The organism is Rhodococcus sp. NPDC080181 (assembly GCF_040702225.1).
In the GTDB taxonomy this organism is placed as follows: domain Bacteria; phylum Actinomycetota; class Actinomycetes; order Mycobacteriales; family Mycobacteriaceae; genus Rhodococcoides; species Rhodococcoides fascians.
Map to the genome: position 1 here is coordinate 1 of NZ_JBFBKN010000004.1, position 227,464 is coordinate 227,464.

The window sequence follows — 227,464 nt, forward strand, 5'->3', positions numbered from 1 at the left end:
GATGCGACGTCCTGTTCGCCATGCTCAAGACCAAGACTCTGTACCAACCGCCCACGACACAAGCCGCTTGACAGAAACCATAGGGACACCCCCCCGGTAGACGTCGAACGGCATTTTGGCCTCTAGCTCCCTCGGAGGACGCAACCGACGTCACCCGCCGAATTGAAGGTCGCGGTCCGACACGAAAGAGCGCTCGACGTCGCAGACACCTGGAACCGGAGTACACGAATTGCATCGATTGCACGACAAAAAGAGGGTTTCGGGAGTGTCATCGGAAAATGTTGTGCGAGTAACCGACTCGTGGATCGGCGCGGCGTCGGGAATCGAACTCGCCGAAGCGATTCGGTCTGGGCGAACGACTTCCCGCCGGGTGGTCGCACTGCACATCGCTACCCTTCTCCGACGGGCCGGGGACGGTGCCATCGCGCGGGACCGGTTCGCTGCCGCCCTCGACGAAGCCGGCCACGTCGACGCAGGCCCTCCAACCACTGCGGCAGATCGCCCCTTGGCTGGGGTGCCGTGCACGATCAAAGAGTCCATTCCAGTGGCAGGGATGCCCCATACCGCCGGCCTCGCCAGTCGCGCAGGTGTGGTAGCCGAGTCCGATGCGCTTGTCGTGCAACGACTCAGGAACGCGGGAGCGATCATCGTCGGTGTCACGAACACCTCCGAGATGTGCCTGGGCATCGAAAGCACAAACAGTGTCTACGGACGGACTTCGAACCCGTACGATCGCCATCGCGTGTCGGGTGGTTCCTCCGGCGGCGAGGGGGCCGCGATCGGCGGCGGCGGCAGCCCTTTCGGTGTGGGCGGCGACACCGGTGGCTCGATCCGTATCCCCTCGTTCTTCTGCGGCGTCTTCGGCCACAAACCATCGCCCGGGCTGGTGCCCGCACACGAGCAGATCCCGTCGGTGTCCAGGACCGGCGAGTCGAGTCGTCTGGAAACCTTGGGTCCGATGACCCGCCGCGCCTCTGATCTGATGCCGCTGTTGAGAATTCTCGCCGATGACGACGGATCACGTTGCAAATCAACGGAATCGGTCGACTTGAACGGTTTGCGCGTCGTGATCCCGACCGGGTCGACGTATCTGCGGCCGATGGACCGCTCGCTGCGCGACGCCCGCGATGCCGCTGGCATGGCACTTGCCGAACTGGGCGCAGACGTGCAGTGGCAACCGATGCCCGCCATGCGACGGCTCATGTCGAGCTACCTGGCCGAGCTCCGACGCCACGCCCCGTCGCCGGTTACGACAATGTTCGATTCGTTCGACGTCTCCGGAGCTGCACACCGAACTCCAGCGTTGTTGCGCGCCAGTAGTCTTCAACTTCGATTGGCGATGGTGGGTGACCACCTTCTCGGTTCGGCACCAAAGATGGTCGGTCGTCGGCTCGACTCGATCGCATCGGACCTGGCCGACCAGGTAGCAGAAGTCGTGGGCGAGGGGGTGATGATGCATCCGCCGCTACCGCGCCCGGCACCGCTGCACAATGCAACATTGGGCCGACCATGGCTCTTCGGTGGTGCCGCTCTGTTCAACTTGCTCGGCATGACCGCCACCGAAGTACCACTCGGGCTGAACAAACGCGGCCTGCCGGTCGGCGTTCAGGTGGCTGCCGCAGCTGGCAATGACCACGTGACGATTGCTGTCGCTACGGCTCTCGAGAGTCATTTCGGTGGATGGGTATCACCGTGAACTCGCAGCCGCCCGCGAGTGTGATCGATAACCTGTGCGTCGAACCCGGGACACTCGAGACCTGGGAGTTAGGCCCGTCGCGCGGAAAATGGGCGAAGAAGCCAGAACTTCCTTCAGTCATTGATATCTCGAAAGAAGTGCACAGTGAGATCGAGGTTTGCGCGGCGGCGGTTCAGGAGGCCCGAGTTGAGGGCGGAGTCCGGAGCTAGGTTTACCTGAACAATCCGGAACGGTTACTCGAAATGTATTCAGCTGTGCGCGTGCAACGGCCGTCCCGACAGTGCCATCATCGCCTCACCGATCGCCTCGTTCTGAGTGGGGTGAGCGTGAACGAAGCTACCGACCTCCGATGGCAACGCTTCCCATGCCACCGCGAGTTGCGCCTCACCTATCAATTCGCCCACGCGGTCACCGACGAGGTGGACACCCACAACAGGGCCGTCCTCACGAGCGCGAATAACCTTGACTCCGCCCGCGGTGGCGAGGATGCGGCTCTTGCCGTTGCCGCCGAGGTCGTAGACCACAGAGGTGACGGTGCCGTATGTCTGCTCCGCGGCCTTCTCTGTGAGACCGACCGACGCGACCTCCGGATGCGAATAGGTCACGCGCGGAACGAGATCGCCGTCGATACGTGCCGGCGCGAGTCCGGCAATGTGTTCGGCGACGAACATGCCGTGCTGGAATCCGCGGTGAGCCAACTGATATCCCGCCACGATGTCGCCGACGGCATAAACGCCCGCCGCGGTGGTGAGCAGATTGTCGTCGACAGTGACGAAGCCACGTTCGGTGGCGATGCCCTGCTCGGCCAGCCCGAGGCCATCGGTGCGGGGGCCGCGTCCGACGGAGACGAGCACGAGATCCGCCGAGAGGGTGTCGCCGGAGGACAGCGCCACCGCGATGTCGTCGGACGACTCGGTGACTGTCTCGACCTTGGTGCCGGTACGAATGTCGATGCCGCGTTTGCGCAATGCCTTGGTCAGCTGCTTCGAGGACCATTCGTCCTCACCGGGAACGATGCGATCGAGGGCTTCGACGACGGTGACCTTGGCACCGAAAGAGGCCCAGATGCTGGCGAATTCGATTCCGATGACCCCGCCGCCCAGTACGACGACGGACTCCGGAACTCGGTCGAGCGCCAACGCGCCGTCGCTGGTGAGCACTCGCGGACCCAGTTCGATACCGGGGATGGTGCGCGAATACGACCCGGTGGCGAGAACCATTGAAGCCCCAGTGATGCGTCGCCCACCGACTTCGACGGTGCAAGGACCGACCACCTGACCACGACCGGACACGATCTCGATGTTTGGACGCTTCAGCAAGCCTTGCAGTCCGGAGTACAGGCCTGCGACCACACTGCGCTGATAGCCCAGTGCCGCAGGCATATCTACGCCCGCGAACGATGCCGTGACGCCGACATACGCCGAACCGCGGACCGCGTCGGCCACCTCGGCGGTATGCAGCAGTGCCTTGGTGGGGATGCATCCACGGTGTAGGCAAGTGCCGCCGAGCTTGTCCTCCTCGACCAATGCGACCGTCAGGCCGAGTTGCTCGGCGCGCAGGGCACAGGAGTACCCGCCGGATCCGCCGCCGAGGATGAGAACGTCGACGTCGCTCATCGGACGGACCCCAATGCCACGACGGGATTTTCGACGAAATCGGCCACGGTGCGCAAGAACCCGCCGGCCACTCCGCCGTCGCACACGCGGTGATCGAACGCCAACGACAACTGCGCAACCTTGCGGACGGCCAATTGGCCGTCGACCACCCAGGGTCGGTCGATGATGCGTCCGATACCCAGAATCGCTGCCTCGGGATGGTTGATGATCGCGGCCGAGCCGTCGACGCCGAACACTCCGTAGTTGTTGAGCGTGAACGTTCCGCCGCTCAACCGGGCTGCGGGCAGAGAGCCGGTCCGTGCGAGTTCGGTCAGCTCGGACAATCGCTCGGCGAGTTCCTTCAGATCGGCCTTGTCCGCCTGCGGCACAACGGGAACCATCAGTCCACGATCGGTCTGCGCAGCGATGCCGAGCCCGACGTTCTCGTAGCGCAGGATCTCACCGGCTGCGGTGTCGACGGTGCTGTTGAGCTCGGGGAACTTGGCCAACGCGATCATGGTGAGTTTGGCGAGCACCGCCAACAGCGTCACCTTGGTTCCATCGATGGAGGCGTCGAGGTCACGTCGGGCTTGCAGCAGAGCCGTCGCGTCGACGTCGACCCAGACGGTCGCCTCGGGAATTTCCGCACGACTGCGAGAGAGTTTGTCGGCGATGGTCTTACGAATCCCGGTGATCGGGATTCGAGTGACGCCCTCGGCGCTGGGAGTGCTCGAGGACAGTGCCCGTTCCACGTCCGCGCGGGTGATGACCCCATGACTGCCGGCGACATCGATCGACGCCAGATCCAACCCACCCTGCAGCGCCATGCTGCGAACGATGGGGGAGAGCACCTTCGGTGCATGGGAGTGGAAATTCGTAGCCTGGGTCGAGTTTCCACTCACATGCGAAGCTCTTTTTCGGCGGCCGGTGGGGCCGTGGCCGGTGCCGTAGCCGATCAGCACATTTCCCGAGCCGGCGCGCTCCTCTTCGCGGTATCGCTCGTGGGCCGCGGGCGTATCGGCGACGGCACCGCCGGTGATGCTGATCAAGGGAGCGCCGACGGCCAGTGATGTGCCCTCGGCCGCATGCAATTCACCGACGACACCCTCGAAGGGGCAGGGCACCTCGACGGAGGCTTTAGCCGTCTCTACCTCGACGACGACCTGATCGATGGTGACGGTGTCGCCGGGCTTGACCTTCCATTCCACGATCTCGGCCTCGGTCAGTCCCTCGCCGAGGTCGGGCAGCAGAAATACCTGGGCACTCATACCGTGACCGCCTTGCTGAGGTCAGGTGCATCGTTCCACTGCAACCGGTCCATCGCGTCGAGAACGCGATCAGCGGACGGCAGGTGGAAGTGCTCGAGTTTCGGTGCCGGGTAGGGAATGTCGAGACCGGTGACTCGCAGTACCGGGGCGTGCAGGTGATGGAAGCAGCGCTCGGATACCCGCGATGCGATCTCCGCGGCCACACCGGAGAAGCCCTGCGCCTCTTGAATCACGATGCACCGTCCGGTTTTCCGTACCGAGGCCGCGACCGTCACGTCGTCGAATGGATTGAGTGAACGCAGATCGATCACCTCGACGCTCCGACCGTCCTCGGCCGCGAATTCGGCGGCCTGCATGGCCACCGACACGGTGGGGCCGTAGGCGAGCAGCGTGACGTCGGTGCCCGCACGGCGAACGACCGCGGTGCCGATCGGCTCGGTCTTTTTCAGCTCGATGTCGTCCTTGGAGAAGTACAGCCGCTTGGGCTCCAGAAAGATCACCGGATCCGGATCGGCGATGGCGTCACGCATCAGTGAGTAGGCGTCGGCGACAGTGGACGGGGAGACGACCTTGAGGCCCGGGGTGTGCGCGTAGTAGGCCTCGGACGAGTCGCAGTGATGCTCGACGCCGCCGATACCGCCTGCGAACGGGATGCGGATGACCATCGGGGCGGTGAGCGAGCCGCGAGTTCTGTTGCGCAGCTTGGCCACGTGGGACACGATCTGCTCGAACGCCGGGTAGGCGAAGGCGTCGAACTGCATCTCGACGACGGGCTTGTAGCCAGACATCGCCATTCCGATTGCGAATCCGACGATGCCGGACTCCGCGAGCGGGGTGTCGAAGCACCGGTCGTCGCCGAAGTCCCGGGTCAGTCCGTCGGTGACGCGGAAGACGCCGCCGAGTGTGCCGACGTCCTCACCGAAGACGACGACCTTCTCGTCCTCGGTCAACGCGTCGCGCAGGGCGGCGTTGAGGGCTCCGGCCATGGTCATCGTCGTCATGACAGTTCTCCTGCTGCGATTTCGGCGGTGACCTGATCGCGCTGTTCGTTCAGGCCGGGGGTGGGGGAGGAGTAGACGAACCGGAACAGATCCTCGGGGTCGACGTCTTGCTCGACGTTCATGCCTGCGCGAAGTGCCGCGGCGTCGGCGTCGGCCGATACCGTCATCTGCTCGCGCAGCTCGTCGGTGAGCAGACCCTGAGCTTCGAGGTAGGAGTCGAGGCGCGTCAGCGGATCTCGGGCCAACCATCCCTCGACCTCGTCGGCCTTGCGGTAGCGCGTGGCGTCGTCGGCGTTGGTGTGGGCGTCCATGCGGTAGGTGTGTGCCTCGACGACCACGGGTCCTTTGCCTGCGCGGACGTACTTCACGGCCTCGTCCATCACGGCCATCATCGCAATCGGGTCGTTGCCGTCGACCTGCTCGCTGCCGATGCCGTAACCGACTCCCTTGTGCGACAACGAGGGAGCCGCAGTCTGGCGAGCCAGGGGCACGCTGATGGCGAAGCCGTTGTTCTGCACCAGGAAGATCACCGGTGCGCGGAACACCGCGGCAAAGTTGAGGGCCTCGTGGAAGTCGCCTTCACTGGTCGCGCCGTCACCGCAGAACGCGAGGGCGATGGTGTCTCGTCCCTGCTTGGCCTCGGCGTAGGCGAAACCGGTCGCGTGCAGCAATTGTGTTGCCAGAGGCGTGCATTGGGGAGCGACCTTGTAGGCGGTGGGATCGTATCCGCAGTGCCAGTAGCCGGCGAGCATACCGAGCAACTCCACCTGGTCGACGCCTCGCGCCGCGAGAGCCATCGAGTCTCGGTACGTCGGGAACATCCAGTCCTGCTCACCCAGGCACAGGGCTGCGGCGATCTGGCAGGCCTCCTGGCCGCGGGAGGACGGGTAGACCGCAAGCCGACCCTGTTTGGTCAATGCTGTTGCCTGCTGGTCGAATCGGCGACCGTGCACAATCGAGCGGTACATCTCGAGCAGGCGCTCGTTCGACGGGTGTGCGTAGCGGGCGGCACTGTCCACGCCCGTCCCATCGGGTGCGAGGTACTGCACGGGACGGTCGGCAGGCATGAACTGTTGGTAGGACGTTGCCGGAACCTTCTCGACGGTCGTCATGGGGCATTCTCCTGAGATCGGCTTGTACGGTGATTCTGGCCGAATCGGTGAGGAAGAAGTCCTATGGCCGTAGGATTGCAGACATATTGCCGACATTTCAGGTACGAACTGACTATCTGTCGGATCGGCGTAGCGAACCACCAGGTAGGAGCGGACGAATGGACGACGTCTCGAGACGTGTGGAATTGGACGACACGGATCGTCGCATCCTCGCCGAGCTGACTGCCGACGGGCGGGTCTCGATGCGGGTGCTGGCCGATCGTTTGAATCTCTCTCGGGCACATACCTATACACGGGTGGACAGGCTCAAGGATGCGGGTGTCATCGAACGGTTCACCGTGCAGGTGGATCACGGGGCGTCCGGGCTAGGGACCTCGGCGTTCATCGCGTTGTCGATCCGTCAGGATTCGTGGCGCAGTGTGTCCGAGGGGTTGCGGTCGATGGAATTCGTCGACCACTTCAGTTTGCTCGGAGGGGATTTCGACGTGCTGGTACTCATCAGGACTCCCGACAACGAGAGCCTGCGGCAAGTCGTGCTGGAGGGCCTGCAATCGCTCGACGGCGTCCGGGCGACGCGCACGTGGTTGATCTTCGACGAGGACCGAGGTGGTCTGGGACGAACTGCGCCGCCCACCGAACGCTGACAGTGGGCGGCGTCGTTCGGGGTACGGGTCAGAAGTTGCCGCGAGCGTCCTGCTCACGTTCGATGGCCTCGAACAGTGCCTTGAAGTTGCCGATGCCGAAGCCGAGCGAGCCGTGGCGTTCGATCATCTCGAAGAACACCGTCGGGCGATCGACCAGCGGCTTGGTGAAGATCTGCAGTAGGTACCCGTCCTCGTCTCGGTCGACGAGAATTCCGCGCTTCTGCAACTCTTCGATCGGCACTCGGACCTTACCGATACGGGCTCGCAGTGCGGGATCCTCGTAGTACGAATCAGGAGTGGCGAGAAATTCGACGCCCGCCGCGCGGAGCGCATCGACCGAAGACAGGATGTCGTTGGTCGCCAGCGCCAGATGCTGTGCGCCCGGGCCGCGGTAGAAATCCAGGTACTCGTCGATCTGTGAACGCTTCTTGGCGATGGCCGGCTCGTTCAGCGGGAATTTCACCCGATGGTTGCCGTTGGAGACGACCTTGCTCATCAACGCCGAGTAGTCGGTGGCGATATCGGTGCCAACGAATTCCGCCATGTTCGTGAAACCCATGACGCGATGGTAGAAATCGACCCACTCGTCCATCTTGCCCAGCTCGACGTTGCCGACCACGTGATCGAGTGCCTGGAAGATGCGCTTGGGAGCGCCTTCCGGTCGCTGCAACGTCGACGTGCGTGGCAGATAACCGGGCAGATAGGTGCCGGTGTAGCGCGAGCGGTCGACCAACGTGTGTCGGGTGTCGCCGTAGGTCGCGATGGCCGCGGTGCGGACCGTGCCGTGCTCGTCGGACGTGTCGGTCGGCTCTTGCACTACTCGCGCGCCCTGGGATCGCGCATGCGCGATGCATCGGTCCACGTCCGGCACGGCCAGAGCGATATCGACGACGCCGTCGCCGTGGCGGGTGTGGTGGGCAACCAGGTCGCTATCGGGGTCGACGGCACCCTTGATGACGAATCGCACTGCGCCGGAGGTTAGTACGTACGCGTGATGGTCGCGTTGACCGGTGGTCGGTCCCGAGTAGGCGACGAGCTCCATGCCGAACGCGGACTGGAAGAAGTGGGTGGTCTGCGTCGCGTTACCGACGACCCACACGATCGCGTCCCAGCCACTGACGGGAAAGGGATCTCGCTCGTCGTCGTACTCGACCAAGCCGATGAGCTGACGCAACTGATCGGCGTCGAGATCGGCCAGTCTCTCGTCGTCGTTGAGGATGATGTCGAGGCTCATGAGGTCTCCCGCTTGGTCCGAGTGAGGCGCACTGTTCTGCCCAGCCCAGCATCGCGGCTCAGGGGAGTCAATCGACCCATGAACTGCTATCCGTGCTGTACAGATAGGGCAGGTTCACGCCGTATTTGCTATACGATCTGTACAGCAAACGGAGGTGCGCTGTGGAATCGACGTTGGACGAACTGGACCGAGCGATGCTCGCTGCGCTGCATGACAATTCGCGAATCGGCGTGCTCGATCTGTCGCGCATCCTCGGGGTGGCGCGTGCGACGGTGACAGCAAGATTGCAGCGGCTCGAGGATACCGGCGTCATCACCGGCTATCGGCCGAAAATCGGTTTGGCAGCAGCTGGTTACGGCGTACAGGCGTTCGTCACGCTGGAGATCGCGCAAGGCGCACTCGGCGACGTCGTCGCGGTTCTGGAGCAGATCCCCGGCGTACTGGAGGCGTTCGCGACAACCGGAGCCGGAGATGTGCTCTGCCGGGTCGCCGCGGCGTCGCACGACGATCTGCAACGAACGCTGATCGTGCTCAACCAATCTCGGACGATCGCGCGGTCCACCAGTGTGGTCGTACTCTCTGAGCTCGTCGAGTTCCGGGCAATGCCGCTGCTCAACAGCGCGGATCCCGATCGAACCCCCAGAGCCCCCGCATACCGACTACCGCGCGAGTGATCGACCTCAGGCCGGAACGATGCGGCCACGGACGTCCCCGAAGCCGATGCGCGAACCGCTAGGCCCTGGAGCGCTGGCTGCAATGACCACCTCGTCGCCGTCTTCGAGGAAGGTTCGAGTCTCCGAGCCCAGGGTCACCGGTTCTTCTCCACCCCAGGTGAGTTCGATGAATGCCCCGCGCTGATTCTTCTGTGGTCCCGAGATGGTGCCCGAGGCGAACAGGTCACCGGTTCGCGATGTTGCACCATTGCTGGTCTCGTGGGCGAGCATCTGAGCGGGCGACCAGTACATCGAATTGTACGGCGGACGCGAGACGACGTGGCCGTTCCATGAGACGGTCAGATCGATGTCGAGAGCCCAGGAACGCGATTCGCGCAGATGCTCGTGCGGCTCGGGATCCTGAACCGGCGTCGACGTTCGCGCGTGCTCCAGAGCGAGCAGCGGTACCACCCAGGGCGAGATGGACGTTGCGAAACTCTTGCCGAGGTTCGGCCCCAGCGGCACGTACTCCCATGCCTGGATGTCGCGAGCAGACCAGTCGTTGACGATGACGACACCGAACACGTGCTCGGAGAACTGATCCGGCGATATCGGACCATCCGCCGGAACGCCGACGACGAAGCCCATCTCTGCCTCGATGTCCAGTCGACGAGACGGGCCGAACGTGGGTGACGCCTCGTCGGGTGCCTTGCGTTGACCGTTCGGACGCTTGACATCTGTACCGGAGACGACGACCGTCCCCGACCGTCCGTGATACGCCACGGGCAGGTGCTTCCAATTCGGTAGCAGCGGTTCGGCATCGGGACGAAAGAGTCGGCCGAGATTGGACGCGTGGTGCTCGGACGCGTAGAAGTCCACGTAGTCCGCAACTTCGAACGGCAGGTGCATCGTGACGTCGGAAACCGAGACGATCGCTTCCGCGGGGGTCGTGCCACTGACGATCATGGCGGTGACGGACTCGCGGACCTCGACCCACCGACTGCGGCCGCGCGCCATGAAAGCATTGAGGCTGGGGGAGGCGAAAACCGAATGGTTCAGAGCGGCAGAAAGATCGATCACATTGTCGCCGTACCGGACTCCGACTCGAGCGTCCGAACCAGGAGTACTGAAAATGCCGTAAGGCAGGTTGTCGATTCCGAACTCGGAGTCGGCGGGGATGTCGATGTGCGTCATGAACGGCGCGCTCCTTGGTTCACTGAGGTGGGACGAGTCCGAGGCGGACCAGGTCGTCCAGGGGTTCGCGGATGCTGCAGGTGCCGAAAGATGCGAAGGCGCGTTGACCCTCGATCCCGGCGACGAGACCGGCGAGGACGTCGGCGTCCCGGATCGCCAGGATCTTCTCGAGCTCACCGACGCGTGCGCCGCTGTGTGCGGCCTGCGCGGCGAGGATCACGTTGAGGAAACCGTGTTGCTCGAAACCGTTGTGGGGATCGGTGTTACGGGCGGCATGGTGCAGACCCGCGGTGGCTTTGAAGTGGACCTCGCGTTGTGCCGCCTCGTAGATGGACGCGGCAAGCTCCCGCTCGTCCGGGTACTCGTCGGCCGTGACGCCGCCGGTCCTGAATTTGGCTCGATACCCGAACTCGTCGACTGCGTCGAAGATGTCGTCTCGTCGGGAGTCTCGGGGGATTTCGACGTAGATGTCGATGTCCTGAGTGATGTTGCGCAAAGCGTCGATGTTCGTGCCCTCGGGTACGGCCACTTCGACGGCAACGACCGTGACCCCGGCGGTGCGGTCGGCGACCCGCAGGCCCGCTTCTACGCTGCCCGGGCCTGCAGGTGCGGTCAACGCGACCTCCATCCGAGCGCCCAGGACGAGCTCGTTCACCCGGTCCATCGGAACGACCAACGGTCCGACGAGGTCTGCGAAAGAACTCGCCCGGTACTCGAGATGTTGTGCTGCAGCAACATCGAGTGGTGTATTGCCGGGAGGAAAGACAGCGGCGTCGTCGCACAGGCGATGGAAGAACTTCGGGATCATCGGTTCGGCCCCCGGCCTGCCCACGTCCACGCGTACCCGGTGTCCTCGCACGCGAGCGCTCCTTCGCCGAGTTCGAGGGGGCGGAAAGTATCGACCATGACGGCCAGTTCGTCGAAGAACTCGGCACCGATACTGCGTTCGTAGGCACCGGGTTGCGGACCGTGAGCATGCCCGCCCGGATGCACCGAGATCGAACCCTGGCCGATTCCGGAACCCTTGCGGGCCTCGTAGTCGCCGCCGACGTAGAACATGATCTCGTCGGAGTCGACGTTGGAGTGGTAGTACGGCACCGGAATTGCGAGCGGGTGGTAGTCGACCTTGCGCGGAACGAAATTACAGATCACGAAGTTGGCCCCCTCGAATGCCTGATGCGCAGGCGGCGGTTGATGCACACGGCCGGTGATCGGTTCGTAGTCGGAGATGTTGAACGTGTACGGATACAGGCAGCCGTCCCACCCCACTACGTCGAACGGGTGTTGCGGGTAGACGTAGCGGGTTCCGACGATGCCCGTCGAACCACGGTGCTTGACAAGTACTTCGATGTCTTCGCCGTCGGCGAGTAGAGGCTCGGTGGGGCCGTGCAGATCGCGTTCGCAGTAGGGAGCGTTCTCGAGCAACTGGCCGTACTTCGACAGGAACCGCTTCGGTGGCGCGATGTGACTGTTGGCCTCGATGGCGTAGGCGCGCAGGGTGCCGTCGGGAATCCAGCGGTGCGTCGTCGCGCGCGGAATGAGCACGTAGTCACCCTGCCGTGCCTGCAGCGCCCCGAATACTGTTTCCACCGTGGCAGAACCAGATTCGATGTAGACCATCTCGTCACCGATCGAATTGCGATACAGCGGAGAGGCTTTCGAGGCGACCACATACAATAGTCGAACATCGGCGTTGCCCAGAACGAGGCGTCGTCCAGTGACCACGTCGGTGTCGGCCACGACGGACTCGGGAAACAGCTCGTGCAACTTCAGGTGCCGCGGCACGAGCGGATGGTTGGGCGTCGTCGATTGATCGGGGAGGTCCCACACCGTGGCATCGACGATGGCCGACGGTATGTAGCGGTGGTACAGCAGAGACGAATCCGAGGAGAAGCCCTCTTCGCCCATCAGCTCCTCGTAATAGAGGTTGCCGTCGGGAGTTCGGTGCTGGGTGTGCCGCTTCGGCGGAACCGATCCGAGCTGCCGGTAGTAGGCCACGTGCTCTCTCCTGAGTTCTGTCACCGCTTGTAGTAAAGACATTAACTACTTTGACGTGATCTACGCAACCTTCAGTTGCGCCCCCGGACGTCGAACTGGCTGCGGTTGGTGATCAGTTTGGTCAACAGCATCACCAGGATTCGCTGTTCGGGTTCGGTGAGCGCGCTGGCCCATGCGTTCTCCCGTTCGTTCTGTTCGGCGAACGCCGCGACCATCTCGTCGTGCCCCTGCGTGGTCAGGGCGAGGCGCACCGAACGGCCGTCCTTCTCGTCGGGCGTGCTGGCGAGCAGGCCGCCGGAGATGAGTGTCTTGGACAGGTTCGACACTGCGGCGCGGCTCATGCCGGTCAGTTCGGCTGCTCGTCGCGGCTCGATCGGGCCTGCCAGCCACGTGACGAACATCAGCCGAAACGACGACCACGACCAGCCCCGCGGGCGATGAACCGTCGACTCGAGGTCGTACGTGACGATGTTCGACGCTCGGTTCAGTGTCAGCAGAACCTCGGTGGCCAGCTGATGCTCGAACCCGTACTCCCGGGCCAGTGTGTTGTTGGCAGTGTCGATGAACGACCAGAAATCGGGCTCGGGTGCGTCGGTCACGGATTCACTGTAGCCACGAACTCATCTGATCAACACCTTTACTACTCACGCAGCGAGATTCGTGTCCCACCGAGGAGGGGCCATGATGGACCCATGAGCTCGAAGAACCTGTTCGGTGGCCCCCGCACCCTGCTGATCGTGGCAGCAGTGGTCATCGTGATCGCACTCGTCGCTGCTGCCGCGACCCTGATCGTCCGCGCCGTGCTCGGACCGCCTGAGGGGGAGAACAAGTTCGAGATCCAGGGTTACTCTCTCGTACAGGTCGATCCCCAGGTCAGCGACCTCGCGCTCGCCACACGCTAGCCGACTCTGCACCGACCTGCGGGTCGTGCGTCTGCTGAAAATTTCGCCCGCCGCGCGCGAATGTGCGTAGCGTCGCGGCGGGTACCTCGTGTTCGGGAACAGGCTCGCCGATCCACTCGCAGTCACGGACGAAGATCAGGTTCGACGCCACCGCGTCGGCGCTGTGATCCTCCCGCAGTGGGCCGGAAATTCGGCCGAGGAAGTACTCGCCGTGCTCGGTTCGCGTCCAGACGAAAGATTGGTCCGCGACCTGCTCGAAACGCTCGACCCGTCGTAGCGAGCGTTCGTCGTTCGCCGACATGCCGCAGAGTCCGTAGGTGAGGGCACGCTCGACGCCATTCGGCATCGGGGCGCGATAGACATCCGGCATACAGCCGAGCCTAGGACCCGAGGGGTCTACATACCGCTTGGTCCGTTGCAGGATGTTCTCGAACAGCGGACGAATTCGACGAAATGGGGAGCATCGTGTTTTCGAGAAATAGAGTCTTTCGCCTCGTGGCGGCACCATTACTGGCGGGAGCCCTGACGCTGGGGTCGGCGGGCATCGCGTCGGCCGCAACCACCACGGAGCTCAGGCCGGTACAGGCATTCGTCTTCTTGCAACACGGCGTCAGTTTCGGGTCGGGGCCGGTCGAGGCAACGGCGACGGTGATCGAGGCAGGGGAGGTCACGGTGACGACAGTGAGCAAGATTTCTGGTGCGGGTGACATGGGCTCGTCAGCGGTCGGCCTGCTGCCGGTTCCGGTGACCGTGGTGTGGACGAACATCGACAACGGCCGATCCGGTTCGGCGGGTGGGATATCGACCGAGCCGATCACTCTCGCTACCGGTGCGGGCCGTGTCGATCTCACGATCACGACGGACACGCCCAACCTTCCCGGTGGTGGCCCCGTCGTCGTGGAGTAGCCGTGTCCTCGGCGTGGAGCACTGACGTGAGCGTCCACAATTCGCTCTCACAAACGGGAAAAGGTATTTCAGCACTAATAGTGGGCGCTGAGGTCACCCACAGTGTGGTTCGGTCCAGACCGGCTGGTCCGATGTTGTCGTGATTGGACTCAAGTGGTAGGTTGAAGATTCAACTTAGGTACTTCGAAGGACCCGCCATGACTTCTGTGATGAACCCGCCCGTCGCGGGTGCCGCATTCGATGCGTTTCTCGCCGATGCAGCACCCGCGAGCCGGTCGCAGCAGATGTGGACCCCACACGATGGGCCGATGCCCGCGCTGTACATCAGTCACGGTGCGCCCCCGGTGTTCGACGACGCGCTCTGGATGAACGAGCTCTTCACCTGGTCGCAGTCGATGCCCAAGCCGAAGGCGATCCTGATCGTCAGCGCACACTGGGAAGAGGCGCCGTTGAGCCTGTCTGCGACGGCTGCGGCGACGCCACTCGTCTACGACTTCGGTGGATTTGCGCAGCGTTACTACTCGATGGAATACCGGACTCCCGACGCTCAGGCGCTGGCCGCACGGGTGGCCGCGGCCATTCCGGCGTCGGAGAACCTGCATCAGCACACCGCGCGCGGACTCGATCACGGTGCCTGGGTGCCGCTGAAGGTCATGTATCCCTACGCCGATGTCCCGGTTCTGCAATTGAGCCTGCCGACGCACGCGCCCGATCGGCTGATGGCGATAGGCGCTGCGCTGAAGGAACTTCGGGCCGAGGGTGTGTTGGTCATCGGTTCCGGGTTCATGACCCACGGACTGCCGTTCCTGTCCCGGGAGAATTTCGCAACCAATACCGTGCCGACGTGGTCCGAGGACTTCGACCTCTGGGCAGCCGACGCCTTGTCTCGCGGTGACGTCGGGACTCTCGCCGACTTCCGCAGTGCCGCACCGGGAATGCCGTACGCGCACCCCACCGTCGAACATTTCACGCCGTTGTTCGTCACCCTCGGTGCCGCCGAGAATCCGGAAGCTCCGGTGACGACGGCCATCACCGGCTTCCAGTTCGGTTTGGCGAAGCGGTCTTTCGCGGTCGCGTGACGAACGGGAACTACCCCGTGCACTTGGGCTCGATTCAGTTCTGAATCTTTTTCGGCTCGGGGATTGTTATCCACGCCACTTCGCTCTACAGTTCTGAGCACCATCTCGGACATCGGTGTCCAAGATTGTCGGATGCGCTGTACGAAATGTCGCCGGGCGCGCGTCCTGTGGACCCCGTTGTCCGGCGCGAAGGAGTACAGCCGTGTCTTCTGCCCGATCTTGGACGCTGCGGGTAGCGATCGGTGTGGCGACCGTAGCCGCCGCCGTTGCCGCTACGACCAGCCCCGCTTCCGCTGCACCCGATTCCAGCGGTCCGGCCGGTGTGGAGGTTCAGCCGCCTTTGCCGCCGCTCACGTGGCCGAAGATTCCCGAGTTCGACACCGACTTCTACCTTCCTCCCGCCGACGTGGTGGCAGCGGCCGCGCCGGGCCAGGTCATCGCCGCACGGCCCGTCGAGCTGGCTACTCTCAACGTCATTCCCACGCAGGTCGACGCGTGGCAGTTGTCGTTCCGGTCCAACAACGGGCGCGACGAGCCGATCGCCGCCGTGACCACGGTCATCAAGCCGCGGGGAGTGCCTGCGGCACCGCGTCCGTTGATCTCCATCCAGGTGGCCGAGGATTCTCTCGCGGCCTACTGCGCTCCGTCGTACGCGATGCGAGCGGGTGCCATCCCCTGGCCGGTGACCGGCGCGGTGACGTCGGGCGCTCAATTCCTCGAAGTGCAGGCAGCGTTGGCGCAAGGATGGGCGGTGTCGGTACCCGATCATCAGGGCCCGAACAATTCGTTCGCCGCCGGGCCGGTCGCCGGTCGGATCACACTCGACGGCATCCGAGCTGCCGAGAACTTCGCGCCGATGCAGTTGGCCGGGGAGGCCACCAAGGTGGGGATGAGCGGCTACTCCGGTGGCGCGATCGCCACCGGGCACGCAGCAGAACTGGCCGAAAACTACGCCCCTGAGCTCGATATCGTCGGAGTCACCGAGGGCGGCACCCCGGCCGAACTCGGGGCATTGGTCGACAACGCGAACAACACCCTGGGATCGGGCATCGTCGCCGCCGGCATCATCGGTGCCAGCCGCGAGAGTCCCGAGCTGGCCGCCTTCATCGACGAACACGTCGACCCGTTCGGTAGAACGTTGTTCGCGGCCAAGGACAACCTCTGTGTCGGCTACTCGTCGGCGCTGCTGCCGTTCGTCAACCTGAAAGGCTTGCTGCACACCGACGGCGACCCGATCCAGCAACCGGTGGTGAAGAAGGCCCTGTCTGCGATGCAGCTCGGCCGCACCACTCCGAACATGCCGCTCTACGTCTACCATTCCAACCCGGACTGGCTGGTGCCGATCGGGCCGGTCAACGCGATGGTCGAGTCGTACTGCAGCCGTCCGGGTGCCGACGTCACCTACACCCGCGATCATTTCAGTGAGCACATCAGCCTGGAGCTGATCGCTTTTCCGAGTGCGGTGTTGTGGATGCGCGACCGATTTGCCGGTGTTCCGGTGGAACCGGGTTGCCGGACGAACGATGTCGGCTCGATGGCGCTCGACACGCGTGCGCACCCGACGTTCGTCGCGGCCGTCGGCGAGATAATCGCCGGATTGTTCGGGAAGCCGATCGGGTCGTGATGGAACCCATCAGCGGGGCTGCGAACGGTGCGTCGCCTGTAGACTCCCTCGGTGACTGTCGCCGATGATCAGGGCCGCATCTACGCCGGACGATCCTCCGCTGTTCGGAAAGCCGATCGTCGAGCTCGGTTCTTGCACGCGGCTATCGAGGTCGTCGGGGGACGCGGATACGCCGCCACCTCGGTGGCGGACATCTGCGCCGCGGCCGGCCTCGCACGCAGTCAGTTCTACAGTGAGTTCGCCAACCGTGAGGCGCTGCTCGTGGACGTCTACGACCTGATCCAAGACGACGCGCTGGCCGCCGTCGTCGCCGCACTCGACGAGCAGGTCGACCGTGATCGTCGCTCTCTGGTCGTCGCAGCGATGACGGCCCTGGTCGGATCGATCGGAGGTGACCCACGTCGGGCGCGCATCTCCTATCTGGAGATGCTGGGTGTCAGCGATGCCGTCGAACAGCATCGGACGCGCCGACGTGCGCAGTGGGTGGAGTTCTTCGAGAACACCCTGCGCTCGGAAGTCGGTTCCGATTTCGTTCCCCCGGGTGGATACCGCTTGGCCGCAACGGCATTCCTCGGTGCGCTCACCGAGATCGTCTCCGACTGGTCCCGCACTGCTCCGCCTCGTCCACCCATCGAGCAGATCGTGGACACGATGGTTGCCGTCCTGGCAGCGTTCGTTCCGGACCTGAACTGAACTGCAGCCGGCCGCGCAATACAGTGGACCGATGACAGACGCCACCGGTCCGCTCGCAGGCCTCGTGGTCGCGGACTTCTCTCGTGTACTCGCCGGACCGTACGCGACGATGATGCTCGGCGACATGGGCGCGGACGTGATCAAGATCGAGCGGCCCGGCAGCGGCGACGACACCCGATTGTGGGGTCCGCCGTACGATTCTGCCGGTACGGCAACGTATTTCAACTCGGTCAATCGGAACAAGACGTCTCGGTTCATCGACCTGCAGTCCGAGAGCGGTGTGGCCGAGGCCCGTGAGATCGTCGCGGGCGCAGACATCGTGATCGAGAACTTCCGCGCCGGAACGATGGACCGGCTCGGTCTCGGCTATCAGGCTGTCGCGCAGACGAACCCTGGCCTGATCTACTGCTCGATCACCGGCTTCGGTACCGGCGGCGGTGCTGCTCTTCCTGGATACGATCTGGTGGTCCAAGCCGTCGGCGGGCTGATGAGCGTCACCGGACCCGACGCATCCACACCGACGAAAGTGGGCGTGGCGATGGTCGATATCGTCACCGGTCTGCATGCGCTGAGCGGAATCCTTGCCGCACTGCATCATCGATCGAACACCGGTGCGGGTCAGCAGGTACACACCTCGCTGATGGCGTCGGTACTGTCCGCACTCAGCAATCAGTCGGCGGCATATCTCGGGGCGGGCACCGTGCCGGTTCCGATGGGCAACAAGCATCCGTCGTTGGTGCCGTACGAGGTGTTCGAGACCGCCGATCGACCGCTCGCGTTGGCCGTGGGCAACGATCGGCAGTTCCAGGCGTTGGTCGACGTGCTGGGTACCCCGGATCTGGTTGCGGATCAACGCTTCTCGTCCAATTCTGCTCGCGTCGAACATCGAGATCAGTTGGTCGACCTGCTCAACACGGCGTTGCAGACGCGTACTGCGGACGAATGGTATCGAGAACTGATGGCGCGGCACGTTCCCGCCGGGCCGGTCAATTCCATCGAGGAGGCATTCGCGTTCGCGCAGTCGTTGGGTCTCGAACCACGCATCGAGGTTCCCGGGGCAGTGGCCGAGGGCGTCCGAAATCCGGTGGATTTCTCGACGACCCCGGTGAACTACCGGCTGCCGCCCCCGCCGGCCGGCTGAGCCCGTGCGTGGGGGTCCTGCAACTTGTGCTCCACTCCAGGGCTCGAGTCGGCGAATCCCCGGTATGCAATCTCTTCAGTGGAGCAATAGTTGCAGCGGCAGTAACTCGCTGCGCTAGTTCAGCGCCCACTTCACCGACACGGACACGCTGACGGTTTGCTGTCCCGGTTCGATGGGCACTGCCGTGTCGAACGAAGCGGAGTCGCGAAAGCTCGTCGGCTGCTCCTGACCGGTGATCGACTCGGTGATCGACAGAACGTCACCGAGTTCGCCGCCTGCGAGCGACGCATACTGCTCGGCGCGATCGCGGGCGTCGGCGAACGCCCTGGATCGGGCATCGGTGATCAGCTCGGAATCGTCGTCGATCTTGAACGAGACCCCGGAGATTCGGGTCGCGTTGCCACCGGCGGAGGTGGCGTCGCCCAGGACTGCAGACGCCTTCGACAGGTCGCGCACCGTGACCTGCAACGTGTTGGTGGCCTGATATCCGGAGATGGCCGAGGTGCCGCCCGGCAGTGCTCCGGAGTACTGCGGATCGATCGACACCTGCTGCGTCTGAATATCCTCGCGTGCGACGCCGACAGCAATCACTGCGTCGGTCACCTCGGTAACCGCAGCATTGGCCTGTTCGATGGCGGCAGTGACGTCCTCGGCTGTGGCTTGAACGCCGATCTGAGTCGTCAACGTGTCCGGTGCACCTTGCACTTCGCCCACTCCGTTGACGTTCACTCCGGGAGGTCCGTCCGGGGACGTGGCCGCTGGACTGCTGCAGCCTGCGGTCAGGGCCACGGCCAACACCAGGGCCGATGCGCACGATCCGATCGTCCATCGATTTCGGTTCACCGCCGTAGTGTCCACCATTGCAGGTGAATTGGGAAGGCTCAGGGCTTGCGGTACTCGGCGTCGAACGTCACGGTCACCTCGTCTGCCACCTTCATGGCTCCGAACATCTGCGAATACGGCGTGATCTTGTAATCCGTTTGACGCACGGTAGTTTCGGAACCGATCTGCCATCTGTCGCCGGAGTCGGTGACGTCCACGTCCACGGTGATCTCCTTCGAGACACCGTGTATCTCGGCGGTACCCGCCAAGCGAAATCCGGAGGCAACGGCAGTGATCTCCTCCGAACGAAATCGAATTGTCGGGTACCGGTTGGCGTCGAAGGTCTTGAGTGCGTTGGCTTTTGCGACGATCTTCTCCGGCCCGATCAGCGGTGTCAGTCCGCCCTCGCCGTGGATCACCTCGAGTGAGCCGACCTCGGCGGTCAGTGACACCGCGGTGGGCGCGTCCCCGGACCACTCGACCGTCGCGGTCCAGGAGGTCACCGCAATCGTGAGTCGATGCCCCATCTTGGATGCCCTCCCGGTGACATCCGTCCTAACAGCCAACTGCCCGCCGTCCGATGCGTCGAAAGCCCAGGTCTCGGTGGTCATCTTCGCGACTGTAGACGCGCGGCGGCCCGGCAGCTCACCGAAGCCGACAATGGAGGCTTAGTGTGAAGGAATGTTCTCCAATTCTCCTCGAACATTCGTCGCCGACGCCCTCCGCGGCTTCGTGGCCGCCACCGACGACGTCACCTGGCACGCCGATCCCGGATTCCTCACCCGTCGCTACCGCATCTCCGACGGTCAAGTCGCGCTGCTGTCCGGTGGCGGATCGGGCCACGAGCCGATGCATGCCGGATTCATCGGTCGCGGCATGCTCACCGGCGCGTGCCCCGGCCTGGTGTTCACGTCACCGAACGCCCTCCAAGTACACGAGGCATCCAAGGCCGTGGACTCCGGCGGCGGAGTGGTGCACATCGTGAAGAACTACACCGGCGACGTGATGAACTTCAAGATCGCCCGAGAGTTGTTGCAGGAAGACGGTATTGCAGCCGATGTCGTTCTCGTCGACGACGACGTGGCCAGCGAGAGCGAGGACGGCCCGGGTCGCCGTGGCACTGCCGCGACCATCGTCGTCGAAAAGGTGTGCGGCGCAGCGGCAGAACGCGGCGACAGCCTGCAGGCGGTGGTCGCGCTGGGGCGTCGAACAGCGGAGAACGCACGCAGTATGGCGGTCGCATTGAACCCGCCGACGCTACCGGGTGCCGACGGGCCGTCGTTCGAACTGCCCAAGGAGGAAATCGAACTCGGCATCGGTATCCACGGCGAGCGCGGCACCGACCGGGTGTCCCGGCTGCCTGCTCAGGAGGTCGTCGAGAAGCTGACCGAGCCCATCGTGAGCTCGCTCGGATTGAACTCGGGCGAATCGGTGATCGCCATCGTCAACGGGCTCGGCGCAACGCACCCGCTCGAACTGCATCTGCTGTTCGGGGAACTCTCGGAGTACCTCGCGGGTAAGGGCATCGAGATAACCCGCTCACTCGTCGGAAGTTTTGTCACCGCGCTCAACATGGGCGGAGCGTCCATCACTCTGGTGCGCGCCGACGACGAGATGCTCGAACTCTGGGACGCCCCCACCGATGCGCCCGGTTGGCCCAACGCGCAGAGCCAAGGTGCGAAACCGGTGGGCGAGCGCGGCGCATTCGGGCCGACGTTCTCGCCGTCCGACACCGGAGAGAAGTCGGCATTCGTCTCGGAGTGGATCGGGTCGTGGGCCCAGCGGGTACTCGACGAGGAGCCCGCTCTGACCGAATTGGATCGCAAGGCGGGCGACGGCGACTTCGGTACCAACATGGTGGCCGCACTCGAACAACTCGACCTCTACGCGATCAAGGAAACCTATTCGGCAGCAACGGTATTCGAAGCCGTGAGCGAGGCCTACCTCGGCCATGCGGGCGGTACGTCCGGCGCACTGTTCGGCATTTGGTTCCGGCAGTTCTACCGACGATGCTCGACACCGAGCCATCTGCCGCGGCTGTCGCAGCGGCCGCGCGGGCCGGACTGGACAGCATCACCGAACTCGGTGGCGCCCGCGTGGGCGACAAGACGATGATCGACGCCATTGCCCCGGCTGTCGACGCGCTCGAGAAAGACGGCGGCACCCTGCAGGATGCCGCCGACGCCGCGAAGTCCGGAGCCGAATCGACCAAGGACATCACCGCCAACCGGGGCCGCGCCAGCTATGTCGGTGAGGCCGCGCGAGGCGTCGTCGACCCCGGCGCGTTGGTCATGGCCTGGTTCTTCGAAGCGGCAGCGTCTAGCTGATCGAACCGAGGAACACCGCCGCGATCGCTTCGAGGCCGGCCTGATCGTCGGCGTCGAAGCGATCGGGTATCGGGCTGTCCAGATCGAACACACCGATCAGTTTCTCGCCCTGGTACAGCGGAACGACGACCTCGGAGCGAGTGTTGGCATCGCACGCGATGTGGCCGGGGAAGGCATGAACGTCGGCCACTCGTTGTGTCTCGCGGGTGGTCGCGGCAGCGCCGCAGACCCCTTTGCTCAGCGCGATGCGAACGCAGGCAGGCTGGCCCTGGAACGGGCCGACCACCAGTTCGGTGCCGTCGAACAGGTAGAAGCCGACCCAATTGACCTCGGGCAGAGCGTGATAGACCAACGCGGAGAGATTGGCGGCGTTGGCGATGAGGTTCGATTCCTCGAACACCAGGCCGCGTGCCTGCTCGGCGAGCTGCTGGTACTGCTCTGCCTTGGAACCGTTCAGTTCGGTCGCGGTGAAAGACATGCGCCGAGTCTAAGCGCACACCCCAGCACCACCAGATACGCCGACATCCCGCCCACCTGCACCCGCTGGGCGATGCCGAGGCCGTGATCGCCGGGAAGGTTGTCGGCGATCAACAGCCACGCCGTGGCCAGGGCCGTGATGGCCAGCACCGCGACACCGAGCGTCCGAAGCAGGGGATAGGCCCGATAGCGGAATGCGGCGAGCGTGAACGCGATCATGACCGTGAAGATCGCGAACACCGCGATGGTGCTCGTCAGAGCATGAAGATGATGAAGCTGTGGGAACAACCCGCTGGGCTCGATCGGGCAGCTCGGATCGTCGGCGGCCACACACTCGAGTGGCAGTTTCGCGTCGGCGATGGTGGCGATACCGAAGATGCCCGACGCCACCCAGCCGGTGACGACGAGCCGTCGGCGAGGGCTGACGAGGAAACCGAGCACGGCGGCGAGAATCATCAGCGAACCCGTGACCACGTCTGCGGTGGAGAAGAATTCGCGGTACGGCTGATCGCGGGCATCGAGTTCGCTGAGGAACGACCGGGCCGGGTCGAGCCCGGTGTCGAGGAAGAATTCGGCCACCCACGCGGAGTACAGCAACCCGGCGAGGATCAGAAACACCACCGCGATTACTCGGCGGATATCCACACCTTCGGTTTTCGAGCGCACCGACCAAGGCTAACCAGTGAGCTCGTCGGCAGCTGCCACCGCCAGCGCGACGGCGGAGTCGCAGTCGTCCGCCATGACGGACAGCTCGGGAACCGTGCGGGCGTAACGCGCGGCCGAGTCCTCGTTACCGGGCAGGCCGAGAACGGGGTTGCCCAACACGATGTCGGCCGAACACACCGAATCCGAGTCGCGAGTCTCCACGGTGTAACCGCCCTGCCGGATCTTCTCGCGATCTGTCGAACGCAAGTCGCTGTCGTCGTAGGTGAGCGCGACGTCGAGCAGTACCAGGTTGTCCTCGAACGTCGCCGACGACGCCTCGAAGTGGCAGCCGTACGGATCCGCGGCAGGGTTCCACCGGTCGACCGTCCAGGTCTCGGGCAGATGCTCCAGCACGCTGCACGGATCCTTCGCGGCCAACGGCAGGTTGTACCTGGAATCGGCACGTAGTGGTGGATCGCTCACGAGGCCGAGTGCGGTCTCGGTGACGGATTTCGCTGCACTGCAGGCGTCTCCGTCAGCAAGATAGACGTCGATCGTGGCGAAACTACGACCCGATTGGGTGAGAACATCGTCCATGGGCCCGGAGGTGGTGCCGTCGAACTCGTCGCGAAGCGGGAAGCTGACGCGACACGTCCCTCGGGAGGCGTCATCGAGGTACACCTGCTCGCCGCCGATCGTGACTTGCTCGAAGTTCGGGTCGGCCGGCGTCGGCTGGTATCCGTTCAGCTTGATCGACACGGAGTCCGTGACGTCCGATCGCCCAGGGTTGACTTCTGCCGAGCAGCTACTCAGTTCGCCGTCCGGCCTGAGCTGCACCACGGTGCCGAGAGCTGTGAGGTCGTCCTCGGTGAGGAAGCCGCAGGGATCGAGGCTGCGGACGAAGGCCGCCGAGTCGGCCAGATAGCGGTCTGCCTCCGACATCTCGAATCCGTACCGGTTCTGTTCCGCCGGCGACGCACTGCCGGCGGGGAACGCGCTGCCGAGCAACACCACCGCGCATCCACTGGTCGATAACGACATCGCCGCTGCCATCGCCGCAAGCACCCAACTTTTACGCACTGTCCTCATCCCTCGACTCGAATCGACCGATCATCAGGTTGGACGCGCGGGGAGTGCTGTGGGTTTCAGTCGGTCACTATCGGATCTGCAGCAAGATCATCGACGACGCGTTGGGCGGCGACGACCGGGTCCTCGTGTTCCCAGATCCGCACGACGCGCCAGCCTTCCTCGATCAGGCGGGTGTCGGTGTCGCGGTCGCGGGCCACGTTGGCAGCCAGCTTGTCGGCCCACCACTGGGCGTTGTTGCGGGGTTTCGTCGCGTGGACGGGGCAACTGTGCCAGAAGCAACCGTCGACGTAGACCGCCACTTTGCGACGGGGAAACACCAGATCTGCTCGACGCCGCATGCCCTTCAGCGGAGCGCGGTCGACGAAATAGCGCAGTCCTCGTCGGTGCAACTCACGACGCAGCGCCACTTCCGGTTTGGTGTCGCGGCGGCGCTGCTTACTGAGCCGTGCACTGGTTTTCGCGTCGGTGACGGGACGTGTCGCGCTCAAACCGACACCCGTTGCGTGTACCCACCCATGCGCTCGAGGTGGGCGTCGAGGTCGTCGAGAAAGCCGTCGGCGAAGCGGAGGTTGCCGGCTCGCGCGCGCTTGAGGAACCCGGCCGTGGCTCGCGCCGACAGCAGGGTGGAGTCGTCCAGGAAGTCGATCAGGTCCTCGGGCGGTTCGTGCACCGGCATGGTCGAGACGGTCACCTTGAAGCTCGCGCGGTCTCGGCCCCACGCGGCCGTCGGCCAGGCCTGACCGGGCAGCAACGCGGTGTCGCCTGCGACGTCGTAGGGCTTCGGGTCGTCGAGTGCGGCGGCGACCCACGACGCCATCCGCACACTGACGGCATTGCCGACGAGCTTCCAACGATGCCCGGTACGCACTCCGGCGCGCTCGACCGCAGGCAGCGTCCAGTCCGGATCGAACCCCTGCAGCCGCTCGGCCCCGATGATGCCGGGCGTGACGATCTCCCCGGACGGCAACCGCACGGCCGGCGGACTGGCGATGCCGAGGGAGGAACCGCCCTTGAGGGTGGGGACGGCGTTGACGGCCCAGCCCAGTCCGCGGGTGCCCTCGGTCCAGTAGAAGCCGCAGGGCGCAGTACTCGGATCGCCGTCGGGCAACGGCCCGGCATCCTGCGAGAACAGCACCTCACGCGGATCGTCGGTGCGCGAGGCCAGCATCACCACGCGCTGTCGACGCTGCGGCAACCCGAACGCACGGGCGTCGACGACGCGGTAGGCCCACATGTAGCCGAGGTCCTCTAGCGCGTCGGTGATGTGTCGCATCGCTGCGCCACGTCCGAGTTGCAGCATGAACGGCACGTTCTCCATCAACAGCCACCGCGGGCCGCGGCGACGTGAGACCAGCCGGAACACCTCGTCGACCAGCCCGGAGCGAGCCCCGGTGATGCCTGCGGTCCGTCCGGCCTGGGAGAGGTCCTGGCAGGGGAAGCCGGCAGCAACGAGCTCGGTGCCGGTGGGCAGGCTGCGCAGCGTGGTGACGTCGGTGTGCAGCGGAACGTTCGGCATGCGCGCCGACAGCACCGCGCCGGCACCCGGATCGATCTCGCACAACAGCTGCGTCGTCCACCCTGCCTCGGCCAACCCCAGCTCGAGCCCGCCGATACCGGCGAACAACCCGACCATCGACCGTGTGCTCACGTGTGCCCTTCTCTCGCCCGACGGGTTCACGTTACTCGAGACTCGGTGTGCTGAGCGTCGGTCGAACTTGACCTCGACCGTGCTCGAGGTTCCACACTGGAATGCAGGCCGCCGAAAATCGGTTGGAAACTGAGCCTGAGCAATGAAATCATTCGGGCACCGCAATAAGGAGAACAACACGTGTCCACGGGTGTGCTCGACCCCGAAGCCCCAACCGTCGTTGAGTCGAACCCGAATGCTTCGCGGACACCCACGTCGCTGCAGCGTTTCGCGCCGTTCCTGGCCCCGTACAAGTGGTTCTACATCGGCTCCATCGTGGTCTCGCTCATCGCGACCCTCACCGGCCTCGTCATTCCGCTGGTGATGCAACGCGTCATCGACGGGCCCATCGCCGACCGCAACTTTTCCGCGGTGTGGTGGCCCGCGGCGCTGATCCTGCTGCTCGGCACCATCGACGCGGCCGGCATCTGGGTGCGTCGATACCTGGTGTCACGCCCGTCGAGCCAGTTCGAGATCAGCGCTCGGGCAACGGTATTCGACAAGCTGCAACGGCTGTCGGTCGCGGCGCACGAGAGCTGGGAATCGGGTCAGCTGCTCTCCCGTGCCATCGCCGATCTCGGGTCGCTGCGCCGGTTCATGGCGTTCATCGGCCCGTTCATCATCATCAACGCCGTCACGCTCGTCGTGGGTATCGGTGTATTGCTCGTTCAGGCATGGCAATTGGGTCTGATCATGCTGGTGACATCGGTTCCGCTGGTGATCGCCTGCACCAGGTTCGAGACGCTGTACCGCGTCGTCGCGCGTGATGCTCAGGACCAAGCAGGTGATGTGACGACAACGGTCGAGGAGTCCATTCAGGGCATCCGTGTTCTGAAGGCGTTCGGGCGAAGTGCGCACCTGGGCAAGCAGTTTCTGCGTCAGGCCTACACTCTTCGCGGCACCGAGCTGAAGAAGGTGCGCTATCTCGCGATCATCTGGGCGGTGATCGTCGGACTGCAGCCGATCACCATCGGCGCGATTCTGGCCGTGGGAACCTACTCGATCGTGCAGGGCACGATGACGGTCGGCACGCTCGTCGCTGCCATCGCCATCGTCACGTTCCTGCTGTGGCCGATCGAATCCTTCGGATACCTGCTGGCGGAGTTGAACAATGCGCGGACTGCGGCGGATCGTTACTGGGAGATCATCGACACCCCGGAGACCGTGACGGATCCGGACAACCCCGTCGAATTGCCCGACACGATCCGTGGCCGAGTGCAGTTCGACCGCGTCGGATTCACCTTTCCGGACGCGTCCTCGCCGCTGCTCACCGATGTCAGTTTCGTCGTCGAGCCGGGGGAGACCGTTGCGCTCGTCGGCAACACCGGCAGCGGAAAGACGGCACTGACGAACCTCGTTCCTCGTTTGTTCGACGCTACCGAGGGCACCATTTCGATCGACGGTATCGACGTGGCGTCGATGCGGCTGGCCGATCTGCGCTCGATCGTGTCGGTAGCGTTCGAGGACCCGGTGCTGTTCTCGGCCAGTGCGCGGGAGAACATCGCGCTCGGCTCTCCTGGCGCGTCCGATGCCGAGATCACCGAGGCGTTGGGGATTGCTCACGCAACGGAATTCGTCGACCGGCTGCCGTGGGGCCTGGCCACGCGCATCGGTGAGCAGGGCATGAGTTTGTCGGGCGGGCAGCGGCAGCGACTCGCACTGGCCCGTGCAGTGCTGGGCAAGCCCCGGGTGCTGGTGCTCGACGACCCGCTCTCGGCACTCGACGTGGACACCGAAGCGAAGGTGCAGAAGGAATTGCGGCGCGTGCTGGCCCATTCGACGACGTTGCTGGTGGCACACCGGCCGTCGACGGCGGCGTTGGCCGACCGGGTGCTGTATCTGGAGAACGGAAGAATTGTGGAGCAGGGAACGCACGAGGGACTGCTGGCGTCGTCGCCGCGGTACCGCGACGTCATGGGGTCGATCCATGGCTGAGCAGACCGCAACCGCGGACTGGCGGGGAGTGGGCGGCGAGGACTCGGAGGTGGACGCCACCGGAAACCTGGTGTTGGCCGGACGTTCTCGGCGGTTGCTCGCCTCGCTGGTGCGCCCGTACAAGAAGCAGGCCCTGCTGTCTTTCGTCATCATTCTGATCGACAACATCACCTATGTGGCCGGCCCGCTGTTCGTCGCCTACGCCCTCGACAACGGCGTCGGTGCTGCCGGACAAGGTGATTGGGGTCCGCTGCTGTGGGCCGTGGGCGGATACACCGGCTTCGGCCTGCTCGGAATGTTCACCACCTACGCGTTTCTCACCGTCTCGGGCCGACTCAGTCAGAACATTCTTTACGACCTGCGTGGACGCGTGTTCGACCACGCGCAGAAACTCAGTCTGTCGTTCCACGAGAAATACACGTCGGGACGGTTGATCTCGCGGTTGACCAGTGACGTGGAGTCGTTGCAGACACTGCTCGAAAGTGCGCTCAACGACGCGTTGACGGCCATCCTGTCGATGGTCTCGATCGCCGTCATCCTCGTGTATCTCGATGTTCCGATGGCGATGATCGTGCTCGCCGGCTTCGTACCGCTGGTGCTCGTCACCCGGTGGTCACAACGACGCCAACGCCAGGGATACCGTCGAACACGGGTGGCGATCGCACGTGTGGTGGTTCATTTCGTGGAGTCGATGGGCGGAATCCGTGCCGTACAGGTCTTTCGGCGTGAAGGTCGCAACGACGCGATCCTCGAGACCGAGGACTCGGAGTACCGAGATGCCACCACCGCGGCCCTGCGCGGCATGGCGAGCTACACCGGAATCGTTCGGTGGATCGGCAACGTCACTCTGGCGATCATCCTGGTGTTCGGTAGCTGGCGAGTGATCAACGGGCACATGGACGTCGGCGTGCTCGCCGCGTACGTGCTGTACCTTCGCCGGTTCTACGGCCCACTCGACGAGCTGGCGATGGTGTTCAACGCCTACCAGTCGGCCGCCGCTGCACTGGAGAAGATCTCCGGCGTACTCGAGGAAGAGCCGTCGGTGGTTGCCCCGAAGAACCCGGTGTCGATCGGAACGGTGAAGGGAGACATCACGTTCGACGACGTGCACTTTTCCTACGGCACCGAGCGCGTCGTGCTGCCCGAGTTCTCGCTGCACGTGCCGGCGGGTCAGGTGGTTGCCATGGTCGGTGCGACCGGAGCCGGAAAGTCGACGTTGGCAAAGCTGTTGGCGCGCTTCTACGATCCGACCGCCGGATCCGTGCGACTCGACGGCATCGACATGCGCGACATCTCCGACGAGGACCTGCGCCGCAACGTCGTCATGGTGACACAGGAATCGTTCCTGTTCTCCGGCTCGGTGGCCGACAACATCCGCCTCGGACGTCCCGACGCGACGGACGCCGAGGTCCGCGCTGCCGCCGAGGCCGTCGGACTGACCGAGTTCATCGCCTCGCTCCCCGAAGGGATCGATACCGACGTGCGTAAGCGCGGAGGCCGATTGTCCTCGGGCCAAAGGCAATTGGTGGCGTTCGCGAGGGTGTTCCTCGCTGCGCCGTCGGTAATCGTGCTCGACGAGGCAACGTCGAGTCTCGACATCCCGAGCGAGCGGTTGGTGCAGCGCGCACTCGAAACGATTCTGCAGGGCCGGACGGCGTTGATCATCGCGCACCGCTTGTCGACGGTGGCCATCGCGGACCGCGTCCTCGTCATGGCGGACGGCAACATCGTCGAGGACGGAACCCCGGCGGACCTCATTGCGGGAGAGGGCCGCTTCGCACACCTGCACGAGGCGTGGGAGGACTCGCTCGTCTAGGTCCAGGGGGTGATCGGCGGTTTGACCCACATGATCTTCTCGTCGGCGTGCTGGGGCGTCGCCCCGTCGTGACCGGGGTGCTCGGCCGCCCACGCGGATTTGCGGTCGAGCAACTCGGCCACGATGGTCCACGTTTCCATCGTGCTCGGTGGATGCAGGTCGGCTGCGCGGGCCAGTTTTCGACGGGTGGCGTCGGTGAGATCGAGCAGTTCCGCGCCGCTGATGCCGCGCTCCCAGACGTAGCGCGCCAGAGCAGTCGCCTTGTCCTGTCGGCTCTTCGCGGCCTGCTCGGAATGCGCGAAATCGAACTGGCCGCCGCCTGGGTTCCCTGTCGTCACGGCCATCACCTTAGTAATCGTGAGCGAAATCGACAGGGCCCGGCCGCTGTAAGGCGTCGCACACGGTGTCGGGCCAGAAGTCGACGTCGACGGGGTCGGCCGAGGCCGAGCGCAGCATGAACGGCTGGGTCGGTGCAAAGAAAAGTCGCGTCCGCTTGTTCTACAGGGGGCCCTGTCGCATACCGTAGGACCCGTGATCACTCAAGCATCGGGTGCAGAGCACGTCTCCGTTCCCGCAACCGCCACCACCGACGCGAAATCCTGGCCCTCGATCCTGACGTGGCGAGCGCACGACGTTCCCCGCATGGAGTCCGTGCGCGTCCAGCTTTCCGGCAACCGCATCAAAGCTGCCGGACGCATCATCGGTGCCGCCTGCAGTGATCATCCCGCCTTCAGTGCGTCGTACGACCTGGTGACCGACGAATACGGCGTCACCAAGAGGCTCTCGGTACGCACCTCGCTCGCGTCGGGTGACCGGCAGGCCTCGGTCAGCCGCGACGATGAGGGCTACTGGATGGTGGAGAACTCCGCCAACCACCAGCGCTCGACCTACAGCGGTGCCCTCGACGTCGACATGGTGCTCAGCCCGTTCTTCAACACCCTGCCGATCCGACGATTCGGTCTGCACACCCAGGTCCAGGACCTCGAGGTGCCGACGGTGTACGTCAACCTTCTCGACCTGAGCATCCAGGAAGCGACCCTGACCTACAGCAGCGGCGCGCACGGCATCCACGTCATCTCGCCGGTCTCGACATCGTCGGTGACGGTCGACGCCGACGGTTTTGTCATCGACTACCCGGGACTCGCCGAGCGGATCTGACGCACGACGCCACCGCGTCGCCCCGCGTCCTGCAGGTTCTCTCGCCACCCCGGCTCGCCCGGGGTTACGTCGGTGATGTCGAATCGCTGATGCTGCTCGTACTGCAGTCGCGCTGCGTGTCCGGCGTCGACCAGCGTTTCGGTCGAGTTCTCGTTCAATTTTTCGCGCGCTGTGGTGAGCGCATGCAGCGCCTCGTCGAGCGCGGTTCGTAGCGCGGTCGCGTTGCCCTCGGTCATCGCACGGACGAGAGTCGGCGCCGAGGACGCCACCCGGGTGCCGTCGCGAAACGACCCCGCGGCGAGCCCGAGCGCCAACGGCCCACCCGCGGCCCCCACGATCGCCAACGCCTCGGCCAGCAGATGCGGTAGGTGCGAGATGCGGGCGACGGCGCTGTCGTGCTCGACGCTGCCGGCCGGAACGACCACCGAACCGCAGGCCAGGGCCAGCTGGGCCACCCGCACCCACACGTCGGCGTCGACACCGGAATCCGTGGACACCACCCAGACCGCGTCGGCGAACAGTGCCGGGTCCGTCGCCGACCAGCCCGAGTGGTTGGTACCCGCCATCGGATGGCCGCCGACATAGCGGGCCTGTAGTCCGCGAGCAGCGACGGCCGCGGCAACCTCGGCCTTGACGCTCACCACGTCGGTGATCGGGGCGGTGGGTGCGTGCTCGGCGATGGCCTGCAGAGCGGAGTCGACGGCAGGCATCGGAACGGCGATGACGATCAGCGCATCCTCATCTGCAGCCCTGGTCAGGGCGGTTGCCAGATCGGTGCCGACGTCATAGCCATCGTCCGCAGCCCCGGCGATCGCGTCGGCCGATCGGTTCCAGCCCCACACCCGGCGACCGGCGTCGTGCGCCGCCCGCAGAATCGACCCACCGATCAGTCCCAGACCGAGAACGCACACCGAAGAAGAAGTCACCCGATCAGATTGGCACAGGTGGGTGACTTCCAAGGGAGGTGGACTTCGAATACCGGCACCTACCGGACTACCGTTGCGCACATGGCCGCACAGCGCGCGAACAACAACCGTGCCTCCGCATCGGAGTACGACGACCTCGAAGGATTCGGCGTTGCAGTTGTCCGAGAGGACGGCAAGTGGACCGTGACGCCACTGTCCGACGACGCACTGACCAGCCTGTCGGCAGCAGAGACCGAATTGCGTGAACTACGCAGCTCGGGAGCGGTGTTCGGACTGCTCGACGTGGACGAGGAATTCTTCGTCATCCTGCGTCCCGCACCCAACGGCACCCGCCTACTGCTGTCCGACGCGGTCGCCGCCGTCGACTACGAAATCGCCGCCGACGTCCTCGACGCACTCAACATCGAGATCCCCGACGTCGACCCCGACGAACTCGACGACATCGAACCCTACGAGGAAGGCGACCTCGCTCTCCTCGCCGACCTGGGCCTGCCCGAGGCAGTCCTGGGCATCATCGTCGCCGAGACCGACGACTACCCGGACGAACAACTGCAATCCATCGCCGAGCGCCTGGGCTTCGAGGACGAATTCGCCGCAGCGGTGAACAAGCTGCGGCGGTAACCGATGCCGCTGCCCGACGCGGACATGATCCGCGCAGCGCTGTCGGCCGCAGCCGAGGCATCGGACGCCGACGTCCCCGTCGGAGCCGTCGTGTACGACGCGTCGGGACGTGAGATCGCGCGAGCCTGCAATGCGCGGGAGGCGTCGGGCGACCCCACTGCGCACGCCGAAGTGCTCGCATTGCGTCGAGCAGCCGCCGTCCACGGAGACGGCTGGCGGCTCGAAAACTGCACTCTTGCAGTCACTTTGGAACCCTGCACGATGTGCGCCGGTGCCCTCGTTGCGGCCCGCGTCGGCACCGTGGTGTTCGGAGCCTGGGAACCGAAAACCGGGGCCGTTGGCTCGCTGTGGGACGTCGTCCGAGACCGTCGACTCACCCACCGCCCACAGGTGCGCGGGGGAGTGTTGGAAGCCGAATGCGCCGAAGTGCTGACCCAGTTCTTCGCCCGCCAGAGATAACGATCTCGTCACGGGGTGGCCGGAATGTCCAACATTGGGGAGGGTGGAGGGCAGGGCGCAACGCTGCGCTCCGAACTTGCGAAGGAGACACTCATGGGACTCGACGACAAGATCTCGAACAAGACCGAAGACCTCGGCGGCAAGGCAAAAGAAGCCGCAGGTTCGGCAACCGGAGACAGGGACCTCGAAGCAGAGGGCAAGGGCGATCAGACCTCCGCCGCATTCAAAGACGGTGCCGAGAAGGTCAAGGACGCGGCCTCGAACATCAAGGACAAGCTCACCGGCAAGTAATTTTGCGCTCTGAGCAGGCGATTTAGCCTCAGGCGCTCATTCCGGTACAGTCTTCTGCGGTGGCGTGTCCGAGCGGCCTAAGGAGCACGCCTCGAAAGCGTGTGAGGGTTCACCCCCTCCGAGGGTTCAAATCCCTCCGCCACCGCCAAGACTCCCCACCCGATCCGTCGGGTGGGGAGTTTTTTGTGCGCGGGGTGGGGTGGCTGGGTGTTGCTCGGCAAACGCGCGCGCATTCGTCAGATGCGTTCAGATTCGTCACCGATTCTGGGTCTACTTCGCGCGCACCTGGCAAACGCGCGCGCGTTTGCGGGATCAACAGGGCCCGGGCATCGAACCCCCAGGGCCGGGCGGGATCACCGGGCGGGTGTTACGCGGCAAACGCGCGCGCATTCGTCAGATGCGTTCAGATTCGCCACCGATTCGGGGTCTACTTCGCGCGCACCTGGCAAACGCGCGCGCGTTTGCGGCGGTAGAGGGGCGGCGACCGACTCAGACGCTCAGCATTGCCCCGCGCCCGCGGCGTCGAGTCCCCGCAGAATTTCGCCTTGATCGGCCTCGGGCACCGTGGACCAACTCGGCGCGGTGGTCATTTCGCTGCGCAGACCCTCGACGGATTTTGCGCGATCGGAGATTCCGGTTTGCTCCAGTGCATCGATGGACGGGAGAAACTGGGTGCAGGTCTGACGGTAGAGATCGTCGCCGGTGACGCCTCCGGTTCCTCCGGTCACTGCGGGGTCGGCTGGATCAGCGGCGGGCGGTGCCTCGGGAGCCGGACTGTCAGCGGGTGCATCGACCGTCGGGGTGGCAGCTGCGGTGGTCGCCTGCGTCGTCGTGGCCGACATGGCCGGAGCTGACGTGGCCTGAACGGACGTGGTCGACGCGTTCTCGGTCGACGCGTCGTCGCCGCATCCGGCTACAGAGGTGGCCACGATCAGCCCGAGCAATCCGGTCGCGATCTTTCGTTTCATCGCCACTGTGTACCACCTGCGGCTCAGAGCAGTGTCTGCGCGCGCCCGGTGATGGTGCTCAATGCGGTGGACCAGGCGATGTGCTTGGGGTCCAAAAACGCTCCGTGTCCGGCTCCGGGCAACACGACCAGCTCGGGGTCCGTGCTCCCTGCGCGGGTCGCGGCGTCGACGTACACGCGGCTCTGGTTCACCGACACGGTCTGGTCCGCATCACCGTGCAGCGCGGTCAACGGGACGTCGAGCGGGAGGTATTCGATGGGGGAGGCGATCTTGTATCGACCGGGAACGTCGTTGGGCATGCCGCCGAGGAATGCGGGCACGAACTTGTCGTTGCCGATGTTCGCCGCTCGTTTCATGTCGAACACCCCGGCCATGATGGTGGCACTGCGCGGCCGGATTCTGGGGTCTGCTCCCGGTGCGTCGATCGGCATCAGATGACGCGCAGCGACCCACGCGGCCAGCTGTCCGCCGGCCGAATGTCCGGCGACGTGCACTCGATCGAGGTCGAGTCGCCCGTCGGCGGCGTTCTGTACGACGGTTGCCAGTGCCTCGGTGGCGTCGTCGACGTCGGTGAGGGTGTTGGCCCAATTGTTCGGTCCGCGCCGATACTCGACGTTCCACACGGCGATGCCCTGGTCTGCGATGGCTTTGGACATCTGCTGGAAGTACGACAGATCGAGGTTCTCCTGCCATCCACCGCCGTGAATCATCACCACCACCGGCAGTGACGTCGCAGTGTTGGCAGGCAGATACAGGTCTCCGATGTTGTCGGGTTGGTACCCGTACTTCAGCCGGATCGGATCTCCGGTCGGTCCCGAAACGGGTTGCAGTGCAGCCGAATACGTCTCTGCTGTGCTCGGTGAGGATGTGGTGTCCGTGGAACTGCAGCCGACCAGCGTGACAGCGAGCAGGCCGGACAGGAAGTGGCGACGATTCACGTACCCTGAGCCGTCCAATCGAGCAGCTCGGGCAGCGACCAGGTGTTGATGACGCGATCGGCGGGAACGCCTTGGGCTTCGGCGCGGACACAGCCGTAGCCCTGCCAGTCGAGCTGGCCCGGTGCGTGTGCGTCGGTATCGATGGAGAAGAGGCAGTCGCGTTCGAGGGCGATGTCGATCAGGCGCTCGGGCGGGTCCTGGCGTTCGGGCCTGGCGTTGATCTCCACCGCGGTGCCGAACTGTCGGCATCCCTCGAACACCACCGGGGCGTCGAACGTCGACTCGGGCCGCTTTCCCCGGCCGCCCTCGACCAGTCGGCCGGTGCAATGACCGAGTACGTCGACGTGCGGATTCGCGATGGCGGTGACCATGCGCTTCGTCATCGCCACAGAATCGGCCCGCAGGTTCGAGTGCACGCTGGCCACCACCACGTCGAGTTCGGCGAGCAATCCCTCGTCCTGATCCAGCGAACCGTCGTCGAGGATGTCCACTTCGATTCCGGTGAGGATGCGGAACGGCGCGAGTTGCTCGTTGAGCTCGGCGATGATGTCGAGTTGTTTTCGCAGACGCTCGGCGCTGAGTCCGTTGGCGACCTTGAGCCGCGGTGAATGATCGGTCAACGCGCAGTACTCGTGCCCGAGGTTCTTGGCGGTGCGCATCATCTCGTCGATGGGGCTGCCGCCGTCGGACCAATTGGAATGGGTGTGCAGGTCGCCTTTGAGTGCGGCCCGTAGTGCGTTGTTGCCGATGGGTTCTGCGGCGTCGCGTTGCTCGGCCAGGTAGTCAGGAACGTCCTGGGTCAGCGCCTGCCGGATGATCAGCGAGGTCTTCGCACCGATTCCGGCCAACGACGACCAGCTGTCCGCCTTCTCGTGCTCGGATCGTTTTGCAGGAGAGAGTGATTCGACGACATCCGCGGCTCGGCGGTAGGCCTTGACGCGATGGGTGTCCGAGCGCGAACGCTCGAGCCAGAAGCCGATCTCACGAAGTGCCTCCACCGGATCCATGGGTTCCATTGTGCCTGGCACCACCGACACCTGCGCACGGGGTAATCGGACAAAATTCTCAGGGAGTTGCCAGGTCGCTCACTCCCCATGGGCTTGAAGCTGCAACTATCATCGTCGGTCATGACCAAGAAATGGTGGACAGTTGGCGTCGTTGTCGTAGTGCTCGTGGCCCTCGGGCTGTATTTCGGCCCCAAGATCTACGCGTCCTTCCAGGAGGACGACGCTCCGGCAGCGACCGTCGACACCTCCGGTGCGCAGGCCGCCACCACCGACGATCTGAACGGCACCTGGACGGTGACGGCAGGCGATGCGTCGAACAAGACCGCGGCCGGCTACACCGTCGACGAGGTGCTCAACGGATCGGATGTGACCGTCGTCGGGTCGACGCCCGAGGTCAGCGGCTCGGTGACCGTGGCGGATAATTCGTTGACCGCCGGTGAGGTTGTGGTGCAGACCAATTCGATCACCACCGACAGTGACCGTCGAGACGGTCAGTTCCGCGGCAACATCTTCGACACCGCGACATATCCGACGGCGACGTTCACCATCGACCAGCCCGTCGACCTCTCGTCGTTGCCCAAGGACGGCACCACCCAAACCGTCACGGCGGAAGGCACATTGACGCTCAAGGATCAGACGCGTCCGGTGTCGGTCGAGATGGAGGTGCTGCAGTCCGGTGACACGCTCATCGCGTCGGGTGCAATTCCGACGACGTGGTCGGACTACGGCATCGAGCCGCCGTCGCTCGGTTTCGTGACCGTCGAGGGTTCGGGAACCGTCGATTTCCTGATCAATCTGAGTCGGCAGTAGCCCGTTCTCGTGGGGCCGCCGGTGTCCATCCCGGCGGTCCGACGACGTATCCGACGCGTTCCTTCCATGACCTCGATGCCGCGACATCCCGTGCGATGTTGCGGTATTCGTGTGTTTGAAGCGTCCAGATGTTGAACGTGCCGACGGGCTTGGTCAGTCCGTAGTTCGGTCGCTGGACTTCGTCGGCGTAGCTGCCGAACAGGCGGTCCCAGACGATCAGGATGCCGCCGTAGTTCTTGTCGAGGTATTGCGGATCGCGACCGTGATGGACGCGGTGGTGCGAGGGCGTGTTGAAGACGAACTCGAACGGCCGCGGCAATTTGTCGATCCGTTCGGTGTGTACCCAGAACTGGTAGACGAGATTGATCGAAAAGCCCACGAACACCATCCACGGCGGCATCCCCAGCAGCGGCAGGGGCAGCCACATGATGATCTCGCCGCTGTTGTTCCACTTCTGCCGCAGCGCCGCGGCGAAGTTGAAGTACTCGCTCGAGTGGTGAGCCTGATGGGTCGCCCAGATCAGTCGGGTTCGGTGTGCGATGCGGTGGTAGCCGTAGAACAGCAGATCGACGCCCAGGATGAGGATGACCCACGTGTACCAGGCGTCGGCGGGTAGATGCCACGGCGCGATGTAGACGTAGATGGCGGTGTAGCCGATCAGGGCCAGCGCTTTCCACGCAGTCGTGGTTGCGATCGAAACCAAACCCATGCTCAGGCTCGCCCGTGCGTCCCGGGCCGAATACGCGCCGGGGGTTCCGTCTTCGAGTTTCTTCGCCGCGATCCACTCGATCGTCAGCAGTAGCGCGAACGCGGGGACGGCCAGGGCAACCGGATCCCGCAGCGGTTCGGGTAGCGCGTTCCACGCCGATGCGAGTTGGTCCCTCATGTGTACGGCCCTCCCGTGCGTGACACTGCTGTGCGAAGTGTAACGCTGTTTGCTGTCCCTTGTTTGCGCATTCGGCGGGCCGCAGCGTGGCGGTCAGGTGTCGGGCGACTGTCTGCGGGTGAACGGGCGCGGCTCGTACTGTGGAGTGTGGGCACCGAGCTGCCGAGAGAGCGGAGTGGGGACTTGTTGGAGAAGATCACGTCCACGATCGGGCAGGTGGGCGAGTCCGTGTTGGGTGTCGTCGGAATTCGGGTCGGCACCGAGGAGCCGCCGCACACGAGCCGGCGACTGACCGATGCGGTGGAGATCCGTCGTTACGAACCACGCATCGCAGCCCAGACCACCGTCGACGCAGATGAGGAAGAGGCACGCCAGGAGGGCTTCCGTCGCCTGGCCCGGTACATCTTCGGCGGAAACGGAGGCAAGCAGAAGGTCGCGATGACCGCTCCCGTCAGTCAGTCGTCGGCAGGCCCGCAGAAGATTGCGATGACGGCCCCCGTGTCGAGCACGCCCGGCGGCGGGGGCTGGGTAGTCCGGTTCTTCATGCCGTCCAAGTGGACGATGGACACGCTGCCCGAGCCCGACGACGACCGCGTGACGTTGACGTCGGTTCCGGCGGAGACAGTGGCCGTGCTGCGGTTCAGCGGTGGGCGGGGCCGGGACAACATCGAACCGCAGATAGCGGCGTTGACCGAAGCGCTGCGCGCACACGGCATCGAGATGCAAGACGAGCCGATGACCTGGTTCTACGACCCGCCCTGGACCTCGGGGCCACTCCGTCGCAACGAGGTGGTCGTGGTGGTGCCGGACGGTTCCTGACAGATCTGCTCGACGTGCTGGAGGTGCGTGAGCTGGCGGCGATCGCGTTCTACGAAAAGTCGGGTTGGATCAGGACCGGTACCGCGCCCGCGGACTGGGTGTTGCCCGACGGGCGCAGAGCCGTCGAACATCGGTACGTACCCGGTCGCTAATTTCCTATCGAAATGATAGGAATTGAATCGTGCACATCACGGCGAAAGCGGACTACGCGGTGCGGACTCTCGTCGAGCTCGCCGCGGTCGGCGGCCGAGCACCCGCCAAGGCCGAGGCGCTTGCCGCCGCTCAAGGGATACCGCACAAATTTCTCGAGTCGGTGCTCTCCGACCTGCGTCGCGCCGAGTTGGTGCGAAGTAGAAGGGGACCCGACGGCGGATACTGGCTCGCGCGGGAGGCGTCGAACATTTCCGTCGCGGACGTGATGCGTGCCGTCGAGGGGCCGCTCGCATCGGTGCGCGGGCAACGGCCCGAGGATGCGCAGTACGCCGGTCCCGCCGAGCCGTTGACGCGGGTGTGGCTGGCCGTCCGGGTCAATCTGCGTGCGGTTCTCGAATCCGTATCGCTGGCGGACATCGTCGACGACGACCTCCCGGATTTTGTCGGAGAGCTGATCAGCGAGCCGACCGCATGGTCCCGTCGATGACCTGAGTCACAGTCGGCCGCCGATGTGGCGCGGTCGTCAATATTGCACAGCTCTGCAAACTTGCCGAGCTGTGCAACTTCCGTATGTTGGACAGGGTGACCACCCCGACCGGCCTTCGCGATCAGAAGAAGGCAGCCACCCGCGACGCCCTCGGCATTGCCGCAGTCCGTCTGGGAAAGGAACACGGACTCGATGCCGTGACGGCCGACGCCATCGCACACGAAGCCGGAGTGTCGACCCGAACGTTCCACAACTACTTCTCCAACAAGGAAGAAGCGGTACTCCACAACATCGAGGCCTCGGCTCTGGAATGGTTCGAGCTGCTTCGCGCCAGACCCGAATCCGAACCCATCTGGGATTCGTTGCAGCACATCGCCGTCAACCTCGTCGCCGACCCGGGCCGCGACCTCGACGACACATTCGCCGCAGCACGACTCATCGAGGCCAACCCGGCGCTGATGGCACGCAAGCTCGAAATGCACCACTCGCTCACCCGCAAACTCGGCGAGGCAATCGCTGAGCGCACCGGAACCGATATCGATTTCGACCTCTACCCCAACCTGCTGCAAATGGCAGTCGGCGGTGCCGTGACCGCCGCACTGAACCTGTGGATCAACGACCCCGGCGGAGAGAACACTCCGAAAGCGCTTGTGGAGAACGCATTTCAGCAACTCCGCGCCGGAATCCCCGAGCCGAAATCTCGCCAGCACGTATCCGATAACAACCGAGGAGCCTGACAGTGGCCACCTATCTGTACCGAATCGGCAGATTCGCCTACCGCCGCAAGGGGGTCGTCCTCGGCCTCTGGCTCGTCATTCTGATCCTGGCCGGAGTGGGCGCAGCCACGCTGTCCGCGCCTACCGTCAACTCGTTCAGCATCCCCGGAACGCCTGCTCAGGCCGCATTGGATCTGCAGAAGGAACGATTCGGCGGAGCCGAGGATCCCCTTCAGGCCGTCAACGCCGAGTACGTCTTCCAAGCACCCGACGGTCAGTCGCTCGATACCCCGCAGTACACCTCGGCCATCGACGCCACGATCGCCGAGATCGAGAAGGTCGATGCGGCCAAGCCGGCGGAAGGCGCTCCGCCGCTTGCCGATCCGGTCGAGGCGAACAAGGCCATCGTGCAGCAGTACACCGACGCAGCCGCCGAGGCAGGAACGCCGGCCGACAAGGTGGCAGCCGACGCGGCAGCCACGTCGCCGTTGAGCCCCAACGGCAACGTCGGCACCGTCACGGTTCCGATCAACGTCGAGCTGGCCGACGTCACCGACGCGATTCGCAGCGATCTCGATGCCGCGGCGCAACCCGCGCGTGACGCAGGACTGACCGTCATCCTCGGTGGCACCGTCGCCCAGGAGAACCCGTCACCCGGTGGAAGTTCGGAGATCGTCGGTCTTGCCGTCGCCGCCATCGTGCTTCTCATCATGTTCGGCTCGGCCGCCGCTGCCAGCCTGCCGCTGATCACCGCGATCGTCGGTATCGGAATTTCGAGTCTGGCCATCACGACGGCCTCCGGGTTCGCGAGCCTGTCCTCGTTCACTCCAATTCTCGCGATCATGATCGGGCTTGCCGTCGCGATCGACTACTCGCTGTTCATCCTCGCGCGCTACCGGCACGAGCTCACGCTCACCGACAACCGCGAGGAAGCAGTCGGTCGAGCGGTCGGTACCGCCGGATCGGCCGTCGTGTTCGCCGGCGCGACCGTGCTCATCGCCCTCGTCGCCCTGCGCGTCGTCGGCATCCCGTTCCTGTCGCAGATGGGTCTGGCAGCAGGCTTCGCGGTGTTCATCGCGGTACTCATCGCCCTGACGTTCCTGCCCGCCATGCTGGGCGTCTACAAGGGCAAGGCCTTCGCGGGCAAGCTCAAGTTCGTCAACACCACCGACCCGGAGGACCCGAACGCAACCCCCACTAACGGTCTTCGGTGGGCACGGTTCCTGGTCAAGAAGCCGATCCTCGGCCTCGTCGGAGGCATCGTGCTGCTCGGTGTCATCGCGGGCCCGACCACCGGGCTGTCGCTGGCTCTCCCGTCGATCGCCACCTCGGACCCGTCCACGCCTGCCCGTCAGGCCTACGACATCACCGAAGAGGCATTCGGGCCGGGACGTAACGGACCGCTGCTCGTCATCGCCGACGCGTCCGACGTCGCCGAGGCAGACCGCACCGCGTCCTTCGGCAAGGTCATCGAGACGATCACCGCACAATCGGACGTCACGAACGCACAGATCGTCGCCGTCAACCCGGCGGGTGACACCGCGCAGATACTCGTCACCCCGTCGAGCACACCCAACAGTGACCAGACGAAGGCGCTCGTGACCAACCTGCGCGATGCCGAGAGTGGATTGCAGGAGAGCTCGGGCGTCTCCTACGGAGTGACGGGCGAAACCGCGATCGGGATCGACATCTCGGAGCGGCTGCAGAGCGCGCTGATTCCGTACCTGGCCGTGGTCGTCGGACTGGCGTTCGTGCTGCTGATGCTGGTGTTCCGCTCGATTCTGGTGCCGCTGACGGCAACGGTCGGGTTCCTGCTCAGCGTGCTCGCCACCTTCGGCGCGACGGTGTTCATCTTCCAAGAGGGCGGGCTCGGCATCATCTCCAACCCGCAGCCGATCGTCAGCTTCATGCCGATCTTCCTCATCGGTGTGGTGTTCGGCCTCGCGATGGACTACCAGGTGTTCCTCGTCTCGCGCATGCGTGAGGAGTTCGTGCACGGCGCGGCCGCCAAGGACGCCGTCGTCAACGGCTTCAAGTACGGCGCACGCGTGGTCACGTCGGCAGCGGTCATCATGATCTCGGTGTTCGCCGCGTTCATCGCCGAGCCGGACTCGTTCATCAAGTCCATCGGCTTCGCATTGGCCGCCGCCGTCTTCTTCGACGCGTTCGTCGTCCGTATGGTGCTGATTCCGTCGGTGATGGCGCTACTGGGCGACAAAGCCTGGTGGTTGCCGAAGTGGCTGGACAAGATCCTGCCCAACGTCGACATCGAAGGGGCCAAGCTGAAGACGGCCCCGGAGAAGCGCGCGTAATACTCGCGTCGCAGCTGAGAGGCCGAAGATTGCTCGTAATACTCGAAACGGAGAGACTGTTATCCATGTGTACGAGTAATCTTCGGTCATCATGCTGATCCCCCTTCTGCGTAGGTTTCTCGCCCCGTACAAGCTGCCGATTCTCTGCTTGGTGCTGCTGCAGCTGATCGCCACCCTCGCCGCGTTGTTCCTGCCGAGCCTCAACGCGGACATCATCGACAACGGTGTGACCGTCGGCGACACCGGCTACATCCTGTCCGCCGGCGGCGTCATGCTGTTGATCTCGGCAGTACAGATCATCAGCTCTGCCGCAGCGGTGTTCCTCGGTGCACGCACGGCCATGAGTGTCGGACGCGACCTTCGCGGAGCAATCCTCGAACGCGTCGGCACGTTCTCCGCCCGCGAGGTCGGAAAATTCGGTGCTCCGTCACTGATCACCCGCAACACCAACGACGTGCAGCAGGTGCAGTTGGTGATCATCATGGGATTCACCATCGTGGTGATGGCTCCCATCATGTGCATCGGCGGCATCGTGATGTCACTACGTGAGGACATCGGCCTGTCGTGGATCCTGCTCATCGCCGTGCCCGGCCTCGCACTCGCGATGGGCCTGATCATCGTCCGCATGGTGCCGGCCTTCCGCTCCATGCAGAAGCGCATCGACGCGGTCAATCGCGTACTACGCGAACAGATCACCGGCATACGCGTCGTGCGGGCGTTCGTTCGCGAACAATTCGAGGTCGACCGTTTCGGAGCAGCGAACACCTCGTTGACCGAGACGGCACTCAAGGTCGGCCGGCTGATGGCCCTGATGTTTCCGACCGTCATGCTCATCAGCAACGTCACCAGTGTCGCCGTCATCTGGTTCGGCGGTCACGCCATCGACAACGGCACGATGCAGATCGGTTCGCTCACTGCGCTTCTGAGCTACATCATGCTCATCCTGATGTCGGTGATGATGGCGTCGTTCATCGCGATGATGGTGCCGCGCGCATCGGTGTGCGCCGATCGCATCAGCGAGGTTCTGGCCACCGAATCCTCGGTGGTGCTGCCCGAGAATCCCCGGACGTTCGTGTCCTCACCGGGCACGGTCGAGCTCGTCGGGGCCGAATTCTCCTATCCCGGAGCCGAATACCCGGTGCTGTGCGGGGTGAATCTGACTGCCGAAGCAGGCAAGGTCACCGCCATCATCGGCGGCACCGGATCGGGTAAATCGACTCTCGTCAATCTGATTCCACGGCTGATGGACGTCACCGGCGGCCAGGTGCGGGTCGGCGGTGTCGACATTCGCGAACTCGATCTGGACCTGCTGCGATCCGAGATCGGATTCGTGCCGCAGAAGCCGTACCTGTTCTCCGGCACCATCGCCAGCAATCTGCGGTACGGCAAGGCCGACGCCACCGACGCGGAACTGTGGGAGGCGCTCGAGATCGCCCAGGGAGCCGACTTCGTGCGCGCGATGCGCGACGGCCTGGAGACTGCCGTCGCGCAGGGCGGCACCACCGTGTCGGGAGGACAGCGTCAACGACTGGCCATTGCCCGGGCGCTGGTACGCAAACCCAAGATCTACCTGTTCGACGATTCCTTCTCCGCTCTCGACCTCACCACCGACGCGAAACTGCGTGCGGCGCTGCGGCCGGTGACGCGAGATGCATGCATGATCGTTGTGGCTCAACGGGTGTCGACCATCGTCGACGCCGACCAGATACTCGTGCTCGACGACGGAAAGCCGGTGGGCGTGGGTAACCACGAGCAACTGATGGCCACCTGCCCCACCTACGCCGAGATCGTCGACTCGCAGCGGCAAGTTGCAGGTGCACTGTGACCGACACCGACACCACCAAGGATTCCGCAGCCAAGCCCTCTTTGGAGAAGAAGAAGGGCAGTCGCGTCGCGAAGGCACTGCCGGCCACGAAAGCCAAGAACTTCAAGGGCTCGTTCAAACGCGTCATCGGTCTGCTCGCGCCGGAACGATTTCTGCTGAGCCTCATGCTCGTGCTGGGAATCGTCAGCGTCGTCCTCAGCGTCGCTGCGCCGACCGTCCTCGGGCATGCCACCAACCTCATCTTCAACGGAGTTGTCGGCGGAGATCTCGAACCGGGGCAGACGAAAGAACAAGCGGTCGAAGGCCTTCGGGCCGCCGGTAACGACACCGTCGCCGATCTCGTCTCGGGCATGGACGTGACGCCCGGTGCGGGAATCGATTTCGGTGCCGTCGGAACGGTGTTGCTCTGGGTGCTCGCACTGTACGTAGTGTCTGCACTGCTGGCGTGGGCGCAGGGCTACATCCTCAACATCGCGCTGCAGCGTCGAATTCTGTTGCTGCGCGGCAGCGTCGAGGCCAAGGTGCATCGCCTGCCGCTGCAGTACTTCGACAACAATGCCCGAGGCGAGACGCTCAGCCGCGTCACCAACGACATCGACAACGTCTCGACCAGCCTGCAGCAGACACTGAGCCAGCTCATCACCGGCATCCTGACCGTGCTCGGCATCCTCGGCGTGATGATCTGGATCTCGCCGTTGCTCGCTCTGGTTGCGCTGCTGACGATCCCGGCCTCGTTCCTGGTGACCGCGCTGATCGCCAAGAGGTCGCAGCCGCACTTCGTGGCGCAGTGGAAGCACACCGGCAAGCTCAACGCGCAGATCGAAGAGACCTACACCGGCCACGAGATCGTCAAGGCGTTCGGCCGCCAGGCGGAGGTGGAACGCGAGTTCGGTGACCGCAACGAGAAGCTCTTCCAAGCAGGCTTCCGGGCGCAGTTCATCTCGGGCCTGATCATGCCGATCATCATGTTCCTCGGAAACATCAACTACGTCGTCGTCGCCGTCGTGGGCGGCCTTCGCGTGGCGTCGGGAACACTGAGCCTGGGCGAAGTGCAGGCGTTCATTCAGTATTCGCGGCAGTTCACTCAGCCGCTGTCGCAGGTCGGCGCGATGATCAACCTGATTCAGTCCGGAGTCGCGTCCGCCGAACGCATCTTCGAGGTGCTCGACGCCGACGAGGAAGACCCGGACGTCGTGCCTGCGTCCAGCCCGACGGAGCGCCGCGGACGCGTCGTGTTCGACGACGTCTCGTTCAGCTACTCGCCGGAGCAGCCGCTCATTCAGAACCTGTCGCTCACCGCAGATCCGGGACATCTGGTGGCGATCGTCGGACCCACCGGTGCCGGCAAGACCACGCTGGTCAACCTGATCATGCGGTTCTACGAGATCGATTCCGGCCGAATCACACTCGATGGCGTCGACACACGCAAGATGACTCGCGACGAGTTGCGTTCACGAACCGGCATGGTGTTGCAGGACACGTGGTTGTTCGGCGGCACCATCCGAGACAACATCGCCTACGGTGACCCGACCGCCAGTGAGGAAGAGATTCTCGAGGCGGCTCGGGTGAGCTACGTGGACAAGTTCGTGCATTCGCTGCCCGACGGATACGACACGATCATCGACGAGGAGGGCAACAACGTCAGCGCCGGTGAGAAGCAGCTCATCACCATCGCCCGTGCCTTCCTGGCCAAGCCGCTGATCCTGATCCTCGACGAGGCCACCAGCTCGGTGGACACTCGCACCGAACTGCTGGTGCAGAAGGCGACGGCAGCGCTGCGCAACGACCGCACCAGTTTCGTTATCGCGCATCGTCTCTCGACCATCCGTGACGCCGACACCATCGTCGTGATGGAAAACGGCAGCATCGTCGAGCAGGGCAATCACGAGGAATTGCTCGAGGCCAAGGGTGCGTATTACCGGCTCTACAGCAGTTAGGCGGCTGGCGCCGCACGTGAGTGGAAAATCGTAGTGGGCTACGAATTTCCACTCACAAGCGGCGAAGCCGCATACTGACGCGGTGAGTTCTTCCAATTTCGGCTTCGATATCGGCACCCGGCTCGACGGTGAGCTCGGACGCACCGGCACCATCCACACCCCGCACGGCGATATCGCCACCCCCGCGTTCATTGCGGTGGGGACGAAGGCGACCGTCAAAGCGGTGCTGCCGGAGGCGATGAAGGAACTCGGCGCACAGGCGGTACTCGCCAACGCGTATCACCTGTACCTGCAGCCGGGCTCGGACATCGTCGACGAGGCAGGCGGCCTGGGCAAATTCATGAACTGGGACGGGCCCACGTTCACCGACAGCGGCGGCTTCCAGGTGATGTCCCTCGGTGTCGGGTTCAAGAAGGTCATCTCGATGGATGCCTCACGGGTGGAGTCCGACGACGTCATCGCCGAGGGCAAGGAACGATTGGCCCACGTCGACGACGACGGAGTCACATTCAAGTCCCATCTCGACGGCTCGAAGCATCGATTCACTCCCGAGGTGTCGATGCAGATTCAGCATCGGCTCGGAGCCGACATCATGTTCGCGTTCGACGAGCTGACCACGCTGATGAATACCCGCGGGTATCAGGAGAAGTCGGTCGACCGCACCCAGGCATGGGCGAAGCGATGCGTCCTCGAACACGAACGCCTCACCGTCGAGCGTGCCGACAAGCCGTACCAGGCGCTGTTCGGAGTGGTCCAGGGAGCGCAGTACGAGGACCTGCGACGCAAGGCCGCGCACGACCTCGAGACGATCACCGGTGAGACCGGCCGCGGCTTCGACGGCTACGGAATCGGCGGCGCACTCGAGAAGCAGAACCTGGGCACCATCACTCGGTGGGTGAACGAGGAACTGCCCGAACACAAGCCGCGCCACATGCTCGGGATCAGCGAGCCGGACGACTTCTTCGTCGCAATCGAGAACGGTGCCGACACCTTCGACTGCGTCAATCCCTCACGGGTGGCGCGCAATGCGGCGATCTATGTGCCCACGGGCCGCTTCAACATCAACACCGCGAAGCATCGGCGCGATTTCACCCCGATCGACGAGAACTGCGACTGCTACACCTGCGCGCACTACACCAAGGCCTACATCCATCACCTGTTCAAGGCGAAGGAGATGCTTGCCTCGACGCTGTGCACGATTCACAACGAGCGATTCACGGTCAAGCTGGTCGACGACATCCGCGCTTCGATCGAGCAGCAGCGATTCACCGAGTTCAAGACGGAGTATCTGGGCCGGTTCTATGCGTCGAAGACTGCCTGAGCTGATCTTCCAGCTCCGAAATGCGCTGCAGTAGTTCGGTTTCCCGTTCGGCAGCTTTGCGCTGGTATACCTCGGACAGGTCCGCGAGGTACGCCGCGTCGTAGCGCGGGATGATGCTGCGCGTGCAGTTCCAGTCGAATGCCTCGACGTGGATGACGACGCTGCGTTCGCAGGTGGCCGCGACGGTCAGGTCACCGATCTTTTTGAGTCGCTCCAGTAGTTCGGGATCGTCCGCGGCCTCGATCGTACGTGCCCGTCCGTAGAGCTTGAGTCGTTGCCGCAGAGGGTAATTCACGAGGAAGATCGCGACGCGATCGTCGTGATCGAGATTGGCCGCCGTCACGTACTGATGGTTGCCGGCGAAATCGGCGAAACCCAGAGTGTGGTTGTCGAGAACCTGGAGAAATCCCTTCGGTCCACTGCGGTACTGGATGTAGGGCCACCCGGACTCGGCGACGGTGGCGATCTGGAACTGATCCAGGGCGCGGATCATCGCCTTCTCGCGATCGTCGAGTGGCATCGGGCCGTCGTCGGGTCGCTCGGTCTGTGAGCCGTAGGCGGTGTAACTGCCGTCGACCTGCTGCCGCGCAATCGCGGCAGGGCCGAACATCAGGTGGTGATAGTGGTTGTTCGGCGGCACGCACCGACCATACGACACCCCAGGCCAGCACGGCTGTCGAGATCTCGCCAGTGTTCGACTCTGGCAGCGGCGTACATTGTTACTACAGATCATGTAGTAGCTGGAACCGCCGTGGGGGGACCACAATGTTCGACGCCTTGCCTCTGACTTCGGCGCAGGCCGATATCTGGATGGCTCAGCAATTCATGCCGGACGCGCCCTTCGCCATCGCGTACTACGTCGATCTCGTCGGTGCTGTGGACCTGGATACCCTGGTTAACAGCGGAAGCGCGGCGCATCGAGAGTACTCGTCGTCGACGATGCGCATCGTCGAGATCGACGGCCTCCCGACGCAGCGGTTCGAGGCGGCGGAGACCGACGCAGTGCAGATCCTCGACTTCCGTGAGCACGACTCTCCGGCAGACGCGGCCCGACAGTGGATGAACGACGATTGTCGAACACCGCTGTCGACGGACGGTCAGCTCGTACGGTTGCGTGTCCTCCGCGTCGGGGACGATCGCGTGTTCTGGTACACCAGAGCCCACCACATCGCGCTCGACGGCTATGCCTCGATGAAGGTTCTCGAGCGGGCGGCGGCTCTATATGCCGCAGTACAGGACGGAGTGGAGCCACCGCTGATCGAGCCGACGACTCCCGCGGCACTTCTCGCCGAGGACGAGCGCTATCACGCATCCACTCGCGCACGGCGGGATCGGGAGTACTGGGAATCCACCGAGATGGGGTACACCGCGCCCCTAAGCCCGGCCGCCACGCCTGCATTCGTGCCCATCGTCGTGGGCGAAGATCGAACCATTTCTCGGGCCGACTGCGGTCAACCCACGTCGACGGTGGTCATCGCAGCATTCGCCGCCTATCTCGCGCGCATGAACGACACCGACGACGTCGATCTGTCCTTGCCCGTATCTGCACGGCCCACAGCACTTCTGCGCCGAGCCGGATGGTCGTTGTCGAATGTGGTTCCGTTGCGGCTGCCGGGCATCGGGTCGGCGACAGTGAACAGCGTGGTCAAATCGACCGAGGTCGCCATCGCAGCCGTGCTGCGACATCAACGCAGCAGGCCCCCGGCGTCGGAGAGTGGACGTGCACTGCGCGCCGGCCGTTTCGGGCCGACGATCAACGTGATGATGTTCGCGAACACGGTGTCCCTCGGCGATGTCGACGGCGAGATCAACATTCTGGCCACGGGTCCGGTGCCGGACCTTGCGGTCAACATCTATCCCGGTCGAGGCGGAGCTCGTCCGCGCATCGACTTCGAGGCCAACCCTGCCGCGTACACCCCGAGCGACCTCGCTCGCCACCACGAACGGTTCCTGCACTTCCTCGACCGTTTCGCCGCATCCGGCTACGGCGACACGGCAGTGGCCGACCTCGACCTGTTCCTCCCCGACGAGCGTGATGTGGCGTCCGCTTCGGTCGGCGCGGCCGTGACCGAGCACGGTTCTCTGAACGAGACGTTGACCGAGGCAATCATGAACTGCAGCAATCGAATTGCGATTCACGATGCGCATGTGTCGGTCACCTACGCAGAGTTGGCCACGAGAGTTGCTGCCCTCGCATCTGTTCTGACTGCCCGAGGAATCGGCATCGAGGACCGGGTGGCCGTGCGCATCGGCCGGTCGGTGGAGGGAGTCGTCGCGTTCTGGGCAATCGCGCGAGTGGGCGCGGTGTACGTTCCTGTCGACCCGAATCACCCCCGCGAGCGGGCGCAGTTCGTCGTGCACGACAGCGCAGCAGTGTTGGGTCTGTGCACGGCCGGCAACGAATCGGGCGCGATCGAGTGGCTGAACATCGAGAACGTTGTCGCAAAGGGAAGCTCGAACGATAGGACGGCGTCGACCGCACCGCACCAGGCGGCCTACGTCATCTACACCTCGGGATCCACCGGTACACCCAAGGGTGTCGTCGTCACCCACGATGGAATCTCCGCTCTGGTGCAACAGATCCGACGCAGCTACGACCTCGACGCCAGGTCGCGGGTCTGTCATCTCGCCTCACCCGGATTCGACACCGCCCTAGTCGAAATGCTGGCCGCAGCGAGTGCAGGCGCGGCAGTGGTGATCGCACCGACAAGTAGTTACGGTGGCTCGGAACTGTCCGATGTGATTGCCCAACAGGCTATTACCCATCTCTTGATCACGCCCTCGGTTCTGGCGACGATGGAGCCCGCAGCGCTGGTGGGTGTCGGGACGATCATCATCGGCGGTGAGGCAGCCCCGCAGGATACGGTCGACCGCTGGTCGACGGGTCGGCGACTGCTCAACGCCTACGGCCCCACCGAGACGACCTGCAGTGTGACGATGACGGCGCCGCTGCGTCCGGGCAGCACCGACGGAATCGGACGAGCCATGGTGGGTGCGGTGATTCACCTCCTCGATCGCACCCTACGGCCGGTTCCATCGGGTGCGGTCGGTGAGATCTACATCGAGACGTCCGGTATCGCGCGGGGATATCTCGGTCGCACCGTGGACACATCGGCGCGGTTCGTCGCGAACCCGTTCAGTAGCAATGGGATTCGGATGTTTCGTAGCGGAGACCGGGCGCGCCGGCGCGAAGATGGCACGCTGGAGTTCCTCGGCCGCATCGACGATCAGATCAAGATTCGGGGAAATCGCGTCGAACTGGGTGAGGTCGACGCAGCGCTACGGGCGCATCCGGAGGTCGTATCGGCATCGTCTGCGTTGCGTCGCAGCGACACTGGTGATCTGCGTATCGACGGGTACGTCGTGGCCGCGCGCGCCGGGCACGTGCTCGACACCGAGGCCATTCGTCGGGATCTCGCACAGAGACTGCCTACCCACATGGTGCCGTCGACCCTGTCGGTTCTCGACGAGATTCCGTTGACCATCAATCGGAAGGTCGATCGCGGTGCACTTCCCGCGCCGGACCTCACCACGTCGACGACCGGTGCTCGAAGCGAACCGTCCGGTGCCACCGAGGAAATCGTGGCGGCCGCGTTCGCGCGCGTGCTCGGCAGGGACGGTGTCGATTGCACCGCGTCGTTCTTCGACCTCGGAGGCGACTCGCTGGCGGCGACCAGAGTCGTTGCGTCGGTGCGGGCCGAGACATCGGCGGACATCGGTGTGCGAGACCTCGCCGGTGCGCCGTCCGTCCAGGCGTTGGCTGCATGTATCGATGAGCGTCGTCTGGTTGAGCGGCAGGACAATTCGCGGCCCGAATGCGGAATTTCGGAGGGGGTAGTCGCAATTCCGCTCGCGCCGCAGCAACGCCACATCGATCGAAGCGCACGGCTTCCGCTGTACAACCTGCCGTTCACGGTCACGATTTCCGGGGAGTTCCACGCAGTAGCAGCCGCGCAGGCCTTGACCGACCTGATCGATCGACACAGCACGCTGCGTACGCGCTACCCGGATGTCGACGGGGTCCCGGTGCAAGTGGTCGAACCGGATTCTGCCGGCGTCGCACCGAATCTCGTTGTCCACCACTTCGACGATGCCGCGGTGACGCAGATCCTCGAGCAAGCCTTCGACGTGCGCACCGAGGTTCCGATCCGAGCGCGCCTGTTCGCAGTAGCGCCCGATCGCCACGTGCTTGCGTGCGCCATTCACCACATCGCCGCGGACGGGTGGTCACTGGGGCTGTTGGCGTCGGATTTCGTCGTCGCGTATCACGCCAGGATGACCGGCACCACGCCGTCGTGGCCCGAATTACCCTTGTACTACGCCGATTACAGCGTCTGGGCCTGCACACGAGACGTATCGGCCGATCTGGACTTCTGGCGCGCAGAGCTGGCGGACATACCCAGGTCGAGGGACTTGCCACTGGACCGGCCGCGAGCACAGGACTGGGATTTCTCCGGCGCACGCACAACGCTACGGTTCGATGCACACGCCACGCAGAGAATGTCCGGTCTCGCACAACGCTGCGTGACAGGACGATTCACCGTGCTGCGCGCAGCGCTGTTGATTCTGCTCGCCGAGATGACAGCGTCCACTGATCTGGTCATCGGAACCCCGGTTGCCGGTTGCGACGACCCGAACCTCGAGCAGGTCGTCGGAACGTTCACCACCACCGTTGCCATCCGGACCGAGATCGCAGCGGCGACAACCGTCGAAGACGTCGTGAAGGCGGCCCGGGCCAGCGAACTGCGGGCCTTCGACCATGCGACGGTGCCGTTCGAAGATGTCGTGACTGCCGTCGCTGCGGAGTCGTCGGAAGCGCGGCATCCCATCTTTCAGGTTGCGCTGTCGTTGGATGTCTTCACCTCCGCGACCCTCGACATGGGGGACGTGCACGTCGAGATCACGCCGCAGCCGATCGACATCGCCAAGTGCGATCTCCACTTTCACGTCACCGAACGGCGGGACGACGAAGGGAAGGCTATCGAGACTACGGTCGATATCGTCTATTCCACAGCATTGTTCGACCAGAACACCGTGATGGAGCTCGGTCGGCGATTCGAGCAGATCCTGACGGCAGGCGTCGCAGAACCGGACTCGGCGTGGCGAAACCCGACCACCTATGTACTACACGATGTGTAGTATCTACGGTGCGTGAGGTGCACGCGACTTCGAATCCAGCGGGAGAACGCATGTCCACCTTCAACGGCCTTCCGGCCCATATTCTGCTCGTTCACTTCATCGTGGTGCTGGCACCGTTGACCGCGCTGCTCGCCATTGCGGCCAGTATCTGGACCGGTGTGCGCAGCAGGCTGGTGTGGCTCATCGCAGCCCTGGCGGTGTTCACGCTGGCGCTGACTCCGCTGACCACCGAGGCAGGCGAGTGGCTCGAGAAGCGCGTACCCGAGACCGCGGCGGTGGAGCAGCACACCGAGATCGGTGACTGGATGATCTACTTCTCCGTCGGCTTGGTGATCGTCGCTGCGCTGCTCGTGTTCCTGCATCTGCGTGAGCGTCGCGGTAACGCGCCCGTGCGGTGGCAGTCGATTGTCGTCGTGGTCTTGGCAGTAGTGATCGGAGCGACCACAATCGTCCAGGTGTACAGAATCGGAGAGTCCGGCGCTCGCGCCGCGTGGGACGACGTATCGGCAACGGCCGTCGATGAGTGAGCCCGAGCCGAGCCTGCACGAGCACGAACCGCACGGTGATCTGTCCGGTCGGCTGAACTGGCTGCGGGCCGGGGTGTTGGGTGCCAACGATGGCATCGTCTCCACCGCCGGCCTGGTCGTCGGCGTCGCGGCCGCCACCACGGACAGAGGGTCGCTGCTCACCGCTGGTGTCGCGGGGCTCGTCGCCGGAGCGGTGTCCATGGCGCTGGGGGAGTACGTCTCGGTGAGCACGCAACGTGACGCCGAGCGTTCTCTGCTGATCAAGGAACGCCGAGAACTCGACGAGCAACCCGAGCAGGAATTGGCCGAGCTCGCGGCACTGTACGAGGCCAAGGGCCTGTCGGCCGACACGGCACAGACCGTCGCTCGCGAACTCACCGAGCACGATCCGTTTGCCGCCCACGTGGACATCGAGTTGGGCATCGACCCGGATGCGCTGACCAATCCGTGGCAGGCGGCCGGCTCGTCTGCGGTGTCGTTCGTCAGCGGTGCCCTGCTGCCGTTGCTGTCCATTCTGTTGCTGCCGCCGTCGCTGCGCGTTCCGGTGACGTTCGTCGTGGTGCTGCTGGCTTTGGCCTTGACCGGAAGCATCAGCGCGCGTCTCGGCGGTGCGCCGGGTCGGCCGGCGATGACTCGCATCGTGATCGGTGGTGCGATCGCGATGGCCGTCACCTATGCGATCGGCCAACTGGCGGGCGTTGCCGGTATCTGACCGAGATCAGCGGAAGATCGAAGTGGCAGCTTCCCCGGTTTCGGGTGCCACCACATCTTGGACGACGTCGAACAATGCCACCGAGATGACGGCGAAGGCGAGGACGAGGACCACGCCGGCGGCCAGGATTCCACGGTCGGGGCGATGCTGCGGTGGTTCACCGAGGGCTTGGACCCGCCGCACGACGTCGCCACCGGTACTGGCGAGGGTGCGAGTTCCACGGTCGAGCTGATTCCGGAGCAAAGAGGTTCTGGCGATGGCAGACAACGTCTCTCGCCGTCCCAGCCTTGCCGCACTCTCGTCTGCCTGACGCTCCGCCGCGTGCCGTACCTTCGCGGTCAACGGTTCGAGAACCGGATCGACGCGGGCCGCGATTTCGCACATCTGGATCCACACGCTGTGACGGTGCCGCAGATGGGCGCGCTCGTGCTCGATCACTGCTCGTAATTCGTTGTCCGACAACGCTTCCGCGAGGCCGGTAGTGATCACGACGGCACCTCCGCCGGAGGGGACGGCAAAAGCGTCAGGAACGTCGGAGTCGACCACGACGATGCCGCCCGTCGCCCGCGCCTCGTCACCGAATTCGGATGCGATGGACGTACTGGCGACGACGCGTCGAATATGGCGGGCCACTTCGACCGACCGCCAGATCATCCACGCGCAGATCACGATTCCCAGTGTCACCCACACGGCCCGACTCGTCGCCAGGAAGACCGCGGCGAGCGCAGTCAGGGACGCGAGCGCCGAGAACGCCGTGACCACAGACAGAATGGGCAGCAGCACCACGGCGGTCGAGGGGTTGAGACGACGGTCGATGCGGTCGGCTCCGAATCCAAGGAGCAGCGACAGCGCCCACGGCAATACGGCGACGATCAGGAGCAGAGTCATCGATGGTGCTCGGCTGCGTCCGATTTGGCGAGCAACTCTCGCAGCGTCGCCTCGTCCTCAGGGTCGAGTGCGGCCACGAAGCTGGCCAGTACGTCGGCGCGCTCGGCTCGTGTGCCGAGCTCGGTGCGCATTCGCATCGCGGCCCGAAGCGCCGGGATCTCGTCGACCGGGGCGTTGAGGGTGTAGACGTACGACCGTCCTCGACGCTCGCGATCGACCAGCCCCTTGCCGTGCAAGCGCACCAATGCGGTCATGACGGTGGTGTGCGCGAGATCCGAGCCCAGATGCTCGCGGGCCTGGGCCACCGAGAGTTCCGTGTGCTCGCCGAGCAAATCGAGGATCGACTCCTCCAACTGTCCGGACGCTCTTCGCACTGCGATCCCTCACTCGATTCGGTTACCTCGAGGATAGGCCAGTTCGAGGTCCCGCCACTATCCCGCGGCCTCGAGAATGTCGGTCAACGCGTCGATCAGAGCCACGATTCGGGCCGACGGCGGCCTACCGCGCATCGTGTGAATTTCGGCCCGGCGCTGAGCGAACACCGGATGCACGAGGGGGATGTACGTCAGGCCCGATTTGCGGTCACCACCCAGGTCGCTGACGAGTGCGACGCCGTCGCTCGAGCGAGCGAACTCCAGTATCGGCGCCAGCCGCTCGCATTGCAGACCGACGTGGGGTGAGAGTCCCTCCAGACGGATTCCGGCGTCGAACAATTCGCGTTGACTCGAGCCGGTGGTCGACAGCGCGAGGGGATAGGCGCAGATGTCAGCCAGATCGACGCTGGCTCGGTCGCTGAGCGGGTGACCGAGCGCGACGACGGCGCAGATGGGCACGGTGACGGAATGTTCGACCGTCACGTCGGTGCGTCGACCGAGCGAGAAGGTGACCGCGACGTCCGCGCGGGCGTCGACCACCCGTCGGCTGGCCTCGTCCGGTCCCACCACGTCCAAAGTGAAGGTGACCGACGGGTGAGTCCGATGGACCGACGCCATGGCCCGTGGGACGACGGACTGCGAGAAACCTTCGGTGCAGGCGACGGTGACGCTGCCGTGTTCGGTGGCGTCGACGCTGCGTATTTCGGCGATGAGAGTCGACGATTCCACTTCGTGTCTGCGCGCGTGGGCGAGGAGGCGATGGCCCGCTTCGGTGAGTGTCATTCCCCGGGCATGTCGCGCGAAGAGCGGCACGCCGATGTCACGTTCGAGCTTGGCGATCTGTCTGCTGACCGCCGACGCGGCCAGATGTTGTGTTGCGGCCGCCTCGGTGACCGACCCCGTTCTCGCTACTTCGCAGAAGTACGTCAGCGCGGAGGGCATCAGATGCAACGAAATCACCCCTTCTTTCACAGCACTGTCACGGCGGTGACACGTGATTGTCATCGAACCTCTGCCCGGCCTCAGCGTTGCCGTGAAAGCAACGCAGGGAGCGTAAATCGGCAATGGTGTAGACGGTATCGGGCTCGCTACTGTCAGGCGAACACCAGGCCGACGGCGAGGGAGATTCGATGAACCGCGAGCATGTGATCGCACAGGCCAAGGACTTCTACGATTCGGGTGCGTTCCATCGTGAACTCTCCGAGCTCGTGTCGGTCCCCTCGGAAAGTCAGTCGACGGCTGGTCGAGTTGCGTTGTCGGCATATCTCCAGGATCTGCTCGTGTCGAGGCTCGAGGCGCTCGGGTGTGCGGTCGAGACCTATTCCAACCCGGTCGAGGAGGGTGGTCCCTTCCTGATCGCCACCCGTCACGAGGCCCCCGAACTGCCGACCGTGCTCTGTTACGGCCACGCCGACGTGGTTCTGGGCATGGCCGAGGACTGGTCGGACGGATTGTCGCCGTGGACTCTCGTCGAGCGAGACGGCCGGCTCTACGGGCGCGGAACGGCCGACAACAAGGGTCAGCATCTGGTGAACCTCGCGGCACTGCGGACGGTTCTCGACGCCCGCGGATCGTTGGGATTCAACCTGACGCTGTTGTTCGAGACCGGTGAGGAGATCGGCTCACCCGGACTCGAACAATTCGTGTCGGATCACCGAGGCGAACTCGCTGCCGACGTGCTGATCGCCTCGGACGGACCACGCCTCGACGCCCAGACGCCCACACTGTTTCTCGGTGCCCGTGGGGGCGTGGACTTCGACCTCGTCGTCGACCTACGTGAGCGCGGCTACCACTCGGGCAACTGGGGTGGACTGCTCCGCAACCCCGCGACCACCCTGGCCGGTGCCATCGGGACGCTCGTCGACGGTCACGGCCGTATCCAGCTCGACGGCTTGGTGCCCGAGCGCATTCCCGAGTCCGTCGTCGATGCGCTCAGAGCTATCGAGGTCGGACGCACCCCGGGCGATCCGGTGGTCGACTCCGGCTGGTCGGCCACCGAATTGTCGCCTGCAGAGCGGGTTTTCGGGTGGAACACTCTCGAAGTGATCGCCATGAGCGCCGGCAACATCGTCGAACCGGTCAATGCGATTCCGGGCCAGGCGCGAGCGCGGTTGCAGCTGCGGTACGTCGTCGGGACCGACCTCGACGATCTCGGCGCGCGGTTACGACGACACCTCGACGCGCACGGGTACTCGATGGTCGCCGTCGAACTCGGCATCTCGTTTCCTGCGAGCCGAACGGACCCGAACGACCCCTGGGTTCGCACGGTCGCCCAGTCGGTCGAGCGCACCGTCGGGTCCCCGGTCACCGTGCTGCCCAACATCGGTGGGTCACTGCCCAATCACGTATTCACCGACACTCTCGGAATTCCGACGGTCTGGATGCCGCACTCCTACCCGGGATGCCGTCAACATGCACCCGACGAACACATGCTCGCATCCGTTGCGCGCGAGGGACTCGCCATGGCCACGGGCCTGTTCTTCGACCTCGGTGCGGGTACAGACGACGACCGCGACGCACCGCTCGAATCCGCCAGCGCCTCGCGCTCCTGAACACCACCGGAGAATCCGACATGTCCACTGCACACGTTCATCGAACTCCCGATCGTGACGGCGCGGGTGAAGCCGTTGTGTCCGTGAAGAATCCGGTCCGGGCCATCGCGGCCGCGACCATCGGGAACGCTCTCGAATGGTTCGACATCGCCATCTACGCGTTGTTTGCCATCTACATCGGGCAGAACTTCTTTCCCTCGGCTGACCCCGGCGTGCAACTGGTGCAGACGTTCGCGGTCTTCGGGGTCTCGTATCTGATTCGCCCCCTCGGCGGACTGATCCTCGGCTCCTACGCAGACCGGAAAGGGCGAAAGAAGGCTCTGGTGATGAGCATTCGCCTGATGGTGCTCGGCACCGCGTTGATCGCCTTCATGCCCAATTACGACGACATCGGCATCCTCGCTCCGATCGGTATCATCGTCGCGCGCCTGATTCAGGGCTTCGCGGCCGGTGGCGAATTTGGCGCGGCCACATCCTTTCTCGTCGAACAGAACGGCAAGCGCCGCGGATTCTTCGGCAGCTTCCAGTTCGCCAGCCAGGGACTGGCTACGCTGATGGCGGCCTCGTTCACCGCCGGATTGACCGCGGTGTTGTCCGAGGCCAGCATGGTCGACTGGGGTTGGCGAGTGCCGTTCGTCTTCGGGCTCATGGTGGGCCCGGTGGGATGGTTCATCCGACGTCACGTCGACGAATCACCGGCCGTCGTCGCCGCGTCGGACACCCCGAAATCGCCTGTGCGCGATCTGTTTCGGAATCAGTGGGGCGGGATTCTCATCGCCGGCGGTGTGCTGGTGGTGTCCACCGCGCTGAACTTCATTCTGCAGTACCTGCCGACCTTCGGTATCAAGCAACTGGGACTGAACAATTCGCTGTCGTTCGTAGCATTGATGATCACCGGCGTCATCCTGACGGTGGTGACACCGTTCGTCGGCCAGCTGTCCGACAAGGTGGGACGCATCAAGATCATGTTGCCGTCGGCGATCGCGATCGGCGTCAGCGTCGTCCCGCTCTTCATGTGGCTCATTGCGGTGCCGTCGTTCCTCACCCTCGCGCTCGTCATGACCGTGCTCGGATTGCTGAAGGCGCTGTACTTCGGTGCGCTGCCGTCGGTGATGTCCGACGCGTTCCCGGTCCATTCGAGGGCCACCGGCCTGTCGTTCGGATACAACGTCACCACGGCGATCTTCGGTGGATTCACTCCGACCATCGCGGCCGCTCTGGTGGCCGCGACCGGTCAGGCGGTGTCCCCGGGCTACTACATCCTGGCGGTGTCCCTGGTCAGCATCGCTGCGCTGATCGGTGCCGTACGGATTCGCGGCATTCGCTAGCTTACAGATGCCTAGCGGTCGGCACATTGATGTAATACGCTGATCTCACCAGCCCACCACCTCGAGGACGATCCATGAGCGTCGAAGCGAACACCCGGAATATCGAGAAGAGCGTCGTCACCGATTTCAGTGACCGCATGAGCTACGGGTCCTACCTCGACCTCGATACGCTGCTCAGCGCTCAGAAACCGGTGAGCACCCCCGAGCATCACGACGAACTGCTGTTCATCATCCAGCACCAGACCACCGAGCTGTGGCTCAAGCTGGTGCTGCACGAGACCCTTGCCGCGCGAGCCGCATTCGATGCCGACGACATCGGTACCGCACTCAAGTGCGTGGCCCGGGTGAAGCACATCCAGAAGACGCTCACCGAGCAGTGGTCGGTGCTGGCGACACTCACCCCGACGGAGTACTCCCAGTTCCGCGACTTCCTCGGCAACTCCTCGGGGTTCCAGTCGTATCAGTACCGGGCCGTGGAGTTCGTGCTGGGCAACAAGAATCCGGGAATGCTGACGGTCTTCGAGTCCGATCCTGCTGCGCATGAGATGCTTTCGACTCTGTTGCGCGAGCCCAGCCTGTACGACGCCTTCTGGCGGTCGTTGGCACGGCAGGGATACGACGTACCGGCATCGGCCCTCGACCGTGATGTCGCGACGGCATACACGTTCAACGAGGACCTGATGCCGCTGATCAAGTTCGTCTACGAGAACCACACCGAACATTGGGCGGTGTACGAGGCATTCGAGGAGCTCGTCGACTTGGAGGAGAACTTCCAGCTCTGGCGATTCCGCCACATGCGCACGGTGCTGCGCACCATCGGAATGAAGAGCGGGACGGGAGGGTCGAGTGGCGTCGGGTTCTTGCAGAAAGCACTCGAACTCACGTTCTTTCCCGAATTACTCGCTGTGAGAACGGAAATCGGCCGATGATGGAACGTGCAGTCGAACTCGACAACAAGGACCCGCTCCGCAGCTATCGTGACAAGTTCCTCGGCAGTGACGACCCGTCGATCAGCGCGTATCTCGACGGCAACTCGCTGGGCCGGCCGACCAAGGCGAGCGTCGAACGCATCAATGCCTTCATGACCGACGCCTGGGGCGGACGCCTCATTCGCGGCTGGGACGAGCAGTGGTTCGACCTCCCCGTCACCATCGGCGACGCCCTGGCCGACGCCACCCTCGGGGCCGCGCCCGGGCAGACCACCATCGGCGATTCGACGACGGTACTGCTGTACAAGCTGGCGCGGGCGGCGATCGCCATGCGGCCCGGCCGCACCGAGATCATCATCGACCGCGACAACTTCCCGACCGACCGATACCTGCTCGAAGGTATTGCGGCCGAGTTGAATATGACCCTGCGATGGATCGAGACGGACCGCCGCGGAGGCATCGAACCGGAACAACTCGCCGAGGTGGTGGGGGAGAACACCGCCCTGGTGGTGATCACCCACGTCGCCTACCGGTCAGGCTTCCTTGTCGACGTGGCCGAGGCGACGCGTATCACGCACGAAGCCGGCGCACTGATGCTGTTGGACGTGTGCCATTCCGTCGGTTCGGTGCCGCTCGAATTCGAATCGTGGGGAGTCGATTTGGCCGTCGGGTGCACCTACAAGTACCTCAACGGAGGTCCGGGATCGCCGGCCTTCGCGTACGTGCGCAGTGATCTTCTGGCCGACTTCGTGCAGCCGATCTGGGGGTGGATGGGCCGGGCCGATCCGTTCGAGATGGCGCAGGGTTACGTTCCGGCACAGGGCATTCGACGCGTCATCAGTGGTACGCCGTCGGTGTTCGGGATGATCGCGATGCAGGACACCATCGAGATGATCGCCGAGGTGGGCATGGACGCGATCCGTGCGAAGTCCGTTGCGCTCACCGAATACGCCCTCGAACTCGTGCGTGAGATGCTGGTACCGCTCGGGGTGGAGATCGCCTCACCCGAGGATTCGAATCGGCGCGGTGGTCACGTCACCATCGACCACCCAGATTTCAAGGCCATCACTGCTCGGCTGTGGGAGCAGGGTGTCATCCCAGATTACCGCGCACCACAGGGTATTCGGCTGGGGTTGAGCCCACTGAGTACCTCGTACCGCGAGGTGTACCTGGGTATCGTGGCGATTCGTGACGAACTCCGCGCCTAGCACCGCCGGGGCCATCCTCGACGACTTCGAGTCTCGTCCAGGTAGCGCCACCTCTTTGGTGCGCACGGTGCTCGGAGCCTACGTTCGGCCTCTCGGCGGGTGGTTTGCCATCGCCGATTTCGTCGTCTGGATGGACACGCTGGGAGTGCCACCGGAAAGCACGCGCATTGCGGTGACGAGGTTGAAGAAGAAGGGCGTCGTCGAATCAGCTAATCGAGAGGGCCGCACCGGCTATCGGATCACCGAGCAGGCCGATGCGATGTTCGCTCGGGGAGACGGTCGGATCTTCGGCTTCCGGCGGATGGCCGACGGCGATCCATTCCGGTTGATCTCGTTCACCATTCCCGAGACGCAACGCGCGGCGCGCCACCAGCTGAGGCGACGACTCACCGGAATAGGCTGTGGCACAGTCTCACCAGGATTGTGGATCGCGCCCGAATATCTGGCGGCGGAGGCCATTGCCATCGTCGACGCGTTGGAGTTGTCGCAGTACGTCACGACGTTCGTCGCGTCCGAGGTCGCGCCTCCCGGCACGCTGCGCGAAAGTGCCGAGCAGTGGTGGGAGCTGGCCGGCATCGCTGATCGGCATCGGGCATTTCTCGACGCTTTCGACGGCGGGTCGCCGGCGCGGAACCCGCGCGATGCGTTTGTCACATTCGTGCCTTTGCTCGACGAATGGCGCGTCATTCCCTACGTCGACCCGGGTCTTCCGCCGTGTATGACACCGGAGGACTGGCCGGGCACCCGGGCCGTCGCCACGTTCGAGACGGCCCGGGAGCGCTACTTCGATCTGAGTACGGAATGGGTCGCGTTCTAGCGATCCTGGTACGACGGCTCGCGCTTTTTGATGTACGAGATGACGCGGTACGTGATGGGCATGACGATGACCTCTGCCAGTGTCTTCCACAGGAATCCGACGATGACGTAGTTGATGAAGTCGGTCCACGTGGTGATGCCGATGACTCCGGCGGCGATGGAGCAGAAGATCAGCGTGTCGAAGAATTCGCCGACGATGGTCGAGCCGATCAGTCGCGCCCACAGGTGCTTTTCCTTGGTGCGTTCCTTGATCTTGACCAGCACGACGGAGTTGAGGAGCTGCCCCACGGTGTAGCCGGCGAGACCGGCGAGGACCAGTCGGGGGACGACGCCGACGACGCTTTCGAGCGCGGCCTGGTTCTCGTAGAACGAGGCGGCGGGGAGTTCGATGGCGATCCAGAAGCACACGGACGTGAGCAGCAGGGAGCCGAAGCCAAGGTAGATCGCCCGGCGCGTGGCTCTGAAGCCGTAGACCTCGCTGAGCACGTCGCCGAGGATGTAGGCGAGGGGGAAGAGGAAAAATGCGCCGTCGGTATTGATCGGCAGGATTTGGAACGGTCCGAGCATGACGTCGGACGAGGCGAAGAAGGCGACACCTTTGCTGGCGGCCACATTCGAGATCAGCAGCGTCGCGACGAACAACGCGACGATGGTGGGGTAGTAGCCCCGGCTGATGTGAGCGAACGTGGCCTGCCCAGACTCGGTGCCGCCGTCAGGGGCGGTGTGTTGGGTAGTAGTCACCTGACAATCCAAGCACCGAGACGACGATGGGCGCGAATCCCGGGGTGGGATGCGCGCCCATCGAGGCGGACTACAGGTCAGGCGACATGGCCACGCACCGTGACGCGGTAGGCGTAGGTTCCGGCGATGATCGTGATCGGAATGCTCGCCAGCAGGCCGATGCCGAGGAGGAGGCCGCCGACGATATTGATGCCGACCAGGGCGAGCGCGAGGACGAAGAGGGTCCCGCCGTTCGACGCGATTGCCTGCGCGCTGGCCTTGATGGCGGGAATCGGCTCGTCGCCGCGGTCGATGACGAACTGGAAGGTCCACCACGTGAAGAACGTGATGACGATGCCGGGGATGATCAGCAGAACGAAGCCGATGCTGGTTGCAATGCCGACGAGGATGCCGGCGATGATGACGGCGGCAACATTGCCGAACTGGAAGAAGGACCCGAACGCGGGCTTGACCCCGTCCACCTCATGCAGAGCGCCGCGAACGAGTGCCGCCTGGATGAGGAGTGAGACGACACCGATGATGACGCTGAAGATCAAGCTGAAGACGATGTTGTTGGAGCTCAACACGTAGTTCAGTACGACCTGGATGACCGCGGCGATCAGGACGATGCCGACCCAGACGAGTGCGTTCTGCTTGAACTTCTCGAAGCCGTAGCCGATGGCCGTTCCCACGGACAGCTGCGTCGGCATCGGTGAGTTACCGAACGACGGAGGCGGCGGGTAGTTGCCCTGTGGGGGCGGTGGGTAGCCGCCGGGCGGTGGGTAGCCGCCGGGTGGCGGATAGCCGCCTTGCTGGGGGTAATCGCCGGGAGGAGGCGGGTAGTTCCCGGGCGGCGGATAGTTGCCTTGCGCGGGTGGTGGGTAGTTGCCGGGTGGTGGGTAGCCGCCGCCCTGCGGCGGGGGATAACCACCGGGGTTCTGTGGATCCTTGTCGGGGTCGTAGCCGCCTGAGGTCATGGTGTCCTTCTCCCTCGGGATAAGTTTGTCGCGGTCACTGTACGTCCGATTCGTGCGCAGTTGGGTTCCGTCGCGTTGCGACGTGATCTCGATTTTGTCAGGGCGTTCAGAGATTCGAGGGGTCGAACACCCACGGTTCGCGCGGCACCAGCCTCGGCTTCCACCGCTCGAGCAGTTCCTCGGCGTTCTTCACGTCCGGCATGCCGAGGGAAGCTGTGATGAGCGTCCACGCATCGGGTCGTTCGCGCAGTGTGACGGCACCGTCGCGCTTGGCCAGGCGCTTACCCTCGACGTTCAGTGCGAGGGGGACGTGGACGTACGTCGCGGGGGTCAGGCCCAAGAGTTGAGCGAGGTAGCCCTGCCGCGGCGCGGACGTGAGCAGGTCGTCGCCGCGCACGATCTGGTCGACGCCTTGCGCGCCATCGTCGACGACAACCGCCAGGTTGTAGGCGGGGACGCCGTCGGATCGGCGAAGGACGAAGTCGTCCACCTGGCCCCGGAACAGGCCGTGCAGCTGGTCGACGATAGTGAATTCGGTTGTCTGCGAACGTATTCGGATGGCAGGTGGTCGGTCTTTGGCTGCTCTCTGGTCTGCGGTGAGATTTCTGCAGGTCCCCGGGTATGCGCCGTCTGGTGCATGCGGAGCCGACGCGGCCTGCAGGATTTCCCGACGCGTGCAGAAACATTCGTACGTCAGTCCGGCGGCGGTGAGCGTGCGAATCGTGGCGTCGTAGATTTCCCGACGCTCGGATTGCCGCATGACAGGCCCGTCCCAGTCGAGTCCGATGGCGGCGAGGTCGTCGAGTTGACGTTGCTCGGAGCCGGCTTTCACGCGATCGAGGTCTTCGACGCGCATGACGAAACGCCGTTCAGTGGAGCGGGCGAAGAGCCAGGCCAGTAAGCCCGTGCGCAGATTGCCGAGATGCAAGTCGCCGGAGGGACTGGGAGCAAAGCGTCCGGCGGGCATGGGAGCAGCTTAGTTTCAGGTTGCTTTGGAATTGGGATGATGGGCGGTGCCAGGCTGGCTGTGGCTTCATTTGTGAGAAGCTCTGATCTGGGCTCGTCCACGACCGACCCGATGTAGACGTTGTAAATTCATTCTCCGTAGCAGCTCCTGGAAATCGCCGGCCCAGCGCAGTTTCGCTCCGTAAGAATCGGGCGATGTAGCTTCCCGGGCACTCGCTCCGAGCAAGGCTCGTCACTCAGAACCCCCCTCAACGGCAAGGACGGATCGACCATCGCTCGGTATAGCGGCCATGACAGCCTCGACTCCGTCGAACTCATGATCAAACTGAAGCAATTTTGGTCATTTCTGCGCAAAACTGAAGTGCCGTGCTAGTCTCGACCCACGATCAAGGAGGTCGGCTTGGACGCTGGACGCCGCTGGGCTCTCGAAACGCTCGGCACACACGGACCGCTCATCAGGGACCGGATACCGGCTCTCATCATGGCGGAGCACCATGGATCGCTGGGGGCGCAAGACGCATCCGGGCATCGCTCGACAGGGCACTACGGTTTGTTCTGGCGCGGAATCTTGGAGAAGTTCGAGGAACTCGGCCAGCTGCCCGGAGCGACGTTAGTGAGGCCCGACAAGGCTCCGTACAAGATCCCTGTCGTAAATGGAGTCGCCATATTCCCCTGGCGTTACTCCCCGTCGGTCAAGCGAGAGATGGCATCGGTTCGGTTCGGTACCTCGGATTCACGAACTGCAATCGCTGACATTCGTCCGCCAATGCTGCAGGGAGAACTGGATCTCGACGTCCCGGATCCACAACTGACCGACGAAGAACGCATACTCGTCGACGGTTTCAACAGATATATCAAGGATCCTGTAGTAGATACCGGCCGCCTGGTGTTAGTGGCGATCTGCAGCTCTGTCCGCGGACTTAACGCCGCGCAATGGGGCGAAGCCGTCCTGACTCCAGACGGCTTCATCTCGTGGGTCTCACAACCCGAAGATCTGCTTGCCCTTCCTGAGATGCGACCCGTCTCGACATCGCCGGTCGGAACCTTCACCACCGGTCCGATCCCGAACAAGTTCCCAGCCCCTGACTCCGACGAAGCATCAGGATCCAATGAGTGACGACCGTCCTCAGCTTCACCTTTTCGGCTCCGATAACAGAGCTTCGGGTGTCATCGCGCACGGCTTCGAACCTGCCCGACTCACTCAGGCCCGAGTGCTCGCCGAACTCACCAAATCTGAACTGGCCGAGCAAGTATCAGTATCTCCAGCAGCAATAGGCCAGTTCGAGTCTGGAATAACAAGGCCACGCGCCGACATCGTCGACACGTTGAGCCGCGTGCTCGAAGTACCACCGGAGTACTTCGCCACCGGACGACCCGTGGGAAGACTCGATGCTGCCGATGCTCACTTTCGAAGTCTGCGCTCCACGCGAGCCAAAGATCGCTCAAAAGCGGCCGCTCATGCAGAGCAGGTGTGGGAATTGAGCCACGCTTTGGAAAAACGGGTCAGATTCCCCGACCTTGCCCTTCCTCCGATCCATCCTGATGCAACGCCTTGGGAAGCTGCGAGGATATTGAGGGACTTCTGGTCGCTGCCCAGGGGTCCAGTGTCCCATCTCGCGGCATTGATGGAATCCAACGGGATCATCGTGTGCTTGATTTCCATGACCGACGACGCGTTCGGGCGTGTGAAGGCCTACTCCACCGACGCCCTCGGTCGGCCGATCGTCATCGTCACCCCAGAACGCTTCAAATCGGTCCACGAATACCGTTTCACCTGCGCACACGAGCTGGGCCACCTGCTGCTCCATCCGAACGCGCTACCAGGTGACCGCCAGCAGGAACGCGAAGCCGATCAGTTCGCAGCTGAATTCCTTACTCCGCGTGTCGAAATCGAGCCGCTGCTGCCGAAGACCGTACGGATCCCAGCTTTGGATGCATTGAGCAAGACCTGGGGGGTATCGATCGAATCACTGATATACCGCATGGGTGAACTGCATTTAGTGTCTGAAGCATCAATACGGCGCGCCCACCAACGGTTGGCAAGCATGGCCGGTCTACGGGTGGAAGAGGCGTTGGTGTCGTTCCCCGGCGAAGTCCCGAGCCTTCTCAGGGATGCTCTCGCGCTTGCCGAATCCACCGACTACACCCGCGGTCAGCTGGCAGCCGAGTTGTGCTGGTCCGAAAAACATTTAAGTGCGATGCTCGGCGACGTCGACACCCGACCGAAATTGACAGTGGTGCGCAGGCCCATCGCGTAATTATCGATACCAGGTGATAGCAGGAAGGTTAACCGGCTATCGGAATCGCCGCTTGCCGCGCGTTCAACCTTGTTGCGACCACTCTGCGTGGGACTATCAGCTCGGGGCCGTCGGTCCCGAGTCATTGACAGCCCGTTCCATTCGCACTCACCGCTTTCACAACTTGAACGGTCAGCTGATTCGAGAGCATGCAAGGAGTCTTCGTGAGGGTCGCGCGTATTCGGATCGAACGCTTCCGGGGCTACCGCCACGCCGAAATCGAAGTGCCTAGGAACATGGTGCTTGCGGGGGAGCCACAGGCGGGCCGTACCGACATAGTCGAAGCGCTCCGCCACGTCCTGGACGCCCGCAGCACGCGCGCGCGTGTGAACCCCATTGATGTTTTTCGTCCCGCTGATAGTGAAGAAGCGGCCTTGACCGAAGTGGAGGTGACTCTGCTCGACCTAGGCAAAGACCTCGAAATTCTCCTCAGCGAGAGCCTCGAGACGTTCGACGAGGAGACCGGCGAGATAGCCACGTCAAGCAACGCGGGAGACGCGGTTCTCGGTGTCCGCCTCTGCTATCGAGCGCGCTATGACCTCGATACGGATACCGGTGAGCACTGGGTTGACTACCCTGCACGGAGTAATCCCGCTGCTGATGTATTCAAGAGAGCGAGCCGGCTCGAACGCGAAGCTCTGCCTGTTCAATTTGTCGACAGTGCACCGGCTCTCCAGCTGCGGGCTGAGGGCGTCCTCAGAGAGCTTCTAGCCGATGCTGACTCTGATGGACTGGATGCTGCCCTCACCAACTTAGATTCTGCTATTCACACTGCAACCGAATCCTTCTCAGAGACGGAAGTAGTCACGGGGGTCCTGAACAAGGTTATTGATTCTGGGCCACAGCTCCTCTTCAACATTGCTGATTCCGCCGACATCACTTTCCTAGCGGATGACGGCTCGATGGCGTCGCTGCTCAGGGCGCTCCAGCCAGCGATTTTGATGGGGTCGGCCGGGCACCTTCCAGTCCGCTCCCAAGGCTCGACTGTCGAAAATGTGCTCTCAGCAGCTGAAGCGGTCGCTGCTGCGCGGGACACTCAATCGGGTGTCGTCATCATTGGCGATGACTTCGGTGATCGTCTTGACTCATCGTCCTCCGAATACATGGCCCGGCTCATACATGTAACAGCAGGGCAAGCCATCCTCACGACACGCCGTCCCGAGGTTGCGCGAGCATTCGATCCCGGCGAGCTGGTTCGGCTTACGATCAGTCACGGAGAGAGACGGCAGCACCGGCTCCCAATAATCACCGACAAGAGTAGCCGCGTAAACCGCAGGCTGGTCCTCGAACAGCTTCTTGCGGCTCTGAGCGCAAGAACTGTCGTCCTCGTAGAGGGACCGCTCGATGTCGAGGGGTACGGCGCGATCGCGTCGCGGCTTTTCGTTAAGACGAAAAAACCGCAGCACAGCCTACCCGCGAACGGTATTCGACTCGTCGCCCCGCCAGGTTCAGACGGCGGTGTCACCCGGCTCCCCGCAATCGCCGAGATTGCTCTAGAACTCGGCTTCCACGTCCGCGCAATCGTCGACAACGATAAGCCCGGACGAGAAGATCCAGCAGTCGGGGCACTCGCAGGCATGGTCGAACAACTCGTCGTTCTCCCCACACGCACCGCAGTGGAGGCTGCTCTCATTCGCGGCATATCTGGAGATCACCTCCGAGAGACGGTCGAGACTCTGGAAGACTTCGGAATGCCGCCTCTTCCAACCGATCTGGATGATGACGACATCGCGGACCACCTCATCTCGACAAAAGTAGTCAAGAAGCAGGGACTTGGCGCGGCTTGGGCGCATGCGCTAACGCACCAGCCACCAATCGCGCGATCTGTGATCCAAGCAATCTGCGGCAACATACTCGGCCGCATCGAAATCCCTGATGTGGCATGAGCTTCTCCCCTCAAAATCCTGAGCAAAAGCAAGTGGTCGAAACGCACGCCAAACTTACTGTCGTGCTCGGTGGCGCGGGGGTCGGGAAGACGACAAGCGCGCTAGCCGCGGCGCACGCCCATCTCGAACGGGTAGCAGAAAGCAAACCACGCGACCGGGTCTTATTCCTGTCGTTCTCTCGTTCCTCGGTGGCACGCATCGCTTCCCGCGCAGACGAGATACTGGGCCGACGCGGCTCCCAGGTGGACATCATGACGTTTCACTCGCTCGCATTTTCCGCTGTCCGGAGATTTGGGAGTCTCGTCGGACACGGGGATGCCATCCTAGTCAGCCCTGCTCGCGAGAAGCTCGGCCTTGCCGAGAACGAGATCGGATACAGCAAGCTCATTCCGTTATTGCTTCAAATTGGCCAGGCAGCACCTGCAGTTGCAGAGCACCTGCGCACACGATGGGGCCTAATAGTCGTGGACGAATTCCAGGACACTGGCAACTCACAGCAAGAGCTTCTCCAGCTGATTTCTCGGGACAGCAGGGTGCTACTGCTAGGCGATCCAAATCAGTGTATCTACACGTTTCTGGTCACGGACGGCGTGAGAGTGGAGCGTATCCACGAGGCGTGCTTAGCAGCAGGACCTGGGAACACCGTCGTCCTCCCGGAATCTTCGTTTCGAGACCCCTCTGGGGTCATCCCGGCCGTGGCCAATGCCATCAGGGCGCGTTTGTTCGAGTCGGAAGCGATCTCGACTGCAATTCAGAAAGGGAGATTGGTCATCCGCAGCGGAATATCCGGTGCCGACGAGACAAGTAGTGTCACCCAAACTATCAGCGAGCTGACTTCCGAGGGTATGGGCGTTGCCGTATTCACACACCATAATGACAAGCTCGCGGCGCTGTCCGATTCACTTGAAGCCGCCGGCATCGAACATGAAGTGGCCGGCCTTAGCGACGCTCTTTCCGCCGCTCTCGACGCCCAGACCGCCATGGCAAGGTTTTACATCGGTGACTGCGGCTGGGGCAACGTCCTCGAAGCTTTAGCAGTGTTCCTTACGAGCGCACAACGAGGCCCACAGGTTCCGGCCCTCGCACGTCAGGTAATGAATGGTTCGGGCCCTGTTTCCCTTCAGGAGCGCCTCGCCATTCTTCGAACGCGGCTCTCCGGTGCGATGTCGGTTCAAGAAGTAACCGAGATCGCGGGTACGGCACATCATGCGCTTGGGCTGCCGCAGAAGTCTGGTGCTTGGCAGCAAGCCGGCGCATTGCTCTCGTTGATGCGAATGAGGGCTGCTCGCGCGGTCCGGGGACGAATCGATGATCGACAGCTCGTGGCGGGGATGTGTGCTGAAGCTCGTGAAGCAACCTATGCAGCGCTCACGGATGCCGTCATCAGCCCCCGCGAGGTTCAGTTGATGAATCTCTACCAGACCAAGGGGCGTGAAGCTGATGCGACTGTCGTGGTCCTGCGGGAAGGAGATTTCATGGGATTCGAGTCGGAGCCGTTCCCGAATACCAGCCGCCTCCTGTATGTCGTATTCTCAAGGGCTAGGCAGAGGATCGTGGTGTTGCTCGTCGGCGACAAGCTTCACGCGTCAGTTGCTCCACTTACCACTCTCTCCGAGCTTTGAGTGCTTTGGTGAATCAATAAGAACTCAGCAGTTCGCGTTCATTGTCGGTGCACGTCTTGGATCGACATGAATAGGCCACGAGCGGGCTGGTCCTTAAGGATCTCGACGTGGCGAAGTAATCTTCCTACTCGCTTCCCGCCCGGAGTGGGCCGTGAGCTCTAGGCTCAGACCATGCCTATCTCACCGCTTCAGGCCGCGACCGACGTGATGGACCGGGCGGATGCCCTGCTAGCGCATGCGGCTGGTGCGGCAAATCCTCTGGTGGTAGATGACACCCGCCGATCAGCGCTTGCGCTGGGTGTCGCGGCCCTTGACACGTATCTTCATTGGGCGCTAGCGGACGTTCCTTTGGGGCAGATGCCTTCGGCTCTCAAGGGGCTTGACGTACCTTTCGGAGATCTGGTCGACCTCAGCGAGGCAATGGTGCAGAACCGCGCCAGAATTAGACCGAAGGTGCGGGCGCGTGGCGTCCTTGAGCGCGCAATTTTAACTCGCACCTTCCAGAGCAGTCGCGAAGTCGAGCAGGCAATGCTGATGATCGGAATCCGGAACGCGTTTCAGAAGATCTCGATCAGAATTGCGCCGGCACATAAACCTTCAGACATCAAAGACCGGCTCAACCGGATTGTGTATCGCCGCAACCGGATCGTGCATGAGGGCGATCTCCAGCGACAGTCACGGCCGCAGCAAATCAAGCGGGAAACGACGGAAGCTGCCGCGATCCAGGCTGACCTAGATTGGCTGCGTATTCTGATCGTGGCCATCGACAAGGTTCTCGTGTAGGAACGCGCATCGCGCTGGTGCGGCATAACTTCAGGCAACTTCCTGAGTATCGTCCCTGCGCGCATCTACAGTGACCTAGTAGTACGAGGACCGAAAGTAGCAAGCCGCGCTCGCAGAACGAGACGAAAGTGTCTGCAGCGCATGTCAGGCAGCCATTGCTGACTAGGGCGAAGCGAGGTCAGCACCCACGATGCGGATCATAGACATGGTGCTCGAGGCGAGACCCGGAAGACCTAAAACATTGCATCGTCCAGTAGCCGGCAATTTACCTGACAACGCGGTAAATGGAGATTTCGTGGCTGAATGACAGGCCCGAGCGTTGAATCCCGGGAGCGAGAGATGCCGGCTGCCACATCTTCGACCTCAACCCGTGACGACAAATCTCGCCCCACTCGGAATCTCCAATCCCACCGAATCTCCCACCTCCACTACCGATCCCGCCGCCAACTCCACCTTCACGGTCACCGAACCTACGGTCACGTCAGCCATGCTGCGAAATCCGGTCGGCCTCAAACCCGAAGCAACTCCACGAATCCCGCTGTCGTTCAACCTGATCAGTTCCTGTCGTAACAACAACACAGCAGGTCCGGAAGGCAGATTTACACCCTCGACCTCCAACTCCCCGAGCTCGGAGCGATGCATCCCAACCCCATCCCACTGACCCTTGATTTCGTTCATCCCGCCCATCAGTCGCGAGACCGCCAAGGTGCTCGGACGGGAGTAGGCCGTCGCGATATCGGAGTGATGCTCGAGGCGACCGTCGATGAGCACCGCCACCGAATCGGCCAGCACCGCCGCTTCCTGCTGATCGTGGGTGACGAGCAACAGGGTCTGATCCAACGACGAACGCAATTCGCGAACCAGGTCGTGCATCTCGCCGCGCAACACCGGGTCCAGCGCACTGAAGGGCTCGTCCAACAACAACACTCGCGGCGAACCGGCGAGTGAGCGCGCCAACGCAACCCGCTGGGCCTGCCCACCCGATACCTCGGACACCGCACGATCACCGATGTCACCCAGATGCACCAGATCGAGGTACTCGCGGGCACGTTCGCGCGACTGCTTACGACTGTCCCCGGCCGCACGGTAGGCGAAGCCGATGTTGTCGAGTACCGACATGTGCGGGAACAACATCGGCCGCTGGAACACCATCCCCACCCCGCGGTTCTCGGCCGCAACACCGTTCACCTCGTGGCCGTCGATCTGCACCGTGCCGGCGGTGGGTGAATCCAGTCCCGCGATGAGCCGCAGTGCAGTGCTCTTGCCCGAACCCGACGGCCCGAGAATCGCCGTACACGAACCCGGCGGCACGGTGAGATCCAACGAATCCAGAGCCGCAACCGACTGACCGGCATGGACTTTCGTGAGTCCGTGAACGGACAGTTCGACGCTCATCGTGCACTCCTACGACGCAATCGGGCCAGCATGAGCACCAGCAACAACGGCGGCGCGACGGCGGCAACTGACAGCGCAGCCACCACCGAATCGTTGCCGGTCCCCGCAGCGAAGGAGGCGACGAGAATGGGCACGGTGACCAGTCTGCCTCCACCGATCAGCAGAGTGATCACGTAGTCGCTCCACGCCACGAGGAACGCGAGTAACGCCGCCCCCGCCGATGCCGGAGCCAACAGGGGAATGCGAATCCGTCGCAGCACCATGGCACTCGACGCACCGAGCGTCCGAGCTTCTTCCTCGTAGCCGATGTCGTACGCGCCGAACGCCACTCGCATCAGGTACGTCGTGTACGGAATCGCCGCGACCGTCAGCAACGCGATCACCGCCACCGTGCTCGGAATGCGCGAGCGCAGCACCAGAACATCGAGTCCCAACGCCACGGCAAACGGGGGCAGGGCCAACGGAGCGAAGAGAACCCCGGCCACGAAAGCGGGGAAACGCACGGAACCGTTCACGAGTGCGCGAGCGGCCAACGCGCCCAATGGCGTTGCGATGACTGCGACGGCGAGAGCGAGCAGGGTAGACCGCACAAAAGCATCGACGCCCCCGGCATCGAGGGCGCTACGGACGCCGTCGAATCCCCATTCTTGCGGAACCGAGCCGGGAAAAGACCAGCGATTGCTGATGGCCCACAAGACAACCGGGATCAGCGGCAACAGGAACCACAGGACCAGTACGGACCTGCCGACAGCGGGAAGAACCCTGTTCACTTCCACCCTGTTCATTTCCACGCCGCCGATCTGCGCAGATAGTGCAGCGCCACCGCGGCTACGGCCACCGTCAGAGCGGTGGCGATCGTCGCGGCAGCAGCTGCCTGCGGACGCGTCTGAAGATCGATCGACGTGAACAGACGAATCGCCATCACCGACAACGGCTCCGGATACGGGCGACCCAGAATGTGGGCTACCTCGTACGAGCCGACCGTGTAGGCGAACGCGATGGCCGCCGATGCGATCAGCGCGGGCCGAGCCAACGGCAGCGTGACCAAACGGAGCCGAGCCCACCGTCCGGCACCCAAGGTCGCGGCCGTCTCGTCGAATGCAGCTACTCGGGTGGCGAGAGTCCCGGCCACGACAACGGCCACGAAAGCCGATTCTTTCCAGGCATATTCGGCGACGACGGCGATCCACCACTTCCCACCGACCAACTCCGGCCAGCCGCCGTCGGTCATGCCGAGAATACGAGGCAGCATCCCTGAATCTGCCAACAGCAATGCCATCGCCGCGGCACCGATCAGGTGGGGAACCGTGACGGTCAACCCGGCAGCGACCAGCGGGGTGCGTCCACCTGACAAGGCCGTCAGTGCCGCGGCAAGCCCGATCACCGTGGCCAATGCCGTCGAGACGACGGCAATCGACAGCGTCAGCACCACCGAGCGCCATAGGTCACCGCCCAGAGCGGAGTACGCGTCGACCGATAGTTCGGGGGTTCCGACCAAAGGCATCAGACCCAGGCTCTGCAGCACCACGGTTCCGAGACCGCCGCCGACGACGACAACGACCAAGACGACGGCGGGGAGTACCGCCGCTGTGCCGCGAAAGCTCCTCGTGGACGCGCTCACTGACCGGCGAGCACGCTTCGACGCCAACCCTCGTCGACCGGCGAGACCCAGTCGGCTGACAGTTCTGGATGCGCGTTGGCCGACAGCTCTTCGTAGGACGGCAGAACCGTCGAACTCGGCAACGCCTCGAACCTGGCGCGGGCGTCATCGGGCAATCGGTCGATATCGAGCACGGTGAACTGGCCCCACACTTCCGGCGTCGCCTTTGCGAGTTGTTGCTCGGGCGACAACGCGAGATTGGCAACCACCTGCGCCGCGGCCGACTTCCCCGACGTCGACGGAATGGCAAGGAAACTCGCATTCCCGACGGTTCCCTCGTCGAGAGTCAGGACGCGGGTCTCCGGCGGGAAGGTGCCGTCGGCGACAAGTTTCGGGAGGGTCGCGGGGCCGTACGTCATCGTCATGTCCACCTGGCCACCGGCGTAGAGGGCGTCGAGCTCGGAGGAGGACTGCGGATACGTCGTTCCCTCGCGCCACAGCGACGGGGCGAGCTCGTTCAATCGGTCGAACAATGCCGGGGCGAGGCGATCGTAGGAGGCCTGATCGAACTGAGCGGGAACCTCGTCGACGCCTCCGGATATATTGGTCAACGCTTCACGCACGAACACCGAGCCGGTGAAGTCCGGGGGAGCGGGGTAGGTGAAGCGGCCCGGGTTCGCGCGAGCCCAGTCGAGCACGCCGTCGAATGTCGTCGGCGGATCGGGGATGGCAGCCGCGTTGTAAACCAACGTGAATTGAGCCTTGTGCCAGGGTGATTCGCAGTTCTCGACCGAAGTGCCGAAGTCGTCGCGCAGCAGCGGATCCTCGGGATCGGTGAATTCCATGTTCGGTAGATTCTGCGTCCAACCGCACAGCCACGCCCCGGCCTGCTTACCGGTGCCGAAGTTCGCGCCGTTGACCCACACCAGATCCACTTCGCCGTCGGTGACCCCGGCCTGCCGCTCGGACAGGATGCGGTTGACGGCATCGGTCGTCGATTCCACCGGCACCCGGCGCAGCGTGACGCCTTCCTCGGCCGCCGCGGGCGTCAGCACGTCGTCGACATAAGCATTGCCCTGCTCGTCGCCGCCGTACATCCACAGCGATACCGTCTGTCCTTGCGCCTGCTCCTGGATCTCGCTCCAGGACAAGTTCTCGGCGCGCGGAGCCTCCGATGATGGTGCCGCGCATGCGGTGATCAGCAGCCCTGCGCTCGCGGCAATCGTCACTGCGCGCCGTACTGAACGAATCACCGTGGGCCCTCCAGATCAACCGAAGCAGCCGTCGTCGACGCTGCCCTCACCACCGTAATCGGTCGAATGCGACAACCGCTGAACACGCGGGCAGACCGGCCGTGTGCACAATGGATCGTGAACCGTCGGACGAGAGGCACACACCGTGACGCAGGACCGCCCGACGCGTAGTCGCCGCGGCACGACCCTGAAATTGCTCGCGGCTGCCGTGATCGTCATCGCTGTGGTGATCGTGCTGAGCACCGTCGATCTTCCCGATCCGTCGTTCATCCGCGATCGCGTGGCGTCGGCCGGGCCCTGGGGCATCGCGTTGTTCGTCGTGCTCTATGCCGTCCTGTCGGCTACCCCGTTCCCCGCCAGCACGTTGACCATCGCGTCGGGACTGCTGTTCGGGTTGGCGGTGGGCGCGACCGTCGTGGTGTTCGCTGCCACCGCGGGGGCATATCTCGGGTACTGGGGAGCGCGGGCGCTCGGCCGTGGACAGGTGGCCCGCACCGAATGGGACAGGCTCCGCCGGCTCGACGCCATGCTCGGACGACGAGGATTGCTGTCGGTACTGCTCGTGCGCCTGGTGCCGCTGCCGTTCTCCCTGGTCAACTACGCGGCCGGAGTCAGTGCCGTAGGGCAACGTGACTACGTGGTGGGCACCATGATCGGGATCGTGCCCGCGACCGTCGCCTACACCGCGCTCGGTGCCTACGGGACGTCGCCGCTGTCATGGCCGTTTGCCATCGCATTGCTTGCCGTGCTGGCGATCGCGGCCGGCTCGGCTCTGTTGGCCCGACGTCTCGGATTGACCGGAGCCACCGAATGATAGACAGCTTTCTGCGCCGCCACCTCGAACGCCCGCTGGATCGCTGTGCCTGCGCGCTCGACCGTTCCTCGATCACCCCGGATCGGATCACCGCTGCCGGACTCGTACTGGGCCTCGGTAGTGCACTGGCCGCGGGCCTGCAATTCTGGCTGCTCGCGTTGGCATTGTGGATCGTCTCCCGAATCGCCGACGGGCTGGACGGGCCTCTCGCGCGTAGGCGTTCCACTACGGGCGGTGCCGGCGGATTCTTCGACATCACCGCCGATTTCGTGGTCTACGGAACGACCGTGGTGGGCGTTGCGGTCGGTGCCTCGGCCGCGTACGACGCCCCCTGGTGGCCGTTCCTGCTGGTGCTGTTGGCGTACTACATCAACGGCACCGCATTTCTTGCGTTCTCCTCGATTGCCGAACGCACCGGTCGTACCATCGACGACGGCCGCTCGCTGTCGTTCCTCGGGGGATTGGCCGAGGGTGCTGAAACCATTGCGGTGCACAGTCTCTGGTTGCTGCTGCCGGGTATCTCCTGGCAGATCGCCGTGGTGTGGGCGGCGGTGGTCGCGGTGAGCTCCACCCAGCGGATCATTGCCGGGTATCGCGCGCTTTCCTGATCCACGCGCCGCGCACCTTCGCCAGTGCGGCCGTTGCTCGAGAAATCACCGGAGAAGCTAACTGCGCCTTTACGTCCGCTATCGCCGCGTTCCACGGTCCGTCGTTGTAGGTCGGATACGGGTGCGTGGCTCCGGCGAGATCGCGAGTACGCAAACCCTGCTCGATGGCGATGATCAGCTCCCCGATCGTCTCGCCCGCCCGCGGTCCCACAACGCAGGCCCCGACGATGCGACGCTTGGCGTCGAGCATCAGCGTCGTCGACCCGTTCGTTGCTCTTTCGGTGACGGCGCGATCGACGTGGTGGTGGTCGAGGATCTGCAGCCGCAAACCACGCTCCCTTGCAGTTCGCACATCGATTCCGGCCGAGGCGATCTCGGGATCGGTGAACGTCACCCGTGGAGTTCCGGTCGTACTCACCTTTCGGTTCAGGCCGAGTGCAGCATTGCTCGCGGCCAGACTGCCGTGCACACCGGCAGTGTGCGTGAACTGCGGATGGCCGGTGAGATCTCCCGCCGCCCAGATGCGGGGATTGGTGGTCCGCAGATGCTCGTCGACCTGAACGAATCCGTTGTCGTCCACTTCCACACCGGCCGTGTCCAAGCCGAGGGACGCGGTGCGCGGAGTCCGCCCGGTGGCGATCAGGACCCGGTCGAAAGCGATGTCTACGCCCGAGTCGGTAACTGCGGAACCGTCGCCGATGCGCACGACTGCGGTAGAGGTCAGCACGCGTACGCCCTCGTCCGCCAGTGCTTGCGTCAGTATCGACGAGGCCTCAGGGTGCTCGCGGGGAAGGATAGTCGCTGACCGTCCGACAAGGGTAACGTCGGATCCGAGACGCGAGAATGCTTGCGCCATTTCGCAACCCACCGATCCGGCACCGACGATCAGCAGTCGCTGCGGTAAGTCCGTCAGTTCCCACAGGGTGTCGCTGGTCAGGTAGTCCACGTGCTCGATGCCGTCGATCGCCGGCACTGTGGGATGCGCGCCGGTGGTCACGATCGCCTGACCGAAATGCAGCATCCGCGTGCCGACATTCACCGTGTTCGGACCGGTGAACACGGCGTCACCGCTGATGACGTCGACCCCGGCCGCAGTGAGTGCCTCCGGTGAATCGATCGGCGCGATCTCGGCGATCGACCCGTGCACGTGCTGCATCACGCGTGCAAAATCCACGCGCGGTGGCTCGGTGTTGATGCCGAACCGGGACGCGGATCGAACCGTCTCAGCCACCGAGGCCGCCGCGAGCAGGGCCTTCGACGGCACGCATCCGGTCCAGAGGCAGTCGCCGCCGGTGCGGTCCCGTTCGATCAACACGACGCGAACGCCGAAGCCGGCCGCGGTCTTCGCCGCCACGATGCCGGCGGTACCGCCGCCCACCACGACCACGTCGGCGCGGCTCTCGGGCACACTCGAAGACGAACGACGAATTCCCATACCTCCCACTATGCCCGCGCTTTGGAGAGACCCGAGATGAGACGACCGACCAAGTACACCTTCTCGGCGCGCCTGTATGACGTGATCTCCGCCGAATGGCCGGTGTATCGAGCCGGGCGGGACGCGGCGTTCGAGCTGATGAATCTGCCTGTGGGGAGCCATGTTCTGGACCTCGGCTGCGGGACGGGGCTGAACTTCGCCGGGTTGCAGCGGATGATCGGCCCGACCGGCTCGATCACCGGAATCGACGCCAGCCCACAGATGCTCGAACAGGCGCGACTTCGAGCTGCCCGCGCGGGGTGGATGAATGTCACATTGATCCCCGCCGACGCCACCGCCCTGACGTCCGCCGATCTGGGGGAGCAGGTCCCGTTCGATGCGGCGTTGAGCACCTACGCGCTGTCGTTGATGACGCCATGGCAGGCGGCGCTCGAATCGATGATCGCGAACACTGGCGAGGGCGGAGTGGTGGCCGTCGTCGACATGCAGCGGCCCGTCGGACGAGCTGCTGCTTGGGCCCCGCTGGCCAAGCTTGCGTGTCGACTCGGAGGGTCGGATATCGACGCGCATCCGTGGACGGCGATGACGCCACTGCTGCAGGATCTTTCGGCCCGCGCTGTCCGCGGAGGCCATATCCAGATTCGCGTCGGGACTGTCGGTGCCCGCCCCGGGGAGCGGAAATCCTGAGCGGTGCTCGCCTGCGTTGCCTTCAGTTTATCGCTGAGTTGGGGGCTTGCGGCAAGACCCAGTCGGTGGTGCACACTCTTCCGGCTACCGACACGGAGGAATTTCTATGGCAGACATGGCCGACACACTGGAGCGATTTCGCGTGCACGAGTCCGGTGCCTCCCAGGAGCGCAGCCTGCGGAGCGACCAAAGTTATTTTCATGGCACGAAGGCCGATCTGAAGGCCGGCGATTACTTGTCTCCCGGCTATCGCTCGAATTACCGTCCCGAGCACATCTCGAACTACATCTACATGACCAAGGTGCTGGACGGTGCCGTGCTCGCGGCCGAGATGGCCGTCGGCGAGGGGCGTCCTCGGGTCTACATCGTGCAGCCGACCGGCAGCGTCGAGGACGATCCGAACGTCACCGACAAGAAGTTCCCCGGCAATCCGACTCATTCCTACCGCAGCGCGGAACCGGTACGCATCGTCGAGGAGACGTCCGAGTGGGTCGGGCATTCGCCCGAATACCTGAGCCGGTTTCGTGAAGGTTTGGAGAAGTTGCGACAGACGGGAACTGCGATTCTCTACGACTAGCCGGTGAGTTTTCGCTCGTACCGAGGTCCACACCAGCATGACGACACACACAGTTTCCGTGCCCGGTGCGACCCTGACGTACGACGTGGTCGGCGAACTCGAGCCCGGGGTTACTCCCTTGGTGCTCATCGGCTCACCGATGGATGCGAGCGGGTTCGGGACGTTGGCATCGCATTTCCGTGGCCGCGTGGTCGTCACGTACGACCCGAGAAATGTGGGACGCAGTCGACGAGACGACACGACGGCCGCGGTCACCTTCGGCCAACATGCCGACGACCTGCATGCAGTGCTCACCGCCGTCGGCCATGGGCCTGTGGATGTGTTCGCCTCGAGCGGGGGTGCGGTCAATGCGCTGGTACTCGTCAGCAGATACCCGTCCGATGTGCGGACGTTGGTGGCCCACGAACCACCCGCCGGAGGCACCTTGCCGGACCGCGAGAACATCGCGACCGTGTGCGCAAACATGGTGGCCGCATACGACGCTCACGGCCGCGGTCCGGCCATGGCCCAGTTCATGGCGTTGCTCATGCACGCAGGCCCCATCGACAACACGTTCTTCGATCGCCCGGCACCGGACCCGGCGCAGTTCGGCCTCTCGGCCGAGGACGACGGAACCCGCGACGACGCCCTGATGTCCAACATGCGAGGCGGCGGAGTCGATTTCGCGCCCGACGTCGACGCGGTGCGTGCTGCTCCCACCACGGTCGTGATCGGAGTCGGCGAAGAATCCGGCGGTCCCGAGGACGGTCACATCGCCGCTCGCGCAGCATATTCCACTGCATCGACCCTCGGATCGGAGCCGATCGTCTTTCCCGGTGGCCACTCGGGCTTCCTCGGCGGTGAATTCGGTCAGATGGGAAAGCCGACCGAATTTGCCGAAACACTTCGGAAAGTATTGAGCTGAAGAAGCTTTCGTCTTACAGAACCAGGAGCAATCATGGGCCTCATCACGTTGGAGCTGTTCGCCACCCTCGACCTCGTCGCGCAATCACCCGGAAGCCCAGAGGAAGACCCCGAGAACTTTCCCTTCGGCGGCTGGCAGGCTCCTCTGCTCGACCAGGTTTCGGGGGCGCAGGTCGCCGCCGCTTACGAGGGCACGGATGCGCTCCTGCTCGGGCGGCGCACCTACGACATCTTCGCCGCGTACTGGCCGCACCAACACGATTCGTTCGCAACGTTGTTCAACACGATCCCGAAATACGTGGCCTCCCGCGGCACACCCGATCTGCTGTGGAACGGTTCGACCCAGCTCGGACCGGACCTGGCCGGAGCCGTGCGTGAGATCCGAGATCGACACGACAATATCAAGGTGGTCGGAAGTCTCGATCTGGTGCAGACCCTGTTGCGCGAGAAGCTCTTCGATCGACTCGATCTGTGGGTGCATCCCATCCTTCTCGGAGTGGGAAAGAAGGTGTTCGCCGACGGCACCGTGCCCAGCAATCTGACGCTGCTCGAGCCACCGGCCGTCGACGGCAAGGGCACCGTCTACCTGCGGTACGGCCTCGACACCGGGACCCCGGACGTCGGCAACATGGACGACGTACTGACCGACTAGATCGGAGGGCAATTCACTTCTTCTGCCGTCGGCTCCCGCCGTGCCAATCCTGTTGCACGCCAACCTCGTCCTCCGTCACCCCCAGTGCCTTCAACTGGGGGAGTTCACGCATGCTGCGCTTCATCTCGGCAAATCCAGGGAATCGTGCGAGTCCGATCACGTTGTCCCACAGCGGTACTGCTTCTTCGTCGCTGGGTAGTCGGCTGATCACCGGACCGAAGAACGCCACACCGTCCGGCGGCTCGAAGGCGATGATGGGAGTTCCGACGTCCTTGCCGGTCAGCGACAGCGCATGATCGGTTTCGGCCCGGATCTCGTCGTCGATCGTCGAATCATCGAGTGCTGCAGTGTGATGGGTGGGCAGCCCGACTTCCTCGAGGATCGGCCCGAGGAATGCCGCGGTGCCGCGATGTCCGTGGCTCGCTGCGTCGTCGGGCACGATCTCGGTATCGAAGATGTGCGTTCCGAGGGCCTGATACAGCGGCCCGACAGCGTCCGACCCATGCTCACGACGAACAGAGGCAGCGGCCCGCAGTAATCGCAGACCCGCGGTGTGGCCGGCCTCGTACTCGGGTGGGAAATGGGCGTCGTAGTCGATGTGGGAGTTGAGCAGGCGAAGCGAGATGAACCGCCAGTCGACGGTGTAGTCGCGTTGGGCCTGAACCTTGCGAACCCATTTGCTGGTCATCCACGCGAACGGGCATACCGGATCGAAATAGAAATCGATATCGGACATCAGGGGACTCTCCTTGTGGGGCGTAGGTTCCGTGCGTTCATTTCTCACCCAGTAGAGCCGAGTGTTGTTCGGTGACCACCGCACGAATCGCGTCGATCACTGCGGACACTTCGGGTCGTCTGAGGGTTTCGGTGCGGGTGACGAGCCAGTAGGTCAGGGTCACGGCGATGGCGTCGGGCAGGATTCGTTGTAGGTCGGGGTGTCGGTCGGCCATGAAACACGGCAACAATCCGATGCCTGCCGAGGCTCGTGTGGCCTCGACATGGACGAAGACGTTGGTCGACGTCACCGATTCGCGCATCGTCGGAGTGAAGTTGGGGGCCAGATCCAGATCGTCGACGTGCAGCATCGAGTCGATGAAGTAGATGAACGGATGGGCGGCGAGGTCGGCCGGCACCTGCGGTGTGCCGTGCTCGTCCACGTAGGTCTGCGACGCGTACAGACCCAGCACGTAGTCGCCGAGTCCGATGGCCTCCGCCCGATGCACCTGCGGTTGTCCGACGACGATCTCGATGTCCAGTCCGGACCGTTGCCTCGACGCACGTCTGGTGGTCGCGACGATCTCCACCGACACCAGCGGATGAGTGCGTTGCACGCGAGCAGCCGCAGGAGCTGCGATGTACGCACTGAAACCGTCCGTGGCCGAGATGCGTACGACGCCCTTCAGCGCCCCCGCGTCGCTCGAGACCAGCGTCTGCAGCGCATTCTCGACGGCCTCGGCAGCGGCCAGTGCGCCGTGCCCCAGTTGAGTCAGTTCCCAACCTCCGCCGGCGCGGGTGAGCACCCGTCCGCCGAGGGTGTCCTCGAGTGCGGCGATGCGTCGGGAGATGGTCGTGTGGTTGATGCCGAGGTCGTCGGCAGCGGAGCTGTAGCGTCCGGTTCGACTGACGGCGAGCAGGACCAGCAGGTCGTCGGCACTGGGAACCTTCCCGTCACCGCGTGTCATGTGTGCAGTTTTGCAGATCGAACCTGCGTCCATGCCTCTTGCGTAGAAAAAGATCTGCACCAATACTCAGACCAACCCCGCTACATGTGTGGTCTGTCACAAACGCGAGCACACAGTACCGAGCAACACAGGAGAAGCTATGAGCGTCGACCAACCGCTGGCAGAAAGGTCCGAGCCGGACCCCGATGCCACCCCCACGGGCCTGAAGAAGGTCGTCGGAGCATCGATGGCCGGCACCATCGTCGAATGGTACGAGTTCTTTCTCTACGGAACCGCCGCCACACTGGTGTTCAGCAAGATCTTCTTCGCGGCCGGAACCAGTGAGCTCGACGCCATCCTCGCGGCCTTCGTCACCTACGCCGTCGGCTTCGTCGCACGACCCCTGGGTGGCATCGTCTTCGGACACTACGGCGACAAGTACGGCCGAAAGAAGCTGCTGCAGTTCAGCCTCGTCCTCGTCGGCGGAGCCACGTTCCTCATGGGCTGCCTACCGACATTCGAGGCCATCGGCTACTGGGCACCGGCACTGCTGGTCACCCTGCGATTCATTCAGGGCTTCGCCGTCGGCGGCGAATGGGGCGGCGCGGTTCTTCTTGTCGCAGAACACAGCCCGAACAAGAGTCGCGGATTCTGGGCGAGCTGGCCGCAGGCAGGCGTGCCCGCCGGTAACCTCCTCGCGACCGTCGCACTGCTCGTCCTGACGACAACCCTGTCCGACGAAGCGTTCCTCAGCTGGGGCTGGCGCGTCGCGTTCTGGCTCTCTGCCGTCATCGTTTTCGTCGGCTACTACATCCGTACCAAGGTTTCCGACGCCCCAATCTTCATCGAGGCACACAAGCAGGCCGAGGTCATCAAGGCCGCGTCGTACGGCGTCTTCGAGGTCGTCAAGCGTTACCCGCGCGGCGTATTCACCGCAATGGGCCTGCGCTTCGGTGAGAACGTCATGTACTACCTCGTCGTCACCTTCTCCATCACCTACCTCAAGGTGGAGGTCGGCACCGACACCAGCACGATCCTGTGGTGGATGCTCATCGCCCACGCGATCCACTTCTGCACGATTCCGTTGGTGGGCAGGCTCGCCGACCGCATCGGCCGCCGTCCGGTGTACTTCGCCGGTGCCCTCACCGCGGCAACGTGGGGCTTCTTCGCCTTCCCGATGATGAACAGCGGCCACAACGTCGTCATCCTGCTGGCCATCATCATCGGCCTGATGTTCCACGCCTTCATGTACGCCACGCAGCCCGCCATCATGGCCGAGATGTTCCCGACGCGGATGCGGTATTCCGGTGTGTCCCTGGGCTATCAGGTCACCTCGATCGTCGCCGGCTCGCTGGCCCCGATCATTGCGGTGAAGCTGCTCGACATCTACGGCTCGTCCGTGCCCATCGCGGTGTACCTGGCCGTGGCCTGCGCGATCACCGTGGTTGCCGTCGTCGTAGCCAGGGAGACAAAGGGATTGGCGCTCGAAAGCATCGACATCGCCGACGCCAAGAACCTGGCCACCGAAGCCGAGCTGGCGAAGGCCGGTCTGCTCGATCCGAGTGTAAAGCGGTGACCGACCTGACCGGACGCTCCGCCCTCGTCACCGGAGGAGCGTCCGGCATCGGGGCCGCGTGCGCGCGTGAGCTCGCCGGCCGCGGTGCCCGCGTCACCATCGCCGACGTGAACGACGTCGCAGCAAAGGAATTGGCGGCCGAGCTCGAGGGCGAGGTGTGGTCGGTCGATCTGCTCGACACCACCGCGCTGGACGACCTTCGGTTGGACGTCGACATCCTGGTGAACAACGCGGGTATCCAAACCGTCGCACCGATCGTCGACTTCGACCCGGGCGCGTTCCGTCGAATTCAGACGCTGATGGTCGAGGCACCGTTCCTGCTGATTCGTGCGGCGCTGCCTGGGATGTACGCACGCAGGTTCGGCCGAGTCATCAATCTGTCGTCGGTGCACGGACTGCGCGCGTCGGAGTTCAAGGTCGCCTACGTCACCGCCAAACACGCACTCGAAGGACTGTCGAAAGTGACAGCCCTCGAAGGTGCCGCGCACGGCGTGACGAGCAACTGCGTCAACCCCGGATACGTCCGCACACCGCTGGTGGAAAAACAGATCGCCGATCAAGCCAAGGCGCACGACATCCCCGAGGACGAAGTACTCGAAAAGGTGCTGCTGACCGAGGCCGCCATCAAGAGACTCGTCGAACCCGCCGAAGTCGCCTCACTGGTGGGATGGCTGACGTCCAAGAACGCAGGCATGGTCACCGGGGCGTCGTACACCATGGACGGTGGTTGGTCGGCTCGTTAGGTTCGGTGCCGCCCGTCTGCTGCCCCGCCCCTTTGGGATCAATGTGGGTTTCAGTCGCTCAGATTGCAACAAAGTCGCATTCATCCGGATCGGGTCGCCGCACCCCACCGGATGAATGCGGCTTTGTTGCACTCAGACGGACTCGAACGCCCATTGATCCGGAGACGGGTGGGCTGATCGGGAGACGGGTGGGCGCGAGCCGGAGCACCCCTCCCCGAACAGCAAGAAGCCCCCGTGACGTGTCACGGGGGCTTCTCTGGCGGAGGATAGGGGATTTGAACCCCTGAGGGCGTTAACCCAACCCGCGTTCCAGGCGAGCGCCATAGGCCACTAGGCGAATCCTCCGTGGGGGAGCTTACCCGGTTACCCCCACCATCTCCCAAATCGGGAGGCGCGAAGGGTGGTGATGCGTTGCTCGACGGGAGGCGGCTACACTTCCTAACGGATCCCGCGCGGCGCGCATCCTGTGAACTCCCCCAGGGCCGGAAGGCAGCAAGGGTCAATGGGCTCTGCCGGGTGCGCGGGGTCCCCTTTATTTCAGTGACATAGACACTGTCCGGGGAACCCAGTCACCGAGAGGCCGCTCCGCATGCCAGCGCAAACCCAGTTGGGTCTGATGAACCATGAGGAGCTCGCCTCCGAGCACGAGCGGCAGAGCGCGAAGTACACGCAGCTCAAAGCCGAGAATCTGAAGCTGGATCTCACCCGCGGCAAGCCGTCGCCCGAGCAGCTCGATCTCGCTGCCGAGCTGCTGACGCTCCCCGGCGCGGACTACAAGGACGGCAACGGCACCGATTGCCGCAACTACGGTGGCCTTGCGGGTCTGCCGGAATTGCGTGCCATCTTCGGTGAACTGCTCGGCATCCCGGTGAAGAACCTGGTGGCCGGTAACAACGCCAGCCTTGAGATCATGCAGGACCTGATGGTCTGGGCTCTGCTGCACGGGCTGTCGGATTCGCCGCGCCCGTGGTCGGCGGAGCCGAACGTTCGCTTCCTGTGCCCGGCCCCCGGCTACGACCGTCACTTCGCGATCACCGAGAGCTTCGGCATCGAGATGATTACGGTGCCGATGGGTCCCGACGGACCCGATGTGCACGAGATCGCCAACTTGGTGGCGTCGGATCCGCAGATCAAGGGCATGTGGGTGGTGCCGAACTACGCAAACCCCACCGGAGCCGTCTACTCGGAGGAAGTCGTTCGCGCACTGGCCACGATGCCGGCTGCTGCGCCTGATTTCCGTCTGTTCTGGGACAACGCCTACGCGGTGCATCCGCTGACCGAGGAGTTCGCGCCGTCCTACGACGTCATCGGGATGGCGGCGGAGGCCGGTTTCCCCAATCGCGCGTTCGTGTTCGCCTCGACGTCGAAGGTCACGTTCGCCGGTGCGGGCGTCAGCTTCTTCGGCAGTTCCGAGGAGAACCTCGCCTGGTATCAGAAGCACCTCGGTAAGAAGAGCATCGGCCCGGACAAGCTCAACCAGCTGCGGCACCTGCGTTTCTTCGGTGACGCGGAGGGGGTGCGGGCTCACATGGCCAAGCATCGCGAGCTTCTCAAGCCCAAGTTCGCGCTGGTGCAGCAGATCCTCGAGGACCGGCTCGGTGCGTCGAAGATCGCGTCGTGGACCGAGCCCAAGGGTGGTTACTTCATCAGCCTCGACGTGCTCGAGGGCACGGCAGCTCGGTCGATCGCGCTGGCCAAGGACGCCGGAATTGCTCTGACGGCCGCCGGCTCGGCCTTCCCGTACGGAAAAGATCCGGAAGACAAGAACATTCGCCTCGCCCCGAGCTTCCCGTCGCTCGGTGAGCTGGAGAAGTCGATGGACGGCGTCGCAACCTGCGTTCTGCTGGCCGCGACGGAGAAACTGCTCGAAGGCTGAACGCATGTGAGTGGAAACTCGTAGCAGGCTACGCGTTTCCACTCACATGCGGCGAAGCCGCTCTCACTCAATGCCCGACGACAACCGCACCTTCGGGAGCGGTGGGCAACGGTCCCTTCTTCAGGAGCGTGGCAGACAGCACCGCGCCGAGTAGGAAGATGCCCGACGCCCACCAGAAGGTGGTCGTGTAGCTGGCAATTTCGGCGTTGGCCTGCAGCAGAGCCGCATCGGTTGCCGTCGCCATGTTGGAGCTGACGTAGCTGGTAGCGGCGTTGGCTGCCACGGTGCTCAGGAGTGCGGTGCCGATCGAGCCGCCCACCTGCTGCATGGTGTTCACCGTTGCCGACGCGACGCCGGAGTCGTCCGGGGCGACGCCCGAGATTGCGCCCTGCATGGCCGGTGCCATGGTGGCACCGAGTCCGAGACCCATGATGATCAGGCCGGGCAGGATGTGCGTGACGTAGCTGCTGTCCAGATCGATCTGGGTGAGCAGTCCCATACCGATCGACGCGACGACCAGGCCGGTCGTCATGAGGATGCGCGGTCCGAACCGGGGGAGGATCAGTGCCGTCGACAGTGTCGCGGTGAGGATCAGCGACGCGATCATCGGCATGAACGCGAACCCGGTGGTGATCGGGGTGTACTTCAGCGTGCTCTGCAGGTAGTAGGTCAAGAACAGGAACACCGCGAACATGCCTGCGCCGGTGACGAACACCGCGAGGAATGATCCGGCCCGGGTGCGATCCAGAACGATGCGCAGCGGCAGCAGAGGGTGTTCGACGCGATTCTGGATGGTTACGAAGACGGCGAGAAGAACGACACCTGCCGCAAGGAAGCCGAGGGTGACGGGGTTGCTCCAGCCGTCGGACTCGGCGTGGGCGAAGCCGTAGACGATCGAGAACAGCGCAGCGGAGACGGCGATCGTTCCGGGGATGTCGAGCTTGGGTCGGACGTCGACCTTGTGCTTGGCCAAGAACAGGAAGGCTCCGACGAAGGCGAGCGCAGCGAAGATCAGGTTGACGTACAGGCTCCAGCGCCAGTTGGCCCACTCGGTGAGCATGCCGCCGAGCAGTAGACCCAGTGCGCCTCCGCCGCCGGCGATGGCACCGAAGATGCCGAAGGCCTTGGCGCGTTCTTTGGTGTCGGTGAAGGTGGTGGCCAGCAGTGACAGGGCCGCGGGTGCCAGCAGCGCACCGAAGACGCCCTGACCGGCGCGGGCAGCGACGAGCATGCCGAAGTTGACGGCCGCGCCGCCCACTGCCGACATCAACGCGAAGCCGACGAGGCCGATGAGGAAGGTGTTACGTCGACCGAAGAGGTCGCTCAAGCGTCCACCGAGGAGCAACAGGCTGCCGAACGCGAGTGCGTAGGCGGTGACGACCCAGGAGCGGTCGGCGTTGTCGAAGCCCAGATCGAGCTGGGCGGCGGGGAGTGCGATGTTCACGATGGTCGCGTCGAGCACGACCATGAGCTGGGCCAGTCCGAGAGTGGCGAGAATCAACCAGCGATTCCGGTGCGCACGCTCGTCCGCCGGCGTCGTGGTCGACGTTGCGCCGTCCACGTTCTCCGATGAAAGGGTGGTCATGGTGTCCTCGGTTCGACTATGCGGAGGTGTATCCTCCGGTTGTAGGGCAAAGGTAGCAGCTAAGTGGAGGAATGTCCTCCGCTTATCGGGTGAAACGGACATCGAATGAGTGTGAGAGCGGACACAGCGGCATCGAAGCCCCTACGGGCGGATGCCGAACGCAACCGACGCCGCATCGTGGACGCGGCTCGCGAGTTGTTCGCTTCCCGCGGTATCGACATCACGCTCGACGACGTCGCCGCACACGCCAAGGTGGGCGTCGGCACCGTCTATCGCCGCTTCTCGTGCAAGGAAGAGCTCATCGACGGCGTCTTCGAGCAGCGCCTCGAGGGAATGCTCGCCAGTGCCGAACGCGCCCTCGAAGCGGAAGATCCCTGGAGTGGGTTGGTGGGCTTTCTCTCGGACGTATGCGAGGAAATGGCCTCCGACCGCGGGCTCGGTGATGTGGTCCTCGGGTCGGACGAGGGGTGCCGCGGCATCGCGGAGATGCGCCGACGGATCGATCCGTTCTTCGCGAAAATCGTCGATCGCGCCCTCGAATCCGGTCAGCTGCGTCCCGATGTGGCCGTCACCGACTTCTATCCGGTGCTGGGGATGATCGGCTCGACCGTCGAATTCTCCAGTCATGTCGATCCCGCGAACTGGCGTCGGTACTTCACGGTGCTGCTCGACGGCCTGCGCGGTGATTCGGTACCCCGATCGGAGCTCCCCGGACGTCCCTTCACCGACGACGAAGTGGATACGGCGAAGGCGGCCATGCACGGTCGCCGCCGCTGACTGGTGATTCGTCCAACTTCGGTCTGTACGTTGTGTGCGCCGTCACGTAAGGTGCGTCACGGTAAGTGCTACGCGGGGTAGCGCACACCTGGCAGCAGGTGTTCAGACGTTGGGGGTTCGATTTGCGTTCGACGCGTGTCTTCGGTTCGGCCGTGGCAGTGATGGCAGTGTTCATGGGGGTGACTGCGCCGGCCGTGTCGGCAGCACCGTCGACGGGTTCGACCGTCGAATCCGACTTCTACATTCCGCCGAGCCCGCTGCCCGCCGGCGCGCCGGGCGACGTGATTCGTTCCGAGCCTTCGCATCTCGCGCTGTCGGTGCCGGGCATCGGCGGCACCCTGCCGGGTGAGGCAACCCGAATCATGTACCGCAGCACCGATTCCAACGACGACGCCAACGCCGTCACGGGTACCTACATCGACCCGGCCGCGCCGTGGACCGGTCCGGGGCCGCGCCCGCTCGTGGTGTTGGCACCGGGAACGCAGGGGCAGGGCGATCAGTGCGCGCCGTCGAAGATGCTCAACAACGTCATCACCTACACCCCGCCGCTCGGATTCATGGTCGAGTACGAGGTACTGGCCGCGTATTCGCTTCTCTCCCAAGGCTATGGCGTCGTGATCACCGATTACGAGGGTCTCGGCACGCCGGGCGCGCACACCTATGTGAACCGCGCGTCCGAGGCCCATGCCGTGCTCGACGCGGCCCGCGCAGCTCGGCAGTTGCAGGGCACCAAGATCTCCGGCGACGGCCCGGTCGCGGCCTACGGCTACTCGCAGGGTGGCGGAGCTGCCGCAGCGGCGGCCGAGATCGCCGATGAATACGCCCCGGAACTCGACCTGGTCGGCACCTACGCAGGAGCACCTCCCGCGGATCTGAAGGCGACCCTCGAACAGGTCGACGGCACCATCCTCACGGGCGTGATCGGCTACACCCTCAACGGCCTGCTCAATTCCGACCCCGGTCTGCAGCCGATCGTCGACGAGAACATCAACGACGCAGGAAAGGCCATGCTGAACCTGGTCGCGAATCAGTGTGTCGGAGAGACGATTCTGAACGTCGGGCTGCACCGCACCAACGAGTACACCAAGACCGGCGAGCCGTTGTCGGTCGTGCTGGACAGGTTGCCCGTCGCGCAGGAAATCCTGGCCAAGAACAAGATCGGTGAGCGTACGCCGAATGCCCCGGTACTGATCCAGTCCGGTACCTCCGACGACATCGTGCCCCACGGTCAGGCCGTCGAACTGGCCGGCGACTGGTGCGGCAAGGGTGCAACAGTGCAGCTCAGTTCCGCGCAGGTCCCGGCTATCGTGCCGGGTTCCGGTGCCGGGCATCTGATCCCGGACATCCTCGGTCTCGGCGAAGCTCAGAGCTGGATCAAGGATCGCTTCTACGGAGTGCCCGCCCCGTCGAATTGCTGATCGGCAACCGATGATCGAACGGCCCGCGCTCACCGAGCGCGGGCCGTTCGGCGTTCCCTCCCATGTCGACCATCGATTCGTGTCAGCAGGAATGACCGACGTCACACCGTCGAGTTCTCCAACGAGCCCACAGCGGTGTGAGGGTGTAGAAGGATGCGCAGCAGGGTACTGCCCTGCAATGCCCTGAGGTTGGGCTGTCGAGCGGTTGGGGTGAGTGAACATGCGGGACAGTTACACGGAGGCGCTCGACACGTTGGCGTCGGAGCTGTCCGAAATGTCGAGAATCGCGGAACGAGCGATGGCTGACGCCACGCGCGCGCTGCTCACCGCCGACATCGTGCTCGCCGAGCAGACGATCGAGTACCGCGAAGAGATCGACACTCTCGCCGTCGAATGGGAACACGAGGCCTTCGCTTTCCTCGCTCGACAGTCGCCGGTTGCTCACGATCTGCGCCGTGTCGTATCCGGGATCAACATCGTGGCCGACCTCCAGCGCATGGGTGGACTCGCGGTGCACATCGCCGAGCTGGCCCGCCGCCGTCACCCCGCGCATGTGCTGCCGCCCGAGGTCGAGGGCGTGTTCACCGAGATGGGTCGGGTAGCCATCGCTCAAGCGGAGGCGACCCAACGGGTGCTCGAGACGCGGGACGCCGAACTCGCCGCGAGTCTGCGAACGCAGGACGAGGAGATGGACGCTCTTCACCGCAGCCTGTTCATGTTGACCTCCGCGCCCGACTGGCCGCACGGTGTACCGGCCGCCGTCGACATCACGTTGCTCGGCCGCTTCTACGAGCGTTATTCCGACCACACCGTCGAGGTCGCGAAACGGGTCATCTTCCTGGTGACCGGAGCGCGCCCCACCGACGAGTCTTAGTCTGCGAGAACCGCTCGGAGATGGCAGGATCGGCACGATGAAACGTGACGTCTCCGCGTACCTCGATGTCGATGTGACCGAGGCCAGCACCCTCGAGTTCCAGATCGCGATCGCGCCGCACCCAGGAACCGAAGTGTGGGAGGCACTCTCGTTCACACTCGACGGCCAGCCCGTCGAAGCGCAGGAGATCAGCGGCGCACACGGCACTCGCATCCACAAGCTGCACGCCGACGTCGGCAAGCTCGAAGCGTCGTACTCGGCGACGATCTACGGCAACACCGACCCGGCACCGGTGTCCGATTACGACCTGTCGCTGTATCTGCGGCCGAGCCGCTACGCCGAGGCAGACAAGTTCTTCGGTTTCGCGGCAACGGAATTCGGCTCGTACCCGCCGTCGGAGAAGCTGCTCGCCGAGGTGTCGTCCTGGGTCGGAGCCCGGCTGAGCTACGTTCCCGGAAGCAGCGACCCCATCGACGGCGCCGTCGACACCCTCCTCGCCGGTGCCGGGGTGTGCCGCGACTACACCCACCTCGTCGTCGCACTGCTCCGCGCAGTGAACGTGCCCGCTCGACTCGTGGCCGTGTACGCGCCGGGCTGCGATCCGATGGACTTCCACGCTGTCGCCGAAGCCTTCGTCGAAGGACAATGGCGAGTGGTCGACGCCACCTGCCTCGCGCCGCGATCGACCCTGGTGCGCATCGCAACCGGACGCGACGCAGCCGACACCGCATTCCTCGACAATCACGGCGGATCGATCATCCTCAACAGCGCCGTCGTCGGAGCCGTCGTGGATGGGCCGCTGCCCTTCGACGACATCACCCAATTGGTGTCGATCACCTGACCCTGTCGCGGCGAGGCGCGTTAGGCTGCGGCCCGTGCGAATGTCGTTGCGGCGTGGTGGTGTGTGGCCCGATGTGATCGTCGTCGGCGCTGTGGTTGTCGTCGGTGTCGTGTTCGCAGGGCTTACTCACCAGCCGATGGGGCAGTCGGAAATGGGTTATGGCAGTGAGCCTGTCGAATACCCCGTGGACATCCCAGGGTGCGCATCGGTAGAGCCGCCCGAGGAAGATCAGTTCTACGAAGTGATCGTGGGCCGTGACTACGACGACCCCTCCTACCCGTGGTTGACGTCGAAAAAGGCGAACTCGATGTCGATCGCAGTGCGCAAAGCCCTTCCCTCTCAGGTCGACGTCGTTGCTGGTTCGACGTTCTGGTCCGGCGGTGATCCGCTGATTTTTCAGCCGGTTGCCAGCGCGGACGGAGCGTATGACCCCGGCACCTCCGCGGACGGCATAGTGTCTCGCGACGGTGTCGAAGGTTCGCTGATGGTCAATGTGACCCGCGTCGACGACGGTCCCAAGCCATGCCAGGCCGGGTGGCTGGACGCTCGCGAGATTCTCTCCGACGGAACCGTCGTCGACACCAGGGACACCTGGGATGAATTCGACGGGGATCGCACCCATTCGAATATCGTGCGCGTGTACGCACCCGATAATTCCGTCGTCGTTGCGTCATCATCGGACCGGAACGCTAATTACGTGTCCACCGGTTCCGTGCCACTGTCGATCGAGGAGTTGCGCACGATAGCGCTGCGGCCGGAGTTGCTCTGGTCTGCACCGGTTCCGGAGGGAACTCTCCCACTTCCAATTTCGTGCGACACCAATTCCAAGGGTGCAGGGCAGTTCTCGCCGGAGGCCGTCGATCGCCTCAATGCCTCCCTGGACGAGTTCTGGCGAGCGGCCGAGATGCCAGTGGAACTCGACAGACCGCTGGGCTCGATGCGAACTGCCCCTTCTGGATCGGCCGGCGCGTGCGGAGCCGTGCTGGCCGACGACGGCACCCTGATGATCAGGGTGATCGACGCGGACTACGTGCCCGCCGAGAATCCATGGGGTGCGGTGACATTGCCGGACGGTTCGGAATTTCGCGACGACAACCCCGGCGCGAGTGCAATGACTCTCGACGGTGATCCGATCGAGGACGTCACGTTGGTCAAACCGTCGGGCACCCGAGTGGACGTGCAGATCGCGGCATCGGAAACCGACGTGGACCGGCCGCTTCTGCAGGCTATCGCGTTGGTGGTAGCCGGTTCGGTCGACTGAGAATCGTGATCTTCATTGCCGGATTCATGATCGTGGTGGTGGTATCGATTGCGGCTGTTCGTTCACGTGACGGCTTGTGCATGGCCGCCGTCACGCTGGTGTGGCTCCCCCTCGGCATTGCTTTCCTGACCATTTGTGCGTTCAGCTATCGGTGGGCAAACCAATCAGGTTGTCGCGAAGCCTTTCCCGAGTATTTCGGGTACCGGCCGCCGGATTACGAGGTGGAGCCGTTTCCCGTCGAGGACCGGCAGACGTGGTGGCCTCTCGGTCGAGAATGCGTCGGCCGCGACTCCGATACCGGCACCGTGATCGTCGAGCACACTGGCTGGGTAACAACGATGATCGTGTACCCAGCCTTGACCTGTGCGGTGGTCGCACTGGCTGTCGTCGTAGTAAGACTGTCTGCTCTCGGGCGACGCGCCGGCCGTGCGCGGTCGTGAGCTCCTGACGTGTCCGCCGGCCTGCACGGCGAACTGTATTGGTTTGATCGGGCGGGTTCTCGAGAGAATCCGCGGGCTTGTCACTGCCGCCTCGCGCGCCACTGAACCGGCTTGTGGGAGCAATCGTCATCCGCTGTAGATGGCGCGTGGCAGGATCGAGGCCATGTCTCGCACTCTGAACCTCGTCGGCGATCCGGAGGCCGATGCATTGCTCGCCGAGGATCCGTTCGCGCTCTTGATCGGCATGCTTCTCGATCAGCAGGTGCCGATGGAATCCGCCTTCGCCGGGCCGAAGAAGCTCGTCGACCGTCTCGGTGATCTGAAGGTGGATACCGTCGCCGACGCCGATCCGGACGACTTCGCCGCATTGTGCGCGCAGACCCCGGCCGTGCATCGTTTTCCCGGCTCGATGGCCAAGCGCATCCAGGGACTCGCCGCATTTCTGGTCGAGAACTACGACGGTAAGCCGCAGGAGATCTGGACCCGCGACGACCCCGACGGCGCCGAGGTTCTGAAGCGTCTCAAAGCACTTCCCGGCTACGGCGATCAGAAGGCGCGCATCTTCCTCGCGCTGCTCGGCAAACAGATGGGCGTGACGCCCGACGGGTGGCGAAAGGCCGCCGGAGCGTACGGCGACGAGGGTGCACGTCGATCCATCGCCGATGTCGTCGACGAGAAGTCCCTGCTCGAGGTACGCGAATTCAAGAAGGCAGCGAAAGCGGCAGCCAAGAACAAATAAGTCTGTCGGTGCCCGTCGGTACGTTGTGGCAGAACTTGCGCCGGGGGGGACGAGATGACCGAGAAGATCGGGACGTACGAGGGGTGGCTGGCCTCGCTCGACGAGGACGCACTGACGGATCTGTTGCGACGTCGACCGGACGTGGCAACCGACCCGCCACCCCGCTCGTTCGGGTTGCTCGCGCAACTCCTCGGCTCGCCCTGGCGGGTGGCGGCCTTACCGCGGAAACTCGACAGAGGTGCGCTCGACCTGCTCGAGTTGTTCGCGCTCATGGAAGATCTCAGCCGCGCCGAGATCGGCCACTGGACGGGCGAGGGAATCTCGAACGAGACGGCGCATATCGATACGGCCCTGAACACGCTGATGGCCTACGGCCTGATCTGGCCGCACACGGCAGGGGGCTCGGACGCGGTCGAGTACCGCCCCGTCGATCTGTCCGGCGTGTTCTCGCACCCATTTGGGCTTGCTCGCAGGCAGCGAAAGTTGTTCTTGCACTGCGCCGTCGAGCAGGACCGACTTGCTTTGCTGACCCGCCTCGGAGTCGACTCCTCGCTCGATCGAGCCGAACGCGCCGACGCCGTCGCGGCCGCGATGACCCCCGAACGTATCCGAGCTTTGTACGACGACGGCCCGCCCGAGATGCGAGAGATGTTGTCTCGCTTCGTCGATGGACAACCGGCGTCATTGATCTTCGATGTGCCGCCGACCGCAGGTACGGCCGCCTTCGAGCGCGGGCTGCTGTATCGATTGGACGGGCATCGCGTCGAGGTGCCGTTGGAAGTGAGCATCGCGCTGCGAGGAGACGGGTGGCGATTGCCCATCGAGCTCAGGCTTCCAGAATTTGGCACTCATGCTCTCTCGCAGGATGACTCGCAGCGCGCCCGCTCCATCGCCTTGCTGCAGTTCTGTGAGCACACGCAGGCGTTGTTGACGGCAATCGACACCGATGGCCTGGCAATGATGAAGACCGGTGGCCTCAGCGCCAAAGAGCTCCGTGCGCTGACTGCTCGTCTGGGATTCGCCGACGAGCATCACACCGCGCTGATGCTGATGCTGGCGCGCGAAGCCGGTTTGCTCGCCGACCGGGGAAAGACCGGTATCGCATTGACCTCGACCTACGAAACATGGTCGACGAGCTCGCGATCCGAGCAGGCGGCAGCATTGCTGGCCGCGTGGTGGTGCTCGCCCTTCACTCCGACCCATCGGGTGCCACGATCCTCCCAGAAGACCGCGCCGGTGCTCAAGAAGATGCTCGACGATCCCGCAGCCGCAGACGTGCGTTCGACTGCCTTGACGGCTCTTCTGCGCCTCGGTGGATCCGACAGCCCGACGCCGGTGTTGTCCGATCCCGACGAATTCGCCCGCTACCTCGAGTGGCATATCCCGGTCGTCTCGACGAGCGCCGGGCCCGGCCACGTGCGCGCACTCTGGGCCGAGGCCACCCGCCTCGGAGTTCTGGTCGACGGCGCACCGACCGATCTGTGCGCCACCCTGACGGACTTCCGAGTGGGCCGAGACGGCGATCCGCGTCAGATCGCCTCCGCGCTGGCAACGCAGCTACAGGATCTGGCCGACTGGGTGCCGTTCTCGGTGCGCCTGCTGCCCGATTCGACCGCAGTGGTCACCGGGCCGCCGAGCACCGAGGTGGCGTCGATACTCGGTGCGGCCGCGCAACCCGAGTCGCGGGAAGTGGCGTCGGTCTGGCGGTTCACGCCGGCGACGATCCGCAGCTTCTTCGACACCGGTGGTACCGGTGAGGAGTTGATCGACGCCCTCGCCGAGATGGCCGACACCGACGTTCCCCAAGCCCTGGCCTATACGATCCGAGACTGTTGGCGCACCTACGGCGCACTGGCCGTGCGCAAGATCCCGTGCGCCATCGTCTCCGAGGACGTCGTACTGCTGACGAACATCGAGACGGACGAGGCATTGGCGGTGCTGCAGTTCCAGCGGCTCGCGCCGACAGTCCTGATCAGTTCTGCCACACCCATCGACACTCTCGCGGTGCTGCGCAGGCACGGATACTCCCCGGTGCGGCACTCCGACACCGGTCGGCTCGAGCTGGACAGCGCGACCAGGGTCCGCGCCAACACCACCCGCATCTCGCACCCCGCACCCGCAGCACCACGTCGACGCGAATCACGCGAGCTCGCACGGCTGCTGCAAGCAGGCGACCCCGGCACCGTCGACGACGCACGGGTGCGTTCCGCGCTCAGCCGGCACAGCAGACTGCTGCCACGGGAGCTCGATGCGCTGACCGACGCCGCAGCGCGCGGCGCACCCGTGTCGATCGACTACCAGAACTCGAAAGGCGCAATCGTGCGGCACGCGATCTCGGACGCGCTGCAGGACGGCAACTGGCTACTCGCGCTGTCGACGTCCACCGGCAGCCGGGAAAGCTTCGCGATCATGAACATCAGAGCGGTGTCCGCCGGTCCGCACTGATGCACGATGCAACTCTGTCGTCGGTCGCCGGTACCCTTTCGGGCGTGGCCCTCTACCGGAAGTACCGTCCCGCGACGTTCGCCGAAGTCGTCGGTCAGGAGCACGTCACCGAACCGATCAGCGTGGCGCTCGATTCCAACAGAATCAACCACGCCTATCTCTTCTCAGGCCCTCGTGGCTGCGGAAAGACGTCCTCGGCGCGCATCCTCGCCCGATCGCTGAACTGCGCCGAAGGACCGACCTCCACCCCCTGCGGTGTGTGCAACTCCTGCGTCGCACTGGCACCGGGCGGGCCCGGCAACTTCGACGTCGTCGAGATGGACGCAGCCAGCCACGGTGGCGTCGACGATGCCCGCGATCTTCGAGACAAAGCCGTGTACGCCCCGGCCGAGTCGCGCTACGTCATCTTCATCATCGACGAGGCACACATGGTCACCCCGGCCGGCTTCAACGCGCTGCTCAAGGTCGTCGAGGAACCGCCGGAGCATCTGGTCTTCATCTTCGCGACCACCGAGCCGGAGAAGGTGCTCCCCACCATCCGCTCGCGAACCCACCACTACCCGTTCCGACTGCTCGCGCCGTCGACGATGCGCGTTCTGCTCGAGAAGATCTGTGGTCAGGAACAGGTACCGGTCGAGGACGCGGTCTATCCACTCGTCATCCGGGCGGGTGGCGGTTCTCCGCGTGACTCGCTGTCGGTCATGGACCAGTTGCTGGCCGGAGCCGGACCGGAAGGCGTTACCTACCCGCGAGCTCTGTCGCTGCTCGGCGTCACCGACGTCGCGCTGATCGACGAGGCCGTCGACGCCCTGGCCGCGGGAGACGGCGGCGCACTGTTCGGCACCGTCGACAAGGTGATGGACGCCGGCCACGACCCACGTCGCTTCGCCATCGACCTCCTCGATCGCATGCGAGACCTGATCCTCATGAAGGCCGTACCCGACGCCGGTGAACGTGGCCTGGTCGACGTGCCGGGCGACGTCCTCGAACGACTCCGCGACGAGGCGGACCTGCTCGGCTCGGCGACCCTGACTCGCTACGCCGAGATCGTCCACTCGGGCCTCGGCGAAATGCGAGGGGCCACCGCGCCGCGTCTGCTGCTCGAAGTGATGTGCGCACGGATGCTCCTGCCGTCGGCCTCCGATGCGGAATCGGCTGTGTTGCAGAGGCTCGAACGCGTCGAACGTCGCCTGGACGTCACCCTTCCTGCCGGCGAACAGGCCGCAGTGGCACAGGCAGCCGCAGACCCGACACGACCACAGCTGCCCGCGACCGAAGAGCCTGCACCCTCCGGCCCGCCCCCGGTGAACAAATTCCAGCGACCGTCCCAGCGACAGCCGGCTGCCGAGGCCGCCCCCGCTCCGGCGCCAACCCCCGCTCCGACACCAGCGCCTGCGCCTGTCGCGGCACCCGAACCCATGGCGGTCCCGGAACCGTCTCCGGTGCCAGAGCCTGCAGCCCCCGAGCCCGCTCCCACACCCGAGCCTGCAGCCCCCGAACCGGCTCCCGCACCCGAACCGGCTCCCACACCCGAATCGGCTCCGACCCCCGAACCGGCTCCAACACCCGAACCGGTCCCGACACCCGAGCCCGAACCGGCTCCGACACCCGAGCCGGTCCCGACACCCGAGCCAGCTCCAACCCCCGAACCGGAACCCGCGCCCGCACCGGTCACGACTTCCGCTGCAGCGCAACAGCATTCGGAACCATCGCTCTCTCACGAGGATTTTCCGCCGGAGCCCGAGGACGAGTACGGCCCGGAACCCGAGCCGGTGTACGAATCCGAACCCGAGCCTGTCGCGGCACCCGCGGCTGCCTCCAACGAGCCCGATGCGGCGGCCGTCCGCGCAGTGTGGTCCGAGGTGCGAACCAAGGTACGAGAGCGAAGCAGGACCGTCGAGGTGATGTTGTCCGGTGCGTCGGTACGCACCGTCGAGAACGGCACCATCACTCTCGGCCACGATTCGGCACCGCTCGCGAAGCGTCTCGAAGAACCCCGCAACGCCGACGTCATTCGGGACGCGTTGCGTGACGTGTTCGGCGTCGAATGGTCGGTGGTCTGTCTGGTGGGTGCAGCGGCACCACCGGAACCGTCATCAGCAAAAAAAGATGAACCGGCAGCGAAACCCGCGTCGCTGCCGAAGTTCTCGAGGCCGAGCCAGGCAGGGGCTCCCCGTCCGACGTCGGACGGTTTCGGTTCAGCGGGCGATGGATCGGACGCAGATATTCCGATGCCCGAGGCCCCGGACTATCCCGATGATCCCGAGCCGGTAGGTCCGCCGCCTCCGGAGACGCCGGAGGACGAGGAAGAACTGCTCAAGGCCGCGGCCGAACCCGCGGACCCGTCGGTTCGTCGGGACCCGGAAACGGTCGCCATGGAACTGCTGGTGAGCGAACTCGGAGCGGTACCGCTCAAGGAGATCTGAGGCTCAGGCGAGCGTGAGATCGTCGGTGTCGACGAACACCAATCGGCCGCTGTCGAGGGCGACGGCCCATCGCTTGGCGACGGCCCAGTCCCGCGAGGTGCTGTCGGTCGCTTGGACTCCGAAGTCGTCGACGATCGCGCCGGTCTCGTAGGCGTCGGATCCAGAACTGTCGGCTCCGGACTTGTCGTCGCTGCGAGTGCGTACTTTGACGCGAGCGCCCACGGTCGGTTCGTTGTCGGTTTCCATGGTCGGTCTTCTTTCGCCTTCGGGTCGATCTGACGCATCGTAATTTCCCATGACGGGGTCGTTCAAACCTGAACCGCATCGTGGGTCATGCGAAACGCTCGTTTCGGTCCTTATGTCGGATCGGTATGCCAACTTACTGTGGCATGAGCTGAGGTCTGTCATGGCCTCGCACCGACGCGATCGGCCGGCACGGCGATCGCGACAAGATCGAGTATGTGGAAGGAACTGCGCGCTGTGACTACAGAGGCATTCATTTACGAGGCCATCAGGACTCCCCGAGGTAAAGGAAAGAACGGCTCCCTGCATTCGGTGAAGCCGATTTCCTTGGTGACCGGGCTGATCGACGAGCTTCGTCGACGTTTCCCCGACATGGACGAGAACCGAATCTCCGACCTCATCCTGGGTGTGGTCTCGCCCGTCGGAGATCAGGGTGCCGACATCGCCCGCACGGCCGTGCTCGCAGCCAAGATGCCCGACACCGTCGGCGGCTTCCAGCTCAACCGCTTCTGCGCGTCGGGCCTCGAGGCCGTCAACCTGGCCGCGCAGAAGGTGCGCTCGGGCTGGGACGAACTGGTTGTCGCGGGCGGCGTCGAGTCGATGTCTCGCGTGCCGATGGGCAGTGACGGCGGCGCATGGGCCATGGACCCGGCCACCAACTACGACACCTACTTCGCCCCGCAGGGCATCGGTGCCGACCTGATCGCCACCATCGAAGGATTCACCCGCGAGGACGTCGACGCGTATGCCGTCCAGTCCCAGGAGCGCGCCGCAGCGGCGTGGTCCGGTGGTTACTTCGCCAAGTCCGTCGTTCCGGTCACCGACCAGAACGGTCTGCTGATCCTCGATCAGGACGAGCACATGCGTCCGGGCAGCACCGTCGAGTCGCTCGGCAAGCTGAACCCGGCATTCACCGGTATCGCGGCCATGGGCGGATTCGACGACGTGGCGCTGCAGAAGTACCACTGGATCGAGAAGATCGATCACGTCCACACCGGCGGAAACAGCTCCGGCATCGTCGACGGCGCAGCCCTCGTCCTCGTCGGCAGCGAGCAGGCGGGCAAGGACCTGAACATGGTCCCGCGCGCCCGCATCGTCGCGACGGCCACCAGTGGTGCCGATACGACGATCATGCTGACCGGACCGACCCCGGCGTCGAAGAAGGTTCTCGCCACCGCCGGCCTGACCGTCGACGACATCGATCTGTTCGAGCTCAACGAGGCGTTCGCTTCCGTGGTGCTGCGTTTCCAGAAGGATCTGAAGATCCCGAACGAGAAGCTCAACGTCAACGGCGGTGCCATCGCCATGGGCCACCCGCTCGGTGCCACCGGAGCCATGATCACCGGCACCGTGCTCGACGAGCTCGAGCGCCGCGGCGGCCGGTACGCCTTGATCACCCTGTGCATCGGCGGCGGCATGGGCGTTGCCACCATCATCGAGCGAGTCTGAGGTAGAACGATGTCTGACAACATGATTCAGTGGGACCAGGACGCCGACGGCATCGTCGTTCTGACGATGGACGACCCCAACCAGGGCGCCAACACGATGAACCAGCTGTACAAGGACTCGATGGGCGCGACGGTCGACCGCCTCGAGGCCGAGAAGGACAGCATCACCGGAGTCGTGCTGACCTCCGCCAAGAAGACGTTTTTCGCCGGCGGCGATCTGCACACCCTCATCGAAGCCAAGCCCGAGGACGCCCAGCGGGTGTTCGACGAGGTCCAGGAAGTCAAGGGACAGCTGCGTCGGCTCGAGAAGCTCGGTAAGCCGGTCGTGTCCGCCATCAACGGCGCGGCACTCGGCGGCGGACTCGAGATCGCGCTCGCCACGCATCACCGCATCGCGGCCGATGTTCCCGGCGTGCAGATCGGTCTGCCCGAGGTCTCGCTCGGTCTCCTGCCCGGCGGCGGCGGCGTTGCCCGCATCACCCGGCTGCTCGGCATTCAGACCGGCTTCATGACGGTCCTCGCTCAGGGCACTCGGTTCCGTCCGGCCAAGGCTCTCGAAATCGGTCTGGTTCACGAATTGGTCGGCAGCATCGACGAATTGGTGCCCACCGCCAAGGCATGGATCAAGGCCAACCCCGAGGGTGGCGTCGCACCGTGGGATGTCAAGGGTTACAAGATCCCCGGCGGCACGCCGTCGAACCCGAAGCTCGCGCAGATCCTGCCTGCTTTCCCGTCCAACCTGCGCAAGCAGATCAAGGGCGCACCGATGCCGGCTCCGCGCGCGATTCTCGCTGCGGCAGTGGAGGGTGCGCAGGTCGACTTCGACAATGCGTGCACCATCGAGTCGCGGTACTTCACTGAGTTGGTCACCGGTCTGGTGTCCAAGAACATGATTCAGGCGTTCTTCTTCGACCTGCAGGCGATCAACGCCGGCAAGTCTCGTCCCGACGGCATCGAGAAGACCACCTTCACCAAGGTCGCGGTTCTCGGCGCAGGCATGATGGGCGCGGGCATCGCGTACGTGTGTGCCAAGGCCGGAATCGACGTGGTGCTCAAGGACGTTGCGATCGAGTCGGCGCAGAAGGGCAAGGCGTACTCCGAGGCCATCGAGGCCAAGGCGCTCTCGCGTGGCAAGACCACCCAGGAGAAGTCGGACGCTCTGCTCGCACGCATCCACCCGACCGCCGATGCCAAGGACGTCGAAGGTGCCGACCTCGTCATCGAGGCCGTCTTCGAGTCGGAAGAGTTGAAGCAGAAGGTGTTCCAGGAGATCGAGGACCTCGTCGATCCGACGGCGCTGCTCGGTTCCAACACCTCGACGCTGCCCATCACGAGCCTCGCTCAGGGCATCAAGCGTCAGGAAGACTTCATCGGCATCCACTTCTTCTCACCCGTCGACAAGATGCCGCTGGTGGAGATCATTCGCGGTGAGAAGACGTCGGATGCGGCCTTGGCCAAGGCATTCGACCTCGTGCAGCTCATCAAGAAGACCCCGATCGTCGTCAACGACAGTCGTGGATTCTTCACCTCTCGCGTGATCGGTACGTTCATCAACGAGGCCATCGCGATGCTGGGCGAGGGCGTCGAGCCGTCGACCATCGAGCAGGCCGGTCTGCAGGCCGGTTACCCGGCTGCGCCACTGCAGCTTTCGGACGAGCTCACGCTCAACCTGATGCAGAAAATCCGCAAGGAAACCTACGACGCCATCAAGGCTGCCGGTGGAACCCCTCCCGAGGATCCGGCCGGCGAGGTCATCGACAAGATGGTCGACGAGTTCGAGCGTCCGTCGAAGGCCAAGGGCGCTGGCTTCTACGAGTACGAAGACGGTAAGCGCGCCGGCCTGTGGCCTGGACTGCGTGATGCGTTCAAGTCGGGTTCGGCGGACATCCCGTTCGAGGACCTCAAGGAACGCATGCTGTTCATCGAGGCCATCGAGACGCAGAAGTGCTTCGACGAGGGTGTCCTGAACACCACCGCCGACGCCAACATCGGTTCGATCTTCGGCATCGGCTTCCCGGCGTGGACGGGTGGCGTGCACCAGTACGTCGTCGGCTACCCGGGTGGTCAGGCCGGATTCGTCGCTCGCGCGGACGAATTGGCCAAGAAGTACGGCGAGCGCTTCCAGGTTCCTGCCTCGCTGCGCTGACCCCATGTGAGTGGAAACGCGTAGCAGGCTACGAGTTTCCACTCACGTGCGCGTAGCGCACTCAACCGCGATGCGCGATCAACCTCTCGGCGCCGTCTGTGAATTGTTGCTTCATCAATTCGCAGGCGGCGTCGACGTCGTTTCGAATCAGGGCCGCGATCAGCTCCTCGTGATTGCGCACGGCTGCTCGGCCCCAGTCGCGGTCGGTGGCGTAGAGACGGGTCGGGGTGTAGCGGGTGGCGTTGTTGAGAAACCACGCCAACTTGGACGACTCGGCCAGACGGTTCAGCACACGATGGAACTCGAACTCGATGTTCTCGACATCCTCGGCCCGGCCGTTCTCGACGGCGACCGACAGGGCAGCGGTGAGCTCGGCGAGCCTGTCGAGTTCAATCTCGGTGATCTTCGGTGCCGCCCGGCGTACCAGTTCGACCGCGATCTGCCCCTGCAGCCAGAAGATGTCGACTATGTCGCTCGGCGTCAGCGCAGACACCACATAGCCGCGGTGGGGGACGAGCTCGACGATGCCCTCACCACGCAAGGTCAGTAGCGCCTCACGCACCGGGGTGACGCTGACGCCCAGCTGGGCTGCGGTCTCGTCGAGCCGGATGAAGTCTCCCGGACTCACCTCTCCGGACATCACCAGGTGCCGGACGTGGCTGGCGACTTCCTCGGACAACTGCGGCCGTCGCCTCAGAGCCGTCCGCTTGTCTGCCATGTCGAAAAGCCAATCACACCGCGGGCTTGGTCCGGAGCACAACCTTCGCGACGGGTTCGACGACGCGGGCAGCAATCGGCCCCAGGATGGCCATCAGCAGCACGTACGCGGTCGCCAGGGCTGCCAGTTCGCCTTCGACAGCCCCCGCGGCGACGGCCAGTCCGGCGATGACGATGGAGAACTCTCCGCGCGCCACCAACGCCGCACCGGCGCGTAGTCGTCCCGGCCTGCCGATTCCCTGCCGACCTGCCGCCCACCAGCCCGTCGCGATCTTGGTCGCGGCGGTGGTGACGGCGAGGACGACGGCCCAGCCCAACACTGGCGGGATGGTCGACGGGTCGGTGCCCAGGCCGAACACGACGAAGAACATCGCGGCGAACAGGTCGCGTAGGGGTTCGAGGACGCGGGTCGCGTTGTCGGCCGTCGAGCCGGAGATCGCGATTCCCAACAGGAACGCGCCGACGGCCGCCGAGACCTGCAGTTCCGACGCGATGCCGGCCACCAGCAGGGCGGATCCCAGCACCTTGAGGAGCACGATTTCTCGGTCGGGACTGTCGACGATCGCCGAGACGAATCTGCCGTATTTCAGCGCGACGACCAACACGAAGGTGATGACGAACAGTGAGATGCCGAGGGCTTCGAGTCCGCCGAGAAAGCTGACTCCGCTCAGGACGGCGGTGAGGATCGGGAGGTAGAGGGCCATCGCGAGGTCCTCGAACACCAGGATCGACAGTACGACGGGGGTTTCACGGTTTCCCAGTCGGCCCAGGTCGGTGAGAACTTTGGCGATGATTCCCGACGACGAGATATACGTGACGCCGCCCATCACGAGCGCGCCGACTCCGCCCCAGCCGAGCAGCAGCGCGACGACGGCACCGGGCGCGAAGTTGAGGACGATGTCGACCAGACCGGCCATCCTCGATCGACGCAGGCCGGTGACGAGCTCGGTTGCGGTGTATTCGAGGCCGAGCAGCAGCAACAGCAGGATGACGCCGATTTCGCTGGCGATCTCGCTGAACTCGTCGATGCCGCCGAGGTTGACGAATCCGCCGTTGCCGAAGGCCAGTCCGCCGAGTAAGTAGAACGGGATGGGGGAGACGCCGATCCGGCCGGCGAGACGAGCGAGAAGTCCGAGAACGAAGAACACGGCACCCAGCTCGGTGAGGGCGAGCGCGCTCTCGGCCACGGGTCAGCCCCGACTGATCTCAGGCATTGCCGAGCAACTTGGCTGCTGCGTCCAGTCCGTCCGCGGTGCCGACGGCGACCAGCAGGTCACCTGCGGCGAGCGTGAAGTCGGGGGTGGGTGACGGTTGTACCTGGCCGGCGCGCATGACAGCGACGACGGATACTCCGGTCTTGGTGCGCATGGCGGTGTCGCCGAGTGTGCGGCTGACGAACCGTGAATTCGCGCGAATGGGGAGTTGACGAGTGTTGATTCCGGGGAGGTCGCGATGCTCTTCCCCGAGCTGAGCAATGAGTTGCGGCGACCCGAGCAGATTGCCCAGGGCCGCCGCTTCCTCATTGCTCAGGGTGATGGACGCCTGCGTCGCATCGGGGTCGTCCTTGCGCGAAACGATCAACTCGTTCGCGCCGTCCTTGCGGGTGATGACGCCGATGCGGTGCCCGGAAGCGAGGGCAAAATCTTTCCGCACCCCGATTCCGGGCAGCAGGGTCACTTCGACGTTCATGGTCGAAATGCTAGCCCTGCAGGCAACGCGTTATCGCAGGATCAGGCGTGGAGCCTGCAGGAACGACCCGTGAAAATGTGAATCAGGATGCGACGGCAGCGAGCAGCGCTTCGCGCTGGTTTGCGCCGAGGCCGCCGATGCGGCGCGTATCTGCGATGGACAGCTGCTCGAGCAGCTGTGCGGCGCGCACGGATCCAACGCCCGGCAGGGCCTTGATCAGCGCGGACACCTTGGTCTTCTTGACGATCTCGTCGTTCTCCGCCTTGGCGAGGACGTCAGCGACGCTCAGTTCGCCGGACTTGACGGATGCGAGCAGCTTCGACCGCGCAGTGCGTGCCTCGGCCGCCTTGGCCAGCGCCGCGGTGCGCTGTTCCGGTGTCAATACTGGTAAAGCCATGGCCTGTTCTCCTCGATTGTGGTGACCCGTCGCTCGTTGACAGGTCTCGACCCTCTTGCATCGTGCCTGGTGGCTCTTCCAATCTAACCGAACAACACGAGTGTCATTCACGGTCGAACCACCGAACCTCCCTCGCCAGGCTACGTCCTATCCGATTCGGGGTGTGCCCCGACCAGCACTTCGGCCTTCCGGAGCCGGTGTGTGCTGGGTGTTCGACGCCTCGAGCCGGCCCGGTCGGGAGCGGTCGCGTGCGTTTTTCGATGGGCGAGGCGAGCGTCGTGCCGTGGGCGCTACGGCCAGTGACGCCGTATCCGAACGGTCGGTCGGATTGTTATTCTGGCGGCATGATGCGCACCCGAGGACTGCTGGCCGGACTGGCCGCGTCGATGCTCCTGCTCGTCGGCGCGGGTACCGCGGCCGCTGCTCCGATCAACGTTCCGTGGTCACCCGACGACGCGCTCGATTCGGAGGTCGGCTTCGAGTCCGGTGGCATCACCTTCTACGGCAGCCTTCGCATGCCGGTCGGCGACACCCGCGGCGTGGCATTGGTGCTGCCGGGCAGCGGGCCGACCGACCGCAACGGGAACTCGGGTGATCTGCAGCTGAATACGACCGCATACGTCGCCGACGAGCTGTCGCGACGCGGTATTGCGAGCCTGCGTTTCGACAAGCTCGGGAGCGGCCGCACCGGCCTGGCCGGGGTGGATCCGAACAATCCGCCCGGCTTCGATGCGCAGGTCGACAATGCTGCGGACGCACTGGCTTTCCTGCAGCAGCGCACCGGTGTCGGGGCGGATCGCACGACGGTGATCGGGCACAGCGAGGGCGCACTGACGGCGCTGCGCCTGGCTGATGCCGACAGCGCGGCGTTCACCCATGTCGGCCTGCTCGAGCCGTTGTCCATCCGCTACCTGGATCTGTTGACCGCGCAGGTCGATCGCAACATCGGCGAGGCCGTGGCGGTCGGCCAGTTCACCGAGGAGCAGGCCGCGTCGTCGCGGGATCGCTTCGCCCAGGCCGTCGCCGATATTCGCGCGGGACAACCGCTGTCCGCGGAGCCCGACCCGATCGTCGACGGTCTGGGACTGCGGCAGAGCGCCACCTTCCTGCGGGAAGCGGATGCCACGGACCCGGCGGATCTGGCTGCCGCGCTACCGGACTCGTACTCCTCGTTCCTGACCTGCTCGGACAAGGACCTGAACGTGTCCTGCGGCCAGGTCGAGAACGTGCGAGTGGCCCTGGGCCACACCGACCTGCACTTCGCGCGCTTCGCCAACAGCTCGCACATGCTGGGCGAGCTCGGCCCGCTGCCCGCCGATCCGAACACCGCCTTGGCACCGCTGCCGCTCTCGGGGGAGTTTCGCGATGCGTTCGGCCGGTGGGTGGACGGACTCTGAGCCGTCGAGTGCGCAGTTACGTCGTCGCTACCGGACAACCGCGAATCGGTGATGCGGCCTGGGTGCCCAGATCGCGCGGGCTGTACCCGACGGGATAGCCGGGGTAGGTCTTGTTGCCTGCGTCGGCTGTCGTGCGTGAGTGTTTTCTCGTGGGCAGGAATCGCTCCACGCGGGCCTTGGTCCGCAGCGCCCGCACCGCGGCCCGTTCCAGCGTGGGTGAGCCCGCGGGAAAGCCGAATGCGTTCGCCATCCGATCGTCGAGCAACGCGAACACGCCCTGCCGGACGGCCGGGGTGAGCGCGGCGGGAAACCACGAGCAGTAGAGATCGAGTGTGTAGGTGCCGATGCGACGGTTGTCCTCGCCGAAGCGGAACGTGCGTTCTTCGTAATCGAGCTTGAACTGTGCGAACTCGGTGTACGACTCCGGAATGTCCTTGATGCCCATGCGTTTACCCACTTCGCTGTAGAAGTGGAAGGTCGCGAGCCGCTCGTGGGGATGCAGGCGACGCCACCCGTAGGTGTCGATCCATTCGATGGGCTCGTAGATGAACGTCGTGAGCACGTACAGCATGTCGTCGTTGCAGATGTCGTACTGCGCGTGCATTCGATTGACCGTCCGCAACGATTCGCGACCTCGTTCGGAGTCGTATCCGTGTTCGACCATTTCCGACATCAGCAGCGAGGTGTCGTCGTACCGCTTCTGCGGTCGCTTCTCGAACTCGCCGGTCCGGGCCAGCAGAGCGGAGATCGTCGGCACGCAATAGGTTCGGAACAAGGCGAATTCGAGGGCCCGCTGATAATCCCAGGGGAACTCGTACCCCGCGGTGATCCGGTGAATGGTGTGACAGTCGCGGACCGGGTCGAGTTCCTCGACGCGGCGCAACCACCCGTATCGACCCCGACCCGGCGCGATGTCCATGGTCAGCCTCGTCCGTGGCGGAGTTTGAGCGCCAGCACCGAGAGCTTCATGTTCCGGGCTTTGCGCTTCATCGTCAACAGATCGATCGGTGCCGCGAAGCCCTGCACGGTCAGTGATTTGACGGTGCTGAATTCGCGAAGGCCGTCGTCGCCGTGAATGCGGCCGAAGCCCGAGTCGCCCGTTCCGCCGAACGGCAACGCCGGCACGCCGGCGAAGCCCAGCACCGAATTGACCGTCACAACACCACAATCGAGCTTCTCGGCGGCGCGTCGCCCGACCGCGGTGTCCTTGGTGAACACCGATGCACCCAGACCGTAGGAGGACGCGTTGGCGCGGGCGATGGCCTCGTCCAGGTCGCGGACCTTGTTGACGACGACGGTGGGCCCGAACGTCTCCTCGGTGATCGCGGTCGAATCCTCGGGAACGTCGGTGAGGACGACGGGGTCGATGTACGGCCCGTGCAGTGAGTCGAGACCTCCCACCACTGCGGTGCCGCCCTTGGCCAACGCATCCTCGATCTGGGCGCGGACGATGTCGCTCTGCTTGCCCAGCGTCATCGGGCCGTAGGACGAGGTCTTCGATCCACCGGGCTTCAATTCCTTGACCGCCCTGGTGAATTCGGCGACGAACCGGTCGTAAACCGGGGCGGCGACGTAGATACGTTCGACTCCGGCGCAGGTCTGCCCGGCATTGCCCATCGCGCCGAACGTCGCGAACTCCACGGCCGCAGAGATATCGGCGTCGGCGTCGATGAGCATCGCGTCCTTACCGCCGCACTCGGCGATCAACGGCGTCAACGATTTCGCGCACGTGGCCATGACTTTCTTGGCCGTCGCGGTCGAGCCGGTGAATGCAATCTTGTCGACGCCGGCTTCGACCAGGGCAGTGCCGGTGGAACCGTCGCCGGTGATCGTCTGGAACACCGGGTGGGGAGCGGCGAGCGACTGCCACTTCTCGGCCAACCAGACCCCGACACCCGGGGTGAGTTCGCTGGGCTTGAAGACGACGGTGTTGCCTGCGGCGAGGGCGTACGCGATCGACCCCATCGGCGTGTACAGCGGGTAGTTCCACGGCCCGATGACGCCGACGACGCCGAACGGGCGGTAGCTGACGTAGGCCTTCTGGTTGATGGCGAGCAGACCCGATCCGACCCGGCGCTGTTTCAGGGTCTTGCCGGCGTGACGCGCCGCCCAATCGATGTGTTCGACGCCCAACATGACTTCCAGCAGGGAGTCCTCGTCCGGCTTGCCGGTTTCGGCGGCGATGACGGCGGCGAGGCTCGCGGCGTCGCGGGCGATCGAGGTCTTGAATTCGAGGAGCCACCGCTTGCGGCCCTCGAATCCCTGCGCGTCCCACCACCGGGCGGCCGAGCGGGCGCGGGCCACGGCGATCTCGACCTCGGCGGCGTCGGCGATCGGGTACGTGGCGAGTGCGAGACCCGTTCTGGGATCGAGGCTTTCGAAGGTGCTCTCGTTCGTTCGTTCGATCTGGTCCGTCACGGGCTCTATCCTCCAGCAGATCGCATCACATATATTTGATGTGATTCAATGTTGTCCAGGACACACTATGCGTCCGTCACCGTTGCAACAACCCCCGCCGCCCCGCTGTGCAGGAGATGTGGAATGAGCCTCGATCTCACGCGCACGGCATCATCGAAACAGCCGATTCCGCGACGTCCGCAGTTGTCCGAGGATGTCGCCGTGAACATTCGTCGCAGGATCGTCGCCGGTGCGCTGAAGCCGGGGACGTTCGTCCGCATCGACGAGACCGCAGCAGAGTTGGGAGTCAGTGCCACCCCGGTACGCGAGGCGCTGGTGTCGCTGCGCGGCGAAGGGCTGCTCGAATCGGTCCCGCATCGGGGCTACCGCGTCGTCGAACTGACACAGCAGGACATCGACGACATCTTCTGGTTGCAGGGCACGATCGCCGCGGCCCTGGCCGAGCGCGCATCCCGGCGGGTGACGGCGGAGCATCTCCAGCAGTTGACCACCCTCAACGACGACCTACGCGACGCCGTGACACGCGCCGACGCCGATGCCGTCGAACGGTGCGAGTTCGAGTTTCACCGCGCCATCAACAAGATCGCAGGCGGCACCACATTGGCGTGGTTTCTGCTCGGTGCCGTCAAGTACACCCCGACGCATCTCCATGCGTCCGACACCGACTGGGGACGGCGGGCGGTACGCGGCCACGAGGAATTGATCGAGGCGATGCGTCGAGCCGATCACCGGGCCGCCGGTGAACTGATGCGACATCAGTTCACCGACGCAGCGACCCTGGTTCGATCGTTCAGCTGAGTTCGATCAGCTGAGGTGATGCGGCTGGGGGTGCGACTTGTGCCCCTCGTCCGAGCCCTCGTTGTCCTGATGACCATTGGATGTGCCCTGCGCTCCTGTTCCCGCCGGAACCATCGAGATGATCACCGACTTCGAGGTAGGGCAGTTGCTCTGCAGCGCAGTCGAATCCAACGGGATCAGCGGATTGGTCTCGGGGTAGTACGCAGCAGCCGACCCACGCGGGGTGTCGTACTCGACGATGCGGAACGACGGCGCGCACCGTTCCACGTCGTCGTCGTCCCACTTGGTGACGAGATCGACCATGTCGCCGTCGCGGAAGCCGAGCGTCGAGATGTCTTCTCGGTGCACGAAGATGACGCGTCGGCCGTTCTCGATGCCGCGGTACCGATCGCTGAGGCCGTAGATCGTCGTGTTGAACTGATCGTGGCTGCGCAACGTCTGCAGAATCAGATGGCCGGGCGGAACCTGCAGCACGTCGATCGGCGAGACGGCGAATTCGCCCTTCCCGCTCTTGGTTTCGAACGTCCTGCTGTCGCGAGGGGGATGCGGTAGGACGAAGCCGCCGGGGCGTCGAACATTGACCTCGTACCCTTCGCAACCGGCGACGACGCGCGAGATGTGCGTGCGAATGTTGCGGTAGTCGTCGCGGAAACCCTTCCAGTCGAGACCGTATCGGTCGCCGAGTGTCGCCTCGGCGATTCCGCTGACGATCGCGACCTCCGAGCGCAGGTACGGGCTCGCGGGCTTCAGCGGTCCTCGTGACGAGTGCACCGAGCAGGTGGAGTCCTCCACCGAAATCCATTGCTCACCACTGGCTTGCACGTCCTTCTCGGTGCGTCCGAGGGTCGGCAGAATGAGAGCGGTCTCGCCGCAGACGAGATGCGAACGGTTGATCTTCGTGGAGATCTGCACGGTCATGCGCATCTTGCGCAGCGCCTCGAACGTGACGTCGCTGTCGGGCGTCGCCTGTACGAAGTTGCCGCCGAGGCCGAGGAAGAAATGGGCCTTGCCGTCGCGCATGGCGCGGATCGAGTCGACGGTGTCCAAGCCGTGCTCACGGGGCGGCTCGAAGTCGAACTCTGCCGCCATGGCGTCGAGGAAGGCCACCGGAGGGCGCTCCCAGATGCCCATCGTTCGGTCGCCCTGCACGTTCGAATGGCCACGAACCGGAAGCAAACCGGCACCGGCCTTACCGATGTTTCCTTGCGCGAACGCGAGATTGGTGACTTCCTTGATGGTGGCGACGGCATTGCGATGCTGCGTCAGACCCATCGCCCAGCAGAAGACGGTGGCCTTGGAGTCGCGCAGCATTTCGGCGGCCTCGGTGATCTGCTGCATCGACAGACCGGTGACCTCGGTGACGAGATCGAAATCGACCTCGGCAACGTGTGCCTTCCACTCGTCGAATCCGACGGTGTATTCGCCGAGGAATTCGTGATCGAGGGCGTCCCACTTCACCAACAGCGCCCCGAGGGCCTGGAACAGAGCGAGGTCGCCGTTGAGCTTGATCGGCAGGTGCAGATCCGACAGATCGGTACCGGGACCGACCATGCCGCGCGGGGTCTGGGGGTTCTTGAAGTTCAGCAGTCCCGCTTCGCGAAGGGGATTGATGGACAGAATCTTTGCGCCGTTCTGCTTCGCCAGCTCGAGGGCGGAGAGCATACGCGGGTGATTCGTGCCGGGATTCTGGCCGGCCAGGATGATCAGTTCGGCGTTGTGAACGTCGTCGAGCGTGACGCTGGCCTTGCCGATGCCGATGGATTCCTGCAGCGCGATGGACGTCGACTCGTGACACATGTTGGAGCAGTCGGGCATGTTGTTGGTGCCGAACGACCGAGCGAACAACTGGTAGATGAACGCGGACTCGTTGGACGCACGACCCGAGGTGTAGAAGATGGCCTCGTCCGGGCTGGCCAGGCTCTTCAACTCGTCGCCGATCAGACGGAACGCATCGTCCCATTCGATGGGCTCGTAGTGGCTGCCGCCGGGGAGCTTGATCATCGGATGCGTGATGCGGCCTTGCTGACCCAACCAGTGTTCGGTGTGCGCATCGAGCTCGGCAATGCTGTGCTGCGCGAAGAACTCCGGAGTGGCCCGCGTGGTCGTCGCCTCCTCGGCGACGGCCTTGGCACCGTTCTCGCAGAACTCGGCGGCGTGCCGATGACCCGGATCGGGATCGGGCCACGCGCAGCTCATGCAGTCGAAGCCCTCGGCTTGGTTCAGCTTGAGGAGCGTCTGCGCGGTGCGCTTGGGACCCATGTGTCCCAGCGCGCGCTTCATCGACACCGCAACGGCGGTGGCACCTGCCGCATGGGTTTTCGGCTTCTCGATGTCGAGCTCGGCCTCGTCGACGTCGCTGTCGGTGCGTCTCATGCGGGTCCCTTCGTTGCGTTACCCCCGCCCTCGACCATAGCCGTAGGCTCAGCCGGCGAGGAGTGCGGTCACCAAATCCACGTACTGCTGTTTCGCCGAATCCTGGCTCGTGCCTTCGAGCTTCGCCCAGGCATCGAACTTTGCGCGGTTCACCATGTCCAGCCGTCCGGGACGCTTACCCGTCACGTCTCCGATCGAACCTTGCTTGAAGAGCGAGTACAGGCGCAGCAGATCGTCGTTGCTCGGCTTGGACGTGAGCTTTTTGACGTCAACCTGCGCATCGGCGAACGACTGGTCGAGATCGGACATGAACGAGCTCCTTCGGCTGTAGGTGCCGTCATCCTTGCACGGCGGCCTGCTCGAGGATGCGAATACAGTGCGCGACGAGAGCGTCGCGAGTGGCGTCGAGGGTGCCGTCCAGAAAACCGATGAACAGCGCCGTCAACGCGCCGACGGTTCCGACGGCGACGAGCTGCCGGTCGGCGGACTCGGGTAGCCGGGCACGAACCAGTTCGACGAACCCGGGCAGCAGGTCGAGTCCGCGTCGGCTCAGCGCAGGTTCGGCCAACGGAGCGATCAGCAGCACTCGTCCCATCCGAGGCTCGTCGACGACGATTTCGACGAACGCCCGGACGGGCGCGGCCACGGCGTCCTTCGGTGATGCTCCGGCGACGGCGTTCTCCAGGGCCTCCTGCGCTCGGGCCCCTACCCAGGCGTAGACCGCGCGAACGAACGTGTCGCGATCGGTGAAGCTCTCGTAGAAGTAGCGCTCGGTGAGTCCGGCTGCGCGGCAGACGGCGCGGACGTTGACCGCGGGTCCCTCCTGCGCGCCGAGGAGTTCGATCCCGGCGTCGAGCAGCGCGTCGTATCGCTTGGATCTGCGCTCTTCCATCTGTTGACTACGCATGTTGTCGAGGCTACTTTGACAACATGCGTAGTCAGTTCGATCGGCCCGTCCCACTCGGTCCCGACTCGCTCACCTGGAAGTACTTCGGTGACTGGCGCGGGATGCTGCAGGGCGTGTGGGCGGGGTCGATGCAGAACATGCACCCGGGCCTCGGAGCGGGCGTCGAGCAGCATTCGACGTTCTTCGACGAGCGATGGCAGCGGCTCTACCGCTCCCTGTATCCGATCGGGGGAGTGGTGTTCGACGGCGACCGCGCCGAGGAGACAGCTCACCAGGTGCGCGGCTACCACAACGACATCAAGGGAATCGACTCGAAAGGGCGCACGTACCACGCCCTCGATCCCGACACTTTCTACTGGGCACACGCGACGTTCTTCATGGGCACAGTGCTCACCGCCGACCGATTCATGGGCGGACTGACCGAAGCGCAGAAACTGCAACTGTTCGACGAGCATGTGCAGTGGTACCGGCTCTACGGCATGAGCATGCGATCGGTGCCCGAGACCTGGGTCGAATTCCAGAAGTACTGGGAGCGCATGTGCACACACGTGCTGGAAGACAACATGGCCGCACGTGGAGTACTGGATCTGTCCGCGCTCGGACCACCTCCGTACGCCTCCTGGCTGCCGGAACGTGTGTGGGCCGTGCTGCGCAGACCGGTGGCATCGTTGTTCGTCTGGATCACCGTCGGGCTCTACGACCCGCCCGTCCGGGAGCTACTGGGGTACACCTGGTCGGAGCGGGACGCGCGACGGTTCGCGGTGTTCGGCAGGGCGGTGAACCTGGCGTTCGGGCTGGTGCCGCGTCGTCGCCGACTCCATCCGCGCGCCCGAGCCGGATGGGATCGCGTCGCGGGCCGGAGGCCGGCAACGGCTCCTCCGGTGCACACGCCCACCCGCAATCTGCCGCCGGTACAGCGTCGCTCGCACCCGTCGCACTACAGCCCGAAAGTGTAGGTTTCCGGTCTCCGGGTACGACGCGGGTATGTACAACGTCAGAACTGGCAACGGGTCGCCGCTGGTCCTCGTCCACGGGCTCGGGTCCTCGCACCGCAACTGGGATCCGATCGTCCCGGCCCTCGCGGAGCACCGCGAGGTCATCGCCCTCGATCTCCCCGGGTTCGGACAGACACCGCCGTTGGCCGACGTCTCCATCGCGTCGTTGACCGACGCCCTGCGCGCGTACCTCGACAACGAGGGATTGTCCGACGCCGACCTCGTCGGCAGCTCCATGGGCGCACGGATGGTCGTCGAACTGGCCCGTCGGGGTCACCGTGGGTCGATGGTGGCCCTCGATCCGGGCGGCTTCTGGAACGACCGCCAGGTCAAGGTATTCGGGGCGACCATCACGGCATCGCTGGCGTTGATGAAGCGGGCGCAACCGCTGGTGCCCTTCCTGGCCGGGAACCCGATCACCAGAACCGCAGCGCTGGCGCAATTCTCGGCCGCGCCGTGGAAATTGCCGAGCGGACTGGTCGAACGGGAGCTGAAAGGCTTCTCCGCCAAGACTTCACCCTCGCTCGATGCCGCTCGCAAGGCGCTGATCCACGGGCCGAAGCAGCAGGGTGCCCCGAAAGGTTCCCTGCAGGGGTCGCTGCTCATCGGCTGGGGCCGTCAGGACAAGGTGACGACGCCCAGCCAGGCAGAGGTGGCGATGCAGCGTTTCCCCGACGCCACCCTGCATTGGTTCGACAAATGCGGACACTTCCCGCACTGGGACCAGCCGACCGAAACCGCCCGAGTCATCCTGCGGGCGACCGGTCGCTAGCTCCCATGTGAGTGGAACTTCGTAGCCTGCTACGAAGTTCCACTCACAAGGCTCAGCCGTTCCACCACGGACGCAGAGGTACGTCGGCCTGACCTTTCGGTCCCAGCTTGACCGCCAGAACCTGGTGCAGCTGAACGACATTGCGCTCGAATCCCAGACGGGACCCGGCCATGTACAGGCCCCAGACACGGGCGGTTCCCTCGCCGGCCTCGGCGACGCACGCATCCCAGTTGTCCACTAGGTTCTGGCACCACCCGGCGAGGGTCAGCGCGTAGTGCTCGCGCAGGTTCTCCTCGTGCCGGACCTCGAGTCCGACGTCCTGGATCTCGGTGATGATGCGACCCGATCCGGTGAGCTCCCCGTCGGGAAAGACGTACCGGTCGATGAAGCTGCCTGCCTTGGCGTGCGCGCGGTTGTCGGGCCGGGTGATCGAGTGGTTCAGCAGTCGACCACCGTCACGCAGCTTGGACTGGATGAACGTGAAGTACGCCGGGTAGTTGCCGACACCGATGTGCTCGGTCAGCCCGATCGACGAGATCGCGTCGAAATTCGTCTCGGGCACGTCGCGGTAATCGGAGAAGCGAACCTCGGCGAGGTCCGCAAGACCCTCGTCTTCGATGGCCTTCTGCGCCCACGAGGCCTGCTCCTGCGAGAGAGTCACACCGATGACCTGAACTCCGCGTCGCGCTGCGTAGCGCACCATCGAACCCCAGCCGCATCCGATGTCGAGCAGGCGATCACCGGGCTGCAGACCCAGTTTGTCGAACACCAACCGATACTTGTTCTCCTGCGCGGCCTCCAGAGACTGCTCGACGTTCTCGAATGCCGCACAGGTGTACGTCATCGAGGGACCGAGGACCATCTCGTAGAACCTGTTGGACACGTCGTAGTGGTGGTGGATCGCTTCGGCATCGCGTGTCTTGGAATGCCGCAGACCTTCGGCGATGCGACGCCACCGCGGAATCGCCTCCTGGGGCGGAGGAGCGATGGGACGCAGCACGTCCCAGCCGAGCGACCGAGCGATCGAGGTCAAGGTCATGGCCGACGGGCGGCGGAAATGGAGCTCGTCGCCCATCAGCGCGAGCAGTTCGTAGGGATCACCGGGATGAACACCGGTGGCCTCCAGGTCGCCGGAGACATAGGCGCGGGCCATGCCGAGATCGCCGGGAGCTGTTGCGAGATAGGTAGTTCCGCGTGGGCTCTTGAGGTTGAGGCCGATCTTGGCATCCTCGGGGCCGGCCACGCTGCCGTCGTACGCGGTGAAACGCAGGGGAATGTTGCCGTCGGAGATCAGCTCGAGGATCTCGGAGATCTTGAGTTTCTGTGGCCCGTTCACCGTGCGATTGCCGGAGTCCTTGAACGTCGTCATTTGCGCTGCACCGCCTTCGAGTACAAATCCAGCAATCGGGATTCGGGATCGTATTTCTTCTTCAGTTCTCTGTACTTCTCGCCGCCGTAGAGAACGGCGAATTCATCCTCGGTGTAGTAAGCATCCGAGTACAGCGATTTATGCCCCTCGAACTCGGTGACCTTCTTCTCGATGGCGCGGTTCGCGGCACCTTCTGCTCGACCGGGCACGATAGGTACCGAGGACCAGAAGCCGATGTTGACGTAGGTGCGCTTGGGCTCGAGCGGGTACAGCGGCCACGGCCGGGATGGATCGGCTCCGGGAGCGGCAGGTTCGCGAAGGCGCAAGGGGCACAACCACAACGGTTCGATCGGAATCTCGTCGAGAAACCAGCGTACGAAGCCGGCGGTGTGTTCGATCGGAACCTCGACGTCCTGCACGACGCGTTCGCGCGGCGGATTTCCCTTGCGCTTCTCGAGTCGATCGGCGATGTCGTACTTGCGATCGAGGCCGATCAACTTCCAATAGAAGCTGCTGCGCCGGTACTTGCGCGGCCAGAAGCGTCGGATCCGCGGGTTCTGGGTTCCGAACGCACGCGAGCACCAGAACCAGTCGGTGTCCCAGCGCCACAGGTAATCGTGGATGGTGAGCCGATCGGTCTTCGGAGTGTCCGACGAATGCTGGATCGAACGGTAGAAGATGTCGGCACCGGTGTAGTCGCTGACGGGTCCGGGCTCGTCGGTCTGAACCCCGAGAGTGAGATAGCTTTCGTCGGCGCTGAAGACGACGCCGTCCAGGTACTGAACTTCGATGCCGTCGTACTCACGCCGAGCGACGATGGTGTCCATCGTCGTTTGAAGCGTGTCCAGATCGTGGAATCGCAAGTGGCGCAGGGCAACGAACGGAAGTACCGGCTCGAGTTCGATCTTCAGCCGCGTCGAGTAGCCGAGAGTGCCGTACGAGTTGGGAAAGCCCCAGTACAGGTCCGCGTGCTCGCCCTCGGGGGTTGCCGTGAGGATTTCGCCGCTACCGGTGAGGACGTCGATCTCGAGTACCGACTCGTGCGGAAGCCCGCTGCGGAACGACGTCGACTCGATGCCGAGTCCGGTGACCGCGCCGCCGAGGGTGATCGTTTTGAGCTGCGGAACGACGAGAGGGGCGAGGCCGTAGGGCAGCGTCGCGTCGACCAGATCCTCGTACGTGCACATCCCCGCCACGTCGGCGGTGCGAGCCGCGGCATCGACGGTGACGACCTTGCTCAATCCCGAGACGTCGAGTCCCGGCGTCTTCGAGGTCGTCCTGGCCCGAAACAGGTTGGACGTCTTCTTAGCCAGACGCACCGTCGCGTCGGTCGGTATTGCGCGATAGCTGCGAAGCAACTTCTCGACACCCGACCGATGCGCTGCGTAACCGCTCTCCCTCGGTTCTGGCCGTCGTCCGAGAAGAGCATTCACTGAAGCCACGAGTAGACGCTATATCTCGTACTGCTCGGTATCCACCGAAGCTGCCGACGGTCCGGTGAAACTTCACGCAACTGTTGTCGAATCGGACGGCTCAAACTGAACTATTCGGACAAATGGTTGCATCATGCATGTGTTTTTCGATGACAGCTCATCGTATGTGAACCACCTCACACCCCGTCGGCGGCGGTGCCGACATCCAGTGCGACGCGAGGCAGGATGGAGAACGCAACCCCAATCGACTCGAAGGAGAACGTTCTCGTGGCTCAGGTCAGCGCATCCAGTTCCGCCACCATCGCCACTACACCCGATCAGGTGCTCGCCGCGCTCGCCGACTACGAAACCGTGCGGCCCCGCATCCTTCCCGAGCAGTATCGCGACTACCGGGTGGTGCAGGGCGGACAAGGCGACGGCACCGTGGCCGAATGGACCCTGCAGGCCACCCAGAAGCGAGTGCGCAACGTGAGCGCCTCCGTCACGGTCTCCGGCTCGACCATCACCGAACGCGACGCCAACTCCTCCATGGTCACCACCTGGACCGTCGCCCCCGAAGGCAACGGCACCGTCGTCACCACGACGACCGAGTGGACGGGTGCGGGAGGAATCGGCGGATTCTTCGAGAAGACGTTCGCGCCCCTCGGATTGAAGAAGATCCAGGCCGCGACCCTCGACAACCTGCGCCGCGAGTTGATCTAGACCCGCTCGAAATCCGGCTCTTCGATCAACGCCAACGTGCCGACCACCACGGTGCGCATCGACCACAGAAACATCCCGTCGGGTCCACGGTCGATCGTGTCGTAGGCCCCCGGAAGGGTGTCGAGGTCGGTGCGCGCCGCGATCGCGTCGTCGTACTCACGATCGCGTCGAGCCTCGTTGTAGACGATCTCCGCCAATGCAATGGCGTGTTCGACGACGGTGATGACCGCCCACGTCGCCTGCTTGGGGGTGAGGTCGTAGCGCATTCGGTATCGCGTCTGCACGGCGTCGGCCATCCGAAGGGCGTCGATGGAACTGGGAGTCAGTCCGATCAAATACGCGGCGATGCCCGGGTTGCGGTGAACCAGCGCGCGAATGGCGGAGGCAAGTTCCAGCAACGCGTCGTGCATCGGCTCGTCGTCTCCGGGGAGCGGCGGCGACCAGCGTCGCAGGATCTCCTCGGCGACCAGGGCCTTGAGCGCGGCCGGACCGTCGATGTTGTTGTAGATCGCGACTATCGACACGCCCAGCGCGTCGGCGACCGACCTCACCGTCACCTTGGGCAGCGTCAGGGCGATGCCCGCCTCGGCCATGGTTTCGGGAGTCACTCGACGCTTGCGAGGGGTCGAGCTCGCCGGCGCGTTCATGGCCTCAGGCTACGTGGGCTCAGAACTGACGGAACGTCAGCCGAGTGTCGAACCTGATCGTGCGGTCGAACGTCGTCCGACACCGTGCGACTACGCTGGAGGTTGCTTCGACCCACGCGAGAGGACGGCACAGTGCAACCCGGTGAACAGCCCGACATGGCCTCGATTCTGCAGCAGGCTCAGCAGATGCAGCAGCAACTGATGGCAGCACAGGCGGAGATCGCCGAAACCGAGGTCACCGGTCAGGCCGGCGGCGGACTCGTCGTGGCGACCGTCAAGGGAACGGGCGAAGTGGTCGGACTGACCATCGACCCCAAGATCGTGGATCCCGACGACGTCGAGACACTGCAGGACCTGGTGATCGGTGCCATCGCCGACGCGTCGAAGGCAGCGCAGAACGTAGCGAGCGAGAAGCTCGGCCCCCTCGCAGGCGGTCTCGGCGGCGGCTCCCTCGGACTACCCGGCTTCTAGGCGAGACGAGTGTACGAAGGTCCCGTACAGGATCTGATCGACGAGCTGGGAAAGTTCCCCGGAGTCGGTCCGAAGAGCGCTCAGCGCATAGCGTTTCACCTCCTGGCCGTCGAGCCACCCGAGGTCGATCGCCTCATGCGCGCGTTGCAGCGCATCCGCGACGGCGTGCAGTTCTGCATCGTCTGCGGGACCGTATCGGACAAGGAACTGTGCCGAATCTGCGCCGACTCCCGACGTGACAGGTCCATGATCTGCGTCGTCGAAGAGCCCAAAGACGTTCAGGCCGTGGAACGTACGCGCGAATTCAAAGGCCGGTACCACGTACTCGGCGGAGCGCTCGACCCACTCAACGGAGTGGGCCCCGACCAGCTGCGCATCCGAGAGTTGTTGACCCGCGTCGGAACTCAGGACGACGGCGTCGACGTCACCGAGGTCATCATCGCCACCGACCCCAACACCGAGGGCGAAGCAACGGCTACGTACCTCGTCCGGATGATGCGCGATTTCCCCGGTCTCGCCATCACCCGTCTCGCCTCCGGCCTACCGATGGGCGGAGACCTCGAATTCGCCGACGAACTGACACTCGGCCGAGCTCTCACCGGCCGGCGCCGTATGTGAGAGCGGCTTCGCCGCACGTGCATGGAAGTTCGTAGCAGGGGTCGAGTTTCCACTCACGACCTCGCCTATCCACAGCCTGTGGATAGATCCTGACGCGGTCACCGTAAACCGGCCATCCTGAGGTACATGAGGACGAGACCGGCGGGTGCCTGGCAGCGACTACTGGACGATCAGCACGGAATCATCACCACGAAGCAAATGCACGAGAACGGGGTCAACAAGGACTCGATCGACCACTGCGTGGAAACCGGGCAGTGGCTCAGGGTGTTTCGCGGAGTCCTATCGGTGACCAACGGACCGCTGACTCGTGAGATGCAGCTGTCGGCGGCATTGTTGTTCGCGGGCCGGGGAGCGTTGCTCAGCCACACCACCGCCGCTGAGGAGTGGGGGTGGCGGCGAGTCAGTTCTGGGCCGGTTCATCTCACCGTTCCCTACGGGTGCTCGGCAATCAGCAGGCCGCCGACAATGCGACACGCCAAGCAGAACTTCACGTCAGAGAGCAATGAACAAATTCATCCCGGCGTGATCGTGCACCGTTCCCGAGCCATGAGCCACATCGGCGTCGAGACGAATCCGGCGCGAACGAGCGCCGCCGATACGGTGCTGGATCTGGCAGTCGCGGAACCGTCGTCGAGGCAGGCCGTGATCACGTTGGTTTCAGCGATGTCGTCGGGCGGCGTGAACGTCGCGGCAATGACACGCAAGGTCGAAGTCCGACGGCCGATGCGCTACCTGAAGGCAATTCTGCACACATTGGCTCTCATGCGCGACGGGGTCCATTCTGCGCTCGAGCATCGCTACGTGCTCGATGTCGAACAGGCGCACGGACTTCCGGCCGGGAAGCGACAGGCACCGGTCTTCGTCGACGGGCGGCAACTCTTCGAGGACATTCGTTACGAAATATGCGACCTGATCGTCAGGCTGGACGGCCAGGCCTTCCACTCTGCCAAGCAGCGTCGTTTTCGCGATCGACGACGCGACAATGCCGCTGAGCTACGGAACCTGCCGCGGTTGATGTACGGCTGGCACGAAGTGGCCGAGGACCCGTGCGGTGTGTACCGCGAAGTCCGCGAGGTGCTGGTCAGAGAGGGATGGAACGACGCTTCGTACCCTTGTGAACGGTGCTCGTCGTGAGTGGGAAATCGTAGTGGGCTACGAAGTTTCACTCACGTGCGGCGGAGCCGCTCCCTGCGGAGTCGCGCAACCTCGGGGAGGTCGAGGGGAGCGAGAGTGGTGCCCAAAGCCCGTTCGAGTAGGTAGTCCGCCAACTCCGGGTTTCGGGCGAGTACCGGCCCGTGCATGTAGGTGCCCAACACCGAACCCTGCACGACGCCTTCACGCCCGTCGCCGACACCGTTGCCCACCCCGTGGGTGACCTTGGCGAGCGGTGCGGCATCAGGCCCGAGTGTCGTTCCGCCGCGGTGGTTCTCGAATCCGCTGAGCTTCTGGGTGAGACCGCCGAGCGTGGGTTCGGTGACGACTTCACCGATGGATCGGGTGGCCTGGGGCGCGGTGGTCACGTCGAAGAGGGAGATGCCGTCGACGCGTTCGCCTGCGGAGGTCTCGTACCAGTGCCCGAGCACCTGGATCGCGGCGCAGATAGCGAGTACCGGCACACCGCGACCAGCTGCGTTCTGCAGGCCCGGGTATCGGGTGAGGTGACGCGTCGCGAGGCGCTGAGCCGAATCCTCTGCTCCACCAAGGGTGTACACGTCCAGCGAATCCGGGACCGGATCGTTGAGGGTGATGTGCACGACCTCGGCGTCGATGTCTCGCATCCGCAGTCGCTGGCGGAGAACGAGGGCGTTGCCGTTGTCGCCGTAGGTGCCCATGACGTCGGGCAGAACGAGGCCGATGCGAACGGTGGACTCAGACATCCTTGGTCTCCCGTGCCAGTGCGCGACCGAGATCGCGGAACGCGGTGTAGTTCGCCAGCACTTCGACGCGTCCCGGCGGGCAGGATGCGATGGCCTGCAACGGATCTGCGATGGTCGTGTGCTGCGAACCGGCATACAGCAGGCGGACGCCCAGGTCGGTCGCGCGTTCACCGGCCGCGACGACGGCGACGTCCTCGAAGTGCTCGAAACGCACGTCCCACAGCCACGACAGGTCTTCACCGTCGGGTACTTGTCCGTTGACGGCGATGACGAGACCGTCGCACGTGGGATCGATCATCGACAGTGCTTCCTGCCATCCGGCCGGATTCTTGGCCAGAAGCATTCGGACGGAATGCGATCCGTACTGGATGGTGGAATAGCGTCCGGCCACCTCGTCGACTCCCGATGCGGCTGCGACGGCGTCGGCAGGTGTTGCGCCGAGAGTGACGGCTGCGGCCACGGCCTGAGCTGCGTTGCCGCGGTTGGCCTTTCCGGGCAGCGCCAATGTCATCGGTATAACGAGCCCATCGGGGCCGTAGAGATTCTCGTCGTCGAACCACCAATCCGGCGTCGGACGCTCGAAATCGCTGCCGGTGCTGTACCAGTGCTCGCCGTCCCAGACTATGGGTTCGCCGGTACGCGGGCAGCTGACGGAGTCGCCGGCCCAGCCGCCGCCCGCGGCGACCCACACGACGTTCGGAGCATCGAATGCCGCCGAGGTGACGAGGACGTCGTCGCAGTTCGCAATGACGACGGTGTCGGGATGACGGGCCAACCCGGCGCGCAGGGCTCGCTCGATCATGTTGATCTCGCCGACGCGGTCGAGCTGGTCGCGACTGAGATTCAGCAGCACGATCGCCGCGGGATCGACCGCGTCGGATACGTGGGGGACGTGGAGCTCGTCGACCTCCAGGGCGGCCAGCTCGGCGTCGAAATGAGCGTGCAGTGCCGCGACGATGCCGGCATCCATGTTGGCTCCGTCGGCCTGGGTGGCGACGTCGCCGAGAGTGGCCAGTGCTGCCGCCGTCATCCGCGTCGTAGTCGATTTGCCGTTGGTGCCGGTGACGATGACGGTGCGTCGCCCTCGGCCCAGGCCGCCCAGAATGGTCGGATCGATCTTGAGCGCGACCAGACCACCGATCATCGAGCCCTTGCCTCGGCCCGCCTTGCGGGACGCCCACGTCGCCAGCTCCGCCGCGCGTAATGCCACGCGGCCACGGGCGCCGATACGTCTGCGCTCACCCAGTTCAGCCATCCGCCGAGTCTGGCACAGAAGAGCGTGCAGTTTCACGTCGACGCTTGCTACCCCTCGCTCATTCCGCAGGCTCCACTCCCGCTACCCCTGGGTCATTCCGCAGGCTCCACTCCCGCTACCCCTGGGTCATTCCGCAGGCTCCACTCCCGCTACCCCTGGGTCATTCCGCAGGCTCCACTCCCGCCCTCATACCGGTACTTTCTCCAGAACTGGGGTCGGCTTCCTGGCAGCCATTCCGCCCAGGCAGCCGCCGATGACGATCGCTCCGCCGAGCAGGGCCAACAGCGACGGGGTTTCGTCGAGAAACGCCCAGGCACCCGCGATACCGACGACGGGAACCAGCAGCGAGAACGGTGCGACGAGACCGGCCGGGTTGCGGCTCATCAGGATGCTCCACAGGCCGCTACCCACGATCGTGGCGGGAATCACGATGTACGCCAACGCGACCAGACCGGGCCAGCCCTGCGAACCGAACGAGTCGGCCAGCGCGTGCCAGCCCGTGCTCGGGCCCTCGACGACCGCCGACAGCGCCAACATCGGCACCGGCGGTACGACGGTCATCCAGAGCATCAGTGTCATCGGGGAGTCGGACTTGGCGAGTCGGTTCCCGAGATTGCCGAAGGCCCAGCCCAGACCGGCGAGCAGGGTGAGGACGACAGGAATCAGGGTGGCGTTCTGGGCGCGATCCCACCCGATGAGAACCATGCCGAGGACGGCCACACCGATGCCGATTGCCTGCCTGCGGCTCACGTGTTCGCGTAACAGCAGCGCGCCGAGAACGACGGTGAACGGAGCCGACGACTGCAGCACGAGCGACGCCAATCCCGTCGGCATGCCTGCCGCCATCGCCGCGAACAGGAAGGCGAACTGCAGGAAACCGAAGCCGAAGCCGTAGAGCAACAACCATTTCAGGGGCACCTTCGGTCGCGGAACGAACATCACGACCGGAACTGCGATGACCAGAAAGCGCAGTGCCGCGAAGAAGAAGGGCGGAAAGTGGTCGAGCCCGACGCGGATGGCGAGGAAGTTCAGTCCCCACAGAACGGCGACAGTCAGTCCGAGGAGGCGGTCGCGAGTGGTCATGCCCATTATCGTGACGGGTGCAAACAATCAGCACAATCGAATATATCCGCACCAACAGTTAAGATTTTCTGTATGAATGTGGAGCGGCTCCGGATCCTCGCTGAGCTTGCCGACCGCGGAACCGTTGCATCGGTCGCCGAGGCGATGTCGATGACTCCGTCGGCGGTGTCTCAACAGCTCAAGTTGCTGGCGCGCGAGGCCGGCGTGACATTGCTCGAACCGGACGGGCGTCGGCTGCGCCTCACCGACGCCGGGCGGGCACTGGTACTCAGAACCGACGAGGTCCTCGCTGCCCTCGCCCGCGCCACAGCAGAAATGGATCGGTATCGAGCGTCTCCGCGGGGACGCGTCCGAGTTGCGCTGTTCCCGTCGGGCGCGGCACTGCTGCTGCCCGGGGTCCTGACGCGGTTGGCGGACTCGGACGTCGACATCGATGCGCGCGACGAGGACCTGCCCGCATCCTCGGTGCCCGAGCTACTCGCCGATTACGACGTGGTGCTCACCCACCGAGACGACCGAGCTCCGTCGACGGCGGGTCCACGGATCGAGGTGACGACCCTGATGCGCGAGCCCATCGATCTGGTGTTGCCTCTCGATCACGCACTGGCGCAGCAAGGCTCGATCGATCTGCGAGACTTGATCGACGAGCGGTGGATCAGCGTTCGCGGCGGTTTTCCGGTCGACGACGTGTTGCTCTCCGTGGCCTCGGTGACCGGAGTTCAGCCGCGAGTTGTCCAACGCATCAACGACTTTCGAGTGACCGAAACACTCGTCGCGGCCGGGCACGGAGTGGCGTTGATGCCGCGCTACGCCGTTGTGCATCCGGGCCTGGTACGTCGAGAGCTCGCCGGCGTTCGAGCCGGGCGAATCTACGAACTCGCGACGAGGACGGATGCGCGGCGACTACCCGCGATCGCCGCTGTGCTCGATGCGTTCGGAGCGGAAGCGACGTTCAGGACAGCGCTTTGGCCTTCAGCGTCGTGAACTCGTCCTGATCGATGGTTCCGTTGTCCAGCAACGCCTTTGCGTGTGCGATCTCTTCGGACGCAGATCGACCGGCGACGTGCTTGATGTACTCCTCCTGCTGGTCCTGTGCGTGCTGCAGGGCGGCAACCTGACGCTTGGCGATGTTGCTGCCGTTCACGATGAGGTAGACCAGCGCGGTGAGGAACGGCGCAACGATGAGGAAGAGCACCCACAGGGCTTTGACGAACCCGGATGTCTTGTGGTCCCGAAAAAGATCTCCGATGATCGAGAACATCACCATGAGGTAGGCCACGAAGGCGAACCCGACGATGAGAAGCCAAAGAAAATCCCAGAAAGAATCCATGGCGAACTTCCATTCTCCAAGGTGCCCCGACGGCTGATTCAGTGTGGCATTTGCGGCACCCCGTGCACACGGGTCTTTGGTCCCTTTCGTCGACCGGAAATCCCAGTGAGCCCCACGTCGACCGCGCCCGCTTTCGTTTCGTGAGGGCTCGACAACGCAACACGCCGCCCACCCCGAAAGGTGAGCGGCGTGTCGTCGAGCAGCGAAAACTATTTCAGCGCGCGGTTCACGGCAGAAACCACAGCACGCAGTGACGCGGTGGTGATCGACGTCGCGATACCGACGCCCCAGACCGTGGTGGCGACCCCCGTAGGCGAGGTGACCGAGGCTTCGACGTAGGCCGCGGCCTGGGCGTCGTCGCCTGCGGACAGTGCGTGCTCGGAGTAGTCGAGGACGCTGACGTCGTAACCGATTGTCGACAGCGCGTCGACGAACGAGGCGAGTGGTCCGTTGCCGGAGCCGGAGATTTCCTGCTCGACGCCGTCGACCTTGACCGTGGCGGTGATGGTGTCGGTTCCGCCGTCGACCTCGGCGGCCTGTACCGACTGCTTGATGCGCTCGAGCGGACGGATCGGCGTCAGGTACTCCTCGGCGAAGACGTCCCACATCTCCTTGGGCGAGACCTCGCCGCCCTCACCGTCGGTGATGCGTTGGACGGCCTGGGAGAACTCGATCTGCAGGCGACGCGGCAGGTTCAGTCCGTGATCGGACTTCATGATGTACGCGACGCCGCCCTTGCCGGACTGCGAGTTGACGCGGATGACGGCCTCGTAGGTGCGTCCGACGTCCTTGGGGTCGATGGGCAGGTACGGCACCTGCCAGGTGATGTCACCGATGTCCGAACCCTGTTCGTCTGCCGTGACTTTCATGGCATCGAGGCCCTTGTTGATGGCGTCCTGATGGCTGCCGGAGAACGCGGTGTACACCAGATCTCCGCCGTAGGGGTGGCGTTCGGCGACGGGCAACTGGTTGCAGTACTCGACCGTGCGGCGAATCTCGTCGATGTTGGAGAAGTCGATCTGCGGATCGACGCCGCGGGTGAACAGATTGAGGCCGAGCGTGACGAGGCAGACGTTGCCGGTGCGCTCACCGTTGCCGAACAGGCATCCCTCGATGCGATCGGCACCGGCCTGGTAGCCCAGTTCGGCTGCGGCAACACCGGTTCCGCGGTCGTTGTGCGGGTGCAGAGACAGCACGATGCTGTCGCGGCGATCGAGGTTGCGGCTCATCCACTCGATCGAGTCGGCGTAGACGTTCGGCGTCGCCATCTCGACGGTGGCCGGCAGGTTCAGGATCAGAGGCTTCTCGGGCGTCGGATCGATGACGGCGGTGACTGCGTCGCACACCTCTTTTGCGTAGCTGAGTTCGGTGCCGGTGTAGGACTCGGGGGAGTACTCGTAGCGCCAGTCGGTATCGGGGAACTTGGCTGCTTCTTCGAGTACCTTGCGAGCACCGTCGGTCGCGATCTTCTTGATCACATCACGATCGGCCCGGAACACCACTTTGCGCTGCAGGATCGACGTCGAGTTGTAGAAGTGCACGATGACGCTGCGAGCGCCCTCGCACGCGACGAACGTGCGCTCGATCAGCTCCGGACGACACTGCGTCAGAACCTGGATGGTGACGTCGTCGGGAATCGCGCCGTCCTCGATGATCTCGCGGACGAAGTCGAAGTCGGTCTGGCTGGCGGACGGGAAGCCGACCTCGATCTGCTTGTAGCCCATGCGGACCAGCAGGTCGAACATGCGGCGCTTGCGCGCGGGACTCATCGGATCGATCAGCGCCTGGTTGCCGTCGCGCAGATCGACTGCACACCACTGTGGCGTCCGGTCGATGATCTTGTCCGGCCACGTGCGGTCGGGGAGGGTGACGGGCTCCACTTCCTCGGCGAACGGCCGATAACGGAACGTGGGCATCGAGGAGTTCTTCTGAGTGTTCCACGCTGGCTGGTCGCTGGGAGCGGGCCGCGAGGGCGGGGTGATGGTGCGAGATCCCGAGGTGAATGCGTCGGCTGGTGACATGGTCTTCGTCTCTCCGTACAGATCAGAGCAATGGTGTTCGACCGGCGCAACGAACCCCGCGACGGGAAGCCAGTCTGGTCTCAGACCCCGTCGCGGCTGTTAAGAAGGAGAGCTCGCAGCATGGGGTGAGTGTACTACCGCAGACCGACCGCCTACCCCAGGGTTCGGGAGTCGAATTTTCCGGTCACGGTGTCGTGCCTGCGTTGCCACTGATCGATGTCGTTCAGTCGTCCGACATCGTCCGCGGTCCAACACCGTGCGAGCAGTTCGTATCCGAGGTGGTCGACCTCTGCATGCCTCTCCCACATTCGATGCGCCCAGCGGCGATCGTTGTGCGCCGCTTCGGCTCCCGCGAGCGCGGCACCGACCAGTTCGAACTGGACATCTCGTCGTAGCTCCATAGTGGCTGCCGCCGAAACGTTTTCGCTTCGGAGGGCCGTCAACAATCGGTCGGTCAACTCCAGAACCCGCCGATCGGACCACAGCAGCGCGCGCCGAAAGGCGCCCGGTAACAACAACCACAGCGCCGCGAAGGCAAGGGCGACACCCACCGCGGTCTCCACCACCCGATCGACGACGATGCCGCCGAGTGGAGCGCCCGGATGCGAGATGGTCCCCATCAGTAACGCGAGTGGGGTGATGAACGTGACGGCGAGACCGTAATTGCGCGCCACACTGATCTCGATCGCGAACTGCAACACCATCAACACCACGATCACCGCGAGACCGGTCAGCGGCGAAAGATAGATCGCCGAGAACAGCACCACTCCGGCCAGCGTTCCGCCGAGCCGCTGCATGCCGCGATACGTCCCGTGCACACGATCCGGCCCCTGCTGGAGAACCAGGACGGCACCGAGGATCGCCCAATCCGGCCTGCTCAAACCCATCGCCACACTGATCCCGCCGGCACCTGCCGCCGCGCAGAACACCCGGATCGCCGTCGACGCCGCGTGCGAATCTCGATGCAACGACCGCTTCAACCGATACCCGATGCCCGGACGAGCCAGCGGCAGCTGATCTCGTGGCGATTCCACCGCGCTTTCCGGATCCGGAAGGGTGCCGGCGCGCGCCCTCGTGGCGGCCGCAAACGCGAGATGGGCATCGAACAGGGTCTGTACCAGCGCGGGGCGCGAGGTCGCGCGCGTCGACCCGGCCTCGTACACCGCGGCCCACGCCGCGTGCAGACGTGAGGCGGCGGTATGTCGATCGACGACGGACGCCGTCGGCGATGTCGTGTACTTCTCGATCGCCGCCACGGCCGCACCGACGGCCGCCCGTTCGGGACCCCTCGGGTCACGCACCACCCCGGACATCGCGACCACCAGCGCCGACGCCACCCCGATCGCCGCGCACACGGCACCGCGGGTCGCGCTGATATCGGCGGCAGGGAGGTACGACGCCACCGCGCACACCAGCACGAAGAAGAAGGCTCCGGGCGGGCCGAGTCGCAGCGCTGCCACGACGTAGACCGCGACGAGAGCGAGAACCGACAACACGGTCACCGGGATCATCTGCGCCCACCCGGTCTCGCCGAAGTCGAGGGCGAGCCGACCGGCCGTCGCGCCCAGCCACACCGAGGCCACCAGGGCGGCCCCTGCGGTCAGCACCACCCACCACCGCGATCGGTAGGGACGGCCCTCGCCGTAGATCACCGCAAAACTGCCGGAGACCACCAGTAGTGCCTCGGTGTGGAATCCGAGCAGCCACGCCAGGATCGCCGGAACACCGAACGCCAGCGCCGAACGCAGTCCACCGGGCCAGCGCCGGCCGACGGCGGGGAGCCCGAAGAGCACCTTCAGGCCTCGAGCCGGCGGTGGTGGGAGATGTTCGGGAACAGTCACTCGAACATGTTAAGGCAGGCGAGAGGCCCTAAAGTCCCAGCTCGGAGCTACCCGGCCCACTGCTCGGGGCATTCGCTCGGTAAGGTGACCCGCGGACAATCGAACGATTGTCGGCTATCCAGCGGAGGTAAAACGCGTGGCTCTCATCGTCCAGAAGTACGGTGGATCGTCGGTGGGGACCGCCGAACGTATCCGACGCGTCGCTGAACGAATCGTCGAGACCAAGAAGGCGGGCAACGACGTTGTCGTCGTCGTATCGGCGATGGGCGACACCACCGACGAACTGCTCGACCTGGCACAGCAGGTGTGCCCGGCCCCGCCCGCTCGCGAGATGGACATGCTGCTCACCTCGGGTGAACGCATCTCCAACGCACTGGTCGCGATGGCCATCCACTCGCTCGGTGCCGAGGCACGGTCGTTCACCGGTTCCCAGGCAGGCGTCGTCACCACCAGCGTGCACGGCAACGCCAAGATCATCGACGTCACCCCCGGCCGCGTCCGCAGCGCACTCGACGAGGGTTCGATCGTGCTCGTCGCCGGCTTCCAGGGCGTCAGCCAGGACAGCAAGGACGTCACGACGCTCGGTCGTGGTGGGTCCGACACCACCGCCGTCGCGCTCGCCGCGGCCCTGAACGCCGACGTCTGCGAGATCTACACCGACGTCGACGGCATCTTCACCGCAGACCCGCGCATCGTCCCCAACGCACGCCACCTCGAGACCGTCTCGTTCGAGGAGATGCTCGAAATGGCAGCCTGCGGCGCGAAGGTGCTCATGCTGCGCTGCGTCGAATATGCCCGTCGCTACAACGTTCCCGTTCACGTGCGCTCGTCGTACACCACCAAACCCGGAACGATCGTCTCCGGATCTATGGAGGACATTCCAGTGGAAGAAGCAATTCTCACCGGCGTCGCACACGATCGCAGCGAGGCGAAGGTCACCGTCGTCGGTCTGCCCGACACACCGGGCTACGCCGCCAAGGTCTTTCGCGCCGTGGCCGACTCCGAGATCAACATCGACATGGTGTTGCAGAACGTCTCCAAGATCGACACCGGCAAGACCGACATCACCTTCACCTGCCCCAAGGCCGACGGCCCGACGGCAGTGGAGAAGCTCACCAAGCTGCAGGCCGATATCGGCTTCGCGCAGGTGCTCTACGACGACCACATCGGCAAGGTCTCGCTCGTCGGTGCCGGTATGAAGAGCCACCCCGGCGTCACCGCGACGTTCTGTGAGGCCCTCGCCGACGCCGGCATCAACATCGATCTCATCAGCACCTCCGAAATCCGTATCTCGGTGCTGTGCAGCGACACTCAGCTCGACGACGCCGTGCGCGCACTGCACGCCGCCTTCGATCTCGGCGGCGACGAAGAAGCCGTCGTGCACGCAGGAACAGGACGATAGCCATGACCACAGTTGCAGTCGTAGGAGCCACCGGCCAGGTCGGTGCCGTCATGCGAACCCTGTTGGAGGAGCGCAACTTCCCCGCCGACACCGTTCGATTCTTCGCCTCCGCACGCTCGGCGGGCAAGAAGCTGCCGTTCCGCGGCGAGGAGATCATCGTCGAGGACGCGTCCACCGCGGACCTCACCGGTATCGACATCGCTCTGTTCTCGGCCGGTGCCACGCTTTCGCGTGAGCAGGCACCGCGATTCGCCGCCGCAGGTGCCACCGTCATCGACAACTCGTCGGCGTTCCGCAAGGACTCCGATGTGCCGCTGGTGGTCAGCGAGGTCAACCCCGAGGCGGCGAAGAACCCGCCCCGCGGCATCATCGCCAACCCCAACTGCACCACCATGGCCGCCATGCCGGTGCTCAAGGTGCTGCACGACGAAGCCGGCTTGCAGCGGTTGATCGTTTCGAGTTACCAGGCGGTGTCCGGTAGCGGCCTCGCCGGCGTCGACGAGCTCGCCACTCAGGCACGCGCCGTCATCGACGACGTCGAAAAACTGGTGCACGACGGTTCGTCGGTCGATTTCCCGGCCCCGAACAAGTACGTCGCGCCCATCGCTTTCAACGTCCTGCCGCTGGCCGGCGCGTTGGTCGACGACGGATCCGGCGAGACGGACGAGGACCAGAAGCTACGCAACGAATCGCGCAAGATCCTCGGACTGCCCGACCTGCTGGTCAGTGGCACCTGCGTGCGCGTTCCGGTCTTCACCGGGCACTCGCTGTCGATCAACGCCGAGTTCGCTTCACCGCTGTCAGTGGAACGCGCTCGTGAACTGCTGGCCTCCGCACCGGGTGTCTCGCTGGTCGACGTACCGACGCCGCTGGAAGCCGCAGGCAAGGACGACTCCCTCGTCGGCCGCATCCGCCAGGATCCGGGCGTCCCCGAGGGCCGCGGACTCGCGCTGTTCGTCTCGGGCGACAACCTGCGTAAGGGTGCCGCGCTCAACACTATTCAGATCGCCGAGCTCCTGGTCTGAGGTCGTGCGCGTTGTGTGTCCCCAGGGGTACGCACAACGCGCACGACGGTCAGTTCAGGCGGTGACCTTCGGCGGAGGCGTCGAAGATGTGCGCATGGGCTTCGTCGATGCGGACGTGAACGCGATCGCCCTTCTCGGGCGGGCTGCGCCAATCGGCCCGAGCGACAATGGTTTCGGTCCGGCCGTTGATGTCCGCGCGGCCGAACACGAAGGCCTCGGAACCGAGCTCTTCGACGACGTCGATCTCGAGAGCTATTCCGCTGCTCGCGATCTCGATGTGCTCGGGACGAATGCCGAACATCACCTCGGTGGCGGAACCGAGCGTCTGACGTGGGACCGGGACTACCTGATCGGCCAGGCGGACGCCGCCGTCGGTGACCGGAGCGCGGAACAGATTCATCGACGGTGAGCCCATGAACCCGGCGACGAATGCGTTGACCGGGGTTCGGTAGAGCTCACGCGGGGTGGCGCACTGTTGCAGCACACCACCTTTCAGGACGGCGACGCGATCACCCATCGTCATGGCCTCGACCTGATCGTGCGTGACGTAGACCGTCGTCGTGCCGAGTCGACGCTGCAACTGAGCGATCTGCGTCCGCGTCTGAACCCTCAGTTTGGCGTCGAGATTGGACAGCGGCTCGTCCATCAAGAACACCTGGGGCTGCCGAACGATGGCGCGCCCCATGGCAACTCGCTGCCGCTGGCCGCCGGAGAGCGCCTTGGGCTTGCGGTCGAGGTACAGCTCGAGGTCGAGTAGCTTGGCGGCCTCCTCGACGCGAGTGCGAATGTCCTCCTTGTTCGCCTTCGCCAGCTTGAGCGCGAACCCCATATTCTCGGCGACGGTCATGTGGGGGTACAGCGCGTAGTTCTGGAACACCATCGCGATATCGCGATCCTTGGGTTCGGAATTGGTGACGTCCTTGCCGCCGATGAGGATGCGTCCCGAGTTGACCTCCTCGAGCCCGGCGAGCATCCGGAGCGACGTCGACTTGCCGCACCCGGAGGGGCCGACCAGAACGAGGAACTCACCGTCCTCGATGTGCAGGTCGAGCTCGTTCACCGCGGGGGTGTCGGAGCCGGGAAAAAGCCTGGTCGTGCGCTCGAAAGAAATTGTTGCCATGACGAAATAGATCCCTCCACCGGCAGGAACGTGCCGGACGATCCGAGTGTGGGGTGACGGCGGGAGCCGACCAGCACATAGTATGGGCCCCATCACAACCAGGAGGAAGGTGGCCGGGTGAGCGGCTCCGTGTCCAGACGCACCGCCCTACGTGGGCTGGCGGCGGCCGCAGTGGCAGCCGGAGCAGCGGCGATACCCGTGGCGTCGACGACTCGTCGAGCGCTGGCCGACGACTTCTTCCGCGGGCAGAGTCCATTGCTGTTCCATTCGCCGCCGCTGACGCCGTTCCGCGACGAGCTACCGCGCTTGCCGCTGATCAGCGGAACCGAGGTGAGCCTGGACGCGCACAGCGCCACCCACGCATTCCACGCCGATCTCAGGCCCGCGCCTACGTTCGGCTACGGACAGTGCGACTACCTCGGGCCCACCATCGAATCGCAGCAGGGCCAGCCGTGGACGCTGAAGTACTCCAACACCACCGCGGGGAATCCGCTCGCCGCCGACATCGACACCTCGCTGCACGGCATGAGCGAGATGGATCGCACGATGACGCCGACGGCACTGCACCTGCACGGTGCCATCACCGAGCCGGCGAGCGACGGGCACTCCGAGATGCTGGTGCGCCCGGGTGAGTCGATGACGCACAACTTCTCGGGTCTGAACGACGCCGCCGGACTCTGGTACCACGACCACGCCATGTCGATGACGCGCATCAACGTCTACGCGGGCCTGCTCGGGATGAACCTCGTCCGTGATCGGTGGGACACCGGCACATCCGACAACGCCCTGGGTCTACCCTCGGGCGAATTCGAGTTGCCGCTGGTACTCCAGGAAAAGATCATGAACCCCGACGGCAGCATGAGTATCCGCTCCAATATCACCGTGCCGCAGGGTAAATGGGAAGGCGGCGGCACCGGAGACGTCGGTGTCGTCAACGGCAAGATCTGGCCGACGATGGAAGTCGCACGGGGTATGTACCGGCTGCGGCTCGTCAACGCCGGGTCGTACAGCGTGTGGAACCTGTTCTTCACCAACAAGTTACGATTCTGGGTCATCGGAAACGACGGCGGACTGCTCGATGCGCCGGTGGAAACCACCAGTATTCGACTCGCACCCGCCGAACGCGCCGACATTCTCGTCGACTTCGCCGCAGTCGAGTCGGGTGCTCTCGTCGAGCTCCTCAACGACGAGCCGCCGCCGGCGCAAGCCGCATCGCTCGGAGCCGTCCCGATGCCGATGTTCTGTCAGTTCCGCGTCGCGTCCGCGGCGGGGTTCCGGGGCGGCATGCCGTCGTTGCTGCGCGGGGGAAAGGGGCAGCCGGATCTGTTGCCCGCGTTGCCGACCCCCACCTTCACCCGCACCGTCACCGTGAACCAGCCCTCCGGCGGGTTGAACCTCGACATGACGCTGATGAACCTGAACAACCTGCGGTACTCCGACCCGGACATCGAGATGCCCAAGCAGGGCACCGTGGAGATGTGGAACATCGTCAACACGACGGTCGAGCCACACCCGATTCACCTGCACCTAGCACACTTTCGCACGCTTGGCCGTATTCCGATCGACCTCGCCGCGTACCAACGCGACTTCCCGCGGCCGACGTTCGGCACCAAATGGGCTCCGCCGGTGGAGAAGTTCCTCACCGGACCCTCGGTGCCGCCGGCCACCTGGGAAGCCGGGTGGAAGGACACCGTCAACACGTACCCGGGCACCGTCACCCAGATCCTCGTCCGATTCCCGACGGCCGACGAACTCGGCTTCGATCCCGACGCCACCTTCGCGGGACCGGCCGCCCACCACGGCGGTCACGATATGAGCGGTCACGACATGAGTGGTCACGACATGCCGGCTCCGGGGCCGACCGAACTGCAGGGGTACATGTGGCACTGCCACATGCTCGACCACGAGGACCACGAAATGATGCTGCGGTACCGCACCGTCGCTCCGTGACGCACATACCCGGACCCCTGCGGGGTCGGGAGCGGGGTTGCGCTCATGGTCCGGCCGGTCCACACTGACCGAGCCTGTACGGCAATCCCCGTAGGCGGCCGACATTCCTGCCTGTCGGCTGACTGCGTCAACGGAACGGACACCGTCCATGACCAGCAGCGGAACCAGATCCGGCCCGTGGGCTCTCACCACCGCCCCCGGCACCTCGGCATACACCATGTACCGCGATCCCGACCACGAGCCACCTGCCCTCGTGTGCCAGGTGGGGTCGACGACCTTGCGATACCGCATCGAGGCAATCGAAGACCTGTACGGTTGGCTCACCGAACGCGCCGACTGGGTATTACTCGGTGCTGCGGACGAAAAGAAGCCGGCTGCGCCGGACACGGTCGAAGCGTGGGGGCGTTCGCCCGACAATCCGGTCGGCGGTTGGTACGGACTCAGGAACGGATACCGCGGCCGCTTCGGAATGTACTTGCCGCCGTTGCTCGAAGAGCTCGGCCTGGCCGAGCTGACCCACAATGCGCGCAACAACAGCGTGCGTACGTTGTAAGGGGCTCGTCGAAAAAGTCTGTCGGTGGGTGGGTATAGCTTTCGTGGTGTGAAGACATGGGGGGATGTGTTCGAGCTCGGGGACCAGGAATTGGTCTCCGAGCTCGCCGACGTGACCTCTCTCGAAAATGCCCTCGCCGCAACCAGATTGACGTTGCTCGCCGACATCGACCGCCGCGGCTTGGCGATGAAACTCGGGCACTCGTCCGTCACCCGCTGGTACGCGAGGTCGGTGCGCATCACGGACGGGTCAGCAGCCCGCCAGAACGCACTGGGGTACTGGCTGTTCGATCACCCCACCGTGCTCGACGCCCTCGCCGACGGCCGGGTCCACACCGCTCACGCCGCCGCCATCGCCGAGGGATACGACGTCGTTCTGGTGGCCGACCCGACGTTGAATCAGGGCCGGCGCAACGGAATAGTCGCCGAATTGCTCGACACCGCGATGCGCAACACCGCCGGCCAAGTGACCTCCCGCGCGCAGGCTTTGGCGCATGCTGCCGCCGACGACGCCCGAGCACGACACGCGAAAGCCGAGAAACAACGACGAGAGCAGGAACAGCAGGAACAGGAACGCCACGATCAGGAGCGGCGAAAAGACGATACAGCGACCACTAGCGGCACGCCTCCCGATCCGGAACCACCTGCGCCCGAGCCTGTTCCACCGACGCCTGCACCGCGACCGGTGTCGGAGAACCTAGACCTGAACCGATTCGACCTGCAAGCTCTGGCCAACGGCCGCTTCCAGGTCGGCGGCAACATCGACCGACTCCTCGCCGAGAAGCTTCTCACCGCTCTGTCGCCGTTGACGGCACCGCGACCCGGTCCCGGCGGTGAACGCGATCCACGCAGCCCGTCGAAGCGCCGGGCCGATGCACTCGATCAGATCCTCGACCGACACCTCCGCGGCGGCACCCACGGGTCGGCGGGCGGGTCGCGGGCGTCGGTGCACCTGATCGTTCCCCTGCGGGACTTGCTCGCCCACGACGGTGACAAGCAATCCGATAGCGGTGCAACGGATTCGGGCGACACCGATTCGGTCGCGAAGAGCGCCTCGAACGGCGGCGACAGCAACGGCTCGCGTCCGGATGGAGTGGCTCGAGGGGATATCGCTGCTCGCGGCGGCCGAGCAGCTGGATGTAATGGTGCCGGGAACAAGCTTTTCCCCGAGCCGGGCGACACTGGTCCTCGCAACAAAACAGCGACGGGTGGTGATGGTGGCGGTGGTAGTAGCGCCGGGCATAGGTCTGCCTCCAGCCCAGGGAGTATGGCTGCTCGCGGCGCAGCAGCGTCCGGTGGTGATGGTGGCGATGTCGACCGTGCCGGGCGGAAGTCTGTTCCCGAGAGGGGAGGCGCTGCTGCTCGCAACAAAGCAGCAGCCGGTGGTGCTGGTGCCGGGCAGAAATCTGTGCCCAAGCCGGGCGACGCCGACTGGCCGTTCCACCTCGACTGGACCGGCCCCATCAGCCGATCCCTCGCCGAGCTCGTCACCTGCGACGCCGACCTGACCCCCGTCATCGTCGACCACCACGGCGTACCCCTCGCGCTCGGACGAACCACCAGACTCGCCAGCGACGACCAACGCATCGCCCTGACCATCCGCGACACCTGCTGCGTCATGTGCGGCCGCCCAGCCCAGTGGTGCCAAGCCCACCACATCGAATTCTGGGAACACGGCGGCCACACCGACCTGAACAACCTCGCGCTCGTCTGCGGAGAATGCCACCGCCTCGTCCACCACGGCGACTGGCAACTGATCATGGGCGACGACGGACACCCGTACGCCATCCCACCCGAATCCGTCGACCCCAGACAGCACCCCCTCCCGAGCTACCACCGACGAAAACAGCGAGCCGCCTGACTCCAGGTCGGTTGTGATCCTGCCGATCTATCGGACGGGAGGTGCAACCGTGCGGTAATGCGCCGCGATGTCGCCGGGGGTGGTGAACCAGACGCCGTCGCTGTTGTCGGTCAGGTGCTGCAGCGCTGCGCGGAACCGTCGCAGCCGGTAGGGCTGACCCGTCAGGAAGGTGTGCACGGAGACGGCGAGCACCACCGGTTGCCTCGCCGAGTTCTCCTTCAGTTCGTCGAAGCTGCCGATGATGTTGTGCTCGAACGCTTCTGCGGTCTGATGGTGATGGACGAACATCGGCAGATCGTTGATCTCGTGGGGATACGGGACGCTGAGCAGCGGGCCGCCGCGGGTTTGTAGCCACACCGGTTGGTCGTCGACGGGCCAGTCCAAGGTGTACTGGTAACCGCGCTCCGCGAGGAGGTCCTCGGTGACGCGGCTCGGATTCGCGCCGGGGCTCATCCATCCTCGGGGCGGTGTTCCCTCGTGTCGTTCGATCGTGGCGGTGACATCCTCGATGGAGCGGCGTTCGGTGTCTTCGTCTTGATCGTTCGGTTGCACCGCGTTCGTTCGGCCGTGCGCGACGACCTCGGCGTCGAGGGCTCGGAACGCCGCGGTCAGCTGCGGGGCGTGCTCGTACACCTCGGTGTTGACCAGCAATGTCGGCCGAATCCCGGACTGCTGCAGTGTCTCTGCGATCCGGAAGCCACCGACGCGATTGCCGTATTCACGCCAGCCCCAGTTGTACGTGTTGGGCTGGTCCATCGCGGGTGTGTAACCCAACCCGGGCTGCCCGTCGTCGTACGGAAAGTGCTCGCAGTTGACCGCGACGTACACCGCGAGCCGCGCCCCGCCCGGCCACTCGAACTGAGGCCGATCGACGATGGGGGAGTACTCGAAGCGGCCGTGCGAGGGGAGAGCCATGGCCGGGGTATTGCCCGCGGCGAGTCGGCACAAACTGTCGGTCAGTCGGTCTGAGTCGCGGCGTCCACCAGGTGGGCGATCTGCGGGTCCCGTGGCTCGAACACCTCGAACACTCCGATGGCTGCCAGCTGCGGTGCCAGCTCTTTCAGCGTCGCGATCAGTTCGTCGTGGGCCGCGGTTCCAGGTTCCACGTCGCGGAGCGCTTGCGCATTCGCGATGAACGCCGCCACCGTGCCTTTCCGTATCGGGTGACCGTCGAACGTGGCTCTCTCGGCTCCGTCGGGAAGTACGTCCTCGGGACGTACCGAATGGCTCGTCATGTTGATCCTTTCCGTCGAACAACGCGCTTTCTGCGCGCGAAGGCCAGTGTGCCCACGACGGCGCGACAGGGTGGTGCGACGGTCGGCGGTCGGGCTGAGCAAACGCCTGTCGGCGGTCTCGAAGGCGGATGAGCGGGGTTGTGACAAAACTTAAAGTCAGGCTGGACTGTTTGTTGTTTTGACGCTACTGTGCGAAGTGTGACTACCGACACAGAGCTCAGCGACGGCGCACCGACTCCGCGCCGCACGCAGGCGGAACGCACCGCGGGGACTCGCGCGAAGTTGCTCGATGCAGCCATCGAGTGCCTCGTCGAGTTGGGTTTCGCGAAGACCAGCACGCAGGAGATCGCGCGGCGTGCCGGTGTGTCCCGCGGAGCGCAGCTGCACCACTTCCCGACCAAGGAGACGTTGGTGACCGCTGCCGTCGAGCATCTCGTGGACCGCCGCCTCTCCGAGATTCTGGAAGCCGAGCCCGACCCGGAACGCGGACCGGAGATCCTCGTCGACGCGTTCTCGGGCCCGCTGTTCTATGCCGCACTCGAGCTGTGGGTCGCGGCCCGTACCGATCCGGCTCTGCACGAGGCAATGGTTCCGCTCGAACGACGCGTCGCCGAGGCGATTCAGAGCGGCGCTCAGATCGTCATGGGTAGCCGCATGTCCACGGAGTCCATCGAGCTCAGCGTCGAGCTGGCACGCGGGCTCGCTGTCTCTGCTCTGTTCCGTACCCCCGAAGCCGACGCGCAGCTGCGCGGACGGCTCCTCCCTGTCTGGTCCGAAAAGGTGATGGACTCGTGAATTCTTCACTGCCCCAACAACTGGACGTGCTCGTCGTCGGGGCCGGTTTCGCCGGCCTCGCCGCGGTGGCGAAGATCATCGCCGCCGATCCGAGTGCCGACGTGACCGTCATCGAGCGAGCGTCGGAGGTGGGCGGCACGTGGCGGGACAACACCTACCCCGGGTGTGCGTGCGATGTCCCGACGTCGCTGTACTCGTTCTCGTTCGCGCCGAGCCCCAAGTGGAGCCACACCTTCGCGCGCCAACCGGAGCTGTTCGACTACCTCCGCTCCGTAGTCGACCGCCTGAACCTGCGGGACCGCATCGTCACCGATTGTGAACTCCTGTCGGCCGATTGGAGCGACACGGACCAGCGGTGGACCGTGCAGACCTCCCAGGGTGCGACGAGCGCCAGAGTTCTCGTAGCGGCGACCGGCGCACTGTCGACGCCCAAGATCCCGGACGTCCCGGGCATCGACACATTCCAGGGAACTGTGTTCCACTCCGCGACGTGGAACCACGAGCACGATCTGACCGGAGAGCGCGTCGCCGTGATCGGCACCGGTGCGTCGGCGGTGCAGTTCGTGCCAGAGATAGTGGACAAAGCTCAGCGGCTCACCGTCTTTCAGCGCACACCGGCGTGGGTCATCCCGCGTCTGGACCGCACCATCGGCCGGGTCGAGCGGGCTCTGTACGAGAAGGTTCCCGCGGCCCACCGCGCGGTTCGCGGCATCATCTACGGGTACCGCGAGGCGTACGTGACCGTGCTGGCCGACAACCCGTGGATGCTGCCCGCGGTGAAGGTGTTCGCCAAAGCGAACCTGAAGCGTCAGGTCAAGAACCCGACGAAGCGGGCGGCTCTGACCCCCGACTACGCACCCGGCTGCAAACGTCTTCTGCTGTCCAACGATTGGCTGCGAACTCTGGATCGACCCGACGTCGACCTGGTGACATCGGGCCTGACGTCGGTGACCGAGAACGGCGTCGTCGACGCATCGGGTCGCAACCACGAGGTGGACACCATCATCTTCGCGACGGGGTTCACCCCCACCGAACCGCCGGTGTCACATCTGTTGCACGGCAGCGACGGCCGGACTCTCGCGCAGCACTGGGGCGGTAGCCCGCAGGCGCACCTGGGTACCACCGTCGCCGGCTTCCCGAACCTCTTCCTGATGTACGGCCCCAACACCAACCTCGGGCACAGTTCGATCGTTTACATGCTCGAATCGCAGGCCAATTACGTCGTCTCGGCGCTCAGTGAGATGCGGGACCATCGGGCAACTGCCGTCGAGGTGTCCGAATCCGCTCAGCAGCAGCACAACTCGTGGGTCGACTCGTCTCTCGACGGGACCGTCTGGAATGCCGGCGGTTGCTCGAGTTGGTACCTCGACGCCAACGGACGTAACTCGACGATGTGGCCCACGTACACATTCCGGTTCCGCAACAAGACGCGAACGTTCGACACCTCGAATTATCGACTCGTCTCCGACACCCGTGAATCAGACAAGAAGGCGGTTTCCGCATGAGCGACTACGACGTACTGATCATCGGCTCCGGTTTCGGCGGCAGCGTGGCCGCGCTGCGGGCCGTGGAGAAGGGCTACCGGGTGGCGGTGCTGGAATCCGGCCGACGGTTCGCCGATCACGAATTGCCCAAGACCAGTTGGCGTTTGCGCAAGTACCTGTGGGCTCCGGCGCTCGGCTGCTACGGCGTCCAACGTATCCACCTGTTGCCCGACGTGCTGGTGATGGCGGGTGCAGGCGTCGGCGGAGGCTCGCTCAATTACGCCAACACGCTGTATCAGCCACCGACGAAGTTCTTCGAGGATCCGCAGTGGGGTGCCATCACGGACTGGAAGCGTGAGCTGAATCCGTATTACGACCAGGCTCGTCGGATGCTCGGTGTCGAGACCAACCCGACGATCACCGCCTCGGACAAGGTCATGAAGGAGGTCGCCGAGGACATGGGCGTGGGCGACACGTTCACCTCGACTCCGGTCGGCGTCTACTTCGGTGACCGTGGCAAGACTGCACCCGACCCGTTCTTCGGTGGTGCCGGCCCCGAGCGGACCGGGTGCACCGAGTGTGGTTCGTGCATGACGGGTTGCCGCGTCGGCGCGAAGAACACCCTCGTCAAAAATTATCTCTACCTGGCCGAACGTGCAGGTGCGCACATACTTCCGCTGACGACCGTCGTGGACGTCCGCCCGAACGGCAGCGGCTACGACGTCGTGACGCGCAGGACCGGGGGCAAGCTGCGGCGCAAGGAGAAGACGATCACCGCCGATCAGGTGGTCTTCTCGGCGGGCACCTACGGAACACAGAAGCTCATGCTCGCCGCCAAGGAGAAGGGTTCGTTGCCGCGGCTGTCGAACAAGATCGGTTCGTTGGTACGTACCAACTCCGAGGCCGTGCTGGCTGCAACGGCGCGCGGACGCGAGGTGGACTACCACGAGGGAGTGGCGATCACGTCGTCGTTCCACCCGGACGATCACACGCACATCGAACCGGTGCGATACGGCAAGGGCAGCAACGCGATCGGCCTGTTGCAGACCGTTCTCAGCGACGGCGGCGGCAAGGTGCCGCGGATTCTCAAGACGCTGGGAGTGGCGCTGCGTCACCCCGGCGCGGCGGCCCGCAGCCTGTCGGTCCATCGGTGGTCCGAACGCACCGTCATCGCTCTGGTGATGCAGACCGACGACAACTCGCTCGAACTCGGATCGAAGAAGGGCCCGTTCGGCCGTCGGCTCACCAGCAGGTCCGGGGCGGGAGATCCGCCGCCGCAGTGGATTCCGCAGGGACACACGGCTATCAGGTTGCTCGCCGACAAGATCGGCGGCGATCCGGGCGGTTCGATCGCCGAGATCGTCAACATTCCGATGACCGCGCACTTCCTCGGTGGCTGCGCCATCGGTGACTCACCGAAGACCGGTGTGATCGACGGGTACCAGCGTGTCTACGGCTACGAGGGCTTGCACGTGCTCGACGGTTCTGCTGTCAGCGCCAACCTCGGCGTCAATCCGTCTTTGACCATCACCGCGCAGGCCGAGCGGGCAATGGCGTTGTGGCCCAACAAGGGTGAGCCGGACCGTAGGCCTGCCGTCGGCTCGGGTTATGTCGAGGTGGCACCGGTTCAACCGTCCAACCCGGTGGTGCCGGTGACCGCGCCGGGCGCGCTGCGCCTGCCGCTGACCGTCGTGGGGAGGGACTCCTGATGTGGAGCGTCGCCGAGTCGGAGACCGAGCGCACCGATTGGCCGGTCAGCCCCGCTGCGCCGTGGCCGGCGAACGTCCGAGCCACGATCTGGTGGCATCGCGCCCGGTCGTCGGATTTCGCGCCTGCCGGCGCGAAGACGTTGCCGATCACGATGTGCATGGTCGTCGACTACATGACGTCACCCGTCGGTCCCTACCGCGAGATACTGGCGAGCCCGGTGTTGCGCCGGGACGTCGGAAAGATCCCGCGGATGTCGGTGCCGTTCATCGCCGTCGATTCCGCGACGTCGGTGCACGGCGGCAGGACCAACTGGCATCTGCCCAAGGTGCTGGCCGAGTTCGACGGCGACGTGCTGAACAAGGCCGGGGTCAGCGGTGGGGACTGGTCGGTGCGGACCGGCTCCCGCGGCTTCGGGCCCATATTTCCGATGCGCGGATCGATCGGGTTCGCGCAGCCGGTGCCCGGCGGATCGGCTCTGGGCGTCGCGAGCTTGAAGGGGAAAGCCAGGTTGGCCCGGGTGGAGGTGGATGCGTCGGGGCCGACGCTCGATCGCTGGATGCCGTCGGGCACGTATTTCGGGTTGCAGATCGTGTCGGGTTCGATGCGGACGGGTGAGGCGCGGCTGGTGCCCTGACGGCAACCCTTTTCTTGACTTAGTACAGATTGATGGCATGCTGGTGGTCGAGCTCGAGGGTTTATGCCGCGTGAGTACGGGCATTCCCCGTGAGAATCCGGCCGCGCCCTCGGCCGCACAGATTTCGTCCGGGACAGCCCTCTCGGACTCGATACAGCCATCAGGAGGCTTCGTATGACCAAGCCGACCACCAGCAAGCCCACCACCAGCAATTCGGGAATCCCCGTAGCCAGCGACGATCAGTCGCTCACCGCCGGCGCACAGGGCCCGATCCTGTTGCACGATCACTACCTGATCGAGAAGATGGCGCAGTTCAACCGCGAGCGGGTCCCGGAGCGCGTCGTGCATGCCAAGGGCGCGGGCGCGTTCGGCGAGCTCGAGATCACCGGTGACATCAGCAAGTACACAAAGGCGAAGGCGTTGCAGCCCGGCGCGAAGACCGAGATGCTGGCACGGTTCTCCACCGTCGCCGGCGAGCAGGGTAGCCCCGACACCTGGCGTGATCCGCGCGGCTTCTCGCTGAAGTTCTACACCGAGGAAGGCAACTGGGACCTCGTCGGCAACAACACGCCGATCTTCTTCGTCAAGGATCCGATCAAGTTCCAGGACTTCATTCGCAGCCAGAAGCGCATGCCCGACTCCGGTCTGCGTGACAACAACATGCAATGGGACTTCTGGACCCTCTCGCCCGAGTCGGCGCACCAGGTCACGTGGCTCATGGGTGACCGCGGCATCCCGAAGTCGTTCCGCCACATGGACGGTTTCGGTTCGCACACCTACCAGCTCATCGCCGAGGACGGCACGAAGACCTGGGTGAAGTTCCACTTCAAGACCGATCAGGGCATCGACTTCCTGACGCAGGACAAGGCCGACGAGGTTGCGGGTACGTCACCCGACCACCACCGTCAGGATCTGTTCGGGTCCATCAAGAACGGCGACTTCCCCAGTTGGACCCTCAAGGTCCAGCTCATGCCGTACGACGAGGCGGAGAACTACAAGTACAACCCGTTCGACCTCACGAAGGTCTGGTCGCAGAAGGATTACCCGCTCATCGAGGTCGGCAAGATGACCTTGAACCGCAACCCGGAGAACTTCTTCGCGCAGATCGAGCAGAGCTCGTTCGAGCCGTCCAACACCGTGCCCGGCATCGGCTTCAGCCCCGACAAGATGCTGCTCGGCCGTGTGTTCTCCTACGCGGACGCGCATCGGTACCGCATCGGAGCGAACTACGCGCAGCTGCCGGTCAACGCCCCGAAGTCCGAGGTCAACTCGTACTCCAAGGACGGCAACATGCGGTACTCGTTCAACTCTCCGGAGACGCCCGTCTACGCGCCGAACTCCTTCGGCGGTCCGTCGGCGGACACGAACAAGTACGGCGACGACGGAGCGTGGGACTTCGAGCCTCGCTTCGTCCGCACCGGCTACATCGAGCACCCCGAGGACGGCGACTTCGTGCAAGCGGGAGCCCTGGTCCGTGAGGTCATGGACGACGCGCAGCGCGAGCGTCTGGTCGGAAACATCGTCGGACACGTCCTCAACGGCGTCAGCGAGCCGGTTCTGAGCCGGGTGTTCGAGTATTGGACCAACGTCGACCCCGAGCTCGGCAAGAAGGTCGAGGAAGGTGTTCGGTCGCAGCAGAACGAGACGGCTCCCACCACCGGTGCCGGCGCGATCGACGATCCTGCCGACGAGGCCGCCAAGGTCTGATCCGGACGTTCCTGGGATCGGCGTCACAACGACGCCGATCCCGGAACAACCGGCGCGGCGCCGCCGTTGTGCAATACAGACGGAAGCACAATGATGGCGTGCGATGCACACCGTCGCACAACGGCAGGGAGGCCACATCATGACGAACCCCATCACCAGCACCCTCGACGCAGGTCAGCAGAAGATCGCGGGCGACGCTCTGCAGGGCACCGTCGTCGACCTGATCGATCTCTCGCTCATCGCGAAGCAGGCGCACTGGAACGTGATCGGCAAGAACTTCCGGTCCGTGCACCTCGAGCTCGACGAATTGGTCACTGCTGCACGTGAATTCACCGATCAGGCGGCCGAGCGCGCCACCGCGATCGGTGTCAGCCCGGACGGCCGGGCAGCCACCGTCTCCTCGACGGCAGGAACCAAAGGCTTCGGTGCCGGGTGGACCCAGGACAGCGAAGTGGTGCCGGCCATCGTCGACAACATCGCTGCCGTCGTCGACCGGCTGCGTGGACGCGTCGCCGATACCGCGGAAGCCGACCCGGTGACGCAGGACCTGCTCATTGCCATCACTGCTCGGCTCGAGCAGCTGCACTGGATGTGGCAGGCCCAGGCCAGCTGAAACCTGAATTCGATGCGGGCCCCTCACCGGTGGTGAGGGGCCCGATTTGTTTGCGTGTACAGCCCATGGGTATTCGTACGCCCATGTCTGAAAGTGCTCCGAAGGTCGACGCGGTGTTGTTCGATATCGACGGCACGCTCGTCGATTCCAATTACGTCCATGTCGACGCGTGGTCCCGCGCGTTCCGCGATGCCGGGCACGAGGTGTCGTCGTGGCGCATTCATCGCAGTATCGGGATGGACGGGTCGAAGTTGCTGGAGGCGTTGGTCGGTTCGTCCGACAGCGCGCTCGCGCAGGAAGCGAAAACCCTGCACAGGGAGTACTACGCGGCCGCGTCGAAGACCTTGGAAATTCTGCCGGGTGCACGGGAGCTGTTGGCAGAGCTGAACACTCGCGAGGTCACCGTGGTGCTCGCGACGTCCGCTCCGGAGTCCGAGCTGTCGACGTTGCGTGATCTGCTCGAGGTCGAGGATTCGGTAGCGGTGGTGACATCCGGCGAGGACGCCGAGGTGGCAAAGCCGGAGCCCGACATCATCGGTGTTGCGCTCGAGCGCGCCGGCGTCGACGCCGAACACGCGATCATGGTGGGAGACAGCGTGTGGGACATCGAATCCGCGGGCCGGGCAGGGGTGCGGGCCATCGGCGTGCTGAGCGGCGGTATCTCACGCGCAGAGCTGCTCGACGCGGGTGCGGTGGCAGTGTTCGACGACCCGGCCGATCTGCTGGAACACCTCGCCGAGAGCCCGATCCTTGCCGACAAGGCAAGTGCTTGAGCAACTTCCGAAAGCCTTGTCCGAGGGTCGACGGGTACGTCCCCATCGAAAGTTACGGCGCGATCGGTGACGGCCGGACCGTCGCGATGATCGCCGACGACGGCCGCATCGATTGGTTCCCGGTACCCAACCTCGATTCGCCACCGCCGTTCGCCTCGCTGCTCGACGCCCCGCACGGTGGGTACATCGAACTGACGCCCAGAGACGAGTTCACCGTCGAGCGCGAATTCGTGCCCGGCACAAACGTTCTGACCACCACGTTTCGCACCGACAGCGGTACGGTCCGAATCACCGACTCGCTCAACACAGGTGTGGCCGGGCGATTGCCGTGGGTGGAGTTGGCGCGCCGCATCGACGGACTGGACGGAACAGTGGACATGACGTGGTCCGTCGCACCGGGCACGATGCTCGGTATCGCGTCGCCGTGGGCGTACGACACCGAGCACGGAACCGTCCTGCGCGTCGACGGATTGACGCTGGCAGTCCGGACTTTGGGGATCGAAGACGTGCAGCTCGCGGATCGCGACATCAGCGGCGTCTTCACCACGCGCTCGGGTTCGCGTCACGTCATCGGTGTGGTCGGAACCGAGAACGAGCCACTGCCGCTGCCGGATCCTCGACACCTCGACGAGGGCATCGACCGGACCATCGACAATTGGCGCGTCTGGTCGGACGAGTTCTCGTACGAGGGCCCGTGGGCGAAGCACGTCGCTCGTAGCGCGTTGGCATTGAAGCTGTTGCTGCACAGTCCATCCGGTGCTATCGCGGCGGCAGCGACCACGTCACTGCCCGAGAATCGCACCGGTGGCAAGAACTGGGACTACCGGTACGCCTGGGTTCGGGACGCCGCGTACACCATTCGGGCGCTGCAACGGTTCGGTCTGCGTGAGGAAATCCATGCGGCGGTCGCGTGGCTGCTGAAGGTCATTCGAGTCAACGATCCGTTGGTGAACGTGTTCTACACCCTCGGCGGCGAATTGCCGGGCGGCACAGAGCAGCCCGACGTGCCTGGCTGGCGCGGCATCGGACCGGTGGTCAACGGCAACGCCGCGGCGGACCAGCTCCAGCTCATGATCTTCGGAGACCTGTTCTCGATCATTCGGCAGTACGTGGACGCGGGCAACATCCTCGACGCACAGACCGGTCGGCTGTTGGCGACCATCGCGGACGAGGCCTGCGACTCGTGGCAGCGCAAGGATGCCGGTATCTGGGAGCTCGAGGTGGAGCAGCACTACACGAGCTCCAAGCTCGGGTGCTGGCAGGCACTGGACTGCGCGGTGCACCTGGCCGAAGCCGGGGAGATCCCGGGCATACCGGATCGGTGGAAGGCCGAGAAGGAGTGCATACGGCGGTACATCGAAACCGAGTGCTGGTCCGAGGAGCGGCAGACCTACCTCGCGTACCCGGGTGCCGACGGGCTCGACGCGTCGGTGCTGCTGGCAGCCGAAATGAACTTCGATCGCGGAGAACGCATTTCGTCCACGATCGATGCGCTCGGCGAGGAGCTCGGTGCCGGGCCGTTGATGTACCGCTACAGCGGAGTGGCCGAGGAAGAGGTCACGTTCGTGGCCTGCGCGTTCTGGCGAGTATCGGCGCTGTCGTGCGTCGGCCGAGACGACGAGGCCACGGCCCTGATGGACCAGTTGGTGGAAATGTCCAACGACGTCGGGCTGTACAGCGAGATGATCGATGCTTCGGATGGGTCGTTTCTGGGTAACTTCCCGCAGGGCTTGAGCCACCTGGCCCTGGTGAATGCGGCGTTGACAATCGCGCGTTCGCACGACGCCACAGCCTGACAACCGACCTCTAGCGCAAAGTGGGATCGAATGGATTTGGGAATCGACGGTAGAGCCGCACTGGTGACCGGAGCCGACTCCGGCATCGGGTGGCACACTGCGAAGTTGCTGCTGGCCGAGGGCGTCCGTGTGGTCGTCAGCGACAAGGACCAGAGTTCGCTGGACGAAGCCGCCGCGAAACTCGGTGCAGCGGAAGGACAGCTGTTCGCGTTCGCCGCGGACGTGACCGACACCGAGGCCGTCGAGAACCTGGCAGTGCGCACGCAGCAGGCCGTCGGCGACATCGACATTCTGGTGCAGTCCTCCGGCGTCACCGGCGCGCAGGGGCTGTTCCACGAGATCGACGAAGAAGGGTGGCGCTCCACCCTTGACATCGACCTCATGGGCCCGGTCCGCCTACTGCGCGCGTTTCTCCCCGCCCTCCGGCGCGGTGGATGGGGGCGCATCGTGCTGTTGACGTCCGAGGACGCCGTGCAGCCGTACGACGACGAATTGCCCTACTGCTCGGCCAAAGCCGGAGTTCTGGCCCTGGCCAAGGGGCTTTCGCGCAGCTACGCGTCGGAGGGCCTGCTGGTCAACGCGGTCTCCCCGGCATTCATTCATACCCCGATGACCGACGCGATGATGGACAAGCGAGCCGAGGAGAAGGGCACCGACAGAGACGGTGCCATCGAGACCTTCCTCGACGAGGAGCGCCCGTACATGGAACTGGGACGCCGCGGCGAACCCGAGGAAGTGGCCTCGGTGATCACGTTCCTGTGCTCGGATCGCGCGTCCTTCGTCAACGGATCCAACTACCGAGTCGACGCCGGTTCCGTCGCAACAATTTAGGAGAACAGCATGACCAATTTCGGATACACGTTGATGACCGAGCAGAGCGGTCCCAAAGAGCTGGTGAAGTACGCCGTCGGAGCCGAGAAGGTCGGCTTCGACTTCGAGGTCAGCAGTGACCACTACTCGCCGTGGCTCTCGTCCATGGGCCACTCTCCTTACGCGTGGACCACTTTGGGTGCGGTCGCGCAGGCCACCGAGCGCGTCGAGCTGATGACGTACGTGACGTGCCCGATCATCCGGTACCACCCGGCCGTCGTCGCCCAGAAGGCGGCGACGTTACAGATTCTGGCCGACGGACGTTTCACTCTGGGCCTGGGCAGCGGTGAGAACCTCAACGAGCACGTCGTGGGTGAAGGCTGGCCCTCCATCGACAAGCGTCAGGACATGTTCGTCGAGGCACTCGAGATCATCCGCGCACTGCACGCCGGTGGCCTGGTCACCTACGAGGGCAAGCACTTTCGCGTCGACTCCGCTCGGATCTGGGACCTGCCCGAGGGCGGCGTCCCGATCGGCATCGCCGCCGGCGGCGAGAAGGCCGTGGCGAGGTTCGCCGAGTACGGCGATCACCTCATCGCCACCGAGCCGGATGCGGATCTCGTCAAGGCGTGGTCGGACAACCACGAGGGCCCGGCGCGCTCCATCGGCCAGATCCCCATTTCGTGGGATCCGGACAAGGACGCTGCCATCGATCGCGCGCACGACCGATTCCGCTGGTTCGCCGGCGGCTGGGCCGTCAACGCGGATCTGCCGACGACGGCCGGCTTCGCCGGTGCGACGAAGTTCGTCCGGAAAGAGGATGTGGCCGACACGATCCCGTGCGGACCGGACCTGGACGCCATCGTCGAGGCCGTGAAGCCGTACTGGGAGGCCGGGTACACCGACATCGCCCTCGTGCAGGTGGGCGACGAGACCCAGGAGCGCTTCCTCGCCGAGGCGGCCGGCCCACTGTTGGAGAAGCTGCGCGCTGCGTCCAGCTGAGCATGCGCGAGAAGACCCCGATCGAGACCATCGATCGGGGTCTTGTCGTTGTGCGGCAGTGCTACCGAGCCAAGCGCGACAGGTTCTTCGAGATGCTCGACGTCAGTGCCTTGCCGACGATCGCGGCGAGACCGGGGATCGGGGCGTCGAATCCAATTGTGTAGTCGAGTTCGGTACCGCCGTCAGTGGTGGGGGTCAGCTTCTGCACACCCCAATGACCGCGTAGCGGGCCACCTTTGGTGATGCGGTACTCGATGAGGGTGTTCGGCTCGGAGACGGTTGTGGTCTCCTCGAACGCGGGGAGTGGCCCCAGCTTCAGGCTACGAGCCGATCCGACGCCGTTGCGGGAGGTGTCTCCGTCGCGCACCCGGCGGATCTTGGCCAGGAACAACGGGCCGAGGTTCTCGTGTTCGGACAGCGCTGCGAAGACGACGTCGGGAGACGAAGCGAACCGATGGGTGACATGAACGCGGGTGGGGGTCGGCATGCCTCACAGTAGCGCCGATCAGGCAAAGAAAAGGGACCCGCTCGACTGAATCGAGTGGGTCCCTTTTCGTGGTCCAACTGTCGGGGTGGCGGGATTCGAACCCACGACCTCTTCGTCCCGAACGAAGCGCGCTACCAAGCTGCGCCACACCCCGTGTACCGCTGGAGAAGTCTAACTCACGACTGCCTCAGAACGCGAAACGCCCTCGTCGGAGACGTCCTTCGGGCCCTTTCTGGGGGCAGGAGTGAGCGTGATCAGGGTTGCTTCGGGGCGGCAGCAGAAGCGGGCAGGCGCGTACGGCGAGGTCCCGAGACCGGCCGACACGTGGAGCTGCGTGTGCGCGCCCCACTTGGACGGACCCTTGACCCGGGAACGGTCGATCTCGCAGTTCGTCACCAGCGCACCGTAGAACGGCAGGCACAGCTGGCCGCCGTGGGTGTGCCCGGCGAGGACGAGGTCGTAACCGTCCTGTGCGAACTTGTCCAACACCCGGGGCTCGGGGGAGTGGGTGATGCCGAGGCGCAAATCTGCCAACGGGTTCGGCTGGCCGGCGATGGTGTCGTAGCGATCGCGCTTCAGGTGCGGATCGTCGACGCCCGCCGATGCGATCCGGACTCCGGCGACCTCGAGTTCGCGGCGGACATGCGTCACGTCGAGCCAACCGCGTTCGGAGAACGCAGCCCGCAGGTCACGCCACGGCAGCGACTCGCCCGTCGTGCGCTTGTGGTTCTTGTCGAAGTACTTGAAGGGGTTCTTCGGCTTGGGCGCGAAGTAGTCGTTGCTGCCGAACACGAACAGCCCTGGACGCGACAGCAGCGGCCCGAGAGCCTGCACGACGCTGGGAACGGCGCGTTGGTGCGACAGATTGTCGCCGGTGTTGACCACGAGGTCGGGTTCGAGGCGGTCCAGTTCGCGGAGCCAGTTCTGCTTCATCCGCTGGCCCGGCATCATGTGCAGGTCGCTGATGTGCAGTACTCGCAGCGTCGCGGAGCCGGGTTCGAGCACCGCCATCGACGTCTCACGGAGCGTGAACGCGTTGCGCTCGACGAGGGTGGCGTAGCCGATGCCCAAGGCCGCAGCACCCGCCGTCCCGATCACCGAGCTCTTGAGCGGTGCCGCTCTGACGACGTCGCGCGTGTGCTCGGCAACCGACCGCAGCTGCGTGGAAGCGCTGCGCAGTTGCGCCGAGGTTGGCAGTAACGAGGAACTGAAGTGAACGGCCACCCAATCCACGATACGGCAGCAAGCCGATATGGACGCGCGAGCCGACGGCTGGGCCGCGTAGCGTTTCTGCCATGTCCGAACTCAAGGCCCGTATCCGAACCGACCTGACCACAGCGATGAAAGCGAAGGACAAGCTCCGGCTGGCAACGCTGCGCATGATCCTCGCCGCCATTCAGACCGAGGAGGTCTCCGGCAAGGAGGCCCACGAACTGACCGACGACGACGTCCTGAAGGTGCTGGCGAAGGAATCGAAGAAGCGCGGCGAATCGGCCGAGATCTACACGCAGAACGGCCGCGGCGAACTCGCAGCCAACGAGCACGCCGAGGCGCAGATCATCAACGAGTATCTGCCCACTCCGCTGACGGACGAGGAACTGGCCACGATCGTCGATACCGCCATCGCCCAGGTCGCCGAGGAGTTGGGTGAGCGACCGGCCATGAAGCAGATGGGTCAGGTCATGAAGATCGCGTCGGGCCTCGCTGCCGGTAAGGCCGATGGATCCCGCCTGTCGAAGGCCGTCAAAGACCGTTTGTGACCACCCATGTGAGTGGAACCTCGTAGTCCACTACGAAGTTCCACTCACATGCGGCGAAGCCGCTCAGCGAGGAGCGGTGAGCCCGGGGATCGCCGGTATCTGGATACCCGGCGGCAGGTCCGGTATCCGGATACCCGGCGGCAGGGCAGGGGCCGGAGCCGGTGCCTGGCGAACCGATCCGTCACTGACGTAGATCGTGATGTTCGATCCGGGAACCGCGCTGCCCGACGGTGACGTCGACACGACGGTTCCGCGCGCAGCCTGATCGGCCGTCGTCACCGCTGTCACCTGGAAGCCCGCACCCTGCAGCGTGGACGTCGCAGACGACTGGCTCTGGCCGGTGACGTCGGGTACCTGTCCGTTGGCCGAGCCGCGGACGTACTTCTGGTCGACGGGTGGAAGTTGGACGGGCCCGTAGTTGGTGGCGATCGGGCTCATCGCGTCGAACCAGGTTCTCGCGGGTTCGTTACCGCCGTACAGGTTTCCCGAACCGCAGGGCCGCAGCGGGAACGAGCAGATCTCGCTGGGCGTCGGTGAGTCGCCGTAGGTGTACACGGCGGCGGCGTAATTGTTGGTGAACCCGAGGAAGCCCGAGGATCGGTTCGACTCGGTGGTACCGGTCTTGCCGGACATCGGCAGGTTCCAGCCGGCCGAGGCAGCGGCGGACGCGGACGTGCCACCTGCCTGGTCGTCCTTGCTCATAGCGTTGGCGAGGGTGTTCGCCAGACCGGGTTCGACGACCTGCTCGCAGGCCTGGTGAGCGACGGGAACGGGCTTGCCGTCGCGGTCGAAGATCGAGTCGATCGGGGTCGGCGGGCACCATTTGCCACCGGAAGCCAAGGTCGCGGCCACGTTGGACAGCTCCAGCGGGTTCACCCAGGTGGGTCCGAGGGTGAACGAGCCGAGGTTCTGACTCTTCTGGAAATCGGCCATCGACTGCTCGGCACCCGAGGAACCCGGGTCCGTGTACGAGCGCAGGCCGAGACGGACGGCCATGTCGACCGTCGGCGTGACGCCGACGGACTCGATCAGCTTGACGAAGGCCGTGTTGGGGGACTGAGCCAGCGCGTCGGTGATGGACAGCGCGGGTGGGTAGTTGCCCGCGTTCTCCACGCAGTAGGTGGAGGCCGGGCAGTTACGAGCACCACCGTCGCCGACGCCCTTGACCTCCACGCGCTTGGGGACCTGCAGCGTTGCGCTGGTGCCCAGTCCGCGTTCCATGGCGGCGGCCGTGGTGAAGATCTTGAAAATGGAGCCGGCTCCGTTACCCACGAGGGAGTGCGGTTGGGGCTGCACGGTCTCGTCGGCGTCGGCGTTGAGGCCGTAGGTGCGGCTGCTGCCCATGGCCAGGACGCGGTGCTGGTCCTGGCCCGGGGCGACGACGTTCATCACCGTCGCCACGCCGTCGAGCGAGGGGCTGGTGTTGCTGACCAGGGCGGCCTTGGTGGAGTTCTGGACCGCGGGGTCGAGCGTCGTGCGGATGAGGTATCCGCCCTTGTCGATCTGCTCTTGGCTGATTCCGGCCTGTGCGAGGTACTGCAACGCGTAGTCGCAGAAGAATCCTCGGTCGCCTGCCGCGATGCAGCCGCGGGGCAGGGTCTGGGGGACGGGCAGCACGCCGAGGGGCTCGGCCTTGAGTGCGGTGAGCTCGGCCGCACGCTCGGGGAGGTTCTGGATCATCGTGTCGAGCACGGTGTTCCTGCGCTCGATCACACCCTCTTCGTTGGTGTACGGGTTGAGGGCCGAGCTGGACTGGACCATGCCGGCGAGCATCGCGGCCTGGACGGCGCTGAGCTGGCTGGCATCGATGCCGAAGTACGTCTGAGCCGCGTCCTGAATGCCGAAGGAGGCATTACCGAACGGCACCAGGTTGAGGTAGCGGGTGAGGATCTCGTCCTTGGTCAGTTCCTTGTCGAGCGTCAACGCCATCCGGATCTCACGGATCTTGCGGGCGGGCGTCGTCTCGATGGCGGCGCGTCGCTCGGCGTCGGTCTTCGCCACGACCAGCAGCTGGTAGTTCTTCACGTACTGCTGGTCGATGGTCGATGCACCCTGCTGGACCTGGCCGCTGGTGGTGTTGGTCAGGAACGCGCGCAGCGTGCCCTGCCAGTCGACGCCCTGGTGCTCCGCGAAGCGCCGGTCCTCGATGGAGACGATGGCCAGCTTCATCTCGTTGGAGATCTTGTCGCTCGGTACCTCGAAGCGGCGCTGCTCGTACAGCCACGCGATCGGGTTGCCGTTGACGTCGGTCATCGTCGAAACAGCAGGTACGGCACCCTCGACCAACTCGGCCGAGACGTTGTCGACGGTATCGGCGGCGCGGTTGGACGCGAACCCGAACCCACCGGCCAAGGGGAACATCACGCCGGCGAGCAATGCACCGGCGAGTGCTGAACATCCGGCGAGCTTCGCCACGGTTTTTCCAACTGACACAGAGCACAGCGTACGTGTGCCTCGTTCGGATCGGCAGTGCCCCGCATGCGTTGTGCGCTGCGCCCCTGCTCGGGACGCCCGTACCAGAAATGTGACCTCACCGTCTTGCATTCGGGGCCGGGTTTACCTAAATTATGAGCACAGTGTGATTCGCATAACACTTGATAATGAATGTGGGGCAGCTCCTAGAATTTGTGCTTCGACACCGAGGTACAAACTGCTCGGAGCCTCCAGGACGCCCAGTGAGGGCGACCGAGACGTAAAGGGGATCCGCCATGCACACGACAACCGCGCCGACGCGACTCGATGTAGAGGAAGCAGAAGCACGTATCGCTTGGGTGTCACACGCTCGGTGCAAGGGCACGGATCCGGACCAGCTGTTCGTCCGGGGTGCAGCGCAGCGCAAGGCCGCTACCATCTGCCGGCACTGCCCGGTTCTGATGCAGTGCGGCGCGGATGCGCTCGACAATCGCGTCGAGTTCGGTGTGTGGGGTGGCATGACGGAGCGTCAGCGCAGGGCACTGCTCAAGCAGCACCCCGAGGTCGACTCCTGGTCCGAATTCTTCGAGACCCAGCGTCAGCAGCAGGCGGCGATCTGACCGCCTGCCGGTACGGCCGATCAGCCTCTGCGGGTCAGCTGGTCGGCCACCGCGCGTAGTGCGGCGAGGTCGGAGACCTCGAACGGCAGGGACGGAACACCGACGATGGGCACGCGGGGGTGCGCGCCGGTGAAGCGTTTGAGCAACCGCACCTCGCGCGCCGCGGTCACCGCGCGTTGAGCGTGGATACGCAGCACCGCAGCAGTCAGTTCGGCACCGGGGTCGTCGATCCGGTCCAAGAGATCGGCGGCCGTGGCCGCATGATCGGCCTGCACCGACGACAACGTCGGATGCGTCCGGTTCACCACCAGTCCGGCCAGCGGCATGTTCTCGGCGGAGAGTCGCTCGACGAAGAACGCGGCCTCGCGCAATGCGTCGGGCTCGGCAGCGGCGACGACGAGGAAACTGGTGCCGTCCTCGCGCAGCAGTTGGTATGTGCGGGTAGCGCGTTCGCGGAAACCGCCGAACATCGAATCCAGCGATTGCACGAAAGCTGAAGCGTCGGAGAGCATTTGGCTGCCGATGACGGTCGAGACGCCGCGCATCGCCAGGCTCATCGCGCTGGTGACGACGCGGGTGATTCCTCGTCCGGGAGCCGTCAGCAGCCGGATGAAACGACCGTCGAGAAACGACCCGAGCCGTTGCGGAGCGTCGAGGAAGTCCAACGCGTTGCGCGACGGCGGAGTGTCCACGACGATCAGATCCCACGACGCGTCGAGGGACAGCTGCCCCAGCTTCTCCATCGCCATGTACTCCTGCGTGCCCGAAAAGGACGACGCCACAGTCTGATAGAACGGGTTGGCCAGAACCTGCGCCGCCTTTTCCGGCGTCGAATGTTCGATGACCATCTCGTCGAACGTGCGCCGCATGTTCAGCATCATCGCGTGCAGTTCGCCCTTGGCGTCGGCACCCAATTTCACCGGCTGCGGGCTGTTGTCGAGGTCGCCGAGCCCGAGGGCCTGAGCCAGCCGGCGAGCCGGATCGATGGTCAGCACGACGACACGCCTGCCCTGTTCGGCGGCACGCAGAGCCATCGCCGCTGCGGTGGTGGTCTTCCCGACACCGCCTGCGCCGCAGACCACGACGATTCGTGACGCGGGGTCGGTGAGGATGCGGTCGACGTCGAGTTCGGTTGCTGCTGGTCGAGTCATCGGACACCCTGTTCTGCGAGCGTGGCGGCGAGCTCGTACAAGCCGCCGAGGTCGACGCCGTCGGCCAACATCGGCAGCGTCATGCGTGCGACGTCGAGTTCGTCGAGTTGTGTTGCGCTCTCCACCTGAGCGGACAGCGTCGACGCGTGCTCGATCGATTCGGTCAGTAGACCGGCGAAGTCGGCCTCGGACAACGTGATTCCGGTCTTGGCCAGACCTTCCTGAATTGCGACGGCATCGATCTCGCCCTCGGCGATGGGTTCGAGGGAGTCGGCAGGCAGGTACGTCGGCTCGGTGCGGTTGACGATCACCGTGCCCAGGCGGAGGTCGGCTGCTTCGAGCTCGCGTACCGCATCTGCCGTCTCCTGCACCGGCAGTGCTTCGAGCAGGGTGACCAGGTGCACGACGGTGTCCGACGAATGCAGCAACCGCACCACGCCCTCACTCTGCGAGCGGACCGGGCCGCCTTTGGCCAGGTCGGCCATGGCCTTGGTGACGTCGAGGAAGTTTCCGATGCGGCCGGTGGGCGGCGAGTCGACGACCACCTCGTCGTACGCGCGGTTGCCCTTCTTGTCGGTGCGCACCACGCACTCCTTGACCTTTCCGGTCAGCAGTACGTCACGCAGGCCGGGCGCGATGGTCGTCGCGAACTCGATGGCACCGATCTTGCGCATCGCGCGGCCGGCGAAACCGAGGTTGTAGAACATGTCGAGATACTCGAGGAACGCGGTCTCGATGTCGATCGCCAGCGCGTAGACCTCGCCGCCGCCGTCCGCCGAGGCGACGCGGGTCTCCACCGGCGGGAGCTGCGGCACGTCGAACAGCTGCGCGATGCCCTGCCTGCCCTCGACCTCCACCAACAACACTCGCCGGCCACCCGCGGCCAGCGCCAACGCCAGCGCGGCAGCGACCGTCGACTTACCGGTACCGCCCTTGCCGGACACGAAATGCAGCCGCGCGGCATCCGCCTTCGCCGGCCATCCCTCTTGCTTCGATGTACCCACGCCTCGACCATATAGAGACGCGATGCCGGTCGTCCGACAGAACCGATAATCACCCGATCGCAGTGACGCACCCCTCGTACTCCGGTGGGCGATAGGCTTCGAGTCATGAGCGAAAAGATCATCTGGGAGTACTTCACCGCACCGGTGCTGATTCACGCCACCAAGCAGATTCTCGACAACTACGGCTCCGAGGGCTGGGAGCTCGTGACGATCATGGCGGGACCGAACGGCGGCGACACACTGGTCGCGTACTTCAAGCGTCCGAAGGGCTGACGCCGTGGCGAACTGGAGCGAACGCCTCTCCGAGCTGGGCATCGCGCTGCCCGACGTCGTTCCGCCGCTGGCCGCGTACGTCCCCGCTGTACAGGTGGGTTCGCTCGTCTACACCTCCGGTCAACTGCCGATCGTGGACGGAAACCTGACCTCCGTCGGCAAGGTGGGTGCCGACGTGTCGGCCGAGGACGCCACGGCAGCTGCGCGGATCTGTGCGTTGAACGCTCTGGCCGCGGTGCATGCGCTGGTCGGTATCGACTCGGTCGCACGCGTGATCAAGGCCGTCGGCTTCGTCGCTTCCGCGGAGGGCTTCACCGGTCAGCCGGGTGTCGTCAACGGAGCCTCGAACGTCATCGGCGAGATTTTCGGTGACGCAGGCAAGCACGCCCGCTCGGCCGTCGGCGTCGCGGAACTTCCGCTCGGTGCGTCGGTGGAAGTGGAGCTCATCGTCGAACTGCAGTAGTCGACGTCCCATGAAGTGCACCGCAGGTCTCGTCGACTGCGGAACGCAGCAGGTCGGCATACACGGCGTGATCGGGGACCGTCGTCGGGCAGGCCGTCACACAGACGGTGACGACGTCCCCGTATCCGTACACGGCGTGGGTGATGCTGCAGCCCGGGCTCAGCGACGCGACCCCCGCGCACAGGGTGGCCCTGCTGGACCCCAACTCGAGGTCCAGACCGGTTCGGTTGACGCTGGTCACCACGGTATGGCTGGTGACACGCTCGGGCGTACCGCTGCGAGGGGCGACGAGCCGGGCGCGGCGACCGAAGCCGAGCAGTAAAGCGGCGGGGTAGAGCTCGGCCGACCGGGTGGCGTCGATGTGGCGGCGGTCGTTCACGCGTTCACGCTGCAGGTTCAGCGCGTGTGCCACTGCCGATGCTCGGTCGGACGCGTCGGTGAGCTCGGGATGCAGATCGACGGCAGCGGGGACGGTTCGGTTGACGGCAGGCCAGGCCGCCGACGTTCCGATCGCGGTGGGCACCGTGGCGCGGATGCGGGTGCCGTCCCTCTCTCCGTGCGCAGCGAGATACGTCGACAACGCCGCTCCGACGGCGGTGAGTGCGGTAGCCGTGACGGTGGCCGGCCCGCCCGTCCACTGCGACTTCGGGAACTGCAGGACGTGCACCGCTCTCGTTTCGTCGGGATGGGCGTTGACGCGCGTGGGTTCGACCGGTGCGGGGGCAACCAGCTCCCCGTTCCGCAGGGCGTCGAGATACGTCTGCTGTGCCCGCCCCATCCGCCGCTGCGACCGCGCCCATCGGTAGGGCAGAAGCGCCGTCGCAACGACCGCATCTCGCACTCGACGTGGACGCGAGACGGCAGGGTCGTCGGGGAACGTGACGTTGTCGGTCGGCTCGTCCGGTCCGAAGAGAGCGCGAACGATGCGGGTGCCGACCGACCCGTCGGACAATGCGTGGCTGACCTGAACGATCACGACGGTGGCCGCACCGCGGATACCGTCGACGCCCGACAGGCCCCGGCCGACGTGCACGGTCCATGCCCGCGTCGTCGCATCGACCGGAACGCACGCGCGGTCGGCCAGAAACGAATTCAGTGTGTGACGACCGTCGGAGAGATTGTGGTCGACCACGTGGTCACGAGGCGGCGTCGGGTCCCTGATCCAACGTGGGTACTCCATCAGACCCACCGCATCGCCGATGCGAATCTGCAGTCTCGGAACCAATCGAGCGCGTCTCTCGACGTGGGCCACGACGTCGTCGAACGTCGGTGGTTCGTGGTCCCCCGAATCGAAGACGAACGTCGTGTACTGGTCCATCGAGCGATGCGGGGCCGAGGTGTAGTGGAACATCGCATCTTTGACGTCCATGGTGGTCACACGATCAGGGTGCCCACTCCCGCGCCCGATCAATCACCCTCTGCAAGTGCAGTCCTCGGTGCACCGAGCATTCGTGGTCGACACCCGATTCCACCGACTCGAGGAACTCGTCCAGCAGTACGGCGTAACAGTCGGTCGACGACGTGGATCGGTCGGTGAAGGTGTCGACTCCGGCGGGTCCGGACAGCTCGATCCGCATCAGCGACGGCATGACCGGTGTCCGCAGCGACAATTGGACGGTGCTACGCGCGCCGCCCTCGTGTTCGAGCAGAACGGTCCAACTGTCCGACGGCGTATCACGGTGCGAGTAGGCAACGCGCGCAATGGTTCCCAGTGCCGCGTCGAGGAGATCGAAGACGTGGGGCCCGATGTCGAGGATCGCCCCGTCGTCGTGTCGCCACTGCGATTCCGAGTACGCCCCGCCGAGGGTGGCACCGGAGAACCAGGTTCCGGAGCCGGCGGCCCAGGGACGGCCCGCTGTCGAGGTGAGGAATTGCCTTGTCTCCGGGGCGAATCGGAGTGTCAGAGTCACCATCGAACGAACTCCGGCGGTGGTGACGGCCTCGGCCAGTTCCTCGGCCTCTGCCACGGTGGCGGCAGTGGGCTTGTCCAGCAACACATGTTTTCCTGCTCGCGCGGCGCGGAGGGCGAACCCGGCTTGCACGGCCGGTGGTACCGCGAACGCCACCGTGTCGACGGCATCGAGCAGGGCGTCGAAGGACTCGTAGACGGGTGCACCCAAATCGCCCGCAGCTTCCGGTCTGCGGGCCCACACTCCGGTGAAGTCCACTCCCGGATGGGCGAGCAGCGAGGGGGCCTGAGTCTTGCGGGCCCAGGGGCCGGCTCCGACGAGTCCGATCTTCATATGCGTCGACGTTAGTCGTCGGCACCGGTCCTGTTCCACCTCGAGAACAGTGGGCGTCCTACAGTGTTTCAATGGCCGACTCGAACTTGACGCATCCCGCCTACGGACTGGTCCGGCACGTGACGCCCACGGCGTCGGTTCTGCTCGCGGAGAACCCGGGCAAGATGACGCTGGACGGAACGAACACGTGGATCCTGCGGGCACCGGGTTCCGAGGAGTGCATCGTCGTCGACCCGGGTCCGAAGGACAAGGCCCATCTCGACGCCGTCGCCGCGTCGGGCACGGTGGTGCTGACCCTGGTGACCCATCGCCATGCCGATCACACGGCAGGGTTGAAACGGTTTCACCGCAAGACAGGGGCACCGGTGCGGGCGGTGGGGGAGAAGTTCCTGCACGGCGGCGGCGAGCGGTTGGCGGACGGCGAGGTCATCGATGCGGCGGGTCTACGGATCCGAGTACTCCACACGCCCGGTCACACGGCGGATTCGGTGAGCTTCGTGCTCGACGACGCGGTCCTGACGGGAGATACGATCCTCGGCCGCGGCACCACGGTGCTCGACCCGAAGGACGGCTCGCTCGCGGACTATCTGAATTCGCTCGATCGACTCGAGGCCGCCGGTGCGGGCAAGACGGTGTTGCCGGGGCACGGGGCCGATCTACCGGACACCGCCGAGGTGGCGCGACTGTATCGCGCTCACCGTCGGCAGCGGCTGGATCAGGTGCGGGCGGCGTTGGCCGAGATCGGAGACGACGCCAAACCGATGCAGGTGGTGCGCCACGTCTACTCGGACGTGGACAAGAAGTTGTGGCCGGCTGCGCGGATGTCGGTCAAGACGCAGCTGGCCTACCTCAGGGAGAACTAGCGAGCTGCTGTCTCGAAGGAACTCGGCCTAGCGAGCTCGGCGGGCCAGGCGCTCGGAGTCCGAGATCAGCACGGACTTGCCCTCGAGGCGCAGCCATCCGCGGTGCGCGAAGTCGGCCAGTGCCTTGTTGACGGTCTCGCGCGACGCTCCGACGAGCTGAGCGATCTCTTCCTGCGTCAGGTCGTGGGTGACGCGCAGCGATCCCGCTTCCTGGGTGCCGAAGCGCTGGGCAAGCTGAAGCAGCGCCTTGGCCACGCGTCCGGGGACGTCGGTGAAGATGAGGTCGGCCAAGTTGTTGTTGGTGCGACGCAACCGGCGAGCCAGGACGCGCAGCAGCTGCTCGGCGATCTCGGGGCGCTGATCGATCCAGTCCTTGAGAGCCGCGCGGTCCATGCTGACCGCGCGCACCTCGGTGACCGTGGTGGCCGAGGACGTGCGAGGGCCGGGGTCGAAGATGGAGAGCTCGCCGAACATGTCCGACGGTCCCATGATCGTCAGCAAGTTCTCGCGGCCGTCGGGGGAGCGTCGCCCGAGCTTGATCTTGCCGGAAACGATGATGTAGAGCCGGTCTCCGGGCTCACCCTCGTTGAACACCACGTGTCCCCGGGGGAAATCGACAGGCTGCAGCTGCTTCGTCAGTGCCGCAACCGCAGAGGGTTCGACTCCTTGGAAGATGCCGGCCCGTGCCAGGACGTCGTCCACTTGCGCTCCTTTTGGGATGTCGGCGATGCGGTGACCCGCACCCCCGAAGGCGTCTGTACACACTCGTCTCACCACCGAATCGCGCTGCGATTCAGGCGTCGATGCCGATGCAATGTTCAAACACAACAATTACCTCAGGGGAGTCTACTTCGACTCGGCCGAAACCGAGTGATCGACGCCACCACAGGTTGCCAGAGGAACGGTACGTCTGTTCGCGTTCACCGTAAATTCATCCGAATGCGGACAAATGGGTGCTCAACTGGCCCGTTGGTCGACCATGCCGTCGCGCGTGTCGATCGTGCGCGGAGGAGTCTGGTGACGCTTGCGGGTGTTGAACCGAGCCAGGGCGTGGGGGAAGCCCTCGTTCGCCAGTGTGGCGACCTCGGACTTGCTCGCCTGATCGAGGAATTCCTCTACTTCGTGCTCCCGGACGCCGAGCTTGCTGAGCCGGAACTCGACGCGCTCCATCGCGAGTGCGAAGAGCATGAGTAGTACCGGAAAGAGCACCACGGCGAGTCCTTGCATACCGGCCAGTTAACACCGAAAAGGTCTCGATACAAACACAGCTCGGCGCGCTCGCGTAGTTCGTTACGCATTCTTGTCCGTACAGTTGTGGCGTGGAATCGACAGCCCCGAAACGCCCCGACGTGCGCAAACGCGAGGAGACGCGACTCGGCCTCGTGCGGCGGGCCCGGCGGATGAACCGAACGCTCGGGGTCGCGTTTCCGCACGTCTACTGCGAACTCGACTTCACCACGCCCCTCGAACTCGCCGTCGCGACCATCCTGTCCGCGCAGTGCACCGACAAGCGCGTCAACATGGTGACTCCGGCCCTGTTCGTGAGATACCGCACAGCTCGCGACTACGCCGAAGCCGACCGAACCGAACTCGAAGAGTTCATCCGAACCACCGGCTTCTACCGCAACAAGGCCAACTCGCTGATCGGGCTGGGTCAGAAGTTGCTCGAGAACTTCGACGGCGAAGTCCCCGCATCGTTGAAGGATCTGGTGACGTTGCCCGGCATCGGCCGGAAGACGGCCAACGTCGTGCTCGGCAACGCGTTCGACGTTCCCGGCATCACCGTCGACACCCACTTCGGCCGACTGGTGCGGCGCTGGCAGTGGACCGAAGAAGAGGACCCCGTCAAGGTGGAGCACGCCGTCGGCGCGCTGATCGAGCGGAAGGAGTGGACCGTGCTCTCCCATCGCGTCATCTTTCACGGTCGACGCGTCTGCCACTCCCGCACGCCGGCGTGCGGGGTGTGCGTCCTCGCCAAGGACTGCCCGTCGTTCGGCCTCGGCCCGACCGATCCGGCGACCGCTGCAGCCCTGGTGAGAGGTCCCGAGACCGATCATCTGCTCGCTCTCGCCGGAATCGTGTCGTGAACAAGGCCGCACTCCGCTGGTCTCTGGTCGCGCTCATTCTCGTCGTCGGGATGGTCTATGCCCTCTGGCCACGCAATGAATCTCCGGCAACGCAGCGCGCCGATGGTCCCGGTCTGGGGCAGCAAGGACCGTCGACGGCCGAGCGTCGGGCCGCCGATACTCCCGAGGCTCTGGCACCGCTGCGGCAGACCGCCGGTCTCGACGCATGTCCGACGCCGTCGGGCGCTGCAGCAGGCCCGTTGACGGGCATCACCCTCGAATGCATCGGCGACGGCTCGTCGATCGACCTCGGCCAGGCTCTGGCCGGGCGACCCGCACTGCTCAACATCTGGGCCTACTGGTGCGGCCCGTGCGCGAAGGAGTTGCCTTACCTGCAGCAATACGCGCAGCGGGCGGGTGATGCAGTCACGGTGTTGACCGTCCACAACGATGCCAACGAGTCCAACGGGCTGACCCGTCTGGCCGAGTACGGCGTCACGCTGCCCGGCGTTCAGGACGGTGCCGGACGCGTCGCCGCGGCGACGGAAGCGCCGAACGTGTTGCCCGTATCCGTTTTGATATCTGCGGATGGCACTGTCGCCAAGGTGCTGACCGAACCCTTCACAAGCGTCGACGACATCGCCGACGCAGTCCGCGAGAACCTCGGAGTCGCGTCGTGAGCGCACCCGAGTGGCTCGGGCGCATGCTCGACGTCGCCGGCAGCGAAAACGGACTGACCGACACCACCGGCATCAACCCGGTGCTGCAACGACAGGCGCAGCCGGCCGATCGAACCCGCTCGGCGGCGGTGTTGGTGCTGTTCGGTGGTCCGGCTGCCGCCGATCCGACCGCGCCCGGTGGGCTGCCCGCCGAGGCCGACGTTCTGCTGACCCAGCGGGCGTCGACCTTGCGCGACCACAGTGGGCAGATCGCCTTCCCCGGCGGTGCCACCGACCCGGGTGACGACGGGCCCATCGGAACGGCGCTGCGCGAGGCCCAGGAAGAAACCGGTCTCGACCCGGCCGGCGTCGTACCGCTCGCGACGATGCCCGGCATCTACGTGCCGCCGTCTCGATTCGATGTGGTTCCCGTGCTCTCGTACTGGCGGAGTCCAACCCCGGTCCGCGTCGTCGACGCCGGCGAAACCGAGCGCGTGGTGCGAGTTCCCCTGCGCGAGTTGCTCGATCCGGCCAACCGATTCCAGGTGCGTCACCCCGCCGGCTACCAGGGCCCGGCCTTCTCGGTGCAGGGAATGCTGGTGTGGGGATTCACGGGCGGTATTCTGGCGGGCCTGCTCGCTGTGTCGGGCTGGGAGTCCGAATGGGACACGGGGGATATACGCGATCTGGAGGCCAGCTTGACTGCGGTAGGAGCGAGGCTCGATCGGTGACGGGTTCAGGGTGGGTCGATATCGCGGTGCTCGCCGTCGCGCTGCTGGCGGCGACGTCGGGATGGCGACAGGGGGCGGTGGCGTCGGCGTTGGCGTTTCTGGGAGTCGTTCTGGGTGCCGTCGCCGGGATTCTGGTGGCACCGCACGTGCTCGAACACGTCGACGGATCACGCACGAGGGTGTTCGTCGGTATCGCGTTGATCGTGGTGTTGGTGATCGTCGGTGAGGTGGCCGGCATGGTTCTGGGTCGTGCGTTGCGCAGCGGAATACATTCGCGCTCAGCCAGATCCGTGGACAGCACGATCGGGGCAGGTCTGCAGGCCGCGGCCGTGCTCGCTGCCGCATGGTTGCTCGCCATTCCGCTGACGTCCTCGTCGCAGCCCGAGGTGGCCAGTGCCGTGCGTGGCTCGACGGTCCTGGGCAAGGTCGACGAGGTGGCACCCGAGTGGCTGCGTCAGGTGCCCAAGGAATTCTCGGCGCTGCTCGACACGTCCGGGCTGCCGGACGTCATCGGTCCGTTCGGACGCACTCCGGTCGCCGACGTCGCTGCTCCCGACTCCGGGATCGCCGCAGGCCCCGTCCCGATAGCGTTGCAGGCGAGCGTCATCAAGATCAACGGAATCGCCCCGAGTTGCCAGAAGGCGCTCGAGGGTTCGGGTTTCGTCGTCGGGCCGGATCTGGTGATGACCAACGCCCACGTGGTGGCCGGTACCTCCGAGGTGACCGTCGATTCTCCGGACGGCCCTCTCGACGCCGACGTCGTCCTGTTCGATCCCGAAGAAGATGTTGCTGTGCTTCGTGTTTCGCAGCTGCAAGCTCCGGTGTTGCCGTTCGCGCCGAACCCGGCCGAATCCGGATCCGACGCCATCGTGTTGGGTTACCCGGGCGGCGGTCCGTATACGGCGAGCCCAGCGCGCATTCGCGAGATCATCAACCTCAGCGGACCGGACATCTACCGCACCGGAACTGTTCAACGCGAGGTCTATACGGTTCGCGGATCGGTGCGGCAGGGCAATTCCGGTGGGCCACTGGTCAATTCGAACGGTGAGGTACTCGGTGTGGTGTTCGGTGCTGCCGTCGACGACCCCGATACCGGATTCGTCTTGACCGCAACCGAGATCTCGGACGAGCTCGCCCGCAGCTTCGATGCGCCGGTCAGTGTGGGTACCGGCGACTGCATCGTCTGACGGCGGGACGTCAGCTTTCGAGCGCGACGCGCAGGATTTCCTCGGACACGACGTCTGGGGCTTCCTGGTGCACGTAGTGCCCGACGTCCCGCACTGTTCGACGCGTCAGCCCCGGTGCCCAGTGCCGATCGCGATCGAGGGTGGTGGGTAGGACGTACGGATCGAGGTCACCGCTGATCTGCGCGACGGGGATCGAGGTCTTCACGTCGACGGCGTCCATGAAGCGTCGGCCCTCGGCGCGGAACTGGCTACGGAACGCCCAGCGCTGATATTCGAGTGCGCTGTGCGCGGCCCCGGGAATTCGGATGGCCGAGCGCATCTTGCCTGCGGTATCGGCGAAATCGTCGGTGCGCTGCCATTGCGACCCGGCGCGGCTGCGCATCAACTCCTCGACTGCCGCGCCCCCTCGCCGGGTGAGCAGCTTCTCGGGGCGCAGCGGAACTTGATATCGAACGAAGTGCGGCAGCAGAGCACCGCGCTGTTCGGAATCCTTCAGCACGGCGCGGCGCAGCGAGATCGGGTGCGGTGCATTGATCAGGACCATCGAGCGGACCATTCGCGGATGCAGAGCCGAGCTTGCCCAGCACACCAGGCCGCCGTCCGCATGGCCGACGAACGTCGCGTGTGGGTACCCCAGCGCCCGAACGAGACCGACGATGTCGCCGGCCAGGGTCCATCCGTCGTAACCACGTGGGGGCTTGTCGGAGTCGCCGTAGCCGCGGAGGTCGACTGCGACCGCTCGCACTCCGGAACGCGCGAGCGCGTCGAGCTGGTGACGCCAGGAGTACCAGAAGTCGGCGAAGCCGTGCAGCAACACCACCAGCGGGGCGTCGGGAGCATGCTCGCCGACCTCCACGGTATGGAACCGGATTCCGTTGGCATGGATGTCGCGATGGATCCACTGTCCCGGGTAACGGACCGTGGACGGATCGGGATGATTCATACTGCTCGACTCGCCGGGCGTCGTCTACTTCTTGTAGCCGGGGATTCCGGGAATGCTCTCGTGCTGGTTCGGCAGCACGGTCGACGCCTGCTTGAGGGAGTCGATGGTCTTCTCGGGCTTGCGCAGTTTCTTGACCCTGCGGTAGCCGAGGAACCCGAACAGGCCGGCAACCAGCACCATGAACACGAAGACGATGAGGAACGAGGCCCATCGATAGAGCCACACGTCGAGGAGCTCGGCGGCGAAGAAGAAGAAGAAGAACGAGCTGAACAGCAGCACCGTCAGCGCGACGATGAAGAAGACGCTGCCCTGCAGACCCTTCTTGACCTCGCCGGTGACCTCGGCCTTGGCGAGGGCCACCTCGGCACGCACGAGGGTCGAGACCTGAGTCGTGGCGTCCTTGACCAGGTTTCCGATGCTCGCGCTACCGGGTGTGCGGGCATCGACATCGGTGAGAGGTATCGACGAAATCGTGTTCGGGACGCCGTTGCCGTATCCCTTGTCATTGCTGACGCTCAACTCTCGACCCCTTGTAATCGCTGTGCTCGGTATTGCGGTGATCGCTCTGCTCGGTGTTGCGGAAGATCGTATCGACAGTAGTGCCTAAGTAGCAGATTATCTGTCCCGCGGGGGCCGAGCGACGCTCGGCCCGTCGTCGGTTACCTCTCCGCCCGTCGCGACAAACACGGGAATGTTGCACGAATCGGCAACGAACGGCCCGGGGGCGTGAAATTCTCAGGTATTCATCAGGTAATTTTCAGGGAACTTTCCCCTTCAGGAGCACTCGTGAGTTCACCACACGCCGTCACGGACGACGGCGCAATTCCCGCACCTCAGGTGCCTCGGTCCCGAATCGTCATCGCCTCGATGGTCGGTACGTCCATCGAGTTCTTCGACTTCTATATCTATGCAACGGCCGCAGTGCTCGTCTTTCCCCGCCTGTTCTTCCCCGCAGGCAACGACACGACCGCGCTGCTGGCGTCGTTCGCGACGTTCGGTTTGGCGTTCGTCGCGCGGCCCATCGGCTCGATTCTGTTCGGCCACTTCGGTGATCGCATCGGACGCAAGGCCACCCTCGTCGGGTCCCTGCTGACGATGGGTGTCGCGACGTTCGCGATCGGGCTCCTGCCGACCTACGCCGCGGCGGGTCTGTGGGCGCCGGCTCTGCTGGCGCTCATGCGCTTCACTCAGGGCGTCGGCCTCGGCGGCGAATGGAGTGGTGCGGCGTTGCTGGCCACCGAAACAGCGAAGCCGGGCAAGCGAGCCTGGGCGGCGATGTACCCGCAGCTGGGTGCGCCGATCGGCTTCTTCTTCGCCAACGGCATCTTCCTGCTCATCGTCATCGCGACCGGCTACGACTCCGCGAACTCCGGCACCGACCATGCGTTCCTCACGTGGGGCTGGCGCATCCCGTTCCTGCTCAGCGCGATCATGGTGATCATCGGCCTGTACGTCCGCCTCAAGCTCGAGGAGACGCCGGTGTTCAAGCTGGCGGTCGAGCGCGGCCAGAAGGTCAAGACCCCTTTGGCCCAGGTGTTCAAGACCAGCTGGCGTCAACTGATCATCGGCACGTTCGTCATGCTCGCCACGTACACGCTCTTCTACATCATGACGACGTGGGTGGTCAGTTACGGAACAGGCAAGGTGGCCGACGTCAACGGGCCCAAGCTCGCGATCCCGTACACGGACTTCCTGGAGCTCCAGCTCATCGCGGTGCTGTTCTTCGCGGCGCTGATCCCGGTTGCCGGGCTGCTCGCCGACAAGTACGGCCGCCGCCCCACGCTCATCGTCATCACCGCGGCGATCGTGCTGTTCGGTCTGTCGTTCCACTGGTTCGCCGACCCGTCGTCCGCGTCGGCAGGCAAGATGCTGGTGTTCATGTGCGTCGGCCTGGGACTGATGGGCCTGACGTTCGGGCCCATGAGTGCCGTTCTGCCGGAACTGTTTCCGACGAACGTGCGCTACACGGGCTCGGGAATTTCGTACAACACCGCGTCGATCCTCGGTGCCGCAGTGGCTCCGTTCATCGCAACCTGGCTGGTGAGTTCCTACGGCGTCGGCTGGGTGGGCGTCTATCTCGCCATCGCCGCTGCGCTGACCCTGATCTCGCTGATCATCATGAAGGAAACGCGAGACCAGTCGCTCGACAGCGTCTGAGCGGCTGCGCCCCATGTGAGTGGAACCTCGTAGTGGGCTACGAGGTTCCACTCACATGGTCGCTAGCGACCCTTCTTGATCGCCTCGAACACCTTCGGGTCGACGAGGGTGGAGACGTCACCGAGTTCGCGGCCCTCGGCCACGTCACGGAGCAGGCGGCGCATGATCTTGCCGGACCTGGTCTTCGGCAACTCCGGCACGATGGAGATTTCCCGTGGCCGGGCGATCGGCGAAATCTCCTTGGAAACCTGAGCTTTGAGTTCGGCGATCAATGCGTCGCCGGTGTTCTCCTCGCCGCCGCGCAGGATTACGAACGCGACGATGCCCTGACCGGTGGTCTCGTCGGCGGCACCGACGACGGCAGCCTCGGCGACACTGTGATGACTCACCAATGCCGACTCCACTTCCGACGTGGAGATGCGGTGGCCCGAGACGTTCATGACGTCGTCGACGCGGCCGAGGACCCACAGGGCGCCGTCTTCGTCGTACTTGGCACCGTCACCGGCGAAGTACCAGCCTTCTTCGGCGTAGCGGGACCAGTAGGTGTCCTTGTAGCGGTCCATGTCGCCCCAGATCCCGCGGAGCATCGCCGGCCACGGCTCGGAGAGAACGAGGTATCCGTTGCCGCCGTTGCCCAGTGGCTTGGCGTCGTCGTCGACGATCTTGGCCGAGATACCGGGCAGCGGAGTCATGGCCGAGCCGGGCTTGGTGGATGTGACGCCGGGGAGCGGGGAGATCATGATCGCGCCGGTCTCGGTCTGCCACCAGGTGTCGACGATCGGTGCGCTGCCGCCGCCGACGACGTCGCGGAACCAGCGCCATGCCTCGGGGTTGATGGGTTCGCCGACGGACCCGAGCAGGCGGATCGAGGACAGATCGTGTGCCTCGGGAATCTCCTTGCCCCACTTCATGAACGTGCGCACCAGGGTGGGGGAGGTGTAGTAGATCGAGACCTTGTACTTCTCGATGACGTTCCAATGCCGGTGCTCGTCGGGCGAATTGGGGGTGCCCTCGTAGACGACCTGGGTCGCGCGGTTCGAAAGCGGTCCGTAGACGATGTAGGAGTGCCCGGTGACCCAGCCGATGTCGGCGGTGCACCAGTAGACGTCCGTGCCCGCCTTGTGGTCGAAGACGTTGTGGTGGGTGTACGAGGTCTGCGTCAGGTAACCACCGGAGGTGTGGATGATGCCCTTGGGCTTACCCGTCGTACCCGAGGTGTAGAGGATGAACAGGGGGTGCTCGGCCGGGAACGGCTGCGCCTCATGCTCTTTCGACGCTTTCGCGACGGTCTCGTGCCACCACAGGTCGCGTCCCTCGGTCCAGGCGACATCGGAGTCGGTGCGCTTGACGACCAGAACGTTCCGGATGGAGGCGGCTCCGTCGACGGCCTCGTCGACGGTGTCCTTGATGGGGGCTGGCTTGCCGCGTCGCCACTGGCCGTCGGTGGTGATGACGAGTTTGGCTTCGGCGTCGTCGATGCGCGAGCGCAGTGCGGTGGCCGAGAAGCCGGCGAAGACGACCGAATGGGTCAGACCGAGGCGTGCACAGGCGAGGATCGAGACGATGGCCTCGGGGATCATCGGCATGTAGATCGCGACGCGGTCGCCGGAGACGAGGCCGAGTTCGGTCAGTGTGTTCGCGGCCTGGCTGACCTCGGCGAGCAGATCGGAGTAGGTGATGTCGCGGCTGTCGCCGGGTTCACCTTCCCAGTGGATGGCGACCTGGTCACCGTGGCCGTCGAGGACGTGGCGGTCGACGCAGTTGTAGGCGACGTTGAGCTCGCCGTCGGCGAACCATTTCGCGACGGGGGCGTCGGACCAGTCGAGTACCTCGGTGAACGGGGTGTGCCAGTGCAGCCGGCGAGCCTGCTCCGCCCAGAACCCGAGTCGATCCTTCTCCGCGGCGGCGTACAGATCTGCCTGAGCGTTCGCCTGCGCCGCGAACTCGGCCGACGGCGCGTAGGAGGCAACCGCGGTGTCGTCGCTGCCGGAGGTACTGGTCGTCATCTCGAATAGCTCTCTTTCGTCCGTTGCTTTTCGCCCATGAAACGGCACTTACAGGCCGGTCTCGAGCCCCTAGTGAGGGTAGTCACATGTGATGGCGATCGCACCGTTGCAATCGGCTGCAACCCCTTGATCTGCGGTGATCGGTTGTTTCCGCACGATGGACGGTCATCGCCGTCGTCGACGGGAGGCTGTCTCGGCGGCTATGCCCGCACTGTGAGAAATCGACTTGCCGAAACGTTTCGATCATGTTTCCGACTTACTCGCCGGTCAACAAAACCCGGGGGAGTTCACATGTTCGTTTCAGGATGTGTCTAAAGTTCGTTCCATCAGATCGTTGGTACGGCTCACAGGCCGTGTCTTGCGGTCGCCCACGAATCCCCGGGCGTCGCGCCCGAGGAACTGAGCACGGACGACCCCGTGTTCACATCTGGATGGAGGATTTCCTTGCGTAAAACACGCATCGCGTCAGCTGCAATCGCAGTTGTCGTCGGAGCGGCGCTGGTGACGGCGTGCTCTTCGAGCGATTCGACCGGCGGCGGAGGGTCAGGAGACGGCTCCGGCATCATCAACGCCTGGAGCGGTGAGCCGCAGAACCCCTTGGTGCCCACCAATACGAGCGAGAACACCGGCGGACGTGTCGTCGACTCGATCTTCGCAGGCTTGGTGTCCTACACCCCCGAGGGCGGTGTCGAGAACGAGGTCGCGGACTCGATCGATACCACCGACGGCCAGAACTACACCGTCACGTTGAAGGACGGCTGGCAGTTCACCGACGGCACGCCGGTCACGGCCAAGTCGTTCGTCGATGCCTGGAACTACGGCGCACTGTCGACCAATGCGCAGCTGCAGGGATCGTTCTTCGATCCGATTCAGGGCTACGACGAGGTCGCAGCCGAGAACCCGACGGTGCAGACCATGTCCGGTCTCAAGGTCGTCGACGACAAGACGTTCACCATCGAGCTCAAGCAGCCCGAGGCAGCGTTCCCCGATCGTCTCGGCTTCGCCGCGTACTACCCGCTGCCCGAGGTTGCGTACCAGGACATCGCCGCGTTCGGCGAGAACCCGATCGGCAACGGCCCGTACAAGTTCGCCCAGGAGGGCGCTTGGCAGCACAACGTGCGGATCGACCTGGTCACGAACCCCGACTACGCCGGTAACCGCAAGCCCGCCAACGGCGGCGTGAGCTTCATTCTGTACAGCAACCTCGACACCGCATACACGGACCTGCTGTCGAACAACGTCGACGTTCTCGACAACGTTCCGGCCTCGGCCGTCACCACCTTCGAGTCCGATCTTCCCGACCGCACGGTGAACCAGCCGTCCGCGTCGATCGAGACGTTCACGATTCCGGGCCGCCTCGCGCACTTCGGTGGCGAAGAGGGTGTGCTGCGTCGTCAGGCGATCTCCAAGGCGATCAACCGCGACCAGATCACCGAGCAGATCTTCAACAAGACCCGTACCCCGGCCAAGGACTTCACCAGCCCGGCCATCGACGGCTGGACCGGCGACCTCTCCGACGTCGGAAACGTCGAGTACGACCCCGAGGGTGCCAAGGCTCTGTGGGCCCAGGCCGACGCCATCGCGCCGTGGTCCGGAACGTTCTCCATCGCGTACAACTCCGACGGTGGACACCAGGAATGGGTGGATGCGGTCAGCAACAGCATCCGCAACACGCTCGGCATCGAGGCGCAGGGTGCGCCGTACCCGACGTTCGCTCAGCTGCGTACCGAAGCCACCAACCGCACCATCGCGACCGCCTTCCGGTCGGGCTGGCAGGGTGACTACCCGCAGCAGTACGGCTTCCTGGCACAGAACTACCAGACCGGTGGCAGCTCCAACGACGGTGAGTACTCCAACCCCGAGTTCGACCGTCTGCTCCGCGAGTCCGCAGGTGAGACCGACAAGACCAAGGCGCAGGAGCTGACCAACCAGGCTCAGGAAATCCTGCTCAACGACCTGCCCGCAGTGCCGACCTGGTACCGCAACGCAGCGAGTGGTTGGTCGGAGAACGTCACCAACGTCAAGATCGGTTGGGACGGAATCCCCATCTACAACCAGATCGAGAAGAACTGATCACGTTCGCTCCACTGCTGTAGAGACCGAGAAGGGCGGTAGGTCTTCCACCTACCGCCCTTCTCGTGTGCTCGCTCACTCCCGTATCTACGTTCGACGCCCCGCTGCAGCTGATCCTTGCGCCTCTGCGGTGACGTCCACCTTCCTCCAAAGGAGGTGATCCGATGCTCTGGTACATCGGACGCCGATTACTTCAGATGATCCCCGTGTTCATCGGGGCGACATTCTTGATCTATGCCATGGTCTTCTTGCTGCCAGGAGACCCCATCGCGGCATTGGCCGGAGACAAGGCGATCAGTCCCGCCGTCGCCGACCAACTGCGCGCCCGCTACAACCTCGACCAGCCGTTCATCGTGCAGTACCTGCTGTACCTCAAGGGCATTTTCACGTTCGACTTCGGTATGTCCTTCTCGGGCCGCCCGGTCAGTGAAGTTCTCGTACAAGCGTTTCCGATCACCGCGAAGCTCGCCTCGATGGCCCTCGTGATCGAGGCCGTGTTCGGCATCGGCTTCGGTCTCATCGCGGGTCTGCGCAAGGGCAAGCTGTTCGACTCGACGGTCCTCGTCGTCAGCCTCGTCATCATCGCCGTGCCGATCTTCGTCATCGGCTTTCTCGCGCAGTTCTTCATCGGTATCAAGTGGGGTTGGGTGCCGCCGACAGTGGGAGGCAACACCAGCTTCACCAACCTGTTGCTGCCGGCATTCGTACTCGGGGCCGTCTCGTTCGCCTACGTGGTGCGGTTGACGCGCACGTCGGTGGCCGAGAATCTCAGTGCGGACTTCGTGCGGACGGCGACGGCCAAGGGGCTCTCGCGTAACCGTGTCGTCAACGTGCACGTGTTGCGTAACTCGCTGATTCCCGTCGTGACGTTCCTCGGTGCAGATCTGGCCAGCCTCATGGGCGGCGCGATCATCACCGAAGGAATCTTCAACATCAACGGAGTCGGCGGCACCATCTACCAAGCCGTCATCCGCGGTGAGGCACCGACCGTCGTGTCTTTCGTGACCGTGCTGATCGTCGTCTATCTGGTCGCCAATCTCATTGTCGACCTTCTCTATGCCGCGCTCGACCCGAGGATTCGCTATGTCTGATCCCATCACCCCGAAGAGCGTCGACGCCGATCGCGCTACTCGCCAAGCACGTTTCGTCGAGGCCGACGAGGTCATCGACGTGTCGCAGACCGACGCTGTCGTCATCGACGACGCACCCGCCAGCATCTGGTCGGATGCGTGGCGGAACCTGCGCACGCGTCCGATGTTCATCGTCTCGGCCATCATCATCCTGGCCGTCATCGTGGTCGCAGCCGTGCCTGGCCTGTTCACCAGTACCGATCCGCGCTTCTGCGATCTGCAGTTCAGCATGCAGGGCCCGGGATCCGGACACTGGTTCGGTTACGACCGACAGGGCTGCGACATCTACTCCCGGGTGCTGTTCGGTGCTCGGGCGTCCGTGCTGACCGGAGTCGGGGTCACGTTCCTCGTGCTGGTCATCGGCGTCGTGTTCGGTGCTCTGGCCGGCTTCTACGGCGGCATCGCGGACTCGTTGCTCTCACGGATCACCGACATCTTCTTCGGCGTTCCGCTGATTCTGGCGGCCATCGTCCTCATGCAGCTGTTCACCGATCGCACGATCTTCACGGTGATTCTGGTGTTGGCGTTGTTCGGCTGGCCTCAGATGGCTCGCATCACACGCGGTGCAGTGCTGTCGGCGAAGGGCAACGACTACGTAATGGCCTCGCAGGCTTTGGGTTTGACGCGACTGCGAACTCTGATCCGGCACGTCCTGCCCAACGCGATGGCACCGATCATCGTCATCACGACGATTTCACTCGGTACGTTCATCGTGGCCGAGGCGACGCTGTCGTTCCTCGGCATCGGACTGCCTCCCACCGAGGTCTCCTGGGGCGGCGACATCAGTGCCGCTCAGGTCACCCTGCGACAGGGCTCGACCATTCTCTTCTATCCTGCTGCAGCGCTGGCAATCACGGTGCTCGGCTTCATCATGATGGGTGACGCCCTGCGCGACGCCCTCGACCCGAAGGCGAGGAAGCGATGACGGATCCAGCACGCATCGCAGTGGAGCAGCCCCTGCTCGACATCCAAGATCTCGAGGTCTCGTTCCGGTCCAACTCCGGTGCGGTCCCGGCTGTTCGCGGAGTATCGCTGACGGTCTACCCGGGGCAGACCGTTGCGATCGTGGGCGAATCCGGTTCCGGTAAGTCGACCACCGCGCACTCGATCATCAACCTGCTCCCCGGAACCGGCACGGTGACGGCGGGGCGCATCCTGTTCGAGGGCCGTGACTTGGCGCAGGCCAAGGAGAAGGACTTCGTCGACATCCGCGGCAGCCAGATCGGCCTGGTACCTCAGGACCCGATGTCCAACTTGAACCCGGTGTGGAAGATCGGCTTCCAGATCGAGGAGGCCCTCGCTGCCAACGGCATCGCCAAGGGCAAGGCGGCCCGGGTTCGGGCAGCCGAGCTGCTCGAGGAAGCGGGTCTCAGCGATTCGGAGAAGCGGGTCAATCAGTACCCGCACGAGTTCTCGGGCGGTATGCGTCAGCGCGCGCTCATCGCGATCGGACTTTCGGCACGTCCGAAACTACTGATTGCCGACGAGCCGACGTCCGCTCTCGACGTGACCGTGCAGCGTCAGATTCTCGATCATCTCGAAGGTTTGACGAAGGAACTCGGCACCGCGGTTCTGCTGATCACCCACGATCTGGGCCTGGCTGCCGAACGAGCGGAGCACCTCGTCGTCATGAGCAAGGGGCGGATCGTGGAATCCGGTCCGGCACTGGAGATCCTGCAGGACCCTCAGCATCCGTACACGCGCAAGCTCGTCTCCGCCGCGCCGTCTCTCGCGTCGCAGCGACTGAAGTCGTCGGTGGTGCGCAAGGACATCGTCGAGCATGCTAAGCAGGTGGCGGTCGAGGCCGTCACCGAGGAGACCGACTCGGCATTCGAGCCGGCCGCGGACACTGTGCTCGTGGTCGAGGGGCTGACCAAGGAATTCAAGCTCCGGGGCGGCAACCCGTTCAAGTCGTCCGTGTTCACGGCCGTCAAGGATGTGTCGTTCGGAGTCGCACGCGGTACCACCACTGCGATCGTCGGCGAATCGGGTTCTGGCAAGTCGACTGTGGCACAGATGGTTCTGGGACTTCTCGAGCCCACTGCGGGTTCGGTGAAGTTCGACGGGCGCGATGTGGCGGGGTTGAACAACAAGGACGCGTTCGCGTTTCGTCGTCGAGTGCAGCCGATCTTCCAGAATCCGTACGGGACGCTGGACCCGATGTATTCGATCTTCAGCACCATCGAGGAGCCTCTGCGCACCCACAAGGTGGGGTCGAAGTCCGAGCGGGAAGCCAGAGTCCGTGATCTGCTGGACAAGGTGGCACTGCCGTCGTCGGTGATGCGCAGGTTCCCCAACGAGCTGTCCGGCGGCCAGCGGCAACGTGTCGCAATCGCTCGTGCGTTGGCCCTCGAGCCCGAAATGGTCATCTGCGACGAGGCAGTGTCGGCTCTGGACGTGTTGGTGCAGGCGCAGATCCTGTCTCTGCTCAACGACCTTCAGGCCGAGCTCGGGTTGACTTACCTGTTCATCACGCACGACCTCGCGGTGGTCCGTCAGATTGCTGACGACGTGCTCGTGATGCGCAGCGGCGAGATCGTCGAGGCGGCGTCGACCGATGCCGTCTTCGACAACCCGCAGCAGGAGTACACCCAGAAGCTGCTCGCCGCAATTCCGGGTGGCTCGGTGCAGCTGGGCGCATAGCCGCGGTGGGTGAGGGGGTACCGTCGTCTGTCGTGACGGACCCCCTCGCCCCGCTGCTGGAATTGCCCGGAGTTGTCGATTCCGCCGAACGGGCACGCGATGCCCTCGGTGCCGTGCATAGGCACAAGGCCAATCGTCGTGGGTGGCCGGCGACCGCGGCCGAGGCCGCTGTCCGGGCAGCTCGTTCCTCCTCCGCGCTGGAGGGCGGTTCGATGGATTTCCCTCGCGAAGGCGAGGAGGGCGACCCGATTCTGGCGGGTGCGCTGCGAGTGGCCGCTGCTCTCGACGGTGACGCCCTGCAGAACACGTTGTCGACGTGGAAGCGCGCACCACTGCAGACGCTGGCCCGCCTACATCTGTTGGCCGCCGCCGATCTCGTCGACGACGCGTCCTCGCTCGGTCGGCCGCGCTCGGACGCGGGCATCGGCGAGCGGCTCGATCTCCTTGCGCAGTTGGTGACGGGTGGAACCTCCGCGCCGGCTCCGGTGATCGCGGCAGTCGTGCACGGTGAACTGTTGACGCTGCGGCCTTTCGGAACTGCCGACGGCATCGTGGCGCGTGCTGCATCGAGGTTGGTGGCCGCATCGTCGGGATTCGATCCGCACAACCTGGGCGTGCCCGAGGTGAGCTGGATGCGTCGAGCGAACGCGTACCGGGATGGAGCTGCCGGGTTCGCCGAGGGTACGGCGACGGGAGTCGGCAGTTGGGTGATCCTCTGCCTAGGAGCATTCGAAGCTGGTGCGGCAGAAGCGACTTCGATTGCCGAAGCTGCACAGTAGGAGTTGTGCACACGTAAAAGGGCGGCGATGCCGACTTGCGTCGACGTCGCCGCCCGTTAACACGGAGCGCCTGGTTACCAAGCGTGCACAGGTGGGCTGTGATGGACTACCACGTGGCCTCGGCGAGAACTCGACGGTGATGAGGTCATCCCTGCAACCGGTGCAGGGTTCTTGCTGATCACCAACGAATATCGCAGGCCCACAGCGCTTCTGCCATTAGGTGGCAAGCTCCGCGTGGGTGCCGGTGTCCGTGCTGGGAATCGCGGTCGGGAGAAGCGAACCTTCTCTTCCGGTTCGTTCTTGGCCTTCCGTTCTTCCGTACGTCATTTGTACCCCGTGACGCCGCTCACATCAAGGGTTTGGGCTCATCGTTTTCTGCGGAGTAGTCCGTAGGTGATCGCGCCGGCCGCTATTGCGCTGAAACCTGCTGCAGCACTGGCTACTACGGTCTTCCCGGACGGATTCGGAATGCGAGAGCGCAGTGAAACGGGGTTCGAGAATGTCAGAATCGGCCAGCCGAGGGACGAGGCCTCTTTGCGGAGCGCGCGGTCTGGATTGACGGCGGTGGGGTGCCCGACCGCCCGCAGCATCGGCACGTCGGTGATCGAATCCGAGTAGGCGTAGCTCTTGGACAGGTCGTAATCATGTTGTGCCGCCAGGGACTTCATGGCGTCGACCTTGCCCTCGCCGTAGCAGTAGAAGTCGACCTCGCCGATGTACTTGCCGTCGACAGTCACCATCGTCGTGGCCATGCTGTGGTCGGCACCCAGCAGTTCGGCGATGGGATGCACGATCTCGTCGCCCGACGCCGAGACGACCACCACGTCGTGTCCGCGGAGCTTGTGGTCCGCGATCAGATCGGCCGCTTCGGCGAAGACGAGGGGATCGACGATGTCGTGCAGGGTTTCGGCCACCACTGCTCGCACCTGTTCGACGTCCCACCCGGCGGTCATACCGGCGATGTGTGCGCGCATGCGTTCCATCTGGTCGTGATCGGCACCGGAGAGCAGGAACAAGAACTGCGCATAGCTGCTCTTGAGTACCGCTCGCCGGTTGATCAGACCTTGGTCGAAGAACGGCTTGCTGAAGGCCAGAGTGCTGGACTTCGCGATGATCGTTTTGTCGAGGTCGAAGAAGGCGGCGACGCGCGCTGCGCGTCGGCCGGCGGGGGCGTCGTCGGTGTCTGCGCTGAGGGTCACGATTGTCACCATAGTGGCCGGTGGTGACCGGTGGATGTCGCGCAACTTCTCTTCTCGACTCGCTCCGAACATGTCCACAAATTGAGACGGTTGAACTTGCAAACAAGGACGTCCACGGGTGTAGTATTTTCCACGAGCCCGGTTCATTCCGGGCGGTGTTCAGCCCGACCCCCCGGGGCTGAACCAGACGACCCTCGCCTCCTCCCCCCCTGGCGAGGGTCGTCCTCTTTTTCGGGGTAGGCCGAAAACTGGTACCGCGGTACCGGTATTCATCCACAGGGGCCGATCTATCCACATTTCCCCAAGTCGCGCGCCGCGCGAGCGGATTCTCGCGCACGCTTGGGTCCATGAAAACGGATCCGATTTCACGGCGGACGAATGCGAACGCGTCGATGTCGATCGACCATCACGGACTGCGTCAGGACGTGTATCGAATCGCCGCAGCCGCGGATTGTGTTGTGGAAGAGCAGAACTTACTGGTCGGTATCGGATCGGCGCGCCCGATTTGGGAATTCCCAGGAATTATTTTGATCGATTTTTCTTCTGCCGAGTCGGCGCTCGCAGGCGGATTTCCGCGGCGGCCCGGCGTCGTTCTGGTCACGGCCGCCTCGCCGACACTCGACGATTGGCGGACGGCCACAGCGCTCGGTGCCGAACACGTGGTCTCGTTACCCTCGGACGAGGACACGCTCGTTCGCATCCTCGGTGAACCCGTCGCCACATCGCCGGGCGGCGGTGGCGTCATCGTGGTCGTCGGTGCCCGCGGAGGTGCGGGTGCCTCCACGTTTGCGGCGGCGCTGGGCCTGTGCAGCAGTCGCACGGGGCAACGCACGCTCGTAGTAGAAGCCGACCGGTACGGCAGCGGCCTCGATCTGCTGCTCGGCTGGGAGAACGCCCCAGGTTTGCGATGGTCCGGCCTCGTCGTCGAGGGCGGGCGAGTATCCGGGGACGCACTCCACGGCGCGCTGCCGTCGAAGAACGGATTGTCGGTACTGGCACTCGGGCGAACCGACGACCGGCGAACCGGACTCTCGGCCGTCGCCGCGGCGGCTGTGCTCGACGCAGGGCGCGCTGGAGGCGATCTCGTGGTGTGCGACGCCCCGCGCCACTCCGGTGACCTCTCGGACGCCCTGTACGCCGCAGCCGACCTCGTCGTACTGGTGCTGCCTGCGGAATTGCGGGCCGTGACGTCGGCAGAAGCAGTAGCGGACGAGATCTCGAGTCGAAATGCGAACGTCGGATTGGTCGTTCGTGGGCCCGCACCCGGGGGACTACGGGCCGCGGACATCGCCGCCGCCCTCGACCTGTCGCTGCTGACGTCCATGCGGGCCGAGCCTGGATTGGCCGAGCGTCTCGAGCGGGGCGGGCTTGCTCTCGGCCGCCGCTCACCGCTCGCGGCGGCGGCCACCGTGGTCCTCGATACGTTCGCGCACAAGCCCGGTGGTCAGCGGTGGGCAGCATGAGCGCAGTCGTCACCGCCGAATTGCTCGACCGCGTACGAGATCGGCTCGCTGCTTCGGCACAGTCTCCGGTGCCCGCCACCATTGCCGCAGCAATCCGCACCGAGGCAGGGGGAGTCATCGGTGACACCGATATGCTTGCGGCACTGCGTATTCTGCAGACCGAGCTCACCGGAGCAGGCCCGTTGGAGCCGCTCCTGTCCGAGCCAGGGGTGACCGATGTCCTGGTCACGGCACCGGATCAGGTGTGGATCGATCGCGGTAGAGGACTGGAACGCACCGGAGTTCAGTTCGTCGACGAAGCCGCGGTCAGGCGGCTGGCGCAGCGGCTCGCGCTCTCGGCCGGTCGGCGATTGGACGATGCGCAGCCGTGGGTCGACGGCCGATTACCCGGCGTCGGACAGGGAGCGTTCGGGGTCCGTCTGCACGCGGTGCTGGCACCGGTGGCGAGCGGTGGAACCTGCCTGTCGTTGCGAGTGCTCCGCCCGGCCACCCAGGGACTCGCCGCGCTCCGGGCGTCCGGTGCGGTGACCGAGGAGGGCTACGATCTGCTCGCGCGGATTGTGCTCGCGCGCTTGGCGTTTCTGGTCGTCGGAGGTACCGGTGCCGGGAAGACCACCCTTCTGGCTGCTTTGCTGGGCGAGGTCGATCCAGCCGAACGAATCGTCTGTGTGGAGGATGCGGCCGAGTTGGCTCCGGCGCATCCCCATGTGGTGCGTCTGGTGGCCCGTGCTCCGAACGTCGAAGGTGTGGGCGAGGTGTCGGTTCGGCAATTGGTTCGCCAGGCACTACGGATGCGACCCGATCGGCTCGTCGTCGGTGAGGTACGCGGGGCCGAGGTGATCGACCTGATGACGGCCCTCAACACCGGGCACGACGGCGGTGCCGGAACCATCCATGCCAATTCGCCCTCGGAAGTCCCCGCTCGGCTCGAAGCCCTTGCCGCACTAGGCGGAATGGGCAGAGACGCACTGCACAGTCAACTCGCGGCGGCCGTGCAGGTCGTCCTGCACGTCCACCGGAGCGCCGACGGCACGCGCAGATTGCGGGAGATCGGACTGGTGGAGGTGGATTCGACGGGCCGTGTCCACATTGTGCCGGCGTGGTCCGCTGATTCCGACGCCGTGCCCGGGCAGCGCGGACTGCACGAACTGCTCGCTCGCCGCTGTGGCGAGATGCGATGACGGCCGCTCTGTGCGTCCTGGCCGCTGCATTCACGCTGTGGCCCAGCCGCTCTCGCCGACTATCGCGCCGCGGTAGAGGTGCCGTCGGGGTTCCTGGGTGGGCGTTCCCTGTGGCTGTAGCGTCGGTGTCGGCCGTAGGCATGTTCTGGATCGGCGGTCCGTGGGGCGCGGCGGCTCTGTTCGTGGCGGGCGGTACAGGATGGCACCGACATGGCCGTCGCACCGTGCGCGCCCGTCGTACGGCCGAATTGGATTGGTTGGCAACCGGAGTCGAAGTGGTCATCGGTGAATTGCGGGTCGGTGCGCACCCGGCGACGGCCGGCGAGGTGGCTGCGGACGAGTGCGGCGGGATCGCCTCGGAGGCGCTGCGAGGTGCTGCGTCCAGATCGCGACTCGGTGGACGCGCTGCCGACGGGATAGCCGCGTCGGATCCGCTGTTGAACCCCGAACTGGACCGCTTGGCCGCGGCATGGCGGGTGGCCGACGAACACGGCCTCGCACTCGCCGAGTTGCTCGACGCCGTGCGCGAGGACCTGCTCGGACGTAGGCGATTCCGGGAACGAACCGAGGCGTCGCTCGCAGGGGCCCGCGCTACTGCATTGGTGTTGGCTGGACTGCCCGTCCTCGGGGTCGCGCTCGGGCAACTGATGGGGGCCGATCCGCTGCGCATACTGCTGGGCGGCGGGCTGGGCGGAATCCTGCTCCTCATCGGAACCGCTCTCGGCTGCGCAGGTCTGCTGTGGACCGATGCGATCACCGGCAAGGTGACGACATGACGTGGGCGATCACGCTTTGTCTGGCAACGGCATTGGTCGTCGTCCCCGCTACCCGTGGCGGGTTGGCACGTGTGGAGGTTGCGGGGCTTTCGACGGCAGAAGCCGTCGACGACTCCGGACCCGATCCGCTCGCAGTGGCGACGACGTTCGACCTTCTCGCTGCGTGTCTGCGTTCCGGACTCCCGATCTCGACTGCCGCTGCGGCCGCAGCCCACTCCGCTCCGCCCGCATTCGGTGTCGCTCTGCGCAAAGCCGCTGATCTGCTCGAGCTGGGGGCCGACGCGGCGACGGCATGGGACGCGGTGGCGAAGGATCCGGAGACCGAGGCGCTGGCACGAATTGCGCGACGATCCGCCCGGGCCGGGTCGTCCATGGCGTCGGCGATGACGGAACTGGCTGCCACCCAACGAACTCGGGCCGAGGACGCGTCGGCGGCTGCGGCCGAACGGGCCGGTGTGCTGATCAGCGGACCGCTGGGTCTGTGTTTTCTGCCCGCCTTCATTTGCCTGGGCATCGTCCCCGTGGTGATCGGCCTTGCGGGCAATGTTCTGGGCGGCGGTCTGATGTGACCGCCGAACAACGAATCGTCCGGTGCGGACACGCCGCGCCGGAATACTGGGAGGGGAAGCGTCATGATGGGGAATGCACTGCAGGAGATCAAGACTCGAATCGCATTGTTCGGTGTGGAGGACGACGGTATGTCGACCGCGGAGTACGCGATCGGCACCATCGCCGCCGCGGCGTTCGGCGCGGTGCTCTACACGGTGGTGACGGGGGACAGTATCGTGACCGCGCTGACGGGGATCATCGATCGAGCGCTCAACACAGCCGTCTGATTCCGGGCGGTGAGGACGGGGCTGTGACGGTGGAGGCGGCGATCGCCGTCGCGTCCATCGTCGCAGTGATCGTGGTGTGTATCGGTGCGATCGTGTCGGTGACGATGCACATCGGCTGCGTCGACGCTGCGCGGGAAGCGGCTCGATTGGCGGCGAGAGGTGATGCGACCCGGGCTGTCTCGGTAGGGGAGCAGGTTGCGCCGGAGGGTGCTCGGATCACGGTGCGCGAAGACGGTGAATTCTTCGTCGCGCGGGTGGAGGTGGAGAGTCCGCTCCCGGGACTGACGTTGTCGGCGGAGGCCGTTGCTGCTGCGGAACCGGTTGCAGCGGAATGAGATCAGGTGTGCGTGATGACGAGGGTGGGGCGACGGTGTTGGCGGCACTGGCGATGTCGGCGTTGATCGCCGTCGTGGTGATGGTGATCCACGTCGGCTCGGCGGTGGGCGCTCGTCATCAGGCGCAGTCGGCTGCCGATCTCGCTGCATTGGCCGGGGCGGGCGCACTCGATCGCGGGGTGTCCGATGCTTGTGAGACGGCGCGGACATTGGCGATGCGAATGGGAACGGAGTTGCGGGAGTGCACGATCGACGAGTGGGATGTGATCGTGACGGTGGGGCAGCCGGTGTTCCTCGGACGCTTCGGAATGTCCGACGCCACCGCGACGGCGCGGGCGGGGCCGGAGTGAGTCCGGGCCCCCGCCCGCCGGCCCGCCCGCCCGCCGCCCGCCCGAATCCGCAAACGCGCGCGCGTTTGTCAGGTGCGAGCGGAATCGCCCCGTTCGAGCCGACGAATTCGCGCGCGTTCAGCGAATGCGCGCGCGTTTGCGGTGAAACCCGGCCTCGACCCCCGCCCGAGGACCCGAACCCGTGGCCGATACGTCGCCCCCGGCCTCGAACCCCGGCAGCGACGGTCCGTCCGCAGCGGTCAGCTCGATGTGAAGGTGCGCGCACCTGATTGCAGGGGAGCGAATCGAGTCAGCTGAGTCACATGCTCCGGGGTCAGCTCCGCGAGTGAATTGACCTGCAGCAGTTGCATGGTGCGCACGATTTCTTCGCGCAGGATGTCGATCATGCGGTCGACGCCGGCTCGGCCACCGGCCATCAGGCCGTACAGATACGCCCGGCCGACGAGCGTGAACGATGCGCCCATTGCGATGGAGGCGACGATGTCGGAACCGTGCATGATGCCCGTGTCGACGGCCACCTCGAAGTCGGGACCCACTTCACGGACGACCTGCGGCAGCAGGTGGAAGGGGACGGGAGCCCGATCGAGTTGTCGGCCTCCGTGATTGGACAGAACGATGCCGTCCACACCCAGTTCGGCCAGGCGCGCCGAATCCGCCACCGACTGAACACCTTTGACGACCAACTTGCCGGGCCAGATCTTACGGATGACGTCGAGATCCTCGAACGAGATGGAGGGATCCATCGCTGAATCGACCAGCTCTCCGACCGTGCCGCCGGTAGAGGTCAGCGACGCGAACTCCAGCTTGGGCGTGGTGAGGAAGTCCCACCACCACCAGGGACGCGGAATGGCGTTGGCGATGGTCGACGCGGTCAACTGCGGCGGAATGGAGAACCCGTTGCGTTTGTCTCGCAGGCGAGCCCCGGCGACCGGTGTGTCGACCGTGAATAGGAGGGTGTCGAAGCCTGCTTTCGCGGCGCGTTCGACCAGTCCGAACGAGATGTCGCGGTTACGCATGACGTAGAGCTGGAACCAGTTTCGGCCGTTCGGGTTGGTGGCCTTCACGTCCTCGATCGACGTGGTGCCCAGCGTCGAGAGGGAGAACGGAATTCCCGCAGCGCCGGCGGCAGCAGAACCGGCGTATTCACCCTCGGTCTGCATCAGGCGAGTGAAGCCCGTCGGTGCAATGCCGAACGGGAGCGCGGACGGCCCGCCGAACACCGTCGTCGAGGTGTCGACGTGGGAGACGTCCCGCAGGATCGAGGGATGGAATTCGACGTCGCGGAAGGCCTGACGAGCCCGCGAGAGCGAGATCTCGGCGTCGGCGGCACCATCGGTGTAGTCGAATGCCGCGCGTGGGGTGCGTCGACGGGCGATGGTGCGGAGATCGTCGATGGTGAGCGCGGCGTTCAGACGTCGCCGACGCAGGTTCAGATCGGGCTTCTTGAACGAGAGGACCTCGCGCAGGTCGGTGGCTTTGGGCATCTGCCGGGTGATGGGCATGTCATGGTCTCGATTCTGTGCAGTGTGTCGGTGAGTGTGGGCAATGTCGGGTCAGGGGAGCATCCAGGCCAGTACCGAACTCTGCAGTCCGACCAGTAGGCAGATGGCCAGCAAAAGGCCGAGACTCCACCAGATGACTTTTCGGAATATCTCGGACTCTCGTCCCACCAGACCCACCGCCGTCGCGGCGATGGCGAGGTTTTGAGGACTGATCATCTTTCCCACCACACCACCCGAAGTGTTGGCGGCAACCAGCAGGGTGGGATCGATGCCGGCATTGATTGCCGCGGTCTGCTGCAGCGTCGCGAACAACGCGTTGGCGCTGGTGTCCGAGCCGGTGACGGCGGTTCCCAGCCACCCCAGTATCGGGGAGAGGTAGGCGAAGAATGCCCCGGTGCCGGCAATCCACGTCCCGATGGTGATGGTCTGGCCGGACTGGTTCATCACGTAGGCGAGGGCAAGGACCGCGCCGACGGTGAGTGCGGAGAATCGGAGTTTGATCAGGGTGGTCCCGAACAAACGGGCGGCATCGGGAGCGCTGACGCGATAGACGGCGGCAACGATGACACCGCAGATCAGGAGCAGCGTCCCCGGAGTGGACAGCCAGGTGAACTTGTAGATCGTGGTGGTGGCCGGGGAACCGGCGGCGGTGAGGATCTTGCCGTCGAGACCGGGCCACGGTACGGCGATGTCGGTCGATGCCAGGAATCGAGTGACCGGGGACCACAGTTTGGCCACGGAGAACACCGCAATGATCAGCAGATAGGGGAACAGTGCGAGCCACACGCGCTGCGCCGTCAGGGGAGCGGCTTCGAGGGTGCGGGTGGCGACGGGTGCAGGTGTGATCGGGGCCGGCGTGATCGGAGCAGTGCCCGAGCTTCCAGGTTCGAGGTCGGCATCTCGGGCCAGGAGGATGCGCTCACGGGCTTCGTCGGATCCGGTCGGCTTCCAGAACCGCAGAACGACGACTGCTGCGGCTATGCCCGCCAGCGAGGCGATGATGTCGGTCAACTCGACCGAGATCCAGGTTGCGCTGACCCACTGGGCAATGGCGAACACGACACCGACGGCCACGGCGACCGGCCACGTCTGTGCGACACCGCGTCGACCATCGGTGAGGAACGCGATGAACAGCGGTACGAACAAGGCGATGAACGGAGTTTGGTGGCCCACGTAGGCGCCGATCTCGTGGTAGTCGATGCCCGTCAGGTTTCCGGCAGTAAGGATCGGAATGCCGATGGCACCGAAGGCAACCGGCGCGGTGTTGGCCAGCAGTACGACTACGGCTGCGCGCATCGGCGCGAAGCCGATGGCCAGAAGCATGACACCGGTGATGGCGACGGGAGCACCGAATCCCGCGAGGGCTTCCAGGAGTCCGCCGAAGCCGAACGCGATGATGATGGCCTGGATGCGCGGATCGTCGGAAATGGCGTCGATGATGCGCCGCAGGTCGTCGAATCGCCCGCTCGCCACGGTCAGCTCGTACAGCCAGATTGCGCAGATCACGATCCACACGATCGGGAACAACCCGAACACGAAGCCCTGTGTGGCCGACAGGCCGGCGAGGTTCACCGGCATGTCGTACGCGAAGATCGCCACCGCCAGTGCGACGGCGAGTCCGGCCAATCCGGCGAAGTGCGCTTTCCATCGCAGGACGCCCAACGCGACGAAGACCGTCAGCAGCGGCAGGCACGCCACCGCTGCGGACAATCCGATGCTGCCCGCGAGCGGTTGGAGTTCGGGTGTGTACACAGCTGCTCCTTCGTAGACCCTCATTGTTTGTGAGGTCTGACCTTACGACGAATGGTATGGATCACACTCGATGCGGTCAAGAGGCTCAGCACACAGCGAAGATTCTGGTTGGATGGCGAGTATGTCTATCGATGCAGGACAGGGGCGGGAGGAACCGCTGCAGTGGAAGCCGGTCAGGCGGGCCCGCGCACACGAACTGGTCATCGATGCGATCGAAGAACGGATCATGGCCGGTGACCTCCGCGTCGGAGATCCACTACCGCCCGAGCGCGAGTTCGCGGCTCAACTGGACGTCAGCCGCGCAGGGGTTCGTGAAGCGGTTCGCGTCCTCGAGAGCAGCGGAATTCTGCGGTCGTCACCGGGATCAGGACCGGGGGCCGGCACATTCGTCGCGGCCTTGCCGCGTCAAGCGCTCACGCGACTGCTTCGCCTACACGTTGCACTGACCAATTTTCGGATCGACGACTTGATCAGCACACGAGTCGCTCTGGAGCGGGCAAGTGTTCACCTCGCCGCGGTGGCCCCCGATCAGGACAAACTCGCACAGGCCCGAGACGCCGTCGAGATCATGGAAACGCAGGGAGTCACCCGAGAGGTATTCAACGACGCCGACACGAATTTTCACATCGCCTTGGCCGAGGCCTCGGGTAACGACTTCGTTGCGTCGCTCACCGCAGCGATCCGGGAATCGATGCGTGCGCCCATCCTCGCCGCGTTGCTGGAGATCGACGATTGGGACTCGTTGGCCGACACGCTGAAAGCCGAACATCGACAGATCCTGGCCGCAGTCGAAGCCGGTGATGCGGAGCGTGCAATGCAGTCGGCCGAAGAACACATCCGATCGTCTGCCGCGGCACTGTCCATCCGCAACAAGACTGAGCCGTCGTAGCGCCGAATGTGGCTACGCGGCAGGGTGTCCAGGGCGGTGGTGTGTCCCCATACCGCAAACGCGCGCGCCTTTGCTGAAAATGGGTCGTATTCGCCGCCAAACCCCGGCAATTTGCGCGCGTATGACAAATGCGCGCGCGTTTGCGCCGAACCCGAGGCTCACGGCTCCCGAGTAATCGCCGCCAACACTGCGGTCAGCACTCGAACGGCACCCTCTTTGTCCAGGGGGTCGTTACCGTTTCCGCATTTCGGGGATTGCACGCATGACGGGCAACCGGTCTGACACTCGCAGGAGACGATGGCGTCCTTGGTGGCGGCGAGCCAGTCGGCGATGGCCACGTGTCCGCGGTCTGCGAAGCCTGCTCCGCCGTCGTAACCGTCGTAAACGAAGACTGTCGGGAGCCCGGTGTCGGGGTGTAATGCCGTCGACACTCCACCGATGTCCCATCGATCGCAGGTCGCGACCAACGGCAGCAAGCCGATGGCGGCGTGCTCGGCCGCGTGCAGCGATCCGGGGAATCGCTCGAACGGAACACCGCTGTGCTCCAACAACTCCGGGGTGATGGTGTACATGACGGCGCGGGTGTCCAGGGTCTGCGCCGGCATGTCGAGTTCGATGGAATCGAGGACCTCGCCCGAGGGGAGGCGTCGGAGATATCCCACCACCTGATGGGTGACGTTCACCTGCACCAGCGCGACGCGGACCTCGCCGTAGTCGACGGATTCGTGCACCGCGGTGATCGCGATGTCGGTGATCTCGCGCGCCGAGGTGTTCCACTCGGGTTGTTCGGCATGCACCAGCGCGAGGCCGGCCTCGAGATCGAGCTCGTCGACCACGAAGGATTCGCCCTGATGAATGTGCACCGCACCGGGATGTGCTGTGGCAGGGGCACGTCCGCCGTCGACGGTGCCGAGCATGCGGCCGGACTCGCCGTCGACGATGGCGACCTGCACGCCCGTGCCGCCGCGAATGTTGACCGCACCGTGCGGAGACAGTTGCTGCCCCTCGGGGGTGATGAACCACCCGTGGGGACGCTTGCGCACGTAGCCCTTGAGCTCGAGCTCTTCGAGTACCGATTCCGCGCTCAGTGCTTCGGCCTCGGCTAGGGTGATCGGTAGTTCGACTGCGGCGCAAAGCAATTGGGGAGCAAGAATATACGGATTGGTCGGGTCTGTGACGGTTGCCTCGACCGGCTTGTCCAGCAGGGCTGCCGGGTGATGCACCAAGTAGGTATCCAATGGGTCGTCGCGTGCGACGAGTACCAACAGTGAGCCCTCTCCGCGTCGTCCGGCGCGCCCACCCTGCTGCCAGAACGACGCGACGGTCCCCGGGAAACCGGCGACGATGACGGCGTCCAAACCGGCGATGTCGACGCCGAGTTCGAGTGCGTTGGTGGTGGCCACTCCCAGCAGGGTGCCGTCGGACAGGTCGCGTTCGAGTTTGCGACGATCCTCGGCCAAATAGCCTGCGCGATAAGCGGCGACGCGTCGGACCAGTTGCGGATCGACGTCGGCGAGAATTCTCTGGGTCCCCAACGCAGTGACCTCGGCTCCGCGCCTGGACCGTACGAACGCGAGTGTCCGCGCACCCTCGATCAACAGATCCGCCATGATGCGCGACGCCTCGGCCCCCGCCGATTTGCGTACCGGCGCACCGTTCTCGCCGGTGATCTCCTTGAGCAGCGGCGGTTCCCAGAGTGCGACGGTACGCGCTCCGTGGGGCGAGCCGTCCTCGGTGATCTCCTCGCAGGGCGCTCCGATGAGTCGACCGGCAGCGCGTCCCGGCTCCGAAGTCGTGGCACTGGCGAGAACGAACACCGGAGACGCTCCGTAGCGCGCGCAGAGGCGTCGCAACCGACGGAGTACCAGGGCGACGTTGGAGCCGAAAACACCTCGGTAGTAATGACATTCGTCGACTACCACGTAGCGCAGGTTGCGCAGGAAACGCGACCATCGCTCGTGCGCGCCGAGGATGCCCAGGTGCAACATGTCGGGATTGGTGAAGATCCAGCGCGCATTGGTTCTGGCCCACTGCCGAATCTCGATCGGGGTATCGCCGTCGTACGAGCTGGGAAACACCTCGGCGAGATCGTCTGACAGCGAACGTAACTCGTCGGTGATCGAGATGGTGGTGCGTAGCTGATCGGCTCCGAGGGCCTTGGTCGGTGCGAGATACAGAGCCGTCGCCCGGGCGTCGGCGGCCAGCGTCGTCAGAATGGGCAGCTGATAGGCCAACGATTTGCCCGACGCGGTACTCGTCGAGAGCACCACATGGCTGCCCTCGGCGGCGAGCGTCGCGGCCCGGGCCTGATGCGTCCACGGTTGTGCGATGCCCCGAGAGGTGATCACCTGCACCACTTCCGGGCCGACCCACGACGGCCATGGTGCAAAACTGGACGACCGAGCCGGCATCTCGGCGACGTGCGTGACGGGGCCGTCGTCGGCGGGGGTACCGGCCAACACTCGATCCAGCAGCCGCTGCCCGTAACTCCGGACATCCGCACCGTCGTGCGGATGCTTCTCGCTCACTGCCGCTCTCCATGCATTCGTTCGATCTACTGGCCAGCCCTTCGGGCTTGCTGGGTCGTTCCGCAGGCTCCACTCCTGGGCTTTACGCGACCTGGGGTCCTCATGCTATCGCGGACCCGAAACGAGCGGCTCGACCCCTGGTGAGAGCCGCATTCCACCCGTCCGGCGTTGTGTGTTGTTACAAGACGGGCAATTTGTTCGAAAAGGGTCGGTTTTCGACTGTTGCGAACGCGGAGTTCATGGTTCACTTGACGCGGTCGCAGCTTCTGTGTTCGTTCTACGCTTCGCAGGATCTTATGTTGCGGGCGCGGTACTGGGAGAGCTCGTCCATCAGGGGGAATCCTGAGGGGGATTCGTACAAGTGCAGCGGTCGGAACCGGCCCGATGGATCGAAAGTGCGCTCCATCGAATCCGGTGTTAGAAAGAGAAGGAAAAGCATGGCACAGGGAACTGTGAAGTGGTTCAACGCCGAAAAGGGCTTTGGATTCATCGCACCAGAAGACGGCTCCGCTGACGTTTTCGTTCACTACTCCGAGATCCAGGGCAGCGGCTTCCGCACCCTCGAGGAGAACCAGCGCGTCGAGTTCGAGGTCGGCCAGGGCACCAAGGGTCCTCAGGCAACGGGCGTTCGCGCAGTCTGATTCTTTTCTCCTCGGAGACGAGAACCTTCATCCCCCTTTCTCGATCGGCCGTCAAAAGCCGTTCGAGAAAGGGGGATGTTTCGTTCGTGGCGAACCACCAGGAAGAGTCGAAAGCAGTCTCTGCCGGTGTCGATGTCCTAATGTCCATGCTGTGAACCAGCTGTCCTTCTTCTCTGCCGAGTCGTTGCCGCCCGCGGTGACCGATCTCAGCGGACTGCTGGCTGCCACCGGCCATGTCGTCACGTCCTCGGGATCGGCACGCATCTCTGTCGTCGTCGACGCGCAGTGGCGGGCCGATGCCATTGCTGAGTTGATCGAACAATGTGGTCTGTCGGCAGAGCTGGGACGGTCCGAAGAAGACCGTCCTCTCGTCCGCACCGCGTCGGTTCCGGAACTGTCCGCGCTGGCGTCGTTGTGGACCAAGGGCGCGGTGAAGGCCGTGCCTCCCGGGTGGGTGCCCGGTTCTCGGGAGTTGCGGGCATGGGTGCTCGCGTCGGGGCGTCCCGAGGCGGAGGGGGAACGCTACGTACTCGGCCTCGATCCGCACGCGCCGGAGACTCATGCGGTCCTCGCTCAATCGTTGATGCGCGCGGGCATCGCGCCGACTCTGATCGGCACCCGCGGGTCCAATCCCGGCCTTCGAATCACCGGCCGACGTCGGCTGTTGCGCCTCACCGAGAACGTCGGCGAGGCTCCTGCGAATGTGGACGCACGTACCAATTGGCCCCACGCTGAGTAGGAGGATGAATGACTGATCTGCGAGTATTTGCTCGACGTATGTCAGTCTGTTAGGAGTGGGGCAGGCAAATCTGCTTGTGAAAACGCACTAGGGAAGGTTCGGCAGCAAGGTGGCAGCACGTAACAACGGCTCGGGGGACAGCTCCGCCGAGCCGCGTCGTCTGGTCATCGTCGAGTCTCCGACCAAGGCCAAAAAGATCGCTCCCTACCTCGGGAGCAACTATGTCGTCGAGGCCTCGGTCGGCCATATTCGCGACCTTCCGCGTGGTGCTGCCGACGTGCCCGCCAAGTACAAGGGCGAGCCGTGGGCACGTCTGGGCGTGGACGTCGACCACGACTTCGAGGCCCTGTACGTCGTCTCGCCCGAGAAGAAGGGCAAGGTCGCAGAGCTCAAGAGCCTGCTCAAGGACGCCGACGAGCTGTATCTCGCCACTGACCCCGACCGCGAGGGTGAGGCCATCGCCTGGCATCTCCTCGAGACCCTGAACCCCAAAGTCCCCGTTCGGCGCATGGTCTTCCACGAGATCACCAAGCCGGCGATCCTCGCGGCCGCCGCCGATACTCGCGACCTCGACCAAGACCTCGTCGACGCACAGGAAACCCGCCGCATCCTCGACCGTCTCTACGGCTACGAGGTCAGCCCGGTGCTGTGGAAGAAGGTCATGCCGAAGCTGTCGGCAGGCCGTGTGCAGTCCGTGGCCACCCGCATCATCGTCCAGCGTGAGCGCGAGCGGATGGCGTTCCGTAGCGCCGAGTACTGGGATATTTCTGCCACCCTCGACGCCGGGGCCGAGGCGAGCCCGCGCAGTTTCGGAGCTCGGCTGGTCAACGTCGACGGCAACCGCGTCGCCGCCGGCCGCGACTTCGGTCCCGACGGCAAGCTCAAGACCGAGTCGGTCACCGTTCTCGACGAACCGCATGCCCGACGCCTCGCCGACGCGCTGGAAGGCGTCGACCTCACCGTCGCGTCCGCCGAGGACAAGCCGTACACGCGTAAGCCGTACCCGCCGTTCATGACGTCGACGCTGCAGCAGGAGGCCGGCCGCAAGCTGCGGTTCAGTTCCGAGCGGACCATGCGTGTCGCGCAGCGTCTGTACGAGAACGGCTACATCACCTACATGCGTACCGACTCGACGTCGCTGTCCGCGTCTGCGGTCTCCGCGGCACGGGCGCAGGCGACCGAGCTGTACGGCCCGGAGTACGTGCACCCCACTCCGCGGCAGTACACCCGCAAGGTCAAGAACGCGCAGGAGGCGCACGAGGCCATCCGCCCCTCGGGTGACGTGTTCCAGACTCCCGGGCAGCTGCATTCGGCGCTGCAGACCGACGAGTTCCGGCTCTACGAGCTGATCTGGCAGCGCACGGTCGCGTCGCAGATGGCCGATCTACGCGGCACCACGCTTACGCTGCGCATCACCGGAACCGCCGGTACCGGCGAGGAGTGCACGTTCTCCGCGTCGGGTCGCACCATCACGTTCGCGGGCTTCCTCAAGGCCTACGTCGAGAGCGTCGACGACGAGGCAGGCGGTCAGACCGACGACGCCGAGTCGCGTCTGCCCGCGTTGAAGGCCGGCCAGGCGGTGACGGCCACCAAGCTCGATCCCGACGGTCACACCACCAACCCGCCTGCTCGATTCACCGAGGCGTCGCTGATCAAGACGCTCGAAGAGTTGGGAATCGGTCGGCCGTCGACGTATTCGTCGATCATCAAGACGATCCTCGACCGCGGTTACGTCTACAAGCGTGGCAGCGCTCTCGTGCCGTCGTGGGTGGCGTTCTCGGTGATTGCGTTGCTGGAAGCGCACTTCGGGCGTCTGGTGGACTTCGACTTCACCGCAGGTATGGAAGACGATCTCGACGCGATCGCGGGAGGCCGTGAGCGGCGCGGAGATTGGCTGCAGAGCTTCTACTTCGGCGGCGAGACCGGTGCCGAAGGTTCGGTGGCGCGCTCGGGTGGCCTGAAGAAGATGGTGGGCCAGAACCTCGAAGACATCGATGCGCGCACCATCAACTCGATTCGTCTGTTCGACGACTCCGAGGGGCGCGAAATCCATGTGCGCGTGGGCCGTTACGGTCCGTACCTCGAGCGCATGGTCAAGAACGACGACGATCCGGACGGCGATCCGATCAGCCAGCGCGCCAACCTGCCCGACGATCTGCCGCCGGACGAGCTGACGATCGATTTCGCCGAAAAGCTCTTCGCCACACCACAAGAGGGCCGCAAGCTCGGTGTGGATCCGCTGACCGGCCACGACATCGTGGCGAAGGAAGGCCGTTTCGGGCCCTACGTCACCGAGATCCTGCCCGAGCCGGAACCTGAACCCACGCCCCCCGAGCCCGACATCGTCCCGGTGCCGTCCGGCAACGACGGTGATGGCGGCGGTGGCGTCAAGACTGCGGTGAAGAAGGCCGCGGCCAAGAAGGCACCGGCCAAGAAGGCTGCAGCGAAGAAGGCCACCGGCCCCAAGCCGCGGACCGGTTCGTTGCTCAAGTCGATGGATCTGGCGACGATCACGCTCGAGGATGCGCTCAAGCTGCTGTCGTTGCCACGCGTCGTCGGTGTCGATCCCGAGTCCAAGGAAGAGATCACCGCGCAGAACGGCCGCTACGGCCCGTATCTGAAGAAGGGCACCGACTCTCGCTCGCTCGCCGACGAGGATCAGATGTTCACGGTCAGTCTCGAAGAGGCTCTGAAGATCTACGCCGAGCCCAAGCGTCGGGGCCGTCAGGGCGAGGCCAAGCCGCCGCTGCGGGAACTGGGCGTCGACCCGATCAGTGAGAAGCCGATGGTGATCAAGGACGGTCGATTCGGGCCGTACGTCACCGATGGCGAGACCAACGCAAGTCTGCGCAAGGACGACGAGGTCGAGACGATCACCGACGATCGCGCGTCGGAGTTGTTGGCGGACAGGCGTGCTCGTGGCCCGGTGAAGAAGAAGGCTCCGGCGAAGAAGGCCGCTGCGAAGAAGGCTCCGGCCAAGAAGGCTGCTGCGAAGAAGGCTCCGGCCAAGAAGGCTGCAGCCAAGAAGACCGCCACGAAGACGACGGCGGCCAAGACGACGACGAAGAAGGCTGCTGCCAAGAAGGCACCGGCGAAGAAGACCGACGGCGAGTAGCTCGCGAACTCGAAGTTGTGGATGGAATCGGCAGCGATCACGTCCACAGCTTCGAGTTCGGCAGTGTCCGGGAACAGTGCGCCGGGAGTAGTCGGTCCCAACCGTTAGGGTTGCCAGCATGGCGGGTGTGTTCGATCGTTTGGTCGGTCAGGAAGATGTCGAGGCCGATCTGACGGCTGCAGCAGTGGCTGCTCGTACGGGCGTCGACTCGTCGGCGATGACGCATTCGTGGCTCTTCACCGGCCCTCCCGGGTCCGGGCGTTCCATCGCCGCCCTGTGCTTCGCTGCGGCGTTGCAGTGCACCACCGAGGGCATTCCGGGGTGTGGGCATTGTCAGGCGTGTTCGACGACGATGGCAGGCACTCACGGCGATGTGCGACGCGTCATCCCGGAGGGTCTGAGCATCAGTACCAAGGAGATGCGAGACATCGTCTCGGTCGCGTCGCGTCGGCCGAGCACCGGTCTGTGGCAGGTGGTCGTCGTCGAGGATGCCGATCGACTCACCGAGGGTGCCGGAAACGTGCTGCTCAAGGTCGTCGAGGAGCCGCCCGCTCGGACGGTGTTCCTGTTGTGCGCTCCGTCGGTCGATCCGCAGGACATCTCGGTGACGCTGCGCTCACGCTGCCGGCACGTCTCGTTGGTGACGCCCACGGTGCCTGCCATCGCGCAGGTGCTGCAGACCCGCGACAAGCTCGACGCCGAGACCGCGGAGTGGGCCGCGTCGATCAGCGGCGGCCACGTGGGCAGAGCACGCCGACTCGCCACCGACGAGGACGCGCGGGCGCGACGCAAGCGGGCACTTGCCCTGGCGTCGGCCGCGGCCCGTCCCAATCAGGCATACCTCGCAGCCGAGGAACTGGTGAAGGCCGCCGAGGACGAGGCCAAGGAAATGAGTGCCACTCGTGACGAGGCCGAGACCGAGGAATTGCGCACGGCCCTCGGAGCTGGAGGTACAGGTAAGGGCGCTGCCGGAGCATTGCGTGGCTCGGCCGGAGTGCTCAAGGACCTCGAGAAGCGGCAGAAGTCTCGCGCCACCAGAACCGGCCGCGACTCGCTGGACCGGGCGTTGATGGACCTGGTGGGCCTGTACCGCGACGCGCTCGCGCGTTCGTACGGCTCGACCGCGACGGCTACGCACCCCGACATGGCCGAGCAGGTCGAGCGAATGGCAAAGGCCGTACCGCCCGAGGCTCTGCTGAAAAGTATCGAGGCGATCCTCGAATGCCGAGAGTCGTTGGCTGTCAACGCAAAACCCAAATTTGCGATCTATGCGATGGTCGCGACGCTCGGGGATGTCCTGCGTTAGTCCATCGCTTTTTTCCGCGCCCGCGAAGCGCGAAGATTGGCGACATTGCCGCACGTCTTCACGTCGTGCCAGACGCCGCTGTTGTTGCGGGAGCGGTCGTAGAAGGCAGATCCACATGCCTCGTTCTTGCATCGCTTGAGTCGACGCCACGTGTCCGCTTGTTGGGCGAGAAGCACTTCGGACCACATTCTCGACGCGATGTAGTCGGTCCCGGTGCCGGTCGGCATCAGTCGTACGGTGCCGTCGCCGCCCGGTAGAAGTTCCGCTCGGACGGCCGGACGCGTGGGCAGGTCGCCGGCAATGGCCGCTTCGACATCCGAGCGCAGAGCCCGCAGCGTGGCCGCATCGTCGTCCGACAGCGCGGTCTCCCACACGAGCGATGCTGCCTTCCCGTCCGCTAGGAGGTCGGGGAGGCCGTACGCGTCGATGGCTCGCGTGTTGAGCAGATTCTGAACCACCTGCAGTCCGGCGGGTGCCGGTGCGAGGTGAAAGCGCTCCGTCGGCGACTGTGACATAAGTGAACAGTATTTGACTATGTCGAACTGGTCAATTACTACTGACAGAGTCAAAAGCATTTAACCTCTGTCGTAAGGGTGAGTTCGATGGTGTCTGTTTCGGGAGCAACGGTATTGGTGACCGGCGGTCAGCGCGGTCTGGGCAAGGCGACAGTCGACGCATTGCTCGAGCGTGGGGCAACGAAGGTGTACGCGACTGCGAGGAGCCCGCGAGAGGACTCGGATCCTCGGGTGGTTCCCGTTGCTCTCGATGTCACCGACGCGGATTCCGTTGCCGCACTTGCCGATATCGCGTCCGATGTGTCGATCGTCTTCAACAACGCCGGCGCTCCCGGAACGACACCGTTGCTGACGACGTCGATCGACGACATTCGCGCGGTGTTCGAGACCAATGTCTTCGGCGCGCTGCGAATCGCGCAAGAGTTCGCTCCGATACTGAAGGCAAACGGCGGCGGGGCGTTGGTCGACATTCACTCGGTGCTGTCGTGGCTCGGCGGTGCAGGTGCCTACGGGGCATCGAAGGCGGCGATCTGGTCGGCCACCAACTCGCTCCGGCTCGAGCTCGCACCGCAGGGAACCCTCGTTGTCGGGGTGCATTTCGGGTACACCGACACCGACATGATCGCCGAACTCGACGTCCCGAAGAACGACCCACGCGACGTGGTGCGCCAGGTGCTCGACGCCCTGGAGGCGGGGGAGACCGAAGTGCTCGCCGACGACCTGACCAGGCACGTCAAGACGATCCTCGGCGGGCCTGCGGAAGGACTCGGCCTCGCGGGCTGACCGTCAGGGAGGGCGATTTTCGTTTCGACCCGATGCTCCGTTAGACTCACCAACGCCGAAAGGCACGCCGCCTTAGCTCAGTCGGTAGAGCATTTCACTCGTAATGAAAAGGTCAAGAGTTCGATTCTCTTAGGCGGCTCAGACTCAGCCCCTCACCGATACAAATCTGTGAGGGGCTTTTTCGTATTCCGCTCCGGTGAGCGTCGGACTCGTCAGCGTCGCGGACCCCGCGACATCCATCACCGAACGAACAGGAACACCCACATGATCGACGCCGTCATCTTCACCAACTAGTCCGACACCGAAACCCCCGTCCGAATCAGCACCATCGACGGACACCAGCATGTCGGCAAGATCGGGGCCGTGGACAACAACGATGAGGACGGTGGCTTCATCACCGTCGCCCTCACCGAAGTCCCCACAGGGTCTCCCTACGTCACCGTCGTCATCGCTGTCGACGCGATCACCGCCATAAAAAGCTGAACCGCAGACACCCTGACCTTCCGCACCACCGTCGACGGGCACACTGGACGAGGTGTTCGCCTCCCTCGCCCCGGCCCGTCGTCGCCTCGCGTACGTCGTACTCGCTCTCGTCCTGATCGGGCTCGTCGTGGCCGTGGCGGCCTTCGTCGAATCGCGGTCCACGAACGACCCCGTCGCGAGCGTCGACCAGTCGGTTCCCGGCCCGGTATTACTGGTCCCCGGGTTCGGCGGATCCACCGATGCTCTCGAGGTGCTCGCGGCGGAACTACGGGAGAACGGCCGCGACGCCACCGTCGTGGCCCTGCCCGATGGTGGCGTCGGCGACCTGACCGCACAGGCGCAGACGCTGCGCGACGCCGTCGACGCGGCTCTGACTCGGACGGGAGCGACCTCGGTCGACGTCGTCGGCTATTCCGCCGGCGGGGTGGTGGCCCGGATCTGGGCTGCCGATCTGGGCGGTGCCGAGCAGGCTCGACGCATCGTGACCCTCGGCTCCCCGCACCACGGCACCCAGGTGGCGGGTCTGGCTGCCCAGGTCCTGCCCGACCGGTGCCCGATCGCCTGCCAACAGCTGGCCCCGAACAGCTCCGTGCTGGCCGGCTTGAACTCGGGCGACGAGACGCCGGACGGGCCGCAGTGGGTGTCGATCTGGACCGAACTGGATCAGGTGGTGACCCCGCCGAACTCGGCCCAACTCGACGGCGCGATCGACATCCCCGTCCAGAGCGTGTGCGCGGACTCGGCCGTCGACCACGGAAACCTGCCCCGTGATCCTCTCGTCGGCGCGATGGTCTCGGCCCAGTTGGACGGCAGCTCTACCGTCGAGCTCGGCGCAGCCGACTGCAGCCGTCTCAGCTCGTGATGTCCTTGGTCGTGAAATTCGCCCACGAGGCCCCCAGGAGCACGACGACGTAGACGCCCTGCAGACCGACGCCGCGCACCAGGTCCCGCGTCGGCACCGGGTCGCGGAAGAGATCGACGAAGGCCAGCCAGTACCGCGTCGGAAGGTACGGCGCGATGGCGTCGGCGGCGTCCAGCGTCAGCAGTAGCGAGCTGGCGATGAGGAAGGCCAACGCGCCCAGCGTCGCCGCGAGTGGCGAGTCGGTCAGGGTCGACAGGAACAGCCCCATGGCGGCAACTCCGAGCATCGACAGCGTCACGTAGAGCACGGCGATGACTGTGCGCACGGCGACCTGTTCGTCGGTCAGTACCGTGCCGGACACGCTCGACACTCCGGCCAACGACGTGGTGTCGAACAGCGTCGTGCCGACGAAGTATGCAACGGCTGCCACGATGACCACTGCCAGCAGCACGAACGCAGCCACCGATATCAGCTTCGCGACCAACAGCTTCGTTCGTCCCACCGGGCGGGCCAGCAGGTAGCGCAGGGTGCCGGCCTGGGCCTCCCCGGCGACGGAATCGCCGGCGATGACCGACACCGCGACGGGCAGGAACAGCGGGAGCACGATGGCGAGAGCGGCGAGTGGGAAGAGCTGGCCGTTCGTGGTCACCGCGGACAGGAAGGCAGGGCCGTCGCCGGGACGCGGACCGACGTCGGTGAGGGCCAGCAGGCCCGCGACGATGGTGGGCAGCAGGTTCAGCAGGAGAATGACGACCCAGGTGCGGGGTCGGCGAAGCATCGCGCGCAGTTCGACGCCGATCATGCGGTCACCTCCGATCGGACGGAACCGTCGCGAGGGCCAGCGGGACCGTCGACTCGGTCCGAGCTGGCACCGGTGACCGCCAGCACCGACTGCTCGAGGCTCATCTGCTGCGGGCTCAACTCGCTCACCCGGACCCCGCCTTCGACGAGCAGTCGATTGAGCAGGGCCGGATCAGGGTGTTCGATCACGAGCTGTTGCCCGTCGCGCTCGAGCACGGTGGCGTCCTCCACATCGGACAGGACCGTCACCGCGTCGGCGGGGTCGGGGGTACGCACGAGCACTCGGCCGGTGGGTTGTTGGAATGCAGAGAGCTGATCCTGCAGAACGAGGCGACCTCGATCGAGTACTCCCACGCGGTCGCACAATTGCTCCACTTCGGCCAGCAGGTGGCTCGAGAGGAACATGGTTGTGCCCCGGGAATGCAAGTCCAGCAACAACTCTCGAATCTCGAGGATCCCCTGTGGATCGAGGCCATTGGTCGGCTCGTCGAGTATCAGCAGCTCGGGGGTGCGCATGAGCGCCGCGGCCAAGCCGAGGCGTTGCCGCATGCCGAGCGAGTACTGCTTGACCGGCCTGCGTCCGACCCCGGCGAGGCCCACCTGCTCGAGGGCCTCGCCGACGCGGGCGGTCCTGGTACGTCGGGAACCACCGGGGCCGGCCGCGTCGAGCAGCGTGAGGTTCCGGCGTCCGGAGAGGTTGGGGTAGGCGGCGGGGTTCTCGATCAGCGCACCCACCCGCGGCAGCACGCTCCTGCGTCGTCGCGGCATCTCCTCGCCGAGCACCTGCATCTGCCCGGAGGTGGCCAGGACCAGCCCGAGCAGCATCCGCACGGTCGTCGTCTTGCCGGAGCCGTTCGCGCCCACGAAGCCGTAGATGTCGCCGGCGCGTACGTCGAGGTCGACGCCGTCGACGGCCCGCACCGATCCGTAACGCTTGGTGAGGCCGGTCGTGCGGATCATGTGGCTGCTCCTTCGAGCTGCTGGGCGGCGGTGGCCAAGGTTTCTGCGGTGACGGTGCCGGAGAGCAGATATCGGCGGCGGTCTCCGGCGGGCTCGGTGATCAGGACGTTCAGCGGTCCGATCGACAGTGCGACGCTGTCGCCGGTCACGACTGCGCCGGGAGCGGCCCGCAACTGGTCGACGAGCCCGCGCGCGGCGCGACGCGGCAGCGGAGCGGCGATCAGCTCGGTCACTCCGCGGCCGTATATCCCGACGGATCCCGGTTCGTCGCGGGCCCGCAGATCCAGTCCGGACAGAGTCGACGGAAGACGGGGAGAGTCGATCCCGTCGGCGAACGAGGCGATGTCGAGGCCGTCCTGCTGCTGCACATCGGTTCCCGGGGGCGGGACGAAACGGACGGTGTCGGCATCGGGCATCTCGGATGAGAAGTCCAGGAATGCAGTGCTGACAACAGGCCGAGCGGCCCCGCCGGCGAGCACGTCGACCTGCAGTGGCAGCCCGCTGTCGGGGTCGGCCCACACGTCGACCTCGGTGATGGTGCTCTGCGGCTCGGCGGGGACGAGCCGCAGGCCAGGGGCGTCCCGGCCGGCGATTCGGCGGGTCGGCAGCCGGGTGACCTCGTCGGTGGTCGCCTCACTGAGCAACCGCTGCCCGAGCTCCGGCGGCAGCAGGTCGGCCTCGCGCGGCAGACGCAGGCTCGGTTCGGGGACCGGGGTTTCCACGGCCGTGTTCTGTTCGTAGTCCCATCTCCACAGCAGAGCCGGGGACCGGTAGAGACCGCGTTCACCGGCCAGGCGGACGGTGTCGACTCGAAAGCTGTCCGGGGCGCGGTACCAGGCGCGCAGGGTCGTGGTGTCGCCCAGCAGATCCGGTAGGCCGCCGAGTCCGTCGGTGACCGGCAGGGTGACGCCGCCAACGGCCTGGGCGTAGCCCGAATACGTTGTTGCGGTGGAGGACTGGACCCGAGACAGCAGTTCCGCCGCACCGATGTCCGACGCGGCGACGGGCAGGCGCTCGATCACCGAGGGCGTGGCGACGAGCACGGCGATGCCGAGCACCACCGCCAGCCACCGCCACTGTCCACGCACCTCATCGACCGTACGGACGTAGCCGATGTGCCGCATGTGCGTGGTACAAAACTCGCGGCTAGCGGACGAGCACGAACTCCGCGAGACCGTAACTCACACCGTTGATCTGGAGCTCGATCGAGTGCGGGCCGGGGTAGTACGTGCGTGTGGTCAACGTTCTGAACGAGTGTCGGCGCGCTACCTCGATGCTCTCTCCGGGCGCGACCGATTTGGTCGTCAGCTTGAACGTTTTCCCTGTCACCCCGCCGTTCGCTTTGGTGTGGTGGACGACGTAGTCGATCGCGATCTGTGCGGGCTCGACGCCGACGTTGCGGATTTTCGCGGTGAACTGCAGGCTGTCGCCGATCTGCAGCTCGGCCACGTCCACGGCAGGGCCCGTCACCTCGAGTTCGGCCGGGGCGAAACCCAGTAACGCGAGCGCGTCGGTGTTCCCCTTCTTGATCACCGTCCGAAGCGCATGGCGCGCAAGCCGGTCGGTGTTGGCGTCCGGCTCGCCCAGCCACCGCGCCGCGGTCCCGACGACGACATCCGGGATGTCTCGGCTGAAGTCGTTGAGATGGTTGGCAACCGACCGCCGAACGTAGTCGCTGTCGTCTCGGTACAGCCTGTCCAGAATCGGCACGGTCACGCCGGGGCGCGCAAGTATTTCGGGCACTCTCACCGACCACGGCAAGTACGGTCGAGTGCCTTCCGACGCGAGGCGGCGAACGTGTTCGTCCGGTGATTGCGTCCACTCGGACGCGATGGCGAGAGCCCGATCCAGATCGGTTCGCAGGAAGGTCCGGATGGCGAATTCGGAGGTCAGTCGGCCGGTGAGCTCGGCGAGCAAGGACATCCCGTCGTCGAACGCGGTCGCAGTGCGCTCGTCGACGGCCTTCGATGCGACAGCACTCGTCACGGGCCAGATGGACCAGCCTCGAAAGTCGGGATCTGCAGCGGCCAGTCGGATGGTCCGAGCGAACTGGGCGTAGTCGCCCGGCAGCCCTGTCAGTAGCGCGTCACGCAGCAGGTCGGCGCGGGCTCGGAGTGCGAGTGGGCCCAACCCGTCCGACGACTCTCGAAGCGACGACAGATCCGCGTTCGGAGCAGCCGTACGAATGGTCCGAAACAGCGTGTGGGCTGCGTCCGGACCGAGTAGTTCATCGGCGAAGGGCATGAGAGCTTCTTACCCGACGCATCGCGTTCGTTCGGCGGCGGACCGAAGGTACGGATTATCCGGCGAAACGCCCGATTCTCGGCTGCCCGAACGGCAGCAGTGTAAAAAGAACTGCGATAACCTTCGCGAAACACAATGTGCTGAAACGCTGGTCAATGCGGGTCTTCGGTGGTGAAGTACCGAATTCCGGTCCCGGTCCGATCATTCTGTGCAACGCGCTACGAACCTGGGGGGTCGCATCGTGCTCGTCGTCGACTCGAACCGATTCGTGAGCCCGGTGTATCGAGCCGATGAGCGATCGCGGTGAGCGGGTGGCTCTGGGTGGTGATCCTCAACGGGATCACCGCTGCTGCGTACTCGGGGATCGTGCTGTTCATCATCCGAGGGCTGTTGCGAACCGGGCAGTTTCGCGCCAACCGGCTCGCGGTCGCCACCGCTGCGATCTTCACGACGTGTGCCGCCCACCATTTGATCCATGCGTGGCATCTGACGGCCGGGCTCGGCACTCACGCATCGCATCTCGGTACCGATTCCGGCATGGGAACCCTGGACGCGATGCGGGAGTCGATGGGCGGGACCGTCGATGTGATGGTGACGGCCTCGACGGCACTCGCCGGCGTCGTCTACCTGGGGATGCGCCGCTTCTACGGACCGTTGCTCCGCTCACCTGCGATGTTCGACGACGCGAGCGAGGCCCGGTATCGGCAGCTGGCGGCGAACCTCCCGCACACGTCGGTGCTGGTCGTCGATCGCGACCTGCGATTCATCCTCGTCGAAGGTGCCGGACTGCTGGCGGAAGGATACGACCCGCGGCGGATGGAGGGGCAGCTGCTGCAAGACACTGTGCCGCCGGAGGTCTATGCCCGGCTGAAGCCGTTCTACACAGCGGCCATCGATGGGGAGGAATCGTCCTTCGACTCCGTGGGTTCCCGGACGGGTGCGATCTTCGCCGTGAAGACCAGACCTCTGCGCGATGACAAAGGTCGAATCGTCGGCGCGATGGTGCTGTCCGAGGACGTCACTGCCGAGCGTGAGGCGCGCGCCGAGCTCGAGCAGGCGCGCGCGTTCCGTGATGCGGTGCTGACGGCATCGCCGGACGTCACCATCGTCACCGATGTCGAGACCGGGACCGTGAAGTGGGCCTCGCGCAACGTCAGGTCGTTGTTGACCGGACCGAACCAGGACGGCTCACCCGGCGACACCGCCGCCCCCGAGGACGGGTTGGAGTCGGTGGTGTCCGAGGACATCGACGTCGTCCGGGCAGCGGACCGGGACGCTGCCTCCCTGCCGGATGGGGAGAGCGTCAGCATCCGGTACCGGGTGCGTGCGGCGGACGGCTCGCTGAGGTGGCTTTCGCGGCGTACCACCCCGTTCCGACATGGACCGGCGGGTTCAGCGGCGGAGGTGCTCTCGGTGGTGCGGGAGGTGACCGACGTTGTCGAAGCCGAGCGCGCTCTCGAGCGTGCAGCCCTGCAAGATCCGTTGACCGGTCTGCCCAACCGTATGAAGCTGCTGGAGCGAATCGGATCGGCGATCGAGCGGGGTGCGCGCACCGGCGCTGCCGCGGCGGTGCTGTTCTGCGATCTGGACGGGTTCAAACGAATCAACGACACCGGTGGCCATGCGGCCGGAGACGCCGTGCTGGTCGAGGTCGCTCGCCGCTTGCGCTCGGTGCTGCGAGCCGAGGACTCGATCGCCCGCGTCGGCGGCGACGAGTTCGTTCTGGTCCTCGATGCGTTGCCTGCGGAGAACGGGACAGGCAAGCCTGCGGGCGGCGCACTTGCCGCACAGGTTGCCGAACGAATCCGGACGGTACTCGCAGCGCCCATCGCGTACGGAGGCCGTGAGTACGTGGTGTCGGCAAGCGTCGGGATGGTGTTGGTCCGCCGGGGCGTCAGTGCCCAGGAAGCGCTGCGCGATGCGGACTCCGCGATGTACCGGGCGAAGCAATTGGGCAAGGACCGAATCGAACTGTTCGACGACGCGCTGCGGGTGCACGCGATCGAGCGTGCGTACATCGAACAGACCCTGAGGGACGCGCTCGATCCTGATCGGGGCGGTTCCGCGACATTCGGTGTGGCCTACCAACCGGTCTACGATCTCGGCAGTCGGCGACTCGTCAGTTTCGAGGCGCTCGCTCGCCTGCGGGACAGCACGGGCACAGCGATTTCACCCGACAGATTCATCCCGGTGGCCGAGGACACGGGGCTCATTTCCGATCTGGGTGAGCGCGTGCTCGACGACGCTCTCGGCACCCTCGCGCGGTGGCGATCCGAGAACCCGCCTACCTCCGCGTCCGACGAGCCCGTCACGATGGCCGTGAATCTCAGTGCCCGACAGGCTCAACACGTCGACATTTGTGCGGCAGTGGAAACAGCCCTCGAGCGGCATCGCATGGCTCCGGGGGACCTCGTTCTCGAGCTCACCGAGTCCGTGTTGCTCGATTCCGGCTCGTCGGTCCTGCGTCAGCTCGGCGAAATTACGCACGCTGGGTGTGGGAATCGCCATCGACGACTTCGGAACGGGCTTCGCGAGCCTGCGATACCTCGCTACGCTGCCGGTGAGCGCAGTGAAGATAGACCGGTCGTTCACCTCCAGCATGACCAGTGACGCGACGAGCAGCAGCATCGTCGGAGCAATCATCAACTTGGCCCGCGATCTGAAACTCGGCTGCGTGGTCGAGGGCATCGAAACTCTCGATCAACTCGAAGCGCTGCCCAATTCTGTTCAGGGACAGGGTTACCTGCTGGGCAGACCTGCCGAGATCGCGTCGGATACCTGGAATCCCTGAGCCTCACCGCGGTGTTGCCGAGGCCCGTCGAGCCAGGGTTGCCACTCCCAGTAGAAGTACCAGCACCAAGGCCGCAAGTCCGGTCATGGCTGCGGTTGCGGACATCGACAGGGTGGCGATTCCGATTCCCACGGCCGGAATGCCCAGGCCGAGGTACGCGATCAGGAACAGTCCGGCCAAGGCCTCGCTTCGTTCGGCCGGTGCCGCCATCGCGGCAACGGCTCCCACTGCGGCCTTGAACAGAACGCCCGCCCCGATTCCGGCCACGACACCGCCTACCAGGAATGTCGGCAGGCTCAGGGTGTGCATTCCGACCACCAGCGCGATCAGACCGAGGGCCTCGGCCGAGATGCCAAGTGAGAGTTTCGCTGTACTCGACATGCGGCTGGTCATCGTCTGCGCGAGCGCTGCCGTGCCGAACACCGCGAACACGGTGGCACCGCTGAGGGCGCGGGACGGATGGTCGAGTGTGCCCGCGACGAATCCCGGTGCCACCGAGGTGAACACACCGAACACTGCGAACGACGCGAAACCGGCTGCGGCAGCGGCGAAGTACCCGGCGCGATCACCGTGATCGGCACTGATTCGCTGCGGGCGATAGGCGGGCCGCTCCGGCATTTCGGCCACGGTCTCGGGTACCAGCGCGACACCGACGACAGCGACGACGATCAGTACCGCGAACACCAGATACGGGGTGTGCAGGGGAGCCGCGACGAACTGCGCCAGGAACCCGGCTACCAACGGCCCGACGCCGAGTCCGCCGATGTTCGCTGCGGTGGAGACCTTCTCGAATCGCTGGCCGGACGCGGTCGGCCGGTGCGTGGAATGCAGCTCGTGCAGGTAGGCCGTGGCGGTCGCGGTGAGTGCTCCGACGCCGAGTCCGGTGATGAGCCGTGCGACGAGCAGTAGAGGAAGTGCAGTGCCGCTGAGGAACATGACCGCAGCCACCAATTCGAGCAGCAACGCGGCGATCAAGACCTTCTTCCGGCCCACCCAGTCCGAGACATGTCCGGCCAGAACAAGACTGACGATCACGCCGACGGCGTAGGCCGCGAACACGATCGTGACCATGAACGTCGAGAAGCCGTCACGCACCTGATAGAGCGGGTACAGCGGGCTGGGCACGGTGGAGAACGCCATCGCGGTGAGGAATGCCGCCGCAACCACCCAGAAGCCGACGCCGTGTCGACGAGTCGAGGTCGGTGAGTGAGTCTGTGCCGGCGGAGCGGCGGGCAGGGTGTCGTGGGACATGTCGTTCTCCGATGTCGGTGTTGTTCGTTCGGATACGACTGTCCTCGGACTCGACCATCAGATCCAACGAAGAAAAACGCTGACAACTATCTCGATATGCGATCATCGACGGATGGAGCTGCGCCACCTCGAATACTTCGTCGCGGTCAGTGAAGAACAGAACTTCACCCGTGCCGCTGCCCGTCTGCATATCGTTCAATCAGCGGTTTCGGCGGCGATCAAGTCCCTCGAACGAGAACTGGGTGCATCGCTGCTCGATCGCAACTCCAAGCGTGTCCTGCTGACCGAGGCCGGTCGGGCTCTGCTTCCCCGTGCTCGGGTCGTCCTCGATGCCGCTCGCGATGCCCGTGATGCGGTCGACGACGTTCGAGGCGGCCTGCGCGGCACCGTCAGAATCGGCACGTTGACCTCGATCAAGCTGATCGACCTTCCCGGTCTGCTGGGCGAGTACCACCGCCGGTTTCCGCACGTCCAGCTCATCACCGGCGCAGCGCCGTCGGGCACTCAGGGGCTACTCGAATCGGTGGCAGACGGCCGACTGGACCTCGCGTTCGTCTCCGACTCCGGCCGACGGCCCGCCGGGATCGACGTGCGAGAACTCGCGTCGTCGGTATTGGATCTGGTGCTCCCGTCGGACCACCCCCTGGCCGAACGAGAGTCCTTGACGCTGCACGACATTGCACCGTACGACTTCATCGACTCGCCGATCGGCTTCGGAAATCGCGCGGTGGCCGACCGCGCGTTCGCCGACGCGGGATTGCAACGACGCGTGAGCATCGAAATCACCGATATCTCCACCGGCGTTGCCTACGTCCGCAACGGCCTCGGGATATCGCTGCTACCCCGGTTCGTCCTGACCGAGCGGAGCGGTGTGGTCGTCACCACGGTGTCGAAAGTGGATCTGACGTGGCCGCTCGCGGTTGCGACCTCGTCGACTCGCGCTCCGAGCGCGGCGGTACGTGCCCTGCTGGGCGTGCTCGACGAATTTCTCGCCCGAGCTGCGGTAACCGGGAAGCATTGCACGCTGCGACGCGTTGAACACGAGTAATGGATGATCTTCTGGTTGCCCCCACTCGACTCTGGACACCCTCGCGTGTCCTGGTCACCAAGTCTGCGTCCGAGTTACCCCACACCGCGGAAATTCTCCGTCGGTGCGAAGCAGCAGGCGTCGCCGACATCGACATTCTGTCCGGTGACCGCCTCACCGGACTGCGTGGTGAGTCCGAGCGCGAGACCTACGCACGAGCCAAGTCGACGATGGCCGTGGTGGTCGCCCCGCCGAGTGTGCTGAAACCGCAACCGATTCCGCCGAGCGCGGACTGGCGGATCGACCTGGCCAAGGGATGCCCGGCGCATTGCCAGTACTGCTATCTCGCGGGCTCGTTGTCCGGTCCGCCGATCACCAGGGTCTTCGCCAACCTCGACGACGTGCTGGCCGGTATCGGCACTCACGCAGGCCGCGGTTCCATCACCTCCGGCACCGATGAGCGCGGGCACGAAGGCACCACATTCGAGTTATCCTGCTACACCGATCCTTTGGGGATCGAACACGTGACGGGCTCTCTTGCCGAGGCCGTTCGCAGAGTGGGCGCGGGCGTGTACGGCGACGACGTATCGCTGCGTTTCACCACCAAGTTCGACGACGTCCGCGAGTTGGTGACGCTCGACCACGGCCGCCGAACGCGAGTTCGGCTGTCGGTCAACGCCGATGACATCGCGCACCGGTTCGAGGGCGGCACGGCACGTATGCCGGCTCGGATAGAAGCTCTGCGGCAGTTGGCACTGGCCGGTTACCGAGTGGGGTTGACGATCGCGCCGATCATGCCGATCCCGCAGTGGCGCGAGCAGTACGGTCGATTGCTCGCGAATGTCTCCGACGCGTTGCGCGATGTGACCGATCTCGATCTGACCGCCGAAATCATCACTCACCGCTTCACGCCGTCGAGCAAGGATGTGTTGTTGAGCTGGTATCCGGGAACGAAACTGGAGATGGACGAGGGCGCGCGCACAGCGAAGAGAAACAAGTTCGGCGGCGTGAAATACGTCTATCCGAAGGACACGATGGCCGAGATGCGCAGCTGGTTCGTCGACGAACTTCGCGACGTTCTGCCCGACGCGCAGCTGCTGTACTGGACGTGAACCGTCACAGGGCATCGAATCGGTCTCGCGCTCGGTCGATGTCGTCCATGTGCGTGGTTGCCCACGCTAGCAGGACGTCGACGGGAGTTCGAAGCGTTTTGCCCAGGGGAGTGATTCGATATTCCACCGCCACCGGGCGGGTGCTCAGCACCGTGCGTTCGATGATTCCGTTGCGTTCGAGCTTCCGCAGCGTTGCGGTGAGGGACTTCTGAGTCACCTCGGGAATCCCGCGGCGGAGATCGTTGAATCGGCAGGGGCGCTCGCACAATTCGTTGAGTACTTGCAGCGACCATTTGTCCAGCACCTGATCCAACAGTTCGCGGTGCGGGGCAGTGATCGTGAGTTCTGCGGTGCCGTCGGCGGTATCGGTCATGAAACCAGGTTCCCTTGAAGTGTCCTTTGTGTACCAGGTATCAACGTTATACCTGAATTTCTACGACGAAGGACCAACCATGAGCGTCACTCGATTCACCCCGCCCGGAATGATGCAACCCACCCCGTATCACCACGTGGCGGTGGGTCAGGGTTCTCGACACGTCCACGTCAGCGGTCAGATCGCCCGGAACGAGGACGGGTCGGCCATCGATACCGACGACCTCGCCGGTCAGGTTGCGCAGGCGCTGCGCAATACCGCGATCGGATTGACCGGTGCAGGAGCAACATTCGAGGACGTACTGCGGCTGACGTTCTACGTCACGCACTGGGCTCCCGAGCTGATCGGTGAGTTCATGGACGGCGTCACGCGCGTCGCCGACGAGATCGGACTGCCGACTCCCATGCCGCCTGCGTCGTTGATCGGAGTGGATTACCTCTTCGAACCGGACGTGCGGGTCGAGGTGGAAGCAACCGCGATTCTGGACTGAAACCGCGGATAGGCCGGTGACTTCTCGGCGGTGCGGAGGTCGATACCGGCAAACCCACCCGACCTTTGGAGTGACATGGCGATTCTGACCTACAACCTGCATGTTTCCCTCGACGGCTACATCGAGGATCCCGACGGCAGCCTCGACTACTCGATGCCCGACGAGGAATCGCATCGGTTCTCGAATCGACAGACCGTGGAGACGAGCGTCTTTCTGTTCGGACGGCGGCTGTACGAGGCCATGGAGGACTACTGGACCGACCCGGAACGGGCGGCCGGCGACCCCGTCGAAGCCGAATTCGCCGAGCTGTACAAGGCAACTCCCCGGGTGGTCTTCTCGGACACCCTCACTTCCGTGCCCGACGGTTGCCGGCTGGTCCGTAGTGCCGACGCCGTCGCGGAAGTGGAGCGAATGAAACGGGAGACCGAGGGCACGTTGGCCGTCGCCGGCGCGTCGTTGGCCGCATCGTTGTTCGACTCGATCGACCAGTTCGAGCTCATTGTCGTCCCGACCATCCTGGGTGGTGGAAAGCCGTACTTCCCCGTGGGGCACCGACTGAACCTGGTGCTGGAAGAGCAGAGGCACTTCCCCACGTCGGGCTGGATGTATCTGCGGTACAGGGTGGTTCGGTAAGCAGACCTGTCGTCCGGCCCGATCGCGCAGAATGGGCTCATGACATCCGGTGATCGTCGTCAGTGGTGGACCTTGCCCGCGCACCAGCGGTGGCTCGACACAGAATCGGCTCGGCTCCTCCGGTTCGGTAGCTCGCTCGAGCATCCTGCCGGGGGAGCGGCGTGGTTGAACGACCGCGGACATCCGGACCTGAGCCATCCGGCCCTGACCTACATCACTGCTCGGATGGCGCACGTGCATTTCCTGGCCTCGATGCAGGGGTATCCGGGGTCTCGTAGGAAAGCCGATCGAGTGTTCGACGGTCTACTGACGACGTTGCGGGACAGCACGAACGGCGGGTGGTTCGAGTCCAGCGCCGACGCCTCGTCTCCCGATGCGACGAAGACGGCCTACACGCACGCCTTCGTAGTGTTGGCTGCAGCCGCAGCCGCAGCGGCGGGACACCCCAGTGGACGGGGGCTTCTCGACGAAGCCCTCGAGGTCGTGGATCGGCGATTCTGGGACGAGAACCACGGCATGTGCGCAGACACCTGGAATGCGAGCTGGACCGCGCTCGACGGCTATCGCGGAATCAACGCCAACATGCACATGGTCGAGGCGCTGCTGGCGGCGGCCGATGCGGGTGCGCCCGAGGTCTGGCGAAGCAGGGCAGTACGCATCTGCGACAACGTGATCGGCTGGTCACAGGCGAACGAGAATCGCATTCCCGAGCATTTCACTGCGGAATGGCAGCCGATGCTCGAGTACAACAGCGGCGACACAGCAAACCAGTTCAAGCCTTACGGAGCAACGGTGGGGCACGGTTTCGAGTGGGCGCGGCTGCTCGTGCAGGCGAGTCTCGTGGCCGATAGCCCTGGTGGCCACGATTACGTTGCCGCCGCCGCGTCGCTGTATCACCGCGCGGCGCAGGACGGCTGGCAACCCGGCGGCCCGTCGCCTGGCTTCGTCTACACCACCGACTGGACTGGGCGACCGGTAGTGAGAGAGCGTCTGCACTGGGTGTTGTGCGAGGCGATCGCGGCCGCCGCGACACTGGGTCGTCGGACCGGAGAAGACCGCTACGACAACGACTATCGCACCTGGTGGGACATTGCCGCCGACTCCTTCATCGACCTCGTCGACGGCTCCTGGCATCACGAACTCGACGCGGACAACAGGCCCGCAGCCACGGTGTGGAGTGGCAAACCCGACCTGTACCACGCTGTGCAGGCAACATGGATCAGCCGAGGTGTGAACAGCTCGAGTATGGTGGCGGCGCTGCTGGCGGCCTGAATGGCCGCATCGGACCAAAACCGTCCGTTGGGTATGTAGTGTCGTCTCGTGCGCGAAGGTAGAAGACACAACGCCGTCATCGACGTATCCGTCATCGTCACGGTGGTCGCACTCGGTGTCGTTGCGGCCGGACTGCTGCATTCGCCGGAAAGTGAACTGCCGCCCGGAAATGCTGTGTCATCCGGAGAGGCCGCGCGCGACGGTGACTACTCCATCGTCTCCGAGCCTGTCGAGTATCCGGCCGACATTCCGGGGTGCTCCGAGGTCGAGCCACCCCCGCCCAGTGAGGATGGGCGCCTCATCTCGGTCATCGGGAGTCAGGCTCCGTCCTACGACAATCCTGCCTACCCGTGGTTGACCGCGAGCAAGGCGGGAGCGATGACCGACGCTCTCGTGGGCGCACTTCCAGCGGATGTCACCGTGAAGTTGGCCGCCCCATCCCAGTCGCTGACCTTCCAACCGGTGGACGACTTCGGCGGTAATGTGCCGGAGGGCCTCGAGGCAAGCACCAGTGCCCGCGGCGACCTGACTCGCGCGGGGGTGTCTGCGTTTTCCAGCGTCGATGTTCGACCGTCGTCGACGGGGATTCCGGCCTGTGTCGCAGGCGTTCTCGACGCCCGCACCACCGAGCCCGACGGAACGGTGGTCGATACCGACGACAGTTGGTACGAGATCGGCGGTGACCGCACGAACAGTCGCAGAGCGACGGCGTATCACCCGGACGGAACTCTGGTCACCGCGAATCTTAGTACTACCGTCGGTCCCGAATTTCCCTTGGACACATCCGAGTTGACCCGAATCGCGGCGCTGCCGGGCCTCCGAGTCGGTTCGCCTGCACCGGCGGGAAGCGCTGCGCCGCGCCAGGATTGCTCGGTCTCGCTCGCAGGGGAGGCGACAGCGGTGGATATCGACGAGGTGTCCTTGGACGCCGCGAACGAGGCGTTGACGACAACGTGGCAGGCGCTATCCGACGCGCCCGTCCTGAACCGGCCGATCGGGTCACTGGTACCCGATCGCACGGGCAGGGGTGCCTGTACGGACATCGACGTAGTGAACTCCGATGTAGCGCTGTCGATTTCTGCGTCCTCCGGCGCGGCACTCCCGGTGGCGAGGGACCCCTACGATCCGGAAAATGCGTACGAACCTGTTGTCGAGTTGCGAACACTGCCCGACGGTTCGGTGCTCGAATCGTACGACGTCGATCTGTCGAGCAGCATGACCGCGGAGGACGGAACCATGCGGTTGGCGAGGTCGGTCACGCTGACGCGACCGTCCGGCGTGCAGGTGTCGGTTCGGTCGACGGCGGATTTCGTTCCTGGCGGGGGCCGTTCGACACGGCCGGAACCGCTGCCATTCGAGCTACTGGATGCAGTCGCCCAAGCTCCGATCACGGAGTGGCCGTGAAGGATTCGACGACACGCACTGTTCTCGCTGCAGCCGCGGTGACGGTGGCAGTGGTATCCGTCGCCGCGGCTGCGGTCGTGCTGGTGAATGTGGACGTGTCCGTAAAGCCGTCGATGGACGATGCAACGACGTCGGCGTTCGACGAAATGCCGACGTTCTCGGAGGAGACGGAGACAATTGAGGTGCCGGCTGGGCCGGCGCTCGAGCCCAGCTGGCGGATCGACGCAGAGACCGTCTACGGCAGGCAATTCGCTGCATTCCGTTCGCCGACCGCAAGTTTGACGTTCGATCTCGGGGTCACGGGCGTGATCGACGCCGGCGATGTTCTCGTCACCGCAATGGGCCTGCCGAATCCACGGTCGTCTTCGCTCGATGCAGTCGAGTTCGTGGCCCTCGATGCCGACGACGGCAGTGTGCGATGGAAGGCGTCGCCCGGAACAGTCGACGTATGCGCGAGCGTTCCCGTTCAGAGCGAGATCGTCTGTCTCGACACGTATTCCGATGTGCAGTCCCTCGTCACTATCGGTACGAACGACGGGGTGGTGAAGCGGATACCGGTCCCCGAGGACTGGTACGTCTACGCGATCGAGAGCGACGGGACATCGGTGCTGTTGTTGGAAGGCAGCCCTGAGGACGGCGAATCCGTGTTGCACGGCGGGTCGGTGAATGCACTCGACCGAATGTGGAGGCTACCGATCACCACATCCATGGGGTGGGAGGGCCTGAGTGGCACAGTGATTCACACGGCCGACGGGCGAGGCGTCGTGGCGATGGGCGGGGAGGCGACATTTTTCGATCCGACCACCGGAGCACCCGTCCGGGGTCTCGACATGACCTCGGATGACACCGTCGTCGACTCCACCGGCGCTACTGTGTGGGAGTTGCCGGATCCGTTCGATACGGACAAGGTCATCGGCAACACTCGTTATTCGATCGACGGTCCGGCGTATGTCGCAACCACGGATTCCGGTGATGTGCGGTGGCATTGGACCATCCCGGCTGGATCCGATGGGTTCACCGACAGCGGCACTATCGCCCAGACGCGATCGGGTGTGTTCTTCCTCGGAACCGATTCGATGGTTCGTCTCGAATCGGTTCCGAGTTGACGCCGAGCAGCTCTACCGTGCGGCAGTGCTATTCCCGGTGCGGAGTGCGCTCACCGGTGTTCGGGTCCACGTCGAACAGTTGATCGGTGTTGTCGGGGGAGTAGACGACGGTGTCGACTTCCCGCGCGCGTCGTCGGGCACCATCGCGAACGGCGAAGAACGCGGCTGCGAACAGTACGACCACGGTGATGCCGGCGACGATCGCCCATCCCTCGAAGCCGCCCGCCAGAGCCGCGATCAGACCGCCCGCGGATGCGATTCCGGCGAAGATCAAGATGACGGCCAGCATGTTCTCGACTGCACGTGCCCAGCTCGTTTTCGAAGGCCTTTTCTCGACCATGGGGATGTTCCTCTCGCTAAGTTCCGTCGCCGAATACCCGAAACCCGGTCGTCTAAGCCCTGCGGTGCTACTGGGCCTTGCGTGCGCGGTACGCGGCGACCGCCGCGCGGTTGCCGCAGGTGGTGCTGCAGAAGCGGCGAGAGCGGTTTCGGGAGAGGTCGAGAACCAGCCCGTTGCAGTCCGGATCGGCGCAGACGTCGAAACGAGAGAGCTCGTCGGCTCGGATGACGTCGATCATGGCCATCGCGGTCTCGACGACGATGCGGGTTGCCAGTGGACTGTCGTCGGCGACGGCATGGATGTGCCAGTCGAGAGTGTCGTGCCGGACCAGTCGGGGCAGGGCCGAGGATTCGGCAAGCAAGCGGTTCACCTCGATCACGGCGTCGTCTCGACTGCTGGTGAGCAGTGATCGCAGGGTCGGACGCAGTGCCCGCACAGCCTCGAGCTCGACGTCGTCGCCGTCGAACCGTCCGGAGTAGCCCTGGTCGGTGAAGAAGTCGGCCAGCTCCTCGCGGGTGGTCAGCGTGTCCGGGTCTTCGGCGGAATTGACCAATGCCACGGCGGACAGAAGCGACAGTTCTGCGTCATGAGCAAAAAGCATGTTGACACCTTACCAATCCACTCCCTACTGTCACATGTCATGACGGCTTACACTCATGACGCGCAGGTGGATCGCGCAGCTGCACACGACGCTGCGGCACGGTCGCGTCGACTCTCGGGGCTCGGGTTCGCGCTCCTGTCCGCGGCATCGTTCGGGCTCTCCGGCTCGCTGGCCAAAGGCCTGCTCGATGCCGGCTGGACCGCCGGTGCCGCCGTGACTGCGCGCATCCTGCTCGCGGCAGCGGTGTTGCTGATTCCGTCGATTCTCGCGCTGCGTGGACGCTGGGGCCTGTTGGCCAAGAATTGGAAGCTGCTCGTGGCCTACGGTGCCTTCGCGGTGGCCGGTTGTCAGCTCGCGTTCTTCAACGCCGTCGGCCGAATGGACGTGGGTGTCGCACTGCTCATCGAATTCACCTCGCCCGTAGCCGTCATCGGCTGGATGTGGTTTCGGCACCAGCAGCGTCCGGGTCGGCTGACGCTGGTCGGTGCGCTGTTGGCCGCAATGGGACTGGTGCTCGTGCTCGACCTGATCTCCGGCGCGGACGTCGACAGCGTCGGCGTGCTGTGGGCGCTCGGCGCGATGGCGGGGGCCGCCGTCTACTGGGTGCTCTCCGCCGACGAGAGCAACGGCTTGCCACCGATCGTGCTTGCCGGGGGCGGTCTGCTGGCGGGTGGACTCATTCTGCTCGCCGCCGGGCTGGTCGGCATCGTCCCGTTCGCGGCTCCCCTGACCGACGTCACGTTCGTCGATGCCGTTGTGCCGTGGTGGGTTCCGATCATCGGTCTCGGTGTGGTGACCGCCGCGTTGGCGTACGTACTCGGAATTGCGGCCGGCCGACGCCTCGGCTCGCGGCTGGCGTCGTTCATGGGTCTGATGGAAGTTGTTGCAGCGCTTGTGTTTGCGTGGCTGTTGCTCGGCCAGGCTCCGGGGCCGATCCAATTGGCCGGTGGCGCACTGATTCTGCTCGGTGTCGTCGTCGTCAAATCAGGTGAACGCGTCACCTCGGACGAACCGGTGGAGCCGCTGCAGAGCAGAGCATGACAATTGCTCAGCCGTCGACGCGTCCGAATACGACGGCGGCCAGAATGGTGTGCGCACTGGCGATCACGGAGTCGAGAGGTTCGCGTTCGGGGGACAGCAACCATTGCTGAGCGATGGTGAGAACCGCGCCCACCAGGCCCATCGCCAGCGTTTTACGGTTCGGCCCGGCCAGGCCTCGGCTGGACCCGACGGTGTCGGCTACCTGTAGCACCGTCGCCGAGAACGAGGTGGTGGTCTTGCGGTACAACGCGTCGACGGTGGGGGATACGCCGAGGATTTCGACGAAGGCGATACGAGCGGACTTCGGTTGCTCGGCGACGAACGTGAAGAATCCGGTCAGGGCTCCTCGGAGCACCTGTTCGCTGGACTCCGTCTCCGAGGCCGCTCCGGCGAGGATGCTCTCGCGCATCGCGTCGGTGGCGCGGGCGTAGGTGGCCATCAGGAGTTCTTCGCTGTTGGTGAAGGACTCGTAGAAGTAGCGCTTGGTCAGCCCCGCTTCGACGCAGACTTTCTCCACGGTCGCCGTCCGGTACCCGGTGGTGCCGAACACTTCGACGGCGGCATCGAGCAGCCGGGTTCGACGCTCCTGCTGCCGCTGCTGCGGGGGAGCTCCGCGATACGTCCTGCCGACGTCACTGTGATGGGTAGTCACAGACAGATCTTGACACCGCTCGGTATCAGATGCAAAGTGTTCGCAGGAATGAATCTCGATCGAGGGGGAGACATGGCGTCATCGACGCTCCGGAACAAGGTCGTTCTGATCACCGGCGCGGCACGAGGAATCGGTGCCGAGACCGCACGTGCGTTGGCAGGTCGTGGAGCCAAGTTGGTACTCGTCGACGTCGACGAGGCTCCGCTGCGGGAGGTCGCGACGCAGCTGAAGGCCGAGGCGTTCGTCGCCGACGTCCGAAATCTGGACGACATGCAGCGCGCCGTCGACGGCGGCATCGCGGCCTACGGAGGCATCGATCTGGTGCTCGCCAATGCGGGAATCGCCAGCTACGGATCGATCCTGCAGGTGGACCCGGCCACGTTCCAGCGCGTCATGGACATCAACGTGATGGGCGTGTTCAACACCGTCCGCGCTGCGTTGCCGTCTCTGATCGAACGCAACGGCTACATCCTCGTCGTCTCCTCGCTGGCCGCGTTCACCCCGTGCCCCGGCTTGGCCGCGTACAACGCCAGCAAAGCCGCAGCCGAGCATTTCGCCAATGCGCTTCGGCTGGAAGTGAACTACCGAGGAGTCGACGTCGGCTCGGCCCACATGGCCTGGATCGATACCCCGATGGTCCAGGACGCGAAGTCCGATCTCAGCGCCTTTCAGGATTTGCTCGCGGTACTGCCCGGCCCCCTCGGGAAGACGATGACCGTCGAGCAGTGCGTGGATGCGTTCGTCGACGGCCTGGCCAAGCGCAAGCGCCGCGTCTACGTACCGCGGTGGGTGGGTGCGGCGTCCTGGTTCAAGGCCGTCATCACCTCGCGCGTCGGCGATCGCAGCATGTTGGCGCACGTGCCGACGATCCTGCCCAAGATGGACGAAGAAGTAGCGCGCCTCGGTAGGTCCGAGAGCGCCCGCAACAAAATCAGCTGACCCCCCACCGAAGGAATCGTTGCTCATGACTGCCGTACTGACCACCCCCGAGGTCGATGTCCTCATCATCGGCGCAGGCCTGTCCGGGATCGGTGCCGCGCGTCACCTCGGGCACGATCTGCCCGGGAAGACGTACACCATCCTCGAAAGCCGCGGGGCGATCGGTGGCACCTGGGATCTGTTCCGCTATCCCGGTATTCGCTCCGATTCCGACATGTACACCCTCGGGTACAGCTTCAAGCCGTGGACGGGAGAGAAGTCCATCGCCGACGGTTCCGACATCCGTAACTACATCGTCGAAACCGCACGAGAAGCGGGTGTGGACAAGCACATTCGATACCACCACAAGGTCGTTGCCCTCGAATGGTCGTCCGAGCAGCAGTTCTGGACGGTCACGGCGCAGCGCAGCGATACGAACGAGACCGTCACGATCACCGCGTCGTTCGTGTTCTCCTGCAGTGGTTACTACAACTACGACAAGGGTTTCAGTCCGGAGTTCGTCGGCCAGGAGAACTTCGGTGGGCAGGTGATCCACCCGCAGCACTGGCCCGAGGATCTGGATTATGCGGGCAAGAAGATCGTCGTCATCGGCAGTGGCGCAACGGCAATCACGTTGGCACCCAACCTCGCCCGCGATGCCGAGCATGTGACCCTGCTGCAGCGCTCGCCGAGCTACATCCTTTCGCTCCCCTCCAAGGACCCGATTGCGCAGACACTGCGGAAACGTCTGCCGAAGAAGTTGGCGTACAGCGTGACTCGGCTCAAGAACGTGTCGATGGCCATGTTGATCTTCACTTTGAGCCAGAAGTACCCGGAATTCATGAAGAAGCGGATCCGGAAGATGCAGGAGGGATGGCTGCCGAAGGGGTACGACCTGGACACCCACTTCACCCCGTCGTACAACCCGTGGGATCAGCGCCTGTGCCTGGTGCCCGACAACGATCTGTTCCGCTCGATCCGCAAGGACGAGGTCTCGATCGTCACCGATCACATCGACAGCTTCACCGAGACCGGCCTGAAGTTGAAGTCCGGTCAGCACCTCGACGCCGATATCGTCGTCACTGCAACGGGATTGAACCTGTCCGCACTCGGTGGCGCGACCTTCCGCGTCGACGGTAGAGACGTGGATCTGCCCAGCACCATGGCGTACAAGGGCATGATGCTCACCGGCATCCCCAACTTCGCTTTTGTCGTCGGGTACACCAACGCGTCGTGGACGCTCAAGGCCGACATGGTCTCGAACTACGTCATGCGCCTGCTCGCCCACATGGACGAGAACGGGTACAGCACCGTCGAGCTCGAACGCGACCCGTCCGTGGACGAGGAGCCGTTCCTCGATTTCGCCGCCGGCTACGTGCTGCGGGCCGTGGACAACTTCCCGAGGCAGGGCAGCGAAACTCCGTGGAAGCTGCGGATGAACTACTTCCGCGACCTGCCGGTTTTGCGGTACGGCAAGCTCGTCGACAAGGCGATGAAGTTCGGGCGGCCTCGATCGAAGGTCGCGGTCGCTTCCTGACGGGAATAGATCGAGTCCCTGATCGTTTGTTCCGGACATGAAAATTGGCATCATCGGAAGTGGATTCATCGGCGGAACGCTCGTGCGCCGGCTGACGGCGCTCGGTCACGAGGTTCGGTTCTCGAACTCACGAGACCCGGAGACTCTGGCGGAGCTGGCGTCGGAAACCGGAGCGACGGCGGTGTGGGCAGCGGACGCGGCGCAGGATGCGGACCTGGTCATCCTCAGCATCCCGCAGAAGAACGTGCCCGACCTCGCCGCCGGTATCGCCGGCGCACGCAAGCCCGGAGCGCCGATCATCGAAACGAACAACTACTACCCGCAGCAGCGCGACGGTCTGATCGAAGACATCGAAGGCGGCACACCCGAGAGCGTGTGGGTGTCGCAGCAGCTCGGTGAGCCGGTCATCAAGGCCTTCAACGGAATTTGGTACAAGCACCTGCTCGAGAAGGGTGTTCCTGCCGGAACCGACAAGCGCATCGCGCTGCCGATCGCCGGGGACGACGCCGAGTCGAAGAAGCTGGTGTTCTCGGTGATCGACGAGCTCGGCTTCGACCCGGTCGATGCCGGTTCCCTGGCCGAGTCCTGGCGTCAGCAGCCGGGAACCCCGGTGTACGGCAAGGACTTCGGCGTCGACGACACGGTGAAGGCGTTGGCCGAGGCGTCCCCGGAACGCTCCGCGGAATGGAAAGCTTGAGCAGATCTACTCGAGCCGCTGAACTACCTGACGCGACCCTCGCGGAGTGTTCGCTCCGCGAGGTCGCGTAGCGGCCCGGTCAGGGCCGAATCGCCGACCCGGCACGATTGCTCGCCCACCGACACGTTCCACACGAAGGTGTCGCGGGCCTGCGACTCTGCGGGCTCGGGTGGGGGCGGCTCAGCGAGGTACGGGCGCGCAGCCTCGACCAGCGACTGCCATTCCGGCTCGTCGGTTTCGACCACTCCGCGTCTGGACATCCCGGCGATCCCACCGGTTCGCAGTACCTCGATGCGCAGGCTCATGCCCCTCGATCACACCCGATCGTCGCTCGGCTCCCGTGTTGACTGAACTCCCACGGTAGACCAACCGGTGGCCACGGCCCGGGAGACGTCGGAATCCGTGCCGAATCGCTTCTGCGCTGCGAGCAGCGTCGCCGCGGAGAAACCGGCGAAGTCGACCGTTGGTTCCAGGCCCCCGACGGTCATCGTGTCGAACCAGACCTGCCCGACGCGATCCCATGCCGGGCCACCCAACGTGGTTGCGGCGACGGCGAACGCGCGGTTGGGAATGCCCGAGTTGATGTGCACACCGCCGTCGTCCTCGGTGGTGACGACGAAGTCGTCCATGCTCGCCGGCTGCGGGTCCTTGCCGAGTACATCGTCGTCGTACGCGGTGCCGGGCTCGAGAAGCGAGCGCAGCGCCTTGCCCTGCACCGCGGGCAGGAACAGGCCTTCACCGATCAACCACGACGCGTCCTCGGCGTTCTGCTTCGCGGCGTACTGCTCCACGAGTGCACCGAACACGTCGGAGATGGACTCGTTCAGTGCGCCGGCCTGGTCCTTGTATTCGAGCGGGGTGGTGTACTGCGTGAAACCGTGCGCGAGCTCGTGCGCGATGACGCCCAGAGAAACGGTGAAGCGGGCGAACACCTCTCCGTCACCGTCGCCGAACACCATGCGAGAGCCGTCCCAGAACGCGTTGTCGTAGTCCCGGCCGTAATGCACCGTCGCATCGAGGGGCAGGCCGCTGCCGTCGAGACTCGAGTAGCCGTACACCTCGTCGAAGAACGCATACGTGGCACCGAGGCCGTCGTATGCCTCGTCGGTCGCAGCATCGCCGGTGGGATCCTCACCCTCGGCACGAACCTGCTGACCCGGGAGGTCGCGGGTCGCTTTCGCATCGGAGATGGTGCGTTCGAGGGTGCCGCCGGTCCGCGGTGCGATGGCGGTACGTGCCTGGACGACCTCTCTGCCCGCCCGCATCTCGCGGTCGGCCAGCAGAGTCGCGCGTGCACCGGCTCCCTGTAGACGCTCGAGCAGAAACGGTGGAACTACGCCATGCGAGTGGAGCCTGCGGAACGATCCGGAATCGGTATCTGTCGTCATGTGCGGTGACCCCCTAGGTCCGTTGCATGTGCGGTGATGATTCCCAGTGTGCCCGAGGGCACCGACACAATCGGCTCCACCGCACCGAGCTCACTCACGCAGCGTCGACAGATCGATACTGTCCACCTCGCTCGGGAGACGCAGCGCGGTGACGGTCGCCCAGTTCCGGGCCAGCAGGGAGGCGTCGGAGTCGTCGTCCTCCGCGTGGATCTCGTCGAACCGGACGGTGACGAAATCTTCTCCGCGATCGCCTATTTCGGCCTGCACCGCGCCGTACCGGGCCAGCGAGGCCGGAACGATCCCGGCGAAATCCGACCGTGCAACGTCGGGAATGTTGACGTTGACGACCGCATCGACGGTCAGGTGCGAGATCATCCATGTCACCGCCAGATGCGCGACGTGTTCGGCGGTGTCCCAGTGCGACGGCCGGGTGGCGAGCGAGGACAGCGCCATGGCGGGAACCCCGTGCGTCAATGCGGTCAGCGCCGCGCCCACCGTCCCCGAATGCAGTACGGCCGCACCGGTATTGGGGCCGTGATTGATACCGGAGAGGACCACGTCGGGTGGATCGCCGAACGCGCCTCGGGTGGCGACGAACGCGATGAGGGCCGGTGAGGCCTGTACCGCATACACTTCGACACCGCGCAGCCCCTCGATCTCGGTTCGCACGATACCGAGGTGATCGTCGACGCCCATCCCCGTCAACGATGCACTGGCACCGCTGCGTTCTTCATGGGGAGCGGCCACCACGACGTCGAGGCCGGCGTCGAGCGCGACCCGCGCCAGCAGCGCGATGCCTGCGCTGTCCACACCGTCGTCGTTGGTGATCAGCGCCCTCATTTCTTGCCCGCCTTGCCGTACGGACGCACGTCGACCGATTCGGTGAGTCCGAGAACCAGGTCTTTTCGGCCGCTACCGAGGCCGCGGCGGGTGACGTTGGCCGTGCCCGCGCCTCCGCCCAGCCGGAGCGCCTCCGGCATCGACAGTCCCTGAGCGATTCCGGCGGCAATGCCGGCGCTCATCGAATCGCCTGCGCCGTGGTGGTCGACCATCTGTAACCCGGGGTGACGATCTCCAGCACGTCCCCGTCGACCAACGCCAGGGCGGGGTCTCCCGCTCGGGAGATCACAACCACCTCGGCACCGTCGTCGTGCATCTTTCGCATCGCATCGATCAGGTGCTTCGGGTCCTCGGACTCGGCTCCGCCGTCGGAAATGAGGTCCTCGTGGCTGACCTTGAGCACCGTGAGACCGCCGGCGAGGGCGGCTAGCATCGTCGGTCCGGACAGGTCCGCCACCACCGGGACGTCGAGCGCACGTAGGTCTGCGCACAGTCGCTCGTAGACCTCGGGCGGCACGATGTTGTCGGCGTGCGGACCGCCGAGAATTGCCACGTCGCTGCGGGCACCGGTGGCCAGTGCCGCGCCGAACAGGTCGTCGAGCGCGTGCCTGGCCAGCGGCGGCGGATCGACCGTGGCCAGTACCTCGCGCTCTCCGCTGCGGCGATCGTGCACGTAGGAGCCGCTTTCCTGGCCGATGTCGACGGAGACGACGGAGATGCCCTCGTTCTCGACGATGCCCCGCAATACGGCACCGATCTCGCCGCCGAACACCCCGGCGAGGGTGACATCGAGACCCAGCACCGACGCCATCCTGGCGATCCAGTGACCCTGACCGCCCGCGTGTACGTGCAGTTCGGTACTGCCGTTGGGGGCAGCGTCGAGGGTTACCGTCAGTAGTGGGGACGGCGCGAAGACGAGCGCGCTCGGTGCGCGAGAGGAGGTGGACATCGTGAGCGAATGCCCGATATGTCAGGTCCGAAACAGCTACAACTCGAAAACGTGGACTCAGAATCGACGACGCAGGCGCATCCCGATAGGGCGTCCGTCGGGGTCGACGAACAACCGGTAGGCGAGTGCGGCAAGTCGCTGCTGCCAGACGGGCGGCACCGTGATCTCGTGCATTCGCAGTCGGCCGACGGGCCGGGGCTTCGCGGACGGGTTGCGGTGCCAGCTGTCCAGGGCCGTCGCGCTCGCCGAGATCACGTCGAAGAACTGCTGCGGGTCGACGAGGTCGGCGTCGTCGCCGTCGGCCCGCCCGAGGTGTTCGCGGATCAGTTCGAGTCTCAGGTTGCGCGCGTGGGTTCTGGCGCCGTCGCCGAGGCCTGCTGGGTCCAAGGGTGCCCGATCGTCGCGCTGCTCGTCGACAATGGCCGCGGTCAGCTCCGAATCATGGGTCCAGGAGCGGCGATTGAAGTTGTCCGACCCCACTGCCGCCCACACGTCGTCGATGATGCAGACCTTCGAGTGCACGTATACCGGTATGCCACGGTCGTTTTCGATGTCGAGTACCAGTACGCGGTCACCGCCGGCTGCGCGGATGACCCCGAGCGCCGCCGAGTGTCCCAGCAGCGCAGAGGGAATGGTCAAGTTACTGTCGTCGTCGAGGTGCTTGGGGACCACCACCACCAGCCGCAGGTTCGGCTTGCGGCGCAGTGCCGCGGCGAACACGCGCGCGACGTCGACGGACCATAGATATTGGTCCTCGATGTAGATCAGCTCGGTGGCGCGGTCGAGGGCTTTGGCGTACGCACGGGCCGCGCTGCGCTCGCCTCTCGTCGCGAACGGGTAGGCGGGGCGTCGACGCGGGTAGGTACGCAGCAGCTGAACCGAGCACGTGCCCTGCGGCTCCGGGGCGGCGGCAGCGGGTGGCAACTCCGACGGTTCACGCCTGACTCCGCGCAGGAAATCGGGAATGGCGTGCCACGGTAGACGCGAGAGCGCCGCGGGATCTTCCCACCGTTCGCGGAAGACGTCCTCCACATCCCGGACTGCGGGCCCCTCGATCTGCACCTGCACGTCGTGCCACGCCGGAATCTCGCCGTACTCGGGCGGGAAGGGGCGCGAGACGGGATCGCCGAAGTGATCGGCGTCGTCGCGTCGAGCACGGGCCAGATCGATACCGCCCACGAAAGCGACGTCGGGCAAATCAGTCCTGCCGTACCGCACGACCACGAACTTCTGATGGTGGCTCCCGGTGACCAGCACGCGCTGGTCCAGAATGACCTCGCCGCCCGCCTCCTCCAGCCGCAGCGCGAGCTTGCGGTTCTTCGGACCGGTGAAACCGAGGGTCTCCATGTGGGAGCGCCACACCATGCCCTTGACGACGCCACCGCGGTGCGCGACGGCGGCCAGGGCATCCTCGACGGTCACGCCGTCGTCGGTGAGCAGCTGCTCCGGGTCCCCGCGCCAATCGGTGAAGAGCACCAGATCGTCGCGCTCGGTCTGCTCGAGGGCCCGTGCGAGTGCCGCGAAGTACGTCTTGCCGTGCACGAGGTTCTCGACGCGATTGCCCTCGGTCCAGGCCGAAATTCGGGTGTCGTCGTTGCCTCGCTCGGGCGCGGTCAGGAACCATGGGTGCCCCGGATCGAAACTGCGCTCGGGAGCTGTCAGAGCAGAGGTGGACCGACCGAATTTCTCGGCAACTCCGTCTACGACGCGCCGGATGCGCTGCACTATCACGATGGCATTGTTCCACCCGGTTTGAAGGCCACAGTGGGCGGGCACCCCGGCGATATGACTCAGGTACCCAACGTCACGCTCAGAAACGGCAAGCAGATTCCCCAGCTCGGTTTCGGCGTCTTTCAGATCGACGCCGACGAGACCGCGAAGGCCGTCGAAACGGCGCTCGAGATCGGCTACCGACACATCGACACCGCGCAGATGTACGGCAACGAGAAGCAGGTCGGCGAGGGCATTCGCAACTCCGGCATCGACCGCGAATCGGTGTTCGTCACCAGCAAGCTCAACAACGGTTTCCACCGGCCCGACGATGCGCGCTCGGCGTTCGACAAGACGCTCAGCGACCTCGGGACCGACTACGTCGATCTCTTCCTCATCCACTGGCCGCTGCCCACCCGGTACGACGGCGACTTCGTCTCCACGTGGAAGACGTTGGAGGAGTTCGCCGCCGACGGCCGGGCCCGCAACATCGGCGTCTCGAACTTTCAGCCCGCTCACCTCGATCGCCTCGCCGAAGAGACCGAGACGGTCCCCGCGGTGAACCAGATCGAGGTGCACCCGTACTTCGTCAACCACGACGTGTGGGCCTACGGCCGCGAACATGCCATCCCCACCGAGGCGTGGTCGCCGATCGCTCAGGGCAACGTTCTCGACGACGCGGAACTGAAGCGAATCGCCGACGCCACAGGCAAATCCGTCGCCCAGGTGGTGCTCCGCTGGCACATTCAGCGTGGCAATATCATCTTCCCGAAGTCGGTGACTCCGGAGCGCGTGAAGGCCAACTTCGACATCTTCGACTTCGAGCTGAGCTCGGCCGACGTCGATGCGATCACTGCACTCGACAAGGGCGAGGAAGGCCGGAACGGTCCGAATCCGGACACGTTCGACATGATTCCGGACTAGAACGTAACACTGTGGGCCCGAACGTCTTCGGACGTTCGGGCCCACAGTGCTGTTCGAACGGCTGTCGGTGCTTCAGTGCTTCAGGGTTGATCCGGTGGCGGCGATGACCTGTTCGGTGGTCACGCCCGGTGCCAGTTCCACGAGCTCTAGCGTGCCGTCGCCGACGACGTCGATGACGGCCAGGTTGGTGATGATGCGGTCGACGACGCCCTGGCCGGTCAGCGGCAGGGTGCACGCGTCGAGGATCTTCGGATTGCCGTCGCGGTCGATGTGTTCCATGACCACGATGACGCGTCGAGCCCCGTGCACCAGGTCCATCGCCCCGCCCATGCCCTTGACCATCTTGCCCGGGACCATCCAGTTGGCGAGGTCGCCGTTTCGGGAGACCTGCATGCCGCCGAGGACGGCCGTGTCGATGTGTCCGCCTCGGATCATGCCGAAGCTCAGCGACGAATCGAAGTACGACGCACCGGGATTGACGGTGACGGTCTCCTTTCCGGCATTGATGAGGTTGGCGTCGACCTCGTCCTCGGTGGGGTAGGGGCCGGTGCCGAGGATGCCGTTCTCCGAATGCAGAGTGACGTTCACCTTGTCGGTGAG

At 64.8% G+C, this 227,464-nt stretch carries 216 protein-coding genes, 4 tRNA genes, 1 other RNA gene and 1 pseudogene (1 of these 222 cut by a window edge); 127 read left to right on the forward strand and 95 right to left on the reverse strand.

The features are described from left to right. The first annotated feature begins 283 nt into the window (after positions 1-283). Complete coding sequence (locus AB0O58_RS05780) at positions 284-1,696, forward strand: amidase (RefSeq protein ID WP_219519217.1); 1,413 nt, start codon at positions 284-286, stop codon at positions 1,694-1,696. A 248-nt stretch (positions 1,697-1,944) separates the two neighbouring features. On the opposite strand, the gene lpdA is transcribed toward AB0O58_RS05780, so the two are convergent. From lpdA to pdhA, 4 genes are read right to left on the reverse strand one after another with little or no spacing between them, the layout of a single operon-like run. Beyond that, a complete protein-coding gene (lpdA, locus tag AB0O58_RS05785; protein ID WP_206499093.1) occupies positions 1,945-3,312 on the reverse strand; it encodes a dihydrolipoyl dehydrogenase in 1,368 nt (455 codons plus the stop codon). After that, positions 3,309-4,559: a dihydrolipoamide acetyltransferase family protein gene (locus AB0O58_RS05790; RefSeq protein WP_366237998.1), complete on the reverse strand. Its 1,251-nt coding sequence runs from the start codon at positions 4,557-4,559 to the stop codon at positions 3,309-3,311. The genes lpdA and AB0O58_RS05790 overlap by 4 nt, the downstream gene beginning before the upstream one ends. Next, on the reverse strand, positions 4,556-5,560 hold the full coding sequence (locus AB0O58_RS05795; protein ID WP_222095481.1) for an alpha-ketoacid dehydrogenase subunit beta: 1,005 nt from the start codon (positions 5,558-5,560) through the stop codon (positions 4,556-4,558). The genes AB0O58_RS05790 and AB0O58_RS05795 overlap by 4 nt, the downstream gene beginning before the upstream one ends. Further along, positions 5,557-6,672 (reverse strand): pyruvate dehydrogenase (acetyl-transferring) E1 component subunit alpha, encoded by a 1,116-nt coding sequence (pdhA, locus tag AB0O58_RS05800; protein ID WP_366237999.1) that lies wholly within the window; start codon positions 6,670-6,672, stop codon positions 5,557-5,559. Before pdhA ends, AB0O58_RS05795 begins: the two co-directional genes overlap by 4 nt. Positions 6,673-6,830: 158 nt before the next feature. On the opposite strand from pdhA, the gene AB0O58_RS05805 reads away from it, so the two are divergent. Then, positions 6,831-7,316, forward strand: coding sequence for an Lrp/AsnC family transcriptional regulator (locus AB0O58_RS05805; protein WP_032368670.1), 486 nt, complete (start codon positions 6,831-6,833; stop codon positions 7,314-7,316). Positions 7,317-7,344: 28 nt separating this feature from the next. Here AB0O58_RS05805 and hppD read toward each other — a convergent pair whose 3' ends face one another. Continuing rightward, a complete protein-coding gene (hppD, locus tag AB0O58_RS05810; protein WP_366238000.1) occupies positions 7,345-8,550 on the reverse strand; it encodes a 4-hydroxyphenylpyruvate dioxygenase in 1,206 nt (401 codons plus the stop codon). A 161-nt stretch (positions 8,551-8,711) separates the two neighbouring features. Here hppD and AB0O58_RS05815 point away from each other — a divergent pair, with 161 nt between their 5' ends. Continuing rightward, positions 8,712-9,224 (forward strand): Lrp/AsnC family transcriptional regulator, encoded by a 513-nt coding sequence (locus tag AB0O58_RS05815; protein WP_366238001.1) that lies wholly within the window; start codon positions 8,712-8,714, stop codon positions 9,222-9,224. 6 nt (positions 9,225-9,230) lie between these two features. Here the strand turns inward: AB0O58_RS05815 and fahA are convergent, their stop codons facing one another. The 4 genes from fahA to AB0O58_RS05835 all read right to left on the reverse strand — a co-directional run bounded on the left by fahA (position 9,231) and on the right by AB0O58_RS05835 (position 12,994). Beyond that, positions 9,231-10,397: a fumarylacetoacetase gene (gene fahA, locus AB0O58_RS05820; RefSeq protein WP_363797201.1), complete on the reverse strand. Its 1,167-nt coding sequence runs from the start codon at positions 10,395-10,397 to the stop codon at positions 9,231-9,233. Positions 10,398-10,416: 19 nt separating this feature from the next. After that, positions 10,417-11,256 carry a hypothetical protein gene (locus tag AB0O58_RS05825; RefSeq protein ID WP_308102611.1) on the reverse strand — a complete coding sequence of 280 codons (840 nt, stop codon included), beginning with the start codon at positions 11,254-11,256 and terminating at the stop codon, positions 10,417-10,419. Next, positions 11,202-12,395, reverse strand: coding sequence for a homogentisate 1,2-dioxygenase domain-containing protein (locus tag AB0O58_RS05830; protein WP_219519272.1), 1,194 nt, complete (start codon positions 12,393-12,395; stop codon positions 11,202-11,204). The genes AB0O58_RS05825 and AB0O58_RS05830 overlap by 55 nt, the downstream gene beginning before the upstream one ends. A 71-nt stretch (positions 12,396-12,466) precedes the next feature. Next, positions 12,467-12,994: a MarR family transcriptional regulator gene (locus tag AB0O58_RS05835; RefSeq protein WP_219519205.1), complete on the reverse strand. Its 528-nt coding sequence runs from the start codon at positions 12,992-12,994 to the stop codon at positions 12,467-12,469. Positions 12,995-13,087: 93 nt separating this feature from the next. Here AB0O58_RS05835 and AB0O58_RS05840 point away from each other — a divergent pair, with 93 nt between their 5' ends. Next, a complete protein-coding gene (locus AB0O58_RS05840) occupies positions 13,088-13,297 on the forward strand; it encodes a hypothetical protein (protein ID WP_032367822.1) in 210 nt (69 codons plus the stop codon). Here the strand turns inward: AB0O58_RS05840 and AB0O58_RS05845 are convergent. After that, positions 13,269-13,667 carry a hypothetical protein gene (locus tag AB0O58_RS05845; protein ID WP_032399338.1) on the reverse strand — a complete coding sequence of 133 codons (399 nt, stop codon included), beginning with the start codon at positions 13,665-13,667 and terminating at the stop codon, positions 13,269-13,271. The two genes, AB0O58_RS05840 and AB0O58_RS05845, sit on opposite strands and share 29 nt — an antisense overlap. A gap of 125 nt (positions 13,668-13,792) precedes the next feature. Between AB0O58_RS05845 and AB0O58_RS05850 the strand changes: the two genes are divergently transcribed. The 5 genes from AB0O58_RS05850 to AB0O58_RS05870 all read left to right on the forward strand — a co-directional run bounded on the left by AB0O58_RS05850 (position 13,793) and on the right by AB0O58_RS05870 (position 18,740). Beyond that, positions 13,793-14,203 carry a hypothetical protein gene (locus AB0O58_RS05850; protein ID WP_366238002.1) on the forward strand — a complete coding sequence of 137 codons (411 nt, stop codon included), beginning with the start codon at positions 13,793-13,795 and terminating at the stop codon, positions 14,201-14,203. 197 nt (positions 14,204-14,400) lie between these two features. Then, positions 14,401-15,282, forward strand: coding sequence for a class III extradiol ring-cleavage dioxygenase (locus AB0O58_RS05855; RefSeq protein ID WP_219519200.1), 882 nt, complete (start codon positions 14,401-14,403; stop codon positions 15,280-15,282). Positions 15,283-15,484: 202 nt separating this feature from the next. Continuing rightward, positions 15,485-16,906 (forward strand): lipase family protein, encoded by a 1,422-nt coding sequence (locus AB0O58_RS05860; protein WP_032373315.1) that lies wholly within the window; start codon positions 15,485-15,487, stop codon positions 16,904-16,906. 51 nt (positions 16,907-16,957) lie between these two features. Then, positions 16,958-17,599 (forward strand): TetR/AcrR family transcriptional regulator, encoded by a 642-nt coding sequence (locus AB0O58_RS05865; RefSeq protein ID WP_032399335.1) that lies wholly within the window; start codon positions 16,958-16,960, stop codon positions 17,597-17,599. A 31-nt stretch (positions 17,600-17,630) separates the two neighbouring features. Beyond that, a complete protein-coding gene (locus tag AB0O58_RS05870) occupies positions 17,631-18,740 on the forward strand; it encodes a CoA transferase (protein WP_206499129.1) in 1,110 nt (369 codons plus the stop codon). A gap of 114 nt (positions 18,741-18,854) precedes the next feature. Here the strand turns inward: AB0O58_RS05870 and AB0O58_RS05875 are convergent, their stop codons facing one another. Further along, positions 18,855-19,583, reverse strand: coding sequence for an SIMPL domain-containing protein (locus AB0O58_RS05875; RefSeq protein ID WP_366238003.1), 729 nt, complete (start codon positions 19,581-19,583; stop codon positions 18,855-18,857). Between the two features lie 38 nt (positions 19,584-19,621). Then, complete coding sequence (locus AB0O58_RS05880; RefSeq protein WP_204847056.1) at positions 19,622-20,173, reverse strand: YceI family protein; 552 nt, start codon at positions 20,171-20,173, stop codon at positions 19,622-19,624. A gap of 70 nt (positions 20,174-20,243) precedes the next feature. On the opposite strand from AB0O58_RS05880, the pseudogene dhaL reads away from it, so the two are divergent. Then, a pseudogene (dhaL, locus tag AB0O58_RS05885) lies at positions 20,244-21,889 on the forward strand (dihydroxyacetone kinase subunit DhaL). Here the strand turns inward: dhaL and AB0O58_RS05890 are convergent. From AB0O58_RS05890 to dcm, 5 genes are read right to left on the reverse strand one after another with little or no spacing between them, the layout of a single operon-like run. Further along, positions 21,882-22,367: a GAF domain-containing protein gene (locus AB0O58_RS05890; protein ID WP_032373319.1), complete on the reverse strand. Its 486-nt coding sequence runs from the start codon at positions 22,365-22,367 to the stop codon at positions 21,882-21,884. The pseudogene dhaL and the gene AB0O58_RS05890 overlap by 8 nt on opposite strands. Beyond that, positions 22,343-23,032 (reverse strand): DUF998 domain-containing protein, encoded by a 690-nt coding sequence (locus AB0O58_RS05895; RefSeq protein WP_230592070.1) that lies wholly within the window; start codon positions 23,030-23,032, stop codon positions 22,343-22,345. The genes AB0O58_RS05890 and AB0O58_RS05895 overlap by 25 nt, the downstream gene beginning before the upstream one ends. 9 nt (positions 23,033-23,041) lie before the next feature. After that, complete coding sequence (locus AB0O58_RS05900) at positions 23,042-24,100, reverse strand: hypothetical protein (RefSeq protein ID WP_155289499.1); 1,059 nt, start codon at positions 24,098-24,100, stop codon at positions 23,042-23,044. A gap of 56 nt (positions 24,101-24,156) precedes the next feature. Next, positions 24,157-24,588, reverse strand: a complete 432-nt coding sequence (locus AB0O58_RS05905; protein ID WP_032373321.1) for a very short patch repair endonuclease — start codon at positions 24,586-24,588, stop codon at positions 24,157-24,159. Continuing rightward, a complete protein-coding gene (dcm, locus tag AB0O58_RS05910) occupies positions 24,585-25,733 on the reverse strand; it encodes a DNA (cytosine-5-)-methyltransferase (protein WP_179274536.1) in 1,149 nt (382 codons plus the stop codon). Before dcm ends, AB0O58_RS05905 begins: the two co-directional genes overlap by 4 nt. Positions 25,734-25,928: 195 nt before the next feature. On the opposite strand from dcm, the gene AB0O58_RS05915 reads away from it, so the two are divergent. Both AB0O58_RS05915 and AB0O58_RS05920 read left to right on the forward strand, forming a co-directional pair. Further along, positions 25,929-27,722: an ABC transporter ATP-binding protein gene (locus AB0O58_RS05915; RefSeq protein ID WP_032373323.1), complete on the forward strand. Its 1,794-nt coding sequence runs from the start codon at positions 25,929-25,931 to the stop codon at positions 27,720-27,722. Further along, entirely contained in the window at positions 27,715-29,538 is a 1,824-nt protein-coding gene (locus AB0O58_RS05920; protein WP_032373324.1) for an ABC transporter ATP-binding protein, read from the forward strand. Before AB0O58_RS05915 ends, AB0O58_RS05920 begins: the two co-directional genes overlap by 8 nt. Here the strand turns inward: AB0O58_RS05920 and AB0O58_RS05925 are convergent. Continuing rightward, the gene (locus AB0O58_RS05925) at positions 29,535-29,876 is read right to left on the reverse strand and encodes a hypothetical protein (protein ID WP_235610125.1); all 342 of its coding nucleotides are present in this window, start codon (positions 29,874-29,876) and stop codon (positions 29,535-29,537) included. The two genes, AB0O58_RS05920 and AB0O58_RS05925, sit on opposite strands and share 4 nt — an antisense overlap. Positions 29,877-30,180: 304 nt before the next feature. Between AB0O58_RS05925 and AB0O58_RS05930 the strand changes: the two genes are divergently transcribed. Next, positions 30,181-30,696 (forward strand): putative glycolipid-binding domain-containing protein, encoded by a 516-nt coding sequence (locus AB0O58_RS05930; protein ID WP_032373332.1) that lies wholly within the window; start codon positions 30,181-30,183, stop codon positions 30,694-30,696. On the opposite strand, the gene AB0O58_RS05935 is transcribed toward AB0O58_RS05930, so the two are convergent. Further along, positions 30,669-31,622, reverse strand: coding sequence for a prephenate dehydrogenase (locus tag AB0O58_RS05935; RefSeq protein ID WP_196249521.1), 954 nt, complete (start codon positions 31,620-31,622; stop codon positions 30,669-30,671). The genes AB0O58_RS05930 and AB0O58_RS05935 overlap by 28 nt on opposite strands. A gap of 81 nt (positions 31,623-31,703) precedes the next feature. Between AB0O58_RS05935 and AB0O58_RS05940 the strand changes: the two genes are divergently transcribed. From AB0O58_RS05940 to AB0O58_RS05955, 4 genes are all read left to right on the forward strand, one after another. Continuing rightward, entirely contained in the window at positions 31,704-32,243 is a 540-nt protein-coding gene (locus tag AB0O58_RS05940; RefSeq protein WP_027494611.1) for a tRNA adenosine deaminase-associated protein, read from the forward strand. Between the two features lie 3 nt (positions 32,244-32,246). Then, positions 32,247-32,702, forward strand: coding sequence for a nucleoside deaminase (locus tag AB0O58_RS05945; RefSeq protein WP_027494610.1), 456 nt, complete (start codon positions 32,247-32,249; stop codon positions 32,700-32,702). 93 nt (positions 32,703-32,795) lie between these two features. Continuing rightward, a complete protein-coding gene (locus tag AB0O58_RS05950) occupies positions 32,796-32,993 on the forward strand; it encodes a CsbD family protein (RefSeq protein ID WP_027494609.1) in 198 nt (65 codons plus the stop codon). 58 nt (positions 32,994-33,051) lie between these two features. Next, positions 33,052-33,141 (forward strand) — tRNA-Ser (locus AB0O58_RS05955). Between the two features lie 349 nt (positions 33,142-33,490). Here the strand turns inward: AB0O58_RS05955 and AB0O58_RS05960 are convergent. From AB0O58_RS05960 to AB0O58_RS05970, 3 genes are read right to left on the reverse strand one after another with little or no spacing between them, the layout of a single operon-like run. After that, complete coding sequence (locus AB0O58_RS05960) at positions 33,491-33,961, reverse strand: hypothetical protein (RefSeq protein WP_283550208.1); 471 nt, start codon at positions 33,959-33,961, stop codon at positions 33,491-33,493. 23 nt (positions 33,962-33,984) lie between these two features. Further along, complete coding sequence (locus tag AB0O58_RS05965; protein ID WP_032373327.1) at positions 33,985-34,899, reverse strand: alpha/beta hydrolase; 915 nt, start codon at positions 34,897-34,899, stop codon at positions 33,985-33,987. Continuing rightward, positions 34,896-35,906, reverse strand: coding sequence for a PHP domain-containing protein (locus AB0O58_RS05970; protein WP_283548800.1), 1,011 nt, complete (start codon positions 35,904-35,906; stop codon positions 34,896-34,898). The genes AB0O58_RS05965 and AB0O58_RS05970 overlap by 4 nt, the downstream gene beginning before the upstream one ends. Positions 35,907-36,026: 120 nt before the next feature. On the opposite strand from AB0O58_RS05970, the gene AB0O58_RS05975 reads away from it, so the two are divergent. Continuing rightward, a complete protein-coding gene (locus tag AB0O58_RS05975; RefSeq protein WP_032368648.1) occupies positions 36,027-36,716 on the forward strand; it encodes a YceI family protein in 690 nt (229 codons plus the stop codon). Here the strand turns inward: AB0O58_RS05975 and AB0O58_RS05980 are convergent. Next, positions 36,697-37,602: a sterol desaturase family protein gene (locus AB0O58_RS05980; protein WP_283550207.1), complete on the reverse strand. Its 906-nt coding sequence runs from the start codon at positions 37,600-37,602 to the stop codon at positions 36,697-36,699. The genes AB0O58_RS05975 and AB0O58_RS05980 overlap by 20 nt on opposite strands. Positions 37,603-37,785: 183 nt before the next feature. Here AB0O58_RS05980 and AB0O58_RS05985 point away from each other — a divergent pair, with 183 nt between their 5' ends. The 7 genes from AB0O58_RS05985 to tgt all read left to right on the forward strand — a co-directional run bounded on the left by AB0O58_RS05985 (position 37,786) and on the right by tgt (position 47,172). Then, positions 37,786-38,421 carry a heme-binding protein gene (locus AB0O58_RS05985; RefSeq protein WP_366238004.1) on the forward strand — a complete coding sequence of 212 codons (636 nt, stop codon included), beginning with the start codon at positions 37,786-37,788 and terminating at the stop codon, positions 38,419-38,421. A 181-nt stretch (positions 38,422-38,602) separates the two neighbouring features. Continuing rightward, positions 38,603-39,061: an Rrf2 family transcriptional regulator gene (locus AB0O58_RS05990; protein ID WP_027494603.1), complete on the forward strand. Its 459-nt coding sequence runs from the start codon at positions 38,603-38,605 to the stop codon at positions 39,059-39,061. A gap of 86 nt (positions 39,062-39,147) precedes the next feature. Beyond that, positions 39,148-39,798, forward strand: coding sequence for a TetR/AcrR family transcriptional regulator (locus tag AB0O58_RS05995; protein WP_366238077.1), 651 nt, complete (start codon positions 39,148-39,150; stop codon positions 39,796-39,798). A 2-nt stretch (positions 39,799-39,800) separates the two neighbouring features. Then, positions 39,801-42,089, forward strand: coding sequence for an MMPL family transporter (locus tag AB0O58_RS06000; protein ID WP_027494601.1), 2,289 nt, complete (start codon positions 39,801-39,803; stop codon positions 42,087-42,089). Positions 42,090-42,180: 91 nt separating this feature from the next. After that, positions 42,181-43,914: an ABC transporter ATP-binding protein gene (locus AB0O58_RS06005; protein ID WP_366238005.1), complete on the forward strand. Its 1,734-nt coding sequence runs from the start codon at positions 42,181-42,183 to the stop codon at positions 43,912-43,914. Positions 43,915-43,991: 77 nt separating this feature from the next. Continuing rightward, a complete protein-coding gene (locus tag AB0O58_RS06010; RefSeq protein WP_230591153.1) occupies positions 43,992-45,851 on the forward strand; it encodes an ABC transporter ATP-binding protein in 1,860 nt (619 codons plus the stop codon). A gap of 82 nt (positions 45,852-45,933) precedes the next feature. After that, on the forward strand, positions 45,934-47,172 hold the full coding sequence (gene tgt, locus AB0O58_RS06015) for a tRNA guanosine(34) transglycosylase Tgt (RefSeq protein ID WP_032399321.1): 1,239 nt from the start codon (positions 45,934-45,936) through the stop codon (positions 47,170-47,172). Here the strand turns inward: tgt and AB0O58_RS06020 are convergent. Continuing rightward, positions 47,126-47,812, reverse strand: a complete 687-nt coding sequence (locus tag AB0O58_RS06020) for a pyridoxamine 5'-phosphate oxidase family protein (protein WP_366238006.1) — start codon at positions 47,810-47,812, stop codon at positions 47,126-47,128. The genes tgt and AB0O58_RS06020 overlap by 47 nt on opposite strands. 137 nt (positions 47,813-47,949) lie before the next feature. Between AB0O58_RS06020 and AB0O58_RS06025 the strand changes: the two genes are divergently transcribed. Genes AB0O58_RS06025 through AB0O58_RS06035 form a run of 3 tightly spaced genes read left to right on the forward strand, consistent with a single transcriptional unit; the run spans position 47,950 to position 53,550 of the window. Further along, the gene (locus AB0O58_RS06025; protein WP_230593348.1) at positions 47,950-52,311 is read left to right on the forward strand and encodes a non-ribosomal peptide synthetase; all 4,362 of its coding nucleotides are present in this window, start codon (positions 47,950-47,952) and stop codon (positions 52,309-52,311) included. Between the two features lie 50 nt (positions 52,312-52,361). Continuing rightward, the gene (locus tag AB0O58_RS06030; protein ID WP_032392836.1) at positions 52,362-52,838 is read left to right on the forward strand and encodes a DUF2231 domain-containing protein; all 477 of its coding nucleotides are present in this window, start codon (positions 52,362-52,364) and stop codon (positions 52,836-52,838) included. Further along, positions 52,831-53,550, forward strand: coding sequence for a VIT family protein (locus tag AB0O58_RS06035; protein ID WP_032373937.1), 720 nt, complete (start codon positions 52,831-52,833; stop codon positions 53,548-53,550). The genes AB0O58_RS06030 and AB0O58_RS06035 overlap by 8 nt, the downstream gene beginning before the upstream one ends. A gap of 6 nt (positions 53,551-53,556) precedes the next feature. On the opposite strand, the gene AB0O58_RS06040 is transcribed toward AB0O58_RS06035, so the two are convergent. Genes AB0O58_RS06040 through AB0O58_RS06050 form a run of 3 tightly spaced genes read right to left on the reverse strand, consistent with a single transcriptional unit; the run spans position 53,557 to position 55,772 of the window. Further along, entirely contained in the window at positions 53,557-54,438 is an 882-nt protein-coding gene (locus tag AB0O58_RS06040; RefSeq protein ID WP_032399318.1) for a M56 family metallopeptidase, read from the reverse strand. Next, positions 54,435-54,812 (reverse strand): BlaI/MecI/CopY family transcriptional regulator, encoded by a 378-nt coding sequence (locus AB0O58_RS06045; RefSeq protein WP_032367790.1) that lies wholly within the window; start codon positions 54,810-54,812, stop codon positions 54,435-54,437. Before AB0O58_RS06045 ends, AB0O58_RS06040 begins: the two co-directional genes overlap by 4 nt. A 57-nt stretch (positions 54,813-54,869) precedes the next feature. After that, positions 54,870-55,772: a LysR family transcriptional regulator gene (locus tag AB0O58_RS06050; protein WP_219519174.1), complete on the reverse strand. Its 903-nt coding sequence runs from the start codon at positions 55,770-55,772 to the stop codon at positions 54,870-54,872. Between the two features lie 170 nt (positions 55,773-55,942). Here AB0O58_RS06050 and AB0O58_RS06055 point away from each other — a divergent pair, with 170 nt between their 5' ends. The 5 genes from AB0O58_RS06055 (at position 55,943) to AB0O58_RS06075 (ending at position 61,646) form a co-directional block, all read left to right on the forward strand. Next, positions 55,943-57,364 (forward strand): M20 family metallopeptidase, encoded by a 1,422-nt coding sequence (locus AB0O58_RS06055; RefSeq protein ID WP_032399317.1) that lies wholly within the window; start codon positions 55,943-55,945, stop codon positions 57,362-57,364. 20 nt (positions 57,365-57,384) lie between these two features. Beyond that, complete coding sequence (locus tag AB0O58_RS06060) at positions 57,385-58,692, forward strand: MFS transporter (RefSeq protein WP_045841462.1); 1,308 nt, start codon at positions 57,385-57,387, stop codon at positions 58,690-58,692. A gap of 74 nt (positions 58,693-58,766) precedes the next feature. Then, positions 58,767-59,621, forward strand: a complete 855-nt coding sequence (locus AB0O58_RS06065; protein ID WP_032399316.1) for a tryptophan 2,3-dioxygenase family protein — start codon at positions 58,767-58,769, stop codon at positions 59,619-59,621. Beyond that, positions 59,621-60,829: an aminotransferase class V-fold PLP-dependent enzyme gene (locus AB0O58_RS06070; protein WP_366238078.1), complete on the forward strand. Its 1,209-nt coding sequence runs from the start codon at positions 59,621-59,623 to the stop codon at positions 60,827-60,829. Before AB0O58_RS06065 ends, AB0O58_RS06070 begins: the two co-directional genes overlap by 1 nt. After that, positions 60,810-61,646, forward strand: a complete 837-nt coding sequence (locus AB0O58_RS06075) for a PaaX family transcriptional regulator C-terminal domain-containing protein (protein ID WP_032373943.1) — start codon at positions 60,810-60,812, stop codon at positions 61,644-61,646. The genes AB0O58_RS06070 and AB0O58_RS06075 overlap by 20 nt, the downstream gene beginning before the upstream one ends. Here AB0O58_RS06075 and AB0O58_RS06080 read toward each other — a convergent pair. The 3 genes from AB0O58_RS06080 to gluQRS all read right to left on the reverse strand — a co-directional run bounded on the left by AB0O58_RS06080 (position 61,643) and on the right by gluQRS (position 64,309). Continuing rightward, a complete protein-coding gene (locus AB0O58_RS06080) occupies positions 61,643-62,386 on the reverse strand; it encodes a queuosine precursor transporter (protein ID WP_032373944.1) in 744 nt (247 codons plus the stop codon). The two genes, AB0O58_RS06075 and AB0O58_RS06080, sit on opposite strands and share 4 nt — an antisense overlap. Positions 62,387-62,463: 77 nt before the next feature. After that, on the reverse strand, positions 62,464-63,342 hold the full coding sequence (locus AB0O58_RS06085) for a hypothetical protein (protein WP_080733284.1): 879 nt from the start codon (positions 63,340-63,342) through the stop codon (positions 62,464-62,466). Between the two features lie 106 nt (positions 63,343-63,448). Beyond that, entirely contained in the window at positions 63,449-64,309 is an 861-nt protein-coding gene (gluQRS, locus tag AB0O58_RS06090) for a tRNA glutamyl-Q(34) synthetase GluQRS (RefSeq protein WP_366238007.1), read from the reverse strand. A gap of 567 nt (positions 64,310-64,876) precedes the next feature. Here gluQRS and AB0O58_RS06095 point away from each other — a divergent pair. The 5 genes from AB0O58_RS06095 (at position 64,877) to AB0O58_RS06115 (ending at position 70,896) form a co-directional block, all read left to right on the forward strand. After that, complete coding sequence (locus tag AB0O58_RS06095) at positions 64,877-65,425, forward strand: hypothetical protein (RefSeq protein ID WP_366238008.1); 549 nt, start codon at positions 64,877-64,879, stop codon at positions 65,423-65,425. Continuing rightward, positions 65,418-66,566: an XRE family transcriptional regulator gene (locus AB0O58_RS06100; protein ID WP_366238009.1), complete on the forward strand. Its 1,149-nt coding sequence runs from the start codon at positions 65,418-65,420 to the stop codon at positions 66,564-66,566. The genes AB0O58_RS06095 and AB0O58_RS06100 overlap by 8 nt, the downstream gene beginning before the upstream one ends. A 203-nt stretch (positions 66,567-66,769) precedes the next feature. Continuing rightward, positions 66,770-68,491 carry a hypothetical protein gene (locus tag AB0O58_RS06105; protein WP_366238010.1) on the forward strand — a complete coding sequence of 574 codons (1,722 nt, stop codon included), beginning with the start codon at positions 66,770-66,772 and terminating at the stop codon, positions 68,489-68,491. Next, positions 68,488-70,113 (forward strand): UvrD-helicase domain-containing protein, encoded by a 1,626-nt coding sequence (locus AB0O58_RS06110; protein WP_366238011.1) that lies wholly within the window; start codon positions 68,488-68,490, stop codon positions 70,111-70,113. Before AB0O58_RS06105 ends, AB0O58_RS06110 begins: the two co-directional genes overlap by 4 nt. Before the next feature lie 171 nt (positions 70,114-70,284). Continuing rightward, positions 70,285-70,896, forward strand: a complete 612-nt coding sequence (locus AB0O58_RS06115; RefSeq protein ID WP_366238012.1) for a hypothetical protein — start codon at positions 70,285-70,287, stop codon at positions 70,894-70,896. Positions 70,897-71,259: 363 nt separating this feature from the next. Here AB0O58_RS06115 and AB0O58_RS06120 read toward each other — a convergent pair whose 3' ends face one another. The 4 genes from AB0O58_RS06120 to AB0O58_RS06135 are packed head-to-tail and all read right to left on the reverse strand — an operon-like array spanning position 71,260 to position 75,144. Continuing rightward, positions 71,260-72,291 carry an ABC transporter ATP-binding protein gene (locus tag AB0O58_RS06120; protein ID WP_366238013.1) on the reverse strand — a complete coding sequence of 344 codons (1,032 nt, stop codon included), beginning with the start codon at positions 72,289-72,291 and terminating at the stop codon, positions 71,260-71,262. Next, positions 72,288-73,076, reverse strand: a complete 789-nt coding sequence (locus AB0O58_RS06125; protein WP_366238014.1) for an ABC transporter permease subunit — start codon at positions 73,074-73,076, stop codon at positions 72,288-72,290. The genes AB0O58_RS06120 and AB0O58_RS06125 overlap by 4 nt, the downstream gene beginning before the upstream one ends. Beyond that, the gene (locus AB0O58_RS06130) at positions 73,073-73,912 is read right to left on the reverse strand and encodes an ABC transporter permease subunit (protein WP_366238015.1); all 840 of its coding nucleotides are present in this window, start codon (positions 73,910-73,912) and stop codon (positions 73,073-73,075) included. The genes AB0O58_RS06125 and AB0O58_RS06130 overlap by 4 nt, the downstream gene beginning before the upstream one ends. Continuing rightward, positions 73,909-75,144, reverse strand: a complete 1,236-nt coding sequence (locus AB0O58_RS06135) for an ABC transporter substrate-binding protein (protein WP_366238016.1) — start codon at positions 75,142-75,144, stop codon at positions 73,909-73,911. The genes AB0O58_RS06130 and AB0O58_RS06135 overlap by 4 nt, the downstream gene beginning before the upstream one ends. A gap of 145 nt (positions 75,145-75,289) precedes the next feature. Here AB0O58_RS06135 and AB0O58_RS06140 point away from each other — a divergent pair, with 145 nt between their 5' ends. Both AB0O58_RS06140 and AB0O58_RS06145 read left to right on the forward strand, forming a co-directional pair. Then, complete coding sequence (locus AB0O58_RS06140) at positions 75,290-75,958, forward strand: VTT domain-containing protein (protein ID WP_283348102.1); 669 nt, start codon at positions 75,290-75,292, stop codon at positions 75,956-75,958. After that, positions 75,955-76,566, forward strand: coding sequence for a CDP-alcohol phosphatidyltransferase family protein (locus AB0O58_RS06145; protein WP_206498907.1), 612 nt, complete (start codon positions 75,955-75,957; stop codon positions 76,564-76,566). The genes AB0O58_RS06140 and AB0O58_RS06145 overlap by 4 nt, the downstream gene beginning before the upstream one ends. On the opposite strand, the gene AB0O58_RS06150 is transcribed toward AB0O58_RS06145, so the two are convergent. Continuing rightward, positions 76,538-78,001 carry an FAD-dependent oxidoreductase gene (locus AB0O58_RS06150; protein WP_206498908.1) on the reverse strand — a complete coding sequence of 488 codons (1,464 nt, stop codon included), beginning with the start codon at positions 77,999-78,001 and terminating at the stop codon, positions 76,538-76,540. The two genes, AB0O58_RS06145 and AB0O58_RS06150, sit on opposite strands and share 29 nt — an antisense overlap. A 36-nt stretch (positions 78,002-78,037) precedes the next feature. On the opposite strand from AB0O58_RS06150, the gene AB0O58_RS06155 reads away from it, so the two are divergent. From AB0O58_RS06155 to AB0O58_RS06170, 4 genes are all read left to right on the forward strand, one after another. After that, positions 78,038-78,688, forward strand: a complete 651-nt coding sequence (locus AB0O58_RS06155) for a methyltransferase domain-containing protein (RefSeq protein ID WP_206498909.1) — start codon at positions 78,038-78,040, stop codon at positions 78,686-78,688. Between the two features lie 115 nt (positions 78,689-78,803). Beyond that, entirely contained in the window at positions 78,804-79,265 is a 462-nt protein-coding gene (gene arr, locus AB0O58_RS06160) for an NAD(+)--rifampin ADP-ribosyltransferase (protein WP_206498910.1), read from the forward strand. Between the two features lie 37 nt (positions 79,266-79,302). Then, complete coding sequence (locus tag AB0O58_RS06165) at positions 79,303-80,169, forward strand: alpha/beta hydrolase (protein WP_366238017.1); 867 nt, start codon at positions 79,303-79,305, stop codon at positions 80,167-80,169. Between the two features lie 33 nt (positions 80,170-80,202). Continuing rightward, positions 80,203-80,820 (forward strand): dihydrofolate reductase family protein, encoded by a 618-nt coding sequence (locus AB0O58_RS06170; protein ID WP_032384115.1) that lies wholly within the window; start codon positions 80,203-80,205, stop codon positions 80,818-80,820. Positions 80,821-80,833: 13 nt separating this feature from the next. Here the strand turns inward: AB0O58_RS06170 and AB0O58_RS06175 are convergent, their stop codons facing one another. Next, entirely contained in the window at positions 80,834-81,556 is a 723-nt protein-coding gene (locus AB0O58_RS06175) for a hypothetical protein (RefSeq protein ID WP_366238018.1), read from the reverse strand. Between the two features lie 37 nt (positions 81,557-81,593). Continuing rightward, positions 81,594-82,502: a LysR family transcriptional regulator gene (locus tag AB0O58_RS06180; RefSeq protein WP_366238019.1), complete on the reverse strand. Its 909-nt coding sequence runs from the start codon at positions 82,500-82,502 to the stop codon at positions 81,594-81,596. Positions 82,503-82,641: 139 nt separating this feature from the next. On the opposite strand from AB0O58_RS06180, the gene AB0O58_RS06185 reads away from it, so the two are divergent. Both AB0O58_RS06185 and AB0O58_RS06190 read left to right on the forward strand, forming a co-directional pair. Next, complete coding sequence (locus AB0O58_RS06185; RefSeq protein WP_032385966.1) at positions 82,642-84,057, forward strand: MFS transporter; 1,416 nt, start codon at positions 82,642-82,644, stop codon at positions 84,055-84,057. Then, positions 84,054-84,800 (forward strand): 3-hydroxybutyrate dehydrogenase, encoded by a 747-nt coding sequence (locus AB0O58_RS06190; protein ID WP_366238020.1) that lies wholly within the window; start codon positions 84,054-84,056, stop codon positions 84,798-84,800. The genes AB0O58_RS06185 and AB0O58_RS06190 overlap by 4 nt, the downstream gene beginning before the upstream one ends. A gap of 257 nt (positions 84,801-85,057) precedes the next feature. Here the strand turns inward: AB0O58_RS06190 and AB0O58_RS06195 are convergent. Continuing rightward, positions 85,058-85,145, reverse strand: a tRNA-Ser gene (locus AB0O58_RS06195). 95 nt (positions 85,146-85,240) lie between these two features. Between AB0O58_RS06195 and ffs the strand changes: the two genes are divergently transcribed. Beyond that, an RNA gene (ffs, locus tag AB0O58_RS06200) (signal recognition particle sRNA small type) lies at positions 85,241-85,335 on the forward strand. 54 nt (positions 85,336-85,389) lie between these two features. Beyond that, positions 85,390-86,676: an aminotransferase class I/II-fold pyridoxal phosphate-dependent enzyme gene (locus tag AB0O58_RS06205; RefSeq protein WP_032399305.1), complete on the forward strand. Its 1,287-nt coding sequence runs from the start codon at positions 85,390-85,392 to the stop codon at positions 86,674-86,676. 67 nt (positions 86,677-86,743) lie between these two features. Here the strand turns inward: AB0O58_RS06205 and AB0O58_RS06210 are convergent, their stop codons facing one another. Further along, a complete protein-coding gene (locus tag AB0O58_RS06210; protein ID WP_366238021.1) occupies positions 86,744-88,261 on the reverse strand; it encodes a DHA2 family efflux MFS transporter permease subunit in 1,518 nt (505 codons plus the stop codon). A 105-nt stretch (positions 88,262-88,366) separates the two neighbouring features. Here AB0O58_RS06210 and AB0O58_RS06215 point away from each other — a divergent pair, with 105 nt between their 5' ends. The 9 genes from AB0O58_RS06215 to AB0O58_RS06255 all read left to right on the forward strand — a co-directional run bounded on the left by AB0O58_RS06215 (position 88,367) and on the right by AB0O58_RS06255 (position 99,482). Then, a complete protein-coding gene (locus AB0O58_RS06215; RefSeq protein WP_032369276.1) occupies positions 88,367-89,038 on the forward strand; it encodes a TetR/AcrR family transcriptional regulator in 672 nt (223 codons plus the stop codon). A gap of 161 nt (positions 89,039-89,199) precedes the next feature. Further along, the gene (locus tag AB0O58_RS06220; RefSeq protein WP_045841657.1) at positions 89,200-90,456 is read left to right on the forward strand and encodes a lipase family protein; all 1,257 of its coding nucleotides are present in this window, start codon (positions 89,200-89,202) and stop codon (positions 90,454-90,456) included. A gap of 220 nt (positions 90,457-90,676) precedes the next feature. After that, the gene (phoU, locus tag AB0O58_RS06225; protein ID WP_027494559.1) at positions 90,677-91,330 is read left to right on the forward strand and encodes a phosphate signaling complex protein PhoU; all 654 of its coding nucleotides are present in this window, start codon (positions 90,677-90,679) and stop codon (positions 91,328-91,330) included. Between the two features lie 37 nt (positions 91,331-91,367). After that, positions 91,368-92,171 carry a transglutaminase family protein gene (locus AB0O58_RS06230; protein ID WP_045841454.1) on the forward strand — a complete coding sequence of 268 codons (804 nt, stop codon included), beginning with the start codon at positions 91,368-91,370 and terminating at the stop codon, positions 92,169-92,171. A 34-nt stretch (positions 92,172-92,205) separates the two neighbouring features. Continuing rightward, positions 92,206-93,432, forward strand: a complete 1,227-nt coding sequence (locus tag AB0O58_RS06235) for a hypothetical protein (RefSeq protein ID WP_155288572.1) — start codon at positions 92,206-92,208, stop codon at positions 93,430-93,432. A 5-nt stretch (positions 93,433-93,437) separates the two neighbouring features. Beyond that, positions 93,438-93,872 (forward strand): hypothetical protein, encoded by a 435-nt coding sequence (locus AB0O58_RS06240; RefSeq protein WP_032399303.1) that lies wholly within the window; start codon positions 93,438-93,440, stop codon positions 93,870-93,872. Between the two features lie 163 nt (positions 93,873-94,035). After that, entirely contained in the window at positions 94,036-94,611 is a 576-nt protein-coding gene (locus tag AB0O58_RS06245) for an HhH-GPD-type base excision DNA repair protein (RefSeq protein WP_027494555.1), read from the forward strand. Positions 94,612-94,665: 54 nt separating this feature from the next. Continuing rightward, the gene (locus AB0O58_RS06250; RefSeq protein WP_366238022.1) at positions 94,666-97,056 is read left to right on the forward strand and encodes a helicase-associated domain-containing protein; all 2,391 of its coding nucleotides are present in this window, start codon (positions 94,666-94,668) and stop codon (positions 97,054-97,056) included. 44 nt (positions 97,057-97,100) lie between these two features. Continuing rightward, positions 97,101-99,482 carry a DNA polymerase III subunit gamma and tau gene (locus AB0O58_RS06255; RefSeq protein WP_032399349.1) on the forward strand — a complete coding sequence of 794 codons (2,382 nt, stop codon included), beginning with the start codon at positions 97,101-97,103 and terminating at the stop codon, positions 99,480-99,482. Between the two features lie 3 nt (positions 99,483-99,485). On the opposite strand, the gene AB0O58_RS06260 is transcribed toward AB0O58_RS06255, so the two are convergent. After that, positions 99,486-99,728 (reverse strand): hypothetical protein, encoded by a 243-nt coding sequence (locus tag AB0O58_RS06260; RefSeq protein WP_032384107.1) that lies wholly within the window; start codon positions 99,726-99,728, stop codon positions 99,486-99,488. Between the two features lie 234 nt (positions 99,729-99,962). On the opposite strand from AB0O58_RS06260, the gene AB0O58_RS06265 reads away from it, so the two are divergent. Then, on the forward strand, positions 99,963-101,174 hold the full coding sequence (locus tag AB0O58_RS06265) for an acetyl-CoA C-acetyltransferase (RefSeq protein WP_027494551.1): 1,212 nt from the start codon (positions 99,963-99,965) through the stop codon (positions 101,172-101,174). Between the two features lie 9 nt (positions 101,175-101,183). Beyond that, positions 101,184-103,319: a 3-hydroxyacyl-CoA dehydrogenase NAD-binding domain-containing protein gene (locus AB0O58_RS06270; RefSeq protein WP_032399301.1), complete on the forward strand. Its 2,136-nt coding sequence runs from the start codon at positions 101,184-101,186 to the stop codon at positions 103,317-103,319. 61 nt (positions 103,320-103,380) lie between these two features. Here the strand turns inward: AB0O58_RS06270 and AB0O58_RS06275 are convergent, their stop codons facing one another. The 4 genes from AB0O58_RS06275 to mihF all read right to left on the reverse strand — a co-directional run bounded on the left by AB0O58_RS06275 (position 103,381) and on the right by mihF (position 106,122). Beyond that, a complete protein-coding gene (locus AB0O58_RS06275; protein ID WP_287454223.1) occupies positions 103,381-104,037 on the reverse strand; it encodes a GntR family transcriptional regulator in 657 nt (218 codons plus the stop codon). Between the two features lie 13 nt (positions 104,038-104,050). Continuing rightward, the gene (locus AB0O58_RS06280; protein WP_366238023.1) at positions 104,051-105,223 is read right to left on the reverse strand and encodes a cation:proton antiporter; all 1,173 of its coding nucleotides are present in this window, start codon (positions 105,221-105,223) and stop codon (positions 104,051-104,053) included. 19 nt (positions 105,224-105,242) lie between these two features. After that, a complete protein-coding gene (locus tag AB0O58_RS06285; protein ID WP_366238024.1) occupies positions 105,243-105,725 on the reverse strand; it encodes a cation:proton antiporter regulatory subunit in 483 nt (160 codons plus the stop codon). An 82-nt stretch (positions 105,726-105,807) separates the two neighbouring features. After that, entirely contained in the window at positions 105,808-106,122 is a 315-nt protein-coding gene (gene mihF, locus AB0O58_RS06290) for an integration host factor, actinobacterial type (protein ID WP_008712632.1), read from the reverse strand. Between the two features lie 344 nt (positions 106,123-106,466). On the opposite strand from mihF, the gene AB0O58_RS06295 reads away from it, so the two are divergent. Beyond that, the gene (locus AB0O58_RS06295) at positions 106,467-107,519 is read left to right on the forward strand and encodes an alpha/beta fold hydrolase (RefSeq protein WP_057472548.1); all 1,053 of its coding nucleotides are present in this window, start codon (positions 106,467-106,469) and stop codon (positions 107,517-107,519) included. 16 nt (positions 107,520-107,535) lie between these two features. Here the strand turns inward: AB0O58_RS06295 and AB0O58_RS06300 are convergent, their stop codons facing one another. Both AB0O58_RS06300 and AB0O58_RS06305 read right to left on the reverse strand, forming a co-directional pair. Next, a complete protein-coding gene (locus tag AB0O58_RS06300) occupies positions 107,536-108,438 on the reverse strand; it encodes an oxygenase MpaB family protein (RefSeq protein WP_057472549.1) in 903 nt (300 codons plus the stop codon). Between the two features lie 2 nt (positions 108,439-108,440). Continuing rightward, positions 108,441-109,937, reverse strand: coding sequence for an aldehyde dehydrogenase family protein (locus tag AB0O58_RS06305; protein WP_206498920.1), 1,497 nt, complete (start codon positions 109,935-109,937; stop codon positions 108,441-108,443). A 123-nt stretch (positions 109,938-110,060) separates the two neighbouring features. On the opposite strand from AB0O58_RS06305, the gene AB0O58_RS06310 reads away from it, so the two are divergent. Further along, the gene (locus AB0O58_RS06310; protein ID WP_204859157.1) at positions 110,061-110,735 is read left to right on the forward strand and encodes a GntR family transcriptional regulator; all 675 of its coding nucleotides are present in this window, start codon (positions 110,061-110,063) and stop codon (positions 110,733-110,735) included. A gap of 6 nt (positions 110,736-110,741) precedes the next feature. Here the strand turns inward: AB0O58_RS06310 and AB0O58_RS06315 are convergent, their stop codons facing one another. Genes AB0O58_RS06315 through AB0O58_RS06325 form a run of 3 tightly spaced genes read right to left on the reverse strand, consistent with a single transcriptional unit; the run spans position 110,742 to position 114,015 of the window. Then, entirely contained in the window at positions 110,742-113,108 is a 2,367-nt protein-coding gene (locus AB0O58_RS06315; protein WP_027494542.1) for an FdhF/YdeP family oxidoreductase, read from the reverse strand. A 48-nt stretch (positions 113,109-113,156) separates the two neighbouring features. Next, entirely contained in the window at positions 113,157-113,417 is a 261-nt protein-coding gene (locus tag AB0O58_RS06320) for an acyl-CoA-binding protein (RefSeq protein WP_032364582.1), read from the reverse strand. 28 nt (positions 113,418-113,445) lie between these two features. Further along, complete coding sequence (locus AB0O58_RS06325) at positions 113,446-114,015, reverse strand: TetR family transcriptional regulator (RefSeq protein WP_283541820.1); 570 nt, start codon at positions 114,013-114,015, stop codon at positions 113,446-113,448. 23 nt (positions 114,016-114,038) lie between these two features. Here AB0O58_RS06325 and AB0O58_RS06330 point away from each other — a divergent pair, with 23 nt between their 5' ends. Together AB0O58_RS06330 and AB0O58_RS06335 are read left to right on the forward strand one after the other, a co-directional pair. Further along, a complete protein-coding gene (locus tag AB0O58_RS06330) occupies positions 114,039-114,971 on the forward strand; it encodes an oxygenase MpaB family protein (RefSeq protein ID WP_283541821.1) in 933 nt (310 codons plus the stop codon). 28 nt (positions 114,972-114,999) lie between these two features. Next, positions 115,000-115,782 carry an alpha/beta fold hydrolase gene (locus AB0O58_RS06335; protein ID WP_283541822.1) on the forward strand — a complete coding sequence of 261 codons (783 nt, stop codon included), beginning with the start codon at positions 115,000-115,002 and terminating at the stop codon, positions 115,780-115,782. A 52-nt stretch (positions 115,783-115,834) separates the two neighbouring features. Here AB0O58_RS06335 and AB0O58_RS06340 read toward each other — a convergent pair whose 3' ends face one another. Continuing rightward, the gene (locus AB0O58_RS06340) at positions 115,835-117,151 is read right to left on the reverse strand and encodes a class I SAM-dependent methyltransferase (RefSeq protein ID WP_027494537.1); all 1,317 of its coding nucleotides are present in this window, start codon (positions 117,149-117,151) and stop codon (positions 115,835-115,837) included. Next, on the reverse strand, positions 117,148-118,593 hold the full coding sequence (locus tag AB0O58_RS06345; protein WP_052063056.1) for an FAD-binding oxidoreductase: 1,446 nt from the start codon (positions 118,591-118,593) through the stop codon (positions 117,148-117,150). The genes AB0O58_RS06340 and AB0O58_RS06345 overlap by 4 nt, the downstream gene beginning before the upstream one ends. Positions 118,594-118,851: 258 nt before the next feature. Here AB0O58_RS06345 and AB0O58_RS06350 point away from each other — a divergent pair, with 258 nt between their 5' ends. Continuing rightward, complete coding sequence (locus AB0O58_RS06350) at positions 118,852-119,286, forward strand: SRPBCC family protein (RefSeq protein WP_032364748.1); 435 nt, start codon at positions 118,852-118,854, stop codon at positions 119,284-119,286. Here the strand turns inward: AB0O58_RS06350 and AB0O58_RS06355 are convergent. Further along, positions 119,283-119,933, reverse strand: coding sequence for a hypothetical protein (locus AB0O58_RS06355; protein ID WP_155289594.1), 651 nt, complete (start codon positions 119,931-119,933; stop codon positions 119,283-119,285). The genes AB0O58_RS06350 and AB0O58_RS06355 overlap by 4 nt on opposite strands. A 132-nt stretch (positions 119,934-120,065) precedes the next feature. Here AB0O58_RS06355 and AB0O58_RS06360 point away from each other — a divergent pair, with 132 nt between their 5' ends. From AB0O58_RS06360 to AB0O58_RS06370, 3 genes are all read left to right on the forward strand, one after another. Then, positions 120,066-120,404 carry a YbaB/EbfC family nucleoid-associated protein gene (locus AB0O58_RS06360; protein WP_027494533.1) on the forward strand — a complete coding sequence of 113 codons (339 nt, stop codon included), beginning with the start codon at positions 120,066-120,068 and terminating at the stop codon, positions 120,402-120,404. 9 nt (positions 120,405-120,413) lie between these two features. Continuing rightward, positions 120,414-121,022 (forward strand): recombination mediator RecR, encoded by a 609-nt coding sequence (recR, locus tag AB0O58_RS06365; RefSeq protein ID WP_027494532.1) that lies wholly within the window; start codon positions 120,414-120,416, stop codon positions 121,020-121,022. A 126-nt stretch (positions 121,023-121,148) separates the two neighbouring features. Continuing rightward, positions 121,149-122,156, forward strand: a complete 1,008-nt coding sequence (locus tag AB0O58_RS06370) for a type IV toxin-antitoxin system AbiEi family antitoxin domain-containing protein (RefSeq protein WP_032373776.1) — start codon at positions 121,149-121,151, stop codon at positions 122,154-122,156. Between the two features lie 32 nt (positions 122,157-122,188). Here AB0O58_RS06370 and AB0O58_RS06375 read toward each other — a convergent pair whose 3' ends face one another. The 3 genes from AB0O58_RS06375 to AB0O58_RS06385 all read right to left on the reverse strand — a co-directional run bounded on the left by AB0O58_RS06375 (position 122,189) and on the right by AB0O58_RS06385 (position 125,237). Beyond that, entirely contained in the window at positions 122,189-122,899 is a 711-nt protein-coding gene (locus tag AB0O58_RS06375) for a glutamine amidotransferase (protein WP_287453937.1), read from the reverse strand. Beyond that, a complete protein-coding gene (locus tag AB0O58_RS06380) occupies positions 122,892-124,154 on the reverse strand; it encodes a Mur ligase family protein (protein ID WP_287453939.1) in 1,263 nt (420 codons plus the stop codon). The genes AB0O58_RS06375 and AB0O58_RS06380 overlap by 8 nt, the downstream gene beginning before the upstream one ends. Before the next feature lie 186 nt (positions 124,155-124,340). Beyond that, positions 124,341-125,237 carry an EamA family transporter gene (locus AB0O58_RS06385; RefSeq protein ID WP_363797771.1) on the reverse strand — a complete coding sequence of 299 codons (897 nt, stop codon included), beginning with the start codon at positions 125,235-125,237 and terminating at the stop codon, positions 124,341-124,343. 72 nt (positions 125,238-125,309) lie between these two features. Here AB0O58_RS06385 and AB0O58_RS06390 point away from each other — a divergent pair, with 72 nt between their 5' ends. Beyond that, a complete protein-coding gene (locus AB0O58_RS06390) occupies positions 125,310-126,221 on the forward strand; it encodes a LysR family transcriptional regulator (RefSeq protein WP_032384094.1) in 912 nt (303 codons plus the stop codon). Here the strand turns inward: AB0O58_RS06390 and AB0O58_RS06395 are convergent. The 3 genes from AB0O58_RS06395 to AB0O58_RS06405 all read right to left on the reverse strand — a co-directional run bounded on the left by AB0O58_RS06395 (position 126,190) and on the right by AB0O58_RS06405 (position 130,429). Further along, positions 126,190-126,567, reverse strand: coding sequence for an SHOCT domain-containing protein (locus tag AB0O58_RS06395; protein WP_057472559.1), 378 nt, complete (start codon positions 126,565-126,567; stop codon positions 126,190-126,192). The genes AB0O58_RS06390 and AB0O58_RS06395 overlap by 32 nt on opposite strands. 209 nt (positions 126,568-126,776) lie before the next feature. Beyond that, positions 126,777-128,588, reverse strand: a complete 1,812-nt coding sequence (leuA, locus tag AB0O58_RS06400; protein ID WP_032400330.1) for a 2-isopropylmalate synthase — start codon at positions 128,586-128,588, stop codon at positions 126,777-126,779. Positions 128,589-128,740: 152 nt separating this feature from the next. After that, a complete protein-coding gene (locus tag AB0O58_RS06405) occupies positions 128,741-130,429 on the reverse strand; it encodes an FUSC family protein (RefSeq protein ID WP_032400329.1) in 1,689 nt (562 codons plus the stop codon). Positions 130,430-130,565: 136 nt separating this feature from the next. Between AB0O58_RS06405 and AB0O58_RS06410 the strand changes: the two genes are divergently transcribed. Next, entirely contained in the window at positions 130,566-131,831 is a 1,266-nt protein-coding gene (locus tag AB0O58_RS06410) for an aspartate kinase (protein WP_027494523.1), read from the forward strand. A gap of 2 nt (positions 131,832-131,833) precedes the next feature. Further along, positions 131,834-132,856, forward strand: coding sequence for an aspartate-semialdehyde dehydrogenase (locus tag AB0O58_RS06415; RefSeq protein ID WP_027494522.1), 1,023 nt, complete (start codon positions 131,834-131,836; stop codon positions 132,854-132,856). Between the two features lie 49 nt (positions 132,857-132,905). Here AB0O58_RS06415 and ugpC read toward each other — a convergent pair whose 3' ends face one another. Continuing rightward, positions 132,906-133,976: a sn-glycerol-3-phosphate ABC transporter ATP-binding protein UgpC gene (gene ugpC / locus AB0O58_RS06420; protein ID WP_366238025.1), complete on the reverse strand. Its 1,071-nt coding sequence runs from the start codon at positions 133,974-133,976 to the stop codon at positions 132,906-132,908. Between the two features lie 117 nt (positions 133,977-134,093). On the opposite strand from ugpC, the gene AB0O58_RS06425 reads away from it, so the two are divergent. The 3 genes from AB0O58_RS06425 (at position 134,094) to AB0O58_RS06435 (ending at position 138,339) form a co-directional block, all read left to right on the forward strand. Then, positions 134,094-135,926 (forward strand): multicopper oxidase domain-containing protein, encoded by a 1,833-nt coding sequence (locus AB0O58_RS06425; protein WP_032373783.1) that lies wholly within the window; start codon positions 134,094-134,096, stop codon positions 135,924-135,926. A 148-nt stretch (positions 135,927-136,074) separates the two neighbouring features. Further along, positions 136,075-136,479 (forward strand): DUF6855 family protein, encoded by a 405-nt coding sequence (locus AB0O58_RS06430; protein WP_032373784.1) that lies wholly within the window; start codon positions 136,075-136,077, stop codon positions 136,477-136,479. 48 nt (positions 136,480-136,527) lie between these two features. Beyond that, entirely contained in the window at positions 136,528-138,339 is a 1,812-nt protein-coding gene (locus tag AB0O58_RS06435; RefSeq protein WP_366238026.1) for a DUF222 domain-containing protein, read from the forward strand. Positions 138,340-138,366: 27 nt separating this feature from the next. Here AB0O58_RS06435 and AB0O58_RS06440 read toward each other — a convergent pair whose 3' ends face one another. Beyond that, on the reverse strand, positions 138,367-139,254 hold the full coding sequence (locus AB0O58_RS06440; protein WP_032400326.1) for a polysaccharide deacetylase family protein: 888 nt from the start codon (positions 139,252-139,254) through the stop codon (positions 138,367-138,369). Positions 139,255-139,295: 41 nt separating this feature from the next. Next, the gene (locus AB0O58_RS06445) at positions 139,296-139,574 is read right to left on the reverse strand and encodes a hypothetical protein (RefSeq protein ID WP_032400325.1); all 279 of its coding nucleotides are present in this window, start codon (positions 139,572-139,574) and stop codon (positions 139,296-139,298) included. 198 nt (positions 139,575-139,772) lie between these two features. On the opposite strand from AB0O58_RS06445, the gene AB0O58_RS06450 reads away from it, so the two are divergent. The 10 genes from AB0O58_RS06450 to AB0O58_RS06495 all read left to right on the forward strand — a co-directional run bounded on the left by AB0O58_RS06450 (position 139,773) and on the right by AB0O58_RS06495 (position 150,898). Then, positions 139,773-140,369 (forward strand): TetR/AcrR family transcriptional regulator, encoded by a 597-nt coding sequence (locus AB0O58_RS06450; protein ID WP_032400324.1) that lies wholly within the window; start codon positions 139,773-139,775, stop codon positions 140,367-140,369. Next, on the forward strand, positions 140,366-141,874 hold the full coding sequence (locus AB0O58_RS06455; RefSeq protein ID WP_032400323.1) for an NAD(P)/FAD-dependent oxidoreductase: 1,509 nt from the start codon (positions 140,366-140,368) through the stop codon (positions 141,872-141,874). The genes AB0O58_RS06450 and AB0O58_RS06455 overlap by 4 nt, the downstream gene beginning before the upstream one ends. After that, positions 141,871-143,562 (forward strand): GMC family oxidoreductase, encoded by a 1,692-nt coding sequence (locus tag AB0O58_RS06460; RefSeq protein ID WP_032400322.1) that lies wholly within the window; start codon positions 141,871-141,873, stop codon positions 143,560-143,562. Before AB0O58_RS06455 ends, AB0O58_RS06460 begins: the two co-directional genes overlap by 4 nt. Next, positions 143,562-144,197, forward strand: coding sequence for a hypothetical protein (locus AB0O58_RS06465; protein WP_032400321.1), 636 nt, complete (start codon positions 143,562-143,564; stop codon positions 144,195-144,197). The genes AB0O58_RS06460 and AB0O58_RS06465 overlap by 1 nt, the downstream gene beginning before the upstream one ends. A gap of 174 nt (positions 144,198-144,371) precedes the next feature. Beyond that, on the forward strand, positions 144,372-145,904 hold the full coding sequence (locus AB0O58_RS06470; RefSeq protein ID WP_027494511.1) for a catalase: 1,533 nt from the start codon (positions 144,372-144,374) through the stop codon (positions 145,902-145,904). A 139-nt stretch (positions 145,905-146,043) separates the two neighbouring features. Further along, positions 146,044-146,517, forward strand: coding sequence for a DNA starvation/stationary phase protection protein (locus tag AB0O58_RS06475; RefSeq protein ID WP_027494510.1), 474 nt, complete (start codon positions 146,044-146,046; stop codon positions 146,515-146,517). 83 nt (positions 146,518-146,600) lie between these two features. Continuing rightward, positions 146,601-147,290 (forward strand): HAD family hydrolase, encoded by a 690-nt coding sequence (locus AB0O58_RS06480; protein ID WP_032400320.1) that lies wholly within the window; start codon positions 146,601-146,603, stop codon positions 147,288-147,290. After that, positions 147,287-149,086: a glycoside hydrolase family 15 protein gene (locus AB0O58_RS06485; protein ID WP_032400319.1), complete on the forward strand. Its 1,800-nt coding sequence runs from the start codon at positions 147,287-147,289 to the stop codon at positions 149,084-149,086. Before AB0O58_RS06480 ends, AB0O58_RS06485 begins: the two co-directional genes overlap by 4 nt. 30 nt (positions 149,087-149,116) lie before the next feature. Next, positions 149,117-149,917, forward strand: a complete 801-nt coding sequence (locus AB0O58_RS06490; protein WP_032400318.1) for an SDR family oxidoreductase — start codon at positions 149,117-149,119, stop codon at positions 149,915-149,917. A gap of 9 nt (positions 149,918-149,926) precedes the next feature. Beyond that, on the forward strand, positions 149,927-150,898 hold the full coding sequence (locus AB0O58_RS06495) for an LLM class F420-dependent oxidoreductase (protein WP_027494506.1): 972 nt from the start codon (positions 149,927-149,929) through the stop codon (positions 150,896-150,898). A gap of 61 nt (positions 150,899-150,959) precedes the next feature. Here the strand turns inward: AB0O58_RS06495 and AB0O58_RS06500 are convergent, their stop codons facing one another. From AB0O58_RS06500 to AB0O58_RS06510, 3 genes are all read right to left on the reverse strand, one after another. Next, complete coding sequence (locus AB0O58_RS06500) at positions 150,960-151,385, reverse strand: SRPBCC family protein (RefSeq protein WP_032400317.1); 426 nt, start codon at positions 151,383-151,385, stop codon at positions 150,960-150,962. An 80-nt stretch (positions 151,386-151,465) separates the two neighbouring features. Then, positions 151,466-151,539 (reverse strand) — tRNA-Pro (locus tag AB0O58_RS06505). A 17-nt stretch (positions 151,540-151,556) separates the two neighbouring features. After that, positions 151,557-152,483: a metallophosphoesterase gene (locus tag AB0O58_RS06510; RefSeq protein WP_228139376.1), complete on the reverse strand. Its 927-nt coding sequence runs from the start codon at positions 152,481-152,483 to the stop codon at positions 151,557-151,559. Positions 152,484-152,680: 197 nt separating this feature from the next. Here AB0O58_RS06510 and AB0O58_RS06515 point away from each other — a divergent pair, with 197 nt between their 5' ends. Next, positions 152,681-153,145: a GatB/YqeY domain-containing protein gene (locus AB0O58_RS06515; protein WP_027494503.1), complete on the forward strand. Its 465-nt coding sequence runs from the start codon at positions 152,681-152,683 to the stop codon at positions 153,143-153,145. 63 nt (positions 153,146-153,208) lie between these two features. Here the strand turns inward: AB0O58_RS06515 and AB0O58_RS06520 are convergent, their stop codons facing one another. Then, positions 153,209-155,560, reverse strand: a complete 2,352-nt coding sequence (locus AB0O58_RS06520; protein ID WP_283550695.1) for a penicillin-binding protein — start codon at positions 155,558-155,560, stop codon at positions 153,209-153,211. 293 nt (positions 155,561-155,853) lie between these two features. On the opposite strand from AB0O58_RS06520, the gene AB0O58_RS06525 reads away from it, so the two are divergent. After that, positions 155,854-156,177: a WhiB family transcriptional regulator gene (locus tag AB0O58_RS06525; protein ID WP_008712729.1), complete on the forward strand. Its 324-nt coding sequence runs from the start codon at positions 155,854-155,856 to the stop codon at positions 156,175-156,177. A gap of 20 nt (positions 156,178-156,197) precedes the next feature. Here AB0O58_RS06525 and AB0O58_RS06530 read toward each other — a convergent pair whose 3' ends face one another. Next, positions 156,198-157,328, reverse strand: a complete 1,131-nt coding sequence (locus AB0O58_RS06530) for an ArsA family ATPase (RefSeq protein WP_027494500.1) — start codon at positions 157,326-157,328, stop codon at positions 156,198-156,200. Beyond that, entirely contained in the window at positions 157,325-158,332 is a 1,008-nt protein-coding gene (locus AB0O58_RS06535) for an ArsA-related P-loop ATPase (RefSeq protein ID WP_027494499.1), read from the reverse strand. Before AB0O58_RS06535 ends, AB0O58_RS06530 begins: the two co-directional genes overlap by 4 nt. Positions 158,333-158,437: 105 nt before the next feature. Here AB0O58_RS06535 and AB0O58_RS06540 point away from each other — a divergent pair, with 105 nt between their 5' ends. Beyond that, complete coding sequence (locus AB0O58_RS06540; RefSeq protein ID WP_072691993.1) at positions 158,438-158,605, forward strand: DUF4177 domain-containing protein; 168 nt, start codon at positions 158,438-158,440, stop codon at positions 158,603-158,605. A 4-nt stretch (positions 158,606-158,609) separates the two neighbouring features. Then, positions 158,610-159,068: a RidA family protein gene (locus AB0O58_RS06545; protein WP_032400314.1), complete on the forward strand. Its 459-nt coding sequence runs from the start codon at positions 158,610-158,612 to the stop codon at positions 159,066-159,068. Here the strand turns inward: AB0O58_RS06545 and AB0O58_RS06550 are convergent. Together AB0O58_RS06550 and AB0O58_RS06555 are read right to left on the reverse strand one after the other, a co-directional pair. Further along, entirely contained in the window at positions 159,049-160,437 is a 1,389-nt protein-coding gene (locus tag AB0O58_RS06550; protein ID WP_230593452.1) for a wax ester/triacylglycerol synthase domain-containing protein, read from the reverse strand. The two genes, AB0O58_RS06545 and AB0O58_RS06550, sit on opposite strands and share 20 nt — an antisense overlap. A gap of 13 nt (positions 160,438-160,450) precedes the next feature. Beyond that, the gene (locus AB0O58_RS06555) at positions 160,451-161,311 is read right to left on the reverse strand and encodes a Gfo/Idh/MocA family oxidoreductase (RefSeq protein ID WP_032400312.1); all 861 of its coding nucleotides are present in this window, start codon (positions 161,309-161,311) and stop codon (positions 160,451-160,453) included. A gap of 71 nt (positions 161,312-161,382) precedes the next feature. On the opposite strand from AB0O58_RS06555, the gene AB0O58_RS06560 reads away from it, so the two are divergent. Continuing rightward, entirely contained in the window at positions 161,383-162,174 is a 792-nt protein-coding gene (locus AB0O58_RS06560) for an MBL fold metallo-hydrolase (RefSeq protein WP_032392776.1), read from the forward strand. A gap of 27 nt (positions 162,175-162,201) precedes the next feature. Here AB0O58_RS06560 and AB0O58_RS06565 read toward each other — a convergent pair whose 3' ends face one another. Continuing rightward, positions 162,202-162,876, reverse strand: coding sequence for a Crp/Fnr family transcriptional regulator (locus AB0O58_RS06565; protein WP_027494494.1), 675 nt, complete (start codon positions 162,874-162,876; stop codon positions 162,202-162,204). Positions 162,877-163,131: 255 nt separating this feature from the next. Then, complete coding sequence (locus tag AB0O58_RS06570; protein ID WP_027494493.1) at positions 163,132-163,401, reverse strand: hypothetical protein; 270 nt, start codon at positions 163,399-163,401, stop codon at positions 163,132-163,134. A gap of 173 nt (positions 163,402-163,574) precedes the next feature. Between AB0O58_RS06570 and nth the strand changes: the two genes are divergently transcribed. Genes nth through marP form a run of 4 tightly spaced genes read left to right on the forward strand, consistent with a single transcriptional unit; the run spans position 163,575 to position 166,817 of the window. Further along, positions 163,575-164,261 (forward strand): endonuclease III, encoded by a 687-nt coding sequence (gene nth, locus AB0O58_RS06575; RefSeq protein ID WP_205912677.1) that lies wholly within the window; start codon positions 163,575-163,577, stop codon positions 164,259-164,261. Between the two features lie 50 nt (positions 164,262-164,311). Further along, positions 164,312-164,920 carry a TlpA disulfide reductase family protein gene (locus AB0O58_RS06580; protein ID WP_052060608.1) on the forward strand — a complete coding sequence of 203 codons (609 nt, stop codon included), beginning with the start codon at positions 164,312-164,314 and terminating at the stop codon, positions 164,918-164,920. A 23-nt stretch (positions 164,921-164,943) separates the two neighbouring features. Then, positions 164,944-165,630: a CoA pyrophosphatase gene (locus tag AB0O58_RS06585; protein WP_032364742.1), complete on the forward strand. Its 687-nt coding sequence runs from the start codon at positions 164,944-164,946 to the stop codon at positions 165,628-165,630. Continuing rightward, positions 165,627-166,817, forward strand: coding sequence for an acid resistance serine protease MarP (gene marP, locus AB0O58_RS06590; protein ID WP_032364547.1), 1,191 nt, complete (start codon positions 165,627-165,629; stop codon positions 166,815-166,817). The genes AB0O58_RS06585 and marP overlap by 4 nt, the downstream gene beginning before the upstream one ends. Before the next feature lie 10 nt (positions 166,818-166,827). Here the strand turns inward: marP and AB0O58_RS06595 are convergent, their stop codons facing one another. Together AB0O58_RS06595 and AB0O58_RS06600 are read right to left on the reverse strand one after the other, a co-directional pair. After that, the gene (locus AB0O58_RS06595) at positions 166,828-167,760 is read right to left on the reverse strand and encodes an alpha/beta hydrolase (protein ID WP_032373799.1); all 933 of its coding nucleotides are present in this window, start codon (positions 167,758-167,760) and stop codon (positions 166,828-166,830) included. Positions 167,761-167,784: 24 nt separating this feature from the next. After that, complete coding sequence (locus tag AB0O58_RS06600) at positions 167,785-168,279, reverse strand: phage holin family protein (protein ID WP_032373800.1); 495 nt, start codon at positions 168,277-168,279, stop codon at positions 167,785-167,787. A 267-nt stretch (positions 168,280-168,546) separates the two neighbouring features. Here AB0O58_RS06600 and AB0O58_RS06605 point away from each other — a divergent pair, with 267 nt between their 5' ends. Then, positions 168,547-169,917 (forward strand): MFS transporter, encoded by a 1,371-nt coding sequence (locus AB0O58_RS06605; RefSeq protein ID WP_027494486.1) that lies wholly within the window; start codon positions 168,547-168,549, stop codon positions 169,915-169,917. Between the two features lie 62 nt (positions 169,918-169,979). On the opposite strand, the gene acs is transcribed toward AB0O58_RS06605, so the two are convergent. Further along, positions 169,980-171,923 (reverse strand): acetate--CoA ligase, encoded by a 1,944-nt coding sequence (gene acs, locus AB0O58_RS06610; RefSeq protein ID WP_366238027.1) that lies wholly within the window; start codon positions 171,921-171,923, stop codon positions 169,980-169,982. Between the two features lie 444 nt (positions 171,924-172,367). Here acs and AB0O58_RS06615 point away from each other — a divergent pair, with 444 nt between their 5' ends. From AB0O58_RS06615 to AB0O58_RS06635, 5 genes are all read left to right on the forward strand, one after another. Beyond that, a complete protein-coding gene (locus AB0O58_RS06615) occupies positions 172,368-173,996 on the forward strand; it encodes an ABC transporter substrate-binding protein (RefSeq protein WP_027494484.1) in 1,629 nt (542 codons plus the stop codon). A 164-nt stretch (positions 173,997-174,160) separates the two neighbouring features. Continuing rightward, positions 174,161-175,087, forward strand: a complete 927-nt coding sequence (locus AB0O58_RS06620; RefSeq protein WP_027494483.1) for an ABC transporter permease — start codon at positions 174,161-174,163, stop codon at positions 175,085-175,087. Then, positions 175,080-176,051, forward strand: a complete 972-nt coding sequence (locus tag AB0O58_RS06625; protein WP_027494482.1) for an ABC transporter permease — start codon at positions 175,080-175,082, stop codon at positions 176,049-176,051. Before AB0O58_RS06620 ends, AB0O58_RS06625 begins: the two co-directional genes overlap by 8 nt. Continuing rightward, positions 176,048-177,769 (forward strand): ABC transporter ATP-binding protein, encoded by a 1,722-nt coding sequence (locus tag AB0O58_RS06630; RefSeq protein ID WP_027494481.1) that lies wholly within the window; start codon positions 176,048-176,050, stop codon positions 177,767-177,769. The genes AB0O58_RS06625 and AB0O58_RS06630 overlap by 4 nt, the downstream gene beginning before the upstream one ends. Before the next feature lie 32 nt (positions 177,770-177,801). Next, entirely contained in the window at positions 177,802-178,548 is a 747-nt protein-coding gene (locus AB0O58_RS06635; protein WP_222072393.1) for an oxidoreductase, read from the forward strand. 365 nt (positions 178,549-178,913) lie between these two features. Here AB0O58_RS06635 and AB0O58_RS06640 read toward each other — a convergent pair whose 3' ends face one another. Continuing rightward, positions 178,914-179,747, reverse strand: a complete 834-nt coding sequence (locus tag AB0O58_RS06640) for an HAD-IB family hydrolase (protein ID WP_032364739.1) — start codon at positions 179,745-179,747, stop codon at positions 178,914-178,916. 347 nt (positions 179,748-180,094) lie between these two features. Here AB0O58_RS06640 and ssd point away from each other — a divergent pair, with 347 nt between their 5' ends. The 7 genes from ssd to AB0O58_RS06675 all read left to right on the forward strand — a co-directional run bounded on the left by ssd (position 180,095) and on the right by AB0O58_RS06675 (position 184,688). Continuing rightward, on the forward strand, positions 180,095-181,210 hold the full coding sequence (gene ssd / locus AB0O58_RS06645; RefSeq protein WP_366238028.1) for a septum site-determining protein Ssd: 1,116 nt from the start codon (positions 180,095-180,097) through the stop codon (positions 181,208-181,210). Continuing rightward, positions 181,207-182,391, forward strand: coding sequence for a TadA family conjugal transfer-associated ATPase (locus tag AB0O58_RS06650; protein WP_366238029.1), 1,185 nt, complete (start codon positions 181,207-181,209; stop codon positions 182,389-182,391). Before ssd ends, AB0O58_RS06650 begins: the two co-directional genes overlap by 4 nt. Then, positions 182,388-183,167: a type II secretion system F family protein gene (locus AB0O58_RS06655; RefSeq protein ID WP_094622880.1), complete on the forward strand. Its 780-nt coding sequence runs from the start codon at positions 182,388-182,390 to the stop codon at positions 183,165-183,167. The genes AB0O58_RS06650 and AB0O58_RS06655 overlap by 4 nt, the downstream gene beginning before the upstream one ends. Further along, the gene (locus AB0O58_RS06660) at positions 183,164-183,736 is read left to right on the forward strand and encodes a type II secretion system F family protein (protein WP_094622879.1); all 573 of its coding nucleotides are present in this window, start codon (positions 183,164-183,166) and stop codon (positions 183,734-183,736) included. Before AB0O58_RS06655 ends, AB0O58_RS06660 begins: the two co-directional genes overlap by 4 nt. A 66-nt stretch (positions 183,737-183,802) precedes the next feature. After that, on the forward strand, positions 183,803-184,003 hold the full coding sequence (locus AB0O58_RS06665; RefSeq protein ID WP_032364737.1) for a DUF4244 domain-containing protein: 201 nt from the start codon (positions 183,803-183,805) through the stop codon (positions 184,001-184,003). Between the two features lie 23 nt (positions 184,004-184,026). Continuing rightward, entirely contained in the window at positions 184,027-184,338 is a 312-nt protein-coding gene (locus AB0O58_RS06670; RefSeq protein ID WP_222066429.1) for a TadE family type IV pilus minor pilin, read from the forward strand. After that, the gene (locus AB0O58_RS06675) at positions 184,335-184,688 is read left to right on the forward strand and encodes an Rv3654c family TadE-like protein (protein ID WP_366238030.1); all 354 of its coding nucleotides are present in this window, start codon (positions 184,335-184,337) and stop codon (positions 184,686-184,688) included. Before AB0O58_RS06670 ends, AB0O58_RS06675 begins: the two co-directional genes overlap by 4 nt. 239 nt (positions 184,689-184,927) lie before the next feature. On the opposite strand, the gene AB0O58_RS06680 is transcribed toward AB0O58_RS06675, so the two are convergent. Together AB0O58_RS06680 and AB0O58_RS06685 are read right to left on the reverse strand one after the other, a co-directional pair. Next, positions 184,928-186,190, reverse strand: coding sequence for an alpha-hydroxy acid oxidase (locus AB0O58_RS06680; protein WP_366238031.1), 1,263 nt, complete (start codon positions 186,188-186,190; stop codon positions 184,928-184,930). Between the two features lie 51 nt (positions 186,191-186,241). Next, on the reverse strand, positions 186,242-187,966 hold the full coding sequence (locus tag AB0O58_RS06685) for an L-lactate permease (protein ID WP_230593390.1): 1,725 nt from the start codon (positions 187,964-187,966) through the stop codon (positions 186,242-186,244). Positions 187,967-188,063: 97 nt separating this feature from the next. Here AB0O58_RS06685 and AB0O58_RS06690 point away from each other — a divergent pair, with 97 nt between their 5' ends. Next, positions 188,064-188,831: an FCD domain-containing protein gene (locus AB0O58_RS06690; protein WP_032373809.1), complete on the forward strand. Its 768-nt coding sequence runs from the start codon at positions 188,064-188,066 to the stop codon at positions 188,829-188,831. Positions 188,832-188,989: 158 nt separating this feature from the next. On the opposite strand, the gene AB0O58_RS06695 is transcribed toward AB0O58_RS06690, so the two are convergent. Further along, positions 188,990-191,359, reverse strand: coding sequence for a DEAD/DEAH box helicase (locus AB0O58_RS06695; protein WP_052061346.1), 2,370 nt, complete (start codon positions 191,357-191,359; stop codon positions 188,990-188,992). Positions 191,360-191,796: 437 nt separating this feature from the next. Here AB0O58_RS06695 and AB0O58_RS06700 point away from each other — a divergent pair, with 437 nt between their 5' ends. The 4 genes from AB0O58_RS06700 to AB0O58_RS06715 all read left to right on the forward strand — a co-directional run bounded on the left by AB0O58_RS06700 (position 191,797) and on the right by AB0O58_RS06715 (position 197,160). After that, positions 191,797-192,000 carry a cold-shock protein gene (locus AB0O58_RS06700; RefSeq protein WP_005248460.1) on the forward strand — a complete coding sequence of 68 codons (204 nt, stop codon included), beginning with the start codon at positions 191,797-191,799 and terminating at the stop codon, positions 191,998-192,000. Positions 192,001-192,151: 151 nt separating this feature from the next. Next, positions 192,152-192,739, forward strand: coding sequence for a hypothetical protein (locus AB0O58_RS06705; protein WP_032364537.1), 588 nt, complete (start codon positions 192,152-192,154; stop codon positions 192,737-192,739). Between the two features lie 109 nt (positions 192,740-192,848). Then, a complete protein-coding gene (gene topA / locus AB0O58_RS06710; protein WP_027494469.1) occupies positions 192,849-195,854 on the forward strand; it encodes a type I DNA topoisomerase in 3,006 nt (1,001 codons plus the stop codon). Between the two features lie 118 nt (positions 195,855-195,972). Then, entirely contained in the window at positions 195,973-197,160 is a 1,188-nt protein-coding gene (locus tag AB0O58_RS06715) for a DNA polymerase III subunit delta' (protein ID WP_032386020.1), read from the forward strand. Here the strand turns inward: AB0O58_RS06715 and AB0O58_RS06720 are convergent. Next, positions 197,157-197,675, reverse strand: coding sequence for a CGNR zinc finger domain-containing protein (locus AB0O58_RS06720; RefSeq protein ID WP_032399635.1), 519 nt, complete (start codon positions 197,673-197,675; stop codon positions 197,157-197,159). The genes AB0O58_RS06715 and AB0O58_RS06720 overlap by 4 nt on opposite strands. Before the next feature lie 87 nt (positions 197,676-197,762). Here AB0O58_RS06720 and AB0O58_RS06725 point away from each other — a divergent pair, with 87 nt between their 5' ends. From AB0O58_RS06725 to AB0O58_RS06735, 3 genes are all read left to right on the forward strand, one after another. Beyond that, complete coding sequence (locus AB0O58_RS06725) at positions 197,763-198,458, forward strand: SDR family oxidoreductase (protein ID WP_032399634.1); 696 nt, start codon at positions 197,763-197,765, stop codon at positions 198,456-198,458. Between the two features lie 66 nt (positions 198,459-198,524). Beyond that, positions 198,525-198,597 (forward strand) — tRNA-Thr (locus tag AB0O58_RS06730). 396 nt (positions 198,598-198,993) lie between these two features. Then, entirely contained in the window at positions 198,994-199,803 is an 810-nt protein-coding gene (locus AB0O58_RS06735) for an alpha/beta fold hydrolase (protein WP_032399633.1), read from the forward strand. On the opposite strand, the gene AB0O58_RS06740 is transcribed toward AB0O58_RS06735, so the two are convergent. From AB0O58_RS06740 to AB0O58_RS06755, 4 genes are read right to left on the reverse strand one after another with little or no spacing between them, the layout of a single operon-like run. Then, a complete protein-coding gene (locus tag AB0O58_RS06740; RefSeq protein ID WP_032399632.1) occupies positions 199,793-200,605 on the reverse strand; it encodes an ABC transporter permease in 813 nt (270 codons plus the stop codon). The two genes, AB0O58_RS06735 and AB0O58_RS06740, sit on opposite strands and share 11 nt — an antisense overlap. Further along, complete coding sequence (locus AB0O58_RS06745) at positions 200,602-201,564, reverse strand: ATP-binding cassette domain-containing protein (RefSeq protein ID WP_283550648.1); 963 nt, start codon at positions 201,562-201,564, stop codon at positions 200,602-200,604. Before AB0O58_RS06745 ends, AB0O58_RS06740 begins: the two co-directional genes overlap by 4 nt. Next, positions 201,561-202,652 (reverse strand): hypothetical protein, encoded by a 1,092-nt coding sequence (locus tag AB0O58_RS06750; protein ID WP_283550647.1) that lies wholly within the window; start codon positions 202,650-202,652, stop codon positions 201,561-201,563. The genes AB0O58_RS06745 and AB0O58_RS06750 overlap by 4 nt, the downstream gene beginning before the upstream one ends. Positions 202,653-202,710: 58 nt before the next feature. Beyond that, positions 202,711-203,808 carry a DNA alkylation repair protein gene (locus AB0O58_RS06755; RefSeq protein WP_287452671.1) on the reverse strand — a complete coding sequence of 366 codons (1,098 nt, stop codon included), beginning with the start codon at positions 203,806-203,808 and terminating at the stop codon, positions 202,711-202,713. 303 nt (positions 203,809-204,111) lie between these two features. Here AB0O58_RS06755 and AB0O58_RS06760 point away from each other — a divergent pair, with 303 nt between their 5' ends. Then, entirely contained in the window at positions 204,112-206,418 is a 2,307-nt protein-coding gene (locus AB0O58_RS06760; protein WP_366238032.1) for a diguanylate cyclase, read from the forward strand. Next, complete coding sequence (locus tag AB0O58_RS06765) at positions 206,303-206,599, forward strand: EAL domain-containing protein (RefSeq protein WP_155289532.1); 297 nt, start codon at positions 206,303-206,305, stop codon at positions 206,597-206,599. Before AB0O58_RS06760 ends, AB0O58_RS06765 begins: the two co-directional genes overlap by 116 nt. 3 nt (positions 206,600-206,602) lie before the next feature. Here the strand turns inward: AB0O58_RS06765 and AB0O58_RS06770 are convergent, their stop codons facing one another. Then, positions 206,603-207,850, reverse strand: a complete 1,248-nt coding sequence (locus AB0O58_RS06770) for an MFS transporter (RefSeq protein WP_094717162.1) — start codon at positions 207,848-207,850, stop codon at positions 206,603-206,605. Positions 207,851-207,962: 112 nt separating this feature from the next. Between AB0O58_RS06770 and AB0O58_RS06775 the strand changes: the two genes are divergently transcribed. After that, positions 207,963-208,898, forward strand: coding sequence for a LysR family transcriptional regulator (locus AB0O58_RS06775; RefSeq protein ID WP_366238033.1), 936 nt, complete (start codon positions 207,963-207,965; stop codon positions 208,896-208,898). Next, complete coding sequence (locus AB0O58_RS06780; RefSeq protein WP_032384035.1) at positions 208,898-209,989, forward strand: spore photoproduct lyase family protein; 1,092 nt, start codon at positions 208,898-208,900, stop codon at positions 209,987-209,989. The genes AB0O58_RS06775 and AB0O58_RS06780 overlap by 1 nt, the downstream gene beginning before the upstream one ends. 4 nt (positions 209,990-209,993) lie before the next feature. Here the strand turns inward: AB0O58_RS06780 and AB0O58_RS06785 are convergent, their stop codons facing one another. Beyond that, positions 209,994-210,362 carry a helix-turn-helix domain-containing protein gene (locus tag AB0O58_RS06785; RefSeq protein WP_032364524.1) on the reverse strand — a complete coding sequence of 123 codons (369 nt, stop codon included), beginning with the start codon at positions 210,360-210,362 and terminating at the stop codon, positions 209,994-209,996. Positions 210,363-210,441: 79 nt separating this feature from the next. On the opposite strand from AB0O58_RS06785, the gene AB0O58_RS06790 reads away from it, so the two are divergent. The 5 genes from AB0O58_RS06790 (at position 210,442) to AB0O58_RS06810 (ending at position 215,267) form a co-directional block, all read left to right on the forward strand. Further along, the gene (locus AB0O58_RS06790) at positions 210,442-210,852 is read left to right on the forward strand and encodes a RidA family protein (protein WP_032399624.1); all 411 of its coding nucleotides are present in this window, start codon (positions 210,442-210,444) and stop codon (positions 210,850-210,852) included. A gap of 75 nt (positions 210,853-210,927) precedes the next feature. After that, positions 210,928-211,485 (forward strand): dihydrofolate reductase family protein, encoded by a 558-nt coding sequence (locus tag AB0O58_RS06795; protein WP_027494440.1) that lies wholly within the window; start codon positions 210,928-210,930, stop codon positions 211,483-211,485. Between the two features lie 39 nt (positions 211,486-211,524). Beyond that, a complete protein-coding gene (locus tag AB0O58_RS06800; protein ID WP_032373821.1) occupies positions 211,525-212,757 on the forward strand; it encodes an AGE family epimerase/isomerase in 1,233 nt (410 codons plus the stop codon). A 48-nt stretch (positions 212,758-212,805) separates the two neighbouring features. After that, positions 212,806-214,161, forward strand: coding sequence for a hypothetical protein (locus AB0O58_RS06805; RefSeq protein ID WP_032373822.1), 1,356 nt, complete (start codon positions 212,806-212,808; stop codon positions 214,159-214,161). Continuing rightward, positions 214,158-215,267: a hypothetical protein gene (locus AB0O58_RS06810; RefSeq protein WP_366238034.1), complete on the forward strand. Its 1,110-nt coding sequence runs from the start codon at positions 214,158-214,160 to the stop codon at positions 215,265-215,267. The genes AB0O58_RS06805 and AB0O58_RS06810 overlap by 4 nt, the downstream gene beginning before the upstream one ends. A gap of 28 nt (positions 215,268-215,295) precedes the next feature. Here AB0O58_RS06810 and AB0O58_RS06815 read toward each other — a convergent pair whose 3' ends face one another. Both AB0O58_RS06815 and AB0O58_RS06820 read right to left on the reverse strand, forming a co-directional pair. Continuing rightward, the gene (locus AB0O58_RS06815) at positions 215,296-215,556 is read right to left on the reverse strand and encodes a hypothetical protein (protein WP_052053276.1); all 261 of its coding nucleotides are present in this window, start codon (positions 215,554-215,556) and stop codon (positions 215,296-215,298) included. Positions 215,557-215,674: 118 nt separating this feature from the next. After that, on the reverse strand, positions 215,675-216,208 hold the full coding sequence (locus AB0O58_RS06820; protein ID WP_032373823.1) for a CGNR zinc finger domain-containing protein: 534 nt from the start codon (positions 216,206-216,208) through the stop codon (positions 215,675-215,677). A 39-nt stretch (positions 216,209-216,247) separates the two neighbouring features. Here AB0O58_RS06820 and AB0O58_RS06825 point away from each other — a divergent pair, with 39 nt between their 5' ends. After that, the gene (locus AB0O58_RS06825) at positions 216,248-217,249 is read left to right on the forward strand and encodes a DMT family transporter (protein ID WP_032373824.1); all 1,002 of its coding nucleotides are present in this window, start codon (positions 216,248-216,250) and stop codon (positions 217,247-217,249) included. 7 nt (positions 217,250-217,256) lie between these two features. Here the strand turns inward: AB0O58_RS06825 and AB0O58_RS06830 are convergent, their stop codons facing one another. Continuing rightward, positions 217,257-217,901 carry a TetR/AcrR family transcriptional regulator gene (locus tag AB0O58_RS06830; RefSeq protein WP_032373825.1) on the reverse strand — a complete coding sequence of 215 codons (645 nt, stop codon included), beginning with the start codon at positions 217,899-217,901 and terminating at the stop codon, positions 217,257-217,259. A gap of 72 nt (positions 217,902-217,973) precedes the next feature. Between AB0O58_RS06830 and AB0O58_RS06835 the strand changes: the two genes are divergently transcribed. Genes AB0O58_RS06835 through AB0O58_RS06845 form a run of 3 tightly spaced genes read left to right on the forward strand, consistent with a single transcriptional unit; the run spans position 217,974 to position 221,053 of the window. After that, positions 217,974-218,840, forward strand: coding sequence for an SDR family oxidoreductase (locus AB0O58_RS06835; RefSeq protein WP_027494433.1), 867 nt, complete (start codon positions 217,974-217,976; stop codon positions 218,838-218,840). Between the two features lie 25 nt (positions 218,841-218,865). Then, positions 218,866-220,356, forward strand: coding sequence for an NAD(P)/FAD-dependent oxidoreductase (locus tag AB0O58_RS06840; RefSeq protein ID WP_032373826.1), 1,491 nt, complete (start codon positions 218,866-218,868; stop codon positions 220,354-220,356). Between the two features lie 37 nt (positions 220,357-220,393). Further along, a complete protein-coding gene (locus tag AB0O58_RS06845) occupies positions 220,394-221,053 on the forward strand; it encodes an NAD(P)-binding domain-containing protein (protein ID WP_027494431.1) in 660 nt (219 codons plus the stop codon). Positions 221,054-221,076: 23 nt separating this feature from the next. Here AB0O58_RS06845 and AB0O58_RS06850 read toward each other — a convergent pair whose 3' ends face one another. The 6 genes from AB0O58_RS06850 to AB0O58_RS06875 form a co-directional block, all read right to left on the reverse strand. Further along, the gene (locus tag AB0O58_RS06850) at positions 221,077-221,358 is read right to left on the reverse strand and encodes a protealysin inhibitor emfourin (protein WP_196249541.1); all 282 of its coding nucleotides are present in this window, start codon (positions 221,356-221,358) and stop codon (positions 221,077-221,079) included. A gap of 9 nt (positions 221,359-221,367) precedes the next feature. Further along, positions 221,368-222,441, reverse strand: coding sequence for a M4 family metallopeptidase (locus AB0O58_RS06855; RefSeq protein ID WP_366238035.1), 1,074 nt, complete (start codon positions 222,439-222,441; stop codon positions 221,368-221,370). A 90-nt stretch (positions 222,442-222,531) separates the two neighbouring features. Continuing rightward, positions 222,532-223,281, reverse strand: coding sequence for a 5'/3'-nucleotidase SurE (locus AB0O58_RS06860; RefSeq protein ID WP_032373828.1), 750 nt, complete (start codon positions 223,279-223,281; stop codon positions 222,532-222,534). Beyond that, a complete protein-coding gene (locus AB0O58_RS06865) occupies positions 223,278-223,463 on the reverse strand; it encodes a hypothetical protein (protein ID WP_366238036.1) in 186 nt (61 codons plus the stop codon). The genes AB0O58_RS06860 and AB0O58_RS06865 overlap by 4 nt, the downstream gene beginning before the upstream one ends. Next, positions 223,460-224,230 (reverse strand): PfkB family carbohydrate kinase, encoded by a 771-nt coding sequence (locus AB0O58_RS06870; RefSeq protein ID WP_366238037.1) that lies wholly within the window; start codon positions 224,228-224,230, stop codon positions 223,460-223,462. The genes AB0O58_RS06865 and AB0O58_RS06870 overlap by 4 nt, the downstream gene beginning before the upstream one ends. A 57-nt stretch (positions 224,231-224,287) precedes the next feature. Continuing rightward, positions 224,288-225,961, reverse strand: a complete 1,674-nt coding sequence (locus AB0O58_RS06875; RefSeq protein ID WP_283542126.1) for a phospholipase D-like domain-containing protein — start codon at positions 225,959-225,961, stop codon at positions 224,288-224,290. Between the two features lie 54 nt (positions 225,962-226,015). Here AB0O58_RS06875 and AB0O58_RS06880 point away from each other — a divergent pair, with 54 nt between their 5' ends. Next, positions 226,016-226,864, forward strand: a complete 849-nt coding sequence (locus tag AB0O58_RS06880; protein WP_027494425.1) for an aldo/keto reductase — start codon at positions 226,016-226,018, stop codon at positions 226,862-226,864. A gap of 72 nt (positions 226,865-226,936) precedes the next feature. Here the strand turns inward: AB0O58_RS06880 and AB0O58_RS06885 are convergent, their stop codons facing one another. Further along, positions 226,937-227,464, reverse strand: the 3' portion of a protein-coding gene (locus AB0O58_RS06885; protein WP_366238038.1) for a 3-oxoacid CoA-transferase subunit B. 111 nt of this gene lie beyond the right edge of the window; only the last 528 of its 639 coding nucleotides appear in the window; the start codon falls outside the window, past its right edge; the stop codon is at positions 226,937-226,939.

What these genes read in the sequence shown, in the direction of transcription:
- AB0O58_RS06165 (WP_366238017.1), top strand. Translation starts at nt 79,303, where the DNA reads ATGACGACACACACAGTTTCCGTGCCCGGTGCGACCCTGACGTACGAC.
- AB0O58_RS06540 (WP_072691993.1), top strand. Translation starts at nt 158,438, where the DNA reads ATGAGCGAAAAGATCATCTGGGAGTACTTCACCGCACCGGTGCTGATT.
- mihF (WP_008712632.1), bottom strand. Translation starts at nt 106,122, where the DNA reads ATGGCTTTACCAGTATTGACACCGGAACAGCGCACCGCGGCGCTGGCC.
- AB0O58_RS05870 (WP_206499129.1), top strand. Translation starts at nt 17,631, where the DNA reads ATGACAGACGCCACCGGTCCGCTCGCAGGCCTCGTGGTCGCGGACTTC.
- AB0O58_RS06820 (WP_032373823.1), bottom strand. Translation starts at nt 216,208, where the DNA reads ATGCTTTTTGCTCATGACGCAGAACTGTCGCTTCTGTCCGCCGTGGCA.
- AB0O58_RS06335 (WP_283541822.1), top strand. Translation starts at nt 115,000, where the DNA reads ATGTACAACGTCAGAACTGGCAACGGGTCGCCGCTGGTCCTCGTCCAC.
- AB0O58_RS06585 (WP_032364742.1), top strand. Translation starts at nt 164,944, where the DNA reads ATGCTCGACGTCGCCGGCAGCGAAAACGGACTGACCGACACCACCGGC.
- AB0O58_RS06870 (WP_366238037.1), bottom strand. Translation starts at nt 224,230, where the DNA reads ATGTCCACCTCCTCTCGCGCACCGAGCGCGCTCGTCTTCGCGCCGTCC.
- AB0O58_RS06205 (WP_032399305.1), top strand. Translation starts at nt 85,390, where the DNA reads ATGCCAGCGCAAACCCAGTTGGGTCTGATGAACCATGAGGAGCTCGCC.
- AB0O58_RS06825 (WP_032373824.1), top strand. Translation starts at nt 216,248, where the DNA reads ATGACGGCTTACACTCATGACGCGCAGGTGGATCGCGCAGCTGCACAC.
- AB0O58_RS06725 (WP_032399634.1), top strand. Translation starts at nt 197,763, where the DNA reads ATGGTGTCTGTTTCGGGAGCAACGGTATTGGTGACCGGCGGTCAGCGC.
- AB0O58_RS06440 (WP_032400326.1), bottom strand. Translation starts at nt 139,254, where the DNA reads ATGGCTCTCCCCTCGCACGGCCGCTTCGAGTACTCCCCCATCGTCGAT.
- AB0O58_RS06430 (WP_032373784.1), top strand. Translation starts at nt 136,075, where the DNA reads ATGACCAGCAGCGGAACCAGATCCGGCCCGTGGGCTCTCACCACCGCC.
- AB0O58_RS06675 (WP_366238030.1), top strand. Translation starts at nt 184,335, where the DNA reads ATGAGATCAGGTGTGCGTGATGACGAGGGTGGGGCGACGGTGTTGGCG.
- AB0O58_RS06630 (WP_027494481.1), top strand. Translation starts at nt 176,048, where the DNA reads ATGACGGATCCAGCACGCATCGCAGTGGAGCAGCCCCTGCTCGACATC.
- AB0O58_RS06700 (WP_005248460.1), top strand. Translation starts at nt 191,797, where the DNA reads ATGGCACAGGGAACTGTGAAGTGGTTCAACGCCGAAAAGGGCTTTGGA.
- AB0O58_RS05840 (WP_032367822.1), top strand. Translation starts at nt 13,088, where the DNA reads ATGAGCTCGAAGAACCTGTTCGGTGGCCCCCGCACCCTGCTGATCGTG.
- AB0O58_RS06480 (WP_032400320.1), top strand. Translation starts at nt 146,601, where the DNA reads ATGTCTGAAAGTGCTCCGAAGGTCGACGCGGTGTTGTTCGATATCGAC.
- AB0O58_RS05900 (WP_155289499.1), bottom strand. Translation starts at nt 24,100, where the DNA reads ATGAGGACAGTGCGTAAAAGTTGGGTGCTTGCGGCGATGGCAGCGGCG.
- AB0O58_RS06740 (WP_032399632.1), bottom strand. Translation starts at nt 200,605, where the DNA reads ATGATCGGCGTCGAACTGCGCGCGATGCTTCGCCGACCCCGCACCTGG.
- AB0O58_RS06855 (WP_366238035.1), bottom strand. Translation starts at nt 222,441, where the DNA reads ATGACGACAGATACCGATTCCGGATCGTTCCGCAGGCTCCACTCGCAT.
- AB0O58_RS06155 (WP_206498909.1), top strand. Translation starts at nt 78,038, where the DNA reads ATGAGACGACCGACCAAGTACACCTTCTCGGCGCGCCTGTATGACGTG.
- AB0O58_RS06375 (WP_287453937.1), bottom strand. Translation starts at nt 122,899, where the DNA reads ATGTCTGAGTCCACCGTTCGCATCGGCCTCGTTCTGCCCGACGTCATG.
- AB0O58_RS06070 (WP_366238078.1), top strand. Translation starts at nt 59,621, where the DNA reads ATGGAACGTGCAGTCGAACTCGACAACAAGGACCCGCTCCGCAGCTAT.
- AB0O58_RS06385 (WP_363797771.1), bottom strand. Translation starts at nt 125,237, where the DNA reads ATGACCACTCGCGACCGCCTCCTCGGACTGACTGTCGCCGTTCTGTGG.
- AB0O58_RS06620 (WP_027494483.1), top strand. Translation starts at nt 174,161, where the DNA reads ATGCTCTGGTACATCGGACGCCGATTACTTCAGATGATCCCCGTGTTC.
- arr (WP_206498910.1), top strand. Translation starts at nt 78,804, where the DNA reads ATGGCCGACACACTGGAGCGATTTCGCGTGCACGAGTCCGGTGCCTCC.
- AB0O58_RS06550 (WP_230593452.1), bottom strand. Translation starts at nt 160,437, where the DNA reads ATGGACGTCAAAGATGCGATGTTCCACTACACCTCGGCCCCGCATCGC.
- AB0O58_RS06110 (WP_366238011.1), top strand. Translation starts at nt 68,488, where the DNA reads ATGAGCTTCTCCCCTCAAAATCCTGAGCAAAAGCAAGTGGTCGAAACG.
- AB0O58_RS06170 (WP_032384115.1), top strand. Translation starts at nt 80,203, where the DNA reads ATGGGCCTCATCACGTTGGAGCTGTTCGCCACCCTCGACCTCGTCGCG.
- AB0O58_RS06340 (WP_027494537.1), bottom strand. Translation starts at nt 117,151, where the DNA reads ATGACGACGTTCAAGGACTCCGGCAATCGCACGGTGAACGGGCCACAG.
- pdhA (WP_366237999.1), bottom strand. Translation starts at nt 6,672, where the DNA reads ATGACGACCGTCGAGAAGGTTCCGGCAACGTCCTACCAACAGTTCATG.
- AB0O58_RS06220 (WP_045841657.1), top strand. Translation starts at nt 89,200, where the DNA reads ATGGCAGTGTTCATGGGGGTGACTGCGCCGGCCGTGTCGGCAGCACCG.
- AB0O58_RS05975 (WP_032368648.1), top strand. Translation starts at nt 36,027, where the DNA reads ATGACCAAGAAATGGTGGACAGTTGGCGTCGTTGTCGTAGTGCTCGTG.
- AB0O58_RS06530 (WP_027494500.1), bottom strand. Translation starts at nt 157,328, where the DNA reads ATGACTCGACCAGCAGCAACCGAACTCGACGTCGACCGCATCCTCACC.
- AB0O58_RS06835 (WP_027494433.1), top strand. Translation starts at nt 217,974, where the DNA reads ATGGCGTCATCGACGCTCCGGAACAAGGTCGTTCTGATCACCGGCGCG.
- AB0O58_RS06300 (WP_057472549.1), bottom strand. Translation starts at nt 108,438, where the DNA reads ATGGACATCGCGCCGGGTCGGGGTCGATACGGGTGGTTGCGCCGCGTC.
- AB0O58_RS06210 (WP_366238021.1), bottom strand. Translation starts at nt 88,261, where the DNA reads ATGACCACCCTTTCATCGGAGAACGTGGACGGCGCAACGTCGACCACG.
- AB0O58_RS06465 (WP_032400321.1), top strand. Translation starts at nt 143,562, where the DNA reads ATGTGGAGCGTCGCCGAGTCGGAGACCGAGCGCACCGATTGGCCGGTC.
- AB0O58_RS06595 (WP_032373799.1), bottom strand. Translation starts at nt 167,760, where the DNA reads ATGAATCATCCCGATCCGTCCACGGTCCGTTACCCGGGACAGTGGATC.
- AB0O58_RS06310 (WP_204859157.1), top strand. Translation starts at nt 110,061, where the DNA reads ATGAGCCTCGATCTCACGCGCACGGCATCATCGAAACAGCCGATTCCG.
- AB0O58_RS06860 (WP_032373828.1), bottom strand. Translation starts at nt 223,281, where the DNA reads ATGAGGGCGCTGATCACCAACGACGACGGTGTGGACAGCGCAGGCATC.
- AB0O58_RS06665 (WP_032364737.1), top strand. Translation starts at nt 183,803, where the DNA reads ATGGGGAATGCACTGCAGGAGATCAAGACTCGAATCGCATTGTTCGGT.
- AB0O58_RS06780 (WP_032384035.1), top strand. Translation starts at nt 208,898, where the DNA reads ATGGATGATCTTCTGGTTGCCCCCACTCGACTCTGGACACCCTCGCGT.
- AB0O58_RS06180 (WP_366238019.1), bottom strand. Translation starts at nt 82,502, where the DNA reads ATGACACGCGGTGACGGGAAGGTTCCCAGTGCCGACGACCTGCTGGTC.
- AB0O58_RS06120 (WP_366238013.1), bottom strand. Translation starts at nt 72,291, where the DNA reads ATGAGCGTCGAACTGTCCGTTCACGGACTCACGAAAGTCCATGCCGGT.
- AB0O58_RS06275 (WP_287454223.1), bottom strand. Translation starts at nt 104,037, where the DNA reads ATGGCAGACAAGCGGACGGCTCTGAGGCGACGGCCGCAGTTGTCCGAG.
- dcm (WP_179274536.1), bottom strand. Translation starts at nt 25,733, where the DNA reads ATGGTCGGGTTGTTCGCCGGTATCGGCGGGCTCGAGCTGGGGTTGGCC.
- phoU (WP_027494559.1), top strand. Translation starts at nt 90,677, where the DNA reads ATGCGGGACAGTTACACGGAGGCGCTCGACACGTTGGCGTCGGAGCTG.
- AB0O58_RS06330 (WP_283541821.1), top strand. Translation starts at nt 114,039, where the DNA reads ATGCGTAGTCAGTTCGATCGGCCCGTCCCACTCGGTCCCGACTCGCTC.
- AB0O58_RS06115 (WP_366238012.1), top strand. Translation starts at nt 70,285, where the DNA reads ATGCCTATCTCACCGCTTCAGGCCGCGACCGACGTGATGGACCGGGCG.
- AB0O58_RS06295 (WP_057472548.1), top strand. Translation starts at nt 106,467, where the DNA reads ATGATGCGCACCCGAGGACTGCTGGCCGGACTGGCCGCGTCGATGCTC.
- AB0O58_RS06490 (WP_032400318.1), top strand. Translation starts at nt 149,117, where the DNA reads ATGGATTTGGGAATCGACGGTAGAGCCGCACTGGTGACCGGAGCCGAC.
- AB0O58_RS06755 (WP_287452671.1), bottom strand. Translation starts at nt 203,808, where the DNA reads ATGCCCTTCGCCGATGAACTACTCGGTCCGGACGCAGCCCACACGCTG.
- AB0O58_RS06175 (WP_366238018.1), bottom strand. Translation starts at nt 81,556, where the DNA reads ATGTCCGATATCGATTTCTATTTCGATCCGGTATGCCCGTTCGCGTGG.
- AB0O58_RS06770 (WP_094717162.1), bottom strand. Translation starts at nt 207,850, where the DNA reads ATGTCCCACGACACCCTGCCCGCCGCTCCGCCGGCACAGACTCACTCA.
- fahA (WP_363797201.1), bottom strand. Translation starts at nt 10,397, where the DNA reads ATGACGCACATCGACATCCCCGCCGACTCCGAGTTCGGAATCGACAAC.
- AB0O58_RS06560 (WP_032392776.1), top strand. Translation starts at nt 161,383, where the DNA reads ATGGCCGACTCGAACTTGACGCATCCCGCCTACGGACTGGTCCGGCAC.
- ssd (WP_366238028.1), top strand. Translation starts at nt 180,095, where the DNA reads ATGAAAACGGATCCGATTTCACGGCGGACGAATGCGAACGCGTCGATG.
- AB0O58_RS06745 (WP_283550648.1), bottom strand. Translation starts at nt 201,564, where the DNA reads ATGATCCGCACGACCGGCCTCACCAAGCGTTACGGATCGGTGCGGGCC.
- AB0O58_RS06845 (WP_027494431.1), top strand. Translation starts at nt 220,394, where the DNA reads ATGAAAATTGGCATCATCGGAAGTGGATTCATCGGCGGAACGCTCGTG.
- AB0O58_RS06325 (WP_283541820.1), bottom strand. Translation starts at nt 114,015, where the DNA reads ATGCGTAGTCAACAGATGGAAGAGCGCAGATCCAAGCGATACGACGCG.
- AB0O58_RS06525 (WP_008712729.1), top strand. Translation starts at nt 155,854, where the DNA reads ATGCACACGACAACCGCGCCGACGCGACTCGATGTAGAGGAAGCAGAA.
- AB0O58_RS06055 (WP_032399317.1), top strand. Translation starts at nt 55,943, where the DNA reads ATGAACCGCGAGCATGTGATCGCACAGGCCAAGGACTTCTACGATTCG.
- AB0O58_RS06125 (WP_366238014.1), bottom strand. Translation starts at nt 73,076, where the DNA reads ATGAACAGGGTGGAAGTGAACAGGGTTCTTCCCGCTGTCGGCAGGTCC.
- acs (WP_366238027.1), bottom strand. Translation starts at nt 171,923, where the DNA reads ATGACGACCAGTACCTCCGGCAGCGACGACACCGCGGTTGCCTCCTAC.
- AB0O58_RS06355 (WP_155289594.1), bottom strand. Translation starts at nt 119,933, where the DNA reads ATGAACGCGCCGGCGAGCTCGACCCCTCGCAAGCGTCGAGTGACTCCC.
- gluQRS (WP_366238007.1), bottom strand. Translation starts at nt 64,309, where the DNA reads ATGCCCGCCGGACGCTTTGCTCCCAGTCCCTCCGGCGACTTGCATCTC.
- AB0O58_RS06100 (WP_366238009.1), top strand. Translation starts at nt 65,418, where the DNA reads ATGAGTGACGACCGTCCTCAGCTTCACCTTTTCGGCTCCGATAACAGA.
- AB0O58_RS06445 (WP_032400325.1), bottom strand. Translation starts at nt 139,574, where the DNA reads ATGACGAGCCATTCGGTACGTCCCGAGGACGTACTTCCCGACGGAGCC.
- AB0O58_RS05790 (WP_366237998.1), bottom strand. Translation starts at nt 4,559, where the DNA reads ATGAGTGCCCAGGTATTTCTGCTGCCCGACCTCGGCGAGGGACTGACC.
- AB0O58_RS06680 (WP_366238031.1), bottom strand. Translation starts at nt 186,190, where the DNA reads ATGCCCATCACCCGGCAGATGCCCAAAGCCACCGACCTGCGCGAGGTC.
- AB0O58_RS06380 (WP_287453939.1), bottom strand. Translation starts at nt 124,154, where the DNA reads ATGGCTGAACTGGGTGAGCGCAGACGTATCGGCGCCCGTGGCCGCGTG.
- AB0O58_RS06245 (WP_027494555.1), top strand. Translation starts at nt 94,036, where the DNA reads ATGTCTCGCACTCTGAACCTCGTCGGCGATCCGGAGGCCGATGCATTG.
- AB0O58_RS06650 (WP_366238029.1), top strand. Translation starts at nt 181,207, where the DNA reads ATGAGCGCAGTCGTCACCGCCGAATTGCTCGACCGCGTACGAGATCGG.
- AB0O58_RS06720 (WP_032399635.1), bottom strand. Translation starts at nt 197,675, where the DNA reads ATGTCACAGTCGCCGACGGAGCGCTTTCACCTCGCACCGGCACCCGCC.
- AB0O58_RS06260 (WP_032384107.1), bottom strand. Translation starts at nt 99,728, where the DNA reads ATGGAAACCGACAACGAACCGACCGTGGGCGCTCGCGTCAAAGTACGC.
- AB0O58_RS06145 (WP_206498907.1), top strand. Translation starts at nt 75,955, where the DNA reads ATGATAGACAGCTTTCTGCGCCGCCACCTCGAACGCCCGCTGGATCGC.
- AB0O58_RS06470 (WP_027494511.1), top strand. Translation starts at nt 144,372, where the DNA reads ATGACCAAGCCGACCACCAGCAAGCCCACCACCAGCAATTCGGGAATC.
- AB0O58_RS06250 (WP_366238022.1), top strand. Translation starts at nt 94,666, where the DNA reads ATGACCGAGAAGATCGGGACGTACGAGGGGTGGCTGGCCTCGCTCGAC.
- AB0O58_RS06795 (WP_027494440.1), top strand. Translation starts at nt 210,928, where the DNA reads ATGGCGATTCTGACCTACAACCTGCATGTTTCCCTCGACGGCTACATC.
- AB0O58_RS05945 (WP_027494610.1), top strand. Translation starts at nt 32,247, where the DNA reads ATGCCGCTGCCCGACGCGGACATGATCCGCGCAGCGCTGTCGGCCGCA.
- AB0O58_RS06005 (WP_366238005.1), top strand. Translation starts at nt 42,181, where the DNA reads ATGCTGATCCCCCTTCTGCGTAGGTTTCTCGCCCCGTACAAGCTGCCG.
- AB0O58_RS06790 (WP_032399624.1), top strand. Translation starts at nt 210,442, where the DNA reads ATGAGCGTCACTCGATTCACCCCGCCCGGAATGATGCAACCCACCCCG.
- AB0O58_RS06060 (WP_045841462.1), top strand. Translation starts at nt 57,385, where the DNA reads ATGTCCACTGCACACGTTCATCGAACTCCCGATCGTGACGGCGCGGGT.
- AB0O58_RS06865 (WP_366238036.1), bottom strand. Translation starts at nt 223,463, where the DNA reads ATGAGCGCCGGCATTGCCGCCGGAATCGCTCAGGGACTGTCGATGCCG.
- AB0O58_RS06685 (WP_230593390.1), bottom strand. Translation starts at nt 187,966, where the DNA reads ATGAGGGTCTACGAAGGAGCAGCTGTGTACACACCCGAACTCCAACCG.
- AB0O58_RS06555 (WP_032400312.1), bottom strand. Translation starts at nt 161,311, where the DNA reads ATGAAGATCGGACTCGTCGGAGCCGGCCCCTGGGCCCGCAAGACTCAG.
- AB0O58_RS06460 (WP_032400322.1), top strand. Translation starts at nt 141,871, where the DNA reads ATGAGCGACTACGACGTACTGATCATCGGCTCCGGTTTCGGCGGCAGC.
- AB0O58_RS05930 (WP_032373332.1), top strand. Translation starts at nt 30,181, where the DNA reads ATGGAGTCCGTGCGCGTCCAGCTTTCCGGCAACCGCATCAAAGCTGCC.
- AB0O58_RS06285 (WP_366238024.1), bottom strand. Translation starts at nt 105,725, where the DNA reads ATGAACGTCGAAGTGACCCTGCTGCCCGGAATCGGGGTGCGGAAAGAT.
- AB0O58_RS05950 (WP_027494609.1), top strand. Translation starts at nt 32,796, where the DNA reads ATGGGACTCGACGACAAGATCTCGAACAAGACCGAAGACCTCGGCGGC.
- AB0O58_RS06655 (WP_094622880.1), top strand. Translation starts at nt 182,388, where the DNA reads ATGACGGCCGCTCTGTGCGTCCTGGCCGCTGCATTCACGCTGTGGCCC.
- AB0O58_RS06370 (WP_032373776.1), top strand. Translation starts at nt 121,149, where the DNA reads ATGAGGACGAGACCGGCGGGTGCCTGGCAGCGACTACTGGACGATCAG.
- AB0O58_RS06840 (WP_032373826.1), top strand. Translation starts at nt 218,866, where the DNA reads ATGACTGCCGTACTGACCACCCCCGAGGTCGATGTCCTCATCATCGGC.
- AB0O58_RS06475 (WP_027494510.1), top strand. Translation starts at nt 146,044, where the DNA reads ATGACGAACCCCATCACCAGCACCCTCGACGCAGGTCAGCAGAAGATC.
- AB0O58_RS06040 (WP_032399318.1), bottom strand. Translation starts at nt 54,438, where the DNA reads ATGACTCTGCTCCTGATCGTCGCCGTATTGCCGTGGGCGCTGTCGCTG.
- AB0O58_RS06150 (WP_206498908.1), bottom strand. Translation starts at nt 78,001, where the DNA reads ATGGGAATTCGTCGTTCGTCTTCGAGTGTGCCCGAGAGCCGCGCCGAC.
- AB0O58_RS05855 (WP_219519200.1), top strand. Translation starts at nt 14,401, where the DNA reads ATGACTTCTGTGATGAACCCGCCCGTCGCGGGTGCCGCATTCGATGCG.
- AB0O58_RS05960 (WP_283550208.1), bottom strand. Translation starts at nt 33,961, where the DNA reads ATGAAACGAAAGATCGCGACCGGATTGCTCGGGCTGATCGTGGCCACC.
- AB0O58_RS05890 (WP_032373319.1), bottom strand. Translation starts at nt 22,367, where the DNA reads ATGTCTTTCACCGCGACCGAACTGAACGGTTCCAAGGCAGAGCAGTAC.
- hppD (WP_366238000.1), bottom strand. Translation starts at nt 8,550, where the DNA reads ATGAGCCTCGACATCATCCTCAACGACGACGAGAGACTGGCCGATCTC.
- AB0O58_RS06215 (WP_032369276.1), top strand. Translation starts at nt 88,367, where the DNA reads ATGAGTGTGAGAGCGGACACAGCGGCATCGAAGCCCCTACGGGCGGAT.
- AB0O58_RS06495 (WP_027494506.1), top strand. Translation starts at nt 149,927, where the DNA reads ATGACCAATTTCGGATACACGTTGATGACCGAGCAGAGCGGTCCCAAA.
- AB0O58_RS06800 (WP_032373821.1), top strand. Translation starts at nt 211,525, where the DNA reads ATGACATCCGGTGATCGTCGTCAGTGGTGGACCTTGCCCGCGCACCAG.
- AB0O58_RS05795 (WP_222095481.1), bottom strand. Translation starts at nt 5,560, where the DNA reads ATGACGACGATGACCATGGCCGGAGCCCTCAACGCCGCCCTGCGCGAC.
- AB0O58_RS06415 (WP_027494522.1), top strand. Translation starts at nt 131,834, where the DNA reads ATGACCACAGTTGCAGTCGTAGGAGCCACCGGCCAGGTCGGTGCCGTC.
- AB0O58_RS06690 (WP_032373809.1), top strand. Translation starts at nt 188,064, where the DNA reads ATGTCTATCGATGCAGGACAGGGGCGGGAGGAACCGCTGCAGTGGAAG.
- AB0O58_RS05940 (WP_027494611.1), top strand. Translation starts at nt 31,704, where the DNA reads ATGGCCGCACAGCGCGCGAACAACAACCGTGCCTCCGCATCGGAGTAC.
- AB0O58_RS05845 (WP_032399338.1), bottom strand. Translation starts at nt 13,667, where the DNA reads ATGCCGGATGTCTATCGCGCCCCGATGCCGAATGGCGTCGAGCGTGCC.
- AB0O58_RS05805 (WP_032368670.1), top strand. Translation starts at nt 6,831, where the DNA reads ATGGACGACGTCTCGAGACGTGTGGAATTGGACGACACGGATCGTCGC.
- ugpC (WP_366238025.1), bottom strand. Translation starts at nt 133,976, where the DNA reads ATGGCAACAATTTCTTTCGAGCGCACGACCAGGCTTTTTCCCGGCTCC.
- AB0O58_RS06660 (WP_094622879.1), top strand. Translation starts at nt 183,164, where the DNA reads ATGACGTGGGCGATCACGCTTTGTCTGGCAACGGCATTGGTCGTCGTC.
- lpdA (WP_206499093.1), bottom strand. Translation starts at nt 3,312, where the DNA reads ATGAGCGACGTCGACGTTCTCATCCTCGGCGGCGGATCCGGCGGGTAC.
- leuA (WP_032400330.1), bottom strand. Translation starts at nt 128,588, where the DNA reads ATGTCACCAGCCGACGCATTCACCTCGGGATCTCGCACCATCACCCCG.
- AB0O58_RS06230 (WP_045841454.1), top strand. Translation starts at nt 91,368, where the DNA reads ATGAAACGTGACGTCTCCGCGTACCTCGATGTCGATGTGACCGAGGCC.
- AB0O58_RS06270 (WP_032399301.1), top strand. Translation starts at nt 101,184, where the DNA reads ATGTCTGACAACATGATTCAGTGGGACCAGGACGCCGACGGCATCGTC.
- AB0O58_RS06880 (WP_027494425.1), top strand. Translation starts at nt 226,016, where the DNA reads ATGACTCAGGTACCCAACGTCACGCTCAGAAACGGCAAGCAGATTCCC.
- AB0O58_RS06570 (WP_027494493.1), bottom strand. Translation starts at nt 163,401, where the DNA reads ATGCAAGGACTCGCCGTGGTGCTCTTTCCGGTACTACTCATGCTCTTC.
- AB0O58_RS06320 (WP_032364582.1), bottom strand. Translation starts at nt 113,417, where the DNA reads ATGTCCGATCTCGACCAGTCGTTCGCCGATGCGCAGGTTGACGTCAAA.
- AB0O58_RS06515 (WP_027494503.1), top strand. Translation starts at nt 152,681, where the DNA reads ATGTCCGAACTCAAGGCCCGTATCCGAACCGACCTGACCACAGCGATG.
- AB0O58_RS06395 (WP_057472559.1), bottom strand. Translation starts at nt 126,567, where the DNA reads ATGGATTCTTTCTGGGATTTTCTTTGGCTTCTCATCGTCGGGTTCGCC.
- AB0O58_RS06035 (WP_032373937.1), top strand. Translation starts at nt 52,831, where the DNA reads ATGAGTGAGCCCGAGCCGAGCCTGCACGAGCACGAACCGCACGGTGAT.
- AB0O58_RS06390 (WP_032384094.1), top strand. Translation starts at nt 125,310, where the DNA reads ATGAATGTGGAGCGGCTCCGGATCCTCGCTGAGCTTGCCGACCGCGGA.
- AB0O58_RS06085 (WP_080733284.1), bottom strand. Translation starts at nt 63,342, where the DNA reads ATGACCTCAGGCGGCTACGACCCCGACAAGGATCCACAGAACCCCGGT.
- AB0O58_RS06815 (WP_052053276.1), bottom strand. Translation starts at nt 215,556, where the DNA reads ATGCTGGCCGTCATCTTGATCTTCGCCGGAATCGCATCCGCGGGCGGT.
- nth (WP_205912677.1), top strand. Translation starts at nt 163,575, where the DNA reads ATGAACCGAACGCTCGGGGTCGCGTTTCCGCACGTCTACTGCGAACTC.
- AB0O58_RS06775 (WP_366238033.1), top strand. Translation starts at nt 207,963, where the DNA reads ATGGAGCTGCGCCACCTCGAATACTTCGTCGCGGTCAGTGAAGAACAG.
- AB0O58_RS06785 (WP_032364524.1), bottom strand. Translation starts at nt 210,362, where the DNA reads ATGACCGATACCGCCGACGGCACCGCAGAACTCACGATCACTGCCCCG.
- AB0O58_RS05920 (WP_032373324.1), top strand. Translation starts at nt 27,715, where the DNA reads ATGGCTGAGCAGACCGCAACCGCGGACTGGCGGGGAGTGGGCGGCGAG.
- AB0O58_RS05880 (WP_204847056.1), bottom strand. Translation starts at nt 20,173, where the DNA reads ATGACCACCGAGACCTGGGCTTTCGACGCATCGGACGGCGGGCAGTTG.
- AB0O58_RS06580 (WP_052060608.1), top strand. Translation starts at nt 164,312, where the DNA reads ATGGTCTATGCCCTCTGGCCACGCAATGAATCTCCGGCAACGCAGCGC.
- AB0O58_RS06715 (WP_032386020.1), top strand. Translation starts at nt 195,973, where the DNA reads ATGGCGGGTGTGTTCGATCGTTTGGTCGGTCAGGAAGATGTCGAGGCC.
- AB0O58_RS06500 (WP_032400317.1), bottom strand. Translation starts at nt 151,385, where the DNA reads ATGCCGACCCCCACCCGCGTTCATGTCACCCATCGGTTCGCTTCGTCT.
- AB0O58_RS06315 (WP_027494542.1), bottom strand. Translation starts at nt 113,108, where the DNA reads ATGAGACGCACCGACAGCGACGTCGACGAGGCCGAGCTCGACATCGAG.
- AB0O58_RS06185 (WP_032385966.1), top strand. Translation starts at nt 82,642, where the DNA reads ATGAGCGTCGACCAACCGCTGGCAGAAAGGTCCGAGCCGGACCCCGAT.
- AB0O58_RS06030 (WP_032392836.1), top strand. Translation starts at nt 52,362, where the DNA reads ATGTCCACCTTCAACGGCCTTCCGGCCCATATTCTGCTCGTTCACTTC.
- AB0O58_RS05970 (WP_283548800.1), bottom strand. Translation starts at nt 35,906, where the DNA reads ATGGATCCGGTGGAGGCACTTCGTGAGATCGGCTTCTGGCTCGAGCGT.
- AB0O58_RS06850 (WP_196249541.1), bottom strand. Translation starts at nt 221,358, where the DNA reads ATGAGCCTGCGCATCGAGGTACTGCGAACCGGTGGGATCGCCGGGATG.
- AB0O58_RS06625 (WP_027494482.1), top strand. Translation starts at nt 175,080, where the DNA reads ATGTCTGATCCCATCACCCCGAAGAGCGTCGACGCCGATCGCGCTACT.
- AB0O58_RS05980 (WP_283550207.1), bottom strand. Translation starts at nt 37,602, where the DNA reads ATGAGGGACCAACTCGCATCGGCGTGGAACGCGCTACCCGAACCGCTG.
- AB0O58_RS06065 (WP_032399316.1), top strand. Translation starts at nt 58,767, where the DNA reads ATGAGCGTCGAAGCGAACACCCGGAATATCGAGAAGAGCGTCGTCACC.